A 222,984-nucleotide genomic window follows, 5' to 3' on the forward strand; every position below is an offset into this window, starting at 1 on the left:
TGGCGTCCAGTATCCAGCGCCAGCCCAGGTAGTTGGGCAGATAGCGCGTCGCGACGCCATGAAAGGCGCGCAGCCAGCCACGCAAGCGGCTGTGATACGCATTGACGTTCTGCACGTGCACCGCACCGCGCACGCGGATGCCGGCCCGCAAGTTGACGGCTTCATGCTGGATGCCGAGCTCCCTGGCAAACACGGGATAGGCCGGATGGCCATCGCTCACCAACAAAATATCGCGGTCGATCACCGCTGGCAGGCAGGTGTGCAGCCTGGCCTTGGTCAGCTGGCCCAAGCCAGTGACGAAATCGACGGTTTGCCCGGTGCGGTCACGCGCCACCAGGACACATACCTGTTGATTGGAAATGCCAGGTTTGCCTGCGCAGCCACCACGTCTGCGTGCCGGACGCGTCAGGTGCCGTGAACCTTTTTGCGACTCCAGCACATACATCTCGTCGGCCTCGGTGATGCCATGCAGGCAGCGTGGCCGGTCGGTCTTGGCCAGCGCAAGAAAACGATGGCGCCAGCGAAAGCTGGTATTGCGATGGATATTTACTTGCGCGGCGGCCTTGCGCACCGAAAACGAATTGAGCAGGCAATCCGCATAGGCAAGCCACTGCGTCTTGTGGTGCAGATACGCCAGCGGCGTGCCGGTCAAGGCATTGAAAGTTTTGCCACAAGGAACACAGCGATAGCGTTGCAGGCCGTGGGCCTGGCCGTGGCGGTGGAAATGGGTCGATTGGCAGGCGGGGCAATGCAACTGCGCCTGTGCTGTCTGCTCAATCAGGGCAACAGCCGGATCCTGCGGCGCGCCGCTGCGCAACAAGCTGCTGCTGGCAATACGCTGGCGATGCGATAGTTGTGAAAATTGTTTGGCAAAAATCTGCCACTGGGCTGTGTCCACGATCGGCTCCTGGAAGGAAATACCTGATCAGTTAGACCTCGGCAACTGCTTGGCGTTCCCACTGCTTTTGATGACATAGCTTTTTTTTTCGACGGGCTGCACCGTCACCCAGTAACGGGTCCGGTAACGCACCTGCACCGGCAGCGCCTGCACCAGGGCGGCCAGCACTTTGTCGGTGTCGCCCAGCGGGTAGATGCCCGATACCAGCTGGTTGGCCACGGCCGGATCGCAATCGATCACACCGTGCCGATGGCGCGCCAGCTCGGCCAGGAAATCCTGCAGGCGCATCTGCTCGGCTTCCAGTTCGCCAGCCAGCCAGGCTGGATCAAGGGGTGGCAGCGGCTGGGGCGGCTCGGCCTGCCGTGCGCTCAGGCGCAGCTGGCTGCCGGCCGCCAGCCGCCGCAGCGACGCCGGCTGCAGGCGTGGCCGTACTTCCACCACGCCCTCGTAGACTTGCACCTGCGTATGTTCGCCATGCTGGTAGACCAGGAAACGCGTGCCCAGCGCGCGCGCCGTGCCGTGCGCCGTGTGGACCACGAAAGGGCGGTAGGGCCGGCCATGATCCTTGCCGGTGGTAATCATGATCTCGCCGCGGTGCAGGTCGATGCGGCGCTGGCCGGCATCGAAGCGCACGTCCAGCGCGGTGGCCGTGTTCATGGCGATGCGGCTGCCGTCGGCCAGCACGATGTCGCGCCGTTCGCCGGTGGCGGTGCTGTATTGCGCCGTCATCGCCTGCCAGCTTTCGGTCTCGCGCACGGCCTGCAACGCCGCGCCGCCGCCGCACAGCAGCGCCAGGCCGCGCAGCACGGCGCGCCGGCTGTTGCGCCGGGACGCGGCGCGCAGCACCGGGCCGGCGGTTCCGGCCGGCACGCTGCGCAGGCGCTGCTGCATCTGCTGCACCGCCTGCCAGGCTTGCTCATGCGCGGCCGACGCCTGGCGCCAGCGGCTCAACGCCTGCTGTTCTTCGTGGGTCGCTTCGCCGGACCACATCGTCACCAGCCAGGAAAGCGCCTGCTGATGCAGTTCGGACGGCACGCTGTCGGTGGCGCCGTTCAATCAGGCGGCCATCACGGCAAAGCAGGCCTGCGCCGCCTGCAGCATGTATTTGCGCACCGAGGCGACCGACACGTCCAGCTGCTGCGCGATGGCGCTGTAGGTCAGGCCGTCGAACTGCGACAGCAGGAACGCCTCGCGCACCCGCACCGGCAGGCGGTCCAGGGCGGCGTCGAGCCGGCACAGGGTTTCGAGCGTGATGGCGCGCTCTTCCAGCGACGGCAACTGGGCCGGCGGAAGGTGCCGCAGCGCTTCCATGTAAGCATGTTCGAGGCGGCGGCGCCGGTACAGGTCCACCACCAGGTGCTTGGCGATGCGCACCAGGTAGGCGCGAGACTGTTCGGTCTGCTCGGGCACGCGGCCCGTGACCAGCACGCGCACATAGGTATCCTGGGCCACGTCGGCGGCGTCGAAGGCGTTGCCCAGCTTGCCGCGCAACCACCCCACCAGCCAGCCGTGGTTCTGGCTGACCATGTCGGTGAGAAGATCGGAGGCCGTGCCTGCTGTCATGGAAAATAGCTGATTGAGAATTATTCTCATTATTGTAGCAAACTCCACCGTGCCGCGCTACTGCCGGGCAGCACAGGCTACAATGCGCGATCCGCACGCAACGTGCCTCCCCACAGGACTTCCATGACCCGCGCCATTCTCGACGAAACCCAGATTCATCCCGCCGTCCGTGCCTCGATCGGCGGCAAGCATGGCGATATCGTGCGCGAAGTGCAGGCGGCGATTGCCGCGCATCAGGTGGTGGTGGTCGGCATGGCGCTCAATCCGTTTCCGCGCAAGGCGCGCAAGATTCTCGACGTGCTCGGCACGCCCTACCAGTATCTGCAATACGGCAGCTACCTGAACCAGTGGCACCGCCGCAACGCGCTCAAGATGTGGAGCGGCTGGCCGACTTTTCCGATGGTGTTCGTGAATGGCGTGCTGGTCGGCGGCGCCAGCGAGTTGCAGGCGCTGGTCGCATCCGGCGAATTGTCGGCCATGCTGGCAAAAAAAGTGCGCCAGTTTTAAGCCGCCGCGCGGCGAGTGATAATGCGAGAGATTTGCCCGCCGCCCTATTGCTTATAGTGAAGCTTTTCATGCCGTAAGGCGAAAGGCGAGCGATGGCGAATGACGAGGGCGTGCAAGGCAGGACGGGCAAGGGACTGATGGCGGCGTGCGCGCTGCTGTGCGTGGCGGCTGTGGCGCTGGCGGCCAGCTGGCAGGCCGGCGCGCTGGCCTTCCAGGCCAATTTTACGGCGCTGGTGCCGGGCATCTTCGGCTCGATGTTGCTGGTGGCCCTGTTTGTCGAGCGCATGATCGAAGTGTTCGTCTCGCTGTGGGCGCCGCCCGAAGTGGCGGCGCACCAGCAGGCCATCACCTGGTGGCAGGCCCAGCGCGGCCGCCTGAAGCGCCGCGTCAGCGATTTATTGGCCGAACTCAATGGCACGCCTGGCCCGCTGGACGACCGCAAGACCGCCATCGGCACGGCGCTGGACGATGCGCGCCAGCAAATCGAGCAGGCCGACCTGAACGTCGACGCCGAGGAAAAAGCCCTGCTGCCCTACACCGTGGCGACCATCAAGGCCACCACCTGGGTCGGCCTGGCGCTGGGCATGATCACCTCGGCCGTGGGCTTCCGTTTCCTGTCGCAGATCATGGTGCTGACGCCGATTTCGGCGCCCGGCCTGCCGCTGTCGGTGCAGGATCAATACAGCGCCTTTATCGCCGTCGACGTGGTGCTGACAGGCGCCGTGCTGGCCGGCGGCAGCAAACTGGTGCATCAGATCTTCGGCGTCTACGAGGCCTATACGACGGCGCTGTCCAAGGCGGCGCAGGCGAAAAGCGTGGCGTCTTCCAGCTAGTCCTGTTGGCGTTTCCAGCTTGGCGGCCTGAGCGGATCGAGCAGGCCGCGCAGGTCGTTGTGATCGAGCTCGTACATCAGCGCAATCAAACTGCCCAGTTCGCCCGAGGGGAAACCCTCGCGCGCGAACCAGCCCAGGTAATGGCCGGGCAGGTCGGCCAGCAGCCGTCCCTGATACTTCCCATATGGCATTTCGCGCGTCAGCAGCAGCGCCAGTTTGTCTGAATTCATGCGGCCATTCTAGCAGATAGCCGCATTGTTGAGATTGGCGCAAGTATCTTCTGCTCAATGAGGTATTTTTCGAAACAAAGAAAACTCCGATACTGCGTGCTATCAACTTTATCGGAGTGTTCCATGTTCAATATCCCCATTGCCCTGCTGGCGCTGACCATCAGCGCCTTTGCCATCGGCACCACCGAGTTTGTCATTGTCGGGCTGCTGCCCACCATCGCGCAGGACCTGGGCGTGAACCTGCCGTCGGCTGGTTTGCTGGTCAGCCTGTACGCGCTGGGCGTGGCCATCGGCGCGCCGGTGCTCACCGCCCTGACCGGCAAGGTGCCGCGCAAGACCTTGCTCTTGACCCTGATGGTGTTGTTCACCCTCGGCAACTTGCTGGCCTGGAAGGCGCCCGGCTATGAAACCCTGGTGATCGCCCGCATCCTGACGGGCCTGGCGCACGGCGTGTTCTTCTCGATCGGCTCGACCATCGCCACCTCGCTGGTGCCGAAGGAAAAAGCCGCCAGTGCGATCGCCATCATGTTTACGGGACTGACCGTGGCGCTGGTGACCGGCGTGCCGCTGGGTACCTTTATCGGCCAGCATTTCGGCTGGCGCGAAACCTTCCTGGCCGTTTCCGCGCTGGGCCTGGTCGCCTTTGTCGGCAGCCTGCTGTATGTGCCGTCGACCATCGCGCACAGCAAACCGGCATCCCTGCTGCAACAAGTGCAGGTGCTGGGCCAGCCGCGCCTGCTGCTGGTGTACGCCATGACGGCGGTCGGCTACGGCGGCTCGTTTATCGCCTTCACTTACCTGGCGCCCATCCTGCAGCAAGTGTCCGGCCTGGGCGCGAACGCCGTCGGCCTGGTGATGCTGGTGTACGGCGTGTCGGTCGCGTTCGGCAATATCTGGGGCGGCAAGCTGGCCGACCAGCGCGGCCCGGTCGCCGCATTGAAATTGATCTTTTTGCTGCTCGCCGCGGTATTGCTGCTGCTGACCTTTACCGCGCCGCATCCGGTGCTGGTGGTCATCACCGTGCTGCTGTGGGGCGCCGTCGCCTTCGGTAACGTGGCTGGCCTGCAAGTGTACGTGGTGCGGCAAGCGGAACACTTCACGCCGCGCGCCGTCGATGTCGCCTCGGGCCTGAATATCGCCGCCTTCAACCTGGGCATCGCCGGCGGCGCATGGGGTGGCGGCCTGATCGTCGAACACCTGGGCCTGGTCCATACCGGCTGGATTGGCGCGCTGGTGGTGCTGGGGGCGTTCGGCCTGACGGCGCTGAGCGGACGGCTCGATCGCAAGAATCCGATACCGGTACGTGTCGGCGAAAAGTCGATTCATGCGGCCGGCCATTGAGGCCATAGCGTACGGCTGCCGTTTTTTCCGTGTCCAGCTTGATGATCACGCCGTTGTCAGGTCATCAAGCTGAAATATTTGTCCTCTATGATCCGACCTCGTCTTCACGCTGGTCTGTCCCACGATATTTATTTATAACGGAAGAAACAAAAAATGTCGAATTACGCTCCTGAGTCCACCCGCCGCCGCCTGTTGCAACTGTTCGCCGGTGCCCCCATGCTGCCGCTTGCCGGCCTGACCGGTGTCAGCGCCTTGCTGTCCGGCTGCGGCGGCAGCTCGGATAACGACCTGCCTCCGGTGACCACGCCGGTCACGCCCACCGCGACGTTTACCACGGCCGAATTCACCGGCATGGCCGCACCAGCCGCCAGTTCGCCTGCCGCACTGGCCACCACCACCGTCGGCTCCAAGCTCAAGGTCAATTTCAGCGATGGCAGCAGCAACAGCTATAACCTGGCGTACCAGCCATTCTTCCTGACCGGTGACCGCGTGCCGGATGGCAAGGGCGGCACCGTGATCGCGGGCGGCTATGTCGACATCAAGAACCAGCCCATCATCGACAGTTCGGTGGCAGGCAGGGAGCGCCAGTTCTTCTCGGACTCGCCGGACGGCAGCTCGATGCTGACGGTGGCCAACCCTACCGTGACCGGCATCAAGGGCAAGCCGGTGTTTGCCGTGGTGCAGTTTGAATACAACTCGCTGAACCAGGCCGGCGCGTCCACCTACGGCACCTTGCCGTCGCCGATCGCCGTGCTGACCCTGGACCAGGACCAGACCACCGGCAAGCTGTCGATGGTGAAATACCACAATGTCGATACCTCGTCCGTCAAGGGCCTGTGGATCACCTGCGGCGCCAGCCTGTCACCATGGAACACCCACCTGTCGAGCGAAGAGTACGAGCCCGATGCCTTCGACCAGGGCCTGGGTGGCCAGACCCTGGCCGTGCTCAAGGAGTTCAGCAAGAACGTCTTCGGCAACACCGCCACCGCCAATCCGTACGACTACGGCCACCTGCCAGAGGTTTCCGTGAATCCGGACGGCACCGGCAGCATCAAGAAGCACTACTGCCTGGGCCGCTACTCGCGCGAACTGGTGCAGGTCATGCCCGACCAGCGCACCATCCTGGGCGGCGATGATTACACCAATGGCGGCCTGTTCATGTTCGTGGCCGACAAGGCCGCCGACCTGGCGGCAGGCGGCACCCTGTACGTCGCCAAATACACGACGCAGCTGACCGAGACCACCACCGGCAAGCTGCAATGGGTCAAGCTGGGCCGTGGCACGCACGCCGAGATCAAGGCGCTGGTCGACGGCGGCATCAAGGCCACCGACATCATGGATTCGACCCTGACCGATCCGAACGACACCAGCTACACGAAGATCGTGCTGAACAAGAAAACCGCCTGGGTCCGCGTCAAGGCCGGCCAGGAAAAAGCCGCCGCCTTCCTGGAAACCCACCGCTACGCAGCCCTCAAGGGCGGCAGCATGGCTTTCACCAAGAACGAAGGCACGACGGTCAACGCCAAGGACAAGATCGCCTATTCGGCCTACGCCAATATCCAGGACTCGATGGTCGAGGGCGGTTCGGGCTACGTGGCCGGCCACAACGTCAAGTTCAAGAAACTGGTGGCGGGCGGCGTCGTGTCGCACAAGCTGGCCGGTGGCCAGAAGGATGACACCGGCGCGGCCATCGACAGCGAATGGGTACCGAGCGAGTCGACCGTGCTGCTGGCAGGCGAAGACATCGCCGGCGACGCCCTGGGCAACACCGCCAATCCGGACAAGATCGCCAGCCCCGACAACCTGAAGTTCTCGGAAAAACTGCGCACCCTGTTTATCGGCGAAGACAGCGGCAACCACCTGAACAACTTCCTGTGGGGCTACAACGTCGACACCAAGAAACTGGAACGCCTGCTGTCGTGCCCGGCCGGCGCGGAATCGACCGGCCTGCACGCGGTCGACGAAATCAATGGCTGGACCTACGTGATGAGCAACTTCCAGCACCCGGGCGACGAGTGGAACCGCTTCCCGACCTTGCCATCGGCGCTGAAGGACCAGATCAACATCATGATCAACACCAACTACAACAACAAGTTCAGTGGCGCGGTCGGCTACCTGACGGCGGAGTTGTCGCAGGTGAAACTGTCGAAATAAGCTGCCGCATCTGATGCCGGCGTGAACCGGCAGGCAAGTAAAAAAGCGCCCGTCTTCGCAAGGAGACGGGCGCTTTGCTGTATGCACGCCGCTGGCTTTTTTGTCGCGGCGGCTCAGGTTGGCGATCTTTGTTTGGATTTTTGAAACTTTATCGGGTCCTGGCGGTCAAATTACTGTTGATGTTTTGGTTTGACTGACAGCAATGGCATATAAAAACAATGCTGCCTTTGGCGGCAACTGCAAGATGTCGGCAAGCATGGCCGCCCTGGTGGCGTCCGGTGAACCGAGCTCTGCCTTGAGAGCGCGGTTGGGGCCAGCGGCAGGCAAAAAAAGTGGCGTTTCTGTATTGAGTTATCACGTCTTTGTCCGCTGCAGCACGACCGAAGCAACATCGATTGCCAGCATACCGTTGGCAAAAGGCAGGGGCGAGGTAATGACGGCAATTGTGCCGTCCGCGAGCCTGTCGGACTTTATCGCTGATGAGCGGGTAACGCGGGTATCGGCACCCAAGCGTCTGTGGCCACTGATGGACATTGCATCGCCATTGATCGGTGTGCCGCAATTTGCAGACAAGTACAAGGTGTCAGGAAAAGGCGTCATTATTGGCATCGTCGATACCGGCATGGATATCAGCCATGAAGCCTTTGCGGGGCGGGTGTTGAAGATATGGGATCAGGAAATCGCGGGGCCGGGACCAGGAACAGGCTTCAGCAAGCTTGGAACGATACTGACCGGTGAGGCCATGGCGGCCAGCAAAGACGTGCATGGACATGGCACGCATGTCGCCGGCATCGCAGGCGGTGCCGGATCAATCTACGGCGGCATCGCGCCAGAGACGTGCTACCTGATCGTCAAGACCAACTTCCAGACCAGCGCCGTCGTGGAAGGGGTGCGCTGGATATTCAGCGAGGCAGAAAAACTCGGCCGTGCCTGCGTGGTCAACCTGAGTCTGGGTGGACACTTTGGCAGCCATGATGGCGAGGACGACACCAGTATCGGCATCAGCGACGAATGCAGGGAGGGGCGCCTGGTGGTTGCGTCTGCCGGCAATGAGGGCCGCGCGCCGATACATGCCCGTAAAGAGGTCGGGGCAGGGCCGCCGACACGGTTTGAGCTGGCAGTGAAACCCGGCACGTCTCCTGCGGGGGCGCCGCCATTGATACTGAATGGCTGGTATGGCGGCGCGGCCAGGTGTGAAACAAGGTTGCACAGTCCCACTGGCAAAAAAACGTCATGGCAAGGATTGATCGGCAAGGACCCAGCCGCAAAATCTTACTATCTTGGAAATGACAAGGTCGTCATTTCCACGCCGGACGCACTGGCGCCCAATGGTGACAGGCAGTTTTTGATGGAAATCTTTGGCGATGCTGATGCGATCCAGGAAGGAACATGGGTGCTGGAAGTACGGCTGAAATCGGGCAAGGCGAGCGCTGTTGATGTATGGCTGGTGCTCGATCCGGAGGGGCCTGGTGCGGCGGAATTCATGGCGCCGGTCCGTGATACCTTGATCGGCGCGCCGGGAGCGGCGCATGAAGCGGTGACCGTTGCTTCCTACACCAGTCGCAATCAATGGAATGACCTGTCCGGAGCATCCGTGTCGGTCGGATTGGCGCTGCATTCGGTGTCTGAATTCAGCAGCCCCGGACCGCTGCGCGGTGGCAGGTTGAAACCTGACGTCACCGCGCCAGGAGCGATGATTGCTTCCTGCTCCTCATCTGACTCATCGGTAGACCCCAACGATCTTGTTGCAGGAAACTATAGAATGATGGCGGGCACCAGCATGGCGGCACCGGTGGTGACCGGGTTGCTGGCCTTGTTTTTGGAAAGCCATCCAAAAGCAACACCGAGCGTGGCAAAAGAGTGGCTTAAAAAAAATTCGTGCGTGCCGCATGCCGACTCCGGGACGCATGATATAAAGTGGGGCTATGGCCTAGTCAAGGTGTAAATCATGAACATTGCAAAGTTTGATGCCGCTCTGAACTCGCGGTTGGTTCAGCAGCGCGATCAGGAGGTCAATGTTTCCGTGCGCTTACGTTCCCAACTGACGCCTGAGGAAGTGACGCGGCTGCAAGCGATGGGGCTGGATGATGCGGATACAAGACGGCGAGTGCTGTTTGGCACCTTGTCGCCCAAGTCCTTGGCCTTGTTGGCAACGCTGGACAAGGTCGCACAATTGTCCCTGGTGCAGCAGATGACACCTCATTTAGTTCACGGAAAGATCGGCATCTAGCGTCCCGAGCTTATCTCGGAGGCATGGCTGGCAGGACGGTGCGTGTGATATTGCCGCGCCAGGTACAGGCTTGGCCGCAATTTCTTCCGGCGCGCGGCTTTCCTGTATATTTGCGCCCCTGTCCGTTTTGCTTGCGCCCTCATGTCCCCCGCCACCCTGTTTTCCGTCGTCCTCGCCTATTTCCTGATCCTGCTGGCCGTCGCATGGCGCACCTCGCGCCATGCCACCAATGACAGTTTTTTTATCGGTAACAAAGACAGCAACTGGATGCTGGTCGCGTTCGGCATGGTGGGCACGACGCTCACGGGCGTGACCTTTATCAGCGTGCCGGGTGCGGTGGGGCGCGACGGCTTTGGCTATGTGCAGCTGATGATCGGCTATGTACTGGGCTACCTGGCCATCACGTTTATTCTGCTGCCGCTGTATTACCGGCTGCAACTGACGTCGATTTACCGCTACCTGGAGCTGCGGCTGGGGCGGCGCTCCTACCAGAGCGGGGCGGCGTTTTTTATCCTGTCGCGGCTGCTGGGGGCGACGGCGCGGCTGTATCTGGTGGTTAATATCCTGCAGGCGACCATCCTCGACAGCCTGGGCGTGCCGTTCTGCGCCACCGCCTCGGTGGTGCTGCTGCTGATTTTGCTGTACACCTATGAAGGCGGGGTCAAGACCATCGTCTGGACCGATACCTTGCAGACGGCCTGCATGCTGGCCGGCCTGGTGATCTGCAGCGTGTTTTTGCTGCGCGAGATGGATCTTTCCGTAATCGACAGCCTCGAGCGCATGCGCGCGCAGGGGCTGGCGCGCATGTTCACGCTGGACCCGGACAGCCCGGCCTATGTGTGGAAGCATATCGTGGCCGGCATGTTCATCACGATCGCGATGACGGGCATGGACCAGGAGATGATGCAGAAGAATATCTCGGTGCGCACCTTGCGTGATTCTCAGAAAAACATGCTCAGTCTTACCGTGGTGCTGACCGGCGTGCTGCTGCTGTTTTTGTTCCTCGGCGGCCTGCTGCATTTGTATGCGCCTTTGGCGGGCGTGACGGCGACCGGAGATAAATTGTTTCCGGCGGTGGTGCTGGGGCATTTCCCGGCGGTTGTGCAACTGATCTTTTTCATCGCGCTGATTTCGGCCCTGTTTCCCAGCGTCGACGGCGCGCTGACGGCGCTGACCTCGACTTTCTGCATCGATATCCTGGGGCTGCAGCGCAGGAAAGAGTTAACTCCTGCCATGCAGATGCGCTGGCGCCGCCGCGTGCACCTGGGGTTTGCCGCGCTGTTCCTGCTCCTGATCATGGCCTTCAAATGGATGGACAGCCCCAGCATGATAGGCGTGATCCTGAAACTGGCCAGCTATACCTATGGGCCGCTGCTGGGACTGTTCGCGTTCGGCCTGCTCAGCCGGCGCGGCGTGCGCGACCGCTGGGTGCCGCTGGTGGCGGTGGCCGGGCCGCTGTTGTGCGCGCTGGTCGAGCAGGAGCAGGCGCTGCTGTTCGCGCATTACCGCATCGGCCTGGAACTGCTGATATTGAACGGTGGACTGGTGCTGGCCGGGCTGTTTTTGATCTCCACGCCGGCGCAAAAGGGTGGGGTGCAGTTGCCAAAACAAGACTATTGATGTGGTTTTAAGTTATATTGATTTTTTCAGCTCACCCTCTACGGAGCATCAATCAATGTCACTCAATCCGTTTCCTCCGCTGCGCCGCGGTTTCGGCGCCTTCTGGCGTGCGCTCGACGCCACGCGCCGCGCCGTGTTCAACCTGATTTTCCTGCTGATCGTGATTGCCATCCTGATCGGCATCTTTGGCGGCGGCGCCAAGCCGCTGCAGGAAAAGACCACCCTGGTGCTGGACCTGCAAGGTCCACTGGTGGAAGAGGCGCCGGGCGGCGTGCGCGAAGCGGTGCTGGCCAATGTCAGCGGCGACGTCAAGAAAACCGTGCAGCTGCGCGATGTGCTGGCCGTGCTCGATACGGCCGCCAAGGACAAGAATGTCGGCGCCATGGTGCTGCTGCTCGACGACCTGGAAGGCGGCGGCCTGGCCTCCTTGCGCGAAGTGGCGGCCGGCATCGAGCGCTTCCGCGCCAGCGGCAAGAAGGTCACGGCCTGGGGTTCGAGCTACAACCAGCGCCAGTACCTGCTGGCCTCGAAAGCCGACGAGGTGTTCGTGCACCCGATGGGCGGCGTGCTGCTGGAAGGCTTTGGCCGCTACCGCAATTACTACCGCGATGCGCTCGACAAGGTCGGCGTCACGGTCAACCTGCTGAAAGTCGGCACCTACAAAAGCTTTGCCGAACCGTTTATCGCCAACGGCCCGTCGGAAGCGGCGGCCGAAGCGGACCGTTACCTGAACAACGGCCTGTGGACCACCTACACCACCGACGTGGAAAAAGCCCGCAAGCTGCCGGCCGGCGCCATCATGGCCGCGATCGACAACCTGCCGCAGCTGCTGGAAGCGACCGGTGGCGATATCGCCAAGGCCTCCCTGAATGCCAAGCTGGTCGACGGCCTGAAAACGCGCGATGAAATCCGCCAGCTGATGATGACGCGTGGCGCCAAGGACGCGGACGGCAACAACTTCCGCCAGGTCGGCTACAGCGACTACCTGGCCCGCTTGCATCCGGCGCTGGTCGGCGACGCCGTCGGCGTGGTGATCGCTTCCGGTGAAATCGGCGACGGCGTGGCGCCGGCCGGTTCGATCGGCGGCCTGTCCACCTCGCGTTTGATCCGCCAGGCGCGCGAAGACAAGGCCATCAAGGCGGTGGTGCTGCGCATCGATTCGCCCGGCGGCAGCGCCTTCGGTTCGGAACTGATACGCCGTGAACTGGAACTGACGCGCGCCGCCGGCAAGCCGGTGGTGGTATCGATGGGCAACGTGGCCGCTTCGGGCGGCTACTGGATCAGCACCTCGTCCGATGAAGTGATCGCCGACGCGGCCACCATCACCGGTTCGATCGGCGTGTTCGCGATTCTGCCGACGGCGGAAAAAGTCATCGACAAGCTGGGCATCCATACGGCCGGCGCGCCGACCACCTGGCTGGCCGATGCCGGCAATCCGCTGCGCCCGCTCGACCCGCGTTTCGCGCAAGTGATCCAGGGCTCGATCAACCATGTGTACGGCGACTTCATCAGCATCGCCGCCAAGGCGCGCAAGACCACGCCCGAGAAAATCAACGAAGTGGCGCAGGGCCGCGTGTGGACCGGCCTGCAGGCGAAAGACCGCAACCTGGTCGACCGCATCGGCAGCTACCGCGATGCGCTGGCCTCGGCCGCCAAGCGTGCCAACCTGGGCGCCGACTACCGCGTGACGTATGTCGAGCGCGAAACGTCGACCGTCGACCGCGTGATCGGCATGTTCGGCGCCAAGGCGATGGCCTCGCTGGGCTTGGGCGAACACGTGAAACTGGGCCTGGCAGCCACCGGCCTGCCGCCACAAGCCGCCCTGGGCATCGCCAGCGACCTCAGCTGGTTGTCGAGCATCACCAGCGAACGCAAGCCGTTCATGGCGCTGACGCACTGCCTGTGCACCGATCCGATGGGCGGCAAATAAATATCAAGAATGGCGGGCCTGAGACGCGGGCCCGAGAGCCTGGGATTGCGTCTTGAGCACTGGCATAGTTTGCCGATGTGCTCATGAAGCGGAAAAGCCCGTGATGACGCTACGAAGTTAGGGCGACAGATTTGGATGTTGACATTCGCTTTACCCCCCCCAAGCCGGCCTCGTCCGGCTTGTTTTTATTGAACGCCTGTAAAGGCAAGTAAAGGCCGCCGGAGATTTGTAGCGAGTTTGTATCTGGCTTCCCGCCACCGGCGCCCCTGCGCGCTCCCCTGCAAGCCTGATGCCGCCGTGCGCGGCGTCGCGGCGCACCCTCTATTTCCATGTGCAATTGTTTCAGACAGAAATGAAACAGTTACATGACTATGCTAGAGTCCTCGCTCGATGGAGAACGATGTTTTTTCAGCTGATTTTCAGCTCTTGATTCCCCGTTAATCTTGTAAAAAATACCCGAAAAACGGGCGCCTTGCCAGAGTGAACCGACTCGGCGGGCGCCCAACAGCCATGCCGTGCCAGCGGCTCATAAAAGGATAAGCGATGGATTCGCAGATGACACCCCCACCAGTACGGCGCAGCCGCCGCTCCAAGATCGTCGGTACCGTGATTGCCCTGGCCGTGATGGCCGCCCTCGGCGGCGGCGCATGGTATCTGACGCACTCGGGCGCCAGCGCGCAAGGCGGCGCCGGCGCCATGGGGCCCGGCGGTCCTGGCGGCCCTGGTGGCCCCGGCGGCGGGCGTCGCGGCGGACCCTCGACCACGGTCGGCGTGGCCACGGCCGTGAAATCCGATCTGCCGGTGGTGCTCGATGCGCTCGGCACCGTGACTGCGGCCTCGACCGTGACGGTGCGCCCGCAGGTGTCGGGCATCCTGAAAGAGCTCAAGTTCAAGGAAGGCGCCATGGTCAAGGCCGGCCAGGTGGTGGCGCTGATCGACCCGGCGCAGTTCGAGATGGCCTTGATGCAGGCCAGCGGCCAGCGCCAGCGCGATGAAGCGCAGCTGGAAAACGCGCGCCTGACCCTGAAACGCTACCAGACCCTGCTGGGCCAGGATTCGATCGCGCGCCAGGAAGTCGACACGCAGGCCGCGCTGGTCAAGCAACTGGAAGGCACCGTGATGACCGACCGCGCCGCCGAAGGCACGGCGCGCCTGAACCTCGGCTACACCAAGGTGGTCTCGCCGATCAGCGGCCGGGCCGGCCTGAAGGTGGTCGATATCGGCAACCTGGTCAGCACCAGCGACGCCGGCGGCGTGGTGGTGATTACCCAGCTGTCGCCGATCGACGTGCAGTTCTCGATCCCGCAAGACAAGGTGCAGACCATCCAGGAACGCCAGGCGCAGAACGTTGCGCTGCCGGCGCTGGCGCTGGACCGCACGCGCAGCATCACGCTGGACAAGGGCAGCCTGACGGCGCTCGACAACCAGGTCGACGTGCAGACCGGCACCGTGCGCGCCAAGGCTCGCTACGCCAACGACAAGATGGCGCTGTTCCCCAGCCAGTTCGTCAATGTGCGCCTGGAGATGGGCAATATCACGGGCGCCGTGCTGGTGCCCGTCACGGCCCTGCGCCACAGTAACAACGGCGACTTTGTCTACGTGTTGAAAGATGACAAGACCGTCACCGTACGCATGGTCACGCGCGGCCAGGCCACCACGGACATGGTGGAGATCCGCGCCGGCCTGGAAGCGGGCGAGAAGGTAATCACCGAAGGCGCCGACCGCCTGAAGGAAGGCGCGAAAGTCACCCTGGCCGGCGACAAGCCTGCCGCTGCTGGCCAGGGCCAGGGGGCGCGCGGCGCGAACGGCGAACACCGCCAGCGCCGCCAGCACGCTGACGGTGCTGCGCCGGCCGCGTCGGCTCCGGCCGCACCTGCCGCCGCGCCAGCGAAGGGTGCGGCGCAATGAGTCCATCGACCCCGTTCATCAAGCGGCCGGTTGCCACCGCGCTGCTGATGCTGGCCATCGTGCTGGCCGGGATGGTGGGCTTCAAGTTCCTGCCGCTGGCGGCCTTGCCGCAGGTTGATTTCCCGACCATCCAGGTGCAAACCTTGTATCCGGGCGCCAGCCCCGAAGTCATGGGCCAGACCGTCACCGCGCCGCTGGAGCGCCAGTTCGGCCAGATGGCCGGCCTGCAGCGCATGAGTTCGACCAGCGCGGCCGGCGTCTCCATCATCACCCTGCAATTCACCCTGGGCCAGACGCTGGACGTGGCCGAGCAGGAAGTGCAGGCGGCGATCAATGCCGGCGGCTCCCTGCTGCCGACCGACCTGCCGGCGCCGCCCGTCTACGCCAAGGTCAATCCGGCCGACGCGCCGGTGCTGACACTGGCGATCACGTCCGACACCATGCCGCTGACGCAGGTGCAAAATATCGTCAACACGCGCCTGGCGCTCAAGATCAGCCAGGTCAATGGCGTCGGCCTGGTCTCGCTGTCGGGCGGCCAGCGGCCGGCCGTGCGCATCCAGGGCGACACCAAGCTGCTGGCCTCCTATGGCCTGGGCCTGGACAGCCTGCGCACCGCGATCGCGGCCGCCAACGTCAACAGCGCCAAGGGCAGTTTCGACGGCCCCACGCGTTCGTTCACCATCAACGCCAACGATCAATTGGTGACGGCCGAAGACTACAAGCGGCTGATCATCACCTATAAAAACGGCGCGCCGGTGCGCCTGCTGGACGTGGCCACGGTGGTCGACAGCGCCGAAAACACGCGCCTGGGCGCCTGGGCCGGCAAGCAGCCGGCGATTATCCTGAACGTGCAGCGCCAGCCCGGCGCCAATGTGATCAAGACGGTCGACGCCATCAAGGCGCTCTTGCCCGAGCTGCAAACGAGCTTGCCGGCTGCCATGAAGCTCGATGTATTGAGCGACCGCACGACGGGCATCCGTGCCTCGGTCGAACACGTGGAGCTGGAACTGCTCGCTTCCGTGCTGCTGGTGGTGCTGGTGATCTTCGCCTTTTTGCACAGCCTGCGCGCCACCGTGATCGCCAGCCTGTCGGTGCCGATCTCGCTGATCGGCGCCTGCGGCGTGATGTATTTGCTCGGCTACAGCCTGAACAACCTGTCCCTGATGGCCTTGACGATCGCCACCGGCTTTGTGGTCGATGACGCGATCGTCATGATCGAGAATATCGCCCGCTATATCGAAGAGGGCGAAACGCCGATGGCCGCCGCCCTGAAAGGCGCGTCGCAGATCGGCTTTACCATCATTTCGCTGACGGTCTCGCTGATCGCCGTGCTGATCCCGCTGCTGTTCATGGGCGACGTGGTGGGGCGCCTGTTCCGCGAGTTCGCCATGACCTTGGCCATTACCATCCTGATTTCCGCCGTGGTGTCGCTGACCCTGGTGCCGATGATGTCGGCGCGCTGGCTGAAAAGCCACGCCGATGAAAAGATCGGCGCCACCGGCCAGCGCATCCAGGCCTTCCTCGACCGCGTGATCGTGCGCTACGACCATGCGCTGGTGTGGGTGCTGAAGCGCCAGGGATTGACCTTGCTGGTCGCGCTGGCGACCTTGATCCTGACGGTGATCCTGTACATGACGATCCCGAAAGGCCTGTTTCCGACCCAGGACACGGGCCAGCTGCAGGCGCGCATCGAAACCTCGCAAGCCGTCTCGTATGAACGCATGGCCAGCCTGCAGCAGGCGGCCGCCAGCGCCATCCTGGAAGACCCGGACGTCGAGACCTTGAGTTCCCTGGTCGGCGTCGACGCGGCCAACAACACCATGCTGCATACCGGCAGCATGCTGATCAACCTGAAGCGCTCGCGCAGCGACCATCAGGACGACATCATGGACCGGCTGCGCAACCGCGTGGCCAAGGTGGCCGGCGTGACGCTGTATCTGCAGCCGACGCAGGACCTGACCATCGATGCCGAATCGGGCCCGACGCAGTACCGCGTGTCGCTCGAAGGCGCCAACACGGCCATCGTCACCGAGTGGGCCACAAAACTGGCGGCACGCATGCGTGAAAAATCGCAGCTGCGCAATGTCACCACGGACGCCGGCGCCACCGGCGCGGCCGTCAACGTGGCGATCGACCGCGACAGCGCGGCGCGCATGTCGGTCACCACCGCCACCGTCGACGACGCGCTGTACAACGCCTTTGGCCAGCGCATCATCTCGACGATTTTCACCGAGACCAACCAGTACCGCGTGATCCTCGAAGCGCAGCCGGGCATCGTCACCACGCCGGCCGACCTGGGCGACCTGCAGGTGCGCACCGGTTCCGGCAAGTCGACGCCCTTGTCGGCGTTTGCCACCATCACCGAGAAGCAGTCGCCGCTGCAGATCACGCACGTGGCGCAATACCCGGCCACCACCCTGGGGTTCGATACCACCAAGGGCGTGGCGCTGGGCAGCGCGGTCGATGCGATCCGCGAGGCCGCGCACGACATCGCCCTGCCTGCTTCCGTAACGATGACCTTTCTAGGCGCCGCCGGCGCGTATGAAAATTCGCTGTCGAACCAGTTGTGGCTGATCCTGGCGGCCGTGGTGTGCGTGTATATCGTGCTCGGCGTGCTGTACGAAAGCTATATCCATCCGCTGACGATTTTGTCGACCCTGCCGTCGGCCGGCGTCGGCGCCTTGCTGGCGCTGATGCTGTCCGGCCAGGACCTGGGCGTGATCGGCATTATCGGCATCATCCTGCTGATCGGCATCGTCAAGAAGAACGCCATCATGATGATCGACTTCGCCATCGAAGCGGAGCGCGACCAGGGCAAGAGCCCGCAGGAAGCGATCCACCAGGCGGCCTTGCTGCGCTTCCGGCCTATCCTGATGACGACCCTGGCGGCGCTGTTCGCGGCCGTGCCTCTGATGCTGGGCTGGGGCGAGGGCGCCGAACTGCGCCGCCCGCTGGGCCTGGCCATTTTCGGCGGCTTGATCGTCAGCCAGGTGCTGACCCTGTTCACCACGCCGGTGATCTACCTGGGCTTTGACCGCCTGGGCCGCCGCTTTGCGGGCAAGCCGAAAGAGGGCGTCAGCCTCGACAAGCCGGGTGACCATCCGCCGGCGGGGAGCGCGGCGTGAATCTGTCCGAACCCTTCGTCAAGCGGCCCATCGCCACGGTGCTGCTGACCATCGGCATCGCGCTGGCGGGCATCGGCGCGTTCTTCGTGCTGCCCGTCTCGCCGCTGCCGCAGGTCGACTACCCGACCATTTCGGTCAGCGCCAGCCTGCCCGGCGCCAGCCCCGCCACCATGGCGTCGTCGGTGGCCACGCCGCTGGAACGGCGCCTGGGCGTGATCTCGGGCGTGAACGAGATGACCTCGTCGTCCAGCACCGGCTCGGCGCGCATCAACCTGCAATTCGACCTGAACCGCAAGATCGACGCGGCCGCGCGCGAAGTGCAGGCGGCGATCGCCGCGTCGCGCGTCGACCTGCCGGCCACCTTGCGCAGCAACCCGACCTACCGCAAGGCCAACCCGTCCGACGCGCCGGTGATCATCCTGGCGCTCACGTCCAAGACGCGCACGCCGGGCCAGATCTACGACGCCGTCTCGAACCTGGTGCAGCAGAAAGTGGCGCAGGTCAAGGGCGTGGGCGACGTGGAACTGGGCGGCGGTTCGCTGCCGGCCGTGCGCGTGGAACTGCTGCCGCACCAGCTGAACCAGTACGCCGTGTCGATGGAAGACGTGCGCGCCGCCATCCAGGCCAGCAACGCCAATCGCCCGAAAGGCGCGATCTCGGGCGACGAGCGCCGCCTGCAGATTTATTCGGGCGCCAGCACGGCCTCCGGCGGGCGCAGCGCCGCCGACTATCGCAGCCTGGTGGTGGCCTGGCGCGATGGCGCCGCCATCCGCCTGGACGACGTGGCCGAAGTGGTCGACGGCGTCGAGAACAGCAATACCCTGGGCCTGTTCAATGGCGACCCGGCCGTGATCGTGCTGATCACGCGCCAGCCCGGCGCCAACGTGATCGCCACGGTCGACGGCGTGCGCGCGCTGCTGCCGCAATTGCAGGCGCAGCTGCCAGGCGACATCAAGCTGCAGGTGGCCTCCGACAGCACCAATTCGATCCGCTCCTCCCTGCACGAAATCGAGTTCACCCTGATCCTGTCCATCGTGCTGGTGGTGCTGGTGGTCAGCGCCTTTTTGCGCAGCGTGCGCGCCACCATCATTCCGGCGGTGGCCACGATTGTGTCGCTGCTGGGCACCTTCGGCGTGATGTACATGCTGGGCTTCAGCTTGAACAACCTGTCGCTGATGGCGCTGACGGTGGCCACCGGCTTTGTCGTCGATGACGCCATCGTGGTGCTGGAAAACACCCAGCGCCATATCGAGGCCGGCATGGACCGCTTCAAGGCAGCCCTGCTCGGCGCGCGCGAAGTGGGTTTTACGGTATTGTCGATCAGCCTGTCGCTGGTGGCCGTGTTCATTCCGCTGCTGTTCATGGGCGGCCAGGTGGGGCGCCTGTTCCGCGAGTTTGCCGTCACCCTGTCGGCCGCCGTCATGATTTCGCTGGTCATTTCGCTGACCACCACGCCGATGATGTGCGCCTGGCTGCTGAAAAGCGGCGAGCAGCATAAAAAGCCGGGCGCCATTGCGCGCTGGTTCGAACGCGGTTTCGACAAGCTGCTCAAGGGCTATGAGCACTGCCTGGACTGGGCCCTGTCCAGCGCCGCGCTGGTGATGACCATCCTGGTCTTCGTGGTGGGCCTGAACGTGTATCTGTTCGCGGCCGCGCCCAAAGGCTTTTTCCCGCAGCAGGACACGGGCCAGATCAATGGCGGCATGCGCGCCGACCAGAGCATCTCGTTCCAGGCCATGCAGGGCAAGCTGCGCCAGCTGGTCGATATCATCAAGGCCGATCCGGCCGTGGCCACGGTGGTGGGCTTCACGGGTGGCGGCAGGGCAGGGGGCGGCTTCATGTTCATCGACCTGAAGCCCGCTTCCCAGCGCACCGACAAGGGGCAGGCCGTGATCGCGCGCCTGCGGCCGCAGCTGGCCAAGGTGACCGGCATTTCGCTGTTCCTCAATCCGGTGCAGGATTTGCGCATGGGCGGGCGTTCCAGCAACTCGACCTACCAGTACACCCTGATCAGCGACAACCAGGCCGACCTGAAAAAATGGGCGGCAAAACTGGCCGACCAGATGAAATCGCAGGCGGCCCTGATCGACGTCGATACCGACCAGGCGGAAAATGGCGTGGAGACCTTTGTCAGCATCGACAAGGACCGCGCCACCGAACTGGGGGTGCAGGTGCGCGACATCGACAATGCGCTGTACAACAGCTTCGGCCAGCGCCAGGTGGCGACCATCTACGATGAGCTGAACCAGTACCACGTGATCATGGAAGTGGCGCCCCGTTATGCGCAAAGCCCGGAAGCGCTGCGCTCGGTGTACGTGCCGGCCTCCAACGCGGCCGTGACCACCACTACCACGTCCGCCGTCACCTCGGCGGTGACCGCCACCACCTCGAACACCACGGCGGCGCGCGATCCATCGAGCGGCACCGCGCTCAGTACAACCCGGGCGACCATGGTGCCGCTGTCGTCGTTCAGCAGCTTTGCCGAAAGCTCGACGGCGACCTCGATCAACCACCAGGGCGGCGAGCTGGCCACCACCGTGTCGTTCAACCTGGCCGACGGCTATACGCTCAGCGATGGCCAGGCGGCAGTCGCGCAGGCCGAGTCGGAAATCGGCATGCCCGTGAATGTGCGGGGCAGCTTCCAGGGTTCGGCCAAGAGCGCCCAGGACAGCAACAAGGAGCAGCCGCTGCTGATCCTGGCGGCCATCGTGGTGATCTATATCGTGCTGGGCATCCTGTACGAAAGCCTGATCCATCCGATCACGGTGCTGTCGACCCTGCCTTCGGCCGGCGTCGGCGCGGTGCTGGCGCTGCTGATGTTCCGCATGGAGTTTTCCATCATCGCCCTGATCGGCGTGTTTTTATTGATCGGCATCGTCAAGAAAAATGCTATATTGATCATCGACTTCGCACTTGAAGCGGAACGTTCGCGGGGCTTGAGCGCGCTGGAGGCGGTGCGCGAGGCTTGCCTGCTGCGTTTCCGCCCCATCCTGATGACGACGCTGGCGGCGGCCCTGGGCGCCTTGCCGCTGGCGATCGGCTTCGGCGAGGGGTCCGAGCTACGCCAGCCCTTGGGGGTCGCCATTATCGGCGGCCTGATTGCCAGCCAGTTGTTGACACTGCTGACCACTCCGGTGGTCTACATCCTGCTCGACAAACTGCGCACGCGCAGCGCCGACGAGCAGCAATTGAGCCGCATTCCTGGGCCAGATAACCCGAGCACACAATCATGAGTCAAGTAAAACACCGTATGTCCCCCGTTCCCGCACGCCTGCAGCGCCATGTGCTGGCTTTGGCCGCTTTTGCGCTGCTGGCCGGCTGCGCCGTCAGCCCCGTGTATGAAGTACCAGCGACGCCCGCGCCGGTCGCGTTCAAGGAAGCCGCCGGCTGGCAGCCGGCCGCGCCGGCCGATACCCTGGAACGCGGTCCCTGGTGGACGCTGTTCGGCGACACGCAGTTGAACCAGCTGGCCGACAGCATCGAAGTGTCGAACCAGAACGTGGCCGCCGCCATCGCCTCGTATGAGCAGGCGCGCGCGCTGGTGCGCGAACAGCGCGCCTCGCTGTTCCCGACCGTGAACCTGACCGGTAGCGGCACGCGTTCCGGTGGCGGCGGCGAGCAGCAGACCAGCAACAACTACCGCGCGGCGCTGGGCGCCTCGTGGGAACCGGATATCTGGGGCCGGCTGCGCGCCGGCGTGAGCGGCGCCGACGCCAGCGCGCAGGCATCCGCGGCCGACCTGGCCGCGGCGCGCCTGTCGGCGCAGGGCGAGCTGGCCACCAATTACTTTTCGCTGCGCCAGAGCGACGCGCAGATCGCGCTGCTGACCTCCACCATCGAAGGCTACCAGCGCGTGCTCGACATCACGCGCAACCGCTTCAGTTCCGGCATCGCCGCGAAATCGGACCTGCTGCAGGCGCAGACGCAGCTGGCCAATGCGCGGATCGATTTGTCCAGCCAGGTGCGCGCACGGGCCCAGCTCGAACATGCGATCGCCATTTTGCTGGGCCGCGCGCCGTCCGACTTCACGCTGGCGGTGGCGCCATGGACCATCACGGTGCCCGAGGTTCCCGTCGGCGTGCCATCGACCTTGCTGCAGCGCCGGCCCGATATCGCCGCCGCCGAACGCCGCGTGGCGCTGGCCAACGAGCAGATCGGCATCGCCCGTTCCGCGTATTACCCCAGCCTGAACCTGACGGGGTCGTACGGCTCCGGCGCCAGCAAGGTAGGCGACCTGTTCAACGCGTCGTCCAGCCTGTGGTCGCTGGGCGTGTCGGCCGCGCAAACCGTGTTCAATGCGGGCGCCACCACCGCCAGCGTGGATGCGGCCAAGGCCGGCCATGAAGCCGCCGTGGCGCGCTACCGCCAGACCGTGCTTGCCGCTTTCGGCACGGTCGAAGACCAGTTGTCGGCCACGCGCGCGCTGGCCGAGCAGATCGATCTGCGCCGCCAGGCCTCGGCCGCCGCCGATGAAGTGGAACAGCAGATGCTGAACCGCTATAACGCGGGCCAGGTCGGCTATACCGATGTGGTGACGGCGCAGGTCACGGCCTTGTCGGCGCGGCGCCAGCTGGTGCAGGCCCAGGCCGACCGGCAGACCACGGCGGTGGCGCTGATCCAGGCGCTGGGCGGTGGCTGGCAGGCAAGCTCGTCACAGTAAACCGGCGATCCTGGCCGCGCCGCGCACGGTGCCAGATTCACCGTAGCCTGCGCAAGGCGGGTGATAGAATGCAAGATTATTAATTGCCCGCCGTGGCATGTCGTGGCGGGTCTCTTGCAGACGATGATAACCAGCAAACGCAGTAAAGCCAGCCCCGACAGTCTGCCTACCGTTCTTGAGCCGTCCATCATCAGCTTTCCCGTGGTGGCCATCGGCGCCTCGGCCGGTGGACTCGATCCCATCGTCGCCTTCCTGGCCCAGGTGCCGCAGGAAAGCGGCTTGGCCTTTGTCGTGATCCAGCATCTCGATCCCACGCAAAAAGCCATGCTGCCGGAATTGCTGCAGCGCGCCACCAGCATCCCCGTTTCCGAAATCACGCACCAGACGCAATTGCGGCCGAATCATATCTATGTGATTCCCTCGAATGCCGACCTGGGCTTGTCCAAGGGCCGCTTCGTGCTGCGCGAGCCGCTGCAGCCGCGCGGCCACCGCCTGCCGATCGACATGTTTTTTGACGAGCTGGCGTCCGAGCTGGGGGAACTGGCCGTCGGCGTGGTGTTTTCCGGCATGGGCAGCGACGGCACGCGCGGCATGCAGGCGATCAAGCAGGCCGGCGGCCTGACCCTGGCCCAGCATCCCGATACGGCCAAGTTCGACATGATGCCGCAAAGCGCGATTTCGGCCGAGGTGGTGGACCTGGTCGACTATCCGGAAAAAATGCCGGAAAAGATCATCAATTATCTGTTTCGCAGCAGCTTTTTGAGCTTGCCCGGACGCGAGCCGAACGGGCGCAATTCGCTGCATGAAATCGTCACCCTGCTGTCCGAGCATACCGGCAACAGCTTCACCGACTACAAGATCAATACCGTGTTGCGTCGCATCGAACGGCGCATGAGCTTGTATCAGATCACGTCGATGGAAGCCTATGTGCCGTATTTGCGCGACAATCCCGCGGAAATCGATTTATTATTCAAGGAATTGCTGATCGGCGTAACGAGCTTCTTCCGCGACCAGAAAGTGTGGGAATACCTGAAGATGGTGGCCTTGCCGCAATTGCTGGCGGCCAACCCTGACGGGCGCGCCTTCAAGGCCTGGATTCCCGCCTGTTCCACGGGCGAGGAGGCGTATTCGCTGGCGATGGTGTTCCATGAGGTGGTGGCCAGCATCAACCCGCCATCGAAATACAGCCTGCAGATTTTTGCCACCGATTTGTCGGCCGACGCCATCGATCGCGCGCGCCAGGGGCGTTTTCCTGGCAGCATCAGCAGTGACGTGTCGGCCGAACGCATGCAACAGTTTTTCCTGGCCGACAAGAACGATTACTGTATCAAAAAAGAGATCCGTAACATGATCATCTTTGCCCAGCAAAACATCATTTCGGATCCACCGTTCACCAAGCTCGATATTCTATGCTGCCGCAACCTGCTGATCTATCTGAATGCCAAGCTGCAACAGCGCTTGATCCCGCTGTTTCACTATGCCTTGAACCGCGACGGCCTGTTGCTGCTGGGCAGCGCGGATACGCCTGGCCACTTCTCCGAGCTGTTCGCCCCCCTGACCACCTCGACCCGGCTGTACCGCCGCCTTGACAACCTGGCGCGCCAGCGCCTGCCGACGTACTTCCCGACCAAGGTGTCGTTGGCCTCCCCCCCTACAACCAGCGACACGAGAGAAGCCAGCATGCCCGGAAAGATACAAGCCCATGTGGAGCAGTTATTGCTTCAGAAATATTCGCCGGCGGCCGCGTTGCTGAACCAGGACGGCGATATCCTGTACATCAATGGCCGCACGGGCGCCTTTCTGGAGCCGGCGGCCGGCAAGGCCAACTGGAATATCCACGCCATGGCGCGCGATGGCTTGCGTTATGAATTGCCGGGCCTGATCAAGCAGGCGCTGCAAAGCGAAGGCGTGGTGCGCATGAAGGGGCTGGTGGTCAGGGACCATGCCGGCCAGTCGCTGGGCGTGGACCTGACGGCCGAAGCGCTGAGCCAGCCCGAACCGCTCAGTGGCATGGTGTTCCTGACCTTTTCCAGCGTGCCGCTGGTGGCCGAAGCGCGTCGCGGCAGGTCGCCCAATCCCAAGGTACTGGAACTGGAGCAGCAGCTGGCGCAGGCGCGCAATGAAATCCAGGCGGTGCGCGACGAAATGCAGACTTCGCGCGAGGAACTGAAATCGGCCAACGAGGAACTGCAGTCGACCAATGAAGAACTGCAATCGACCAACGAGGAACTGACCACCTCGAAGGAAGAGATGCAGTCGCTCAACGAAGAGCTGTACACGGTCAACGCCGAGCTGCAGTCCAAGGTGGATGATTTGTCGCTGGTCAACAGCGACATGAAGAACTTGCTCAACAGCACAGACATCGCCACCATCTTCCTCGACAGCGCCTTGCGCATCCGCCGCTTCACGGCGCCGGCCACGCAAATCTACAAGCTGATCCAGACCGACTTGCGCCGTCCGCTCAGCGATATCGTCAACGACCTCGACTATCCCGGCCTGGAGACCGATGCGCTGGAAGTGATACGCAGCCTGGTGTTTTCCGAACGCCAGGTGCCGACCAAGACGGGGCGCTGGTACAACGTGCGCATCATGCCTTACCGCACGGTGGAAAACGTGATCGATGGCGTGGTGGTGACTTTTATTAACATTACCGAATCGAAATTGCTGGAAGCCCAGCTGCGCCAGATACAGTCCGGTAGCGTGGCCGACAGGGAGCCTGGCGGGAGCACGCCGTGACCAAGGCGGGCAAGGTCGGCAAGGCCGGCAAGGTGAGTAACGCCGATCCGTTCAGCGTGCGGGTGCGCGAACAGGCCGAGCAACTGGCGGCGCAAGCGCCACCGTTGCCCTTGTCGCTGTCGAACGAAGAGATGCTGCGCCAGTTGCACGAATTGCAGGTCAGCCAGATCGAACTGCAGATGCAGAACGCGGCCCTGGCCGAGCTGGAGCAGCTGCGCAGCGAGTCCGAAGACAGCCGCGACCGTTATGCGCAGCTCTACGAGGAGGCGCCGGTCAGCTATTTTTCGCTCAACCGCGATGGCGTGATCACGCGCGCGAACCTGGCGGCCAGCAATTTGCTGCGGCGCGACAAGGAGCAGTTGCTGAAGCGGCGCTTCGAACAATTCATCGCTCCCGAAGCCCAGGGCGCTTTTCGCCACTTTCTCGATATCGTCTTCTACAGTGGCGCACGCCAGGTGCTCGAAGCGCCGCTGTTCCAGCGCGAGTGCCAGCGCGAGTGCCAGCGCGAGGGCGGCGCCATGGCCCCGGCCGGCCTGGTGCGCATCGAAGCGAACCTCGATGCGGACAGCGCCAGCGTGCGCATGCTGGTGACCGATCTGGGCGACGAACTGGCGCGCGAATCGGCGCTGCGGCGCGCCTTTGTCATCCTCGATACCATCCGCGAAGGGGTGATGGTGACCGACAGCGGCAACCGCATCATTTCCGTCAATCCCGCGTTCACCACGATTACCGGCTACCTGGCCGAGGAAGCCATCGGGCGCGATCCGTCCTTCCTCGGCGCCGGTACGCACACACCGCAGTTTTATGCCGGCATGTGGTCGAGCCTGCGCCAGGAAGGCAACTGGTATGGCGAACTGGTCAACCGCCGCAAGAACGGCGAGCGTTTCGTCGAGTCGCTGTCGATCACGCCGATGCGCGCCCAGGACGGCGCCACCACCCATTTCGTCGGCGTTTTTTCGGATATCACCGAGCGCAAGCTGGCCGAAGCCTCGCTGCGTGAACTGCACCGCGAACTCGACCAGCGTGTGGTGGACCGTACGGCCGAATTGCTGCGCGCCAACCAGCACTTGCAGCAGGAAGTGCACCAGCGCGAACTGGCGCAGCAAGCCTTGCGCGACGCCGAACGTTTTTTCCATGCCACCATCGATTCGCTGTCCGACCGGGTGCTGGTGCTGGACCAGGACGGTGGCCTGGTGCATGCCAACCAGGCGTGCATGCAATTTGCCGGCCATCCGCCAGGCGAGCTGCCCTACCTGCGTTTTTGCGAGACGGACCCGCGCTGGCAGCGTGGTGCCGGACGCGAGCTGGCCGCCGGCATCCAGTCGGTGATCGCCGGCCTGGCCGACGCCTACGTGCTCGAATATGAATTCATTACCGAGACCGGTGGGCACTGGTCGCTGGCCAAGGTCAGCCGTTTCCGCGGCGAGGGCCCGCTGCGCGTGGTGGTGGCGCATACCGACATCACGGAACGCAAGCTGATGAATGGCGCGTTGCGCCAGTCGCATGCGCAGCTGCGCCAGCTGGCGCTGCACCTGGAAACGGCCAAGGAGGACGAGCGCAAGCGCATTTCGCGCGATATCCACGATGAGCTGGGGCAAAACCTGCTGGCGCTGCGCATCGATATTTCCATGCTCAGCGCACGCACGCAACATTCGCATCCGCGCCTGCATGGCCGGGTGGCGTCCGTGCTGGGCAATATCGATACGACCATCAAGAGCGTGCGCGGCATCATGAACGAATTGCGGCCGATGGCGCTGGACCTGGGGCTGCAGGCGGCCATCGAATGGCAGGTGGGGGATTTCCGCAAGCGCAGCGGCATCGCCTGCCAACTGCACATCCGCGACGAAGCGCTGTTTTCCGCCATCGGCAGCCAGGTCGAGATCGCGCTGTTTCGCATCGTGCAGGAGGCGCTCAGCAACGTCATGCGCCACGCCCATGCCAGCGCGGTCGAGCTGGAATTCCATTCGGACGCGCGCGCCGTGTATGTGAGCATCAGCGACAACGGCGTCGGTATTACCTCCCAGCAGCAGCGCAAGAAGCAGTGTTTCGGCCTGATCGGCATCCGCGAACGGGTGCGCGCGCTCGACGGCCAGGTCGAGATCGGCGCGCCGCCGTCGGGCAGCGGCTGCCGCCTGTGGCTGCAAGTGCCGCTGCGCGTGCCCGCATAGGGTGGTGTGCGTGATACAGAAAGTACCGTGAAGTAATTTTTGCCGACTTATGCCCTCCGGACAGGCTATACTTTCGCCTGCTTTTTATGGAGGGCATACCTTGTTCAAGACTATCGTGTTACCAGTCGCCCTGATGGGCGCGTTCGCCGGCGTACAAGCCGACGAAGGGCAGTGGCAACCACACCAACTGCCGCAGCTGAAAGCCGAACTCAAACGTGTCGGCATAGCGATCCCCGCTGAAAAGCTGGCCGACCTGAGCAAGCATCCGATGAGCGCCATCGTCTCGCTGGGCGGCTGTTCGGCCGCCTTTGTATCGAACGCCGGCCTGGTGGTGACGAATCACCATTGCGCGTATGGCGCGGTGCAGCGCAATTCGACCCCCGAACACAATTACATCACCGACGGCTTCCTGGCCAAGACCCGCGCGGCCGAGCTGCCGGGCGGCCCGAACAGCCTGGTGTATGTCACCGACAAGGTGGAAAACGTCAGCGACCGCGTGCTGAAAGGCCTGACGGCCACCATGACGGGCCGCGAACGCCACGAAGCGGTGGAAAAACGGGTCAAGGACCTGATCGCCGAATGCGAGACCGACAAGATGTACCGCTGCTCGGTGCCGGCCTTCCATCGCGGCCTCGAGTACTACCGCATCCGCCAGATGATGATACGCGACGTGCGCCTGGTGTACGCGCCGTCGGACAAGATCGGCAACTTCGGCGGCGACGTCGACAACTACGAATGGCCGCGCCACACGGGCGACTATTCCTTCCTGCGCGCCTATGTCGGCAAGGACGGCCGCCCGGCCGATCCGTCGCCGGACAACGTGCCCTACCAGTCGAAGGACTTCCTGGTGGTATCGGCCGAAGGCATCAAGAATGGCGATGGCATCCTGCTGGCCGGCTACCCCGGACGCACCAGCCGCTACAAGCTGCCATCGGAAATCCGCTATGCGCGCGACTCGGCCTTCCCGCTCAAGGTCGGCGAACTGCAGGCGGACCTCGCCGTGATGGCCGACGCCACCAAGGGTGACGCCGCCGCCGCCGTGCGCTACGCCAGCGTGGTGAAAAGCATCAACAACGTGCTGAAGAAAACCCAGGGCCTGCTCGACGGTTTCGCGCGCAAGGACATCGCCGCCATCAAGGACGTGCAGGATGCGGAATTCCGCGCCTGGTACGCGAAGCAGCCGAACGTGTCGACCACCTTGCTGGCCGAACTGGACGCCGCGATCGCCAGCGACATGGCGCTCAGCGACGAAGAGTTCGCCTGGTCGGTGGCCACCAACAGCGACCTGCTGAAAAGCGCGCGCTCGCTGTACCGCTACGCGCAGGAAAGCAAAAAGCCGGATGCCGAGCGCGAATCGGGCTACCAGCAGCGCGACCTGGCCTTCATCAAGGCGCGCCTGGCGCGCCTGGAGCAGTCGTATGTCAACAAGGTCGACCAGGCGCGTTTTGAAGCGGGCCTGAAGCGCTACGCCGCGCTGGCCGCGAAGAGCCATCCGCAAGGCCTGGACGCATTGCTGCCGGCGCCAAACGCCGTTGCCGCGCTGTACACGAAGACGCAACTGGCCGACACGGCCAAGCGCCTGGCCTGGCTGGAAAAAGACCAGGCTGCGCTGGAGCAGTCCGACGACGCCTTCGTGCAACTGGCCATCAAACTGCAGCCGGTCGCCGCCGCGCTGGAAGATCGCCGCAAGGAAATCGACGGCAACTTGGAACGCGTGATTCCGCAATACATGCAAGCGGTGATCGCGTGGAAACAGTCGCAAGGCAAGCCGGTCTATCCGGACGCCAACTCGACCCTGCGCGTGACCTACGGCACCGTCTCGCCGTACTCGCCGCGCGATGGCCTCAGCAAGGGGCCGTTCACGACGGTGGAAGGCATCGTTGAAAAAGTCACCGGCAAGGCGCCATTCGAAGCACCGCAAGGCCTGCTCGACGCCGTCAAGGAAAAACGCTACGGCCAGTTCCGCGATCCGGTGCTGGGCACCGTGCCGGTCAACTTCCTGACCAGCGCCGACACCACCGGCGGCAATTCCGGCTCGGCCGTGATGAACAAACGTGGCGAACTGATCGGCCTGAACTTCGATTCGACCTATGAATCGATTACCAAGGACTGGTACTTCGACACGGCGATCACGCGCGCGATCCACCTCGATATCCGCTACATGCTGTGGGTGATGAAGGAAGTCGATCATGCGGACAACCTGCTGGCGGAAATGACGATCAAGTATCCGAAGCCAGCGCAGTCCAACAAGGCCGCGAAGAAGTAATTCTTCCAGCCGAACCGAAAGCCGCATCCGCCGTCTGGCCGATGCGGCTTTTTTGCGTATGGGCAACTAGCTTGAGTTCCATCAAGATGCCGGCGTTCACCATGGTTAGCATGAGCCAGGGAAACCAAGGAGACAACATGGATGATGGCAGGCTGGCAGCCGATCTGGCGCGCCTTTTCGCAGCAGACAGGCGAGTCCAGGACAGCCGCTTCCTGCGCATGGATTTTCCGCACGACGATGGTCCGCCCGATACCGCGCTGCTGGTCAACAGCTTGCGGGCGCACGAGGAAATGTCGCGCGACTTCCGGTTCGACGCCGAACTGCTGTCCGACAATCTCCATGTGCCCTTGAGCGTGATGATGGGACGCATGGTCACGATTTCGATGGTGCGCGATGACGGCAGCTTGCGTCATTTTAATGGCTATGTCGGCGAATTTCGCCTGTTGCGCAGCGATGGCGGTTTCGCGTTCTACCAGATGGTGCTGCAACCCTGGCTGGCGTTTTCCAGGCTGCGCATGGACAACGTCTCGTTCCACGAACGCAGGGTCATCGACATCAGCGAAACCACTTTCGATCATTATTTGCAGCGCGACTGGCAAAACCGGCTGCAAGAGGAAAAGCCGATATTAAGCTGCGCCAACCAGCATAATGAAACCGATTACAACCATCTGCACCGGCGCTGGGAAAACCAGGGACTCCATTATTGGTATGAACATCGCGCCGACGGTCATACGCTCTGTCTGGGCGACAATACCTGGCTGACCGACAGCATCGACCCAAGCGACCGCTATGCGAGTGTCGCCGACGAGATGGTGTTTCGCAGCGGCGCGGGCTCGCTGGAGGGCGACGGCATACGCGATTGGCAGGCAATACGCAAGATCGCTTCAGGCGTGCTCACGCTGGCCAGCTTCAACTACAAGCATTCCTATGCCAGCCGCGCCAGCGGCCATGCGCTGCACCAGCAGGGCGACGTGTTTGCCCATGAGCTGTACCAGGACACCGGCTATGGCTATGCCCACATTGACGACGGCGACGCGCTGGCGCAACGCCGCCTGGAGCAGCATAACTGCCAGGCGCAATACTTCGAAGCTGGCGGCAATCACCGCTGCGCCCAGGCCGGGCGCAGTTTCACGCTGGGCGGCCACTTCAGCGGCAATCGATCCCTGCCGGCCAGAGGTGAAGCGGCGCGCCCGGACATCCGCTCGCGCGAATACCTGATCCTGTCGGTCGATCATGTCGCCAGCAACAATTACCAGGCAGGGACGGGTGCGAAGTCGCATTATGAAAACCGTTTCACTTGCATCCGCAAGAGCGTCCGCTGGTATCCGGGGCGGCACTTCAACAGCACGCCTTGTGCGTTGCCCGGCGTGCAGACCGCGATTGTCACCGGGCCGGCAGGCGAAACCATCTATACCGACGCGCTGGGGCGGGTGAAGGTGCAATTCCACTGGGACCGGCTGGGCAAGTTCGACGCGGGCAGTTCGCCATGGATCAGGGTCATGACGCCATGGGCGGGCCAGGCGTTCGGCCAGATCGCGTTGCCGCGCATCGGCCAGGAAGTGCTGATCCAATTTCTTGACGGCAATATTGACCGTCCCGTCATTGTCGGTGCAGTGTACAACGGCAACCATGCGCCGCCGTGGACATTGCCGGGACTATGCATGCTTGGTGGCTGGCGCAGCGCCGAACTGATGCCTGATGGCGGCCACGGCGTGCGCGGCAACCAGCTGGTGTTTGATGACACGCACCAGCGCATCCAGGCGCAACTGGGCAGCGATCATCAGCACAGCCAGTTGTCGCTCGGCTGCATCAGCCGCATCGAAGGCGCCAGCGGACGCAAGGATGGTCGTGGCGAGGGCTGGGAACTGGCATCGGACGCCTGGGGCGTGGCGCGTGCCGGGCGCGGCATGTTGCTGACCACCGAAGCGCGCCCTGGCGCCGCCTCGCATATCAAGAGCATGTATGAAACCTTGCGTCGCTTGGCCGAGGCTGCCGAGCGGCACAAGGCGCTTGCCGCCCTGGCGCAGCATCATGGCGCACAGGAAAGCGCCGCCCAGCAGGGCGCCGCCGCCGATGTGCTGACAGCCCAGCATGCCGCGATCAAAGGCGCCGCTGGCGGCGCGGACGAGTTTCCGGAATTATCACAGCCGCACCTGGTGCTGGCCAGTCCGGCCGGTATCGAAACGACGACCGCGCAATCGACGCACATCGCCAGCGCCGGGCACACCGCGCTGACGACCGGGCGCGACCTGTCGATGGCGGCCGGCGGTGGCCTGTTCGCCAGCATCGGTGCGGCGTTTCGCCTGTTCGTCCACAAGGCCGGCATGAAGCTGATCGCCGCAGCTGGCCCGGTGCAGATCGCGGCGCAAACCGATGCGGTCGAAATCGTCGCCAACAAGGTGCTGGAACTGATCAGCCAGGCCGACTGGGTGAATATTCGCGGCCGCAAAGGCGTGCGCCTGCATGGCGCCGATTGCATGCTTGAAATTAGCGACAAGGTACAGTTTTTTACGCCGTCGCCGACGCTGTTTCATGGAAACCTGGAAACGCTGGCGCCCAAAAACCGGCCGCAGCCGGAACCCGAGCCAGCCGTCGCACCCGTCGAAGGGCAGTTGGCGCACACCATCCAGGGCTATGCGGATGGCGGGCTATACGCGCTGGTGCCGTACACCTTGTACAAGGGGGACGCCGAAGTCGAACGTGGCCTGACCGATGAATTCGGCCGCATCCCGATCGCGCACCAGGACGGCACGCCGCGCTACCGCGTGGTCCTGGGCAACGGCGAAGAGTTCGTATTGCAGGCCAGCGCATGCTTCGATGCCGGCGCGGCGGCGGATGGCGAACAGAAGCTGTCGAACCGCGGTTTGCGCGCGCTGGACGATACCAGCGACGGCCGCTCGTTTCAATAATCACCTTGCACTGACGGGAGCATGCCATGCCGGAATCGACCAGCCGCATCGAAACCACCCACATCGACGAGGTCGGCCGGACTGCGGCCAGTTCGCTCCAGTGGCTGCTGGAAAACCGCAACCTGAAGGGCAAGGCCAGCCACCCGATTACGCATAACAACAAGCTGACGCTGTTCATTTGCGGACAGGAAGCGTTCGCCGACATCGCCGGCGAGATCGCCAAGGCTGAAAAGTCCATCGACCTGTGCTGCTGGGGCTTCGATCCGGGCATGGAACTGGTGCGCGGCAACAGCACCACCTGGCCGCGTGGCGACACGTTTGGCGACTTGCTGATCGACGCCGCACGGCGTCATATCAGGGTGCGCCTGTTGATCTGGCATGACCTGCTCGGTTCACCGATGGTGCACAATATGCCGGGCTATTCGCATGGCACCTCGCCGTGGAAAAACAGTGGCCAGCGCTTTGATGACATCAGCGCAAAAGGCAGCCTGGCGATGTTGCAGGACGCGGTCGCCAGGAAAGAGAGGTTCAGCGGCGGTTACAGGGGCGATAGGGTACGGCCCGAGGATATCCCGATGCTGGCGCGTGAAGAATATTGCTACAGCTGGTATGCGGCCGCGTTCAAGGGCCTGTTTGGGGGCTTGGAGATTCGCTTGCGTCACGGCGACAGCGGCGCGATCAGCAAGAGTATCGCGACCGAAATCAACCAGCCGCGTGGCCTGACGATGGGAGAAATCGAGAAGCCCGGCATGCAATACCTGGGCACGCATCATCAAAAGCCGGTCCTGATCGATTTTGACCACCAAGAGGGGGCCAAGGCCGTCGGCTATGTGATGGGCCTGAATTCGGTGACCGATTATTGGGACACGACGGCTCATCTGCTCGACGATACGCGGCGCGAACAGGGCGGCACCAATGAGCAGCGCGAGTGTTTGCAAGGAATGGCCGCGGACGGTGGGTTTGCCACGCTGAAACCCTACCAGGATTATGCCTGCCGCATCGACGGCGGCCGTGCACTGATCGCGCTCTACAACAATTTCGTGAAGGCCTGGGATCGCGCGGCCGGCGATCGCACGCATGCGGCCGCCAATGCCAGCGTGAGCCGGGAGTTGCCACAAGGCAGCCCACCGGCGCGGCTGTTGCGCAAGGCCGGGCAGGATGACTCCACCGTGCAGATCGTCCTGACCCAGCCCGAGGAGCAGGACAGGACCATCAAGGAAATCTATTTTCGCGCGGTGACCCAGGCCAGCCTGGCGGCCGGCTACCTGTATGTGGAAAACCAGTATTTCCAATATGAGGATTGGGCCCAACATTTGCTGGCCGAGCGCAAGAAGGTGGTCGCCGCCTGGAAGGCCGGCAGTGTCAAGGCGGGCAAGAGTCTTGAAGATATGCCGGTCATGCATGTGTTCATCGTCATTCCGGTGCCCGAGCGCGCGCAGATGGTGCCGCGCACCCACGACACGCTGGCGGCGCTCGGGCAGCACGATGGCATGACGGGGCAAAACAAGATGATCGATGACTATAACAAGCAGCCGACAACCCGTAGTGTCAGAAGCGGATTCGGCATCACCAACGAGGTTGAAGTCAAGCTGCCCGACGTGGTGCGGCATTCCAACGGCATCAACAAACCCGGCGCGATGACGCTCGAAAGCGAATTCGGGCTGAAGGTCTCGGTTGCCATGCTCAATGTCAGCGCGTTCGACAAGGACCGCTGGCGCTACCGTGAAATCTATATCCATTCCAAATTGATGCTGGTCGACGATGCCTTCATGACGCTGGGCAGCGCCAACCTGAACCAGCGCAGCATGGCCGTCGACAGCGAAATCAATATCGCCACCGACGATTACCGCGTGGCCCGGGACTTGCGCAAGCGGGTGTGGCGCATGCTTAGCGGGGGACTGGTCGATGGTGGGGGAGGGACGAAGGTGGAGATTATCACCGCCTTCAAAGATTGGAATAACTTGATGCAAAGTAATCGCAAGAAAAAATTTGATAAATCTGGGAATGCAATTTTGAAAAAAATGAGAGGCTTTGTGCTACCGCTCGAAGACAAACGCAGTTCAACAATACGTTTGGGGTAAGCATGAAAAGTCATCAAAAATCTTTTTTTTATCTGCCATTTTTTAGCTTGGCAGTTCTCCTAAGCATCTCTTTAATCGCCTGCAAAATGCCAAACGACAAAGTCTTGCCGCGCAACCAAAGCTTGCCCCTCTTCAATCCGCATGTCGCAGATTTTATCTGTGAAATCGAGGCAAGCAAGGTGCCGCCAATCGATGCGCAAGCGGAGGACTGGTTTCTAGAAGCGCGCGCCATGGAAGATCCTGAAATCGCCGTGGAAGACCGCGATTACAAAAAAATCGTCGATTTGACGCGTCAAGCGGCGGAGCGATTGCACTGGAAGGCGATGCTCAACCTGGCCAGCCTGTATGTGGAAGGGCGCGATCCGTTATACGGTAATGAAGAGGCAGTGCAACTGGTGGAAAAGGCGATGCGGCTCGGCATACCGGCCGCATATGACAGGATGGGGACATATTATGCGAACAGCACCGGCGTTGACGGCGACATCACTCGCGCTTATGCTTTCTGGCAAAAGGCTGCGCAGATGGGAAACCCTCAAGCGCTGGGCTTTTTAGGCGAGAAATTGACGGCTGGAGAGGATCATCCAAGTATCGGAATGTGGGGCAACATTCCTATGGCGACCAAAATGCTCGAGTGTGCGCTTGCACAAGGGTATGGCCAAGCCGCATTTGATTTGCATTATTTGTATGTGGTTTTAAGATCATCTGATGGCACCGCAAATGGGGACAGTACCCCTGAAACAAAAGCGCGCGCCCTAAAGGTACTGCATGAAGGTGTCAAATTCGGTTGTGAAAATTGCGCTAACGCATTGCAAATAGAATTTGACCATCCCTTTGATTTAGCCAATATGTTTACTCCGTACATCGATAAGGCTCGAGGCTTACGATATGGAATGTTAGGTGATGCCCTCGGTTTCAACCCCAATCGTCGCTTCCCGAACCTCGATAAAATCCTGCCATTGCCACCAGCCGATCTGCCGCCTTGGGATGGTCAACGCAAAAGCTTGCTTGACGCGGCCATGGGCGTCAGCCCGCCGCCCGCCATCCCGCAGCCAAGCGCCGCGTCGCTTTCAACAGAGCCGTATTTCTTGGCCGCCGACTATGCGCTGCGGCCTACCGGGCTGCACAGCGACGCGCCGAGCGCGCCATTTTCCGCGTACTGGCTACCCGCCCCAGGGCAGGGCTTGACGCAGCCGGCCAGGCTGCTGCGCAAAGGCGAAGAATTCCGCCATTTCGATGTGCCTGATGCCGCCGGCAAGACCCGTTATGGCGGCGTGACGTGGGAACAGTACCTGACGATACGGCACAACCATGGTGCCGTGGAACCGCGCGCGGTGCACGGCCTGCTGTGCCAGGTGGCACGCCCCGAGCCATTGTTGAGCTGTTCTTGCGCACAAGCCTGTCCGGTCAGCGGCGTCTGGCAACCGTGGGTTTCGGCCGACCATCCGCTGCAGGCCATCGTCAACCAGTACTGGCGCCAGGCCTGGTTGCACCAGGGCGCACCGTTTCCGCGACCGCGCCGCGACTGGCTGCTCGATTTGCCGGACGACGACGTGACCTGGCATTTGATGGATGTATCCAGCACCGATATTGGATAAGGCAACGCTGCGGCGACGGAGAGCGCAATGAGTTGGAATCAATGTGGAAGGGCTTTATCGAGAGGATGCTTCGTGTCAGCTATCTTGTCGGTATGCTGCGTTTCTTTGTTCGCCTGCAAAATGCAAAATGAACCAAAAGATGTCTTGCCGCGCAATCAAAGCCTGCCGCTCTTCAATCCCCATGTCGCGGCTTTTAGCTGTGAAATCGAGGCAAGCAAGGTGCCCCCCATTGACGCGCAAGCCGAGGACTGGTTCCTCGAAGCACGCGCCTTGGAAGATCCAGAAATTTTCGTGGAAGACCGCGATTACAAAAAAATCGTTGATCTGACGCGTCAGGCGGCGGAGCGCTTGCACTGGAAGGCGATGCTCAACCTGGCCAGCCTGTATGTGGAAGGGCGCGACCCCTTATACGGTGATGAAGCGGCGGTTCAACTGGTGGAAAAGGCCATGCAGTTGGGCATACCGGCGGCATATGACCGGATGGGAACCTATTATGCGAACGGCACAGGCGTGACAGGCGACACCACCCGCGCTTATGCCTTCTGGCAAAAGGCTGCTGTCATGGGTAATCCACAGGCGATGGCCTTTTTAGGAGAAAAATTAAGAGCGGGAACGGACGGTGTTATTCCTGGATATTGGGCAAATATTCCTGTAGCCATAAAAATGATGGCATGTGCGCTTTCTCAGGGATATGGGCCTGCTGCGTTTAATTTGCATTATTTGTATGCAATACCCAGAGCTGCGAATGGCGATGAGATTGGTGATCGAACACCCACAACCAAACAGCGTGCTCTGAATGTATTGCATGAGGGAGTCAAGTTTGGCTGCGCAGAGTGTGCGAGCGCATTGGCAATTGAATTTGGTTCTCCTTTTGATCTTGCCGATATGCTGGCACCATATGTGGACAAAGCGCGCGGCGAACGTTATGCAGTACTTAATCGTGCCCTCGGTTTCAACCCCAATCGCCGCTTTCCAAACCTCGATAAAATCTTGCCATTGCCACCGGCCGATCTGCCGCCTTGGGATGGTCAACGAAAGAGCTTGCTTGACGCGGCCATGGGCATCAGCCCGCCGCCCGCCATCCCGCAGCCAAGCGCCGCCTCGCTTTCAACAGAGCCGTATTTCCTGGCCGCCGACTATGCGCTGCGGCCTTCCGGCTTGCACAGCGACGCGCCGAGCGCGCCGTTTTCCGCATACTGGCAACCCGCCCCAGGGCAGGGCTTGACGCAGCCGGCCAGGCTGCTGCGCAAAGGCGAAGAATTCCGCCATTTCGATGTGCTGGATGCCGCCGGCAATACCCGTTATGGCGGCGTGACATGGGAACAGTGCCTGACGATACGGCACAACCATGGCGCCGTGGAACCGCGCGCCGCGCGCGGCTTGCTGCGCCAGGTGGCGCGGCCAGAACCGTTGTTGAGCTGTTCTTGCGCGCAAGCATGCCCGGTCAGCGGCGTCTGGCAACCGTGGGTAGCGGCCGACCATCCGTTGCAGGCGATCGTCAATCAATACTGGCGCCAGGTCTGGTTGCACCAGGGCGCGCCGTTCCCGCGACCGCGCCGCGACTGGCTGCTGGATTTGCCGATGACGACGTGACATGGCATTTGATGGATGCCACATGAGAACGCCTCGTGTAGCCAATCTTTTTGTCAGGCAAGTTCAGTACACCATCAAAGTGCCGTCGGCCAGTCGCCCGCAGGGCCAGTAACCGTCGCGGTAGAGTTGCAGCGCATCGCACCAGAAGCCTTGCCGCTGTGCCAGCATTTCAAGGCTGGCCATGCGCACGCAATACAGGGCCGCGCCGATGGCCGCAGGCGTGTAGTCGTGCGCGCCCACACTGATCAGGCGTTCCGGCACCGAACGCAGGGAATGCAGCGCCAGCTTGTAGTTCGCCATCGTCTCCTGCAGATAAGGAATGCCTGCCTGTTTCAGCATCGTCAGCAGCACTTCGCCATGGATAGGATCGCGCTGGTCGCGCGAGGTAGGCAGCCACGCCATGCGGGCGCTGTTCCAGGCGTGCAGGCCGGGCAGGGCGATCTGGCCTGCCCGGGCTTGAAAGGTGCCAAGCGCGCTGAACCACGCAATAGTATCGAGCGCCTCCATCATGGCTGGCGCTCCTGCTGCAGCAACGCCTCCACCGGCAACTGGAAAAAGCGCGGCACCAGCGCCGGCGACAGTTCCTTGCCGCCATCGATCATGTCCAGGCGGCCGCTGAGCAGCAGCATCACGTAACCATGGCCCAGCGACCAGCCGGCGCTGGCGGCGGCGCGTTCCCAGCGCGAGTCGACGCCGGCTTCGCGCACGGCCGCGCCGGCTGTTTGCAGCACATAGGCAAAGCAGGCGTGCGCCGCTTCCAGCAGGACCGGGAACTGGCGCACGTCCTGGTGCTCGAACATCAGCCGGTAGTGGGCCGGCGCATTCAATGCAAATTCGATGTATTGCTGCCCCAGCAGCTGAAAGCGCTCGGCCGCCGGCAGGCTGCCTTCCGGCGGCAATTCCTGGTCCCATTTGCGGCGCAGCGCGGCAAAGCCGGCGGCGGCCACCTCGGCCAGCAGCGCTTCCTTGCTGGCAAAGTGGCGGTAGACGGCGGCGATCGACACGCCCACCGCGCGCGCCAGTTCGCGCAGCGAGATCGCCGCATCGCTCTGCTGCGCCAGCTGGGCGATGGTGGCCGCGATCAAGCTCTCGCGCAGGTTGCCATGATGGTAGTTGCTGCTGGCTGTGGTCATAAGTTATCGCTGTTTACATTAAATTATTTATGTGTATCATAGCCATGTTATCACCGAAAACATGAGGCCGCTATGCAAGCAATCACACTCAAGGCGCGCAAGACAGGCTTGCCGCCGCAAGCGGCGATCGCGCCGCTGTATCCGGGCAGCGACCTGGCCGACGCGTATGTTGTTGCCTTGCCGAACGCGCAAGCGGCCGGCATGGACATGGAAAGCCTGGCCAAGGCGCTGTTTGGCAGCCAGCCGGGGTGGGCGCAGAAGCTGATGGTGCTGCGCGACGCCATCGTGGCGCGCTTCGGCATCAAGACGGCCGCGCAGCTGACGAATGGCGGCGGCGGGCGGGTCGGCATCTTCCGCATCTACGCCGTGACCGCCAACGAGATTATTGTCGGCGAGGATGACAGCCACCTGGACTTCCGCCTGTCGATGCTGCGCAGCCCGCATGGCGGCGCGCATGGCAGCCTGACCCTGGCCAGCGCCGTGCACTGCCATAACTGGCTGGGGCGGGTCTACATTATGGTGATACGGCCGTTCCACAAGCTGATCGTACGGTACACTTTGAGCCGGGCGGCACGCAGCGGTTTCCAATAAGTCCGCCTGGAATAGGGGGACTCGGGGTGGGGATTCTTGCTTATTCAAGCCTGGTATTGCATACTGCACCACCAGCCTCATCCCCATTCTCATGAACGATACGCTTCTCCTGCTGGGTTTTGCCACCACGCCGCTCGAACTGATTTCCTTTGTCCTGGCACTGACAACCGTCGCACTGAACATTCGGCAGAACCACTGGGCCTGGCTGTTTGCGATCATCTCCTCGGCCGCCTACGGTTTCGTGTTTTTCGAGTCGCGCCTGTATGGCGACATGGCGCTGCAGCTGTTGTTTATCGCCATCTCCGCCTGGGGCTGGTATCAATGGCTGCATCCGGCAAGCGGCGCGCCCGCCTTGCCCGTCACCTGGCTCACGCCGCGCGGCTGGCTGGGCAGCTGCTGCGCCTGGCTGATCGGTTTCCTGCTGATTTCCTGGCTGCTCACCTCCACCGACACCGACGTGCCGCACGCGGACGGTTTCCTGACGGCCGGCAGCCTGCTGGGTCAGCTGCTGCTGTCGCGCAAGAAAATCGAAAACTGGATCGTCTGGATCGTGGTCGATATCCTGTACGTGGGCCTGTACGTTTACAAGGACCTGACCCTGACCGCCATCCTGTATGCCGTGTTCGTGGTGATGGCCACCATCGGCCTGCTGGCCTGGAAAAAAGCGGCGCCGGCCGCACCCGACGCGATGGTCCTCAAATGACGCATGCGCTGTTGCGGGTCGCCATCCTCGGGGCGGAATCGTCGGGAAAATCCACGCTGGCCGCCGCCTTGGCCGAACGCCATGGCACCGTGTGGGTGCCGGAATATCTGCGTGAATTTGTCGAAACGCGGGGCAGGGTGCCGGTGGCTGACGATCAATTTTTCATTGCCGGCACACAGGTCGCGCGCGAACGCGAGGCCAGCGCATCGGCACGCGGCGTGCTGATCTGCGATACCACACCCCTGATGACGGTGCTGTACAGCCGCCATTATTTTGGCGGTGAAGATGCCCAGCTTGCCGCCCTGGCCGCCGGCACGCAGTACGACCTGACCCTGGTGACGGCGCCCGATACGCCATGGGTGGCGGACGGCCTGCAGCGCGAATCGGAAGCCGTGCGCCAGCTGATCTACCGGCAATTGCTCGATGAGCTGGCAACGCGCCGGATTCCCCATCATATCCTGCACGGCCAGCTGGAGCAGCGCATGGAACAAGCCTTGCCGCTGCTCGATCAGCTGCTTTCAACCGCTTAGAAGTCGAACTGCGCCGACACCTTGACCGTGCGGCTGGCGCCCGGGAACAGATAGCCGTCGGATTCCGGCGTCACATCGCGCCAGTAGAACTTGTCGAACACGTTGTTGACGGTGGCACGCAGCACGGCCTGCTTGCCGGCCAGGCGCAGCGCATAGGCGGCGCCCAGGCTGGCCACGTGGTACGACGGCACAAAGGTGTTGTTGTTGAATTCAAACGCCTTTTTGCCCGAATACTCCCAGCTGCCGTTGACGGACAGACCCGCCACTTGCGGCACGCGGTAGTCGAGGTTGACGGCACTCTTGAAGGCCGGCACGTTCGGCACGCGCTTGCCGTCCAGCGAGGCTTCGCCGGTGCTTGACTGCTGGCTGTTCAGTGCGGTGACCGAGACGCCGATGTTCAGGTCGGCGCTGGCCTTGCCTTGCGCCGACAGTTCCAGCCCGCGGTGCTGGGCCTGGCCGGCGCGCACGAAGTAATTATTGGCGTTCTGGAATTCCAGGCCCTTGCGGATCTGGAACAGGCTGGCGGCCAGCATCAGCTCCGGCGTGATATCGGCCTTGACGCCGAACTCGATCTGCTTCGAGCGGCTAGGCGACAATTCTTCATTCGCATTGGCGGCCTTGCGGTCGGCCGTGCCGCCGTGTTCCATGCCCTGCGAATACGCGCCATACACGGCCACGTTATCGAGCGGGTTGTACACCAGGGCCAGGTTCGGCAGTAAAAAGGCGTGCTTGGCGCGCACTTCGGCCACACTCGGGTCGGCCTTCAGCACATATTGAAAACCGTCGACATCGATATGGCGCAGGCCCGCATGCAGCTTCCAGTTGCTTGATACGTTGATGATGTCCTGCACGAACACCGAGTTTTCCCTGTCATTGCGCGTCTGGCGCACGGGGCCTTGCACGCCGTTCGAGATGTCGACGATGACGGGATGGTAGATATTGCTGGTGCCGGCGTAATCATAGACATAGCGGCCGGCGCGGTCCTTGCGGCGGAAGGTGGCGACACCGGCCGTGAATTCATGGCGCAGGCTGCCGGTGGCGAATTTGCCCTGGATCATGGCTTGCGCGCTGAGCGGCTTCTTGGTTTCGCCCAGGCTGCGGTAGTCGTACACGTCGTAATCGCCATTGCCGCAGAAGCCAGGATACAGGTCCTGCGCGCTGCAGCCATACGGAAACGCCGTGTAGTCGTCGCGCTTGAACGAGTGCTGGTTGGCGCTGATGGTGGCGTGCCAGTTGTCGTCGAAGGCGTACTGGAAGCGCAGGCCGATATTGCTGGTGATGGTGTCGACCGGGCGCGTCCATGGCTGCAGGTTGAGCAGGGTGTCGGCACTGACGCCGGTCGGCAGGGTGGTGTTGTTCAGCAGCTGGAAGCCGGGGGCGGTGACCTGGGATTTGTCCTGGTAGTCGGCGTCCAGCTGCAGCAGTGCCTGCGGCGAAATTTGCCAGTCGAACGCGCCCGAGATGAACTTGCGGTTGCCGTCGGCGCCCTTGATGTAGGAACGCAGCCGTTCGGCGGCCACGTTGACGCGGTAGCCGAAACGCGTGTCTTCCAGGCGTCCGCCCAGGTCGACGGCGCCATACACGGTGCCGCGCTCGCGCGCTTCGACGGTGACGGTGCGCAATGGCGCATTGGTGGGGCGCTTGACGATAAAGTCGATCACGCCGCCTGGCGCCGCCATGCCGGCTTGCAGCCCTGCCAGGCCTTTCAGCACTTCGATGCGTTCCTTGTTTTCCAGCGGAATTTGCGTGTCGCCCGGAATCGCGATGCCGTCCTTGCGGTAGCTGGAATTGTTGTCGAGCTTGAAGCCGCGGATCGAGAACTGTTCGGCATAGCCGACCGCGTTGTAGGCGTCGTTGATGCTGGCGTCGAGACGCACGGCGTCGCTGGTATTGCGGATCTGCAGGTTCTGCATGGTCTGCTGCGAAATGACGGTGACGGCAGCTGGCGTTTGCAGCAGCGGCGCTTCGGAAAAGCCGCCGACGGCGGCGCGTTTCGCATTGGGTACCTTGCTGGCGGTAACGATCACTTCGGCCATGCTGGACGGGGTATCGACAGCATCGGTGGCATTGGCGGCGTCAAACGCAAAGGCGGGTACGGCAAACGCTTGCGCGATGGCCAGGGTCAAAACGGAGACAGACAGATTCGGTGTGGACATGATTGCTCGTGGTTCAAGCCGCTTCATCGAGAAGAGAACGGCAGGCTGCTTGTTCGGCTGGCGCCAACGCAGGAGCTATCAAAGGAGGGAGGTACTTTGCGCTTTCCTTCGCTGGCATTATCCAGATCAGGTACGAAGGGTATATCTCACCCGGATAACAGCTCCAGGACCCCTAGCGAATTGGTAGCTTAACATGAACCGCCGCCCGCTGTCTGCCAGGCTGGCGCTTTTACAACACTCTACAAGCTCAGTTCCAGCACCTTGCGGCTGACGGCCAGGGTCACTTCACCCTGTTCGCCGAGCGCCGTCATGCCGTGCGTTTCCAGTGCGGCAATCACCGCATCGACGCTGTCATGGCCGAGGCCATAGTCGGCCAGGCGCGTCTTGACGCCCATATGGCGGAAGAAATATTCGGTGCGCGCGATCGCCGTTTCGATGCGGCCGTCCTCGTCGCCGCCATCGAGTCCCCACACGCGGGCCGCGTATTGCAGCAGCTTGGTGCGCTTGGCCTGCTTGCGCACGCGCAGCATGCTGGGCAGGGTCACGGCCAGGGTTTGCGCATGGTCGAGTTCGTACAAGGCCGTCAGTTCATGGCCGATGGCGTGGGTCGACCAGTCCTGCGGCACGCCCACGCCGATCAGGCCGTTCAGCGCCAGGGTGGCGCACCACATCACGTTGGCGCGCACGTCGTAGTCGTCCGGATGCGACAGCGCCTTCGGGCCTTCCTCGATCAGGGTCAGCAAAATGCCTTCGGCAAAGCGGTCCTGCACCGAGGCGTTGACGGAGGCGGTCAGATACTGTTCCATCACATGCGCGAAGGCATCGACCACGCCGTTGCCGACCTGGCGCAGCGGCAAGGTAAAGGTCTTGCTCGGGTCGAGCACGGAAAACTTCGGATATACCTTGCGGCTCATGAACGAGCGCTTTTCCTGGGTGGCCTTGCGCGTGATGACGGCCGACCCATTCATTTCGGAACCGGTGGCGGGCAGGGTCAGCACGGTGCCGAAGGGCAGCGCCGCGTCGATGATCTTGCCGCCTTTTTCCAGGATGTCCCACGCTTCGCCGTCGCGCAGGGCGGCCGCCGCGATGAACTTGGTGCCGTCGACCACCGAGCCGCCGCCCACGCCGAGCAGGAAATCGATGCCTTCGCTTTTCACCAGGGCGACGGCCTGCATCAGGGTTTCATAGCTGGGGTTCGGTTCGATGCCGGCAAATTCGAGCACCGTGTGGCCGGCCAGCGCGGCGCGCACTTCATCGTAGACGCCGTTCTGCTTGATGCTGCCGCCGCCATAGGTCATCAGCACTTTTGCCTGCGGTGGTATCAGCTTGCCGATGGCGGCGATCTGGCCCTGGCCGAACAGGATTTGGGTGGGATTGTAGAAGTCGAAATTGAACATGGCTCTCCTGATACTGATGAGGTTCGAGGCCTGATTATGGACGATGATGGCCGCACGCGTGTTTGCCGCTTGAGATTTTCCGGCGCGCGGTGGAAAATGCAGCGCATATCGAGGCATGTCGCCCGCGCATACAAAGGAAACAGCATGTCCCATCTACCCCTGGAAGAATCCGGCTTGCCGGCCACCGCGCTGGACATGCACCGCGCCATCGGTGCCCTGGTCGCCGCGCTGCAGGCGCTGGACCTCCACAGCCAGCGTTTCGAGGCCTGCACCGACCCCGAACTGCGCCGCGTGCTGGCGCATGCGGGCGACACCAGCCGGCGCGAAGCGGCCATGCTGTTCGAGTGGATGCGCCGGCGCGATGCGCGGCTGGACAAGGAGCTGAAGGAGGCGCTGTTCAAGGCAGGACCGATCGTGGCGCAGTTCCACTACGACGAAAAAGTCGAATAGGCGAGTACGCGGCGCTGGCCTACCATGCGCCGCGGAAGTGAGGGCTCGCGTAGACTGTGTCCCGAATACGTTTTTGGGAGTTTACATTGATGAAGTCTTTACCATACCGCGAAGGCAGCTGGTTTGCCGTGCCCTTGCAGGGGGGAGGGCATGCGGTCGGCGTGGTGGCGCGCAGGGCGCCTGCCGGCCGCATCATGCTGGCGTATATGTTCGGCCCGAAACGCGACGCGCTGCCGCCGCTGGCCGAGCTGGAAACCCTGCGTCCCGAGCAGGCCGTACGCCGCTTGCGCACCGGTGACATGGCCCTGCTGAACGAGCGCTGGACCATGCTGGGCGACAGCGAACACTGGGACCGCGACGCCTGGCCCATGCCCTCGTTTATCCGCCGCAACGAATCCCTGCAGCGCGCCTGGCGCGCCACCTATGCCGACGCCGATCCCGCCAAGCTGGACCGCGAAGAATCCGTGCCCTTCGATACGCCGGGCCTGGAAAGCGATTCGCTGTACGGCTATGGTGCGACGGAATTGTTGATGAGCAAGCTGCTGGTCACGCCGCCGGCAAACTGATCTGGAACGCCAGCCCGCCGCCGCTGCGGTTGCGCACCTGCAGTTCGGCGCCGTGGCGCAGCAGCACGCGGTCAACGATGGCCAGGCCTAACCCGGCGCCGTTGGCCTGGCCGCGCGCCGTGTCGAGGCGCGTAAACGGTTTGAGCATTTGTTCGATCTTTTCCGCCGGCACGCCGGGGCCGTGGTCCTGCACGTCGATGATCACGCGGCGCGAAGCATTGCTGCCCTTGAGCTGGCAGGCGATATCGATTTCGGTGAACTCGCTGCCCTGCGTCTTGCCGTAGCGGCGCGCATTTTCGATCAGGTTGTTCAGCACGCGCCGCAAGTCGGTCGGGTTGCCCATCACGTGGGCGCCGTCGGCGATCGCGGTGGTGAGCTTGACGTCAGGCAGGCGCATCGCTTCGCGCGCCAGATCGCCCAGCAGGCCGCTCATGTCGACGTCGGTAAAGCTCGACGCTTCGGTCGGCTTGGCGTAGTCGAGGAACTGGCCGATGATGTCGTCCATCTGGCCGATATCGGACTGGATCCCTTCGCGCGCTTCGTCGGACAGGTTGGCCATTTCCACTTCCAGTTGCATGCGCGCCAGCGGCGTGCGCAAGTCGTGCGAGATGCCGGCCAGGATCACCGCGCGGTCCGATTCCACCTGCTGCAAGTCGTCGACCATCTGGTTGAAGCTGCGGTTGGCCTCGATGATTTCGATCGGGCCTTTTTCCGGCAGCGGCGCCGGTTGCTTGCCCTGCGCAATCGCGCGCGCGGCCACCGTCAGGCGCGACAGAGGCAAGTTGATCAGGCTGGAAATAATCGCTGCGCCCAGCAGCGAGAGCAGCGACACCAGGCTGGCCCAGCCCAGCCACTGGAAGCCCGTCAGGCCGCGCAGGCGTTCGCGGTCCAGCATCAGCCAGTATTCGTCGTCGTCGATCTTGAAGCTGACCCAGAAGCCGGCCACGCCGTTGACGCGCGCGGAAAAGCGCGTGTCGTGGCCCAGCTTGGCTTTCACCAGCGCCTCGATGTCGGGCATCAGGTAGTTGTCGGGCGGCGGATCGATGCGGTCGTCTTCCTCCAGCGGGAAGATGCGGATGCCTTCATTGCTGACCAGGTCGAACAGCAGCTCGCGGCGCAGCTCGGGCGCCGAGTGCGTCAGCGCCGCATGCGTGATGGTGACCACGGAAATGACCTGGGCGGAAATCTGCTGCGCCTGCGGTTCGCGCTGGATCACGGAAATCATGCCGATCCAGGAGATCATGCTGACGGTGGTCAAGGTGCCAAGCAGCAAAAACGTGCGCCAGAACAGGCCGCTTTTCAGCCGCGCCAGGCTGATATCGGGAACAAGTTTCATCTAGCCTCGCCAGCGATCAGCGCGGCTGTCCGTCCGGAATGAAAACGTAGCCCAGGCCCCACACGGTCTGGATGAAAAGCGGGCTCGACGGATCGGGTTCGATCAGTTTGCGCAGGCGCGAGATCTGCACGTCCAGGCTGCGGTCGAATACCTCGTATTCGCGCCCGCGGGCCAGTTCCATCAGCTTTTCACGCGACAGCGGCTGGCGTGCATGGCGTGCAAACACTTTCAGTACCGAGAATTCGCCGGTCGTCAGTGGCACGGTTTCGCCGCTCTTTTTCAAGGTGCGGGTGCCCAGGTCCAGCACGAAGTCGCCGAACTCGAAGGTTTGCGGCGTTTCCGATGGGGCGCCCGGAATTTCGTCGGGACCCTTGCGGCGCAATACGGCGCCGATGCGCGCCACCAGTTCGCGTGGATTGAATGGTTTCGGCAAGTAATCATCGGCGCCCATTTCCAGGCCGACGATGCGGTCCACGTCTTCGCCCTTGGCTGTCAGCATGATGATCGGCGTCTGGTCGCCGGCGCCGCGCAGGCGGCGGCAGATCGACAGGCCATCTTCGCCAGGCAGCATCAGGTCGAGCACCAGCAGGTCATAGCGTTCGCGCAGCCACAATTTGTTCATCGCGGTGGCGCTCTCGGCCGTGAAGACATTGAAGCCCTGTTCGGTCAGGTAGCGGCGCAGCAGGTCGCGCAAGCGGACATCGTCATCCACCACCATGATTTTCGCCTGGTGGCCATGGATGTTTTGCGTTGTTGTATTGCTGCCGGAAGTGGAGGTTGTGGTCATTTGGGGTGTCGTGTTATCGTCCATTAGTTGCTATAGTAACGCTTGGCGCAGCATGAGCAAGCGGCTGGCGCGACCCATTACATACTGTTACAAACTTTACCCAATTACTCTTACTGCACCGTGTAAAGCATCATACACTGGGGCCACAGTGGAATTCAGCTTTATGTTTATACGGCATTGCGGAAGAGGAACTCAATGAATATCGTCAGCCAAAAAATTCACACCGCTCCCAGCGCATCTTCGTCCGCACCTGCCGTGCATGTGCTGTCTTCGTTCGTCCTGTGCGCCGTACTGGCCTGTGGCGTGGCCCAGGCACAGTCGCAGCAGCCACCGCGCCGTGACGACCAGCAGCAACTGCAATCGCAGCGCTTCGAACAGCCGCAGCGCAGCAATGATAACCGTAACCGCGAACAACGTGACGCACGCAGTTTCGATACGCGCGTGGAAGAGCAGCGCCGTAGTGGCGACGGCGCCGATGCCGCGCGCCGCACCGGCCGCATGACCCCCGATGAACGCCGCGACCTGCGCCGCCAGATCAACGAAGTCGGCCAGGATATCTATTCCAATCCACCGCGCCGCTAAGCCCGGCGGGCGCTGCCTGCGGCCTGCCGCGGCCACGGATTGCGCCTGAATTTTTTTGTGTTTCCCCGCCTCGCCCGGCACGCACGCCGGGCTTCCCCGTGATATTGTTCCAGTGCAACGTGATCAGTTTCGCTATTGGGGGATGCAGTGAGCAATGAAGAGACACCGGTGCCTGGCGCCAACCAGGCTGGCGGCCTTGCGCCAGGCCTGTTGCAGCGCAAGGAAGGCGTGTTTTTTGACCTGTCGCTGACACCGGAACAGCTGCACTCGGCCGTCAACCAGCTATTCCAGTCCGGCATGCTGCTCGTTGGCATCGACTATCCTCTTTTCCTGATGACCTTGTACCACGCACCGGCGCCGCGCATGGCACCCAAGGGGGAAGCCGTGGTGCGTATCGCCGCCAGCGTGGCGCCATTTTCGCCGCTGCGGCGCGAGCTGTACGAACATATCAAGGTCGGCGCCGAGGTGGCCGATTGCTATTTCGAAACCGTGCCGTCGAGCGAGGACAGCCGGGTGCCGGTGGCGCGCGATTTCGACGAGATGGTTGCCGCGCTGTGGGCCAAGGGCGTCTACTACGGCATCGACAGCGGCGTCGTGCGCGCCATGATCGCCTCCGGCAAGGCCGAGCGCATCACCGTGGCGCGCGCCTTGCCGCCCCAGCCGGGGCGCGATGCGCAACTGGTGGAGGTATCGCAAGGCATCCACCGCAACGACGCGCCGCGCGAGCGCTCGAACGGCCGGCTCGACCTGCTCAGTTTCAAGAACCGTTTCCCGCAAGTCAAGAAGCATGCGCGCCTGCTGTACAAGCTGCCGTCCTTCCCCGGCCTGCCCGGCCACGCGCTTGATGGCGCCGTCCTGCCGCCGCCGCCACCGCTGGAAGTCGAGCTGGCCACGGTGGCGGGCGAGGGGACCTTGGTCGAACGCTACAGCGACGGCGAGTTCCTGGTGGCCGCGATGGAAGGCTATCTGAATATCGATGAGCAGGGCAAGATTTCCATCGGTAACAAGATCGTCAGCCGCGAAGGGGTCAGCAGCCGCACCACGGGCAATTTGAAGCTGCGCGCCGCCTACGAAGAGTATGGCGAAGTGCAGGAGCAGCGCCAGCTCGACGGCAGCGACATCACCATCCACGGCCATGTATATGGCCGCCTGCATTCGCAGGGCGGCACCATTTTGCTGCATAGCAACCTGGTCGGCGGCACGGCGGTCAGCGAGCAGGGCGATATCCGCGTCGATGGCGTGGCGTCCGGCGCCGTGATCCAGACGCGCAATGGCGAAGTGCGGCTGCAGCGCGCCGAAAGCTGCGTCATTTCCGGTACCCGCGTGGTGATCGAGCATGCCAGCAATTGCGACATCATCGCCGATGAGGTTGTCATCGAGATGGCGCTTGGCTGCGCGGTGGCGGCGCGCACCATCCACGTCGGCAGCGCCGGGTCGCGCAAGCAGATCGAAATGCGCGCTTTTCCGCTGGTGCCGGACTTGTCCCTGCTGGAACAGAAAATCGCCGACAGCGTCGCCCGCGCGGCGCAGTATGGTCAAATGCAGCGCAAGCGCCAGCAGGAAATCGACGCCATCGCGCAATTGCCCGAAGTGCGCAGCTACCTGACCCTGGCCGGCCAGTTGCGGCGTGGCGAACTGGTGTTGCAGCCAGCCCAGCAGGCGCCATACGACAAACTGGCGGCCCGCATCGCGCCCGTGCTCAAGGAAGTGGCGCGGCTGAGGGTGGAAGTGAAACAGTCGGAAATCCTGCAGGCGCAGATGCTGGCGCTGGCCGACGAAGGCCGCTCGCAGCGCGCCGCGACGGCCGGCCAGTCGCGCTGCGTGCTGGGCCTGGTCGACGGCGACACCATCGTGCGTTCGATGGTGGTGCCGCCCGGACAAGCCAGGGTGTATGACCTGGGGCCGAAGGAAATCAAGGCCCTGCTGCACAGCGCCGTGCCCGTCACGCAGATGGTGTTTGCCGACAGTAGCGGCAGCCTGGACTGGACCTACAGTCCGCCAGCACTCGATACCATTTAATCCGTCACCTTGCCGCGCGACTGCTTGAGGGCGCTGTGCGTGCTCTTGCTGTCCAGGCGCCGCCGCTGCGAGCCGCGCGTGGGCTTGGTGGCGCGCCGCACGGCCGGCAGGAAGGTCACGCTGTCGATGATTTCCTGCAGCCGGCGCAAGGCTTCTTCCTTGTTCTGTTCCTGGCTGCGCGATTGCTGCGCCTTCAACACCAGCACGCCGTCCTTGCTGATGCGGCTGTCGCGCAAGGCCAGCAGACGCTCCTTGTATGCGTCCGGCAGCGACGAGGCGGCGATGGCAAAGCGCAAATGGATGGCGCTTGAGACCTTGTTGACGTTTTGCCCGCCCGGCCCCTGGGCGCGGATGGCGGACAATTCGACTTCGTCGGGATTGATAAGGTGTTGCATGGCCAGCCTGCGGTGGAATAAGGCAGTCATTGTAAACCAGGCAGGGCGGCGGCGATGTGCCGGCGCAAACGATGATGATCTTGCTGGAAGTGTCCTACAAGCAATTTGATGTTCCACAACGCCGGCACAGGCAAGCTGGTTAGCATGAGGTTTCCGAATCTTGAAAGGACGCTCATGCAGCCCACGACGACGCCAGGTACCGCGGAAACGGCGGACTACCTGAGTTTTCGCCTCGGCGGACTCGATTACGGCCTGCCATGCAGCCGCGTGCGCGAATTGCGCCCGTTCAGGGAGCTGGACCGCTTTTCGTCGGACGGCGCGCTGCTGCACGGCGTGGCCGTCTCGCGCGGCATGATCATCCCCATCGTCGACATGCGCGCCGCCTTCGGCACGGCCAGGCAGGCGCCCGATCCGGCGCTCGAGGTGATCATCTTGCAACTGAGCAGCTGCGTGATGGGCATGCTGGTCGACGCCGTGACCGATGTCGTCAGCCTGTCCAGGGATGATATCCATCCGGTGCCGGGCCTCGGCGCGGCGGAAGCGGACTATCTGATCGGCGTGGCTTTGGCGCCGGGGCGGCGGTTGATCCTGATCGACATCGACCGGCTGATGGCGATCCGCACCAGCCAGCCGGTGCGGGCGGCGTAAAAAAAAGACGGCTTGCGCCGTCTTTCATGGGATGCTGTTGATGCTTAGCCCGCCAGCTTTTCCAGCTGATCCTGCAGATCGAGCCATTCCGCTTCCAGCTGCGCCAGGTCCTTGGTGAAGAAGGTCTGGTCGGCCAGCAGTTGCTTCAATTTCGCCTTGTTGGCGGCGTCATAGATGGTCGGCTCGCCCAGCTTGGCGTCGGTTTCCGCCTTTTGCGCATTGCGCTTGGCGATCTGCTCTTCCTGGCGCTTGATCTTGTTTTCGATCGGCTTGCGCAGGGCGGCCGTTTTCTGGCGGTCTTCCGCTTCCTTGCGCTTGTCGCGCACGGGCGCGGCAGGTGCGGCGGCAACTACTGGCGACACCACCGGGAAATCGGTCTTGTTGGCCTTGCCGGCCGCCGGCAGCACATCGGTACCCTTGCCCAGCTTGGTCTTGAACAGCCAGTCCTTGTAATCGTCCAGGTCGCCGTCGAACGGCTGTAGCTTGCCGTCGGCAACGATGATGAATTCGTCGGTGGTGGCGCGCAGCAGGTGGCGATCGTGCGATACCACCACCAGCGTGCCTTCGAACTGGGCCAGCGCTTCGGTCAGCGCTTCGCGTGTTTCCAGGTCCAAATGGTTGGTCGGTTCATCGAGCAGCAGCAAATTCGGCCGTTGCCAGACGATCAGCGCCAGCGCCAGGCGGGCTTTTTCGCCGCCCGAGAACGGCGCGATCGAGGCGGTGACCATATTGCCGGGGAAATTGAAGCCGCCGAGGAAGTTCCGCAGTTCCTGCTCGCGCGTGGTCGGCGCGATCTTCGACAAGTGCCACAGTGGCGATTCGTCATGGCGCAGCATTTCCACCTGGTGCTGGGCGAAGTAGCCGATGTTCAGGCCCTTGCCCATGGTGGCGTCTCCCGTCAACGGCGTCAGCTCGCCGGCGATGGTCTTGATCAGGGTCGATTTGCCGGCGCCGTTCTGGCCCAGCAAGCCGATGCGCTGGCCGATCTGCAGCGAAAACTTGATGCCATTGACGATGGTTTTATGCGTGATGTCGCCGGTCGCTTCATCTTCGATCTTGTAGCCCGCATCGACGTCTTCCATCACCAGCAGCGGATTCGGCGCGGAGAGCGGCTCGCGGAATTCGAACGAGAACTCGGCGGCGGCGCGCAATGGCGCCAGCTCTTCCATCTTGGCCAGCGCCTTCATGCGGCTCTGCGCCTGGCGAGCCTTGGAGGCTTGCGCCTTGAAGCGGTTCACGAACGACTCCAGGTGGGCGCGTTTGCGCTGCTGCTTTTCCAGCGCGCCGGCGGCCAGGATCATTTGCGCCGCGCGCTGGCGCTCGAAGCTCGAATAGTTGCCCGAATAGCGTTTCAGCTTGCGTTCGTCGATATGCACCACCACGTTCACCACTTCGTCGAGGAAGTCGCGATCGTGGGAGATGATCAGCAGGGTGCCGGCATAGCGTTTCAGCCAGTCTTCCAGCCAGATGATGGCGTCCAGATCCAGGTGATTGGTCGGTTCATCGAGCAGCAGCAGGTCGGACGGGCACATCAGCGCTTGCGCCAGGTTCAACCGCATGCGCCAGCCACCCGAGAAGCTGGCCACCGGCTGCTGCATCTGGTCCAGGGTAAAGCCCAGGCCCAGCAGCAATTGCTCGCCGCGCGACTGCACCGTATAGGCGTCGGCGTCGGCCAGTGCGCTGTACATATTGCCGATGGCGATGCCGTTCTCGGTGGTTTCCGGTTGGGATTCCAGGTACGCCAGTTCCGCTTCCAGTTTGCGCAAGGTGGCGTCGCCGTCGATCGCGTAATCGAGCGCGGCGCGGTCCAGCGGCGGGGTTTCCTGCGCCACGTAAGCCACGCGCCATTTGGCCGGGAAATCGATTTCGCCCTGGTCAGGGTGCAGCTCGCCGCGCATCATCGCGAACAGGCTCGATTTGCCCGCGCCATTGGCGCCGATCAGGCCGATCTTGTCGCCCGGGTTGAGGGTGACGTCGACTTGTTCGAGCAACGGTTTGATGCCGCGCATCAGGCTTACTTGTAGGAAACGTATCATTTTTTTCTTTGTGATTTAACCCAAGGGCGCACACCTGGGGTCGGACCCTGAGGGTCCGACCCCGGCCTTTGCTGGTGGGTTGAGTAGGTAATGCGTTAGTCAATCAAACCAGTTTCAATTGCTCAGCCGTCAGCAAAAACACCATGTCGTCGCCGGCACTCGTCGTCAGCCAGGTCAGGCCCAGTTCACCGAAGGCCGCTTCCGCGTATTCGCGCTCATTGCCGATCTCGATCATCAGAATGCCGTCGTCGGTCAGGCGCTCGGCCGCGCCGGCGATAATCTTGCGCACCAGGTCCATGCCGTCGCTGCCGCCATCCAGGGCGATCTGCGGCTCGGCCAGGTATTCCTGTGGCAGGCTGCGCATCGATTGCGAATTGACGTAAGGCGGGTTGCTGACGATCAGGTTGTATTTCTTGACTGGCACGTTGGCGTACAGGTCGGACTCGATCAGGTTGATGCGCGAGGCCAGTTTGTACGTGTCGACGTTGCGCTTGGCCACCGCCAGCGCGTCGGCCGAAATATCGACTGCATCGACCGTGGCGCTCGGGAAGGCGTCGGCCATCATGATCGACAGGCAACCGGAGCCGGTGCACAGTTCGAGGATGTTCTCCACCGATTCCGGTTCCGGCACCCATGGCGAAAAGTAGTCGGGGATCAGTTCGGCGATAAACGAACGCGGCACGATCACGCGCTCGTCGACATAGAAGTTATACGTGCCCAGCCACGCTTCGCGCGTGATGTAGGCGGCGGGCACGCGGTCGATGCTGCGGCGGTCGATCACGTTCATCACGGCGGCCACTTCCGATTGCAGCAGCTTGGCGTCCAGGAACGGTTCAAGCTTGTCGAGCGGCAGTTTCAGCGTGTGCAGGATCAGATAGGCCGCCTCGTCGAACGCCTCGGCGCTGCCATGACCGAAAAACAGCTTGGCGGTATTGAAACGGGTGGTGGCGTAGCGCAGCAGGTCGCGTGGCGTGGTAAACGGATTCGGGGTCATGGCATTCTCGAAAAGACGGTGTTCTGGCCCGCCTTGACGGGCCTCGGTAGTGAGTCAGGCGGGCAGCAAATGCTCCAGCGTGCGCCGGTAAATATTCTTCAGCGGATCGATGTGGCGCAGTTCGATGTGCTCGTCGATCTTGTGGATACTTGCATTGGGCGGCCCGAATTCTATCACTTGGGGGCAGATCTGCGCGATAAACCGGCCATCCGAGGTGCCGCCAGTGGTCGACAGTTCGGTGCTGATGCCGGTTTCTTCGAGGATCGCCTTTGACAAGGCATCGCTCAAGGTGCCGCGCGGCGTGAGGAAGGGCAGGCCGCTCAGGGTCCAGTCGATATGGTACTGAAAATCATGCTTGTCGAGGATGGCATGCACGCGCTGCCGCAAACCGTCGGCGGTGCTGGCGGTGGAAAAGCGGAAATTGAAGTCGATCACCATCGCGCCCGGAATCACATTGTTGGCGCCGGTGCCGGCATTGATGTTGGACATCTGCCACGAGGTGGGCAGGTAATACTCGTTGCCGTCGTCCCAGCGTTCGGCCACCAGGTCGGCGATCGCCTGCGCCGCCACGTGGATCGGGTTTTTCGCCAGTTGCGGGTAGGCGATATGGCCTTGCACACCCTTGACCGTCAGGCGGCCCGACAGCGAGCCGCGGCGGCCGTTCTTGATCATGTCGCCCAGCTGCGCGCTCGAGGTCGGTTCGCCCACCAGGCAATAATCGATCGTTTCGCCGCGCGCCTTCAATTGTTCGCAGACGATGACGGTGCCGTCCGTGGCCGGCCCTTCCTCGTCACTGGTGATCAAAAAGGCGATCGAGCCGGCATGGTCCGGCGTGGCGGCGATAAATTCCTCGCAGGCAACCACCATGGCCGCGATCGAGGTCTTCATGTCGGCCGCGCCGCGGCCATACAGCTTGCCGTCGCGATGAGTGGGAATGAAGGGCGCCGACGCCCACTGCTCGGCCGGGCCGGTCGGCACCACGTCGGTATGGCCGGCAAACACGAACACGGGCGAGGCCGTGCCGCGCCGCGCCCACAGGTTCGTCACCTCGTTCGAGATAATCGTTTCGCACACGAAGCCGAGCGGCGTGAGCAGGTCGATCAGGTGCTGCTGGCAGCCCTTGTCGTCAGGCGTGACCGACGACAGGGCGATCAGTTTTTCGGTCAGGGCGAGGGTTGTCGAGGCGGTCATGGCTCAGGCGGCAAAAAGAGTGGTGTACTGGGCATCGGAAAACGCCACGCTGAACTGGCCGTCGCGGTCCAGCACGGGGCGCTTGATGATGGACGGGTTTTCCAGCATCAGCTCAAGCGCACTGGCGGCGTCGACAATGCTCGCCTTGCGCTCGTCGGAAAGAGCGCGCCAGGTCGTGCCCTTCTTGTTGACCAGCACATCCCACGGCAATTGCGTCAGCCACTGCTCGACGGTGGCCCGTTCCAGGCCTTGCTTCTTGAAGTCGTGAAAGGTAAAGGCGTGCTGATGGCTATCGAGCCAGGTACGGGCTTTTTTGACGGTATCGCAGTTGGGGATGCCGTAGAGTGTGATGGTCATAGTGGGTCGGGCCAGGGGATGGACTGCGGATTGCTTGATCGCGATGCTTGCGCTTATGCAAGTTCGCGCGGTTGGCCGTCATTATACAGTCGTTGCGCGGCGATGCGGCGCTGCAACACGGTCCGCTGGCCGGTCAGGGAAAGGCGCAGCCGATACCGAGCAAGGTGGCGGCGTCGCCAAAGCCGGCATGTGTCGTCAGGGGCGTGGCCGATGCCATGCTCAGCTTGTGCGCGCAGCGGTCAAACAACACCAGTGCCTTTTCGTCGTTCTTGTGGCGCGACATGTACAGCAGGCCATCGACCTTGTCCGGGTGCGCATGGATGGCGGTCGACCAGGCTTTGGTGATGCGGTATGAGGATGTGCCGCTCAGTTCCGCATGGCCACCGAGTTGCCTCAGGGCCGTACCGGTCAGGTCGGCGATCAGCAAGACGTGGCCGGAGACCCGGTATAGCGTGGCGGGATCGTAGCGGCAGATAGTCAGCGCGGCTGGCAACTGCGGCATGCGTGGCAGGCGCAGGGTTGCCATTGGGGCGGCTCGGCTTTACTCGTCAGCGTAGGCGAGTGCCGCCGCCATCACCGCATCCACTTTACCCTTGGCAAGAGCGTCGAGTGGGGATTTCCCGCCCAGCGACAGGCGTTGCACGGTAAAAAAATCCCATTTTGCGGCCCCTGGCAAGCTGCCCAGGGCCTTGCTGACTTTTTCCAGCACCTGGCGGTCGTGGCGGGGATCGGCGAAAAAGGCGGGGTAGGCGTATTCACCGGACGGACCGCGCAAGGCAAACAGCCGCCTGGCCTTGAGGGCCGCGCTCAAGGCCTGGGGCGTCACTTGCAGTTTTTCACGCAACAAGGCGCCTGACAGCAGTTTTTTTGTCGCAACATCCAACTGGCGCTGCTGCCGTTCCTGTTCCGCCATGTCCGCCATAAATTGTTGCGTTGACACTTGATGCTGTACGGAAGGGGCAGCCAACTCCTGTTCCGCCACTCTATCGAGATCGCGCCGCATATACGCAATCAGTGCGGGCCTGTCGTCTTGCGCTACGGCATTGAGGAGGAAGGCATACGCTTCCTGGAAGGTTTCTTGCGCAATATTCATGGGCAAGGCTTCTGCATCCGGCGCGGCATACGATTGCAAGACCTCGGCCAGTTGCGCGGCGGATGCGCCATGGTTGGCGCTGGTGTCATCGGTAGCCAGCGGTTCGCCGCCAGCCTCCGGCTTGCGATGGGATTGATAAGTAACCATGATCCATCCTTGAAAGGTCAGATTTCACTATAGCCACCAAATCAAATAAATCAAACAATTCAAGCAAATTAGCCGCAGCCCTTTGATTTATCGCATCTTACACGGGCCGCGATATCATTTTGTCTACTTCCCGTACCGAAAAATCCAGTCCCAGCCGCAAGGCCAAGGCACGCATGGCGCCGCTCTCCTGCAGCTGCAGCGCCAGCGCGATATGGCCGTCCGGACGCACCAGGTAAGCACAGTCGCGGCCCAGGCCGGCCTGCCTGGCGGCCGCATTGAAGGTGTAGCAGTGTACGGGCAGTTTCAGGATGCGCGCTTCGTGCAGCAGCTCGGGCGCCGGCTCGCCGTAGATATGCAGCTGCCAGTCCATGCTGCGCAGGGCGATGAAATTGTCTTGCATGCCGTCAGATAGCCATGGCAGGCGGTCGCCGCCGCGCAGGTGCTCGGCGTGGCCGCCGGACAGGGCGCTGTCTTCATAGCGGACCTGGATTTGCGATACCGTCTTGAACAGCAGGCGGCGCGCGCGCTGGAAGCCGGACAGATAGGGCAGGGCATGCGGCACCAGCCAGCGGCGCAGCAGGCGCCCGGCCGCGCCTTGCGCGACAATGGCGCGGAACGCGCGGTCGGTGGTGGTCACCAGGCTGCGGGCAAAGCCGATGCGCTCGCTTTCGTAAGTATCAAGCAGGGCGTCGCCGGCCTGGCCATGCAGTTTTTTCGCCAGCTTCCAGGCCAGGTTGACGGCGTCGCCGAGGCCGGTATTCATGCCCTGGCCGCCGACCGGACTATGCACGTGGGCCGCATCGCCGAGCAAAAAGCAGCGGCGCCGGCGAAACTGTGCGGCAACGCGGTGGTGCACGCGGTAGGTGGAAAACCAGTTGACGAGGTTCACCCGGATGTTCAGCAAGTTTTCGACCTCGCCGCGCACGTCGTCAAACACCGGCGCGGGCGCGCCGTCCGGGCGGTCGGGCAGGATGCCGATCAGGCGCTGCATGCCGCTGGTGCGCACCGGCAGCATCAGCGCAAAGGCGTTGGCGCCCAGGTGCGCATGCAGGTCGATATTGCCGCCCGCCACCTCGGCGTCGGCCACGTAATAGCGGTGGTCATAGGTGCCGCCGGAAAACGCGATGCCGGCGACGTCACGCACGGTGCTGCGGGCGCCGTCGCAGCCGCACAGGTAGTCGAACACGCCATGCTGGGGTTGTCCGTTTTTGGTGAGCGTCGCCTGCACTTCGCTGTCGACCTGCACCCAGCTGTCGAGCGTGGTATTCCATTCGACTTCGACATGGGCCCGCGCCAGCTTGCCGATCAAAAACAATTCATGTTCATCTTGCGGCAGGCTCAGCACGAACGGGTAGGGGCTGAGCCCCGCGCCGATCTCCCCCAGCGGCAGGCTGGCCAGCTGCCTGCCTTCCTCGTGGATATGCATGGCCCCGATTTTAATGCCCAGTTGCACCAGCTCATCGGCAAAGCCCATCTGCTGGTAAAACTCCAGGGTGCGCGCATGCACGGCCATGGCCCGCGAAGCTTCGCCCGGGCCACTGTTTTTATCGATGATGCGAAACGCCACGCCATGGCGGGCCAGCCGCAAGGCAAGCATGAGGCCGGTCGGGCCGGCGCCGACGATCAGAACCTGGGAGGTGTTCATCCATCCAGTATAGGACAGGTTTGCGACGGCAGAGAGAAAACGCGCCGCAAAATGAAAATGTCCCGCACGGGGCGGGACATTCGGGCCGGCTCAAGCGCCTTGCGGCGCCGTTATCAGATACCGCGCAGCAACTCGTTGATGCCCGTTTTTGCACGGGTTTTGGCATCGACGCGCTTGACGATCACGGCGCAGTACAGCGAGTACTTGCCGTCTTCCGAAGGCAGGTTGCCCGAGACCACGACGGAACCGGCCGGCACGCGGCCGTAGGTCACTTCGCCGGTGGCGCGGTCGTAGATCTTGGTCGACTGGCCGATATACACGCCCATCGAGATGACCGAGTTTTCTTCGACGATCACGCCTTCGACGATTTCCGAACGGGCGCCGATAAAGCAGTTGTCTTCGATGATGGTCGGGTTCGCCTGCATCGGTTCCAGCACGCCGCCGATGCCGACGCCGCCGGACAGGTGGACGTTCTTGCCGATCTGCGCGCAGGAGCCGACGGTGGCCCAGGTGTCGACCATGGCGCCTTCATCGACGTAGGCGCCGATGTTGACGTAGGACGGCATCAGCACCACGTTCCTGGCGATGAAGGAGCCGCGGCGGGCAACAGCCGGTGGCACCACGCGGAAGCCGCCCTTGGCGAAGTCTTCGGCGGTGTAGTTGGCGAACTTGGTCGGGACCTTGTCGTAGAACTGCATGGTGCCGTCCGATGGCAGCACGACGTTGTCTTCCAGGCGGAACGACAGCAGCACGGCTTTCTTGACCCACTGGTTGACGACCCAGTCGCCGGTGGTTTTTTCGGCCACGCGGATGCTGCCGTTGTCCAGGCCATTGATGACGTGGCCGACGGCGTCGCGCAGTTCGGCGGCGCCGTTGCGTGGATTGATCTCGGCACGGTTTTCCCAGGCCTGGTCGATGATGTTTTGCAGTTGTTGGCTCATGATGATGTCTTGTCTAGTTGGTTGTTGCGGATGCGGAAAGCTGCTGGCAGAATTTTACTATGCGCCGGGCCGCTTCCAGCCCTTCGGCGGTTTCGGCCACCAGGGCCATGCGAATGCGGTTGCGGCCCGGATTGATGCCGTGCGCGTCGCGCGCGAGGTAACTGCCAGGCAATACCGTCACATTATATTCGGCGTACAGGCGCTGTGCGAACTCGGTGTCGCTCAGGCCGGTACGGCTGACGTCGGCCCACAAATAAAAGCCGGCGTCGGGCAGCTGCACGTCCATCACCGTCTGCAGCAGCGGGGTGATGGCGTCAAACTTGGCGCGGTACTTTGCGCGATTTTCCTCGACATGGGTTTCGTCGTTCCAGGCCGCGATGGAGGCCGCCTGCACGGAAGGGCTCATGGCGCCGCCGTGGTAGGTTCGGTAAAGCAGGAATTTTTTCAGGACTTCAGCGTCGCCGGCGACAAAACCCGAGCGCATGCCGGGCACGTTGGAGCGCTTCGACAGGCTGGAAAACACCACCAGCCGCGCATAGGGGCGCTCCACGGTGGACAGGCCCAGCATGTGCGCCGCCTGCAGCGCGCCCAGCGGCGCCGTGTCGCCATGGTAGATCTCGGAATAGCATTCGTCGGCGGCGATCACGAAGTCGTAGCGCTCGGACAGGGCGAACAGATGTTCCCAGTCGGTCAGGGTGAGCACGGCGCCGGTCGGGTTGCCCGGCGAACACAGGAACAGCAGCTTGACTTTTTCCCAGACGGACGCGGGCACGCTGTCGTAGTCGCAGCCGAAGTTGCGCGCCGGATCTGAATTGACGAAATACGGCTCGGCGCCGGCCAGGTAGGCCGCGCCTTCGTAGATCTGGTAGAACGGGTTCGGGCTGATCACCAGCGAGCCGGCGCTTGGATCGATCACGGTCTGCGCCAGCGCGAACAGCGCTTCGCGCGAGCCGTTGACGGGCAGGATCTGCGTGGCCGGGTTCAGCGCGGGAATGTCGTAGCGGCGCGCAAGCCAGCCGGCAATCGCGCCGCGCAACGCTTCCGAGCCGATGGTGGTCGGGTAGCTGGCCAGGCCCGCGATATTGTCGACCAGCGCCTGCTCGATAAAGCTTGGGGTCGGATGCTTCGGTTCGCCCATGCCCAGGCTGATGGGCGCGTAATCTGGGTTGACAGCAACGCCGGCAAACAGCTGGCGCAGCTTTTCAAAGGGATATGGTTGCAGTTTGGCAAGAAGTGGATTCACGGAGCGGACCAGGACAAGAGTGGGGATAATGTAGACAGCTTGCTCTCTGCAAAAATGACAGCGATCAAGCATTCCATTATAGCCGCCCTGACTGCTGTGCATGCCGGGCGCTGGCGCGGCAGGGTAAAATACGCGCCATGTCTACCATACTTGCCCTTGAAACCTCTTCCGAACTCGCATCATGCGCCTTGCTGAGCGGCGATGTCGTCCTGTCCCGCTCGTCGTCGGGCGTGCGTACCCACTCTCAATCCATCCTGCCGATGGTGCAGGAATTGCTGGCCGAAGCCGGCGTCACCTTGGCCGAGTGCGACGCCATCGCCTACGGCTCCGGCCCCGGCTCGTTTACGGGTGTGCGCACGGCCTGCGGCATTGCCCAGGGCCTCGCTTTCGGCGCCAAGTTGCCGGTGGTGCCCGTCGTTACCCTCGACGCGATGGCATTGGCCTGCCAGCAAGCGCATGGAGCGCAGCAAGTATTGACCGTGCTCGACGCCCGCATGGGTGAGGTGTACTGGGCGCAATATGACCTGTCCGATGGCGTGAAAACGGTGGTGCCGCCCGTCCTGAGCGCGCCAGGCGGCGTGGCGCCGCAAGGCGATGTAACGGCTTGCGGCAATGGTTTTGGCGCTTATGCCGAGGCGCTGGCCGCCTTGCCTTGCGCCTTGGGCGCCGATGCCGCCATCATGCCGCACGCGGTGCAAATCGCCCAGCTGGCGCGCATCGCCTTTGCCGCTGGTAACGTTGTGACCGCCGCCGAGGCGCAGCCGCTGTATCTGCGCAACAAGATCGCCTATACCAGCGCCGAGCGGCTGGTGATGCAACAAGAGAAAGCGGCCGCGGAGGCGGCGCCATGATGCAGGGCGGCCAGCGCGATCTGTTGCGCCTCGATTACCGGCCGATGCTGGCAAGCGACCTGATTGAAGTGGCGGCGCTGGAGCAGCGCGTCTACCCGCACCCGTGGACGCATGGAAATTTCGTCGATTCGCTCGACAGCGCTTACCCGGCCTGGGTGCTGCGCGACCCGGACGGCGTCTTGCTCGGCTATTTCCTGCTGATGCTGGTGGTCGACGAAGCGCACCTGCTGAACGTGGCTGTCGAGGGCGCCATCCAGGGCCAGGGCCTGGGCCGCTTCCTGCTGGACCAGGCGTGCCACTGCGCGCGCCAGCATGGCATGGCCTCGATGCTGCTGGAGGTGCGCCCGTCGAACACGCGCGCGCTCGATATTTACCAGCGCTATGGTTTTGAACAGATCGGCCGGCGCAAGGGATATTATCCTGCCAGCAATGGACAACGTGAGGACGCCATCGTCATGCGCCATACCTTATGAACCGCAGCGCCGTATTTCTCGATGAAATGGGCGTCGGCCCGCTATGGCGCTTGCGCCAGGAAGTGGCGCCGGCCGTGGCCGCAGAAATAGTGATGGAAGCGCCGGTGACGGTGGCGCTTGCAGAGCCGGAACCCGAACCGGTGGCCGCGATGGCGCCGCCAGTGGTGCTCGCCGAACCCGCGCCCGCGCCTGTCGTCGCGCCTGCACCTGTCGCCGTGGCCGAAGACAGCTCCACCGCCTGGTTCGACGATGCGCCGGCGCCGCCGCCGGCCAGACAGGTCACCGATGTCGAGATTGCCGCCATGGACTGGGAAGGCTTGAGTGCGGCTGTCGCCAAATGTGCGCGCTGCGACTTGTGCAAGACGCGCAAGGGCGTGGTGATGGGACGCGGTGACCGCCAGGCCGAATGGCTGATGGTTGCCAGCAGTCCGTCGCGCGGCGAAGAGCGCGAAGGGCGCGCGCTGGGCGGCGAGCAGGAACTATTGCTGGACAATATGCTGAAAGCCATGACGCTTGATGCCAACAACAATGTGTATATCACGCATCTGCTGAAATGCCGTCCGCTCGACGACAGCGGCCAGGAGCGCATGCCGACCGACGCCGAGTCTGCCGCTTGCCGGCCGTATTTCGAGCGCGAGCTGGCGCTGCTGCAGCCGCGCACCATCGTCACGTTGGGACAGATGGCCGCCGCCGGCATCATCGCTGGCGAAAAACCGGTGCGCGGCAAGGTGCGCCAGCTGGGCAACGCCGCCGTGGTGGCCACCTTCCACCCCGACCTGCTGCTGCAGGACGAGACCGGCAAGGCCAAGGCGCGCGCCTGGGCCGACCTGTGCCTGGCCACCGGCACGCATGCCGTACGCGGCTGACAGTTACCAGCAGCGCTTCGAGCGCCGCTGGGGCCACCTGACCCTGCCGCATGTGCGTGCGCTGGCCTGGCTGCTGGAAGCACCCGACCTGCTCGATGCTGGCAGTTCTCACTGGCACGGCCAGATCGCCAGCCTGGGCCCGGTCACCAGCGATGTCGCCGCCTGGCTGAACGCGCTGCAAATGGACCCGGCGCCGCTCGATGCCGCGTTGGGCACGAAATTCTATTCCCGCCTGGGCCTGTACGCCGAAAAGCTGCTGGCCTTTTATTTTGAACAGCATGGCCTGCTGCACGCCCACGGCTTGCAGGTGCAGGTCAACCGCAACGAGACAGTGGGCGAGTTCGACTTCCTGCTCAAGCGCGGTGACAAGCTGGTGCATTGGGAATTTGCCACCAAGTTTTATTTGCTGGAGGGCGCGCCCGATGCCGGCGTGTTCCACCACCTGATCGGCCCCAACCTGGCCGATACGCTGGGCCTGAAAATGCGCAAGATTCTCGACAAGCAACTGGCCTTGTCGCGCCATCCCGCCGCCGTGACTTTGCTGGCGCAGCCGGTGCAGGCGGCGCAGGCGCTGGTCAAGGGCTGGCTGTTTTACCAGCATGGCGAAGTGCGGCAGATGGATGGTATGTGCCCGGATCACAACCATGGCTTCTGGTGTACGGCAGGAGAAGTTTCAGCGCAGCGTTACGTAATCCTGCCAAAACTGCAGTGGCTGGCGCCGTATAAAGGGATAGCAGCGGACGTGATGGATGCGGCCGGCCTGCAGGCCAGGCTGGCCGATGCCATGCAGCCGGTGCTGGTCGCTGTGGTTGAGCACAGGGACGGCTGGGAAGTGGAGGCGACGCGTGGTTTTGTCGTGCCCGATGACTGGCAAAGCCAGGCGGCGCAGCGGCGGCGGCTGGGAACGCTGCCGCCCTGAGCTGACCAGTTAGTGCTTCTGCTCGCCAATCAGCGACAGATTGTCATGCTCGGCCTGGTTCAGCTTGTGTTTGCGCATGATCATGAACATGGTGCCGGCCACAAACAGGCCGAACACGGTGATGATGATGTTCAGCGGCAGGTGCAAGCGGATCATGATGGAATACACGGCCAGCATGGTGAGTATCGACAGGTTTTCATTGAAGTTCTGCACCGCGATCGAGTGACCCGCACTCATCAGCACGTGGCCGCGGTGCTGCAGCAGCGCATTCATCGGCACCACGAAAAAGCCCGACAGCGCACCGATCAGCACCAGCAGCGGGTAGGCGATCCAGACCGAATGCACTTGCGTCATCATCATCACGATTACGCCCATGGCGATGCCCAGCGGAATCACGGTCAGCGATTTGCGCAGTGGAATGAAGCGCGCTGACAGGATGGCGCCGGCGGCCACGCCGATGGCGACCACGCCCACCAGGCTGGTCGCCTTGTCGAATGGCATGTTCAGCGACTGCTTGGCCCACTCCAGCACGATCAGCTGCAAGGTGGCGCCGGCGCCCCAGAACAGGGTGGTCACAGCCAGGGTGATCTGGCCCAGCTTGTCTTTCCACAGGATGGAATAGCAATTGGCAAAATCGCTGATCAGTTTGACAGGATTGCGTTCCTGGTGGGCGTACTTGCAGCCGGTGTCCGGGATTTTCAGGTTGGCCAGGGTGGCCAGGATATAGATGCCGACCACCACGCACAGCGCCGCTTCGCTCTTGTTGGAAATGCCCGTGTCGATCAGCGGGAAGTCGAACGACAGCAGCATGTCGGACACATGGCCGCTGACGAGGGCGCCGCCCATCACGGTGCCGAGAATGATGGAGGTGACGGTGAGCCCCTCGATCCAGCCATTGGCCGCCACCAGCTTTTCCGGCGGCAGCAATTCGGTCAGGATGCCGTACTTGGCCGGCGAATATACTGCCGCGCCAAAACCGACCACGGCATACGCCAGCAGCGGGTGGACGTGGAAGAAGACGAGGGCGCAGCCGACGATCTTGACCATGTTGGCGATGAACATGACCTTGCCTTTTGGCAGGGAATCGGCGAAGGCGCCGACAAAGGCGGCCAGCAATACATAGAACAGCACGAAAGATAATTTCAGCAGCGGCGTGATCCACGCCGGGGAATTCATGGACACCAATAAATCGACGGCGACAAAAAAGAGGGCGTTATCTGCCAGCGAGGAAAAGAACTGCGCCGCCATGATGGTATAAAAACCACGATTCATTCTGGATTGCCTGAAATCATATCTGGCTTGCTTTATACCACGAAAAAACGGCAACCCCCAAGTTTGGACGGGTCCGTTTTACCGGAATTGCTTAAGTCTCAATTAAATCCTTTGCCATGGCAAAAATGTTTATATTCATGAACATTTTATAAATGGTGGCTGGCTGCAAGAAGTCATCCGGCCGCGCGCGTGGCGCCGAGCATCAGGTGACGCCATCGCCACGATTGTATATACTGTATATATAACCAGTTATTTTAAAGCGGACTCTCCCATGGCCAAAGCCAAGACCAATTACACCTGCAGCGATTGCGGCGCCATCAGCAATAAATGGATGGGGCAGTGCACCTCCTGCAATCAATGGAACACCATGGTGGAAACGGTGGCCGATGCGGCGCCCGGCAATAACCGCTATTCGAATCCGCAGCATATGTCGCTGGCGCAAACGGCGCCGGTGCTGTCGCTCGACGATATCGACGCCATCGACGTGCCCCGTTTCGGCACCGGCATTGAAGAATTCGACCGCGTGCTCGGTGGCGGCATGGTGGCCGGCGGCGTGGTGCTGATCGGCGGCGACCCCGGCATCGGCAAGTCGACCCTGCTGTTGCAGGCGCTGGCCAATATGTCGCACCACAAGCGCGTGCTGTATGTCAGCGGCGAGGAGTCGGGCGCGCAGATCGCCTTGCGCGCCAAGCGCCTGGTGATCGACGCCAAGGAACTCAAATTGCAGGCCGAGATCCAGCTGGAAAAAATCCTGTCCACCCTGAACGACCTGAAGCCCGAAGTGGTGGTGATCGACTCGATCCAGACCGTGTACTCCGATGCGCTCAGCTCGGCGCCCGGTTCGGTGGCGCAGGTGCGCGAATGCGCGGCCCAACTGACGCGCGCGGCCAAGCAGACCGGCGTGACCATCATCCTGGTCGGCCACGTGACCAAAGAAGGCGCACTGGCCGGCCCCCGCGTGCTGGAGCATATCGTCGACACCGTGCTGTATTTCGAAGGTGATGCCCATTCCAGTTTCCGCCTGGTGCGCGCCATCAAGAACCGTTTCGGCGCCGTCAATGAGCTGGGCGTGTTTGCCATGACCGAGAAAGGCTTGAAGGGCGTGTCGAATCCCTCGGCCTTGTTCCTGTCGCAGCACGACAACCAGGTGCCGGGCTCGTGCGTGATGGTGACGCAGGAGGGCACGCGCCCCTTGCTGGTGGAAATCCAGGCGCTGGTCGATACCAGCCATCTGCCGAACGCGCGCCGCCTGTCCGTCGGGCTGGAACAAAACCGCCTGGCCATGCTGCTGGCCGTGGCGCACCGCCATGCGGGCATCGCCGCGTTTGACCAGGATGTCTTCATCAACGCGGTCGGTGGCGTGAAGATCACGGAACCGGCGGCCGACCTGGCGGTCTTGCTGGCGATCAATTCATCGATGCGCAACAAGCCCTTGCCGCGCGGCCTGGTGGTGTTTGGCGAAGTGGGGCTGGCCGGTGAAATCCGCCCGGCGCCGCGTGGCCAGGAACGCTTGCGCGAAGCGGCCAAGCTGGGCTTTACCCTGGCCATGATTCCGAAATCGAATTTGCCCAAGCAGGCGATCGAGGGTATCAAGGTGATTGCCGTCGAGCGCATCGACGAGGCGTTCAACAAGCTGCGCGATCACGAATAAAGCGTGGCGTGGCTAAACTGATAATTTTATGCTGGGCTAAACGAAATTTCTATTTGGAACTATAATATTCGCCCTATCGAGACGCGCCATCATGGCCCGTTGAATGAACTTCTTGAAGAGCGTATACAGTGTCAGTAGAACAAAGGCAAAGCGCGCGCAAGATCTTGCGCGCCAAGGCAATGTTAATCATGGATGGCGCCGGCCCGGTGGCGGCGCGCACCATCGATGTGGGGCCGGGCGGCATGTCGGTCGTGGTGGCCGAGCCGGTGCAGGCCGGCAAGCAGGGCAAGGTGCTGTTCGAGCTGTTTTTTGATGGCAAGGCCAACATCATCGAAGCGCAGGTTGCCGTCTCGCACTGCATCTTCAGCAGCGCCGGCTTCAAGGTGGGCTTGAGTTTCATGCGGCTCGACATGGCCGTGACCAGCGCCATCTCCAAGTTCATGCGTTAAAATACGTGCAGTGCGGCAAAAACGGCTCTGTTCGCTGTTTTAATATTCCGTTAATGCTGCATAATGAGCAATCAGAAGACGGGATGCCGCCGCACCTTGCGCGCCGTGCCTGGTCTCTGGCCTGGCGCGCGGTCAGTACCGTGTGTTGTGCATCACATCAGACGGGACGACCATCATGTTTAATTCGACCATTACCAGCAAGGCCTATACCAATACGGCCACCCAGACGGCACCCTCGGCCGAAGTGTATGCCAAGGTCGAGAAGCAGATGCTGTCGCAAAACACGGGCGTCACCAAACTCAATAACAACCTGACGCGCGACCAGACCAAGTTGTCGGCGCTGGGCCAGCTGCAATCGGCGCTGGCCAAGTTCCAGGGCGTGGCGCAGAACATGGCCGGCAGCGGCCTGGCGACCTCGGCCACGTCGAGCACGGCGGGCGTGGTCGGCGCCACCACCAATGACAAGGCGGTCAACGGTACTTATGCCATCGATGTGAAGCAACTGGCGCAGGGCCAGACCCTGGCCACTGCCGCGCAAAAGGCGTCGAACACGGCCATCGGCACGGGCGCCACGGCGCAGATCAAGATCGAACTGGGCAGTGTTGACGGCAAGCAGTTTTCCGCCGGTGACGGCAAGGCCATCACGTTGACCATCGACAGCAGCAACAATACCCTGGAAGGCATCGCCGCCGCGCTGAAAAAAGCCGGCGTCGACGCCAGCGTGATCAAGGGCGAAGACGGTTATACCCTGACCATGAACGGCAAGAGCGGTGCCGACAACAGCATGCGCATCAGCGTGACGGGCGACGCGGCCATCAGCAACCTGCTCACCTATTCGCCCAGCGCCAGCAAGGGCATGCAGCAAACCACGGCCGCGCAGGACGCGCTGGCCACCGTGGCCGGCAAGGAAGTCAAAAGCGCCAGCAATACCCTGACCACGGCCATCGACGGCGTGACGGTCGAGCTGAAAGCCAAGGGCGAGACCAATCTGGTGGTGGCCAAGGACAGCAGCCAGATCGCCAGCAATGTCGCCAGCTTCGTGAAAGCCTATAACGAACTCAATACCAAGATGCAAAGCCTGCAAGAAGGCGACCTGAAATACGATACGGCGCTGAAACAGGTCAGCACGCAAATGTCGCAGGTGCTGCGCACGGCCAGCAACGGCGTGCCGGTATCGGTGCTGGCCAGCGCCGGCGTCACCCTGGGCAAGAGCGGCGAACTGGTGCTGGACGAAAAGAAACTCAAGTCCGCCATCGACGCCGACCCCGACGCCGTCAGCAAGCTGTTTACCAATAACGGCAAGGGCGTGGCCGACCAGTTCGGCAGCAAGATCGGCGAACTGACGGGTACCAGCAGTCTGATCACCAAGGAAGTGCAAACCGTCGGCAAGGAAATCACCACCCTCAATACCAAGAAGGCCGAGCTGGCCAAGGCCTTGACGGCGCAGGCCGAAGCGCTGGTGAAACTGTATTCGGCGCAGGAGCAGATGGGCATCGGTTCCGTGCTGCCCGGTTATACCGGTAAAAGTTCGCTGTTCGACTTCCTGGCCTGATCCGGATTCAGCTTAACGCTGACCTTTATCCGCAAAAAACGCCGACGGCGAACTGCCGAAGGTTTTCTTGAACATCGCCGAAAAGGCCGACTGGCTGGCATAGCCCAGTTCTTCGGCCACCTGCGACAGCGGCACGCCGCGCGCGATCAGCGGCGCCGCGTGGGCCAGGCGCACCTGCTGGCGCCACTGGCCAAAACTCAAGCCCAATTCCCGTTCGAACAGCCGCGCCAGGGTCCGCTCCGAGGCGCCCACCACGTGCGCCCAGTGTTCCAGCGTCTGGTTCGATCCTGGCTGGTCGATCAGGCTGGCGCACAGGGTCTTCAAACGCTTGTCGGTCGGCAAGGGCACGCGGATAGGGCGCGTGCTCGAGCGTCGCAATTCATCCAGGATGAGCTCGGCCAACAGCGCTTCGCGCGCCGGTTCCTGGCCCGGATCGAGTTGTTCCAGCGCCATGATCAGCTGGCGCAGCAGGCCGGACACTTCCAGTACCTTGCAGTCGCGGCCGGCAAACGGCGCGCGCTCGGCCAGCACGCACAGCGGGCGCAGCCTGGTTTTCTCGAGCATCGTCACCTCATGTTCCACGTTGGGCGCGATCCAGATGGCGCGCATCGGCGGCAGGATCCAGCTGCTGCCCAGCGCGGTAATGCGCAGGACGCCTTCCAGCGCCAGGGTGACCTGGCCCCACGGGTGGCTGTGCGGCAGCAGGAATTCATCGGGCTGCAGGTCTCGCGCGATCATGGTCACGGGGATGGCTGCGCTCGGTGCTTCGCGCGGCGGACACATGCGGGTATGGCGAAAAATGGGTACGGCCATCAGCTTGGCAGGAAGTCGATAAAGAATGTCATTCTATCGGAAAACAGGCGATAGTAAATTGCATACACTGCAAGCTGACAAGTATAAATCAGGGGATGACATGACAACAACAAGCACCTTGCGCAGCGACGCGCGCGTGATCGGCCTGGTGGGCCTGGCGCACGGCGTCTCGCACTTTTACCATTTGATCCTGGCGGCATTGTTCGTCTGGCTGAAACCCGCCTTCAACCTCAGCTATGCCGAGCTGGGCCTGCTGATGACGGTGTTTTTCATTATCTCGGGCGTGGGCCAGGCGCTGGCCGGCTTCGTGGTCGACCGCTTCGGCGCGCGCGCCGTGCTGTTTGCGGGCGTGTTTCTGCTGGGCGTGTCGGCCCTGGCGCTGGCCCAGGCGCACAGCTATACGGCGCTGATGCTGGGCGCCATGCTGGCCGGCACCGGTAACAGCGTGTTCCACCCGGCCGACTACACCATCCTGAACCAGCGCGTCTCGCCGGCGCGCGTGGCCTACGGTTTTTCCATGCACGGCATCAGCGGCAATATCGGCTGGGCGCTGGCACCCGTGTTCATGACGTATGTAGCCACCCACTATGACTGGCGGGTGGCCTTGATGAGCGCCTCGGTATTGCCGTTCGGCGTGCTGCTGGTGCTGTTCCTGAACCGTCACGCGATTCGCCCCGAACCGCTCAAGCCGGTGGCTGCGGTCAAAGGCGCCGCGCCTGCCGAAGGCACGCTGTCGTTCCTGCGCCTGCCGGCCGTCTGGATGTGCTTCGCGTTTTTCTTCATTACCGCCATTGCCTTGGGCGGTATCCAGAGTTTTGCCAGCGTGGCGCTGGTGAAACTGTATGGCATGAGCCTGGCGCTGGCCACCAGCGCCTACACGGCCTATATGCTGGCCTCGGCGGTCGGCATGGCGGCCGGCGGCGTGGTCGGTGCGCGCAGCAGCCACCCGGACCGCAACGTGGCGATCGCCTTTTCCGCGGCGGCCTTGCTGGCCGTGTTGCTGGGCATGAATCTGGTGCCGGCATGGGGCGCGGTGGTGCTGATGGGCGCCATCGGCCTGACGTCCGGCGTGGCCGGGCCATCGCGCGACCTGATGATACGCGCGGCGGCGCCGCCGAACGCCACCGGCCGCGTGTATGGCGTGGTGTATTCGGGCCTGGACAGCGGTCTGGCCGTGGGCCCCTTGCTGTTTGGCGCACTGATGGATGGCGACCAGCCGGCCCTGGTATTCGTGTTCATCGGCGTGTTCCAGGCCCTGGCGATCGCCACGGCGGTCGGGGTCGGCGGGAAAACGCGCGCCGTGGCGCTGCAAAAGGCATAAAATCATGACTATCCGCATTGACTCTGGAGCCGCCATGACTTTTGCCACGACCGACCTGTGCGACGATTATGCCTCCATGCTGGACGACGGCACCCTGGCGGTCCTGCCGCCCGTGTACCGCGCGTTCGGCCAGAAAGCGCGTTTCTGCGGCCCCGCCACCACCTTGAAAGTGCATGAAGACAATGCCCTGGTGCGCAGCACCCTGGAAATGCCGGGGCAGGGCCAGGTGCTGGTGATCGATGGCGGCGGCAGCCTGCGCTGCGCGCTGGTGGGCGGCCAGTTGGGCGCGCTGGCCGAACACAATGGCTGGGCCGGCATCGTGGTCGATGGCTGCATCCGCGACTGCGATGAAATCAATGTCTGCCAGATCGGCGTGCGGGCGCTGGCCACGCATCCGCGCAAAAGCGGCAAGACGGGCGCCGGCCAGCGCGACGTGCGCGTGCATGTCAGCGGCGTGGCCGTGTCGCCGGGCGACTGGATCTATGCCGACGCCGATGGCGTGCTGGTGGCCAGTCACGAACTGGACTGAACGTTTATGGATCGTGCACGTATTCCTTGAGGCTGACTTCGAAGAAGTCGATCTGCCCCCAGTCGGCGCGCGTGCGCACCAGCGTTTCTCCGGATGCCATGACCAGCATGTAAGCGTAGCCTGTGCGGCGGTCGCGCCAGGAATGCAGCGTGCTGTCCCAGGCGCAGCAATAGCGTTTCAGTTCAGGCAAGCCATAGTTGCGGTGCAGATAGCGCTCCGCTTTTTGTGCATTCCTGCCGCTTACCTTGTAGCGCGCGACATGGGGCTGGTCCTGCAGTCCGACCTCCTGTTTGCAGCCTTGATATACCAGGTAATCAGGTTTTTGCCCGAGCCTGGCCAGCAGGTCGCCGCATGCCGGTTCCGCGTTGGCCGTGCCCGCCGCCAGCAGCAACAGCCATGGCAAGAGCTTGGAGCCTATCCCAGTAGTGAGCGTCTTCTGCTTGCAGCTCATCAGGAGCGCGGACAAGGCGTGAGGAGGCCGCATGGCGAGCCATGCAACGACGATCAACGCAGTCCCCGCTTTTGAGGGGCGCCAGCAGGGGGCGTATTCATCTGCTGGGATAGGCTCTTAGCCCGCCGCATGATCGACTCCCTGCAGCGGACAGTCACGCATCGGTGTCCCCAGCCGCCGTGCCAGTTCCGCGCGCAGCTGCGACAGGCCGGCGATGCGCGCATCGATATCCGCCAGCTTATTGGTCAGCGCCGTGCGCAGCAGCGCTGCCGTTTCCGGCGCATCGGCGGCGGCCAGCAGCGGCATGTCGGCCTCGATTTCCGCCAGGGTAAAACCCAGTTGCTGGGCCGTGCGCAGGTAGCGCAGCCAGTCGACCGCTTCAAGCGGGTAGTCGCGGTAGCCGTTGGCGCCGCGCCGCGCATGCAGCAAGCCGCGTTTTTCATAGAAGCGCAGGGTGTCACGGCTCAATCCCGTGGCCTGCGCCATGTCGCCTATCCGCATGGTTTTCCCTTGGTTTTCATTAACTATTGCTTGACTCTGGAGTGTACTCCACGCTTTAGCATGGGCATCTTTATTTCACAGGAGCTTGCCCATGTTTTCCCTGACCGCTTTTCGCCGCCTGGTGCGCGCCAGCGCCATCTATGATGTGTTGATGACGGGGGCGTTCGCCACGCCGTGGACCTTGCTGCTGTTGCGCGAGCAATTGAGCGATATCAATGTAAAACTGGGTGGCGCGCCGCTGCCGGAGTTCGCGCAGTTCCACCTGCTGATCGGCTGCCTGCTCGGCAGCGTGGTGCTGGTCTGGTCGGTGCTGCGCATCGTTGACCCGCAACCGCGCTTCGGCCGCTACGATGCGGCCGCCCGCTATCTGTTTTCGCTGTGGATGGGTTGGGCGCTGCTGGTCACGGGCGAGCCGCTGCTGTGGCTGTTCATCGTGCCGGAACTGGCCTGGGGCGTGGCGCAAAGCCTGCCATTGCGTGCGTCCGGCTTGAGGCAAGGATAACGAAATGCAATAATGCGGGAGCGTTTCAGTATCAACCACCAAGGAATTCCCATGCAGCAAGCCGCCGGCAACACTACTGTTTTACTCGATCCGGTGGTCGCGCCGCAGATTGCCGTCACGCGCTTGCTGACGGGCTTGCTGCAAGGCCTGCTGCTGTACTGGCTGTACAGCTCGGCCCAGGACAAGGCCTGGCTCGCCACCGAACCCTCTCTGCTGGCGCCGCTGATGCTCATCGGCCTGCTGATGCCGGTGCTGCTGGTCTCCAGCCTGGGCCATCTGTCGCTGCGACGCATCGGACTGTGGATGGCTGGCGCGGCGGTGGTGTTGAGCGTGCTGGCATTGCACGACGTGTCGCGCGGCGCCGAGCATTTTATTTGGGGCAACTACAAGCCCGGCGCACCGCTGCGCGTGCTCTCGATCCAGCTGTTCGGCTTTTGCGTGGTCGGCTTCTATATTGCCCACGCGCTGGTGCTGGCCAGCGGGCAAGACCAGCGCCGCCTGGCCAGTTACCCGACGTATTTTGAAATTGCCTGGAAGCTTGGCATCCAGCTGCTGTTTTCCCTGCTGTTCGTGGCGGTGCTGGTGCTGGTGCTGTGGCTGGGTGGGCAATTGTTTTTGCTGATCAAGCTCGATTTTTTAAGGAAGCTGCTGGCCCAGGCCTGGTTCGTGATCCCCGTGCTGTGCTTTGCGTTCTCGTTTGCCATCCATATCACCGATGTGCGCCCGTCCATCGTGCGCGGCATCCGCACCTTGCTGCTGGTGCTGCTGTCGTGGCTGATGCCGATCGCCGCCGTGCTGGTGGCCGGCTTCCTGCTCACCTTGCCGTTTATCGGCTTCGAACGCCTGTGGGCCACGCGCCATGCGGCTTCCGTGCTGCTGGGCATGGCGGGCCTGCTGGTGGTGCTGATCAATGCCGCCTTCCAGAACGGCCAGGCCGGCCTGGGCGTGGCGCGCGGCATCCGCTTCGGCACGCGCCTGTCGTGCCTGCTGTTGCCATGGCTGGTCGGCATCGCCATCTATGCATTGACCTTGCGCGTGATGGCGCATGGCTGGACGGCCGAGCGCATTATTGCCGGCGCCTGCCTGCTGGTCGCCAGCTGTTATGCGGTGGGCTATGCCTGGGCCGCCAGCAAGTATGGCGACTGGCTGAACTGGATCGCCAATGTCAACGTGGGCACGGCCTTTGTCACCCTGCTGGTGCTGCTGGCGCTGTTCACGCCGCTGATGGACCCGGCCCGGCTGTCGGTGGCCAGCCAGATGGCGCGGTTGAACAGCGGCAAGGTCAGCGCCGACAAGTTCGATTTCGAGTACCTGCGTTTCCAGGGCGCGCGCTATGGCCAGGCGGCCTTGCAGGAGCTCAAGGTACGTACCGCAGGGCCGGACGCGGCGGTGATCCGCGCACGCGCCACGGCCATGCTCATGCGTGAAAACCGTTTCGACGAAACGGGCGCGCTCAGCGACGTCGCCATCAACCTGACCGTACGCCCGGCCGGCGTGACATTGCCGCAGAGTTTCCTGCAGCAGGACTGGAGCCAGGCGGGACCAAGCTGGCGCCTGCCGGCCTGTTTGAAGCGGGCAGGGCAGCAGTGCGATGCGTATGCCATGGATTTCGATGGCGATGGCCGCCAGGAAGTGCTGCTGATCAGCAATGATCCGCGCGCCTCCTCGGTTTTGCTGGCGGAAAAGGAAGAGGGCGGCTGGTATGCGCGCGGCCAGATCCCGACCGAGATCCTGCGCTGCCGGCCGCTGCGTGAAAAACTGCAGGCGGGCCAGTTTGTGCTGGTGCCGCCGAAAGTGCAGGAGCTGGAAGTCGACGGACAGCGCGTGCCGATGAGCCTGTATAACGAGCGCGAGGTCAGCTGTCCGGAGCAGTGACCCCGGTAAATCAGTTGCGGGTTTTCACCTGGCGCACGTGGCTTTCCAGTTCGCTGAAGGACGGGCGCTCGGTGGCCGAGATCACCTTGCGACCGAATTCGACGGCCAGGGCCGGCGCGTAGCCGTTCAGGCTGGCCAGCAAGGTCACTTTCACGCACTGGTACATCTTGGCGGTTTCATGGTGCTTGCGGCGCAGCAAGCTGGCCAGCGGCGCGATAAAGCCGTACGCCAGCAAGATGCCGATAAAGGTGCCCACCAGCGCCTGCGCGATCAGCACGCCCAGCTCGGCCGGCGGCAGGCCCACCGACGCCATGGTGTGCACCACGCCCATCACGGCGGCCACGATGCCGAAGGCGGGCATGGCGTCGGCCAGCTGCGAGATGGTCTGGATCGGCATTTCCGCGTCTTCGTGATGGGTTTCCATCTCGTTGTCCATCAGATTCTCGATCTGGTAGGCATCCATATTGCCCGATACCATCAGACGCAGATAGTCGGTAATAAATTCTAGCAAATGCTCGTCGCCGAGGGTGTAGGGGTATTTGGTGAACACCGGGCTGCGGTAGGGATCGTCGACATCGTCCTCGATCGACATCAGGCCTTCCTTGCGGACCTTGCTCAGTATGTCGTACATCAGGCCCATCAGTTCCAGATAGCGCGACTTGGTGTATTGCGCGGTATGAAACAGGGTGGGCAGGGCGGCAAACGTGGCGCGGATCGCCTTGGCGTCATTGCCGACAAAAAAAGTCCCCAGCGCCGCGCCGCCGATCATCAGCAGTTCCAGCGGCTGGAACAGCGCCGCCAGATGCCCGCCCTGCAGGGCAAAGCCTCCAAAGACGGAAAACAGCACGACGATAAATCCGAGTATGACCAGCACCAGGTACTCCCCTATAAATTGCTATAACGCAATATTGTAGTTTAACCTGATTCGCTGGCATTGCGGCTGTCTGGCGCATGCGCGGAATCAGAAAATTGATCAAACTGCGCAGTTTGCCGGCTTGGACGGCGGTGCAGGTCGAGCGTTTATCCGAAACCACACAGATAAAAGAAAGGCTCCAGCCTTTTGCAACCCACGACCTGTGCGGTAAAGCCTGGCTGGCGGTTCATGAACTCTTGCATATTGTCGTATGGGTCGAAAACGACGCCGCTCCAGCCCGCCAACATGCCGTCCCACGGAAAAATCAGGCGTTGCCCGTCAGGCAGGCAAGCGTGCGATGCAAGGCATGCCGGCTGCCGGTTGGCGGCCAGATCTCGCGCCGCGGAGCGATAGGTCGGCGCTTCCCGTTGAAAACGCGCAGCGTCGGCCTTGCTGTCTGTCGGCCGCGCCAGCCATAGCGTACCGGCCGCGATGATGAGCATGAAACCAACCAGCAAAACACGACGGTATTGCCTATTCATGTGTCGACTTCTGCCAGAAACGCAGTTTGTTGCCGAACGGGTCAGCCACTTCCATGATGCGGCCCCAGTCCTCGTCGCGCACGCCGGGGCGCGCATGGGGATAGTCCTTGGCCAGCAATTCGGCCTGCAGGGCGGCGATATCGTCGACCGGGATCAGTAGCGCCGCGCCTGGCGTGGCGTCGCCATGATGTTCGGACAGGTGCAGGACCAGTTCCGCGCGCCGCAGCTGCAGGTACAGCGGGGCGGTGGCGTCGAAGCGGTGCTCCCAGTCCACCTTGAAACCGAGAAAGTCGACATAGAATTCGCGCGCCTTGGTTTCCGAGAAGCTGCGCAGGATGGGGATGGCTGGGTGCATGATCAGTCTTTCTGGACAGGAGCAGATCGCTTATTCTAGTGCTTGTTGCTGCGCCGACCTATAAGACAATGGATCGCGCGACAGTTGAAAGGTCCTGAAAACTTGCTTGCCCCTATAATCCAGGCATGACATTCCTATCACCTCGCGCCCGCTCCGTGCTGGCCACCATCTGCAAACTGACCGCGTCCCTGCTGGTTCTGTTGACCGCCCTGTGGGGCGCGCTGGCGCTGTGGTACCAGCTGGCCGGCGGCGTGGCGGCGCAAACCGTCGGTGCCGTGCTGTGGGCGGCGCTCGGCATCGGCAGCATCGCGCTGTGGTGGGCACGCGGCAGTGCGCGCGCCTTGCTGCCGTATGCGGGCGGCTTTGTGTTGCTGCTGCTGTGGTGGAGTCTGATCGCACCAATGCAGGACCGCAGCTGGGCCGACGATGTGGCGCGCAACGTGACAGGCAGCGTCAAGGGCAGCGTGGCAACCCTCGACAATGTGCGCAATTTCGACTGGCGCAGCGACAACGATTACACGGTGAAATGGGAACAGCGCAGCTACAACCTCGACGAGCTGCGCACGGTCGACACGGCGCTGTCGTACTGGACCGGCCCGCTGATCGCCCATACGCTGGTGTCGTTCGGCTTTGCCGACGGGCGTTTTCTCACCTTTTCGATCGAGATCCGCAAGGAGAAGGGCGAGAGCTTTTCCACCATCGGCGGCTTCTTCAAGCATTTTGAAACCAGCCTGATCGCCGCCGACGAGCGCGATATCGTGCGCGTGCGCACCAATGCGCGCGGCGAAGACATTCATCTGTACCGCGTGATGATGCCGCGCGCCGCCATGCGCTCGCTGTTCCTGGCCTACCTGGACGAAGCTGACGACCTGAAGCGCAAGCCGCAGTTCTACAATACCTTGACGGCCAACTGCACCACCATCGTGTTCGAGATGGCGCGCCGCATCGTGCCGGGCCTGCCGCTGGACTATCGGCTGCTGGCGTCGGGCTACCTGGACCGCTATCTGTTCGATGTGCGCGGCCTGGTGCCGGGCATGACTTTCCAGCAGTTGCGCGACGGCGGCCATATCACGGCGCGGGCGCGGGCCGCCAATGACGATCCCGATTTTTCCCATGCGATCCGGCGCGGCATGCCCGGTTACGATGACGATGGCCGGCCAGTGCGGCAAATGCCGAAACAATAGGCGCTTGCTTTATACTGGCGCCTTTTCAAGCATACAAGAAGGCCCGCCATGCCATTTTCCTCACTGGGTCTGATTCCCTCGCTCGTACGCGCCGTCGACAAGGCCGGCTATGCCGCGCCGACCGCCATCCAGGCGCAAGCCATTCCCGCCATCCTGCGCGGCAGCGATGTATTGGGCGCGGCGCAGACCGGGTCCGGCAAGACGGCCGCCTATGCGCTGCCGCTGTTGCAGGCGCTGATGGCGCCCGCCAGCGGCCCGCGCCAGGTGCGCGCGCTGATCCTGGTGCCGACGCGCGAACTGGCCGCGCAGGTGGGGCAGACGGTCCATGCGCTGGCCAAGCCGCTGCCGGTGAAACTGAAGATTTCCGTGCTGTTCGGTGGCGTCTCGATCAATCCGCAGATGATGGACTTGCGCGGCGGCGCCGATATCGTGGTCGCCACGCCGGGCCGTCTGCTGGACCTGGTCAGGCAAAATGCCGTGAAACTGGGCGGTGTGTCGCTGTTCGTGCTGGACGAGGCGGACCGCCTGCTCGACATGGGTTTTACGGAAGAGATCAACGCCGTGCTGGCGCTGCTGCCCGCCAAGCGCCAGAACCTGTTTTTCTCGGCCACCTTCCCCGACAGCGTGCAGGCGCTGGCAGCCAGCCTGCTGAAGGAGCCGGTACGCATTGAAGTCGCGTCCGAGCCGCAGGACAAGCCCGATATCGTGCAGCGCGCGGTGACGGTCGACGTGCCGCGCCGCACCCAGCTGCTGCGCTACCTGATTCTGCAACATCAATGGGAACGGGTGCTGGTGTTTGTCGCCACCAAATATGCGGCCGAACACGTGGCCGACAAGCTGCAGCGCGCCGGCCTGCACGTGGGCGCGTTTCACGGAGAATTCAGCCAGGGCACGCGCAGCCAGTTGCTGGCTGACTTCAAGGCGGGCCGCCTGCAGGTGCTGGTGGCGACCGACGTGGCCGCGCGCGGCATCGATATCGCCGGTTTGCCGGCCGTCGTCAATTACGACCTGCCCCGTTCGGCCGTCGACTACACGCACCGCATCGGCCGCACCGGCCGCGCCGGCGAAAGCGGCATGGCCGTCAGCTTCATCACGGCCGATACGGAAGCGCATTTCCGCCTGATCGAAAACCGCAACGACCTGCGCATCGTGCGCGAAGTGGTGGCCGGTTTCGAGCCGACCGAGCTGCCCACGCCGGTCAGCGCCGTGACCGACACGGTCAATGGCGGCGTGAAAGGCGCGCGCAAGAGCAAGAAGGACAAATTGCGCGAAGCGGCAGCGAAAGCGGCGGAAAACTAAATCGTCCTTATGTGCGGTGCCCGCTTGAGTCGCCGGCTGTCCCGGTCTAAGATTGCTGTTTAGCAATATCACCACGGGATACCAATGCACAGCGCAATGCACGGCAAAACGATGACAACGGCAGCGATGCTCTCCTCCCTGGCCTTGCTGGCCGGCTGCACCGGCTTGATGGGGCAGGGCGCTGGCAAGGCGGGACTGCAAATGCCGGGCAAGGCCGCGCCGGACAGCGGCGAAGTGGCCGCCACCTGGTACAACCCGCCCAGCGAATTTCCGGGCATCTGCCTGACCCAGTTCAAGGATGGCCGGCTGCGTTTCGACGGCGGCTTTGCCTTCTTCAATCCAGGCCGCTGGTCGTACGACCCGGCCACTGCCGAATTGCGGCTGGATCTGCAGCCGTGGCCGAATCTGGCCAGCGCGCATGCCAACAAATCACTGCACACGAACCTGCTGCGCGTGGAAGCGGACAAGAATGCGCTGGTCTACAGCGTCAAGGCCGATACCAATACCATCGGTATCGGCGGATTTGTTTTTTATCGCGACACCCCATGCAGCGGTAAAAAATAGCTCAGTTCAGCGGCTTGCCGCTTTTCTCCACGATGTCCATGCGGCGCGCGATGCGCTGCGCTTCCTGTGTATCTCCGGCTTGTTCCGCGCGCATTCGCTGCACGCCCAGCCAGGCCAGCAGCGGCCTGCGCCAGCCCTGGTCTGATGCTGTCGCTACCGCCATCTCCAGCAGTTCCGGCGTGGCGCGGTTGGCGCGCAGCAGCACGCCGGCCGCCACCAGCTTGCCCAATGGTTCCTGGATGGCGGCAGCGGCGCTGGCCGCCTGCGTGTCCGAGCCGGCCGCCGCCACCGCGCGCTGCGTTTCCGGCAGCATGGACGTATCCGCTACTGCCGTGCCTGCCAGGTAAGCCGCATAGGCACGGTCGGCCGCGCCGGCGTCCTCTTTCAACGCCTCGAATCCGCTGCACGGTTCGAACGCCAGGCTGGCCACGCGCGTGGCGCAGCGCAGCAGCTCGACCCGGGCGATCAGGTCGAGCTTGCCGGTGCCGCCCACCTGGTCGCGCGCACGCTGGAATTCCGTCTGCTCGACCAGTACATTGCCGTTCAAATAGGCCGCTTCAAAGCGCTCGATCGAACTTTGCGCATTCATTTTCCAGTCCGGCACGGGCGGGCCGCTGGAGCAGGCCGCCAGCAAGGCGCACAGCGTGGCGGCGGCAAAAGGCAATGACTTTCTCATGGCAGGGTGATCTCCGGATTGCGCTTGAACGGCCATTTGCGGTTGATTTCATTGACCAGTTGCTCGACCTTGCGCAGATTGCTTTCCACGTCGGCGCGCAGGGGTCCCAGGTCGGCCGTGGCGGCTTTCGCGTTGGCGCCCACGGCCTGCGCTTCGACCAGCACGGCGTCGACCTTTTTCAGGCTGTTGCGGGTGTCGGCCAGCAGCGCGTTCAGCTGCACGATGGTGGCCTGCGCGTCCGTCATCACGCCTTGCGCGCCGAATACGCGCTGGTCCGCATTGGACACCAGCCCATCGGTGCGGCGCGCCAGCTGGTCGGCGGTGATCAACAGGGCGTTGGCGCGCTCGATCAGCAGTCTTGATTGCTGGTCGTCGCCCGTCAGCAGGCCCATGGCGCCACCGGGGCCACTGAGCTTGCCGGTCACCGTCTGCACATTGCGCATGGTGGTGTCGAGCGCGGAATCGGTGCCGGTCAGGTTGCCCAGGTTGGCCAGTAAATCCTTGGCGGCGGCCAGCAGGCGCGGAATTTCGGCCGCCATGTCGCCCACCAGCAGGTCGCGCGTGGCCTCGTCGGGCAAGGGCGGATCGGTCAGGATGCCGCTGTAGGCGCGCAGCTTGGCGCCGCCGACGATGCCGCGTTCCAGGGTGAAAATGCTGCTGGTGCGCAGCCAGTGCGCATCTTTTTTCGGCACGTCGACGATCACGCGCGCCTTGCCATCGGGCGCCAGTTCGATGCGCTGCACGCGGCCGATGGGAAAACCTGAAAAGGTGAGATCGGCGCCGACCACCACGCCGTCGGAATCGTCGGTGGCCAGCACCAGCGTCTGCGTCGCCTCGAAGGCGCCGCGCGCATACATCAGGTACAGCACCGAGCCGACGATCAGCACGAACATCGAGACGAGCAAAATGGCGGCTTTCAGTTCGGCATGGCGCACCGGTGGCGGCGCGGGCAGCGCGGCCTCGGGCGCCGTGATGTCGGTCTGGTCTGGATTGGAAGGAGTGCTCATGGCGTCGGGCTCGGGGTAGGGTGGTGGTCAGGCATCAGTAGTAATTTCCCATCAGCGAGGCCACTTCGACCAGCAGGATGACGGAAAACAAACGCAGCATTTCGGACAGGCCGTGGGCGGCGAACAGGCGCTGGCGGCGGTGGGGCTCGGGCTGGTAATAGGACGAGGACAACGGAATCAGGGCCACGGCAAAGCTGAAGAACACCACCTTGAGCATCAGAATCAGCACCACGGCCGGATTGAAGATCTGCCCCACCACCCGCGTGTAGCCTTGCAGCGCCCACGGGGTGAAACCGTAGATGGTCAGATAGGCGAGGATCAGCGAACTGACGCAGCTGGCGATGGCCAGCATCCAGACGGCGAAGATGCCCGACATCACGCGCGGAAAATACTCGCCGCGCAGCAGGTCCCTGCCTTGCTGTTGCAGTTTGTCGAGCAGGCCGTTCGAACGCATCTGCGCAAACGCGATGCCGTCGGGCAGGGTCAGCCTCAGCGCGACGAACAGCGCGGCGGTGAGTGGAATCAGTTCGAGCACCAGCACGCGCACCACCATTTCCAGCGCATAGCGCGACAGGCCATAGCTTTGCGCGCTGACCACCACGATGCGGATCAGCACCAGGCTGACCAGCGCGCAGGCGACGCTGAACCACACCAGGTTGGGCGCCGTGTTGATCACCAGGCGGTGCGCGAGAATGGGCCGGTTCTGCCGGTTATAGCTCGACGGCGACAGCGCCAGCGAAAAAATCAGGGTCGAAAATTGCAGCAAGCGCCACCAGCTGATGATCCACGCGGCGGCGACCCGGTTCAGGCGGCGCAAGCGGATGATGATGGAGGTGGAGGCAGAAGCTGTCATCGTGGCATCTTATCATTGCCGGCGGCCGGCTTTGCGTTCCCTACGCTGGCGATGATGGCGTCGGCTGCCGCGCGCACGCGGGCCGAGCGCGACAGGTCTTCATGCATCACCAGCCACACGTCATACGGTTCCGCGCGGTCGGGCCAGATGCGCACCAGCTGCGGGTCGATCTCGCCCAGGTGCACCCCCAGTTCGGCGATGCCCAGGCCCGCGCGCGCCGCTTCCTGCAGCATCATGGCGCTATTGACTTCCATCGCCACGCGCGCGTTGGCCACCGGCTCGCCGGCGATCTTGTCGGCGTGGCGCGCGGTGATGGACTGATGATAGATCACGATGTCGTGGCCGGCCAGCGCCGTGCCGCGCACGGGTTCGCCGCGCTCGGCCAAATAGGCGGGCGAGGCATACAGGCCCAGGTGGCGCCGCACCAGGTGGCGCGAGATCAGGTCGGGGTCCAGCGGGCGCACGGCGCGCACGGCCAGGTCCGCTTCGCGCCGCGTCAGGCTGGCCAGTTGCGGCGCCACCTGCAGCACGATGCGGATGTCGGGGTGCGCCGCATGCAGGCGCTGCATGGCGGCAATCACGAAATGGCTGGCCATGCTGTCGGTGGTGGCCACCCGCACCAGGCCCGACAGCCGATTGTCGACGCCCTGCATCTCGCGCTGCAGCTGGTCGGCCGCGCGTTCCATCGCTTCGGCCGCCGCCAGCGCCAGTTCGCCCGCCGGCGTGGCCACATAACCCGACGGCGTGCGCAGGAACAGGCGCGCACCCAGGGACGTTTCCAGCGCGGCCAGGCGACGCCCGCAAGTGGCCTGGTCGATGCGCAGCAGGGCCGCCGCGCCACGCAGGGTGCCGGCGCGGCCGATGGCCAGAAAGATGCGCGCGTTATCCCAATCCATAAGCCCAATCCAACCTGGTTTCCTCTTTGATTACTGATGCATTTTTGCATCGGAGTGCCGAGTGTATGCATATTTACCGCATCATGCAACACTTCTACAATGACTGTCTTGCTGCTGTTTGAAAGAAGATCATGTCCGTTTCCGCGCGCCCCTATTCCCCTGGCAATTTCTTGATCCTGCTGACGCTGGCCTTCGGCTTCGTGATGGCCATGATCGATGTCACCGCCGTCAATGTGGCGCTGTCCGATATATCGCGCGACCTGGCGATACCCCTGAGCGGCCTGGTGTGGGTGGTCGATGGCTATACCTTGACGTTTGCCGCGCTGCTGCTGGCCGGTGGCGCGCTGGCCGACCGTTACGGTCCGAAAGCCGTGTACCAGGGCGGCCTGGGCGTGTTTATCCTCGGTTCGGTGCTGTGCGGCATGGCGCCCGATGGTGGTTTCCTGACGGCGGCGCGGCTGCTGCAGGGCGCGGGCGCGGCGCTGTTCATGCCCAGTTCCCTGAGCCTGCTGACGCACAGCTTTGACGACGAGCAGGTGCGCACGCGCATGCTGGGCGTGTGGTCGGCATTGGTGGGCGTGGCCGGCGCATCGGGGCCGCTGATCGGTGGCGTGCTGGTGCACCAGTTCGGCTGGCGCAGCGTGTTCTGGGTCAATGTGCCGCTGGGCCTGCTGGCCATCGTGCTGGCGCAGCTGGTCTTGCGCGCGCCGGCTCGGCAGCCGCGCGACTTGTCCCTGTTCAGTCATGCGCTGGGGGTGGCGGCGCTGGCGGGCCTCAGTTTCGTGCTGATCGAAGGACCGGTGCTGGGCTGGCTGTCGCCGCCGGTGGTGACGGCCGGTACGCTGGCCGTGTGTACGTGCACCTTGCTGCTGCGCCGCGAGCGCCAGGGCAGCCATCCGCTGCTGCCGCGTGCGCTGTTTCACAGCAGCAGCTTTGGCGCGGCCAATGGCGTGGGGTTCTTGATCAATTTCTGCGTGTTCGGCCAGCTGTTTTTGTTGAGCCTGTTCTTGCAGCAGGCCGGTGGCGCCGACGCTCTGCGCTCGGGCCTGCTTTTGCTGCCGATGATGGCGGCCTATACGGTGGGTAATTTCCTGGCCGGCTCGATCGCCGCCCGTCATGGCACGCGGCTACCGATGCTGGCCGGCCTGCTGACGGCCAGCGTCATGGCGCTGGTGCTGATGGGTTTGCGGCCAGCCACCCCGTATGCGCTGCTGGCGCTGGGCACCGGCCTGATGAATGTGGCAATCGGCATCGCGATTCCCGCCATGACGGCCACCGTGATGCGGGTGGCCGGCAAGCAGCATGCGAACAGCGCCGCCGCCGCCCTGAACGCCAACCGGCAGATCGGCGCCCTGGTCGGCGTGGCGCTGGTCGGCAGCATCCTGCACATGGCACCGGGTTGGGCGGTGCGCCTGCCGCTGGCCTACGCCATCATGGCGCTGGCGTACGGCCTGGCCGCCTGCCTGGTGTACCGGCATGTGCATCTGCCGCGGCCGCAACCGGCTGCGGCCTGAATTACTGTTGCCGCTGGCGCCAGGCCACCATCTCTTCGATGGTCAAGATCGGCATGCCATGCAGCTCGGCAAAGCGTTCGATATCGTCGCCGCGCATCATGGTGCCGTCCGGATTCATCAATTCGCACAGCACGGCGGCCGGGTTCAAGCCCGCCATGCGAGACAGGTCGACCGAACCTTCCGTGTGGCCACGGCGTTCGAGCACGCCACCGGGCGCGGCGCGCAAGGGGAACACATGGCCGGGGCGCACCAGGTCCGATGGTTTTGCGTCGGGCGCGATGGCGGCGCGGATGGTGGTGACGCGGTCGGCGGCCGACACGCCGGTGGTGACACCTTCGCGCGCCTCGATCGAGACGGTAAACGGCGTGCCGTAGCGGCTGCCGTTGTCTTGCGACATCGGCGGCAATTCCAGCTTGCTTACGGTCTCGGCGGGCAGGCACAGGCAGACGATGCCGCTGCATTCACGGATCAGGAGGGCCATGGTCTCGTTCGTCAGTTTTTCGGCCGAGATAATCAGGTCGGCTTCGTTTTCGCGGTCGAAATCGTCGAGCAGGATGACGGGCACGCCGGCGCGCATGGCGGCCAGGGCGGACTGGATGCGACCTTCAAGGTCAAGGGAAAGCACGGTGTAGCTGTTGACTAACATGGTGAAACGCTCCTCGCACAGGCGAAAAACGCTGCAGGGCAAGCGCACAGGCGCAGCAGGCCGTATCGCGCAAGGCGATCGAACAGTGGGTCTGACGCACATCTTCTTTCATCCGGACTATACCGTCGGCTCTGGAATCACACCAGATCTGCTGACCTTTTCAAGCGATGCCTGAAAAGCGCTCGCGGGCTTGACCGTTGCCGGTCTTACCGCCGGTGGGGAATCGCACCCCGCCCCGAAGACGTATTGTTGTGCCGGTCCACATGACCGGCGGCAATACTTTAGCATAGTTCAGGCCGGCGGGCAGGAGCTTGCCGTTTGTATCGCAGTATGTCCTCTAAGCTATTTTTAATCGGTGTTTCCGCGATTCGGTGTAAGGTATGCTTGTTGCATCTACCTATGAGAATACATGAAGCTGAGTAAATTACGCCTGATCTCGGGCGCCGTGCTGCTGGCCTGCGCTTCCCTGGCGCAAGCGGAACTCCGTTTGAGCGATCCCCTGCCGGTGGCGCCGGAAGTAACGGTCGGAAAACTGCCGAACGGGCTGACCTATTACATCAAGAAAAATGCCCGTCCCGCGCAGAAAGTCGAATTGCGCCTGGTGGTGAAAGCCGGCTCCATCCTGGAAGACGACGATCAGCAAGGCCTGGCCCATTTCACCGAACACATGGCCTTCAATGGCTCGACGCATTTCAAGCGCAATGAACTCATTTCGTATCTGCAATCGATCGGCGTGAAATTCGGCGCCGATTTGAACGCTTATACCAGCTTCGATGAAACCGTTTACGTGCTGCCGATTCCCACTAACAAGAAAGGCAACCTGGAAAAAGGTTTTTTGGTGCTGGAAGACTGGGCCCACGGCCTGAAATTCAATCCGGCCGATATCGACAGCGAGCGCGGCATCGTGCTGGAAGAGGCGCGCCTGGGCAAGGGCGCCAGCGACCGCATGAACAAGGTCCTGTATCCGAAACTGCTGAACGGTTCGCGCTATGCCGAGCGCATGCCGATCGGCAAGGAAGAGGTCCTGAAGACCTTCAAGCCGGACGCCATCAAGCGTTTCTACAAGGACTGGTACCGGCCCGATCTGATGGCCGTGATGGTGGTCGGCGACGTCGAGCCGAAACAGGCTGAAAAATTGATCCAGCAGCACTTCGGCAAGCTGAAAAATCCGGCCCAGCCGCGTCCGCGCGTCTACGCGGAAGTGCCGCAGCGCGCGCAGACGGAAGCGCTGGTGATCACCGACAAGGAAGCGGCGGACGACACCGTGTTCATCCGTTATCCGATCCGCCCGGCGCAGGAACCGGTGACGATTGCCGATTACCGGCGCCAGATGATCGAGAACCTGTATGGCCAGATGCTTAGCGCGCGCATGCAGGAACTGACGCAGCAGGCCAATCCGCCGTTCATCCAGGGCGGCAGCAGCATGGGCAAGCTGGTGCGCGGCTATGAATCGTTCAGCGCGTATGCCTTGCTGGGCAAGGGCGGCGTGCAGCCGGCCGTCGATGCGCTGGTGCGCGAGGATGAACGGGCGCGCCGCTTCGGCTTCAGCCAGGACGAGCTGGACCGCGCGCGCAAGAACATGCTGCGCAATTACGAGCGCGCCTGGAACGAGCGCGACAAATCCGATTCGGCCGGCTTCGTGGCCGAGTATTCGCGCAACTTCCTGGAACAGGAAGCGATTCCCGGCATCACCAATGAGCTGATGTATGCGCGTGAATTGCTGCCGCAAGTGTCGTTGCAGGAAATTAACGAGACGGTGGCGAAAGTCATTCCCGAGCAGCAAAAGAAACTGGTGGTCTTCATGGGCGCCGAGGCCAAGCCGGGCGGCACGGTGCCGAGCCGGCAGCAGTTGCTCGATGCGGTCGCCAGCGCCGAGCAGCAAAAAGTCGAGCCCCATACGGAAAAAGTGGTGGCCGGCAGCCTGATGGACGGCCCGCCGCCGGGCGGCAGCATCGCCAGCGAGAAGCTCAACAGCGCCATCGGCGTGACGGAGCTGATCTTGGGCAATGGCGTGCGCGTCTTGTTGAAACCCACCGATTTCAAGAACGACCAAGTGCTGATGGGCGCCACCCGCTTCGGCGGCCAGTCGCTGTATGACGACGCCGATATCTATAACGCCCGCTATGCCAGCGCCATTGTCGGCAGCATGGGCCTGAAGGACCTGGCGCCGCTGGACCTGCAGAAAATCGTTGCCGGCAAGACGGTCAACGTGGGCGCCTCGCTGGGCGAACTGAGCGAAGGCTTTGGCGGTTCGTCGAGCAGCGCCGATGTCGAATCGATGCTGCAACTGGTATATCTGTACATGCATGACGTGCGCAAGGATGCCGACCTGTTCCAGTCGTATATCGGCAAGCAGCAGGATCTGGCGAAAAACAGCCTGGCGCAGCCTGATGCCGTGTTTTATGACGCCGTGCAGCACACCATGTTTGGCGACAATCCGCGCGTCGACGGCGTGCCGCGCGTGGCCGATTTTGACAAGGTCAGCCTTGACCGTTCGCTGGAGATTTTCCGCCAGCGCTTTTCCAGCGCGCGCGACATGACCTTCATCTTCACGGGCAGCTTCGAGCTTGACAAGATCAAGCCGCTGATCGCCAGCTACCTGGGCGCCTTGCCGGTGACCGAGGTGGCGCACGCCTACCGCGACGTGGGCATGCGCCCGGTGCAGGGCGTGGTGAAAAAAGCCGTCTACATGGGCAGCGAGCCGAAAAGCACGATTTCCATCACTTTTACCGGCGACGTGGCGTATTCGGACGAGCAGAAGCTGACCTTGCAGGCGCTCGGCGAAGTGCTGAACCTGAAGGTGATCGAAGTGCTGCGCGAAAAGATGAGCATGATCTATGGCGGCGGTTTCGAGACCTCGATGGGCCAGCATCCGTACGGCCATTATTCGGTGGCGCTGAACCTGCCCACCGGGCCGGAAAACGTCGACAAGGTGATCGCCGCCGCCTTTGCCGAAATCAACAAGATGAAAAAGGAGGGCCCAAGCGCGCTTGATCTGGAAAAGGTCAAGCTGAACTGGATCACGCGTCAGCAGAAGGCCATGCGGGAAAACAACTACTGGATGAGTCAGCTGATGGGCTCGGTAACCCAGGGCCGCGATCCGGCACAGATCCTGCGCTTCGAGCAGCGGGTGCGCGCCATCACGCCGCAAGCGGTAAAACAGGCCGCCCAGCGCTACCTGAACCTGGACAATTATGTGCAGGTGGTGCTGTACCCGGAACAGAAAAAGGTGGCGCTCAACAACGGCAAATAATGGCAGGCGCAGGCGGCGCGGCCGGAAATGGTAAACTGGCGCCTGCCGATGTGATGGCAAACGAACTCTCAGAAAGCGCAAGATGGCCAAGAAAGAAGAACTCGATCCGGAAACCCTGGAATTGATTAACTGGTGTATCGAAGTCGAAGGCTTTTTAGTCGCCGGCGGCGCCACGGTGGAACAGGCGCAGGAGCATATCGAAGAGCAGGTCGAGTGGTTCACCGACCAGTTCTACGATGGCTTGACGCCGGAAGAGGCGGCCAAGGAAGCGTTGGCCTGAAGGCTAAGCCTCCAAGCGAAGCTCTTTAGTCTCAATCATCGCGGGCGGTGCCTGCCGGGTGACGCCGGTCGCGCCGCCCGTTTTGCTTTTTAGATCAGATTGGATACGGCGCAAGTTTTTTTAGTTTCAAGGGAACTTTTTATTTCAGTGTTTGTCTCACTTTCTTGGTCCTTTATCGGACATCAGGAAAGGTGAGCATGACAGACGGTTTTTCTTATCACGCGGCATTTGCCCGCAACCTGGGCTGGGTCACCCGGGCCGAACAGGACAGCCTGCGCGGCAAGCGGGTGGCGATAGCCGGCATGGGCGGCGTCGGTGGCGTGCATTTGCTGACCCTGGCGCGGCTGGGTATCGGCGCGTTTCATATCGCCGATTTCGATACCTTCGATATCGCCAATTTCAACCGCCAGGCCGGCGCCATGGTGTCGACCCTGGGCCAGCCCAAGGTCGACGTGCTGGCGCAGATGGCGCGCGACATCAATCCCGAACTCGACATCAAGCTGTTCCCTGACGGCATCAACGATGCCAACCTGGCCGATTTTTTCGAGGGCGTCGACCTGTACGTGGACGGCCTCGATTTCTTTGCCTTTCCCGCGCGCCAGGCCACGTTTGCCATGTGCGCCAGGCTGGCGATACCGTCGATCACGGCCGCGCCGCTGGGCATGGGCACGGCCGTGCTCAGTTTCCTGCCGGGCCAGATGACGTTCGAGCAGTATTTCGGCTGGGGCGACCTGCCCGAGGAAGAAAAAGCGCTCCGCTTCCTGGTCGGCCTGGCGCCGACCGGACTGCATGGCCCGTACCTGGTCGATCCATCGGCCATCAATCTGAAGGAGCGGCGCGGGCCGTCGACCATCATGGGCTGCCAGCTGTGCGCGGGCGCGGCGGCCACCGAGGCGCTGAAGATCCTGCTGGGGCGCGGCAAGGTGATGGCGGCGCCACGTGGCATGCATTTCGATGCCTACCGCAACAAGATGGTGCATACCTGGCGTCCGGGCGGCAACCGCCATCCCCTGCAGCGCCTGGCGATGGCCATCATCAAGCGGCGCCGCGCCGCCAGGGGCGGCTGATGGCGACCACCTTGCCGATCGACGCCGTGCTGGAAGACATCCTCGACCAGGCGCGCTGGGCGCCCAGCGGCGACAATACCCAGCCCTGGCGCTTCGAGGTGCGCGGCGCGCGCCATGTGGTGGTTCATGGCTTCGATACGCGCAGCCACTGCGTGTATGACCTCGATGGCCACCCCAGCCAGCTGTCGCTGGGTGCGCTGCTCGAAAGCCTGGCGCTGGCGGCCAGCCGCCATGGCTTGCGCATGCAAGCCCAGCGGCGCACCGGCATGCCCGAGCACCTGCCCACCTTTGACACCGTCTTCGTTGACGCACCGGGCCTGGCGCCCGATCCGCTGGCGGCGTTCTTGCCGCAGCGTACGGTGCAGCGCCGCAAGCTCAGCACGCGCAGCCTGCGCGTCAGCGAAAAGGCGGCACTGGCGGCCAGCCTGCCGCCCGGTTTCGGCGTGCTGTGGCTGGAAGGCACGCGCACCCGCTTCGCGTCCGCGCGGCTGATGTTCAACAATGCCCGCTTGCGCCTGATCATGCCCGAGGCGCACAAGGTGCACTGCGACGTGATCGAATGGAATGCCCGCTACAGCGTCGATCGCATGCCGGACCAGGCGCTCGGCGTCGATGCCATGACGGCGAAATTGATGCGCTGGATTATGCGCAGCTGGCGACGCGTGGATTTTTTCAATACATGGCTGGCCGGTACCCTGGCGCCGCGGCTGCAGATGGATTTGCTGCCGGGCTGGTACTGCGCCGCGCATTTCGCGCTGCTGGCCGAGTCGCCACCGCGCCATGTCGACGATTACGTGGCCGCCGGGCGCGCCATGCAGCGTTTCTGGCTGACGGCCACCGAGCTGGGCTTGCAGATGCAGCCGGAACTGACGCCGCTGATCTTTGCCCGCTACGTGCGCGAGCGGCGCATTTTTTCACGCACCGAGGGCTTGCAGGAAGTCGCGCAGGAACTGGCCGTGCAAACGCGCACCCTGCTCGGCAAGGAACACACCGAGCGGGCCGTGTTCCTGGGCCGCATCGGCGCCGGGCCACCGGCCCAGGCCCGTTCGCTGCGCCGTCCGCTCAGCGAACTGATCGTGGCGCCGGTGGCGGGCAGCTAAGCTCTGTCGCCGTCGTCTGGCCCCAGGAGACGCCCCAGCCCGGCCAGTGCCGCCAGGCCGGCCGCCAGCAGCAGCAGGGTGCCGGGCAGCGGCAATTCGGTGGTCACGGGCATGACCGCCAGCTGCGCGCTGTTGATCATATTGAGCACCAGTGTGTAATTGCCGGCGTCCAGACGGTCGCTGATGGCGCTAAATTGTCCGCCGCAACCGGTGCCGGTGCCGGTGCCGGTGGGTGTGCCGCAGCCGGTGGGGTCGTAGCTGAACAGGCTGCCGCTGCTTGGCGGCGTCTGTGCATAGTTGATATTGAGATTGGCGTCATCGGCCTGTTCGGTGCCGCCCAGTATGCCGGAGCCAAGCTCGCCGTCAGGCGCCCAGTTGAAGACGATCTGGCCAGCTTCGTCGACGATGGAAAAAGTGAACGCGGTGCTGGCGTTGGCGAAGGAGCCGGTGGCGGCGCTGGCATCGAGGTAGAGCTGCATGAAGGGCGCGGCCTGGAACTGGAGCGCCAGGGTGGCGCCGTCCTGTCCCACCACCAGGTCGACGGCGAAGGCGGTGGAGGAGCCGTTGCGTCCGGACGCATCGGCGCTGCCGGTGCCAGCCAGCAGTATTTCCGCCACATTCGCCACATGGGTGCTGTCCGAGCCGGGCGGAAACGGCGGAATTTGCGAGCTGATGATTTGCGCGTCGCCGCGCGCATAGGAGGCATTGCCCATGCCTTGCGGCGCGAAGTCGTTCTCGCCCTTGAGTACCTGGCCCAGCGAGGCTTGCAGCGCGTCGATCTCGTTGGCGCCGCCGTGGATCACGTTGCGGCTACCCAGCGTGGCTGTGGTGTGCGAGACATCGATATTGTTGAACACGGTGATGGCACCGGTCGGATTGCTGATGGTGAAGCCAAAGATATTGCTGTATGAGTAGCCATACGCGGCCGCGCCAGCCTGGTTGGCGAGGCACGGCAGGGCCAGCAGTAAAATCGCCATGCGTGCGGAAAAAAATGCCATACGAAGTCCTTTGCCTGGCCTGTTACTTGTGTCCGCCGCTGTCTGCCTGGGCTGTAAGGAAAAGCGACAGTGCGGCGGTAAAAAAGGCGAGGAAACTTCCCCGCCTGTCAAAGCCCTGTCCAATAATCAGGCGGTCACCTTGCGGCGGTTGGCATAGCACAGGCCGGCCAGGCCCAGACCCAACAAGGCCAGGGTGCCTGGCTCGGGCACCGCCTGCTTGACCAGATCCACGCTTTCCACCTGGTTCAGCACCAGCGTGTAGTTGCCGGCAACCAGGGTATTGGTCACGGCGCTGAAGCTGCCGCCGCAAGCCGTGCCCACACCGGTGCCCGTCGGCGTGCCGCAGCCGGTGGGATCAAAGGTCAGCAGGTTGCCGCTCGTCAGGAAGTTGGTGGCCAGGCCGGTATTCAGGTTGGCGGAATCGGCCGCTTCCGTGCCGCCGAAGATGCCGGAGCCGAGCAGGCCGTCGGGCGTCCAGTTGAAGACGATGTTGCCGGCTGCATCGGTGATGCTGAAGGTAACCACCAGATTGGCCGTGGCACTGGACTGCAGGCCCACATTCGGTTGCAGGAAGACTTGCATGAACGGCGCCGCCAGGAAATCGAAGCTCAGGGTAGCCGTTGGCGAGCCGACCACGAAATCGACCGAAATGCCGGTGGTCGAGCCATTGCGGCCCGAAGCGTCGGCGGTACCCGCTGTATCGAGGTGGGCCTCGGCCACGTTGACGGCCTGGGTGGAAGTGGAGCCGGCCGGGAAGGGCGGAAATTGCGTGCTGACGATTTGCGCGTCGCCGCGCGAATAGGTGCCGGTCGGGCCTTGCTGCGTGAAGTCGTTCTGGCCCTTGGTGACGGCGCCGACGGTGGCTTGGGGCGCATCGAGGAAGCCCACGCCGCCTTGAATCACGTTGACGCCGTTCAGGGTGGCGGTGCTGCGCGAGATGGTCACGCTGTTCAGGGCGGTGACCGAACCGGTCAGTGGCGTCAGTTGCAGGCCGAAGATGTTGTTGTAGGAATAGCCGTAGGCGCCTGCTTGCGCGCCGCCGGCAGCGCACAGCAGGGCCAGCGCCGCTGCGGCGGGAAGCAGTTTCAGTCGGGAGAGTTTCATTTTAATTACCTCACAGCATGGAGTGGACAAGAAGGGAAGTCTGGTTTGAGTCCTGAAGACAGGTGCTCATGGCCATTCCCAAGCGACTTCCATGCCAAGCGTGGTCTTTGCTTGTAAATCAAGCACTTGCGTTATCGCTGTTGATGCCTGGCAGGGTTTGTACGGCGGGCTGTAAAAAATGCCGACGCTCCTGTTGGCGAGCTCAGGCAAGCAGGGTGCGCATGCGTTCCTGCAGGCGAGCCTGCGGCACGCAGGCCTGGAAGGCCGCCGCCAATTGCCGCGCCGCCTGCCGTGCTTGCGGGCTACCGAGCAGGTGCGTGACGGCCTGGCGCAAGGCGTCTTCCTTGAATCGGTCGGCGCGCAGCAGCAGGCCGGCGCCGGCCGCGACGATGCCGTGCATATTGAGAAACTGGTCGAGGTTGCCTGCGATGCCGATCACCGGCACACCGGCTGTCAATGCCTGCTGGCTGGTGGGGCTGCCGCCATTGCAGATCACCAGGCTGGCGCGCCGCGCCGCCGCATCGCCCGGCAGGAAGGGCGCCACATGGGCGTTCGGCGGTACGCTGCCCAGTTCGATGTTGCCGGCCGTGGCGGCCATCACGGTGACCGGCAAGGTCGATAGCGCATGCAGCACGCGCGGCAGCAGCTGCGACTGGCCGGAGCTGCCGAAGGTGACATAAATCAAAGGACGCCCCTCCTCGCCGCGCTCCAGCCCCTGCCACCAAGGCGGCAAGTCCATCGGTGGGGCCCAGATGACGGCGCCCAGGTAGCCGTGATGGGCGGGCATGGCCAGCGGTGGAAACAGCTGCGGGATATCGGCGTACAGGGTCTGGTCGGCATCGGTATAGATGCGGCGCAAATCGCTGCCCAGCGTGGGCAGGCCATGGCGGCGGCGCACGCGGTTCAGGGGTACGGCATGGCTGGCAAAGGCCAGCGGGCGTATCATGCGGAACAGGGGGTTGGCCAGCCAGACCGGCAGCAGGCGCGTCAGCGGCAGGCTGGGCACCGTGTAATGCGGGCGCACGTATGGACTCCAATAGGCATTGCTGACGGTAATGTAGGGGATGCGGCGCAGCCGGGCGCTGACCGACAGCGACAAGCGGAAGTCGCCGATCACCAGGTCCGGCCGCACCTCATCGAACAGGCGCAGGTCATCTTCCACGTAGGCTTGCAAGGTGGCTTCGTCATACACGGGCTTGCCTTGCGCCAGCGCCTGCAGGAATTGCCGCGATGGGATGCTGCCGATGCGCCAGCGCTGGAAGGGCACGCCCTGGAAGCAGAAATCGTAGCCATCGGCGCAGGCGAAGTGCACCTCGTGGTGTGCATCGTCCAGCCCTTGCGCCAGGGTCAGCGGACGGCCCACATGGGCCAGGGTGACGGCTTCGGCGACAAAGAGAATTTTCTTGCGCTGCATCGTTGCTCCGTTTGTCGGCATGCACCGTTAGAGCAATACGAAACGGATTGGTTCCCGCGACGCTGTGCGCGCCAGGATTTTTGGGCATGCGTTACAGTGCTGGTCAAGGAGGAACGCCATGAATACACTGCACAGCAAACCCGATTTGTACGCCCACAGCACCCCTGAGCCGGACAATGTCCCGCCGCCGGAAGGCGATCCGGTGAGCCCGCCGCCGGAAAAAATGCCCGACGTCGATCCGGTGCCGATCGAAGAGCCCACCCCGCCACAACCGCCGGTCAAGATGCACTGATGGCTGGCCAGGCAGCGCGTGGCGCCGCGGCGTCACGCCACGCCAATAAAACAACAGAGATCGCACAAAGCGCAGGCTGGCGCATACAAAGCTGCGGCGAACTGCCGTGTGTCACGCGGTCGTCACGATTCTGTTCTTATAATGAGACATCACATAATTCATGTACAGGAGACCATCATGGGCAATTCCCTGCATAACAAAATCTACCTGGGCCGCCGCCCTGTGCTGGACAGCAAAAGCTTGCTGGCACTGGCACTGACGGGCGCGGTAGCCGGTTGCGGCCTGGCCTGGCTGCTGTTGCGCACCTTCAAATAAACAGCGTGTTGACGCCATTTCAGCGGGCCGGGCGCAGCGCGCACGGCCACTGAATCACCTTGCCTGTTGCCGATGCGCAGCGGGGCGCGTACCATGAGGGCCGAACACCTGGCCTTTTATGGAAAAGTAATGAAGAACGAGAAATTAACAACCGATGAATATGACGCGCTGGAGCAGGTTGCACGCGGCATCAAGACCGAGCGCCCGAGCGCTTGCGTTGCCCGCAATGCCAAGCGCCTGTCGGGCCTGAAGCTGCTCAGCTATGCCAGGGATGGCCGTTTGTCCATCACCGACAAGGCGCAGCAACTGTTGTTCCTGCGCCGCTGCATCATGGGCTTGCGCGCCGTCGCGGCCGACCCGCTGGCCAAGCTCGACACCGAGGTGGCTTACTTCCTGGGCAAGAAAGCCCATATCGTGGCGCGCGCCGAAGGCGAGGGGCACGACATTTCCGACAAGGGCCGCGAATCGCTGGCCGACATCGATACGCTGGGCCTGTAAGGCCTGCCACCGGCCCTTGAGGCCGGTTTTCAATTCCCCCTCACTTTTATCTTTTCCCTTTGGAGAACACTTTGGACAGCGCGATGAACTGGTCGGCCCACGAACTGACGATGACGGTCCTGATGACGCCCGATATGGCCAACTTTTCAGGCAACGTGCACGGCGGCACCATTTTGAAGTACCTCGACAGCGTCGCCTACGCCTGCGCCAGCCGCTATTCGGGCAGCTATGTGGTGACCCTGTCGGTCGACCAGGTGATGTTCCTGCAGCCGATCCACGTCGGCGAGCTGGTGACCTTCCTGGCGTCCATCAATTACACCGGTACCACCTCGATGGAAGTGGGTATCCGGGTGGTAACGGAAAACATCCAGCAGCGCCTGGTGCGCCATGCCAACAGCTGTTATTTCACCATGGTGGCGGTCGACGCCAATCGCAAGCCGGTGGCCGTGCCGCCCTTGGTGCTGGAGACCGACGAGCAGAAAGTGCGCTTCGAGCAGGCCAAGCTGCGCAAGCTGTCGCGCCAGAAAGTGTCGAAGAAATAAACGCCGCAGGACATAAAAAAACGGCCACCAGAAGCGATTCTGGTGGCCGTTTTTATTGCTCGCTCGCTAGCCGAGGCGTTCTTCCGTGATTAACGGTCGCCGTAGCTGCGGCGTGCGCCGTCGGTGCTGCGCGGGTTCGAACCCTTGTAGCCGCCGCCGGTGCTCGGGGCGCCGTCCTTGCGTGGTGCGCCAGGTTTGCTGAACGTGCGTTGGCCTGGTTTTGCGCCGCCGCGGTTGTCGCCTGGTTTCCAGCCGCCTGGACGGGCGCTCGAACGTGGCGCCGATGCGGTTTTCTTCGGCTCGAAGCCTTCGATCACATTGACCGGGATCAATTGCTTGGTGAAGCGTTCGATGCGTTTGACGTTCATGCCTTCAGCGTGGTTCACCAGCGAGATCGCCAGGCCATTGCGGCCGGCGCGGCCGGTGCGGCCGATGCGGTGGACGTAGTCTTCCGGGAACTTCGGCAGATCGTAGTTGAACACGTGGGTGATCGTCGGCACGTCGATGCCGCGGGCGGCAACGTCGGTGGCAACCAGCACCTTGACCTGGCCGCGGCGCATGCCGTCCAGGGTACGGTTACGCGCGCCCTGGTGCATGTCGCCGTGCAAGGCGGCAGCCGAGAAACCGGCGATGTTCAGGCGGTCGGCGATGGTGTCGGCGTCACGCTTGGTGGCGGTAAACACAACGGCCTGGTCCAGCGATTCGTCGCGCAGCAGGTGGTCCAGCAGGCGATTCTTGTGCGACAGATCGTCGACGAAGTGGACGCGCTGGGTGATGTTTTCGTGCTTGTTCGATGAACCGGCGATCTGGATGACCAGCGGGTTTTTCGTGATGCGGCGCGCCATGTTGCCGACGACGCCGTCCAGGGTTGCCGAGAACAGCATGGTCTGACGGCCTTCTGGCGTGGCTTCGACGATTTTTTCGATGTCGTCGATAAAGCCCATGTCCAGCATGCGGTCAGCTTCGTCCAGCACCAGGATTTCCAGTTGCGAGAAGTCGATCTTGCCCGAATCCATATGGTCGATCAGGCGGCCTGGGGTGGCAACCAGGATTTCCGGGTTCTTGGCCAGCAATTGCATCTGTTTCGGGTAAGGCATGCCGCCGAGGATCGACACAGCCTTGATGCGGCGGATGCCGGTGCTGTACTTGTCGGTATTGGTGGTCACTTGCAGGGCCAGTTCGCGGGTCGGCGTCAGCACCAGCATTTTTGGCTGGGCAGCCTTGAAGCGTGGACGCTCGCCGCGGGCGCGCGACGCTTGCATTTCCTGGTTCGGCGTCTTGCCGGCGGCGCTTTGTTCGGCGCTGGCCAGTTTGTGCAGCGACGGCAGCATGAATGCCGCGGTCTTGCCCGAACCGGTCTGCGACGAGACCAGCAGGTCACGGCCTTCGATCGCGGCAGGAATCGCTTGCGACTGTACCGCGGTTGGCGCGGTGTAGCCCGATTCGGTCAGAGCGGCGATGATGGACGGATGCAGGCCTAAGGATTCAAATGTCATTCTTTTTTCTTTCGTGAAAATCAGCGTTCTTGCAAAAAGCAGAACGCAAAATAGCAACGCCAACCAAAACGAAATGACTCAACTAAAAAGAAATTTCGGCACAAAAGCTTTGCGCCGGGACGGTGTCAGGTGCGACACACAAGGCGGGAGGGCTTTAATAAGCGGCATCCTGAGGATGCGCTAAGGCTTGCGAAGCTGCTAAATTTATCGTGCATCTCACTGCGGAGGGAAACATATTGCAGCGCACAACGACACTATACCGTATTTCCCACGGTTCTGCACGTTCTAAATGAGTTTGCCTGCGCCGGGCGCCAGATTTGTAGCATTTCCGGTAGTAAAAAACCGCATTAGCGCAGCATGGCCACGATGTCGGCTGGCAACGGCGCCGCGATTGCCGCATCCCTGGCGAGATTGACCTGCATGGTCGCCTGCGCCAGTTCGACCAGATTGTCTTGCAGTGCATAACCGCCTTTGGCTTGCAGCCAGGACAGTACTTGCGCCAGACGCCAGATGGTGGTGCTGCCTTCGTGCACGGGCGCCGGAAAACTGTGGCGATACTTGTTCATCAGCTTGTGCATGTTTTGCCGCGTCAGTCCCAGTATTTGGGCGACGTCGCTCAGGCCGACGAAATCGGGCGCCGCCTCGACCAGGGTGGCGCCGGGAATGGCGGCCTTGACGTCGGCCATGGCACTCAGCAGCGCCGTCTGCGCGCTGGCGGCGTCGCGCGTGAATTCCAGCGCCAGCCGGCCCTGCTGGCCCAGGCCCAGCAGGGCGTCGTCGCAGCCGCCGCTGCCGAGCCGTTCGGCCAGCGCATCGAGGTCGCTTCCCTGTTCCGGGAGGCGGTATTTGAGCGTGAAGAGATAGTCCATGGCAGCTACCTTTGCGGTTTCTTGTACATGATGTCAAGAATCACTTTTTGCGCGCTACAGTGATCGACCACCCGGCGCAGCGCCCGCGCATGGTTGGTGGCGTTCTTCGGCGTGCTCCAGATGCAGGCGATGCAAAACTCGCCGCAGCGGCATTGGGCATCGTTCCAGGGGCAGTACATCTTGCCTCAGGCATGGCTGCCACCGATTTCCACGCGCCAGCCCTGGCTTTCCGCGTGACGCAACGCCGCTTCGATGTCTTTTTTGGGGTGCGAAGAGCGAGCCATGGCATGCCTCCCAGAGTAGGGTGAAATATTTCGGTTGTCAAGTGACAACCGCAAGATTCCGGCTGCCAGCGCTTCAGTCTACTTCCGGATGGACCGCCATCACTTGCGAAAAGCCGCCGTCAACATAGGTGATCTCGCCCGTGATGCCCGAGGCCAGGTCCGATAGCAGGAACGCTGCCGTATTGCCGACTTCCTCGATGGTGACATTGCGGCGCAGCGGCGCATGTTCGGCCACGAAACCCAGCAATTTGCCGAAGTCCTTGATGCCCGAGGCGGCCAGGGTCTTGATCGGGCCGGCCGAAATGCCGTTGGCACGGATGCCGCGCGGTCCGAGCGACTCGGCCAGGTAGCGCACGGAGGCTTCCAGCGAGGCCTTGGCCAGGCCCATGGTGTTGTAGTAGGGCACGGCGCGCATGGCACCCAAGTAAGTCAGGGTCAGCAGCGAGGCGCCCGGCTGCAGCAGCGGCAGGGCGGCCTTGGCCATGGCGGGGAAACTGTAGGCGGAAATATCGTGCGCGATGCGAAAATTTTCACGCGAGAGGCCGTCGAGAAAGTCGCCAGCAATCGCTTCGCGCGGCGCAAAGCCGATTGCATGCACCAGCCCATCGAGGTGCTCCCAGTGCCGCGCCAGGTCGCTGAACACGGCGGCGATCTGTTCGTCGCTGCCGACATCGCAGTCGAATACCAGTTCGCTGCCAAACTCCGCCGCGAACTCGGTGATGCGCTCGCGAAAGCGCTCGCCGACATAGGTAAAGGCCAAGGTGGCGCCTTCGCGGCGGCAAGCCTTGGCGATGCCGTAGGCGATGGACCGGTTCGACAACAGGCCGGTAATGAGGATGTGCTTGCCTTGCAAGAAAGCCATGGCGACTCCTGGAAGCTGGGTGGGCAATGTAAAACCGGCCGCGACAGCTAGGCTGTGGCGGCCGGCGGGTTCAGCGCTGTATCAACAGAAGATCAGTGACGCGCCTTGGCACGGTTGTTGCCGCCGCCGCGCTGGATGCGCGGCTTGACCAGGGAAATGGGCGCGGCCTGCACCTTGCCGCCCTTGACGGCGCGGCGGACATTCTTCAATGCGCGTTCCGGACGGTCCGCTTCGAACAGCATGGTGGCGTTGTCGGCGATTTCCTGGGTGATGTTCATGTTCATCGTGGCCGAGGTCTTCGGCACCAGGATGGTCGAACCGGCGCGCAGGCGCATGCGCTGGGGAATATTGTTCGCCTGGCGCAGCACGTCGGCCGTGGTGCCGAATTTCGACGCCAGCGTTTCGATGCGTTCACGCGCATTGGTGATCTTGTGCGTGGTCCAGCTCGACAGGGCATGGCCCCATTGCGCCAGGTTGGTGGTGAACTTGGCCGCGTTTTCCTGTGGCAGCAGGATCTTGGTTTTTTCGCCGCCGATGATGACCGGACGGTTGAATTGCGGGTTCAGCGCCTTGAATTCGTCGGTCGACAGCTCGGCCAGCTGGGCCGCGACGGTAATGTCGATGTCGCTGGTCTTGTCGATCGCGGTAAAGTATGGCTGGTTGTCGACCACCGGCAGGCTCAGGCCATACTGGGCCGGGTTGGCGATAATGTTTTTCACCGCCTGCAGCTTGGGCACGTAGTTGCGCGTTTCGGCCGGCATCAGGTCGGCCAGGCTTTCAAAGTCGGTTGGCTTGCCCAGCGACTGGTTTTTCTTGATGGCGCGCTGCACCGAGCCTTCGCCCCAGTTGTAGGCGGCCAGCGCCAGTTGCCAGTCGCCAAACATGTCATACAGGCGCTGCAGATAGGTCAGCGCCGCATCGGTCGAGGCGATCACGCCGCGGCGGTCGTCCTTGAACATGTTTTGCTTGAGGTTGAAATCGCGTCCGGTGGCCGGCACGAATTGCCACAGGCCCGCCGCGCTGGCGCTGGAGAAGGCCTGCGGGTTGAAGGCCGATTCGATAAACGGCAACAAGGCCAGTTCGGTCGGCATGCCGCGCTTTTCCAGTTCCTGCACCACGTGGAAGATATAGCGCGAGGCGCGCGCCGTGGTGCGGGCCAGATGGTCGGGGCGGGTGGCGTACCAGTTGACGTGGTTGGCAACCAGCTGGTTGTTCAGGTCGGGAATCGCATAGCCGCTGCGGATGCGGCCCCAGACATCGGCTTCGCGCAGCGGATCGGAACTGTCGCTGAGATTCTTCATCAGGCGATCGGTCTTTTGCAGGCGGTTGTCGAGGGTGGGGAGTTTTGCCGTGACCTGGGCGGTCATCGGGATCAAGGCCGGCAGGGTGGCGGCGACTGGTGCGTTATCGCTCTCAACACCGGCTTCGTACGCCTGGCTCAGGGCTGGCGCCAGGGCCAGGACCAATGCCGCCAGCGCGGTCGATTTAAAGGAGTTTTCGTGCATAGTGTTCCATTGTTGTCGTCGAAGAAACATCGGACTGACCCATGATCAAGCAGCGAGTGTACGTATATCCACATGCCGGAGTCAAGAATTATGTCAGCCTGATGACGGCATCAAGGGAAGTTTCCATTCGCAAATAGTGCAATTATTGCCAATAAAATTTGCCCAATACCGTGTTCGGCCGCTGTTATAGCATAGTTGCGCCATGGCCTGGCGCAAGCGTGGCAGCCCTCAAGTATGAGACTGCGCAAAGAGTGCGTACAATTTGGCTTTGGCCGGCCGCTATTTGCCGGTCGCCCTTATCGATAGAGAGTCCTGCTGATGAATACCCCGCCGCGCCACGACGACGACCACGCCGTCATTATCGCCAACACCGTCGACTGGCTGGAAAAAGCCGTGATCGGCCTGAATCTGTGCCCGTTTGCCAAGGCCGTGCATGTCAAGAAACAGATCCGCTACGTGGTCTGCGATTCGGGCAATCCGGAAGACCTGCTGGCGATGCTGATGGACGAGCTGCAAACCCTGGCCGACACCAGCCCCGAGCAGATCGACACCACGTTGCTGATCCACCCATATACCTTGAACGATTTCCTCGACTACAACGAGTTCCTCGACGTGGCCGATGCGGCGGTGGAAGACATGCACCTGGCCGGCGAGCTGCAAGTGGCCAGTTTCCATCCGGATTACCAGTTTGCCGAGACGTTCGAAGATGACATCAGCAACTTTACCAACCGCTCGCCGTATCCGACCCTGCACCTGCTGCGGGAAGACAGCATCGAGCGCGCGGTGGAAGCGTTCCCGGAAGCGTCCGAGATTTTCGACAAGAATATCGCCACCCTGGAAAAGCTGGGCCTGGACGGCTGGCAAAAGCTCGGCATCGCGAAGGCGGGTTCAGATGGGCGATGATTCGGCGCAGTTGCAAGATCCTTTGCCCGAGCGCCCCGACACGCCCTGCGTGGCCGTCTGTTCCACCACGTTTGATGAAATCTGCCGCGGCTGTGGCCGCAGCGTGGTGGAAGTGGCGCACTGGGTGTCGATGACGCCGGAACAAAAAGAGCTCGTCTGGGTGCGGATATTGGCGCAGGGCTACCCGCGCCGGAATACTTGAAACCCAGATGCAACTGCCGGGGTCGGACCCGAAGGATCCTACCCCTTGCTATTTAATAACTGCCGATAAAATCTTTCTTGCCGACTTCCACGCCGTTGTGGCGCAGGATGTCATACGCGGTGGTGGCGTGGAAGAAGAAATGCGGCAGCGCGTAGTGGAACAGATAGGTCTGGCCCGTGAAGTGCTTGGTCTTTTCGCCGCTGCCGGTGGTGATGGCGCGCGTTTCGCTGCCTTCGATGTCCGCTGCCGGCAGGCTTTCCAGGAAGGCGATGGTTTTCACGATGCGCGCCTTCAGTTCGGCGAAGCTCTGTTCCGTATCTTCATACGGCGGCACGGCCACGCCGGCCAGGCGCGCGCCGCAGCCCTTGGCGAAGTCGGTGGCGATCTGGATCTGGCGCATGAACGGCAGCATGTCCGGGAACAAACGGAACTGCAGCAGCGCGTTCGGATCGATTTTCTTGTCTTGCGCATGCGTTTCGGCCTTGTCCAGGATGGCGGCCAGGCTGCCCAGGATTTGCTTGAAGACGGGAATCGATGCGGAATGGATGGAGAAGGTCATGGTGGTTCCTCTAGGTAAAGTGGCGCGATGATAGCAAGGCGCGGCCTTTTCTGCTGGCCAGGCGGGGAAACGCCCGTGGGGCGTGTGGTTTCTGGTACATATTCCTGCGGCTTGTGCCGGCAGATGTGACTTTGTGCGCTTTTTCCATGCATAATTGCCGTTGGAAAATTCCTCCCGCCGTTCGCTTCCCGTAACCTCCCGCTACCATCCGATGACCGCTCGCATGACTTACCCTGGCCCGTGCCTGCATGGCTAATTCCCCCCATCGCCGCTGGCTGGCCAGCCTTCGCACCCTGTATGGTTCCTCGATCTATGGCGCCTTGCTGCTGGTGGTGCTGGGCGGGCTGGTGATACCGGCCCTGATCGGCAGCTATCTGCTGGTCGGCGTGCACGAGCGCCAGTCGGCGCGCACCAGCCTCAACGAAGCCTTGCAGCGCAATGCCGACATCCTGGCGCTGGGCATGCAGGAGTCCTTGTGGAACATGAATGCCGAATCGGCCCAGTCGCTGGTCGAATCGGTGATGCGCGACCGCGCCGTGCTGCTGGTGCAGGTGGTGGGCCAGGCCGACACCGAATTCATGCGCCTGCAGGCGCCCCAGCGCCCGGTCGGCAATGTCTACCGCGCCGAACGCGATATCGCCGTGCGCGGCGAACGCATCGGCCATGTGGTGGTGGAAATGGACGATGCGCGCAGCCAGCAGGAACTGCGCGAAAAGCAGATCGCCTATGTGTTCGTGCTGGGCGCGCAACTGGCCATCTCGATGGCGCTGATCGTGCTGTTCATGAACCGCCGCCTGCTGCGGCCGCTGCGCCGGTTGATGCGCTTTTCCGACCGCCTGTCGCATGGGGATTTCGACACGCGCCTGGAAGCGGGCGGCAACGACGAGCTGGGCCGGCTGGCCACGCAGCTGGAACAGATGCGCGCCGCGATCCGCCAGCTGTTCGAAGACGTCGGCCAGCGCGAAGAGCGCTTCCGCACCATCGTCACGCAGGTGCCGGGCGCCGTGTTCCGCTACCGGCCCGACGGCCCGATCGATTTCATCAGCGACGCCATCGAAGACATCGTCGGCTATACGGCCGCGCAGCTGATGCGCGGCACCACCCACGCCTGGGTCGACCTGATCTGCCCGGAAGACCGCCGCACGCACCGCCGCGCCGTCAAGCAGGCGGTCGCCGAGATGCGCCCGTATGCGCTGGAATACCGCATCGTCGACGCCTCCGGCACCGAGCGCTGGGTGGCGGAAAACGGCCAGCCGCAGGCCGGCGGCGCGGGCATGGTCTGGGTCGACGGCATCATCGCCGACATCAGCCAGCGCAAGCACCATGAAATGCGCATCGAAGCGCTGCTGACCGAGCAGAGCGCGATTCTCGACAATGTGATGTTCGGCGTGATGTTCGTGCGCCACCGCCGCATCGTGTCCGTCAACCGCCGCTGCGAAGAGCTGTTCGGCTACGGCCATGGCGCCATGACGGGCAGCTCGACCGCCATCGTGTTCCCCACCCAGTACGATTTCGAGGAAGCGGGCGAGCGCCAGTATCCGGCGCTGGGGGCAGGTGGCGACTTCAGCGAAGAACGCCATTACCGGCGCCGCGACGGCAGCCTGTTCTGGGCGCTGGTGAGCGGCTGCGCGCTCGATCCGCTGCGCCCCGGCGAAGGCAGCATCTGGGTGTATGCCGACATCACCGCGCGCAAGGAAGCCGAAGAAAAGCTGCGCCTGTCGGCCACCGTGCTGGAACATATCGCCGACGCCGTGATGGTGGTCGATATCGAGGGCGTGATCGTCGCCGTCAATCCCGCCTTCACCCAGATCACCGGCTATACCGAGGCCGAAGCGGTCGGCCGGCATTCCTCGCTGACGCGCTCCGAACGCCACGACGAGGTGTTTTACCAGACCATGTGGGATGAACTGATCGCCTCCGGTTTCTGGCGCGGCGAGATCTGGCGCCGGCGCAGGAACGGCGAGCTCTACCTGGAATGGCTGACCATCAGCGCCGTGCGCGACACGCATGCGCTGACCACCCATTACGTGGGCGTGTGCAGCGATATCACCCAGGTCAAGCAGGCGCAGGAAAAGCTCGACCACCTGGCGCATCACGATCCGCTCACCGCGCTGCCGAACCGCCTGCTGTTCCACGACCGCCTGCAGCACGCCTTGCTGCGCGCCGCGCGCGACGGCGAGCAACTGGCCATCCTGTTCATCGACCTGGACCGCTTCAAGAATGTGAACGATACCCTGGGCCACCATATCGGCGACGAATTGCTGCAGCAGGTGGCGGCGCAACTGACGGCACGCCTGCGCGAAGGCGATACCCTGGCGCGCCTGGGCGGCGATGAGTTCATCGTGCTGCTGGAAAACGTCGACGGCCAGTACGGCGCGACCCAGGTGGCGGAAAAACTGGTGGCCATGTTCGAACAGCCGTTCCTGGTGGCCGGCCACGAATTGTTCGTCACCTGCAGCGTGGGCGTGAGCCTGTTCCCGGATGACGCGCAGGACCTGAACATGTTGATCCGCAACGCCGACGTGGCCATGTACCAGGCCAAGGCGCGCGGGCGCAACGGCTACCGTTTCTATGCGCCGTCGATGACGGGCGAAGGCATCGAGCGGCTGCGCCTGGAAACATTCCTGCGCCGCTCGATCGAAAAGAACGAGATCTTCCTCAATTACCAGCCGCAGGTGGAAATCGACACGGGCCGCCTGATCGGCGTCGAGGCCCTGGTGCGCTGGAACCACCCGGAGCTGGGCTTGATTCCTCCGGCCCGCTTCATTCCGCTGGCCGAGGACAGCGGCTATATCAACCAGCTGGGCAAATGGGTGCTCAACGAAGCGTGCCGCCAGATGATGCGCTGGCAGGCGCAGGGCCTGCATGTGCCGAAGATGGCCGTCAACCTGTCGGTCAAGCAGTTCGAGCGCGGCAGCATGGCCGGCGTGGTGGCCGACATCCTGCGCGAAACGGGGCTGGCGCCGCAGCGGCTGCAGCTGGAAGTGACGGAATCGGTGATCATGAACACGGGTGACGCGCTCGGCTACATCAACGACCTGCATGCCATCGGCGTGGGCCTGGCCATCGACGACTTCGGCACCGGTTATTCCTCGCTGGCGTACCTGAAGCAATTGCCGGTGCAGACCTTGAAAATCGACCGCTCCTTCATCAAGGACATCTCGAGCGACGCCAACGACGAAGCCATCGCGATCGCCATTATCCAGCTGGGCAAGAGCATGCAGCTGTCGGTGATCGCCGAAGGCGTCGAGACGCAGGAGCAGGCCGCCTTCCTGCTGCGCCACGGCTGCCGGCTGGCGCAAGGCTATTTTTATAGCCGGCCTGTGCTGGCGCAGGATATAGTCGAGCGCTGGCGCGATCACTGACACTTATTGGAAGAACCCCATGGCTGCAAACACCCCCACTCCCCGCAGGCGCTTCCTGTTGAAAGGCCTGGGGCTGGGCGTGGCCGGTGTCGGTGCGCTGGTCGTGGGCTGGGGCATGCTGCCGCCGCGCCAGCGCCTGCATGGCAGCGTGCCCCTGCCGGTGAAGGATGGCGCCGTGGCGCTGAACGGCTGGCTGGCGCTCCGGCCCGATGGCACGGTACTGCTGGCCATGCCGCGCAGCGAAATGGGGCAGGGCGTGCATACCGCGCTGGCGATGCTGGTGGCCGAGGAACTCGACGTGCCGTTGGCGTCCATCACCCTGATGCAGGCGCCGGTCGACAAGATCTTCGGCAATCTCGCCATGCTGGTCGACGGCCTGCCGTTTCATCCCGATGACGACGGGCGCCTGAAACAGCTGGCGCAGTGGACGGTGGCCAAGGCCGCGCGCGAACTGGGCGTGGTCGTCACCGGCGGCTCTTCCAGCGTCAAGGATGGCTGGCAGCCGATGCGCGAGGCCGGCGCCTGCGCGCGCGCCATGCTGGTGGCGGCCGCCGCGGCGCAGTGGCACACGCCAGCGTCGCAATGCCGCACCGAGAACGGTGAGGTCGTGCACCTTGACGGCCGGCGCGCCGGCTACGCCAGCCTGGCGCAACGCGCCGCGGTGCTGGACCCGGGCGCGCCGGTGCTGAAATCGCCGTTGGACTTCAAGCTGATCGGCAAGCCCATTGCGCGCACGGACACGCCGTCGAAAACCAATGGCAGCGCCGTGTTCGGCATCGATGCGCGGCCGCCCGGCATGCTGTACGCGGCCCTGCATCTGCCGCGCCGCCTGGGCGATACCTTGTCGTCGTTCGATGCGCCCGCGGCGCTGGCGATGCCGGGCGTGAAAAAAGTGCTGGACCTGACGCCGGCCCTGGGCCAGCAAAGGGTGTCGTGCGCGGCGGTGGTCGCCGATACCTGGTGGCGCGCCAAACAGGCCGCCGCCACCTTGCCGACGCAGTGGCGGGCGGGCGCGCAGTCGAATTTGTCCAGTGCCGACGTGTACGCCGGCCTGGCGCGCCTGCTCGATGCCGAAGCGGGCCACACCTACCACGCCAGCGGCAAGGTCGACAGCAAGCAGGTGCAGGCGATGCGGCACGTGACAGCCGAATACCGCGCGCCGTTCCTGGCCCACGCGGCGATGGAGCCGGTCAACTGCACCGCGCAGGTCAGGGACGGCAAGGTGCGCCTGTGGGTCTCGACCCAGGCGCCGGGCATCGCCGTCGACGTGGCGGCCAAGGTGGCCGGCGTGGCCAGCGGCGACGTGTCCATCGAGGTGCTGCTGCTTGGCGGCGGTTTCGGCCGCCGGCTGGAAGTGGACATGGTGGCGCAGGCGGTCGCCATCGCGCTGCAGTGCGAGGGCGCGCCGGTGCAGCTGATCTGGACCCGCGAACAGGATACAAAGCACGATATGTACCGGCCGGCCGCGCTGGCGCGTTTCAGCGCCCGGCTCGATGCGCAGGGCCGCATCGCCGCCTGGGACAACAAATCGGCCAGCGCCTCGATCACGCACCAGTACTTGCAGCGCAATTTCGGCTTGCCCGGCATGGGGCCCGACAAGACCACCGCCGAAGGCGAATTCGACATGCCGTACGAGATCGCCAACCAGCGCATCGCCCATGTGATTGCGGACAGCCTGGTTCCGGTCGGCTACTGGCGTTCGGTGGGCCACTCGCACAATGCGTTTTTCAAGGAAAGTTTTATCGACGAGCTGGCGCATGCGGCCGGGCAGGACAGTGTCGCCTTCCGGCGCGCCATGCTGGTCAAGCATCCGCGCCACCTGGCCGTGCTGGACGCCGCCGTGGCGAAGGCCGGCAGCGCGCCGCCCGGCCACGCGCACGGCGTGGCGCTGCACCAGTCGTTCGGCAGCATCGTCGCGCAAGTGGCGCAGGTGTCCGTGGAGAGCGGCGAGATCCGCGTGCACAGGGTGGTGTGCGCCATCGATTGCGGCCTGGCCGTCAATCCCAATATCATCGCCCAGCAGATGGAGTCAAGCGTGCTGTTCGGCCTGTCGGCGGCGCTGGGCGGCGAGATCACCTTCAAGGAGGGCAGGGTGGAGCAGGGCAATTTCCACGACTACCCGGTGCTGCGCATGGGGCAGGCGCCCCACGTCGAGACCATTATCATCGCCAGCGCCGCGCACCCGGAAGGCGTGGGCGAGCCGGGCACGCCGCCAATCGCGCCGGCGGTGGCCAATGCGCTGTTTATCCTGACCGGAAAACGGCTGCGCAGCCTGCCTCTGCGGCTGGGGTGAAGCCTCAGGCCGCCGCCAGCATGGTGCGCAGATTGCAGTCGCGCTGCCAGCCGCGTCGCTCGCTGGTGCTGGTCGACAAGGCCGCCAGTTCGGCCGCAGTGAGTGCCTGCTGCGCCTGCACCATGCGGTGCGCCAGGCCGCCATCGGGCAGCACGGTGCCGAAAAACGCCACGTGATCGTCCTGCTGGATCAGCAGGGTCGGAAAGTTCTCGATATCGAGTTCGCCCACCACCTCGGACTGGTCTTCGATATCGATCCACACGAACACGGTGTCAGGATGGCGCGCGGCCAGTTCCTCGAACGTGGCGCGGTAGGTGGCGCAGGTGCCGCACCATTGCGCGCACAGGCAGGCGACGATCCAGCGCGGGCCGGCCAGGGCGGCGGCGATGTCGGCGCGGTTGTCGGTAGTCAGGGTCAGGCTATGCATGTCTTGGTGGCATTCAGTGCAGATGGCGCTCGCGCCGATGCGCGTATTCTACCGCGCCCGGCCGGGGCAGGCTGGGCAACTGTCGAGCTGGTTTAAGCGGTTTTTTGATGCCGAGGCGGTTTCTAGTGGATAATGCGGGGATATTGCGCGCTGATTACGCTGGTCCATGCTGTTTCCTGGTCCGGCAGCCTGACCCTCCCAGTCTGTTCCCATGCTCTGCCCGGTGTAAGCGCAGCCCCACCTTTACTTTATTTTATGGAATTGCCAGCTTATGTTGAGTTACCGCCACGCCTTTCATGCGGGTAATCACGCCGATGTGTTGAAGCATTATGTGCAGATTCAGTTGTTGCAGTACCTGAATCAAAAAGATACCGCCTACAGTTATATCGACACCCATTCAGGCGCCGGCGTGTATGCGCTCGACGGCGGCTATGCGTCGAAGAACGCCGAGTACGAAACCGGTATCGCCCCGCTGTGGGACCGTACCGACCTGCCGGCCTCGCTGGCCGAATACTTGAAACTGATCAAGGAAATGAATCCGAGCGGCAAGATGCGCTACTACCCGGGTTCGCCGTACTGCGCCGACCAGGTCAGCCGCGAGCAGGACCGTTTGCGCCTGTTCGAGCTGCACCCGGCCGATGCAAAGATTCTTGCCGACAATTTCCGCAAGGTCGAAGCGCATGCGCTGGCCCAGGGCGAACGTCCTGCCGTGCGCGGCAAGCGCGTGATCATCACCAAGGCCGACGGCTTCCAGAGCCTGAAAGCGCTGCTGCCGCCGCCATCGCGCCGCGCGCTGGTGCTGATCGACCCGCCCTACGAAGACAAGATGGATTACCGCAAGGTCAAGGACACCCTGGCCGACGCGCTCGTGCGTTTTCCGTCCGGCATCTACGCCGTCTGGTATCCGGTGCTGCAGCGCATGGAATCGCGCCAGTTCGCCGACAAGCTCAAGCAGTTGCCGGCGACCGAATGGCTGCACGTGACGTTGACGGTCAACACGCCGTCGCCGGACGGCTTCGGCCTGCACAGCAGCGGCATGTTCATCCTGAATCCGCCGTACACGCTGGAGCCGATGTTGCGCGAAGTGATGCCCTACCTGGTCAAGGTGCTGGGCCGCGACGATGGTGCCAAGTTCGTGCTGGAAACAGGCAAGGGCGGCGTCCGGAACACGGGCACGCGCCGCGTCTGAGCGTGGTTTGCGCGCACAGCGTGCGCTGCAGCACATAGTTGTACAGCAGGCCGGGACTATACTGGGTACGGGTCGGCAAGCGCCGGCTCAGGCCCTGCCGCAGCCTGAACGCGGCCCTTATTCACGGGCTGTTCCATGACTATTTCCTTGCAATCCGACAATCCTACGCTGCAGGATTTCTTTCTCGCCCGCCAGCCCATCCTGAATCGCGACCAGCGTCTGGTGGCGTACGAGTTGCTGTTTCGCAGCACCGCCGACAACCAGGCCATGATCACCGGTGACGCCGTGGCGGCCACCGCCACCGTCATCGCCCATGCGTCCGACCTGGGCATGGAGCAGGTGGTGGGCTTGCAGCTGGCCTTTATCAATGTCGATGCGGTAGCGCTGATGAGCGACTTCATCGGTTTCCTGCCGCATCACCGCGTGGTGCTGGAAATCCTGGAAACCGTGCGTCCGACACCGGCCTTGCTGGCCCGTATCAGCGAGCTGCGCCAGGCAGGTTTCCGCTTTGCGCTCGACGACGTGGTGCTCGATACGCCCGACGTGCAGCAATTGCTGCCGCTGGTCGACGTGATCAAGGTCGATATCGCCCAGCTGGCGCCGGACGAGTTGCCGCGGCTGGCCACCGTGCTGGCCGTGTCGCGAAAAAAATTGCTGGCGGAAAAAGTGGAAACCATGGCCCAGTTCGAGCAATGCCTGGCGCTGGGCTTTGATTTTTTCCAGGGCTATTATTTTGCGCGGCCCGTGATTCTCAGCGGCAAGCGCATGTCGGCCTCGGAGCTGGCGATTTTGCATCTGCTCGAATTGATACAAAGCAATGCCGACAACCGCGAGCTGGAACGCTGCATCAAGCACGACGCGATGATCGGCCTGAACCTGCTGCGCCTGGTCAATACGCCGGCCGTCAGCGCCGGCGTGCGGGTCGACACCCTGGGCCAGGCCTTGCTGCTGCTGGGCCGCCGCCAGCTGCAGCGCTGGCTGCAGATTTTATTGTATGTGCGGCCCGGCACGTCGGCGCAGTTCACCTCGCCCTTGCTGCAACTGGCGACCACGCGCGGCAAGCTGCTGGAACTGATGACGGAAAAACTGCGGCCGGGTCAGCATCAATATGCCGATATCGGCTTTACGGTGGGCATCATGTCGCTGATGGACACCCTGTTTTCCATGCAGATGAGCGAAGTGGTCAGCAGCGTGCGCGTGAACAGCAAGGTCAGCGATGCGCTGCTGTTCCGCCACGGCGAGCTGGGCAACATGCTGGCGCTGGTCGAGCAGGTCGAACAAGCCGACGGCGGCCCGGCCATGGCCGCCATGCTGGAGCAATTGCAGCTGTCGGAAAACGAGCTGACGGCGATCCAGGTGGCGGCCTATGCCTGGGTCAACGATTATGTGCACGGCATCTCGCGCACCGTGCATTGAAGCTTACTGTCCCAGCAGCAGGAATACGGTGGGCTTCTTGTGGAAGTCGGGCGCCTTGCCGGCCGCCAGTTGTTTCTTCCATTGCCCGCCGTTCAGGGTCTGGATGCTTTCCGTATCCAGGCTGAGGTCGGTAGCCACGCAGATCAGCGTCGATGGTGCGCATTGCGCCACCAGGGCTTCGAGCATGGCGGCGTTGCGGTACGGTGTTTCGATAAACAGCTGGGTCTGTTTTTCGCTGCGCGAACGGCTTTCCAGTTCCTTGATGCGCTTGGCGCGCAGCGCCGCGTCCGTCGGCAAATAACCATTGAAGGCAAAGCTCTGTCCGTTCAGGCCGCTCGCCATGACCGCCAGCAGGATCGACGAGGGGCCCACCAGCGGGCGCACTTTGACGCCATGCTGATGCGCCAGGCGCACCAGGTCGGCGCCGGGATCGGCCACGGCCGGCACGCCCGCCTCCGATACCAGGCCCGCGTCGCGCCCGGCCAGGAGCGGCGCCAGCAGGCTGGCCAGCGCCTGGGCCGGGGTGTTCACGTTCAGCTCGGAAATGGTAATTTCCTGCAACGGTTTCGCCAGCGGATGCTTTGTGTTGATCAGTTTCAAAAAGGCGCGCGCCGTCTTGGCGTTTTCGGCAACAAAGTAGTCGAGCTGCGAGGTGATCAGGCGCACCTGTTCGGGAATGATATGCTCCAGCGCATCGTCTGCGCCGTCGGACAGGCCAAGGTGGTTGGGGATCAGATAAAGGGTGCCGGTCATGGGGTACTCTGGTTTAAGTGGTGAAAAACGCCACGCCCGCGCGGCGCAGCATGCCGGTCAGGGCGATCAGCGGCAGGCCGGTGAGGGCGGTCGGATCGGTGGTGTTGATGCTGTCAAGGATGGCGATGCCCAGCCCCTCGTTCTTGGCGCTGCCGGCGCAGTCATACGGCTGTTCGATGCGCAAATACGCGTCCAGTTCGGCGTCCGGCAGGTCGCGCACGGTGACCAGGGTCCGGATATCCTCGACTTCGGCGGTGGCGACCGCCTGGCGGCCGTCGAGCAGGCACAGCGCGGTATGGAAGACCACCTCGCGCCCGCGCATGGTTTGCAGCTGGCGCAGGGCGTTGGCATGGTTGCCCGGCTTGCCGATCTGCGCGCCGTCCAGGGTGGCGACCTGGTCGGAGCCGATCACCAGGCTGCCGGGAAAGCGGTCGAGCACGGCCTGCGCCTTGGCCCGCGCCAGGCGCAGCGCGGTGGCGCTGGGGCTTTCACCGGGCAGGGGGCTTTCGTCGAGGTCGGGCACGGCCACCTCGAACGGCAGGCGCAAACGCGACAGCAGTTCCTTGCGGTAGGCGGAACTCGATGCAAGTATCAAGCGCGATGGGGTGGAAGTTGGTATCATTCGGGTCTGGAAAGCGGCTGGAAGGCCGCCAGTGTAGTCTGCCGCGGCGCTGCCCGGCAAATCCTGCGTGCAGTTGCCCCCACTATACAGCGCATTCCGGGCCTGCTTGATATCAAAAAAATGCAAGCAGGCTTTGACTCCGGCTTGAAAACCCTGCTATCATCGCTGGTTTTCCGGGGAAATTTTCTACCAATGAATGCTTTTGTGATCGACGCCTTTGATTTTTGTCGTATCAGCGGGAGCCGCGAGGGTGTCACTCCTGTCGCTGAAATGACCCGGTTGACCAAGGATTGCGCAGATACTTCCGGTGAGCTCGCCTGGAAAATCGCCGGCGGCACCAGCAAGCTGGGCTACCCGCAACTGACCTTGTCGGTCAACGGCACCGTTCAGCTGGTATGCCAGCGTTGCCTGGCCCCGTTTGCTTACGATATCGATTCTTCGACAGTACTGATGCTCGGCAAGGATGACGAGCATGCGGACGAGATCGAAGAAATCATCGACGATGAGTCGATCGACGTGATCGTCGGCAGCCGCAGCATGGATGCCGCGGCCCTGATCGAAGATGAAGCCTTGCTGGCCTTGCCGCAGGTACCCAAACATGACGTCTGCCCCGATACGGCGCAGCTCGATGCTCTCAAGACTGAAAAGAAGTCGCCGTTTGCGGCACTGAAAGACTTGAAGCCAGAATAAGTAGCAGTTAGTAGTACTTAGAGAACGTGTCAAACGCGTGTAGTAATCGAGTATGGCAGTGTGTAGTGAAACGTAGCATGAAATAAACGATGTGGTACGGCCTGTTTTCGGATAGTCTTTGCCGCTGGGATACTCGATTCGCATGAATTTGCTGATCGATTGTGCTAAAATTTTAGAACTTATGTATTAGGAGTCATCATGGCAGTTCAACAGAACAAGAAAACCCCTTCCAAGCGCGGCATGCACCGTTCGCACGACTTCCTGGTCGCGCCGCAATTGAGCGTCGAGCCAGTTACCGGCGAAACACACATGCGTCACCATATCAGCCCTAACGGCTTCTATCGTGGCCGTAAAGTGTTGAAGACCAAAAACGACGAGTAATCGACGTTTTGTTGGGTAAGATGAAAGCGGTGTTGCGTTGGTTTTTCGGCGTGGCGCCGCTTCTTCTTTTTTATCGGCTGCAATTCATCTTGCGCACCGTCATTTTGAATCACGCTGACCAGGCCTGTGCGTTCCTGCAGCGACAGTCCGATTCACATCTTGCCGCAAGCCCGCAGCGGTACTGAATCACACCAAATGACAATCAAAATTTCTATCGACTGCATGGGCGGAGATCACGGTCCCTCAGTCACTATCCCCGCAGCAATTTCCTTTATTGAACACGAGCCTGACGCCGAACTGATCCTGGTAGGATTGGAAGACGTGATCCGTGCCGAGCTGAAAAAGCACAAGGCAGAGACGCATCCGCGCCTGTCGATATTGCATGCTTCCGAACAAGTTACCATGGACGACCCGCTCGAAGTGGCCCTGCGCCGCAAGAAGGATTCGTCGATGCGCGTGGCCATCGAACAGGTCAAGAGCGGCGCGGCGCAAGCCTGCGTGTCCGCCGGCAACACCGGCGCCCTGATGGCTGTCTCGCGCTATGTATTGAAAACCATGTCGGGCGTCGACCGCCCGGCCATCTGCAGCATCCTCCCCAACCAGAAGAACGGCCCGACCTACATGCTGGACCTGGGCGCCAACGTCGATTGCGAGCCGCATCACTTGCACCAGTTCGCCATCATGGGCTCGGTGCTGGTGTCGGCCATGGAAAACATCGAACGGCCGACCATCGGCCTGTTGAACGTGGGCACGGAAGACATCAAGGGCAATGAAGTGGTGAAACTGACCGCCAAGCTCTTGCAGGTCGACCACGAGCGCGGCGCGCTGAACTTCTACGGCAATGTGGAAGGCAATGACATCTTCAAGGGCACCACCGATATCGTCGTCTGCGACGGCTTTGTCGGCAACGTCACCCTGAAAGCCATCGAAGGCCTGGCGCGTTTTGTGAAAGACGTGCTGACCTCGGAATTCAAGCGCAATCCGATTACCATGCTGGGCGCCCTGATCGCGCGCGGCGCGCTGAAAGCCATTACCAATCGGCTCAATCCCTCGCGTTATAACGGCGCCAGCCTGCTGGGCCTGCGTGGCCTGGTGATCAAGAGCCATGGCGGCGCCGATGCCTATTCGTTCGAATGGGCCTTGCGCCGCGCCTATGAGGCGGCAAAGAATGATGTGCAGGCCCACCTGGCCAGCATGATCGCCGAGCTGATGCCGCGCACGCCAGTGGCGGAAGAATCTACATCAACAAGCCCCAGCATTTAGTGGATGGTAAGCATGACTATCGTACGTAAAATCTACAGCAAAATCATCGGTACCGGCAGCTACCTGCCGGAGAAACGCGTGACCAACCAGGATCTGACGGAACAGCTCGCCGCCAAGGGCATCGAGACCTCGGATGAATGGATCGTCTCGCGCAGCGGCATCTCGGCGCGCCATTACGCGGCACCAATGCAAAATTCCTCGGACCTCGGTGTCGAAGCGGCCAAGAAGGCGCTGGAGATGGCCGGTCTCGACGGCAACGACCTGGACCTGATCATCGTCGCCAGCTCGACCCCCGACTTCTTCGGCAGCTTCCCCAGCACCGCCTGCATCGTGCAGAACAAGCTGGGCATCACCAACAACTGCGCGGCGGTCGACGTGCAGGCCGTCTGCAGCGGCTTCGTGTATGCGGTCGCCACCGCCGACAGCTTCATTCAGTCGGGCATGCATAAAAACGTGCTGGTGATCGGCGCCGAAGTGTTTTCGCGCATCCTCAATTTCGACGACCGCGGCACCTGCGTGCTGTTCGGCGACGGCGCCGGCGCCATCGTCCTGACCGCTTCTGAAGAGCCGGGCATCCTGGCCACCAAGCTGCATGCCGACGGCCGCCACTCGGACATCCTCAGCGTACCGGGCAATGTGGCGGGCGGCGCACTGGCCGGCAGCGCTTTCCTGTACATGGATGGCCCGGCCGTCTTCAAGCTGGCCGTGTCGGTACTGGAAAAAGTCGCGCATGAAGCCCTGGAGCACGCCAACATGACGCAGGACCAGATCGACTGGCTGATCCCGCACCAGGCCAATATCCGCATCATGAACAGCACCGCCAGGAAACTCGGCTTGCCACTGGAAAAAATGGTTGTCACCGTCGACCAGCACGGCAATACCTCGGCCGCCTCGATTCCGCTGGCACTCGACATCGCCGTGCGCGATGGCCGCGTCAAAAAGGGCGACAATGTGATGATGGAAGGCGTGGGCGGCGGCTTTACCTGGGGCGCCGTGCTGGCGCGCATGTAAGCTGCAAACAAGCTGCAACAATATTAAAAACGGAGTTCCCATGACACAATTTGCATTTGTTTTCCCAGGCCAGGGTTCGCAAGCGATCGCGATGCTCGACGGTTTCGCCGGCAACCCGGTGGTGGCACAGACCGTGGCCGAAGCGTCCGAAGCGCTGCAGTTCGACCTGGGCAAGCTGATCGCCGAAGGTCCGAAGGAAGAGCTGGACCTGACCACCAATACCCAGCCCGTGATGCTGACGGCGGCCGTGGCGTTTTACCGCGCCTGGCTGGCGGCCGGTGGCCCGCTGCCAACCGTGGTGGCCGGCCACAGTCTCGGTGAATACTCGGCGCTGGTCGCCGCCGGCGTGATCGCCTTCAAGGACGCGGTGCCGCTGGTGCGTTTCCGCGCACAGGCGATGCAGGAAGCCGTGCCGGTCGGGCAGGGCACCATGGCCGTCGTGCTGGGCCTGTCGGATGACGACGTGCGCGCCGCCTGTGCCGAAGCGGCCGCCGAAAACCCGGCCCTGGTGATCGAACCCGTCAATTTCAATGCGCCGGCGCAAGTGGTGATTGCCGGTCATACGGCTGCTGTCGAGCGCGCCTGCGAGCTGGCCAAGGCCAAGGGCGCCAAGCGCGCCATGAAGCTGCCGGTGTCGGCGCCATTCCATTCCTCGCTGCTGAAACCCGCATCGGACCGTTTGCGCGACTACATGGCCGACCTGCCATTCAATACGCCGCAGATCGCCCTGATCAACAACGTCGATGTCGCCATCGTCAATGACGTGATCGGGATCAAGGATGCGCTGGTGCGCCAGGCGGCCAGCCCCGTGCGTTGGGTGGAAACCATGCAGAAGGTGGCGGCCGACGGCATCACCCAGGTGATCGAATGCGGTCCGGGCAAGGTCCTGATGGGCCTGGCCAAGCGCATCGACCCGGTGCTGGTGGGCGACGCCATCGTCGACCAGGCCTCGCTCGACCGTATTTTGACGCAGCTCAAGTAACTAGCCGCCGGCAGCCATGCTGCCGCCAGCCATATTAAGGATACTCATGAATTTAACGAATCAAGTCGTGCTGGTCACGGGCGCCTCGCGCGGCATCGGCCGCGCCATCGCCACTGAACTGGGCAAACAGGGCGCCACCGTGGTCGGCACCGCCACTTCGGACGCCGGCGCGCAGGCGATCACCGATTACCTGGCCGCCGAAGGCGTGACGGGCAAGGGCCTGGTGCTGAACGTGACCGATGCGGCGCGTTGCGCGGCCGTGGTCGACGAAGTGCAGAAAACCTATGGCAGCCTGTCGATCCTGGTCAACAATGCGGGCATCACGCAAGACCAGCTGGCCATGCGCATGAAGGATGAAGAGTGGGACAATGTGATCTCCACCAATCTGTCGGCGGTCGGCCGCTTGTCGCGCGCGGTTTTGCGCGGCATGATGAAGGCCAAGGCCGGGCGTATCATCAACATCACTTCGGTGGTGGCCTCGTCGGGCAATCCGGGCCAGATGAATTACGCGGCGGCCAAGGCCGGCGTGGAAGGCATGAGCCGCGCGCTGGCGCGTGAAATCGGCAGTCGCAACATTACTGTCAATTGCATCGCCCCCGGCTTTATCGATACCGACATGACCAAGGCCTTGAGCGAAGAACAGCACGCGGCCTTGCTGACGCAGATTCCGCTGTCGCGCCTGGGCAAGCCGGAAGACGTGGCCGCCGCCGTGGCTTTCCTGGCGTCGCCGCAAGCGGCGTATATCACGGGCACGACCTTGCACGTGAATGGCGGCATGTATATGAATTGATGTGAAAGATGGATGAAACACCAGTTTGTGGCATGATGTGCAACTGGTTTTTGACTATAATCGCATCTTTTAGCAGCAGCTTCGGTTGAATTAGCAGCAGACACCGAAATTAGTATTCGGACGCGCAAACCTGATAAAATGCGCGCACTTTCCGTAACACACACTTTGGAGCCATAACATGTCGGATATCGAACAACGCGTTAAGAAAATCGTCGCTGAGCAACTGGGCGTTGCAGAAGCAGACATCAAAATCGAATCCTCTTTCGTCGACGACCTGGGCGCCGATTCGCTGGACACCGTGGAACTGGTGATGGCCCTGGAAGACGAATTCGAAATGGAAATCCCTGACGAACAAGCTGAAAAAATCACCACGGTGAAACAGGCGATCGACTACGCCACCGCCAACGTCAAGGCCTAAGCCTGTCTGACCGACTTCAGGAGAATCGCTTGAGCCGTTCTAAAAACCGTCGTGTTGTTGTCACCGGCCTGGGCTGCGTTTCACCTGTCGGCAATACTATTGCCGAGGCGTGGAGCGCAATCATCGAAGGGAAGTCGGGCATTGCCACGATTACCAAGTTCGATGCGCAGCCATTCACCACGCATTTTGCCGGTGAAGTCAAAGGTTTCAATATCGAAGAGTATATCTCCGGTAAGGAAGCCCGCCATATGGATACCTTCATCCATTACGGCATGGCTGCCGGTATCCAGGCGATGCAGGACTGTGGCCTGGAGGTCACCGAAGAGAACGCCGAGCGTATCGGCGTGATCATCGGCTCCGGCATCGGTGGCTTGCCGCTGATCGAAGAAACCAAGTCCGAGTACGAAAAACGTGGCCCGCGCCGCATCTCGCCCTTTTTCGTGCCTGCCTCGATCATTAACATGATCTCTGGCAACCTTTCGATCAAATATGGTCTGAAAGGCCCGAACCTGGCCATCGTCACGGCATGCACCACCGGTTTGCACAGCATCGGCGCAGCCGCGCGCATGATCGAGTACGGCGATGCCGACGTCATGATTGCCGGCGGTGCCGAATCGACTGTCTCGCCGCTGGGCCTGGGCGGTTTCGCCTCGGCACGCGCCTTGTCGACCCGCAACGATGACCCGGCAACGGCGTCGCGTCCGTGGGATACCGACCGCGACGGTTTCGTGCTCGGCGAAGGCGCCGGCGTGATGGTGCTGGAAGAGTACGAGCACGCGGTGGCCCGCGGTGCCAAGATCTATGCCGAAGTGCATGGTTTCGGGATGAGCGCAGATGCTTATCACATGACCTCGCCGCTGGAAGATGGTAGCGGCGGCAGCAAATCGGTGATCGCGGCACTCAACAACGCAGGCTTGAACCCGGACCAGATTCAATACCTGAACGCGCATGGCACGTCGACCCCGCAAGGCGACGTGGCCGAAGTGATGGGCATCAAGCGCACCTTCGGCGACCATGCGAAAAACCTGGTAGTGAACTCGACCAAATCGATGACGGGCCATTTGCTGGGCGGCGCGGGCGGTCTGGAAGCGGTGTTTACGGTCCTGGCGATCCACCATCAGGTGTCGCCGCCGACCATCAACATCTTCAACCAGGATGCGGCTTGCGATCTCGATTTCTGTGCCAATACGGCGCGTGACATGAAGATCGATTATGCAGTGAAAAATTCCTTCGGCTTCGGCGGAACGAATGGCACGCTGATTTTCGGCAAAGCGAAATAAGCTGTAACAGCTTGAACTTTCTGGCGCTCGCTGCGGTCAAACTGTAGTGAGCGCTGATTCGGCGCCAACGTTCGTTGGCGCCTGAATTTGCCCGGCATGGTGCCGGCGCGCCTGATATTTTCCCCATTGAGAGTGTATGTCGATTGCCATATCGGCTGTCCTGCGCACGCCTGTCGGTTTGCGTCTGCTGCAAGCGTGCCTGGGCGTCGCTGCCTTGCTGGCGGCCTGGCCGCTGGCAACGGGTGCTTACGCCCTGGGCTGGCCTGCCGCGCTGATCAGTGCCGCTGGCGGCGTGTTGTCGCTCGCTGCGCTGTGTTCTCACGGAAAGCCGCATACGCTTGATATTTCACCGGTCGGCCAGTTTCGGCTGGCGGAACATGACGCATGTGGCGGTGTGCCAGCGTCGTCCGCGCCGCCGCTGCGTCTGCTGCCCGGTTCGACCCTGTGGCCGGCGCTGCTGGTGCTGCGCCTGAGCGACGACCAGGGGCGCATCGTCACGCTGGTGGTGCAGCGTGCTCTGCCGGCAACAAAGGCGTTCCGCGAACTGGCCGTGGCATGCCGCGCCATCGCGGCGCGGGGGAAGGGGGCATAAAAAGTGCGGAAAATACTGAACTTCTTGCAGCGGGCCAACTCTATAACCATACAGGCGCCCGCGCTGCATGCTACCAGGGATACAGGGTGTGAGGACAGAACGCGAAGGTGATCAATTATTGGTCGAGCGGGTCCAGGCTGGCGACAGGCGGGCATTCGACGTGCTGGTATCGAAATACCAGCGGCGTCTGATGCGGCTGGTATCGCGGCTGGTGCATGACCCGGCGGAGGCCGAAGATGTGGTGCAAGAAACCTTTATCAAGGCCTATCGGGCGCTGCGGCATTTCCGCGGCGACGCGGCTTTTTATACCTGGCTTTATCGCATCGGCATCAATACGGCGAAAAACTACCTGGTCACGCAGAGCCGGCGCACGCCCACGTCCAGCGAAACCGATGCGGAGCAGGCCGAGTCTTTCGATGACGGCAACAAGCTGCGTGACAACAACACGCCAGAGTCCGTGCTTGCCAGCAAGCAGATCGCCGCCACGGTCAACGCCGCCATGGATGTGCTGCCGATCGAATTGCGCACCGCCATCGTGCTGCGTGAAATCGAGGGATTGAGCTATGAAGAAATTTCGGAAATCATGGCGTGCCCGATCGGCACCGTGCGCAGCCGTATCTTTCGGGCGCGCGAGGTGATTGCGGAAAAACTCAAACCCTTGCTGGACATGCCGATTGACAAGCGCTGGTAATACATTGACCATGAGCAAGCCGCACCATTCCTTTTGAACTGGCAGGACCCACGATGGACACATATCCAGGATTGCACGAGCATATTTCGGCCTTGGCCGATGGCGAACTGGCGGCCAGCGAACTCGAGTTGGCGTTTGCCGCGCTCGACACCGATGCGGGGCGCCAGGCCTGGCAGGCCTACCGCCTGATCGGCGAAGCGCTGCGCGCAGGGCAGGATGCGAGCGTGCTGAGCGCCGGTTTCGGCGCGGGCCTGGCCGGCCGCCTGGCTGCCGAAGCCGCTCCCACGTCCGCACCGGCAGCCGTCCTGGCCGCTGTCGCGCCGGCTGCCGAACCGCTCGACATGGGCATTGTTCCCCAGCGCTAGCCTGCTTACGCCAGCCTTAATGCGGGCGACTCCCTCTTGACACCGGCCTTCTGCACGATTGACACTAGCCGCTGGCGATATCTTGCTTATGCGATATATTGTTGTACGGTTTGCCATGCGCGGCCTGTGCCTGACCGCCACGCCTGCCTCTGGCGCGCCCCCGGATGCAGCGTGGGGCAGGCTGGCGGCAGCCAGATCCGACTTACCATTCGAAAAGACTACTCCATGAAAAAAAATATTTGTGCACCCAGCAAAACGTTTTCAGCGAAGACGCTTTCCGCCTTGTGTCTGGGGACCGCCGGCGTCTTCTTTGCGCCGGCCATGCTGGGCATGGCGCCGCCGGCCCATGCCGCCGTGCCGTCTGTCAAACTGCCTGATTTTGCCGACCTGGTCGACGCGGTCGGCCCGGCCGTCGTCAATATCCGCACCACCGAACGGCTGAAAATGGGCGGCGCCGCCGCCGGCAGCAGCGACGAGCAGGAAATGCAGGAATTCCTGCGCCGCTTCTTTGGTGGCGCCATGCCGACGCCGCGCCAGCAGGACCCGCGCAGCCGCCGCGCGCCGCAAGAGCAGGAAGTGCAGCGCGGCGTCGGCTCCGGCTTCATCATTTCCGCCGATGGCTACGTACTGAGCAATGCGCATGTGGTCGACGGCGCCGATGAAGTCTATGTGACGCTGACCGACAAGCGCGAATTCAAGGCCAAGGTGATCGGTGCGGATGCGCGCACCGACGTGGCCCTGCTGAAAATCGAAGGCGCCAACCTGCCGCGCGTGACCATCGGCGACTCGGAGAAAATCCGTGTCGGCGAATGGGTGATCGCCATCGGTTCGCCGTTCAACCTGGAAAACACGGTCACGGCCGGCATTATCTCGGCCAAGTCGCGCGATACGGGAGATTACCTGCCGCTGATCCAGAGCGACGTCGCTGTGAATCCCGGTAACTCGGGCGGTCCGCTGATCAACCTGCGTGGCGAAGTGATCGGCATCAACTCGCAGATCGCCACCCTGTCCGGCGCCTACAACGGCATTTCGTTTGCCGTGCCCATCGATGAAGCCATGCGTGTCGGCGAGCAACTGAAAAAAACCGGCAAGGTGGTGCGCGGCCGCATCGGCGTGCAGATCGGCGAAGTGAGCAAGGAAGTGGCCGAATCGCTGGGCTTGCCGAACGCCAAGGGTGCGCAGGTCTCGATGGTCGAACCCGGTGGCCCGGCCGACAAGGCCGGTGTCAAGCCTGGTGACATCATCCTGAAATTCAATGGCACCCAGATCGAGCGCTCGTCCGACCTGCCGCGCTTGGTGGGCGGCTCCGCCGTCAATGGCAAGGCCAGCATCACCGTCTGGCGCAAGGGCGCGCAGCAGGAGTTGCCGGTCACGGTGGCCGAGCTGGAAGGCGAGAAAACCGCCGGCAAGGCCGCAGCCAAGCAGCCCGAAGCACAGACCAGCAATGCATTGGGACTGAAGGTCAGCGACGTGCCTGCCGCCAAAAAGCAGGAACTGAAGATCGATGCCGGCGTGCTGGTCGATGACGCCGATGGCGTGGCGGCCCTGGCCGGCCTGCAGTCCGGCGACGTGATCCTGCAATTGAACAACGTTGCCGTGCGCGACGCCAAGCAGTTCAATGCGCTGGTGGCCAAGCTCGATCCGAAGAAAACCTCGGCCGTGCTGGTGCGCCGTGGCGAAACGGCGCAATTCGTGTCCTTGCGTCCGTTCGCAAAATAACTTTCAACCCGCGCCCCGCGACAGCCGGGGTCGGACCCTTAGGGACCGACCCCAGTCTTTGCTTGGGGTTATTCAAGTTCCCATGCACTTCACCCTCTACTCCCGCAGTTATTGCCATCTATGCCAGGACATGCTCGACGCCCTGCAACGGTTGCAAACCCCCGTCAAGCCCTTCACGGTCGAGGTGATCGATATCGACACTTCGCCCGACCCCTCGCTGCTGGCGCGTTTCGACGAGCTGGTGCCGGTGCTGTTCGGCGACCTGGATCAACCCGAGCTCTGCCATTATTTCCTTGATGAAGCCGCCGTGCGCCGCCATCTGGCATGAACTGAATGGCTGATTTACATCGCTGCCCGGGAGGCGGCCGCTGAAAGACGGGCTTTCTACTCTGAAATCCGGTAAAATGGGGAGGTCGAAAAAGCTCCTGTCCGCAGCAGCAGCTTATGTCGCTTCAAAAGCGCTCGCCTGGACATGCAAATGTCCTGCCCGGAGCGCTTTTTTCATCATGAGTGGGGTGCCCGGTTTTGGCCCTGTTTGGCCCTGGCATGATCCCCTTGATTCCTGTTAAAGCAGTGTTGTCACTCGCACATATATTAGTTAATGAATAACATACGCAATTTCTCCATCATCGCCCATATTGACCACGGTAAATCGACCCTGGCTGACCGCATCATTCAATTGTGCGGCGGCTTGTCCGACCGCGAGATGGAGGCGCAGGTGCTCGATTCGATGGATCTGGAGCGCGAACGCGGCATTACCATCAAGGCGCAAACGGCGGCCCTGCACTACAAGGCGCGCGACGGCCAGATCTACAACCTGAACCTGATCGATACACCGGGCCACGTCGACTTCAGTTATGAAGTGTCGCGCTCGCTGTCCGCCTGCGAAGGCGCGCTGCTGGTGGTCGACGCGTCGCAAGGCGTGGAAGCGCAGACCGTCGCCAACTGCTACACGGCGCTGGACCTGGGCGTGGAAGTGGTGCCGGTCCTGAATAAAATCGACTTGCCGAACGCCGATCCTCCGAACGCGATTGCCGAAATCGAAGACGTGATCGGCATCGACGCCGGCGACGCGGTCCACTGCTCGGCCAAGACCGGCTTTGGCGTGCTCGACGTGCTGGAGCAACTGATCGTCAAGGTGCCGCCACCGAAGGGTGATCCGGACGCGCCGTTGCAGGCGCTGATCGTCGACTCCTGGTACGACGCCTATGTGGGCGTGGTGATGCTGGTGCGCGTGGTCAACGGCACCCTGAAACCGAAAGACAAGATCCGCCTGATGGCCACCGATTCGGTGCAGCTGGTGGAAGATATCGGCGTGTTTTCGCCGCGCTCGCAATCGTTGCCGCAACTGTCCGCAGGGCAGGTGGGCTTCGTCATCGCCGGCATCAAGGAACTGAAAGCGGCCAAGGTGGGCGATACCGTCACCCTGGCCAGCCGTCCCGCCAGCGAGCCATTGCCAGGCTTCAAGGAAGTGCAGCCGCAGGTGTTTGCCGGCCTGTTCCCGGTCGAAGCGAACCAGTACGATGCGCTGCGCGACTCGCTGGAAAAACTGAAACTGAACGACGCCGCCCTGATGTACGAGCCGGAAGTATCGCAGGCGCTGGGCTTCGGCTTCCGCTGCGGCTTCCTGGGCCTGCTGCACATGGAAATCGTGCAGGAGCGCCTCGAGCGCGAATTCGACATGGACCTGATCACCACCGCGCCGACCGTGGTGTACGAAGTGATCCAGCGTGACGGTACCCTGATCAACGTCGACAATCCGTCGAAGATGCCGGACCCTTCGCGCATCGAGGAAGTGCGCGAGCCTATCGTCACGGTCAACCTGTATATGCCGCAGGAATATGTCGGCTCGGTGATCACCCTGTGTATCGCCAAGCGCGGCATCCAGATGGACATGAGCTACCACGGTCGCCAGGTCAAGCTGATCTATGAAATGCCGATGGCCGAGATCGTGCTGGACTTCTTCGACCGCCTGAAATCGACTTCGCGCGGCTATGCCTCGATGGATTACGAGTTCAAGGAATACCGCGCCGCCGACGTGGTCAAGGTCGACATGCTGATCAACAGCGAAAAAGTCGATGCGCTGGCCATTATCGTGCACCGTTCGAACAGCCAGTACCGTGGCCGCCAGGTGGCCGCCAAGATGCGCGAACTGATCCCGCGCCAGATGTTCGACGTGGCCATTCAAGCCACCATCGGCGCCAACATCATTTCGCGCGAGAACGTGAAAGCGCTGCGCAAGAACGTGCTGGCCAAGTGCTATGGCGGCGATATCAGCCGCAAGAAAAAATTGCTGGAAAAGCAAAAGGCGGGCAAGAAGCGCATGAAGCAAGTGGGTTCCGTGGAGATTCCACAAGAAGCCTTCCTGGCAATCTTACAAGTGGACGGCTAACACATGAACCTGCAAGTGATTTTAGGAAATTTCGCGCTGATTTTGTTCGTCCTGATGGTCATCACGGGTTTTGTCTGGTGCCTGGACGTATTTTATTTGTCGAAACAGCGCCGCCTGGCGGCCGACCGCGCACTGGCTGATTTCGACGCGCGCCAGTCCAAGCTGGCCGCCGAAGGCATCAAGTCCGAGCATGGCGGCAGCCGCGCCACGATCGAAGCGGCGCTGCTGCGCCAGCCGACCTGGGTCGAGTATTCGGGTAGCTTCTTCCCGGTGATTGCGATGGTGTTCTGCCTGCGCTCCTTCCTGTACGAGCCGTTCAAGATCCCGTCGAGCTCGATGGTGCCGACCTTGCTGGTGGGCGACCTGATCCTGGTAAACAAGTTTACCTATGGCATTCGTTTGCCGATCGTCAACAAGCGCATCATTGAAGTCAATGATCCGCAGCGCGGCGACGTGATGGTGTTCAAGTATCCGAAGGACATGTCGCAGGACTACATCAAGCGCGTGATCGGTGTGCCTGGTGATAAAATCACCTATGACAACAAGCGCTTGACCGTGAATGGCAAGCCGGTCAGCTACACGCCGCTCGATGACTACCTCGACGACGAGAGCACCGTGTACCACAAGCAGCTGGAAGAAAACCTGACGGGCGTCAGCCACCGCATCCTGAACGACGATCCGGCGCCGACCCTGAACCTGGGGCAGGTCACCGACTTTCCGCACAAGGATGCCTGCGACTACAACGAAGACGGCTTTACTTGCGTCGTGCCAGCAGGAAATTATTTCATGATGGGCGACAACCGCGACAACAGCGCGGACAGCCGCTACTGGGGTTTCGTGCCGAACGAGAATATCGTCGGCAAGGCTTTCCTGGTGTGGATGAATTTCAGCAATCCGAAACGCGTGGGCGGCATCCACTAAGCCGCTTGGGTCCTTCGGGACCAACCCCGCATGCCGTGCGCCCGACACCCGCGCCGGCATGCCGACTCAATCAGATGACACAGAACCAACAATGAATCTTCAGCTATTGCAAACCCGTCTAGGCTATACGTTCCAGGATGCTGGCCTGTTGCAGCAAGCCTTGACGCATCGTAGCCACAGCAGTTTGCATAATGAGCGGCTGGAATTCCTCGGCGACTCGATACTCAACTGCGTGGTCGCGTCCATCCTGTACGAGCGCTTCAAGGCCATCGACGAGGGCGATCTGTCGCGCCTGCGCGCCAACCTCGTCAAGCAGCAGTCGCTGTATGAAATCGCGCAAAAGCTGGAATTGTCGCAGTTCCTGCGCCTCGGCGAAGGCGAACTGAAATCGGGTGGTTTCCGCCGTCCGTCGATCCTGGCCGACACCCTGGAAGCGTTGCTGGGGGCCATTTTCCTCGACACCGGTTTCGATGCCGCCAGCACCGTGATCCGCGCCTTTTATATTCCCATCCTCGACTCGGTCGATCCGCAGACACTGGGCAAGGATGCCAAGACCCTGCTGCAGGAGTTTTTGCAGAGTAAAAAAATCTCGCTGCCACAATACAATGTGGTGGCCACCCACGGCGCCGCCCACAGCCAGGAATTCGAGATCGAATGCCTGGTGCCGAAATTGAATATCCAGGTCTACGGTCGTGGCGGAAGCCGCCGCGCCGGTGAGCAAGCCGCCGCCAAACTGGCGCTGGAGGTGGCCGAGCAGGCACTGCTGAAGTCGCCCGCCGCCAACCGCAAGCCCAAACCGCGCGCCGCCCAGCTCAAGCTGGCCGGCATTGCCACCATCCAGAGCGACGACGCCGCCGTCGCCGCTCACACTCAACAGAAATCGACACTCGCATGACAGCCACCAAAATGCCCGACAACTTCCGCTGTGGCTATATCGCCATCGTGGGCCGCCCGAACGTGGGCAAATCGACCCTGATGAACGTGCTGATCGGCGCGAAGGTCAGCATCACCTCGCGCAAGGCGCAGACCACGCGCCACCGCATCACCGGCATCCAGACCGTGCCTGACGCGCAGTTCATCTACGTCGACACGCCCGGCTTCCAGACGCGCCACTCGAACGCGCTGAACAAGACGCTCAACAAGACCGTCACCAATACCCTGATCTCGTCGGACGTGATCCTGTACGTGATCGAGGCGGGCACGTTCGGCCCGGCCGACCAGCAGGTGATGGACTTGCTGCCGAAAGAGGTGCCGTGCATCCTGGTGATCAACAAATCGGACCGCGTCAAGGACAAGGCCGTGCTGCTGCCGTTCGCGCAAAAAGTGGCCGCCATGCGCGACTTCGCCGCCATCGTGCCGGTCTCGGCCAAGCTGCATTTCCAGCTGGAAGGCTTGCAGAACGAGATCAAGCGCTTCCTGCCGGAAAACCAGCCGATTTTCGGACCGGACGACATCACCGACCGCAGCGAAAAATTCCTCGCCTCGGAAATCGTGCGCGAAAAACTGTTCCGCTTTGTCGGCGACGAACTGCCGTACACCAGCACCGTGCTGATCGAGAAATTCGAGCAGGAAGGCGATCTGCGCCGCGTGTTTGCCGCCATCCTGGTCGAGCGCGATACGCATAAATCGATGATCATCGGCAACAAGGGCGCGCGCCTGAAGGAAGTCTCGACCCAGGCCCGCCTGGACATGGAAAAACTGTTCGGCGGCCCGGTCTACCTGGAAATCTGGGTCAAGGTCAAATCGGGCTGGGCCGACAACGAAGCGGGCCTGCGCGCCTACGGCTACGAGTAAGTCCATACCAGGGGATGACGCCACACGCATGAGCACCACCACGCCAGCGCTGCCAGGCGCCGTCCCGGCAGTCCCGCTGCAGAGCGCCGCTGTGCCATCCCCGCCAGCGCCCCGGCGCACGGCCAGCCGCCCGCCCGGGCGCGATGGCCGCATCACGGGCCAGCCCGCCTTCGTGCTGCACAGCTACCCGCATAAAGAAACCAGCCTGATCATCGATGTGCTGACGCGCGACCATGGCCGCATCGCGCTGGTCGCCAAGGGCGCCAAGCGTCCCCATTCGCAACTGCGCGGCGTGCTGCAGACCTTCCAGCCGCTGCAGGCGGGCTGGACCGGCAAGTCCGAGCTGCGCATCCTGACGGGCGCCGAATGGGTGGGCGGCATGCTGCCGCTGGAAAAGACCGCCTTGCTGTGCGGCTTCTACCTGAACGAATTGCTGGTCAAACTGCTGGCGCGCGACGATCCGCACCCGGTCCTGTTCGACCACTACGTTGCCACCTTGAATCAACTGGCGCACAATGAACCGGCGCCCATCGTGCTGCGCAAGTTCGAGCGCGCGCTGTTGAAGGAAACCGGCGTGGCGGCCGACCTGGTGCGCTGCACCGGCACGCGCCAGCCGGTGCAGGCGGGGCAGATCTATGTGGTCGACCCAGAGCGCGGCCCGCGTCCGGCGCAGGCCGGCGACGCCTGGCCGCGCATTACCGGCAAGACCCTGCTCGACATGGAGTGCGAAGATTATGCCGATGCCGCCACGCAGGCGCAAAGCAAGACCTTGATGCGCTTTTTGCTGGCCCATCAGCTCGGTGGCGCGACCCTGAACACGCGCCAGATGCTGATCGATTTGATGCAGTTGTAATGTTCAACCTACACAGTTATTACGGAAAATTACCATGAGCTTTTTGCAGCCAGCCGGCCCCGTCATCGACCTGGGCGTCAATATCGACCACGTGGCCACCTTGCGCAATGCGCGCGGCACGCAGTATCCGGACCCGATCCGCGCGGCCCTGCTGGCCGAACAGGCCGGCGCCGATTGCATCACCTTGCATTTGCGCGAAGACCGCCGCCATATCAAGGACGCCGACGTGATCGCCATCGCGCCGCAACTGCTGACGCGCATGAACCTGGAAGCGGCCGTCACCGCCGAGATGGTCGATTTTGCCTGCCGCATCAAGCCGGCGGACGTCTGCCTGGTGCCGGAAAAACGCACCGAAGTGACCACCGAAGGCGGCCTGGACGTGGTGCGCTATTACAAGGAAGTGTCGGCGGCCGTCAAGCAACTGCAAGGCGAGGGCATCCGCGTCAGCCTGTTTATCGATGCCGATGAGGCGCAGATCGCTGCCGCAGCCGAGATGGGCGCGCCCGTGATCGAGCTGCATACGGGCCGCTATGCGGATGCCGAAGGTGAAGCGCAACTGGCGGAACTCGAACGCATCAAGGCCGGCGTGCTGTTTGGCGCCACCCGTGGCTTGAAGGTCAATGCGGGCCACGGTTTGCATTACACCAATGTGCAGGCGATCGCCGCGATTCCCGATATCGCCGAACTCAATATCGGCCACGCCATCGTGGCCCATGCCGTGTTTGTCGGCTGGGAAAACGCCGTGCGTGAAATGAAGGCCATCATGGTTGCGACACGCGTCGGTCATCGGGCGGGCAAATAATGATTTACGGCATAGGCACCGATATCTGCAAGATACCGCGCATCGAAGCGGCGCTCGCGCGCCATGGCGAGCGCTTTGCCAAGAAGATACTGGGGCCGCAGGAACTGGAAAAATTCCGCGCCCGCAGCGCGAGGAGCGCCGTGCGCGGCGTGCGCTTCCTGGCCACGCGCTTTGCCGCCAAGGAAGCTTTTTCCAAGGCGATCGGCCTGGGCCTGCGCATGCCGATGACCTGGCCCGCCGCGCAGATGCTCAATCACCCGAGCGGCAAGCCGATGATCGTCTGCAGCGGCGTGCTGGCGGACTTTATGGCACAGCACCGTTTGAGCGCGCAAGTGACGATCAGCGACGAGGAAGAGTACGCCGTCGCTTTCGTGATTGTGGAACAATCGCCAGAATAACCGAGCCAGCAATGACCGAAGCAATACCCGATCTGAACGCCGTCGTCCCCGTACCCGACGCACGCGCGCAAGTGCTGGCCACCGTCGCCAGGCTGCCGAACCTGCCTGGCGTATATCGCTACTTCGATGCCGGCGACAAGGTGCTGTACGTGGGCAAGGCGCGCGACCTGAAAAAGCGCGTGTCGAGCTACTTCCAGAAAAACCTGGCCAGCCCCCGTATCGCCATGATGGTCGAGCGCATCGTGCGCCTGGAAACCACCGTTACGCACAGCGAGGCGGAAGCCCTGATCCTGGAAAACAACCTGATCAAGGCGCTGCAGCCGCGCTACAACATCCTGTTTCGCGACGACAAGTCCTATCCGTATCTGAAAATCACCGGCGGCGAGGCGCCGCGCATGGTGTATTACCGCGGTTCGGTGGACAAGAAGAACCAGTATTTCGGGCCGTTTCCCAGTTCCTGGGCGGTCAAGGAATCGATGCAGATCTTGCAGAAAGTATTCCTGATCCGCACCTGCGAAGACAGCGTGTATGCCAACCGCACGCGGCCGTGCTTGCTGCACCAGATCGGCCGCTGCAGTGCGCCGTGCGTCGACCTGATCAGCAAGGAAGACTATAAAAACGACGTGGAAAACGCGGCGCGTTTCCTGCGCGGCCGGCAAAGCGAAGTGATGGCCGACCTGGAAAAGAAAATGCACGCCTATGCGGCCGAGCTGAAATTCGAGCAGGCGGTGGTGGTGCGCAACCAGATCAATTCGCTGTCGCGCGTGCTGCACCAGCAGAGCATGGAAACCACCGGCGACGCCGATGTCGACATCATTGCCGTGCTGGTGCAGGGCGGGCGCGCCTGCGTCAACCTGGCGATGGTGCGCGGCGGACGCCACCTGGGCGACCGCGCTTACTTTCCGAGCCAGCTCAGCGATGCCGCGGCGATTGCCGAGGAGCCGATCGAAGTCGAAGTGCTGGCCGCATTCCTGGCCCAGCACTACACGGAAAAATTCATTCCCGGCACCCTGATCCTGAATATCGAATTCGACCAGCCGGCGCTGATGGTGGCGCTGATGGAGCAGTGCGGCCACCGCATCAACCTGATCTTCCAGCCGCAGGGCCAGCGCCGCCAGTGGCTGGAACTGGCGCAAAAAGGGGCCGAGATTTCGCTGGCGCGGCTGTTGTCCGAGCAGGGTTCGCAGCAGTCGCGCACGCGCGCGCTGGCCGACGCCCTGCGTCTGGAAGCGGAAGACCTCGACACCATCCGCGTGGAATGCTTCGACATCAGCCACACCCAGGGCGAAGCGACGCAGGCCTCGTGCGTGGTGTTCCACCATCATGCGATGCAGAACGGTGAATACCGGCGCTACAACATCAATGATATTACCCCCGGCGACGATTATGCGGCGATGCGGCAAGTGCTGATGCGCCGTTATGAAAAGGTGGCCAATGGCGACGGCGTGATGCCGGACGTGGTGCTGATCGACGGCGGCAAGGGGCAGATCGAAATGGCGCGCCAGGTGTTTGCCGAACTGGGCCTGGACATCAGTCTGATCGTCGGCGTGGCGAAAGGCGAGGGCAGGCGAGTCGGCCTGGAAACCTTGCTGTTTGTCGACGGCCGCGCGGCGCAGGAGCTGGGCAAGGAATCGGCGGCGCTGATGCTGATCGCGCAGATCCGCGACGAGGCCCACCGTTTTGCAATTACCGGCATGCGCGCCAAGCGCGCCAAGACGCGCCAGACCTCGCGCCTGGAAGAGATAGAAGGCATCGGCGCCAAGCGCAGGCAAAAGCTGCTGTCACGCTTTGGCGGCCTGCGCGGCGTGGTCGACGCCAGCGTGGAAGACCTGATGTCGGTGGAGGGGATTTCGACCCAGCTGGCGGAGGAAATCTACAAGCAGCTGCACTAGTAATTTCGGCCTGGTCCGGCTACGCCGCAACCGGACTAGGCTAATACCCGCGTGCCATGTAGACTAGTGGCGCTTTGTTGGTGCTTTATTCAATTTACCCGTCGGCCGATTGCTTTCCTATGCCTTTTAATATTCCCATCCTCCTGACCTGGCTGCGCGTGGCCCTGATCCCGCTGGTCGTCGGCGTGTTTTATCTGCCGCCGTCGATGCTGCTGCATGGCGACCAGAACCTGGTCGCCACCCTGGTCTTTATTGTTGCCGCCGTGACCGACTGGTTCGACGGCTTCCTGGCCCGCCGCTGGAACCAGACCTCGGCCTTTGGCGCTTTCCTCGACCCGGTCGCCGACAAGCTGATGGTGGCCGGCGCCTTGCTGGTGCTGGTGCAGCTGGACCGCGTCAATGCCGTGCTGGCGTTTATCATCATCGGCCGCGAAATCACGATTTCGGCCCTGCGCGAATGGATGGCCCAGATCGGCGCCTCGAAATCGGTGGCGGTTAGTTCGATCGGCAAGATCAAGACGGCCGCGCAGATGACGGCGATTCCCTTGCTGCTGTACCACGAGGTGATCTTCGGCGCCATCGACACCCATGTGTGGGGCGAAAAGCTGATGTGGATCGCCTGCGTGCTGACGGTGTGGTCGATGTTTTACTATCTGCGGCTGGCATGGCCACTCATTAAAGAAAAGGCGGGCAATCTGCATTGAGCTCGGTAGTGAATGGCGTGAAAGGGCGGGCCAGAGGCGCGGGCCTGAGAAAATGCCGATGGCGGCGTTGCAGCTCCTTGTCGTACTAGCGTACTGCCTGCGTCGCTGCGCCTTGCCCTCGACATTTTTCAGACCCGCTTGGCCCGGGAGGCCTTTGCCGGAGTTCGCGGCTTCAATCGGTTCTGTCTGCATGCTTGCGGTGTCAGGATCGGGCTTGAAGAGGATGGATAAAATTCCATTGACAGCCTCTGTAATACATCTATAATGCTGGCCTGTTGTTGATGACGCGGGAGTAGCTCAGTTGGTAGAGCGCAACCTTGCCAAGGTTGAGGTCGAGAGTTCGAGACTCTTCTCCCGCTCCAGTTTTCTGGATCGTGTCATAGGTAAAACAGCAGTTGCAGCAAAAAGTAGTACTGGCGATGTAGTAGAGCTTCTGATACAATGTTGTCCACTGCGGGAGTAGCTCAGTTGGTAGAGCGCAACCTTGCCAAGGTTGAGGTCGAGAGTTCGAGACTCTTCTCCCGCTCCAGTGAAAACTGGCAGCAGTTGTAAACGGTAGCAAAAAGCAGTAGAATGTTGACTCCAAGCGGGAGTAGCTCAGTTGGTAGAGCGCAACCTTGCCAAGGTTGAGGTCGAGAGTTCGAGACTCTTCTCCCGCTCCAGTGGCAACTGGATGCAGCAAACATAGTAATACGGCGTAGTAAGCAGAAAATAGAAGCTCCATGCGGGAGTAGCTCAGTTGGTAGAGCGCAACCTTGCCAAGGTTGAGGTCGAGAGTTCGAGACTCTTCTCCCGCTCCAGAATTCTAAAGGGAAGCGCAGATGGCTTCCTTTTTTTATCCGCCGCCTTCGATGGCGCAGCGTGAATAGTAAAGCTCCATGCGGGAGTAGCTCAGTTGGTAGAGCGCAACCTTGCCAAGGTTGAGGTCGAGAGTTCGAGACTCTTCTCCCGCTCCAGTTTCAGATGTGCCACAAAGCACATTGCAGCAGTTCCTCAGGCGAGGTAGCAAAGAGGTTATGCAGCGGCCTGCAAAGCCGTTTAGACGGGTTCGATTCCCGTCCTCGCCTCCAGTAATATGCAGTAAAGAAAAAACCCGCAGCGATGCGGGTTTTTTTTCGTCCATCGATTCACTGCGCTGGCGTGCCGCCTATATGCGTGAACTGCCAGGCATGGCCATCGAGGTCCGTGAAGCCGTGGCCGTACATGAAACCGTGGTCGTCCGGCTCGCCCGTGGCGGTGGCACCAAGGGCGACGGCTTTGGCCACCAGGCGATCCACCTCTTCGCGGCTTTCGCAGCTCAGGCAGAGCCACATTTCCACCGCTTCCTGCGTATTGGCAATTTTCCTGGTGTGGAAAGAGCTGAAAAACGGCGCCGTCATCAGCATGGCGTTGATGCTGCCTTCGCTGATCACCATCAGTGCGGCATCTTCATTGGAAAACATCGGCTCGAACGCATAGCCGAGCGCGCTGAAAAAGGCCCTGGACTTGTCGAGATCCCTGACCGCCATGGTGACAATGATCTGTTTGTGCATGATGCTTCCTTTCAGGTGAATGCCGCTGGCGCCGGATCGCCGATTTCCGTCACATTATTAAAGCGTAAAATCGCGGCGCATGGCGCGCTGCAAGCTCTATAGGGAAACGACCGGCGCCTGGCCGATAAAAGCGCCGCTCTCGGCGGTGCGCAGGATAAACGCCGCCAGGTCGGCGCGAGATAGCCGTCCCGTGATGCCTGGCGTTAAGCCAATGCCGCTGCGATAGCGTCCGCTCGCCTCGCCGTTGGTCAGCGCGGGCGGGCGCACCAGGGTCCAGCCGGTGCCGCTGCTGCGCACCAGCGCTTCCATGGCGTCCTTGTCACGCATCTTGTCTGCGATCACCCATCTCACGAAGCGGATGAACCACGACGCGTGGCGGGTTTCCGATGCGCCATAGGCACTGAGGGCAATCAGCCGCTGTTTGTCGCCTGCATCGCCGGCACAATGCTGCGCATGGCGTCGCTGCAGATGGTCTGCGCGCCACCTTTGCGCGCGCCCAGCACGCTGATGACCGCATCGGCGCCTTGCACCACCGACTCCACCATGGCGGGTTGATCGAACCGGCCGACGATGGCCGTCAGGGCAGGGTGCTGGATGGATACACTGTCGGCGCTGCGCAGCAATACCGTTACCGTATGACCGGCGTCCAGCGCCAGTCGCAGCAGATGGCGGCCGGTGGCGCCGGAAGCGCCAAAAATGGCGAGTCTCATGGATGTTCCTTCAAAGAATGAGTCTCGGCGACGCCGGACAGCACCTGAATGGCCGGCGCCAGCAGCGCCGGGGCGCTGGCCAGGAAGCCGCTGCTGTCCAGCCGCCACGGCTGACCGTCCAGGTCGGTGACCTCGCCGCCCGCTTCGGTGACCAGCAGCGCGCCGGCCAGCAAACCCGAGCGCACGTTGCTGACTTGCCAGAACAGATCCTGGCTGCCTGCCGCCACCTGCACCAGCTGCAAGGTCGACGGTACCGACACGCGCACCACCAGCGCCGCCGCCAGCATGGCGGTGACCGAGTTGCCGATGCGCTCGCAGATGGCGCTGCCTTCATCGGGCACGGCCTGGCCGGTGCCGGCCATGGCGGCGTTCAGTGCGGTTTTCAGCGAGACCTGCAGCCGCTTGCCATTCAGCCAGGCGCCGCCGCCGCGCAGGGCGGTATAGGTTTCCGCGGACATCGGCAAGTGCACGGCGGTCAGCACCGCTACGTTATCGCGCACCAAAGTCGCTGTCACGCCCCAGTCCGGCAGGCCATGAATATGATTGATGGCGCCTTCGACCGGATCGACGACCCACCATTCGCCAGCGGGCAGCAATCCACCGCCGCCTTCATCGTCGGCCCATTGCGCAGCGGGGCGCGCGCCGGACAGGGCCGGGCGCAACACGGCCAGCGAGACGGCGTCATTGGCGGCGATCATGGCGCCGATATCGTGCCGGCTGCCAAGGCGGGTGTCGGCATGGAAGCGGGCGCGCACGGCCAGGCCGGCCGACTGGACGGCGGCCACGGCCAGCGTCAGCAGGCTGGCGTCATCGTCCGCGGCATGGGGTGTAGTTGCAGTATTCATGGTTGCTTTCTTCTCGGTTTGCCAGCGCAAAAATTCGCTTGACGTGGAAGGAAAATAATATGAGCATTAGCTCACATGAACAACTCGCAATCCAAAGCGGCCGGTGCGCGGCGCCTGAACCCGCGCAAGGCCCCGTCCCAGCCGCGTTCGGCGCATACGGTCGAGGCCATACTCGAAGGGGCGGCTCACATTCTGGAACAGCATGGACTGGACGGCTACACCACCAATGCGATCGCGGCACGGGCCGGCGTCAGTATCGGTTCGCTGTATCAATACTTTCCGACCAAGGATGCGGTGACGGTGGCGCTGATCGAACGCGAGCGGACCGAGCTGGTGCGTGACGCGATGCAGGCGCTGGCGCAAGCGGACCGGCGTGCGGCCTTGCACCAACTGATCGCGGTCGCCGTGCGCCACCAGTTGCGCCGGCCCGCCTTGGCGGCGCTGCTCGATTTCGAGCAGCATCGTTTGTCGGCGCTGATGCCGGCCTCCGGCAATGGCGCCGCCATGCATGCGGCGCTGGCCGGTTTCGTGCGCGGTGGCCACTTGAATGCCATGCTGGCGCCGGAACTGGCCGCCTCGGAGTTGATCGCCATCATCAGCGCGCTGACGGACGCCGCTGGCCGCCGTGGCCATGTCGATCCGCTACCGCTGGCCGCGCGGATCGAGGCCGTGGTGCTGGCTTATCTCGCTACGCTTTCATCTCAAGCAGGCGGCAGCGATGCCCGCATGCAGAACAAGGAATGACATGACCCGACGCTTCAAACAGATCGATGTGTTTACCGCCGTGCCGCTCAAAGGCAATCCGTTGGCCGTGATCCTCGACGCCGACGGACTCTCGGACGCGCAGATGCAAGCGATCGCCCGCTGGACCAACCTGTCCGAAACCACCTTCGTGCTGCCCGCCACCGACCCTGCCGCCGATTACCGCGTGCGCATTTTCACGACCCAGGAGGAATTTCCGTTTGCCGGCCATCCCACCCTGGGCACGGCCCATGCGCTGCTGGAAGTGGGGCTGCGGCCGAAAACGCCCGGCGTGCTGGTGCAACAGTGCGGCATCGGCCTGGTGCCGGTAAGGATGGGCGCCAATGGTGCGCTGGGATTTGGCGCGCCGCCGGCGCAGCTCGACCCTATGGATAATGAACTATTGCCGCTGCTGCACGCCACCCTCGGACTCGATCGCTTGCCGGCGCGGCATCCTCCGGTGGTGGCCAACATGGGCATCTGCTGGCTGGTGATGCGCCTCGCCTCGGCGGCGGACTGCCTGGCTGTGGTGCCGAATGCCGTGGCGCTGGCCGAACTGATGCGGCGCAGCGCCAGCAATGGCGTGGCGATCTACGGCGCCCATGCCGCGGGCGGCCCGGCCGATATGGAAGTGCGCGCTTTCACGGTGGAGAATGGCGTGCTGCTGGAAGACCCGGTCACCGGCAGCGCCAACGCCTGCATCGCCCGCTTGATGCCGGGCCACGATTATCGCGTGCGGCAGGGCACGGCAATCGGCCGCGATGGCCGCGTCACCGTGGTCCATGATGCCGATGGGCCGTGGATTTGTGGACGGTCGGTGACCATCATCGACGGCATGCTGAGGACGAAATAAATAAAATGAGAATACTCTAGACGACCGGTCTAATCGTTGCTATAGTGGTGTCCATGCACAGTGCCTGGCCGTCAAGATGAGGACGACGGCGCGCCAACTGCGGCATCTTTCCCGGCGTCAGGGAGTGCAGTCCGGGCATGTCATTTGATCCGCTTTTTTTACATTATTTTTAGACGACCAGTCTAATATTTTTTAATTTTTAACTTTCTTTGGAGTAAAGACATGAGCATGAAAAAAGTACTGATGGTCCTGACCTCGCATGACACGCTGGGCAACACCGGCCGCAAGACCGGCTTCTGGCTGGAAGAGCTGGCCGCGCCGTATTACGTGTTCAAGGATGCCGGCATGGACATCGTGCTGGCCTCGCCGGCCGGCGGCCAGCCGCCACTGGACCCGAAAAGCAATGAACCGTCGTTCCAGACCGAAATGACGCACCGCTTCGAGGCCGACGCGGCAGCGACGGCGCAGCTGGCCTCCACCGTGCGCCTCGATACCGTCGACCAGGCCGACTTCGACACCGTGTTTTACCCGGGCGGCCACGGCCCGCTGTGGGACCTGGCCGAAGACCGGCATTCGATCGCGCTGATCGAAGCCTTTGTCGCCGCCAACAAGCCGGTGGCGCTGGTCTGCCACGCACCGGGCGTGCTGCGCCACGTCAAGGCGGCAGATGGCCGGCCGCTGGTCGAAGGCAAGAAGGTGTCGGGCTTTACCAATACCGAAGAGGAAGGCGTGGGTTTGACCGACGTGGTGCCGTTCCTGGTCGAAGACGAACTCAGGAAACTGGGCGGCGATTATTCGAAGGGACCGGACTGGGCTTCCTACGTGGTGCGCGACGGCTTGCTGATCACGGGCCAGAATCCCGGTTCGTCGGCCGCCGCCGCCGCGCTGCTGCTGCAGCAAATCGCGTAAGCAGCCAGCAGCCAGGCCGGCGCGTTCAGGCGAGCGCGCCGGCAGTCACCCCATTTTTTACAAAGCGAAACCATGAGCAACCATACAGCACTGCTGACGCCGATCACGTTTGGCCGGCACACCCTGAAAAACCGCATCATGCTGCCGCCGCTGACACGCCAGCGAGCGGCCCAGCCCGGCGATCTGCCCACCGAACTGATGGCCACGTATTACAGCCAGCGCGCCGGCGCCGGCCTGATGGTGACCGAAGGCGCGCAGATCGAGCCGCGCGGCCAGGGCTACGCCTGGACTCCCGGCATCTACAGCAAAGAACAGATCGACGGCTGGCGCAAGGTCACCGCGGCGGTGCATGCCGAAGGCGGCGTGATCTTCGCCCAGCTGTGGCATGTCGGGCGCGTCTCGCACACGGCGCTGCAGCCCGCTGGCGCGGCACCGATCGCACCATCGGCGATCCCGGCGCAACAGGCCAAGGCCTTTATTGAAACCGCGCCCGGCGCCGGCACGCTGGTGGCGCCGTCGGTGCCGCAGGCCCTGAGCGTGGCCGGAGTGAAAGAGGTGGTGGCGCTGTACGCACAGGCCGCGCAAAACGCGCTCGACGCCGGCTTCGATGGCGTCGAGATCCATGCGGCCAATGGCTACCTGGTGAACCAGTTCATCTCGGCACACGCCAATGCGCGCACCGACGACTACGGCGGCTCCTTGCAGAACCGCCTGCGCTTCCTGCGCGAGATCGTCGCGGCGGTGGCCGCCGTGGTCGGGCCCGGGCGGCTGGGCGTGCGCTTCACGCCGCTGTTTGCCGGCACCGAGCAGGACCGGGTCTATATCGGCCTGGTGGAAGACGATCCGCACGCCACTTATATCGAGGCGATCAAGGTGCTGGAGCAGGCCGGCGTCGGCTACCTGTCGATCGCCGAGGCGGACTGGGACAACGCGCCCGAACTGCCGGAAGATTTCCGGCGCGCCGTACGGCGCACTTTCAGCGGCCTGATCGTCTACGCCGGCCGCTATACGGCCGAGCGCGCCGCGCGCCTGGTCGAAGCGCAGCTGGCCGACCTGATCGCCTTTGGCCGGCCGTTTATCGCCAACCCCGATCTGCCGCTGCGCATCGCCAACGGCTGGCCGCTCAACGCGATCAACCCGGCCACGATGTATGGCGGCGGCGAGCAAGGCTATACCGATTATCCCGCCTATGCGGAACTGACAACTCACACAAAGGAAGCAGCATGAACAACAGTATGAGCAGCAATATCGAAGGCAAGGTTGTATTGATCACCGGTGGCAGCACCGGCATCGGCGCGGAAGTGGCGCGCCTGCTGGCCAGCCGCGGCGCCAGGGTGGCGATTGCGGCGCGCCGCAAGGACAAGCTCGACGAGGTGGTGGCGGCGATTGCCGCCGCCGGCGGCGCGGCCAGGGCGTATCAGCTCGATGTGACCGACAAGAAACAGGTCGAGGCCGTGGTGGCCGCCACGGTGGCCGATTTCGGCCGTCTCGACGTGCTGATCAATAACGCCGGCCTGATGCCGATCCGCCCGATGTCGGAAGTCAACACCGACGAGTGGGACGCGATGATCGACGTCAACCTGAAGGGAACCTTGTACGGCATCGCCGCCGCGCTGCCACGCTTCCTGGCGCAGGAAAGCGGCCATATCATCAATCTCAGTTCGGTCGCCGGCGTCAAGGTGTTCGCACCGGGCGGCACCGTGTATTCGGGCACCAAGTTCGCCGTTTCGGCCATTTCCGAAGGCCTGCGCCAGGAAGTGGGCGACAAGATCCGCGTCACCTCGATCGCGCCGGGCGCGGTCGACAGCGACCTCAAGCACAGCACCTCGGGCACCGCCACCGACACCGTGCTCGACTTTTACAAGCAGGCCATTCCCGCCGCCTCGGTGGCGCGCGCGATCGCGTTCGCCATCGAACAGCCGGCCGATGTCGATATCAACGAAATCGTGCTGCGCCCGACGCATCAGGTGTTTTGAGCACGCGATTCTCCTCTCACTTATTGCCTGAATAATGCTGTGAATTCAATCAAACATATTGCTGCTGCATAGGCTATCACCGGCCAACGACGTGGCGGCTGACCACGCTCGCCGCCACGGCTCTGTTGTTGCCTGATGGTAGACTTCAAGTGATCTGCCGGCGTCAATGCCTGCTTGGCGCCATCATCGTTCAAGTGACCATGGTATACTGATGTCATGATTGCGGATTGATGGAGAAATTCATTTAAAATCATCATTTTAAATGAAAAATTTTTTGCACATGATGATCGGCGCCTGAAATGATTCTCGAAAATCGTATAAAAATATCAGTTGGCAAAAGGAAAGATGACGTCTTTCTGAAACGCGATTTTAGTGCCATGGGCAGCGAGGCTCAACTTACTCGCGCGCTTCGTCAGCTTGTTGCATCCGGGGTTATCGTCAGATTAGGTATAGGCGTGTATGCCAAGGCCAAGAAAAGTGCGCTCACTGGAATGCCTATTCCAGTTCGGCCTGTTGCCGTACTCGCTCCCGATGCATTGAAAAAAATGGGCGTCGCAGTCTTCCCGAGCAAACTTGTCCAGGACTACAACGCCGGACGCACAACGCAACTCCCCGTGAATGAAGTCGTTAATACAGGGCGGCGCCGAATCAGCCGCAAGTTGGCTTTTGGGAAGCAAGAGATAACTTATGAAAACGATTTCGCCATCGCAACGTGATTTGATCGATGCGATCGTTACCGAGTCTGGCGGTAGCGCGGCATTGCTCGAAAAGGATATTCATGTAACCGATGCCCTCAAGGTATTGTTCGCGTTGAAATTTGACAAGTGTCGTTTTGTCTTTTGTGGTGGTACAAGCTTGTCGAAGGCATATGGTGTCATTGAACGAATGTCGGAAGATGTGGATCTGAAAATTGTCATGAGCAGCAATCACGGCCTCAGTCGATCCGGCATGAAAAATTATTTGCGTGATGTGCACAAGCAAGTCAACGAAGCAATGATGCGCTTTGGATTTGAAGAAGACGCCGGCAGAAAGGTATTGAACGAATATCGGTATTGTGCGAGTAGTTGGCTCTATCACTCAGAATACGGCGCCAGTACGGCCTTGCGACCGCATCTGAGCTTGGAGTTCACGGTACGTGATCCTCAGTTTGCTACGGTAGTCGCACCAATTTCTTACTTGATGGAAAGGTTGGGTGCGCCGGCAACCGCAGCGCTATCAATTGAATGCATTGCTATCGAAGAAACAATGGCTGAAAAAGTGCTCTCTTTTCTCCGCCGCCACGCGCTGCACCGAGCTGGTGAAATGAAGCAAGAGTGGGATCAAGCATTGGTACGCCATATTTACGATATTTATTGCATCGAAAAGTTTGACTCCAATATTTCTGGCAAAGCTGTCGCCCGTTTCTCCGCACTGGTAGAGTTTGATCGCACTGAATTCGGTAGCGATAAAGCGTTCGCAGATAGCCCCAAAGCATGCCTGCTTGGTGCATTGGCGGCCGCGGAACACGAAAAACAAACCGCAACCGAATATGACGTGCAGCTTTTGCCTCTTGTTTATGGTCAGATGCGGCCCGACTTTGCCACTGCTTTTGCCACATTCAAAAGGGTCAGCCTCGCTCTTTTGGATACGCTGGGCGAACCTGCCGATCCGATGGCTTCGGATCAGCCAGCCAAGTAATCCTCACGGATACTTGTTAATCACGGGGTAGCAATCCCCTTGATCACCGCCGGGCGCTCCACGAAGCGCGCCAGCGCCCGCTGCACATTCGGATAGTGTTCGGTGCCCAGCAACTCGGCCGCTTCGTAATAGCCGCCGAGGATGCGTACCCAGGGAAAAATCGCGATATCGGCGATCGTGTATTGCTCGCCCATGATCCAGTCGCGGCCCGTCAGGCGCTGTTCCAGCACGGCCAGCAGCCGCTTCGCTTCCGTCACATAGCGCTGCAAGGGACGCTTGTCCTCATACTCTTTGCCGGCAAAGCGGTGAAAGAATCCCACCTGGCCGAACATCGGCCCCACGCCACCCATCTGGAACATCAGCCACTGGATGGTTTCATAGCGCAGCGCCGGGTCCGCAGGCAGGAATTGTCCGGTTTTTTCCGCCAGGTACAGCAGGATCGCGCCCGACTCGAACAGCGCCAGCGGCTTTCCGTTGGGGCCTGCCGGGTCTATGATGGCGGGAATCTTGTTGTTGGGATTGAGTGACAGGAAGGGCGACGACAGCACGCCGTCCTGGTCCAGCATAATGCGGTGCGCCTCGTAGGGCAGCCCGGTTTCTTCCAGCATGATGGAGACCTTGACGCCGTTCGGCGTGGCCAGCGAATACAGCTGGATGCGCTCAGGGTGAGACGCGGGCCATTTTTCGGTAATGGGAAAGTCGGAGAGAGCGTGCATGGTTGCCTTGAGGTCGAGGTGAACAGGATGATGTGCCTGTATTCTCGCCGATGTGCGTGGCGCGGTGAAGTGGTGCTCCTGACAAAGTGTTTGAACCCAAGGTAAAGAATCATGACGGCACAGGCAGGCAATGGATAAACTGAAATGCATGGAAGCGCTGGTGAATGTCGTCGAGGCGGGCAACTTCACGCTGGCGGGCAAGAAACTGGGCATCACCACCGTGATGGTCGGGCGGCAGATACGCCAGCTGGAAGAGCTGCTGGGCACGCGCCTGCTCAAGCGCAATACGCGCAAACAAAGCCTGACCGATGCCGGCCTGCTGTTTTATCGCAGCGCCAGGGAAATCCTCGACCAACTGGCCCGCGCCCAGGAAGCGGTGCAGGATGTGGATGCGGAACCGAGCGGCAAATTGCGTGTCGCGGCGCCCGTATCGATGGGCGGCACGCTGATTGCGCCGCTGATCGTTGCCTACCAGCAGCGCTATCCGCAAGTGGAGATCGAACTGGTGCTGGCGCATGCCATGGTCGACCTGATCGAGGAGGGCGTCGACCTGGCGGTGCGCGTGGGCACCTTGCCCGATTCGGGCCTGGTGGCGCGGCCCTTGCGCCCGTACCAGAACCTTGTCTGCGCCTCGCCCGCCTATCTGGCGCGCCATGGCACGCTGCGCGAGTGGCGCGATTTGAAAGACCACCGCTGCCTGGTGCATCAGTCCTGGCAGCCCGAATGGATGGCGGCGGATGGCAGCGTGCTGGCGTGGCCCACCCAGCAGGCGTTCTCGGCCAACGATGGCCAGGCCTTGCGCGCTGCGGCGCTGGCCGGCGCCGGCCTGATATTGCAACCCGAGGTGATGCTGGCCGAGGACATCCGCAGCGGCAAGCTGGTGGTGGTGCTGGAACACTGCGCACCGCCGCCGCTGCCGGTGCACCTGCTGTATTTGCAGGACCCGTATCCGCGCCGCCGGCTGGCCAGCCTGGTCGATTTCCTGGTGGCGCAGCTGGGTGGCAACGGAGCGGCGTGAGCACCGTTGCCGTCCCATTCCAGCTATTGGTATTGCCTATCGGTATTATAAGAAATTGATCTTGGACACTATGGCCGGTTTTCAGTACGCTAGCTTGCAGTAGATTCCTCGCGGCCATGTTGGCCGTCCCGTTCTTTTTGACCAGGAGATGCAAATGTCAGATGCACCGATCACACGCCCACCGCTGCCGCCATTCACCCTCGAGACGGCAATCGAAAAAGTCCGGCTGGCCGAAGATGGCTGGAACAGCCGCGATGCAGCCAGGGTCGCCCTGGCCTATACCGTCGATACCCAATGGCGCAACCGCACCGAGTTCGCCGACAACCGCGATGAGGCGCGCGCTTTTTTGGAACGCAAATGGCGCAAGGAGCTGGACTACCGCCTGATCAAGGAGCTGTGGGCATACGATGGCAACCGCATCGCCGTGCGCTATGCCTATGAGTGGCACGATGACTCCGGCAACTGGTTCCGCTCGTACGGCAATGAAAACTGGGAGTTTGCGGCGGACGGACTGATGCAGCGCCGTTTTGCCTGCATCAACGACATGCCCATCGCTGAGTCGGAGCGGAAATATCACTGGCCGTTGGGGCGCCGTCCCGATGATCATCCTGGCTTGAGCGAACTGGGCTTGTAAGCCGGCGAGCACGGCCTTCCAAGTTCGGCGATACACTGTGATGCTTCGCTTCCAGAGACTGCCCGCTCATGCTATTACGCCATATCCGATATTTTCTGGCCGTTGCCGAGCATCAAAATTTTACCCAGGCCGCCGCTGCGCTGCATGTGTCGCAACCGACGTTGTCGCAGCAAATGAAGCAGCTCGAAGAGTCGTTGGGTGCTCGTTTGTTTGACCGGTCGGCGAAGAACGTGCGCCTCACCGATGCGGGCGAGGCGTGGAAGCATTATGCGAAACGCGCCTTGCAGGATATCGACGCCGGTGCCAGGGCGGTGCATGAGGTCGGCACCTTGGTGCGCGGCACCCTGCGTTTCGCGGCACCGCCAACTTTTACTCCTTACCTGATTGGCGCGGCCATCGACCGCTTTTACCGCCTGTATCCAGGAGTAACCATTCATTTTTCTGAAATCGACCAGGACCAGATCGAAGCATGGCTGGTGGACGACAAGCTCGACGTCGGCTTGGGTTTTGATTCGGTGCACCTGGCCGAGTTTGAAAGCGCAGCGATATTCCTTGAAACGCTCAGCTTTGTGGTGGGCGCCGCGCACCGGTGCGCAAGGCAGGCCGCGGCGATGACGTTGACGCAGTTCCAGGCCGAGCCGCTGGTGCTGCTGAACCAGGCCTTTGCCACCCGGCAGCATATCAATGCCTATTGCAAGGCGCATGACATCGTGCCGCATGTCGCCGTCGAGGTCAATTCTATCAGCGCACTGGTGGAAGTGGTCCAGCGCGGCATGCTCGGCACCGTGCTGCCGAATCAGATCACTGCCATCCACCAGGAGCTGGTCGCGATTGCGCTTGAGCCGCCAATGCCGCCGCGGAAAATTTCAGTGCTACGGCGCAAAGGCGCCCATCACTCTGCCGCCAGTACCGCTTTTATCGCGGTGCTGAAAGCCTGTTTTGGCGAGTTGGCAAGCTGAGCGGTCAATATTGCCGGCCTGACGCCATGACCTCAGCCGACCGTCTTGGCCCACACCGTCTGCGCATTGGTAAATTCACGCAAGCCGAAGTGCGACAGTTCGCGCCCGTAGCCGCTCTTCTTGACGCCGCCGACGGGAATGCGGGCGTTGGTGGCCGGGTAGCCGTTGATAAAGACGCCACCGGTTTCCAGGCGCCGCGCGATGCGCTGGGCACGTTGGACATTGCTGGTCCACAGGCTGCCGCCCAGGCCGTAGTCGCTGGTATTGGCCAGCTCGATGGCGTGCTCGGCGTTGTCGGCCACCGTAATGGCGGCCACCGGCCCGAAGGTTTCCTCGTCGAAGGCGGCCATGCCGGGCAGCACGCCGGTCAGCACGGTCGGCGCATAGTAGTTGCCCGGCCCGTTGACCTTGTGACCACCGAGCGCGAGGGTGGCGCCGGCCGCCAGCGTGCGTTCGACCTGGCCATGTAACTCATCGCGCAGGTCGCCGCGCGCCATCGGGCCGATGGCGGTGGCGGGATCGAACGGATCGCCGGCCCTCACTTGTTGCGCGGCGGCGATGAATTTGCGCGTGAATTCCTCGGCGATCGGCTGTTCCAGGATAAAGCGCTTGGCCGCCAGGCAGACCTGGCCTGCGTTCTGGAAGCGCGCTTCGATGCCGGCTTTGACCGCCAGGTCGACATTGGCGTCGGCCAGCACGATAAAGGCGTCGGCGCCGCCCAGTTCCAGCAGGCTTTTCTTGAGCGCCTTGCCGGCAGTGGCGGCCACGGCGGAACCGGCGCGCATGCTGCCCGTCAAGGTCACGGCCGCGATGCGCGGGTCTTCAATCACGCGCGCCACCGTGTCGTTAGCGGCCACCAGGTTGGCAAACAGGCCGGGCGGAAAGCCGGCCGCTTCATAAGCTTGCTGCAGCGCATAGGCAGAGCCCATCACGTTCGGTGCGTGTTTCAACAGAAAGCCATTGCCGGACAACATGATCGGACCCGAGGCGCGCACCACCTGCCACAGCGGGAAATTCCACGGCATCACGCCCAGCACGGTGCCGACCGGCAGGTACGACACGTAAATCTGGTCGCCGCCGTCGGCCGCCACCGCTTCGTCGGCCAGGATGGCCGGACCATTGTCGGCAAGCCAGTCGAGGGTGGCGGCGCATTTTTCCACCTCGCCGCGTGCCGCAGCAATCGTCTTGCCCATTTCAGTGGTGATCAGCGCGGCCAGCGTTTCCGAACGCTCGCGCAGGATGGCGGACAGGCGGCGATACGCGGCCACGCGCTCGTGCATCGGCGTGGCGCGCCACAGGCGGAAGGCGGCGGCGCTGGCGTCGAGCAGCAGCTCGATCTGGGCCGGCGTCTGGCTGGCATAGGTGGCGATCAGCTCGCCGGTGGCGGAGTTGCGTGAAGTGGCGCCGGCAGCGGTGGTCGAAACGGACATAGCAGTACCTCCATGATGGTTGGGGCGGCGCACCGGGCGCCGCGATGAGCATCAGTGTAGGCAGGCCGGGCGGGGCGAAGAAGGCGTGTTGTTATCCTATGACCGCGAGTCCCTGGCAGCGGGCCGCGGGATATACGTGACCAGCGACAGGTCCGGCCGCCCCTGGGGTGTGAGGGAGACATAGGTGAATTCCAGCGTCTGGCCATTCGCGTCGCGCAGGCGCTTGCGGCCTTCGTCGAAGCCCTTGACGTCGCTGCCTTGCCACCAGTCGCGAAATTCCGGGCTCTGCCCGGACAGCTCTTCGACCAGGCTGTCGAAGGGCGCGGCCTGGTCCTGCCCTTGCGCCTGCGCCTGGGCCCGGTTGGCGCGGAAGGTGCAAAGCATGCCGCGTGCCATTTGCTCCCAGTCGAGGATGCGGCTGCGGTAGGGCAGGTACAAGAACAGCAGGCGCAAGGTGTTGCGCTCGTGCGGCGCCAGCATGCCGTAATCGATGAACAGCGCGGCAACCGCGTCGTTCCAGGCCAGGATGTCGAGGCGGCTGTTGCGTACATAGGCCGGGATCGGATCGATGGCGCGCACCAGCAGCTCGAGGCCGGCGCTGACGCCGCCGCCGGTGGCGATGGCGGGCGGTTCGAGCGAACTCAAGGCAAACAGGTGGGCCGCTTCCACCCGGTTCAGTTTGAAGACCTTGGCGATGCGTTGCAAGGCCTCGGGCGAAGGCTGGATATCGCGCCCCTGTTCCAGCCAGGTGTACCAGCTGACGCTGACGCCGGCCAATACCGCCACCTCTTCCCGGCGCAGGCCGGGAGTGCGGCGCGGTCCTTCGGGCAAGCCGAATTGCTGCGGCTGCAGGCGGGCGCGCCGGCTGGACAGAAAGGCGCCAAATTCGCGCCGTTGTTCGGAGGAGGGCCGGCTTGCCATCGATTTTTCTCTCTTCTAATTAAATGTTTCCGCTATTGTCGGATATTTTTGACGATGCTGGCTGGACCGGGCAATCTTGTATAATCCGAAGCTGGCCCAGCAGCGCCGCCCGGCGCGCGGTTTATCGTCCCATTCCGCCATACCGATGTAGTCATTGACCTTCCAACGGTTAACGCCACCTGCCAGTTTCCCTTGCGAAACTGATGCTTGCTTGCGCCTGGATACACGGCACCAGGGCGCCATTTCTCTGTTTTAACTGGATAGTTCAATGATCAATGCAGCGTTTCGGGCCGAATGGTTCCCGAATATACAAAAGAATTTTCTCGCCGGGCTGACCACTTCGTTTGCGCTGGTGCCCGAGTGCATCGCGTTTGCCCTGGTGGCCCAGCTCAATCCGCTGATGGGCCTGTATGGCGCCTTTATTATCTGCGCCATGACGGCCGTGTTCGGCGGCCGGCCCGGCATGATCTCGGGCGCGGCCGGCTCGATGGCGGTAGTGATCGTGGCGCTGGTCGCCCAGCATGGCGTGCAATACCTGCTGGCCACCGTGGTGCTAAGCGGCATCATCATGGCGCTGTTCGGCATCTTGCGCCTGGGCAAGTTGATCCGCATGGTGCCGCATCCGGTGATGCTGGGCTTCGTGAACGGCCTGGCGATCGTGATCGCCATGGCGCAGCTGGAACACTTTCGCCAGAATACGCCGCAAGGCCATGGCTGGCTGCAGGGTACGCCGCTGGCCGTGATGTGCGCGCTGGTGGCGCTGACCATGGCCATCGTCTACCTGCTGCCGCGTTTGACGAAAGCCGTGCCGCCGGCGCTGGTGGCGATACTCGGCGTAGGCGTGCTCAGCTATGCACTGCAACTGCCGACGCGCACCCTGGGCGACCTGGCGCATATCGCCGGCGGCCTGCCGGCCCTGCATTGGCCCACGGTGCCGTTCAATGGCGAGACCTTGCGCATCATTTTCCCGTATGCGGCGCTGATGGCGATGGTGGGCTTGCTGGAAACCTTGCTGACGTTTAACCTGACCGATGAAATGACGGAAACGCGCGGCCAGCCGAATCGCGAATGCGTGGCGCTCGGTGCGTCGAACGTGGTGTCGGGCCTGTTTGGCGGCATGGGCGGTTGCGCCATGATCGGCCAGACCATGATCAACCTGAGTTCGGGCGGCCGTTCGCGCCTGTCGGGCCTGACCAGCGGCGTGATGATTTTATTGTTTATCCTGTTCCTGTCGCCGCTGATCGAGCGCATTCCGCTGGCCGCGCTGGTGGGCGTGATGTTCGTGGTGGCGCAGGAAACGTTTGCCTGGGGTTCGCTGCGCGTGCTGGGCAAGGTGCCGAAACAGGATGCGCTGGTGATCGTCGCCGTCACCATCATCACCGTATTGACCGACCTGGCGATGGCGGTGGTGTGCGGCATCATTATCGCGGCTCTCAATTTTGCATGGCAACATGCGCGCGAGATGCGCGCCGATATCGATGACAGTACGGCAGGCGAGCGTGTCTACCTGCCGCATGGCACCCTGTTTTTCGCCTCGACCGCGCATTTCCAGGAACTGTTCCAGCCGGCCACCGACCCGGCGCGCGTGGTACTCGATTGCAAGCATCTGCATATGGCTGACCATTCGGCGATCGCCGCGCTGGAAAGCCTGTATGAGCGCTACGACCGGGCAGGCAAGCATCTGCAGGTGCGGCATCTGTCCAAGCGCAATGAAGCGCTGCTGGCGCGCGCCGGCGTCGATGTGGGCATGGCCTGAACATGATTAACGTACTTGAAGAAGAGGTGGCAATGCTGTCGCGTGAACAGGAAGAACAATTGCAGCGCAGCCTGGCGGCGTTCGATATCCATTACGACGAGCTGGGCAGTGCGCTGGTCGGCTTTGTCGAGCGACTGGGCATGCAGCCGGCGCATGAAGTGCTGAACAATGCGGGCGAATACCTGCCTTATATCGACGCGGCCATGCGCACGATTGCGATTCGCGATGAAAGCTGGCAATGGGTGAAAACCATGCTTGGTTACTTTTTAGGCGAGTATTTCGTGCAGACCCATGCCGGTTGCTGGTACGTGGAAACGCGGCCGCAGTCGCCGCATTTCTGCCGCACCATGGTGGGCGGCTTTGAAACGGGTTTGCCGCTCGATGCCGCCATCGAACCCGAGGCGCTGGCGCTGGCCTTCCTGGCCCAGCCTTTGCCGCGCGAACTGGCCAAGCTGGTCAGCGACACCGAAGCGAGCCTGGCCGGCCAGCACTGATTACTTGTTCATGACTTTGGTGCCCCATATCTCGTCGTAATCGGCATTGTGCGCCCGGGTAAAACCGGCTGCATCGCTGCGGCCTTCGTCGACCTGCTTGCCGTCGCGCGAGATGAGGTAATGGCGGTTGCCCGCATCTTGCTTGCCCTGGTAAGTAAGCTGCACACGGTACACCGCCTTGCTTTCTTCGGCGACCGGTGCCGGCCTGGCCTGCGTGGCGGCGGGCCGCACGGACTGTATTTGCAATAGCGGCGTACTCTGCTGCGGCCGCGATGCCAGCCACTGCGTGAAAGCGGCGTCTTGCCCGGTAGTCAAGGTATCGGATTCGGGCCAGACATACAGGAATGTCACCGGCGTAGCAGGTGATACGCTGCTGGCAGGCAAGCGCCATTCCACGATGCGCTTGCTGCTGCCGGCCAACGTGCGCAGGGTCAGCAGGCTGGCATTCGGATGCAATGCCTGCTCCGTCAGCGGGCTGCCCGGCGTGCCGCCGGCCAGTTCCGCCAGCACCAGCCGCTGGTTGTCCGCTTCCAGTGCGTTCAGCGACAGCGCGCGCAGGTAGCGCGTGCGCAGGCTGAAGCGATAAGGAGTTCCTTGCAGCATGAACTTGCCCTCGGTGCGCATGGCCTCGTGCCAGCCGGGCAGGGGGTACAGCTTGACCATGCCGTGCATGACGCAAAAGCCATCCTGTGCCTGCCGTGCCGGAGGGAACGGTGTGCTGGAGACATCGCTGGCCGCCAGGATTTCCCTGGCGCGCTGTTCCGTCACGTCCTGCAAACGGCTGACAGCGCTCTTCCTGAAGCGCATGGTGGTGCCGTCGCGATGGATAAAGCCGGTGACCTGCACCACGTTCGGATCGAAGGGCTGCTGGTCCTCTTCGCGCGCGACGATCAATACACCGTCGTGATGCGGCAATGTTTCCACCGGTTTCAGCAGTTGCCGCACGCGCGCGCCATCGACGCTCGCCCGCGCAGCCAGCACGCGCCGGCGATAGCTGGCCGCGTCTTCGCGCCAGGTGTCGATATCGCCCCAGTAAAATTGCGTGGTGCCGCCGAGGAACTGCAAGGGCGCTTGCGCGGTGACGGCCAGGCGGCCGATGCAGTAGCCAGGGCTGGCAGGCGCAGCCGGCATGGCGCCGGTATGCTGGCGTGGGCCAGTGCCGCAACCTTGCAGGATGGCGGCGCCCAGCAGCATCAGCGGCAGGGCCAGGCGGTTGACGGACAGGTGCACGGCGCTTCCTTCAAAAAGATCGAAGCGCGATTGTAGCGGCGACGCTGCCTTTCCCGCTGTTACCCGGATATCGTGGCTTGCGTTGGACAGTGGTCGTGCGCTGGCGCATCATCCGTTCGATTGCAAGTAGCGCCCCGGCGTTTCGCCCAGAATTTTACGGAACATGAGCACAAAATTACTCGCGTTCTCGTAGCCCAGGCCGTCTGCGACATCCTGTACCGTCGCGCCCCTGGCCAGCCATTGCAGGGCGAGCAGGATATGAATTTGCCTGCGCCAGCGTCCGAAACTCATGCCGGTTTCTCTGGAGACCAGGCGCGAGAGAGTGCGCGCACTGATGTCCATCCGGTGTGCCCAGGAGTCGATGCTTCCCGGAGCGGAGGGATTCGCCATGATCCACTCGACCAGTTTGCGCAGCCGCTTGTCTGTCGGCATGGGCAAATGAATTTGCCCGGGCTGCGCCAACGCCATTTCGTCGAGAAGCAAGGTCATCATGCGTGACGCCATGCCGCCTTCCTCATAGCGCATCGGCAATGCCGCTGAACGGATGACCAGCTCGCGCAGCAGCGGCGTGGTCGGCAAGGTGCAGCAATATCGCGGCATCGCGTCGCCCACGGAAGGATCGACATAGACCACGTAACACTCGACCGTGCCGGCCGTCTCCATGCGATGGAGCACGCCGCCAGGTACCCAGATGGCGCTTCCCGGCGGCACCAGCCAGAAGCCGCCGGCGACCTCGCAGGTAAGCACCCCACGCAGCCACAGCAGGAACTGACCTTTGCGATGGTGGTGGAAGTGCGCTTCCTTGCCGCTGTCGATCAGGGGCCGGCCGTCGGGGCCCGTGGCCGCCATGTCCAGGCCGGCGGCGCCGACGGTCATCACGGGCCGCGGCACGGTATCCGGGTCTTCCCAGTCGATGGAGATGGCGTCGCTGAAAACAGGCATCGGGAACTTTCAAACAGGTCGGATAGGTGTGGCAAGAATTCAATATAACATGGCAAGTCTGCTCCTTGTGGCCAAGACAGTGCCCACCTAACATGGATGCTCAATTACAAGCATGAGAGCTGACACGATGGACGCAACGAAGAAAATCCTGATCTGCGGTGGCGGTATCGCCGGCCCGGCATGTGCATGGTGGCTGGTCCAGTACGGCTACTCGGTGGTCATTGTCGAAAAGGCCAGTGCCTTCAGGGATGGCGGGCAGAACGTCGATGTGAAGGGCGCCGGGCAACAGGTCATCAAGTTGATGGGGTTGACGGAACAGATCGCAGCACGTGACACGCTGGAGTGCGGACAGAAGTGGCTGGACGCGGCCGGCAAGGTGGTGGCCGTTTTTCCGAAGGGGAGCATCGGTGGCCTGACCAGCGATTTCGAAATCCTGCGCGGCGATTTCGCCCGTGTCTTGTTCGATGCGACGCGCGACAGGTGCGAATACCGTTTTGGCACGTCCGTTGATGCCATTGAAGAAATCGAGGATGGCGTGCGCGCAACCTTTGCCGACGGCAGGGCAGAGGAATTCGCGTTCGTGATCTGCGCCGATGGTCTGGGCTCGTCAACCAGGGACCTGGCGCTGGCGGATGAAACGCGCATGCGCTACCTCGGCGCTTACATGGCGTTTTTCAAGATTCCCCGGCGTCCGGAAGACGACTTCTGGGCCTGTTCCGTCAACGGCATCGGCGGAACGATGATCAACCTCAGGCCTGGTGGCCCCACGGAGACGACCGTCCTGATGACCTTTCCGGCCAGTGAGCCCGACCCGCAGAGACCGCCGCAGCAGTCACGGCGCGACATGCTGCGTGCCGCGTTGGAGGGGCGCGGCACGGTGGCCGATCGAATCATCGCCGAACTCGGCGCGGTACAGGACTTCTACTTCGGACCGATGAGCCAGGTGCAGGCATCCGCCTGGTCGAAAGGCAGGCTGGTGTTGCTGGGCGACGCGGCACATTGCCCCACGCCGTTCACGGGCAAGGGCACGGCCCTGGCGCTGGTGGGCGCCTATGTCCTGGCGGGAGAGATCAAGCAATGCGCGACCCACACCCAGGCTTTCCAGGCGTATGAGCGCCTCCTGCGGCCGTATGCCGAGCGTTCACAGCGGGAGCTGAGTCCCCGGCTGATTCGGCTCATGCACGTCAAGACGCGCTTCGGGATCTCCGTCGCGCGCATCCTGCAACGGTTCTTCGGCAGCTCACGCATCCAGGCGCTGTTGAAACCAGGCGCCGCGGCCAAGGTTCGCAAGATCGACGAGGACTTCGCGCTGCCGCGCTATGACCTGGACCGGCGGCTGGTGGACTGAAGATGTAACTTGTCAGAACTCTTCCCACTCGCCTTCGCTGCTGCTGGCCTTCGGCTTGCTGCGCTGTGCCGGCAAGCTCAAGGCAGGGGCAGGGGCTTTCTTCGCTGGCGCTGCGGAAACGGCTGGCCGGCTGGCGCGTGCCGGCGCCGCTGCACCGGTGTCGAGACGAAATACGCTGACCACCTGCGCCAGTTCGCTGGCCTGTTCCTGCATCGCTTCGGCGGCGGCCGAGGCTTCTTCCACCAGCGCGGCGTTCTGCTGGGTAACCTGGTCCATTTCGGAAATGGCTTGATTCACCTGCTCGATGCCCGCGCTTTGCTCTTCGCTGGCGTTGCTGATTTCGCTCATGATGGAGGTGACAAAGCCGATGCTTTGCACGATTTCTTCCATCGTGCGGCCGGCCTTGTCGACCAGGCGCGTACCGGCGTCGACTTTTTGCACCGAGTCGTCGATCAGGCCCTTGATCTCCTTGGCGGCTGCGCTGGAACGTTGCGCCAGGTTGCGCACTTCGGTGGCCACCACGGCAAAGCCGCGGCCCTGCTCGCCGGCGCGCGCCGCTTCCACGGCCGCGTTCAAGGCCAGGATATTGGTCTGGAAGGCGATGCCGTCGATGACGGAAATGATGTCGACGATTTTCTTCGACGAGGCATTGATGTCGCCCATGGTCGACACCACGTCGGCCACCACGGCGCCGCCGCGGCTGGCGATATCGGCCGCGTCGCCGGCCAGCTTGTTGGCCTGGCGTGCGTTATCGGTATTCTGCTTGACGGTCGAGGTCAGCTCTTCCATCGATGAGGCCGTCTCTTCCAGCGAGCTGGCCTGCTGCTCCGTACGCGAGGACAGGTCCATATTGCCGGCGGCGATCTCGGACGATGCCGTGGCGATGGTGTCGGTGCCGCTGCGTACTTGGCCGACGATGGCCACCAGGCTGTCGTTCATGGTTTTCAGGGCATGCATCAGCTGGCCCGTTTCGTCGCGGCTGGCTACCAGGATAGTGCTGGTCAGGTCGCCGGCGGCCACGGTTTCGGCCACCTTGACGGCGGCGCGGATCGGATGCGTGATCGAACGCGTGATGCGCCAGGCAAACACAACGCCCACCACGATGGCCAGCAGGCCCAGTTCGATCAGCAGGGTGCGCGTGCTGGTGTAGGTGTCCATGATGCTGTTGGCGACGCCATCTGCGGCGGCGATCTGCATCTCGGAAAAGCGTTTCACTTCCGCCAGGTAGGCGGTGGTGATCGGCGTGACGTCCTTCTCGAACATCCGCTTGGCGCCGTCGAAATCGCCATCGGCTTTCAGCTGGAAGGCACGGCCGCGCACGGTGACATAGTCGGTGCGCACCTTGCGCACCACCTGGAACTGTTCCTTGACGGCGGGGTTGCGCAGCGATGCGGCGATCTGGTCCTGCAGCTGGCTGGAGCGCTCGGCGTGGACTTTCAGCTCCTGTTCCATCTTGGCGCGCGCCACCGGATCGCTCATCTCGAACGTGGCGACGCCGCGTACGCTGTTGATCTCGATGATCTTGGCCCATTCGGCCACCATGCGCTGGTTCTTGATGCTGGTATGGATCAGGCGATAAGTCAGGTCGCTGGCCGTTTGCATGCGCACGATGGCGGTCACGGTCAAGGCGGTCAGCAACAGCAATACAATGGCAAAGCCGACGCCGAGGCGCCCGCCGATGTTCAGGTTTTTCATGGTGGTCCTAACAGTTCAGTAATCATGATCGCCGCCGCCAGCAAGGGCGGACAGGCGCCGCAAGGCGCAGGGGATCGGGGTCTTCGGGTGCCGCGTGGTTCGTTGCGGCAAGCCACATCATGCGTGGCGATGGAGGTGTAGCCAAGGGAGCGGCGATCTGATAAATCGTCTCCCGACAAGCGGCGAGTATAGCATTGATGTAGAGAAATAGTTTTTCAAAGCAATTTAAATGGTATTTTGATACTGGTTTGCTGTCGTTTATTTACCTCAAGTGGCCTGTCTATAAGTACTGTTACTTACATTTTCCTTACTTTGCAGAACGGCTGCTGTTAATATTGTCTTGAGAATGCTTCTCATTCAAATAAATAACAGGAAATCTATGCAACCGCGCAACAAACCCGTTCTTGCACGCATGACCATCGCCTTGTTGGGCGCATTTGCTGGCGCGGCATTACCACCACTTAGCTTGGCCCAGGACAGCTTGCCGGCCGTCACGGTCACGGCCGCGAAGGATGGCGCCGGCTACGTTGCGCCCACCTCGGGCAGCGCCACCAAGACGGAAATGGCCTTGCGCGACGTGCCGCAGACCATCAATGTGGTGCCGGCCGCCGTGATCCGCGACCAGCACGCGCTGTCGATCCAGGACATCATGAAGAATATTCCGGGCGTCGGGCTGTCCACCGGCGATGGCCAGCGTGACCAGGTCTTCATCCGCGGCTTCACGGCCATCGGCGACCAGTTCGTCGATGGTTTCCGCGACGATGCGCTGTATTTCCGCGACCTGTCGAATGTGGAGCGGCTCGAGGTGATCAAGGGACCGGCGGCCGTGCTGTATGGCCGTGGCTCGTCGGGCGGCCTGGTCAACCGCGTCAGCAAGAAGCCGGGCATTGACGTGAGCGACGTGGCGCTGAGCCTGACCAATACGGCGGGGCGCCGGGGCGAGATCGATGTGGGCCGCGCCGGTGAAGACGTATCGTGGCGAGTGACGGGTGCGCGTGAACTGGCCGACAGCTACCGCGAGCAGCAGTTCCTGGATCGCACGGCGCTGGCGCCATCGGTGGCGATCCGCCTGTCCGCCGCCACGCAACTGCTGCTGCAGGGCGACTACCTGGAAGACCGCCGCCTGACCGATTTCGGCATTCCTTCCTACCAGGGCCGTCCGGTCAGCGTCGATGCCCGCACCTATTATGGCGCGGCCAATGCGCGCGATGCCGATTTCAGCCAGTCTCGCGTGGTATCGACTTCCGCCACCCTGACGCACAAGTTCAGCGACACGCTGTCGCTGCGCAATGGCTTCCGTTACTACGATTACCACCTCGACCGCAACAACACGAATATCTCGGGCAACGTCAATGAGGTGCGCGCCACCATGAACCTCGGGCATGCCAAGCTCAACCGAGACGAAAGCGGCTGGTTCAACCAGACCGAGCTGACGCAAAAGCTGGTCACGGGCAGTGTCCGCCATGAAGTGCTGTACGGCGCGGAATTCGGTACGCAGGGCAAGGATGCCAACAGCTGGGCATCGACCGTGGTGGCGACCAATGTGGCTATTGTCCACCCCGTGCTGCCGCGCGTCGATCGCACCAAACTGGGCGTGCGCAGCGACACCTTCGGTACCTATGACACGGCCGCCGCCTATGTGCAGGATGCGCTGACCTTCAGCGAAGAATGGAAGGCGCTGGCCGGCCTGCGCTACGACCGCTACGGGCAGAAGTCGCGCCTGGTCAATGCGGCCGGCGCCACCACAGCGAATTTGCAGCGCACCGATGCCGACTTCAGTCCGCGCGCCGGCCTGGTCTGGCAGCCGGGCGCCACGCAATCCTATTACGCCTCGTGGAGCCGCTCGTTCCAGCCCAGCGGCGAAAATTTCGCGCTGGCCGCCAACAATGCCGACCTGGCGCCCGAGTCGACGCGCAACACGGAAGTGGGCGCCAAATATGACTTGCTGGGCGGCCGCGCCAGCGCCACGGTGTCCTTGTTCCGTCTCGAGCGCGACAATATCAAGACCAGCGATCCCATCACCAATCGCATCGTGCCGGTCGGCACGCAGCGCACGGATGGCCTGGAACTGAGCTTCAATGCCGACCTGCGCGGTGGTTGGCGCATGACGGCCGGCTATGCCTGGTTGGACGCCACCATCACCGATTCCATCGCCGTCGACCGCAGCGTCAATACGCCGGGCGCCACCACCGCCAGTGCGGTCGCCGTCAAGGGCAAGCGCGCCACCCTGACGTCGCGCCAGACAGCCAATTTCTGGCTCACCAAGGATCTCGGTGGCGGCTTCACGGTGGGCGGCGGCGCCAATGCCGTCGGCAGCCGCTTTGCCAATCCGGGCAACACGGTGGTCTTGCCTGGCTATGTAACGGCCGACGCCATGGCGGCTTACCGTACCGGCAAGTATGAAGTGCAGCTGAACGTCAATAATCTGGGCGACACGCGCTACATCGTTTCAGGTCATGGCAGCAGTCCGAACCTGAGCTTGCCGGGCGCGCCGCGCAATGTGGCGCTGACCTTGCGCTACAGCTTGTAGTTGTTCATGGGATACTGGCGTTTTGAACGCCAGTGACCGCCATGGATTCCACCGACCTTGCATTTTTCGCCGCCGTGGCGCACGGCGGCAGCGTCACGCGCGCCGCCGCCCGGCTGGGCACGGTGCCGTCGAACGTCACCCAGCGCATCCAGCGGCTGGAGCAGCAACTGGGCGTGCCGCTGTTCTACCGCCACGGACGCGGCATGACACTGAGCGGTGCCGGTGAACGCCTGCTGCCGTATGCCGCGGCCATCGCGCACACCCTGGCCGAGGCGGGCAAGGCGATGCAGGCGGGAGCCGAGCCGGCCGGGCCGCTGCTGATCGGCGCGATGGAAACCACGGCCGCGCTGCGCCTGCCCGACATGCTGGTGCGCTACGCCATGGATTTCCCCGAGGTCGACCTGACGTTGCGCACCGGCACTTCGCAGCAGATGCGCGACGCGGTGCTGGCGCGCAGCCTGGATGCGGCGCTGGTGGCCGCCAGCGTGATCGACCTGGCGGCCCAGCCCGAACTGCTGGCCGAACCGGTCGGCGTGGAAGAGCTGGTGCTGGTCACGGCGCCATGGGTCAGCGTGTTTGGTCCGGCCAGTATCTGGAGCAGTCTGCAGGACACCAAGCTGATCGTGTTTCGCGACGGCTGCTCCTACCGCGGACTGCTCGAATCCGTGATGCGGCGCCGTGGCACGGCCCGCTTGCGCATGATGGAACTCGGTTCGCTCGACGCCATCCTCGGCTGCGTGCGCGCCGGCATCGGCATCAGCCTGCTGCCGCGCGCGCTGGTCGAACCCTTGCTGCTGGATAACAGCCTGGCCATGCATGTGGTGCCCGATGGCGCGGGCACGGTGGAAACCTTGTGCGTGCGCCGCCGCGACGGTTTCGTGTCGGCCGCGCTGGCGGCGTTCCTGCAGCGCGTGCGCCAGCAGTTCGACCATTCGGTATTGGTGACGCCAGCGTTGCCGCTGGCAGAAAGCCCGCTGGCATAGTCTAATGGGGCAGACCCCTGACGAAAGGACCGCCATGACGAACACTCTTCCTGACCAACGCATCACCAGTTTGCTGGGGGTGGCACTGCCCGTGATCCAGGCGCCGATGGTGGCGGCCGCCATGCATGAGGTCGTCATCGCCGTGGCGCAGGCGGGCGGCCTCGGCTCGCTCGCCTGCGCCGGACTCGACGCGCAGCAGATCCGCGCCGAGATGCAGGCGATTCGCGCCGCGACCGACAAGCCCGTCAACCTGAACTTCTTTTGCCACGTGCAGCCTGAAGTGGACGCCGCACGCGAAGCGGCCTGGCGCGCGCACCTGGCGCCCTATTATGGCGAGCTGGCCATCGATCCGGCGCTGCCCATCCCCACCTCGGTGCGACATCCGTTTGGCGAGGAAATGTGCGCGCTGGTGGAAGAGCTGCGCCCCGGCGTGGTCAGCTTTCACTTCGGCCTGCCGGCGCCCGCACTGCTGGCGCGGGTCAAGGCGAGCGGCGCGGTGATCCTGTCGTCGGCCACCACCGTGGCGGAAGCCGTATGGCTGGAGCACCACGGTTGCGACGCCATCATCGCCCAGGGCTGGGAAGCGGGTGGCCACCGCGGCATGTTTTTGACAGACGATATCGATGCGCAAGTCGGCACCTTCGCCCTGGTGCCGCAGATTGCCGACGCCGTCAGGCTGCCCGTGATCGCGGCCGGCGGCATTGCGGACGCGCGTGGCGTGCGTGCCGCGCTGGCGCTGGGAGCCTCGGCGGTGCAGGTGGGCACGGCTTATCTGCTGTGTCCGGAAGCGCGCACCTCGGCCATCCATCGCGCCGCGCTGGCGCAGGCGCGCGACGACCAGACGCGGCTCACCAATGTGTTTACGGGGCGGCCCGCGCGTGGGATCGCCAACCGGCTGGTGACGGAGAGGGGGCCGATGAGTTCGCTGGCGCCGGCCTTTCCGCTGGCCGGCGGCGCCTCTCTGCTGCTCAAGCAAAAGGCCGAGGCGCAGGGCAATGGCGACTTCAGCCTGCTGTGGTCGGGCCAGGCGGTGCGTCTGGCGCCCATCTTGCCGGCCGGCGGATTGACCTTGCAACTGGCGGCGGCGGCGGGGTTTATTGCTTAAAAGAAACCATAATTTAATGTGAAGAAATATTGTCTATCAGTAATCTTGATCTCTTGATGCAGCCCCATCGGTGATTGAGGCGTAAAATACAGTCATATGGCACAAGCATGTTGCTTATATCTTATCAATATGAAGCTGCCATGATCTTTTTATTTTACTCACCTCATAGAGGCCTGATATGGTTCAGATGTCAAGGCGCCAGTTCCTCAGGGTAACTGGCGCGACCATTGCCGGCTCCAGCCTCGCCATGCTCGGTTTTGCACCGGGCCAGGCGCTGGCGGAAGTGCGGCAATACAAGCTGTCCCGGACCACCGAGACACGCAATACCTGTCCTTACTGTTCGGTAGGATGCGGGGTCCTGTTGTACGGGCTGGGCGATGGCGCGAAAAACGCCGTCTCCAGCATCATTCACGTGGAAGGCGATGCCGATCACCCCGTCAATCGCGGCACCTTGTGCCCGAAAGGCGCCAGCCTGATCGACTTCATCCACAGCCCCAATCGCTTGAAAGTGCCCGAGTACCGCGCACCGGGTGGCACCGAATGGCAACCGATCTCCTGGGATGTGGCGCTCGACAAGATCGCGCGCCTGATGAAGGATGACCGCGACGCCAACCTGATCGAAAAGAATGCCGACGGCAAGACCGTCAACCGCTGGCTTTCCACCGGCATGCTGGCCGCGTCCGCCGGCAGCAACGAAGTAGGGTATTTGACCCACAAGACAGTGCGCAGCATGGGGATGCTGACCTTTGATAATCAGGCGCGTGTATGACACGGACCGACGGTGGCAGGTCTTGCCCCGACGTTTGGCCGTGGCGCGATGACGAATCATTGGGTCGATATCAAGAATGCCGATGTGATCCTGGTCATGGGCGGCAATGCAGCAGAAGCACATCCTTGCGGATTCAAATGGGTCACGGAAGCGAAGGCGCATAACAAGGCCAAGCTGATCGTGGTCGATCCGCGTTTTACCCGTACCGCATCCGTGGCAGATTACTACTGCGCCACGCGTACCGGCACGGACATCGTCTTCCTCGGCGCGATCATCAACTATCTGCTGACGAACGACAAGATCCAGCATGAGTACGTGCGCAACTACACGGACATGCCGTTTATCGTGCGCGAAGACTATGCCTTCGAAGATGGCCTGTTTTCGGGTTTCGACAAGGAAAAAGGCAAGTACACCGACAAGGCCACCTGGGACTACGAAATCGGCGACGATGGTTACGCCAAGGTCGACCCGACCCTGGAACACCCGCGCTGCGTCTACCAGATGATGAAGAAGCACTACGCGCGCTACACGACCGAAATGGTCGAACGCACGTGCGGCGTGTCGCCTGAGAAATTCCACAAAGTGGCGGAAGCACTGGCCTCGACCGCCGTGCCCGGCCGCGCCGGCACCATCCTGTATGCGCTGGGCTGGACCCACCATTCGACCGGTGCGCAGACCATCCGCACGGGCGCCATGGTGCAGCTGTTGCTGGGCAATATGGGCATCGCCGGCGGCGGCATGAACGCCTTGCGCGGCCATTCGAACATCCAGGGCCTGACCGACCTGGGCCTGATGTCGAACCTGCTGCCGGGCTACATGACCCTGCCGAACGAGTCCGAACAAGACTTCGATGGCTATATCGCCGCGCGCGCCACCAAGCCGCTGCGGCCGAACCAGCTCAGCTACTGGAGCAATTACCGCAAATTCCACGTCAGCTTCATGAAGACGTGGTGGGGCGACTTTGCCACGGCGGAAAACAATTACGCCTTCGACTACCTGCCGAAACTCGACAAGCCGTACGACCTGATGCAGGCCATCGAGCTGATGCACCAAGGCAAGATGACCGGCTATATCTGCCAGGGTTTCAATGTGCTGGCGTCCGCGCCGAACAAGCAGAAGGTCACCGAGGCGCTGTCGAAACTGAAGTTCCTCGTGATCATGGACCCGCTGGCGGTGGAAACGGGCGAATTCTGGAAGCCGCACGGCCAGTACCACGAAGTCGATCCGAGCAAGATCATGACCGAGGTGTTCCGCTTGCCGACCAGCTGCTTCGCCGAAGAGCGCGGTTCGCTGGTCAGCTCCTCGCGCGTGCTGCAGTGGCACTGGCAGGCGGCCGAACCGCCGGGCCAGGCGCGCAGCGACCTGGAGATCATGTCGGGCCTGTTCCTGCGCATGCGCACCATGTACCAGAAAGAGGGCGGCAAGTTCCCGGACCCTATCGTCAACCTGACGTGGAATTATGCGCAGCCGCATAACCCGCAGCCGGAAGAGATCGCTCGTGAATTCAACGGCAAGGCGCTGGCCGACCTGTACGATCCGAAGGACGCCACCAAATTGTTGGTGAAAAAGGGCGAGCAGCTGGCTTCGTTTGCGCAGCTGCGCGACGATGGCACGACCTCCAGCGGTTGCTGGATCTTCGCCGGCAGCTGGACGCAGGCGGGCAACCAGATGGGACGGCGCGACAACAGCGACCCGACCGGCATCGGCCAGACTTTGGGCTGGGCCTGGGCGTGGCCGGCCAACCGCCGCGTGCTGTACAACCGCGCTTCCTGCGACCTGAAGGGCAAGGCCTTCGACCCGACCCGCAAGTTGATCGAGTGGAACGGCACCAACTGGAGCGGGGCCGATATTCCCGACTTCAAGGTCGACGAACCGCCGGAAAACGGCATGGGGCCGTTCATCATGCTGGGCGAGGGCGTGGCGCGTTTCTTTGCGCGCGGCGCCATGGCCGAAGGGCCGTTCCCCGAACATTACGAGCCGTTTGAAAATCCGCTCGGCTACAACCCGATGCATCCGAAAAACCCGCAGGCGACCAGCAATCCGGCCGCGCGCGTGTTCGCCGATGACCGGAAAATGTTCGGCACCCATGAGGAATATCCGCATGTGGCGACCAGCTACCGCCTGACCGAGCATTTCCATTACTGGACCAAGCATGCACGCCTGAACGCCATTATCCAGCCGCAGCAATTCGTTGAAATCGGCGAAGAGCTGGCGAAAAGCATCGGCGTGGTGGCCGGTGGCGAGGTCCGCGTCAGTTCCAAGCGCGGCCATATCATCGCCAAGGCCGTCGTCACCAAGCGCATCAAGGCTTTGATGATCGAGGGCAAGCAGGTGCATACCGTCGGCCTGCCGCTGCACTGGGGCTTCACGGGCGTGGCCAAGCCGGGGTATCTGATCAATACCCTGACACCGGGCGTGGGGGATGCGAATTCGCAAACGCCGGAATTCAAATCCTTCCTGGTGAAGGTGGAAAAAGCATGATGGGAGCTCAATAATGGCACTGCAATCCTTAGATATCCGGCGCCTGTCCGCCACCACCGTGACCCCGCCGCAGGCGAGGACGCCGGTGACGGGCACGGTCGCCAAGCTGATCGATGTGTCGAAGTGCATCGGCTGCAAGGCTTGCCAGACGGCGTGCATGGAATGGAACGACTTGCGCGATGAAGTCGGCGAAAACCATGGCACCTACGACAATCCGACCGACCTGACGCCGCAATCGTGGACGGTGATGCGTTTTGCCGAACACGAAAGCAACGACGGCAACCTGGAATGGCTGATCCGCAAGGACGGCTGCATGCACTGCGAAGACCCGGGCTGTTTGAAAGCCTGCCCGGCGCCGGGCGCCATCGTGCAGTACACCAACGGCATTGTGGATTTCCACCAAGAAAACTGCATCGGCTGCGGCTACTGCGTGGCCGGCTGTCCTTTCGACGTGCCCCGCATTTCGAAAAAGGACGACCGCGCCTACAAGTGCACCTTGTGTTCGGACCGCGTGGCCGTCGGCCAGGAACCGGCCTGCGTGAAGACCTGTCCGACCGGCGCCATCGTGTTCGGCACCAAGGAGGACATGAAGGTGCATGCGGAAGAGCGCATCGTCGACCTGAAGTCGCGCGGCTTTGAAAATGCCGGCCTGTACGATCCGCTGGGCGTGGGCGGCACGCATGTGATGTATGTGCTGCACCATGCCGACAAGCCGCGCCTGTACTCCAACCTGCCGGACCGGCCGCGGATCAGTCCGATGGTCGGCTTCTGGAAGGGCTGGTCCAAGCCGCTGGCGGTGGCCGGCATGGCCGCGACGGCGCTGGCCGGCTTCTTCCACTACACGCGTGTCGGTCCGAACGAGGTGAGCAAAGACGAAGAGCACGAGGCACTGGAAGAGGCCAACCGCATCCGGGAGGAGGAACAGCATGAGCCACGTTGAACATCATGATGACAAGCTTCGCGACAAGGACGGCAATCCGCTGATACAGCGCTACAACCCCAATGAGCGCACGAATCACTGGATCACGGCGATTACCTTCGTGATGCTGGCCTTGTCGGGCCTGGCCATGTTCCATCCGTCGATGGCGTGGCTGGCGCTGCTGTTCGGCGGCGGGCAATGGACGCGCATCCTGCATCCGTTTGCCGGTCTGGTGATGTTTGTCTCGTTCGCGATCCTGGTGGTGCGTTTCTGGCACCACAACAAGTTCGAGGACGGCGACAAGCAGTGGCTCAAGCAGATCGATGACGTGCTCAACAACCGCGAAGAAAAGCTGCCGAAGATCGGCAAGTACAACGCCGGCCAGAAGATCCTGTTCTTCGTGCTGCTGTTCTGCATGTGCGGTCTGCTGCTGTCGGGCATCGTGATCTGGCGCGCGTATTTCGCGTTCTATTTCCCGATTCCCGTCATCCGCGCCGCTGCCTTGCTGCACTCGGTCTGCGCCTTCGGCATCATCTGTTCGATCATCGTGCATATCTATGCCGCCCTGTGGGTCAAGGGCTCGATCGGCGCCATGGTGCGCGGCACCGTCACCTATGGCTGGGCGCGCAAGCACCATCCGAAGTGGTTTGAGGCGGTGATACGCAACGACAAACACTAGGGTTTGCCGCTTTAACCCGAGTGCAAGAACCGGGGTCAGTCGCAACGGACTGGCCCCGTTCTTTTTATCGATTAAAATACTTTACGGCATAGCCGCCATTCGCTGGCTCTGCCTTGCTTTTTTTGATGGGAACTCCATTGGTACAACGAATTCTTCAGCCAGGCGAAATCGAAGGCCTGGACCACAACGCGATTCCGCGCCTGCTGCTGCCGCAGCCCACCAGCCTGTTTACGGCGCGCGCTCTGCGCCTGCGCGAACTGGCGCAGGGAAACATCAAGGGCATACCGGTCGACGCCGGCATGCAGGGTTACCTGGTGCTGATGGCCGCGCTGGCCGATGCGCAGGCGGCGGTGGTGGCCAAACTGGCGCCCGACGCCGTGCCGGTGGCCGACGCCGATGCGCTGCGTCGCGCCGTCCAGCACCGCATGCCGGTGCTGCCCGTCAGCGGCGCGCGTCCACCCGTCTGGCGCACGATCTTCCATGACCTGTTGACGGAACTGGCCGCCACGGCCGCATTGCAGCCGGCGCTGGCCACGGGCCTGACGCAAGTGCTGGCGCAGCTGCGCGCGCTGGACGACGCGGCGCTGGACGCCTGCGCCGATGCCGTGCTCGATGAAAACGGCGACAACCTGAACCCCATGCATGCGCCGTTTGTCGCCGCCGCGCTGCAGATCCTGTGGTCCAGTTCGGCCAGCCAGCTGCGCGCCGCGCGCGTGCCCGACCTGGAGACGGGCGCGCTGTGCCCCGTCTGCGGTTCGCATCCGGTCGCCAGCGTGATCCGCATCGGCGGCCAGTCGCAGGGCTACCGCTATCTGCACTGCGGCATCTGCGAAAGCGAATGGCATATGGTGCGCGTGAAATGCTCGACCTGCGAGCAGAACGGCAAGATCGCTTACCAGGGCCTGGACGCCAACGACGCGGCGCCATTCGATCCGGTCACGGCCAAGGACGACAAGCTGCCCAACAAGGCGAATGACCCGAAAAAAGTGGCGCGCGCGGAAACCTGCGACGACTGCCATACCTACCGCAAGGTCTTCAACCAGGAGCACGATTACAACGTCGAGCCGCTGGCCGACGACCTGGCCAGCCTGATGCTGGATCTGCTGGTGGGCGAGGCGGGCTACCAGCGCGCCAGCGGCAATCCGCTGCTGTGGCTCGGAAAAAGCGAGGGCCAGCAGTCATGACGACCGGGCAAACCGTGCGCCTGCCATCGGTCGACCGCATCCTGGGCGACACGGCTTGCCTGGAACTGATTGCGCAATACGGCCGCGTGCAGACGCTGGCCGTCGCGCGCGCCGTGCTGGCCGAATTGCGTGCCGCCATGCTGGCTGGCGCAGTCTGCGAAGAGGGGGCGACAATCGCCGCCATTGCCGCGCAGATGGCCGAACGGCTGCAGGCGCAATCGCGCTCGCAGCTGCGCGCCGTCTTCAACCTGACCGGCACCGTCCTGCACACGAACCTGGGCCGCGCCCTGCTGCCCGACGCGGCTGTGCAGGCCGTGGTGGAAGCGCTGCAGTGGCCGATGAACCTGGAATTCGACCTGGAGACGGGCAAGCGCGGCGACCGCGACGACCTGGTCGAGGAACTGCTGCGCGAACTGACGGGCGCCGAAGCGGCCACCATCGTCAACAACAATGCGGCCGCCGTGCTGCTGATGTTGAATACCCTGGCGCAGGGAAAAGAGGTCATCGTCTCGCGCGGCGAGCTGGTGGAAATCGGCGGCGCCTTCCGCATTCCCGACGTGATGACGCGCGCCGGCGCCGTGCTGCGCGAAGTGGGCAGCACCAATCGCACCCATCCCCACGATTACGCCAATGGCGTCAATGAAGACACGGCCTTGCTGATGAAGGTCCATTGCAGCAATTACGCGATCACCGGATTCACCAAAAGCGTGGAGCTCGACGAACTGGTGCCGCTGGCGGCCATGCACGCGCTTCCAACCGCCGTCGACCTGGGCAGCGGCACCCTGGTCGACCTGGCGCAATATGGCTTGCCGCATGAAACCACGGTGCGCGAAACGATAGAGGCGGGCGCCGACCTGGTCACCTTCAGCGGCGATAAATTGCTCGGTGGCCCGCAATGCGGCGTGATCGTCGGCCGTGCCGATTTGATCGCGAAGATCAAGCGCAATCCGTTAAAACGCGCGCTGCGCGTGGGGAAACTGACGCTGGCGGCTCTGGAACCCGTGCTGCAGCTGTACCGCGCGCCCGACCTGCTGGCCGAACGCCTGACCACGCTGCGTTTGCTGACGCGCCCTGCGGCCGCCATGTGCGCCCAGGCGGACACCCTGCTGCCGTTGCTGCAAGCCGTGCTGGGCTCCGCCTATGTGGTCGCGTCGGAAGCGATGAAAAGCCAGATCGGCAGCGGCGCCTTGCCGGTCGACCAGTTGCCCAGCTTCGGCCTGGCGATCCGCAGCGCGCCCGGTTCGCGCCTGAGCAATCCCCTGGGCACGCTGGAGCAGCGCCTGCGTGGCCTGCCTTGCCCCGTAATCGGGCGCATCGCGCAGGACACCCTGTGGCTGGACCTGCGCTGCCTGGAAGCGTCGCATCAGGCGGCATTCGTGGCGCAACTCGGTGAGCTGAGCGCATGATCGTCGGCACCGCAGGCCATATCGACCATGGCAAGACCACCCTCACGCGCGCGCTGACGGGGGTGCACACGGATCGCCTGAAGGAAGAGCAGGCGCGCGGTATCTCGATTGAACTCGGCTACGCCTATCTGCCGCTGGCGGACGGCACGGTGCTGGGCGTGATCGACGTGCCGGGCCACGAAAAATTCATTCGCACCATGGCCTCTGGTATCACCGGCATCGACTTCGCGCTGCTGGTGGTGGCGGCCGACGATGGCGTGATGCCGCAAACGCGCGAGCACCTGGCGATTCTGCAGCTGCTGGGCGTGACGCGCGGCGCCGTGGCACTGACCAAGATCGACCGCGTTGATGCGGCCCGCATCGCGCAGGTGGAGCGTGAGATCACCGCGCTGCTGGCGGCCACGCCGCTGGCCGGCAGCCCGTTGTTTCCCACTGCCGCCAGCGTTGACAACGATCCCGGCGTGGCGGCGCTGCTGGCGCACCTGGCGCAGGTGGCGCGCAGCCTGCCGCAGCGCGATGAACGGCGTCTGTTCCGCCTGGGCGTGGATCGCGTGTTTACCTTGTCGGGGCAGGGCACGGTGATTACCGGCACGGCGCTGGCAGGCACGGCGACAGTGGGCGACACCCTGCAGCTGGCGCCAGCAGGCTTGGAGACGCGCGTGCGCAGCATCCATGCGCAAAACCGTGCGGCGGACGCCGGCATGGCGGGCCAGCGCCTGGCGCTGAACCTGGCCGGCATCGGCCGCGACGCCATCGAGCGCGGCAACTGGATCGTCGCGCCTGAGCTGGCGCAGTGTTCCGAGCGCATCGACGTGGAACTGAGCCTGCTGCCTGACAGCGGCGTACACCTGAAAGCCTGGTCGCCGCTGCATGTGCACTTGGGCGCGGCGCATCAGCTGGCGCGCGCCGTGGTGCTCGATGGCGATACCTTGTCGCCCGGGCAGACGGCCCGCGTGCAACTGGTGTTCGACGCGCCCATGCATGCGGTGCCCGGCGACCGTTTCGTGGTGCGCAATGCGCAGGCCACGCAGACGGTGGGCGGTGGCATGGTGCTCGACCCGTTCGGGCCCGCGCGCAAGCGGCGCAGCCCGGCCCGGCTGGCCTGGCTCGACGCCCTGGCTGCCTTTGTCGCGCATGGCAACTACGCGTCGCTGCTGGGGCAAAGCCCGCTGGGGCTGAGGGAGTCCCTGCTGGTGCGGCTGTCGCTGCTGCCTGCCGCCGTGATCGCCCTGCCGGACGACACCCGCCGCATCGCCCTGCGCGGCGGCGACGCCCTGCTGCTGGCGCCGCAAGCGCTGGCGGCATTGGACGAGCGCGTGCTGGCGGCCCTGGCGACCTTCCATGCGCGCGCCCCCGATGAGGCGGGACCGGAACTGTGGCGCCTGAAACGCATCGTCGACGCCGAGATGGAAGACGCCTTGTGGAGTTTCCTGGTCGACGGCTTGCTGGCCGGCGGCGCCGTCATGGCGCGCGGCGCGCACCTGCACCTGCCCGATCATAGCGTCGAGCTGACGACGGCAGAGCAGGCCATGGCCGAGCCGATGCTGGCGGCGCTGGAGCAGGGCCGTTTCGAGCCGCCATGGACACGCGATTTGTCGCGTACATTCGGCGTGGAAGAAGAGGCAACGCGCAGGCTGTTGCGCAAACTGGCCAAGGCGGGCCAGATCAACCAGGTGGTGCACGACCTGTTCTATCATCCGGCCGCACTGGCCGAGCTGGCGCTGCTGGTGCGCCAGCTGGCGCAACAGGCGGAAGCGCAAGCGGGCTTGCCGGAAGGTTCCGGTGCAGTCGGCGCGGCCACCTTCCGCGACGCCAGCGGCCTGGGCCGCAAGCGGGCGATCCAGGTCTTGGAATATTTAGACCGGGTCGGTTATACTCGCCGGGTTGGCAATGGGCATCTATTACGCCCGAACGCGCAGTGGTCATTCACACCCGCCGCCGCCAACAGCTAGTTCCTGCACCGCGGAAAGCACACTCATCCGGTGATGTGGCCGGGCTTCAAACCCGGTGGAGGGCGTCAGACGTTCTCCCGTAGGTTCGACTCCTACTGTTTTCCGCCATTCATTTGATTCGATCATCGTACACGGTGCAGTCTGCATCATGCATGGCGTCAGCTTGCGGATGCCACCTGTTGTGCTACTCTGTAATGACGTTGTAACACATCAGGAACATGGCCATGAGCGAAGCAACCTTTACTTTCCGGGTCGATGAGAGCCTGAAAGAACAATTCACCACAGCCGCCAAGGGCCGCGACCGTACCGGGGCCCAGCTACTGCGCGACTTCATGCGTGACTTTGTTCGGCAGCAGCAGGAAGCGGCAGAACACGACGCCTGGTTCCATCGCCAGGTGCAGGGCGGCCTGGACTCGGCCAATTCCGGAGACCTCATCCCGGCTGCCGAGGTTGAAGCCAGGTTCGCTGCCAGGCGCGCCGCCACACGTCGCCGGCTGGGAGCGACCGAGTGATGGAGTTGTCTGGACGCCAGAGGCGATCCAGGACCGCAGCGACATCTACGACCACATCGAAGCCGACAACCCGGCCGCCGCGCTCGCCCTCGATGAGCTGTTTGCGGAAAAGGCGGGCCGTCTGGCCGATCATCCAGGCCTGGGCAAACCTGGCCGTGTAGCGGGTACCCGTGAGCTGGTAGCGCACCAGAATTACATCCTTGTCTATGACACTTCCGGCGGCTTGATAAGGATACTGCGTGTGCTGCATGCCGCCCGCCAGTGGCCACCTTCCCGCGTTGGCACTTGATCTCTCTTGCTTGCCACGGTTTGCCCAGCAGCTTTACGACGACCGCTTGCTCGCAAACACCGCCCCCGCCAGCACGATAAAGGTACCGACAATCACCTTCTGCCAGGTGCTCGGCACGCCGGCCAGGATCAGCACGTTGTTGATCAGGGTGACCAGCAGCACGCCCAGCAAAGTGCCGCTGACGCTGCCGCTGCCGCCCGTGATGCGCGCGCCGCCGAGGATCACGGCGGCGATCACGTCGAGCTCCATGCCGACCAGGTCGAACGGGTTGGCCAGGCGCGTGCTCGACACATGCACGATACCCGCCAGGCCGGCCAGGAAGCCCGCGTAGCCGAACACGAACAGGTGCACGGTGCGCAGCTTGTAGCCCAGGCGTTCGGCGATCGGCAGGCTGCCGCCGATGGCGTACACGGCGCGGCCCATCAGGGTGCGGTTCAGCAGCCACCAGGTCAGGCCGGCGGCAGCGACCAGCACCAGCACGGTGGCCGGCAGCACCGCGTGCACGCCGGTGGCCGTGTCGTGGCGCCAGACGGCCAGCTTGCCAAAGGCATCCATCGAATGGGGCACGTTCATGAAGAACACGGTGCCGATAAAGGTCAGCAGAATGCCGCGGTACAGGTACTGCGTGCCGATGGTGACGATCAGCGACGGGGCTTTCAGCCAGTCGACCAGCAGGCCGTTGAGCACGCCCAGCAGCGTACCGCCGGCGGCGCCGGCGACCAGGATCACCACCATGCTGGTTTCGGGGAACTGCGTCATCACCAGCTTGGTGATGCCGTACATGGTCAGCGCCGCGATGGCCGCGAACGACACGTCGATGCCGCCGGCGGCCAGCACGATCATCACGCCCAGCGCGAACAGGCCCAGCACCGTACAGGCGCGCACGATGTCGAACACCATCGCCAGCTGGAAGAACTCGGGATTGATCGCGCCCACCACCAGACAGACGGCGACGATCAGGGCCAGGGTGAACAGCTGCGGATGGCGCGCCAGGCGCTGGCGCAGCGTGATTTTCGGTGCGCCCAGGTCGGCTGCCGCCAGGGTCACGCTGCTGTTTTTCATGGTTGTGGTATTCATGCTGCCACCTTGCTGTCGGAAATAAGGGCGTGGTACAGGGTTTCTTCGGCCAGGCCGTCGGCGTCGAAGGTATTGGCGATCTGGCCCTTGCGCATCATCAGGATGCGGTCGCAGTTCTGCAGCAGCTCGGGCAGGTCGTCGCTGACCAGCACCACCGCCAGGCCGTCTTCGGCCAAACGCTGGATGATGCGGTAGATGATGTCCTTCGAGCCGACATCGACGCCGACCGTCGGGCCGTGCAAAATCAGCACGCGCGGATGGATCGCCAGCCAGCGGCCGATCAGCACGCGCTGCTGGTTGCCGCCCGACAGCGACTGCACCGGGCGGTCGACGTCGGGCGTGGCGATCTGCAGGTCCTTCACGGTGGCCAGCGCCAGCGCCTGCGCGCGGCCGGCGTCGAGCGCGCCGAAGCGGCTGCGCAAGGTATTCAAGACCGTGGTGATGATGTTTTCGCGGATCGATTTGTCGAGGAACAGGCCTTCGCTCAAACGGTCTTCCGGCACATAGCCGATGCGGTGGGCGATCGCGTCGCCCGGATTGCGCAAGGTGACCTCTTTGCCGTCGAGGAAAATCGATCCGCTGTCCGCGCCCTGCACACCGACCAGGGCCAGCGCCAGTTCATTGCGGCCCGAATCGAGCAGGCCCGTGATGCCGAGGATTTCGCCCTTGTGCAGGGTCAGGTCGACGCCGGAAAAATAGCCGCGCCGGCCCAGGCCCCGCACGCGCAGCAGTTCGCCTTCGCCATCGACATGCAGGCGGCTGCTGCGGTAACGGCCGCCATCGAGCTGCTTGCCCGTCATGGCGTGCGTCAGTTCGGCCTTGGTGAAGTTGGCGATCGGCCCTTGCACGACTTTGGCGCCGTCGCGGAAGACGATGGCCTGGCCGCCGATGGCGTAGCATTCATCGAGCTTGTGGCTGACGAACAGCACCGCCACGCCTTGTGCGCGCAAGCCTTCGATGACGGATACCAGGTTGTCGACTTCCTTTTGCGTCAGCGAGGTGGTCGGTTCATCCATGATCACCATCTTGGCGCTGGTGGCCACCGCGCGCGCGATCGCCAGCAGCTGGCGCGTGGCGATCGGCAGTTCATCCGCGCGGGTGGAAAGGAAATGGGGATCGGACGGCAGGCCGACGGCGGCCAGCGCGCGTGCGGCGGTGGCGTCGACGGCGCGGCGGTCGAAGCGGCGCGCCAGGCGGCCATTGCCGGCCACCAGCTGCTCGCTCAGGGCCACGTTTTCGGCCACGCTCATGTTCGGCAGCAGCGACAGATCCTGGTACACGGTCTCGATGCCGAGCGCCAGCGACTGCAGCGGCGTCAGCGCCTCATGCGGCTGGCCATTGATGGTGATGCGCCCTTCGCTGGGAGGATGGGCGCCGGAGATGATCTTGATCAGGGTGCTCTTGCCGCAGCCGTTTTCGCCCAGCAAGTGATAAATTTCGCCGGCTTCGATGGTCAGATCGACGCCGCGCAGCGCATGCACGCCGGCATAGCGCTTGTGGATGCCTTCAAGCTGCAAAAATGTCTTCGACGTGGCCGCCGGAATTGGGGTGGTACTGGTCATGAATCGATTCTTTCTGCGATAGGCGTTGCCGCATGGAGCCGGGGTATTGATTCTCCGGCTCCATATCAATCAACTTTCAACGCCTGACCAAACCGTAGCGAGCGGATGTGAGTTGTGGCCGAGAAGCGCAGCTGTGCGTATGCACAGTGAGCATCGCCGGCCGCAAATCGCACCGCGCAGTAGGTTTGGTCAGGTGTTATCAGAATGCGTATTTCTTGTAGTTCGACTTGTCTACTTCGACCCAGGCCTTGCCGGTGACGATAATGCCCACGCCAGGACCTTTTTTCACGGTGACCGCGTTATAGCCCGGTACGCCCATGTCCATGCCGTTGGTGATGGTCTTGCCCTGCACCAGCATCAGCGCCGCCTTGTTCATCATGATGCCGGCGTCTTTCGGATCCCAGAAGGCGATGCCGCCGACCGCACCCGATTCCAGGAACTTGGCCGCTTCGCTTGGCAGGCCGGTACCGTACACGCAGATCTTGCCGGTCAGGCCAGCTTCTTCGATGGCGCGGCCGATGCCCAGCACGTCCAGCGAGGACGAACCCTGGAAGCCCTTGATGTCCGGATGCTTGCGCAGGATTTCCTTCGCCTTGCCGTAGGCTTTCTCGGCGTCGTTGGCGGTTTCGTTCTTGGCGTCGACCAGGGTCATCTTCGGATACTTCTTGGCATTGTTGGCGCCGCCGTCGGCCCATTGCACCTGCGACTGGCTGCCCAGGGAGCCCAGCAGGGACGACCATTTGCCGGTCTTGCCCATGCACTCGGCCAGGCGCTCGTTCAGGCGCGCGCCGTAGGCCGTGTTGTCGAACGCTTCGATGTCGACCAGGGTGTTCTTCTGGTTGTCCGCTTCATGCGTGACGACCTTGATGCCGCGGTCCAGTGCGCGTTTGAGCACCGGTTCCAGGGTCAGCGGGTCCATCGAGACGACGGCGATCGCATCGACCTTTTTCGCCACCAGGTCTTCCACCAGGCGTTGCTGCTGGGCGGCGTCGGACTGGGCCGGGCCGATCTGACGCGCATTGACCACGCCCACATTGGCGGCGCCGAATTCCTTGACGCCCACTTCCATGCGGTTGAACCAGCTCATGCCGGTGATTTTGACGACGGTGACGATATCGACCGGCTTTTTATTCTGTGCGTGCAGCACGCCGGCAACGGACAGGGTGCCCAGGGCGATGATGGCGGCGGCGCATTTTGTTTTCGTAAGCATGTTGTCTCCAAACCCTCGTTATTTATGCGTTGAACCAGGAGGGGACTGGGTCAGCGTCGCGCAAAGTGTTCCGAGTTCGAAATTCGTTGAATGAAGATGTCGAGAATCACTCCGATACTGCGTCACAAATGCGCGCCAGGCACCAGCCTGGCTGTGCTTTGTTCCTTGTCTCAAAGCGATTTCGACACATTCAATCATCAACAAATTTCTAACCCTGAACACTAGCGCCTTGAGAAAAAACGGTAATCGGCGAGATTGATGCGGGCCGAAGCCAGGAAGCACAGCAGCAGCAGGCCCCATGCACAATCGCGGAAGAAGTTCGAGATATCGAGCAGGTTGAAGGTGCTCGACAGCAGTTGCAGGGCGGTGGCCGAGAAGAACAGGCACACCATGCGGCCATAGCCGCCTTGCGGACGCACGCCGGCCATCACCGCCACCAGGATGGCGATCAGCAGGTAGGAGCTGCCGTAGTCGGCCTTCACGCTGGCGGTGCGCGCGGCGATGATCACGCCGGCCAGGCTGGCCAGCACGCCGCATAGCGCGTAGGTGGTGACCAGCATGCGCGTGCCGGGAATGCCGGCGTAGCGCGCGGCCTTGGCGTTGGTGCCCAATAAAAACAGGCGGATGCCGAAAGGGCTGTAGCGCAGCAGCCAGCCGATCGCCAGCAGCACCACCATGAAGATGATGAAGGGGATCGGTACGCCGAACAGGTTTTCATTGCCGATCATCGACATCGGCTCGGCACTGGCCAGGCGTACGCTGGAACCCTTGCTCAAGACCACGGCGGCACCGGTGAAGATCAGCTGCGTGCCCAGGGTGCACAGGATGGGCGTCAGGCCCACGCCGGCGATCAGCCAGCCGTTGAGCAGGCCGCCGAGCAGGCCCGTGACCAGCGCGACCAGCACGAACATGCCCGTATAGCCCCACGGCGTGGCGTCCGCGTCGACCAGCAGCGGCACCACGGTGGCGGCCACCACGCCGGCCAGGTTGGCCATGCCGAGACCGGACAAATCGATGCCGCCGTTCCCGGCGATCATGGCCAGCGAGACGCCGATGGCCAAGAGGGCCAGCTCGGGCAGCTGGCTGGCCATCGACTGGAAGTTGTACACGTCGAGGAAGTCGCCATGCGACAGCACGGTCGCGGCAACCAGGATCAGGACGTTAATGCCCACCAAAAAATTCAGCTGTGGGTCGGAAAACTGGCGCTTCATGGCGACTCCAAAAGGTGTTCAGAAAACGAAAACTCGGCGTGAAAATCAGGCCTTTGCCAGCAGCGCATCGACATCGGCGCGCTGCGGCATCGACGGCGCCGTGCCGGCGCGCGTGACCGAAATGGCGGCCAGCGCCGCGGCGAAGCGGGCAGCTTCCTTCGGCGTGGCGCCTTCGGCCAGCGCGGCCGCAAAGCCGCCATTGAAGGCGTCGCCGGCGCCGGTCGTTTCCAGCACGGGACCGGCGTTGAATGGCGCGATCAGGACCGATTCGGTGGCGCTGTGCAGCAGGGCGCCTTGCGAACCGAGCGTGATCAGGGCGCAGCCGACGCCACGCGCCAGGAAGGCATCGCCGGCGGCGCGCGCTTCGTCCAGGTTCGTCACGGGCAGGCCGGTCAGGATCGCGGCTTCGTGTTCGTTCGGGGTGATGAAGTCGCACAGCGGATAGACGGCGTCGTCAAACGGCAGCGCGGGGGCGGGATTGAAGACGGTGAGAGTGCCGGCGGCGCGGGCGATCTGCAGGCCGCGCAGGGCGGCATCGGCCGGTTGTTCGAGCTGGATGACAAACACGCGCGCGGCGGCGATATCGTCTGCCGCCGCGTCCACATCGGCCACGCCGATCAGGCTGGCCGCACCGGATACCACGATGATGGCGTTGTCACCGTTCTTCTCGTTCAGATAGATAAAGGCGGCGCCGGTCGGATGCGTGTCGACCTGTTTCACGCGCGGCGTGATGCCGTCGCCGCGCCACAGGGCCAGCGCATTGTCGCCGAACGAGTCGCGCCCGAGGGTGCTGATAAAGGTGACGTCGGCGCCGGCGCGCGCGGCGGCCACGGCCTGGTTGGAACCCTTGCCGCCGGGGCCCATGGCAAAGCCGGAGCCGGCGATGGTCTGGCCCACGTCGGGCATATGGGCGGCGCGGAAGGCCAGGTCGGCCACGTAGATGCCGAGGATCGCGACGCCGCGCTTGTCATGAACGGCGCTCATCATGCCTCCGGGGCGATCACGCCCTTTTTGAAGACGAAGCAGCCGTAGAAGCGGCGCTCGCCGGTGGCGATCACGCAGTAGGCGGTGCGCGCCACGTCGTAGAAGGCAAAGCGCTCGATCGAACCCATAATGCGCTCGCGGCCTTCGGCGTGGTTGATTTCGAGTTGTACTTCCTGCTGGACGGGTAATACATTGTCAGGTTCGCCGACCACTTCCATGCGGTGGGCGGCGACGTCAACGGCGGTGTCGAGCGCCATCACGGACAAAATGGCGCGCGCAGCTTCTTTCGTGCCGACGCCGTCGATGCGCAGCACCTTGCCCAGCACCGTCTGGCGGGCCACCGAATCGGCCGGGAAGTTGGCATCGCACAGGACCAGTTCATCACCGTGGCCCATGGCGCGCAGGGCTTGCAGCACGTCCGCATTCAACAGCGGGTCGATATTCTTTAACATCTTGTCTCCAGATTGTGATTCAATTTTGTGCAGCGGTTTGCGCCAGGACTGCCGCTCGTCGTCGGCTTGCCTGGCACTGCGGTTTTACTGTTTACTTATTCGCCATACGGCACCCACACGTTCTTGATCTGCGTGGCGTGGCGCAGCCATGCCGGACCTTCGGCCGAGAGGGCGTCGTTCCAGTCGGTGGCCAGGCCGTAGTCGACCAGGGTACGTTTCAGGTTGCCGGTCGACAGGCGCTCGGTGGTGGCCGACAGGGCCGCGTCGCCAAACGTCCAGAGCGCGTCGACATCGTCGTGTTCGGCCAGGGTCGGCAGCAGGGTCGCCGCCGCACCGGTGACGATATTGATCACGCCGCCCGGCAGGTCCGAAGTTTCCAGCACCTGGTAGAAATCGGTGGCGATCAGCGCATGGCGCGAACTCGGCACGATAACCACGCGGTTGCCCATCGCCAGCAATGGCGCGACCAGGCTGACAAAGGCCAGCAATGGCGACTCGTCCGGGCAGACCACGCCGACCACGCCGATCGGTTCGACCATGGCCAGGGCTACGCCGCGCATCGGCGGCACGTGCACCGCGCCTTCGTATTTGTCGGCCCAGGCGCCATACGCGAACAGGCGGCTGATCGATTGCTCGACTTCGTTGCTGGCCGCATCCGCGCTGACGCCGGTCAGTTCGACCAGGCGCGCGGCAAATTCTTCGGCGCGTGCCGACAGGTTCTCGGCCAGGTAGTACAGGGCCTGTGCGCGGCGGTGCGGCGTGGTGGCCGACCATGATGCGGCGGCATGGGCGGCGGCGACGGCGTTGCGGATATCCTTGCGGTTGCCCAGGCCCACTTCGCCGGCCAGCTTGCCGTTGGCGCCGAAGATGCCCAGCGATTGCTCGCCGTCGGAACGGGCCTGCTTGCCGCCGACGTACAGCTTGGCGGTGCGGTCGACCAGCGGCAAACGTGCGCTTGCTGCCACGCTGTCGACGATGGCGGCCACCGGTTTCACGGCTGCGCTGCGTGCCACGCGCTTGGCCCAGGCACGCGGTTTCAGGTATTCGTAGCAGCCTTCGCGGCCGCCTTCACGGCCGAAGCCCGATTCGCGCACGCCGCCGAAACCGACGCCGGCATCGAACAGATTGGTCGAATTGATCCACACCACGCCAGCCTTCAGGGCGGGGGCCACGGCCAGCGCCAGGCCGATGGTTTCGCTCCACACGCTGGCGGCCAGGCCGTAGCGCGAGTTGTTGGCGATCGCCAGCGCTTCATCGTGGGTGCGGAAGGTCATCGCGACCAGTACCGGTCCGAAGATCTCTTCGCTGGCCACGGTGCTGGCCGGATGCACATTGGTCAGCAGGGTAGGCGGGAAGTAGCTGCCGCCCACCGGCATCGAGATATCGGGCTGGTAGCAGGTGGCGCCTTCCTTGACGCCGATCTCGACCAGTTTGCGCACGCGTTCATGCTGCGACGGCGCGATCAGCGAGCCGATGTCGATGGTTTTATCCAGCGGCGTGCCGGCGCGCAGCTTGCCCATGCGGCGTTTCAGGCGCGCATAGAAGTCCTGCGCGATGCCTTCCTGTACCAGCAGGCGGGCGCCGGCGCAGCAGACCTGGCCCTGGTTGAACCAGATGGCGTCGACCACGCCTTCGATGGCGGCGTCGATATCGGCGTCGTCAAACACGATGAACGGCGACTTGCCGCCCAGTTCCAGGGTCAGCGACTTGCCGCTGCCGGCGGTTTTTTCGCGGATCAGACGGCCGACGTCGGTCGAGCCGGTAAACGCGATCTTGTTGACATCCGGGTGCGCCACGATGGCAGCGCCCGTGGCGCCGTCGCCGGTGACCACGTTCAGCACGCCGGCGGGCAGGCCCGCCTGGGCGGCCAGTTCGGCGAACAGCAGGGCCGACAATGGCGTGAATTCGGCCGGTTTGAGTACCACGGTATTGCCGAGCGCCAGCGCCGGGGCGATTTTCCACGCCAGCATCAGCAGCGGAAAGTTCCACGGCACGATCTGGCCGATCACGCCGACCGGCACCTGGTCGGCGAATTCGCGTTCCTGCAGTTGCGCCCAGCCGGCATGGTGATAGAAGTGGCGGGCCACCAGCGGCACGTCGATATCGCGCGTTTCGCGGATTGGCTTGCCGTTGTCGAGGGCTTCGACGACGGCGAACAGGCGGGCGTGGCGTTGCACCATGCGCGCCAGGGCGTACAGGTGGCGGGCGCGGGCATGGCCGCCGATGGCGAACCAGTTTTCCTGGGCGGCGCGCGCGGCGGCGACCGCAGAGTCCACGTCGGCTTGCGTGCCTTGCGCGATGCGCGCCAGCGGCTTGCCGGTGGCCGGTTCATTGGTATCGAACAGCGAGCCTGCGCTGGCGGCGGTGAATGCGCCATTGATGAAATGGCCGAAGCCGTCGCTGTGGCGCGCCAGCCAGGCGCGCGCGTCGGTGTCGCTTTCAGGGGCAGGGCCGTAGTCCATGGTGTCGAAGTAGTGTGAAACGCTCATATGAATTATCCGATCGCGTGGCGGTGGAAAGCCGAGTAACGGCCGGTAACGTGGTGTTCGAGCTGGCGTTCGATATCGGCCAGCAAGGAGGAGGCGCCGATGCGGAACAGGTCCGGCTCCAGCCACTCGCGTCCCAGTTCTTCCTTCATCAGGATCTGGTAGTTGAGGATGTCCTTGGCGGCGGAGACGCCGCCGGCCGGCTTGTAGCCCACCTTGTAGCCGGTACGCTCTTGGTAGTCGCGGATCATGCGCAGCATGATCAGGCTTACCAGCAGGGTGGCGTTGGTCGCTTCCTTGCCGGTCGAGGTCTTGATGAAATCGGCGCCGGCCATCATGCAGATCATCGAGGCCTTGGCCACGTTGCGCATGGTTTTCAGTTCGCCGGTGGCCAGGATGGCTTTCACGTGCGCGTCGCCGCAGGCTTCGCGGAAGTCGCGCATCTCGGCATACAGCGCTTTCCAGTTACCGGTCAGCACGTGTTCGCGGGTGATGACGATATCGATCTCGGAGGCGCCATCGCGCACCGACGCTTCGATTTCCTTCAGCTTCAGGTCGTGCGGTATCAGGCCGGCGGGGAAGCCGGTCGATACGGCGGCCACCGGAATGCCGCTGCCGTCCAGCGCTTCGACGGCGGTCGCCACGTAGCGGTGATACACGCAGATGGCGCCCGTGTGCAGCTGGCGGTCGCCAAAGCCGATCGCGTCGAGCAGGTCCTGGCGCACCGGCGTGATGGCCTTGGCGCACAGGCGCTTGACGCGTTCGGTGGTGTCGTCTCCGGACAGGGTGGTCAGGTCGATGCAGCTGATGGCTTTCAGCAGCCAGCCGGCCTGCGCGTCTTTCTTGACGGAGCGGCGGCCGGGCAGGGTGGCGATGCGGCGTTCGGCGGCCGACAGGTTGACGCGGATGTCGTCGAACCAGCTGCTGTCGAAAGGCACGCCGGGATTGCGCGCATGGCCGTGGGTGCCGGCCGGCACGATCGCTGGCGTACTGGCCGGGACGATCACTGGTGCCGCTGCAGCTTTGGCGGCTTCTGTGCGGGCGCCGGCTGCCGGAGCGACGCGCGGTGATTTGGAGGTAGTTGTCATGGTTGTGGCGACGCCGCGCAGTGGTGCACAGGCCGGTCCGATTGATGGTGGGCGGTGGGCATAGCTATTAATCTCCGTGAACGCACTGGGCGCGTTTCATTATTGTTACGGTGGTTGGGCGAACTGAACATAATTCGCGCCACAGATTTATGTTACGCCAATAACATTTAGTTGTGCAACCACTTTTTTCTAATAACATGAAGAATAGTTGCTGATACAATCCGCACTCACCGTGATGACGAACGAAAGTATTACCATGCGACAAACTGCAGGCGCCAAGGCGCGCCAACTGCGGCTGGAACGGATGCAGGCCCTGGTCAAGAGCTCGGGCCCCGCACTGTTGAGCCGGGTTGCCGAATTGCTGGGCGTGACCGAAATGACCATCCGCCGCGACCTGGCGGCATCCGACTGCGCGCTGTCCTGTCTCGGTGGATATGTTCTGGAAGCAACATTGCCGGCAGCGGGAGAAAAATATGTGCTGGCCGAAGAGCTGGACCAGCATACCGTGCGCAAGCGCCTGGCCTGCCAGCGCGCCGCCACCTTTGTCGAGGACGGCGACATGCTGTTCATCGACTGCGGCACCACGATGGTCCACTTCGCGTCAGCCTTGCCGGCCGATATCGCCCTGACCGTGGTGTGTTACTCCATGAACATTGCCGACATCCTCAGCAAGCGCCCCAACACGCAGCTGATCCTGCTCGGTGGCCTGTACCAGCCATCCTCGGCGACGTTTTATTCGGAAGAGGCGGTGCAGTACCTGGGCCGGCTGGGCGTCAACAAGGCCTTTATTTCGGCCGGCGGCGCCGACCCGGTGCGCGGCGTCAGCTGTTCCAATTTTCATGAGGTCGCCATCAAGCAGGCCGCCATTCGCAGCGCCAGCGAGCGTTTCCTGGTGGTCGACGAGAGCAAGCTGGGCAGGGTGCGTACGGCGTTTTTCAGTCCGCTCGACGTGTTTTCGAAAATCGTCGTCGGCGGCGAACCGGAGCCGGTGCTGCGCGGCCAGTTCCAGGGCTGGCCGCTGGAGATCGCGGCAGCGTAGACGGCTGGCAAAGCCGCGTTGTTTGTTTGCTACCATGCAAAAGAGATTCCATTACGTCAAGCTGGCGACAGTGTTACCATCAGGTCGATGGCGGGCATGGCGCCACGCAGCGCAAGAAGGCAAGCATGAAGCAACGATCAATCGCATGGCTGTTCGCCGCCGCATTCGCCGCCGCGCTGGCGCCCGGCATGGCGGCGGCGCAAATGCTGCGCATGGTCAGCGAATTCCTGCCGCCGTCGAGCATGATGGAAAATAATGTCGTCGTCGGCCGCGAAACGGCCAAGGTGCGCGACCTGCTGGCGCGCGCCGGCATCCCCTATACCATCGAATTGCTGCCCTGGAAGCGCGCCTATGCGCAAGCCTTGCGCGAGGCCGACACCTGTGTCTACTCCACCACCCGCACGCCCGAGCGCGAAGCGTTGTTTCGCTGGATCGGCCCGCTGAACGAGGCGGAATGGGTGTTGTACGGGCTGGCCAGCCGCCATTTCAGCTTGCGTAGCCTGGACGATGCGCGCGGCCTCGTGATCGGCACCGTGCTGGGCGATGCGCGCGATGAATATCTGCGTTTGCGCGGGCTGGAAGTGGCGCCCGTCACGCAGGAATGGCTCAATCCGCAAAAGCTGCTGCTGGGCCGCATTGACCTGTGGGCGGTCGGCATGGCGGTCGGCAGCCGGCCATTCGCCGGCAAGGAGTGGGAAGGGATGGTGGTGCCGCTCCTGACTTTCAACCGCGTGCAGACTTACCTTGCCTGCAACAGGCAACTGCCGGAAAGCCAATACGCCGCCATGCAGCGCGCCGTGACGGCCATGCGCCGCGACGGCGCCATGGCGCGCCACGATCTACTCAAGTAAGCCGCTCAATTCATCAATCCTGCCACACGCGCACGCAATTGCGGCCGTCGCGCTTGGCCTGGTACAGCGCCTGGTCGGCATGGCTGTAGGCGTTTTCAAAGGCGGTGCCGGCGCGGTTCCAGCTGACACCGACGCTGACGGTGACCGGGCGCGTGATGGGCGCCGCCTGGCGCCGGGCGGCGATGGCGTCGCAAATGCGCTGCGCCACCTGCTGCGCTTCCTCGCGCGAGGAGGTGGGCCAGACCACCGAAAATTCTTCGCCGCCGACCCTGCCGATCGGCGTGTCCTGTCCCAGCAGGTCCTGCAGGGAGTCGACCACGGCGCGGATCACGCCATCGCCGGCCGGGTGGCCGAAGTCGTCGTTAACTTGCTTGAACAGGTCGATGTCGAGCACGATCAGCGCCATGTCGCCTTGCGCCAGGCAGCTTGACGCCTGTTCGATCACGGCGCCGCGGTTGAGCGCGCCGGTCAGCGGATCGTGGGTGGCGCGGTATTCCAGCTGGCCGGCCAGCGCCTGCAGTTCACGGTTGAGCACATGCATGTCGCGTTCGGCGCGGTCGCTGCGGCGGATCAGGCGCCGCGTCTCGCGCATCAGGCGCTCGTAATGGACGATCAGCTCACCGAGCATGCGGCGCTGCTCGTCGCCGCTGGCGCCATCGTCGGCGTGCAGCTGGCGCGCGGCCGCCAGGGCCGCCGCCTCCTCGGTAAACAGATCGGGTTCCATACCCGAGCCGGACATCTGCGCGCCCATGTGCTAGCCGCCCACGGCGTGGTCGTGGAAGTCCAGCGCCGTGAAGTCCTGCTGCAGTTCCTGGCCGAATTCCAGGATGGTGTCGTCGTCTTCGTCGTGGTACCAGTTCAGGCGCACGCGGTTGCCGTCGATGGCCGCCTGGTTCAGGATGTCGAACAGGGTGAACAGCATCTTGGTGCTGGAGCTGTTGAAGTAGGCCAGCGAGACGTGCACGGTAATCTGCGCGTCGTGGCAGGTCTCGCAGTAGTTGCGCACGGCGGCGTTCAGCGGGCCGTAAAAGGCGGCCGCGTTTTCGGGATACGACTCACCCTTGATCGACAGGGTGTGCTGTTCGAAGCGGAAATCGATTTCGGGCGAACTCGGCGTCGCGGCGAGGAACAACGGTGGCAAAGGGGACGGTGATTGCATATGCTTTCCTGGGTCGGCTCTTTCAGATGATGGCTTTGATGCAGAAGATGGTGCTGCCCGGTTCCTGCGGGTCCTGGGCGAATTCGAATTCCAGCGGTTCGCTGGCGTCGCGCGCCAGGGTCAGGAAACCCAGGCCGGCACCCTTGCTGTCGGCCGGCGCTTCCTCGCGCAGGGCCTTCTTGTAGGCCAGGCGGATTTCTTCCATCGTCATCGTGTGCAGCGGTTCGAGCCGGCTGCGGATCTGCGCCACGTTTTCGGTCGAGACGGGATTGGCGCACAACAGGAAAAAGCTGTCGCCGCGGGTGCCGATGCAGAACGAGCCGCGCCGCATCTGCTGGTCCAGCTGGGCGTTCGGCGTCAGGCTGTCGGACGAATAATGCATGACGTTCTGCGACATTTCGATAAACGAGGAAAAGATGCGCCGGCGCGTCGGGCCGGCCGCGCCGGCCGTGTCCAGGCGCGCCTTGATGGTCTCGGAAATGGCGCTGACCACGTGCTGTGAAAAGTAGCCAGTGTAGAAAAAGATGATATTGCGCTTGCGCGCCACATCCCAAAACTCGTTGAATTCTTGATACAGCACGTCAGTGCTCCTGGAGGGTGATCGCTGCGTTGAGTGAAAGTGAAAGCGCCGCCGGCTACAGGCGGAAACAGAAAAAGGTCAGGTCGTCGCGCCGCGGCTGCGCGCCTTGCCACGCGCCGAAGTCGTGCAGCAGCGCCGCCGCCACCTCGCCGGCCGGCGCGGCGCGGCGCGCCAGCAGCTGCTCGCGCATGCGCCGCTTGCCGTAGGCGATGTCGCGCGCGCCGCCGATCTGGTCGAGCAGGCCGTCGGTGGTGAGGAACAGCAGGCTGCCCGGTGCCACCGCGAGCACGTGGTTTTGCCAGGCGTGGCCCACCGGCGTATCGACATAGCCGACGCCCATGCGCGCGCCGTCCAGGCATTGCACCTCGTCCTGGCCCGGCGCCACCAGGTATAGCGACTGTTTCGCGCCGGCGAAATGCAGTTCGCCGCTGGCCGCGTCGTAGCACAGGAACGCGCAATCCATGCCGTCGTTCGAACCGGCGCCATGGCTGCCATCCGGCGTGGCGTCGTCCTGGCCCAGCAAGGTCTTGATGGCGCGGCTGACGGCGCCGATCAGGGCGGCCGGATCATGCGGACCCAGGTCGCGCAGCGCCTGGCTCAGGGCCGAGGAAGCGATCAGGGTCATGAAGGCGCCCGGCACGCCGTGGCCGGTGCAGTCGGCCAGCGCCGCGAACCAGCCGCCCGCATGGCGTTCGAACAGGTAGAAGTCGCCACCGACGACGTCGCGCGGCTGCCATTCCAGGTGGGCGTCCGGCAGCGCCGCGCGCAGCTCGGCCGAGGACGAGCGCAGCAGGGCGCGCTGGATCACGCTGGCGTAATCGATGCTGTGCATGATCTGGCGGTTTTTTTCGGCCTGCAGGGTGGCCACCACGTTCATCAGTTGCAGGCCAAAGCCGACTCCGGCCAGCACGCCGTCTTCGGTGATGATGAAGCCGTCGGCCAGCGCCTTTTCGCCCGCCTCGACGGCGCGGAAGGTCAGGTCTTCGATGCTCATGGCGGCATCGACGATCAGCGGTTCCTTGTCCATGAAGGCGATGCAGCTCTTCTTGCCATACACCTCATGATAGAAGGGCTTGGACATCTGCGACATGAAGATATTGCGGCTGATCAGGCCGATCGGGCGGTCCTGTTCGGTCACGGGCAGGCTCATCATGTCGCGCCGTTCGGTGAACAGTTCGAGCACGGCGAAGTTGTTGGCGTCGGCCTGCACCGACTCGGTGGCGATGCACAGGTCGGCCGCAACGGAAGAGCGATAACGGGGAAGATGCAATCGAGAGGCGTTGAACTCCACGGGCGGCTACCTTTACATGACGATCGGCACCTGCTTGCCACGGCGGCAAGGCGGCTGGCAAAAAGGCAATGTCGACATGATAGCCGTCGAATATGACAAGATGATTACCAGCTTGCCAAACGCGTATGAAATATAGCTATATGGCAAGCCTTGTGGTTCAGGCCAGCCTGGCGGCCAGCGCGCTTGCCTGTGCCCGCCAGCGTGCGCGCTGCTGTTCTGTCGAGTTCAGGATGGGGCCGAAACTGGCCACTTTCACCGGCTTGATGCCGCAAAATTCCAGGGTCGTCTTGCGCAGTTGATGGATGCCCGGCATGCGGTACACCCAGCGGAAGTACCACGGCGGCGTATCCATCGTCACCAGCAGCTGGGCCGTGCGTCCCGTCAGCAGCTGCGCCGGGAAGGCCTTGCCGGGACGGTATTGGAAGGCATAGCCGGGCAGGAACACGCGGTCGACAAAGCCCTTCAGCAGGGCCGGCGCGCCGCCCCACCAGATCGGATAAACGAAGACCAGGTGCCCGGCCCAGCTGATTGCTTCCTGCGCGGCCAGCAGGTCCGCTTCCAGCGGCTGCACCTGGCGGTAGCCCTGGTGCAGGATGGGGTCAAAATCCAGCTGGCCCAGGCGCAGTTCGCGCACCTCGTGGCCGGCCGCCCGCGCGGTGTCGAGATAGGCGTCGGCCAGGGCGGCGCAGAAACTGTCGTTCGATGGGTGGCCGAGGATGACCAGGATACGTGTGCGCATGAGGGCGGCTTTCATGAAATGAGCAGTGCCCATCATGAGGCCTGCCCCTGGGGGCAGAGTCAAGCGCGTTGCAGGCAATCCTTGATTTCCCCATCGATGGCCAGCAAGCGCGCATCGAGTGCTTGCAGCCGGGCGATCTCTTCCTGCAGCTGCGAGCGCTTGGCGGCGATATGCCGGCCCAGCGCGGCCCAGTCGGTGTCAATGCCGGCCAGGATGGGCAGCAGTTCGGCCAGCCGGAAGCCCAGCGCCTGCGCCTGGCGGATCAGGGTCACCTGCGCCAGGTCCTGCTGCGAGTAGCGGCGGTAGGCGCCGGCCCGCCGCACTTCACCCAGCAGGCCCAGCGCTTCGTAGTGGCGCAGGGCCTTGGGGGTGGCGCCCGTCAGGCGCGCCAGTTCTCCGATATACATGCGGCATCCTTTCAACGTTGCCGCATTGTATAGCCTGGCCGCGAGGCCGCCTTCAGGGCTTGCGTGGAGGAACTTTTTTTGCCGTGCAGTCGGCGCAGGTGCCGTACAGCGACAAGGCGTGCTCATGCAGCACGAAGCCGCGCTCGGTGGCAATTTCGTGCTGGCGCAATTCGATGCCCTCGTCGACGAATTCATCGACCTTGCCGCAGCCGGTGCAGACCAGGTGGTCATGGTGCTGGCCTTGGTTCAGTTCGAATACGGCATGGCCCGATTCGAAATGGCGGCGAAACAGAATGCCCGCTTCGGCAAATTGCATCAGCACCCGGTAGATGGTGGCCAGGCCCACATCGATCTTTTCAGCCAGCAAGAGTTTATAGACATCGTCCGCACTCAGGTGCTTGATTGTTCCTTCTTGAAACAGCTGCAGAATCCGCAGGCGCGGTATCGTTACTTTCAGCCCCGATTCACGCAGTTCCCTCAATATATCCATGTCTCCCATCCCTTATATGAACGCCAGGTAAGGGCATATTATATCGCAAATGATAATCATTACTATTCTCATTTGTTGAGTGCGCCGGCTTGACCTTACCTTGCGACGCATCATTTTTTTGACCTGTGCAAGGAAAACTGGGGCCATTTTCTGCCTTCCGGCACTATTTGATGTGGATCAAAGTTTTTGCTGCACCGCACTCTTAGACTTCGCTGCGTTACTTAACGACAAAAAAGAGGGAAACAGAATGAAAAAGTCCGCAACTAAAGCAGCAATCGTTTTGGCCGCCATCGGCGCATTCGCCGGCAACGCAATGGCACAGGAAAGCCCATGGCTGGTCCGCGCCCGTGTGGTGCAAATCGATACGGCCAACAAATCTGCTCCTGTTGGTGGCGTCGGTGCATCCGACCGTATTCACGTCAGCGACAAAACGATCCCTGAAATCGATATCTCGTATTTCTTTACCCCCAATATCGCTGCTGAACTGATCCTGACCTACCCGCAAAAACACGACGTCAAACTTGACGGCGCCAAGATCGGCACCTTCAAGCACTTGCCGCCGACCCTGTCGCTGCAATACCACTTCATGCCCGAGAAACAATTCAGCCCGTATGTGGGCGCCGGCGTGAACTACACCAATATCTCCGACGTGAAACTGCTGGGTGGCGCCGGCCGCCTGGAACACGACAGCTGGGGTTACTCGCTGCAAGCCGGTGTCGACTACAAACTCGACAAAAACTGGTCGCTGAACTTCGACGTCAAGAAAGTGCAGATCCAGAGCGACGTGTTCATCAGCGGCGCGAAAGTCAGCAAAGTCAAGGTTGATCCATATCTGTTCGGCGTTGGCGTGGGGTATCGTTTCTAAGCTTTACCGTCTCGTCACAATCCGGCTGCTATCAGCCGGATTTTTTTTGCCCGTTTTTTCTTGCCGCCGCATACAATTTACATTTGTGATCAAACGAGACCACCATGCCTTTGAGTTCCTACCTGAATACCCGCCCAGTTCTCGGTGAGCGCGTCTACCTGCACGACACGGCCCAGGTGATCGGCGATGTACGGATCGGCGACGACTGTTCGATCTGGTGCAATAGCGTGCTGCGCGGCGACGTCAACCGCATCGTGATCGGCGAGGGCAGCAATATCCAGGATTTTTCCATGGGCCATGTGTCGCATAAAAATGCCGCCAAGCCCGACGGCTCGCCCTTGACCATCGGCAAATACGTGACCATCGGCCACTCGGTGATCCTGCACGGCTGCACCATCGGCGACGAATGCCTGATCGGCATGGGCAGCATCGTGATGGATGACGTGGTGGTGGAGAAAAACGTGATGCTGGGCGCCGGCAGCCTGGTGTCGCCGGGCAAGGTGCTGGAAAGCGGCCACCTGTACGTGGGCCGGCCGGCCGTCAAGGTGCGCGCGTTGACCGAGGCCGAGATCGCCTACCTGGGCTACTCGGCCGAGCACTATGTGCGCGTGAAGAACAATTACCTGGCGGGCAGGGACGACGCCTGACGGCCGCCGTCCGCTGCCATCATCAAGCCTGCGGTGCTGCCGCAGGCTGCGTGTACTTGTCGAAGTTGGCGATATAGTCGTTGAAGTTATCGGTCAGCATGCGTTTATATTGTTCCGTGAAAAAGGCGACGGCGTCGTCTTTTTCCAGCTGCATCTTGCTGACATCGTTGGTCTTGCTGGCCACCAGGAAGGCGTTGAAGCGGGCTGCCGCGTACAGCAGCGAGGTCGCCACTTCGTTGGCCGGGCTGTGCATGCATTGCTCGTTGGCCAGGGCGATGGCCTGGTCGGCGCGTTCCCAGAACTCGGGGCCTGGCGTGGGTTTGGTGGTCGGTGCGTTCATGGAATTCCTTATCAAAGTGCGCGCCAGTCTACACAGGGCACCGGCCACTGTCCAGCCAGTTGCGCGGCCTCAGGCGGCCTGCGCGATCTGCTGCACCAGCGTGGCGAGCGGCTGGCGGATATCGAGCACCATGCCGGCCTCGTCTGCCTGCAGCGGCTGCAGCGTGGCCAGCTGGCTGTCGAGCAGGCTGGCCGGCATAAAGTGGCCGGGCCGGTCCCGCACGCGGCTTTCCAGCACCGTGCGCGGGCCGTGCAGATGGGCAAAGCGCAGGGTTGGATCGCCTTCGCGCAACAGGTCGCGATAGCGGCGCTTCAGCGCCGAACACGACACCACCAGGCCCAGGCCATTCTGGCGCGCCACGGCGATACGCTCGCGCAGGGCGGCCAGCCAGCCGGCGCGGTCTTCATCGCCGAGCGGCTGGCCGGCGGCCATTTTGGCCACATTGTCAGGCGGGTGCAGCGCGTCGCCCTCGATATATTCGATGTGCAGCTGGGCGGCCAGGCGGCTGCCGACGGCGCTCTTGCCGCAGCCCGAGACGCCCATCACGACCCAGCGCACGGCGGCGCCAGGGTGGCTGATTGCGGCAGAGACGGCCATCGCTATTCCTCCAGCGTCGCTTCCAGCAGATCGATCTCGCGCAGCAGGCGCAGGTGGATGGCGTCGTCCAGCTCGCCCGAGATGCGGCGGCGGAACAGTTCGTCGCGCTCGGCATTGAGCGCTTCCAGGCGCAGCGAGCGCTCGGCCCTGGCCAGTTCCTGCATGCGGGCCGCTTCGTCGTTGCTGCTTTCGCCATACGCCATGCGGCGCCGGTAGGCTTCGATCAGGCGGTTGGCGGCCTCGGTGACGACTTGCTCCTTGCCATCGGTACCGATGCCGGCGCAGACTTTTTCCAGCCGCGCCACGGCCGCTTCGGCGGCGGCCGAACGGGCGTTGCGCTCTTCGCTCGAGCGGCGCGCGGGCGGCGCGAACACCAGGCCTTTCGTCAAGAGCGGCAGGGTGACGCTGGCCAGTATCAGGGACAGCAAAATCACGCCCATGGCCAGGAAAATCACCAGGTCGCGCGCGGGAAAGCGCGTGCCGTCCGGCAGGAACAAGGGTAGTGTCAGGATGCCGGCCAGGGTCAGGGCGCCGCGCACGCCGGCAAACGAAGCCACCAGCAGCAGGCGCAGGCTGGGGCGTGCCAGCGAGCCGCCGTCCTTGCCTTCCAGCGAGGTGCCATTCCTGGCGGCTTTCTTCTGGCGCTTGAACAGGGTCAGCTTCATCGAGATGGCGACCCAGATAAAGCGCATGAAGGTCAGGCCCACCGTGATGGCCACCACGTACAGCGGCAGCTTCCAGGCGCTGCCGGCGCCTACTTCGGCCGAGGCCGCCTGCAGGCTGGCGATGGTGGTGGGGAGCTGCGCGCCCAGCATGACGAAGATCACGCCGTTCAGCACCAGTTGCACGGTGTCCCAGACGGCCTTGCGCTGGGTGCGCGTGGCGGCCAGCGGACGGCCGATCAGGTCGGCGTAATGCATGGACACGCCGGCCGTGGCGGCGGCCAGGATGCCCGAGCCGTGGATCTGCTCGGCGCCCAGATAGGCCGCAAACGGAATCAATATGCTGATCAGGATTTGCAGGCCCGGCTCTTCGCCGACCTTGCTGACCAGCCATTTGTTGGCCAGGCCCACGCCCCAGGAAATCGCCAGGCCGATCAGGATGCCGCCGCCCGCTTCCTGCAGGAAGCTCAAGGACGCCGCGCCGATGGAAAAGCCGCCCGTCATCATGGCGCCCACGGCAAACGTGAAGCACACCAGGCCGGAGGCGTCATTCAACAGCGACTCGCCTTCGAGTATGTGCATCAGGCGCGGCGGAATCGGATTGCCGGCCGCAATCGCCGACACGGCCACCGGATCGGTCGGCGACAGGATGGCGCCCAGCGCAAAGGCGACCGCCAGCGGCACGGTGGGGATCAGCCAGTCGATAAAGAAGCCCATGCCCAGCACGGTAAACAGCACCAGGCCGATGGCCAGCATCAGGATCGAGCGCGCATCGGAAAAAAAAGCGCCCTTGGGGATGCGCCAGCCATCGAGGAACAGCAGCGGCGGAATGAACAGCAAAAAGAAAATATCGGGATCGAGCGGCAACTGCAGGCCGAACAGGGCCAGGCCCGTGCCGCCGGCGATCTGGATCAGGGGCAGCGGCAGCTTGACCCAGCGCGAGCGGGCGATAAAGCCGCACAGGACGACGGTCAGGACCAGGACGAGGATGATGGTAACGGTATGCATGAAGGGAAGATGGCCGTGCTGAAACGACGATTATAAGTCGCCGCGCCCGCTTGCCGCTGTGCGCTTGCTGACACAGGGCGGCGCTAGGTAACTTTGCTTACATACAACAAGTCGCAATCCGCGTAAAATTCTGCCATGAAGCGCACGGCCTGTGCGCTAGTTTTTATTATCGGAAAGTCTTGTTCAAGAAAATCTGTACCGGCCTGCTTATATTGCTGGGCCTGCTTGTGGTCGCCGCCGGCGCCATCTACGCCGCTTACTGGCGTCCCGCGCTGGCACCCATCGCCACGCCACCATCCACCGCGTTTTCCGCCCAGGCGATCGAACAGGGCCGCATCCTGGCCGGCATGGGCAATTGCGCCGCCTGCCATACGGTCAAGGGCGGCGCCGACTATGCGGGCGGGCGCGGCATGGCCACGCCGTTCGGCACCATCCACGCCACCAATATCACGCCCGACCCGCAGACGGGTATCGGCCGCTGGTCGCTGGCGGCGTTCCAGCGCGCCATGCGCGAAGGCATGGGGCGCGACGGCGAACACCTGTTTCCCGTGTTTCCCTACACGCACTTCGCACTGGCCAGCGATGCCGATATTGCCGCCCTGTACGCTTATTTCATGACGCGCCCGCCCGTGTATGCGGTCACTCCCGCCAATACCGTGCCGTTTCCCTTGAACCAGCGCGCCCTGCAGGCCGGCTGGAAATTGCTGTTTTTTAAACCCGGCAGCTTGCCGCGCAATGCCGCGCAAGGCGCGGACTGGAACCGGGGCCGCTACCTGGCCGAAGGCCTGGCCCATTGCGCCGCCTGCCATACGCCGCGCAATGCGCTCGGTGCGGAGGTGGCCGGCTCGGCCTACCAGGGCGCGGCCATCGACCACTGGTATGCGCCGCCATTGACAGCCGCCAACACGGCGCCGCTGCCGTGGACGAAGGACGAGCTGTACGCCTTCCTGCGTACCGGCGCCACCGCCCTGCACGGGGTGGCGGCCGGGCCCATGTCGGAAGTGGTGCACGAGGGCATGGATGCTTCGCCCGACGCCGATATCCGCGCGCTGGCCGCCTATTTTGCCGACCTGGCCAAGCCGCAGGACAAGGTCGCGCCGCCGGTCGATGCGGCCTCGGTGATCGCGGCCGGCATCAAGCGCTCGCAGAAGGTCGGCATGATCGATAACGACCGTGGCGCCAGCCTGTACGTGGCCGCCTGCGCATCGTGCCACTCGAACAGCGACGGCCAGCCCTCGCTGCTGCGGCCGGAACTGAGCCTGAACAGCGCCGTCAGCGCGCCCGACCCGTCCAACCTGATCCAGGTGATCCTGCACGGCGTGGGCAAGGACGAGGGCCTGCGCGGCGTGCTGATGCCGGCCTTTGCCCAGTCGCTGACGGATGCCGACATTGCCCAGCTGGCGGCGTATTTGCGCCGCAGCCGCAGCCACCAGCCGGCCTGGAGCAACCTGGAAGCGACGGTGGCGCGCGTGCGTGCCGGCAAGTAAATCCCCAAGAAAGCAAGCTCATGCATCATTTGACCATTAATGGAAAACCGTTTTCCGCCGATGTGGACGCCGAGACACCCCTGCTGTGGGTGCTGCGCGACGACGCCAGATTAAAAGGTACCAAGTTTGGCTGCGGCATCGGCCTGTGCGGCGCCTGCACCGTGCATGTCGACGGCCGCGCCGTGCGCTCCTGCATCATGCCCGTGTCCGCCGTGTCCGGCTCTGCCGTCACCACCATCGAAGGGCTGTCGCCGGACGGCAAGCATCCCTTGCAGCGAGCCTGGATCGCCACCCAGGCGCCCCAGTGCGGCTATTGCCAGTCTGGCCAGATCATGCAGGCGGCCACCTTGCTGCGCGACTACCCGCAGCCGACCGACGCCAATATCGACGCCGTAATGAGCGGCAACCTGTGCCGCTGCATGGCCTATGTGCGCATCCGCAAGGCGATCAAGCTGGCGGCCGGCATGCAGGAGAAGGCCGATGCTTAAGCTGCCGAAAGAACATGCCTCGTCACGGCCCAGCTCGCTGGGTCGGCGCGGCTTCCTGATCGCCGCCGCCGGCACCGGTTTTACCCTGGCCTTCCTGCGCGCCGACAGTTCCATGGCGGCCGGCGGCAAGGCGGCCTCTAAGCCCGCTGTGGCGCCCGCCGCACCCGTGTTCGATCCCACCATCTGGTTCGGGATCGACCGCGACGGCATCGTGACCGTGAATATCGCCAAGGCGGAAATGGGCCAGCATATCGGCACGGCGCTGGCGCGCATCGTGGCCGACGAGCTGGAGGCGGACTGGAGCAAGGTCAAGCTGCGCTACGTGGACAGCGACCCGAAATGGGGGCTGATGGTGACGGGCGGCAGCTGGTCGGTGTGGCAGAATTTCGAGCCGCTGAGCCGCGCCGGCGCGGCCGGGCGCTTGGCCCTGCTCGAAGAAGGCGCGCGGCTGCTGCGCGTGCCGGTCTCGGCCTGTACGGCCAGGCTGGGCGTGGTGCACGGACGTGGCCGCTCGATCAGCTATGGCGAGATCGTGCGGCGCGGCAAGCTGGGGCGGCACTATACGCCGGAGCAGTTGAAAGCCATCGTGCTGAAGACGCCGCAGCAGCGCCGTCTGGTGGGGCAGGCGGTGCAGGCGCTGGACGTGCCGTCGAAAACCGATGGCACGGCCATGTACGGTATCGATGCGGGTATCGATGTGGAAATCGACGGCATGGTATATGCGAGGCCGAAGATCCCGCCCACACGCTACGGTTGCAAAGTGCTGTCGATCGACGACACGGCGGCGAAGAAGATCAAGGGCTACCTGAAATCGGAAGCTCTGAATGACCCCAGCGGCACGGTGCCGGGCTGGGTCATGGTGTATGCGGAAAGCTATGCGGCGGCCAGCCGCGCGGCCGACCTGGTGCAGGTCAAATGGCGGGCCGGCGCGGCAGCCCATGTGTCCGAGCAGGACATCCTGCATTACGGCAGCAAGCAGATCGCCGACCCCACCCTGGGCGCGCGCGTGGTCGATGACGAGGGCGTGGAGCAGGCGTTCGCCGACGCCGGCCTGACGTTGGCGCGCCAGTACACGACGGCCACGGTGCTGCATTTCCAGCTCGAACCGGTGAACGCCACGGCGCAGGAAATCGATGGCGTCTGGCATATCCATGCCGGCACGCAATGGCAATCGCTGACCTTGCCGGTGCTGGCCAAGGCGCTGCAGGTGCCCGAAAGCCAGGTGGTGCTGCATACCTATCTGCTGGGCGGCGGCTTTGGCCGGCGCCTCAACGGCGACTATTGCATCCCGGCCGCGCTGGGCGCGAAAGCCTTGGGGCGGCCCGTGAAAATGATCTGTTCGCGGGCCGACGATGCGCGCTTCGATTCGCCCCGTTCACCTTCGATGCAGCATCTGCGCATGGCCTTCGATGCCAATGGCAAGGTCACCGCCATGCAGCATGAGGCCAGTGCCGGCTGGCCGACCCAGGCCCTGGCGCCGGCCTTTTTGTCCAAGGACAAGCAAGGCCATCCTTACGATCCGTTCGCGATCGCCGGCGCCGATCACTGGTACACGGTGGGCGCGCAGCGCGTGCGCGCGATTTCCAACGACCTGGCCAACAGCACCTTCCGGCCGGGCTGGCTGCGTTCGGTGGGGCCGGGCTGGACCAACTGGGCGGTGGAAAGTTTTATCGATGAAGCGGCGCAGGCGGCCAAGGTCAATCCCCTGGACTTCCGCCTGTCGCTGCTGCAGGCCACGGGCCGTAACGCGGGCAGCGCGCCGAACGCCGTCGGCGGCGCGCAGCGCCTGGTGCAGGTGTTGCTGCGCGCGGCGGAAAAAGCCGGCTGGGGCAAGGCCATGCCGAAAGACACGGGCCTGGGCATCGCCGCCACCTTCGGCCAGGAGCGCGATATGCCGACCTGGACCGCCTGCGTGGCGCGGGTGCGGGTCGACCGCAATACTTGCATGGTGCAAGTCGAAAAACTGACCATGGTGATCGACGCCGGCACCATCGTCGACCCCGACGGCGCGCTGGCGCAGGCCGAAGGCGGCGCGCTGTGGGGCGTGAGCATGGCGATCCACGAAGGCACGGCGTTTTTGAACGGCCAGGTGCGCGACACCAACCTCACCAGCTATACGCCGCTGCGGATTGCCGACGTGCCCGAGCTCGATATCGAGTTTGTCCAGAGTAAGGAAGCCGCGACCGGCATGGGCGAGCCGCCGACCACGGTGGTGGCGCCGGCGATCGCCAACGCCATCTTTGCCGCCGTCGGCGCGCGCGTGCGCCACTTGCCGATACGCCCGGAAGCCGTGCTGAAGGGACTGGACCGCTACGGCGCGGTTTGAACATGGTGGCAAGTTTGCTACACTGAGCATGCGGCCAGGCTCCCGCCTTGGTGCCGCCCGGGAAGTCCAAACCGTACCTCAGGGAGGCAAGCATGCAAGAACAATTTGTCAGCATTACGGCCGATGAACTGCAGCTCGACGGGGTATTGATGCTGCCGGAACGACCGGTGGGCGTGGTGCTGTTTGCGCATGGGGCCAGCGCCGATGGCGGCTACCGCAATGCCGCCACGCAGGCGACCGCCAGCGACTTCGTGCGCGCCGGCCTGGCCACCCTGTGCTTCGACCAGGCCGGCATCGCTCCCGGCGGCGGCGATGGCGGCCACCGCTATTTCGTGCACGCCGATATCGTCTTGCTGGCGCGCCAGCTGGAAAAGGCGCTGGGCTGGCTGCGCATCGATGCCACCACGCGCAAGCTGCCTTGCGGCCTGTATGGCCAGGGCGCCAGCGCGGCGGCGGTGATGCAAGTGGCGGCCTGGCGCGGCAGCGAACTGGCCGCCCTGGCCGTCTGCGATGCACAAGTGGAACTGGCCGGCAAGGCCGCGCTGGACAATGTGCGCGTGCCCTCGCTGTTGATCGTGGCCGGGCGCGATCCCGATGTCGCCGGCCTGAACCGCATGGCGTTTGCCGCGCTGCGCTGCGACAAGCAACTGGAACAGATCGCCGCACCGGGCAGCGCGGAGGCGCGCCACCAGGCGGCCTTGCTGGCCTGCGACTGGTACACCCGCCATTTCAACGGGCATGCCAGTGGCGATTTCTAAAACTGCTTAGCCTTTGCTGCCCAGATTGCGCGCATGGAAGCGCAGATGGTCTTCCACGAAGGTGGAAATGAAGTAATAGCCATGGTCGTAGCCTGCGTGGCGGCGCAGTGTCAGGGGCTGGCCGGCATTGCGGCAGGCCGCTTCGAATACTTCCGGGAACAGCTGGTCCGGCAGGAATTTGTCGGCCAGGCCCTGGTCGATCAATATGCCATCAGGAAACGGTACGGCTTGTCCTTGCAACGCGGTCATCAGCGCGCTGGCGTCGTACTGTTGCCAGCCGCTCTCGTCGCTGCCGAGGTAGCCCGTGAAGGCCTTTTTGCCCCATGGACATTGCGAGGGCGCGGCGATGGGGGCAAAGGCCGACACCGAGTGGAACAGCCCGGGATTGCGCAGGGCCAATACCAGCGCGCCATGGCCGCCCATCGAGTGGCCGAAGATGCCGGTACGCTGCGGGTCGATGTGCAATGCCTGCTCCAGCAGCGCCCGCAGTTCCAGGATATAGCTGTACATGCGGTAATGCGTGCTCCATGGCGCTTCGGTGGCGTCGACATAGAAGCCGGCGCCGGCACCGAAGTCCCAGGCGTCGGTCTCGCCGGCGATATTGGCGCCGCGCGGGCTGGTATCGGGGGTGATCAGGATCAGGCCTTCCTCGGCCGCCACGCGCTGGGCGCCGCCCTTGATCATGAAGGTTTCTTCGGTGCAGGTCAGCCCGGCCAGGTAAAACAGGGCAGGGTGTTTGCCTGCCTTGTCCGCCGCGCTGGCCGGGATAAACACCGAGAAACGCATCGGCAAGCCGGTCGCTTGCGCATCGTGGCGATAAAAGCGTTGTACGCCGCCAAAGCAGGCATGTTCACTCAACAGTTCCAGCATGAATTCTCCTTGTGAATTGCATAGTATAGCCAGAGTGGCGGCAGCTCGTAATTTGCCCTTTTAAATTATGATCGACATTTATGAAAAAGTGTCCTATGCTTCGAACATGACGATCATCATTTAATCGCGGCGCAGCCGCATTCAGGAGAAATCATGTCCATGCACTACACAACATTTGGCCGCTGCACCGGTGTGCGCGTGTCGCAACTGGCTTTGGGTACCGGTAACTTCGGCACGGGCTGGGGTTATGGTTCCGAACGCGAGGAGGCGAAAAGCGTGTTCGACGGCTATGTGGCCGCAGGCGGCAACTTCATCGATACGGCCGATACCTACCAGGTGGGACAGTCCGAGCAACTGGTGGGCGACTTTATCGCCGCCGACCGCGACCACTTCGTGCTGGCCAGCAAATACACCTTGGGTGGCCAGCCGAATGCCGGCCTGTCGCGCACGGGCAATAGCCGCAAGACCATGATACAGTCCGTCGAAGCGAGCCTGAAGCGCCTGAATACCGACCGCATCGACCTGTATTGGGCGCATTTCAGCGATGACGCCACGCCGATGGACGAGATCATGCGCGCCTTCGACGACTTGGTGCGTTCCGGCAAGATCCTGTATGCGGGCCCGTCGAACTTTCCCGCCTGGCGCGTGGCGCGCGCCGACATGATGGCCGAGCTGCGTGGCTGGGCGCCCCTGATCGGCGTGCAGACCGAATACAGCCTGGCCGAGCGCAGCGCCGACCGCGACTTGCTGCCGATGGCCGAGGCGCTGGGGCTGGGTGCGGCGCTATGGTCGCCACTGGGCGGTGGTTTGCTGACCGGCAAATACCGCGACAGCCGCGAAGGCCGCCTGACGGGCTTTGGCGGCGTGCTGGTGCGTACTGAACAGGGCGCGCGCGAAACGGCGACGGTCGACGCCGTGCTGGCGATTGCCGGCGAGCATGAGGTGGCGCCGGTGCAGGTGGCGATTGCCTGGCTGCTGGCCAAGGCAAACAAATCCAGCACGGCGCTGGTGCCCATCCTCGGTTCGCGCACGCTGGCCCAGCTGGACGCCACCCTCGGCGCGCTGGCGCTGGTCTTGACGCCGGAACAGCTGCAGCGCCTGGACTCGGCCAGCGCGATCGCGCTTGGCGCACCGCTGGAAGCGATCGCCAACAGCGCGGCCGGCATCACCGGCGGCCAGGGCCAGCTGTTGCGCGCGCCGCTCCTGCCGGTGGCCTGAGGCGAGTAGCGTTCAAGCCAGCAAGGCGGCGACAAACGGCAGGATGTCCTGCGCCGGCGTTTCGATCTTGAACGCCAGCAGCTCATCGGCGCGCGTCTTGCCCAGGTTGATGGCGGCCACCGGCTTGCCGCTTTCCGCCGCCATGCGGCACAGGCGAAAGCTGGAATACACCATCACCGACGAGCCGATCACCAGCAGCGCGCTGGCGTCCTGCATCTTTTGCGCCGCTTCGGTGGCGCAGGCGGCCGGCACGCCATCGCCGAAAAACACCACGTCGGGTTTCAGGGTGCCGCCGCAATGCAGGCAGCGCGGCACGACGAAGCTGGCCAGTTGGGACGGTTCGAGCAGGGCGTCGCCATCGGGCGCCGGCGTGGCGGTGGCGCCGACCATGTGCGGGTTGTCGTAGTCGAGCATGTCCTGCACCGTGCGGCGCGCATAGTGCGCGTGGCAATCGAGGCACACCACCTCGTGTATGCTGCCGTGCAATTCGGTGACGCCCGTGCTGCCGGCCCGCTGGTGCAGGCCATCGACATTTTGCGTGACCAGGCTGCCGACGTTGCCCTGCAACGCCATTTGCGCGATGGCCAGGTGGCCGGGATTGGGCGCGGCGCGCGACAGCGCCGGATAACCGACCATGCTGCGTGCCCAGTAGCGCCGCTGCACGGCTGGCTGGCGCCGAAAGTCGGGTCCCTGCACGGGTGCATTGCCGCGCCGCACGCCATCGGTGTCGCGGTAGTCGGGGATGCCGGACGCCGTGCTGATGCCGGCGCCCGTCAACAGCAGCACGTCGGGATGGCGTTGCAGGAACTGCGCCAGCTGTTCGGGGGCCTCGCCGTGGCTGGCCAATGGCGGGCTGGAGGGAAGAAGTGTATGCATGATGGTCACATGCTACGCGAAAAATCCCTTGCCCATGCGTGTCGCTGTTACTGCAATGGCATGCCGAAACGATCGAATCGCGGCTGCCAGGCATCCTGGATATCGGCCGACACCAGGATGCGCTCGGCCTTGCCGATCAACAGTTCGCGTGGCACGAAGCCGAAATAGCGCGAGTCGGCGCTGTTGTCGCGGTTATCGCCCAGCATCATGTAGTGGCCGGCGGGCACGGTGACGGTGGCAAAATTGCGCCGCGCCGGCAATTGCGGCAGCAGCTGGATGCGGTGCGCCTGCGCCTGCCCGACGCCCTGTTCGCTGACCCGCTGTGCCTGCAACTGGCCGACGGCAGCGATGGTTTCGGCGACCGTATCGAGCGCGCTGTACTGTGCGGCACGGCCATTGATGACCAGTTGTTCGTTGCGCATTGCCACCGTATCGCCTGGCAGGGCGATGATGCGCTTGATCAGCCGCGTGCCGTCAAGCGGCGAGGAAAAGGTGACGATGTCGCCGCGCTGCGGTTCGCCCGTATGTTGCAGCACGATGTCGGTCAGCGGCACTTTCAGGTTGTAGGCCAGTCGGTTGACGAAGACCACGTCGCCTTCGACCAGGTTGGGCCGCATCGACGCCGAGGGGATGGGATTCCAGTCCGCCACGGCCGTGCGGAACACGCCGAACAGCATCAGGAACAGGATAAAACCTTTGTTGGCGCGTAGCCAGGTGCTGATCCGCATGGTGAGTCTTTCTCGTCAGGGTTGCACAGTGGGAGTGCTGTCTTGTTTGCAGCACATGTCCACCATGCCCGGCGAGACTGAAGCCATTCTTAAATCGCTCGCTTGCCGCTGTACCTTGCCGCACAGTGTTGCGTGCCAGCCTCATGAGCGCGCATCAAGGCCGCCGGCAAGGCGTGGCTTGATCGTTGCCCGGCAACGACTTGCCGTGCAGCTCTTCCCACAGCTCGCCCATGGCCACCAGCAAGCCACCGAGGACGAGGGGAATCGTCACCAGCCATGGCGAGCTGTCGAGCCATGGCGCCAGCACGATGGCGCAGAGGAAGGCGATGGCGAGCGAGGTCAGCCAGAAACGGCGTGGGTGGCGCAGCGTGAACAGGGCATGCAGCGTATTCATATGTCCTCCCTGGACAGGAATTGGTACAGGCGGGCAGCGAGGATGCTGCTGGCCGCAACCACGACGCAGCCGTCGAGAAAGAACAGCACCATGCCGATCAAATGCATGCCGTAGACCAGGTAAGTTGGCAGTTGCAGCGTTTCCGCCCACTGTGCCATCCAGGCCAGCACGATGGCGGCACAGAAAATGGCAAGGGGCCAACAGCAGCATCAGCAACACGTGTTCAAACAGGCGGTGGCGCAGTTTCATGTTTGACTCGTCAAGGTTGGGAAGATTCCCGAACCTCGAGTCTGTCAGCCAAACGAGTCCGCGCTTTGTCCTGGCGCAAAGTCGTCAGCGCCTGAGATAAAACAGCATTCATGCCAGGAAACTGTTTATTTGCCCTGATCCTGGGCGACGTCGTGCTTGCGGCGTTCGAAATACAGCAAGTCGCGCCAGGCGCCGTCGAAATACATGGCTTGCTCGGACATGCCATATTGATGAAAACCGTTGCGTTGCAATACCTTCGCCGACGCCAGGTTGGGGAGCCGCACGATCGATTCCAGGCGCCACAGTTCCAGCGGCCCGAACGCCTGTTCCAGCAGCAGCGCCACCAGGCGGCTGGCATAGCCGCGGCCGCCAAACTGCGCGCCGATGCGGTAGCCCAGCTGCGCCTTGTTGAAATACGGCCGCGTGACACCGGTCAGGTTGACCCTGCCGACGATCTGGCCATCGAGCTTGGCCAGGAACTGGTAGGACTGGTCCTGCTCGCGTTCGCGCTGCGCCTGTTCGATCATGGCGGCAATCGCGTCCAGCTTGTAATACGACTGCGCGCGCGCCGTGACCCAGGTTTCGAAGTGGGCGCGGTTGTCCAGTTCGAACGCCAGCAGATCATGCGTATCGGCGGTGGTCGGAAGATGCAATGCGAGGCGGTGGGTGTCGGTCATGGCGGCGTATCAAAAAGAGATGCGCCATTATAATCAGGCCAGGGTTTGACCGTTCGCACCACCGCCTGTTGAAAGGAACCGCATGCTGTCCCATCTCTGTCTCGGCACCAATGATTTTGCACGCGCTTACGCGTTTTATACCGACCTGCTCGGTGAACTGGGCCTGGTGCAGAAGTTTCACGATCCCGCCAAGCCCTGGGCGGGCTGGATGATGCCTGGCGTGCCGCGTCCGCTGTTCGTGCTGGGCGCGCCGCACGATGGCCAGGCGGCGTCGCCCGGCAATGGCCAGATGACGGCGCTGCTGGCCGGCAGCCGCGCGCAGGTGGACCGCAGCTACCAGGCGGCGCTGGCGCAAGGCGCCGTGTGCGAAGGCCCGCCCGGCTTGCGGCCGCATTACCACGCGAATTATTACGGCGCCTACTTTCGCGACCTCGATGGCAACAAGCTGTGCGTGTGCTGTCACGAGGCCGAGTAGCTCAGCGTTCGCCCCATACCTCCGGCTCGGTCCAGCCCAGGTCGGCAAAATCCTGCGCCCGCAGGTCCGCCTCGCCGGCGCAGTAAAATTCGTCGAGCTGCGGCGGTTCGATGCGCGTGCCGGCCAGCATGGCGTGCACCTGGCCCCGGTGGTGCAGCTGGTGCTGGAACAGATGCGCCAGCAGGCGCATGCGCGTGTCGACCTGCGGCGTGTCGCGCAGGATGGTGACGGGGCGCGCCAGGTCGGCGTCGCTCAACTGCCGGCAATGCGCGATCAGGCGCTGGTCCGAGGCCCGCTGCGCCGCATGCAGGTCCAGGCAGTTGTCGAACGGTTCGTCCTGCTCAAAAAAGACGTAGCAGTCGGGATGCGGCGGCTCGCCGCGCAATTCGCGCTCGAGCGCATCGAGATAAAACCAGTCGCACGTCAGGATATGGTTCAGCGTGGCCCCGATGGTGGGAAAAAAGCTGGTGCGCACCGCCTGGAACTCGGCCTGCGACAACTGTGCGCAGGCCTGGTACAAGCGGTGATTGGCCCAGGCGTTGTTATATGCCTGGGTACGGATGTAATGCGCAAGACTGTTGTTCATGATGAGCTCCATGCCATGCCCGGGACCGGCCCCGGGCGCTTTCCATGCAGGCGCCACTGTAGCACTTCGCATCAGGTAAAATCGCGGTTCGGATTTCCCGATAGTGAAGCAATGAGAGCGTGGACGGCATATGGGTTGGATAGGAAAACTACTGAACGGCGGCGACGACAAAAAGCCTGCACCAGTCACGACAGCGGCGGCGCCGGAGGTCGAGCACGAGCCCGCCACTATCGCCGAAATCGATGCCATCTACTATCGCTGGCTGGCGGCCGTGGGGTCGACGCAGGCGCCAGCGCAGACCGAACAGCGCATCCTGGATGAATTGACGCGCCTGGCCCGCGAACCGGTCGCCGGCGCCGCGCTGGTGCCGCGCATTCCGGCCATCATTCCGCAGTTGATGCGTACCCTGCAAGAAGAAAACATGAGCGCCGCCGAGCTGTCGCGCCAGTTGGCGCAGGACGTGGTGCTGGTGGCCGAGGTCTATCGGGAAGCGAACCGGCCCTGCTACCATTCGCGCTACAACGCCAGCCCGTCGATCAGCACCATGGAAGGCGCCATCATGCTGCTCGGGCAAAACAATATGCGCATGCTGCTGGCCCGCGTTGCCTTCCGTCCCATCGTCAGCATGAAAAGCGGTGGCCTGACCGTGCGCACGGCGCCGCTGATCTGGCGCCAGTCCGAAAAATGCGCGCTGGCGGCCAGCCTGCTGGCCCCCGGCATGCAGGCGAACGCCTTCGACGCCTACCTGGCGGGCCTGATGACCAATGTCGGCCTGGTGGTGGCGTTCCGGCTGATCGACCAGCTGCATGCGCCCGAAGCGTTTCCACAGTCAAGCGCCTTTATTGCCCAGGTATTTGCGCAGGCGCGCATCTTGTCGGTCAAGATCGCCGAATTATGGGAGTTTCCCGAGTCCGTCACCCGCGCCATCGCGCAGGCCGGGCAAGTGGATGCCGAGCCGCAGGCGCAAGCGCTGGCGCTGGGCGAACGCTTGAGCAAGCTGCGCATGCTGGTCGACGCCGCCCAGTTCGATGCCGACGACCCGCTCGTGGTGACCGGGCTCGGCAAAAGCGCGCTGGGGGTGTTCGACAAGCTGGCCGACGAGGAGGAGTAAGGATACTAGCGGGAAAAATACAGCTCGTGCAGATGCTCCAGGTCCACTTCGCTGGCCTTTTGCGACAGCGCCACTTTCCCGCTTTGCATCAGGTAGACGTGGTCCGCCACTTTCACCGCGCGCGCCGTGTTCTGCTCGACCAGCACGATGGTGCGCTGGCCGTCATTGAGCCGCGCCAGGATCTCGAACAGTTCGCCCACCACCAGCGGCGCCAGGCCCAGCGACGGTTCGTCGATGATCAACAGCGACGGGTCCGACATCAGGCCGCGCGCCATCGCCAGCATCTGCGCTTCGCCGCCGGACAGCGAACCGGCCAGCTGCCTGCGCCGCTCGCGCAGGCGCGGGAACATGGCGTACGACTCTTCCAGCCGCGCGCGCATATGGGCCCGGTGCGCCTTCGGAAACGCACCCATGATCAGGTTTTCTTCCACGCTCATGTCGCGAAACGTCATGCGCCCTTCCGGTATCATGGTCACGCTGGCATCGCTCATCTTCCAGGTCGGCGTGCCGTTCAGGACCTTGCCGTCCAGGCTGATGCTGCCCGCGCTGGACGGCACCAGGCCCATGATGGCGCGCAAGAGCGTCGTCTTGCCGGCGCCGTTCGGGCCGATGATCGTCGTCAGCTGGCCCTTGGCCACGCTCAAGGACACATCCCACAGCACATTGATGGCGCCGTAGCCGGCGCGCAGTTTATCCACTTCAAGCATCAAAGGCTCCCGTATAACTTTTGATGACGGCCGGATCGCGGAACACCGCGTCCGGCGTGCCGTCGGCGATCAGCTGGCCGAAATTGAGCACCGCCACGCGCGGGCACAGATTGCTGATGGTCTCGATATCGTGCTCGATCATCACGATCCCCACCCCAAACTTGGCATGGAGGTCCTTCAGCATGCCCATGAAGCGGCGCTTGCCCGTGGTTTCCAGGCCGGCCAGCACTTCGTCGAGCAGCAGCAGTTTCGGATCGGTGGCCAGCGCCTTGGCCACTTCCAGCGCCTTCAATTCCGTCAGCGCCAGCTCGCTGGCCGCGTCGCGCCCGGCCTTGGCGGATAAACTGGTGAAGTCGAGGATCTCGTCGATCTTTTTATGATCGACCTTGCCGGTGCCAAAGCGCTGCGCGACGATCAGGTTTTCGCGCACCGTCAGTTCGTGCATCGGTTGCGGTATCTGGAAGGTGCGGCCGATGCCCAGGCGCGCGCGCTGGTACATCGGCGTGGCCATCACGTCGCGCCCTTCGAAGCGGATCGCGCCGCCGGTCGGGCGCACCAGGCCCGAGATCGCATTGAACAGGGTGGTCTTGCCGGCGCCGTTCGAGCCCACCAGGCCGATCACGTCATTGCTGGCGATGGACAGGGTGACCGCATCGACGGCCGTCAGGCCGCCGAAGCGCACCGAGACATTATCAAGTTCAAGCATGCGTCTTCTCCTTTCCCTTGAATAATTTTTTCAGCAGCGGCAGCAAGCCGTTCGGGCTGAAGACGATCATCGCCACCAGCAGCACGCCCAGCACCAGCTGGTGGCCGGTCGGGATCAGCGACTTGAAGATCAGCTGGTCGACCAGGTACACCACCACGGCACCGAGCACGGGGCCGAGGATGGTGCGGTAGCCGCCGAAGATCGCCGCGACGATGGGCAAGGTGACCCACAGGCTGTTGAAGGCGTAATCGGGTTCCAGGAAGTTGATATAGTGGGCGTTGAAGGCGCCGAACAGGCCCGCCATAAAGGCCGACACCAGCAGCATCGCGCCTTTCAGCAAGGTGCTGTTGACGCCGACCACGCGCGTCGCATCCTCGCTGTCGTGCATGGCGCGCAGGGCGATGCCGTAGTGGCTGGAGCGGATGCGGCTGTAGGCAAACGCGCACGCCACCACCAGCGTCAGCACCACCAGATAGGCGCCGGTCTTGCTGGACAGATCGAAGCCGAATACGGTGGGCAAGGTCGGGATATTGGCCACGCCGCCCGAGCCGCCGGTCAGCGAACTCCATTCGGTGGCCACGATGCGGAAGATATGCGCGTAGGCCAGGATCGCCAGCGCAAAATACGGCCCGCGCAGGCGCAGCACGGGCAGCATGATGACGGCGGAAACCGTCGCGCCGACGCCGCCCAGCAGCATGGCGGCAAACACGGGCAGGCCCAGTTTCACGGTGGTGAGCGCCGATACATACGCGCCGACGCCGAAGAACGCCGCATGGCCGAAGCTGACCATGCCGCCCAGGTTGCCCAGCAAGGCCCAGGACAGGGCCACGCCGCCGATGATCAGGGCCGCCACCACCATGCTCATCACATACTGGTTGCTGCCGAGGACCAGCGGTACCGCCACATAGGCGGCCAGCAGCAGAGCCATGGTGGAAATGAGGGAAGAAGATTTCATCCGCGCCTCCGTACCGCGCCGAACAGGCCGTTCGGCATAATGAACAGCACCAGCAGGAACAGGACCATGCCGGACAATTCCTGCAGCGCAGAACTGGCCAGCGTCACCGTCAGTGCTTCGGCCACGCCCAGCAGCACGGCGGCGATCAGCACGCCGGGGATCGAACCGATGCCGGCCAGGACCGTGATAATGAAGGCTTTCACCGTCAGCGCGCCGCCGTAGGCCGGCTGGATCACGCCATAGCTGAATAAGGCGACGCCTGCAAACGCGGCCAGGATGCCCGCCACCAGGAACGACACCATCTCGGTGCGGCCCGGGTCGATGCCCATCAGCTTGGCCGCGTCGCGGTTGCTGGAGACGGCGCGCACGGCGCGGCCATACCAGCTGGTCGACAGCCAGCGCCACAGCGCCGCCATCAGCACCAGGCTGACGCCGAAGAAAATCACTTCGCTGCGCATGCTGAAAAACGGCCCGATTTCAATGCCTTCCTGCAGCCAGCTCGACGAGGTCGAGCGGATGTCGGCCTTCCATACCAGCAAAATGAAATTGGTGAGAATGACGCCGATGCCGTAGGTAAGGATCAGCGAATTGATTTCGCGGTCTTTCTTGATGCGGCTGACGATAAAGTAGACGCCGACCGAGGTCAGGCTGACGATCACCAGCGCGATGGGGATCGCAAACATGGGACCGAGTCCCAGTCCCGATTCCACGCTGTAGGCGATGTACGCGGCCAGCAGCACCAGCTCGCCGTGCGCCAGGTTGATGATCTTCATGGTGCCGAACACCAGCGCCAGACCGAGCGCGATCAGGGCGTAGGAGCCGCCCTGCAGCAAGCCCGAATACAGGGCCTGCAGGATTAATTCTGTCATGTCGTTATCCCGTCAGGCAGCCTGCCAGCGCCCGCGAGGGGCCGGCCAGGCTGTCGTTCATCGGTGCGCGTCCAGGGATGGCGCGCAGACTTGCCTTACCAGGGCAGGGCCGGATACACCAGCTTGCCGGTGGCGTTTTCCTTCGGCCAGACGATCACCACTTTCTTGTCCTGGTGCTGCGCCATGCGGTGCACGAAGTTCAGGTTGTCGCCGTTGGCGGCAAACTGCACCCGGCCGATCAGTGTCTCGCGGTCGGTCTTGCGCATTTCCTCGGCCACGCCGCCTTTTTTGACGGTGCCCTTGTCGGCCGCGCGCGCGATCGCTTCGAACAGCAGCATCGACTGCACATAGCCGAACTGGCCCAGGTAGTCCGGCTCCTTCTTGTACAGCTGCTTGTAGGCGTCGCTGAAGGCCTTGCCGTCGGCCGTCTTGAATTCGGTGGGGTAGGCCAAGAGCGCCGTGCCGAACACGTTCGGCATCAGGTCGGGGAAGTCGGCCGCCATCTTCGGCGTGGCCAGCGACCACACGCCCACCATGGCCTTGATCTTCGGTTTCAGCACGCGCGCGGCGCGGATAATGCCGACGTAGTCGTTTTCATAGCCGACCATGGCCACCACTTCCGATTTGTCCTGCAGCTTGATCTTGTTGATGATGGGCTTGAAGTCGGTAATCGCCGGATCGAACGAGTGGCTGGTCACTTTCACGCCCTTGGCCAGCAGGGCTTTTTCCACGTCCTTGGCCAGGCCGGTGGTGGCGTCCTTGGTCGAATAGACGATGGAGACCGATTTGGCGCCCACGTCCTGCAGCATGCCCAGCATGGCTTTTTCGTAGCCGGCCGTGTTATTGATGCGGAAAAAATTCTTGCGCCCGCTGGAGACCAGGCTGTCGTCGACGCCACCCGAGGTGATATACACCAGGCCCAGCTTGTTGGCCGTGTCCGAGGCGGGCGAGATATTGTTCGAGCCGTAGCCGCCCGTGATCGCCACCACGCCCTGGCTGGCCAATTTTTCGACGGCGGCAATCGCTTTGGCCGGCGCCGATTCGTCGTCGACCGTGATGATCTTGACCGTGTGCTTGCCGTTGGTCTTGTTGAAGACTTCGGCCGCGACCAGGATGCCTTCCTGCATGCCGGCGCCGACCCGCGCCAGGTTGCCGGTCAGGGGGATTTCGGCGCCGACCAGGAATTCCTCGGCGCTGGCGCCGGACATCCAGGCACTGGCAACCAGGGTGGCCATGGCGATGCGTGTGAGTGTGCGTTTCATTGTTGTCTCCTCTGTTATTCGTTTCAAAACAGCCCGCTGGTGTTTTATTGTCGGGTGTATCGGCGTCTGGCGCAAATCTGTTTCAGTGATGGTCGTGCCGCTGCTGCGCCATCTGCCGCAGCTGTCCTTTCAATATTTTACCGGTGGCCGCCGCCGGCAGCGCCTCCATGACGATAATGGTGGAGGGGCATTTGTAGGGCGACAGCGTGCCGGCCAGCCAGGCCTGCAGCGCTTCCAAGGTGACCGGCTGGCGCGGATCGAGCTCCACATACGCCACCACGTCTTCGTTGCCATCGGCCGTGCGGCAGCCGACCACCGCCGACTGGACCACGGAAGGATGGGCGTTCAGCGCCGTTTCCACTTCCAGCGGATAGACATTGAAGCCCGATCGGATGATCAGTTCTTTCGTGCGTCCGACGATGAACAGCGCGCCGTCCTCGCCCTGGCGCGCCATGTCGCCCGTATTGAGCCAGCCGCCGTCGCGCATGGTGGCGGCCGTCATGGCCGGCTCGCGGTAATAGCCGGCCATCACGTTCGGTCCGCGCACCCACAGCTCGCCCGGCGTGCCGGTCGCGACGTCAACGCCATCGGCGTCGACAATGCGCGTTTCCACGCCCGGTATCGGCGCGCCGACCGAGTCATCCTGGCGCGGCGACTCCAGCCGCGTCTGGCTGATGGTGGGCGAGCTTTCCGTCATGCCGTAGCCATTGTGCAGCGCGGTGCCCAGCAGCTGCTCGACTTCCTGTTTCAGCGACGGCGCCAGCGGCGAGCCGCCCGCATAGGCAAAGCGCAGTTGCGTGACCAGCGGCGTGCCGGGGCCGCCCAGGGTCTGCAGCAGCTTGGCATACATGGCCGGCACGCCCTGCACGATGGTCAGGCCATCGTCCTTCAATGCGGACAACAATCCTTCGACCGAAAAGCGCGGCACCAGATACAAAGCCGCGCCGGCATGCAGCGTGCCGAGCGCCACCGACGCCAGGCCGTACACGTGTGAAATCGGCAGCACGCCATACACGCGATCTGGCTGTGTCAGGCCGCGCAGCTTGCCGGAGGTGGCGGCGATAAACAGCAGGTTACGATGCGTCAGCATCACGCCCTTGGGGTGGCCGGTGGTGCCGGTGGTGTAGATCAGCGCGGCCACCTGCCCGTTACCAGGCTGCGTCGCTTCCGCCACGGTGTTTTCGTTCAAGGGGCCGGCCAGCAGTTCGCCCATGCCGTCGACGGCGACCGTGATGCTGGCCGCGCGCTGCGCATGCGCCGCCGCCTCTTTTGACGATGCGTGCAGGTACAGCACGCGCCGCGCCGTGGAGTGGCTTGCGATGGTATCGATCTCGCGCGCCGACAGCCGCGCATTGACATTGACGGTCCAGGCGTCGATGCTGGCGCAGGCAAAAATCAGCGCCACCTGCAGCGCGCAGTTTTCGCCGACCACCATCAGGCGGTCGCCAGGGCGCACACCGAGCTCGCGCAGCAGGCGCGCCGCATCTTCGACGGCGTGCTGCAGCTGGGCATAGGTCCAGTGGCGGCCGCCTTCGTGCAGTGCCGGCGCGTCGGGCGTGCTGGCGGCCCAGCGCGCGGGGATGGCCGACAGGCGCGCCGGCAGGCTGGCCAGCAGGGCGGGGAGTTCCTCCGTCGCGGCCGCTGTCATTTTTGCGCTGCCTTGATCATGTTGCGGGCAATCACGATCTGCTGGATCTGCGTCGTGCCTTCGTAGATGCGGAACAGGCGCACGTCGCGGTAGAAGCGTTCGGCCGCGTATTCCGAAATATAGCCGGCGCCGCCGTGGATCTGCACCGAGCGGTCGGCCACCCGGCCGCACATCTCGGAAGCGAACAGCTTGCAGCACGACGCTTCGGTCGAAATATCTTCCTTGTTGTCGCGCCGCCGCGCGGCGTCCAGCACCATGCTGCGCGCCGCATAGATCTCGGCCTTGCTGTCGGCCAGCATGGCCTGGATCAATTGAAATTCGGCGATCGGCTGGCCGAACTGCTGGCGTTCCATGGCGTACGCCAGCGCGTCGGCCAGCATGCGTTCGGCCGCGCCCACGCAGACGGCGGCGATATGCAAACGGCCCTTGTCGAGCACTTTCATGGCGGTCTTGAAACCCACGCCTTCCTTGCCGCCGATAATGTTGGCGGCCGGTACGCGGCAGTTTTCAAAGATCACGTCGCAGGTATGCGCGCCCTGCTGGCCCATCTTTTTGTCGATCTTTCCTAAGGAAAGACCCGGCGTATCCTTCTCCACGATAAAGGCGGAAATCGCCGAGGCGCCCCGTTTGGTGGGGTCGGTACGGGCCATCACCGTAAAGATGCTGGCTTCGGGCGCATTGGTGATATAGCGCTTGCTGCCGTTCAGGATATAAAAGTCGCCATCGCGCACGGCCGTGGTGCGCAGGGATGCGGCGTCGGAACCGGAGCCCGCTTCCGTCAGCGCGAACGAGCCGATGATGTCGCCGGCCGCCAGTTTCGGCAGGTAGTGCTGTTTCTGCGCTTCCGTGCCGTCGATCACGATGCCCTGCGAGCCGATGCCGTTATTGGTGCCGATCAGCGAACGGAAGGCGGGCGAGGTGCGGGCGATCTCGAACGCCACGCGCACTTCCTCTTCCATGCTCAGTTGCAGGCCGCCGTAGGCTTCGGGGATCGACAGGCCGAACAGGCCCAGTTCACGCATCTGCGCCACGATGGCCGGCGGAATGGTGTCGGTCTCGGCCACCAGGTTTTCGTTCGGCACCAGCACTTCGCGCACGAAGCGGCTGATGCTGTCGAGCAGGATATTGAGGGTTTCTTCGTCGCGTATCATGGTTTCCTTGGTAGGGGATGAAGGGGCGCTTAGCCGCGGCCCAGATTGGATTCGATGGTTTTGACCAGCGCCACCAGGCGCGGACCGAGGTCGCTTTCGAGCTTCTCGCGCGACAGCAAAAAGGCGGGCCCGCCGCAATTGAAGGCCATCACCTGTTCGCCGTCGGCACCCAGCATCGGCACGCCCACGGCATGGATGTCGTTCTGCCATTCGCCGGCCGAGATGCAGAAGCCCCGGTCCTGGTAATCCCTGAAACCCTGCTCGATGCCGGCGCGGATGCGCGGCCAGCGTTCGGTGTCGTGCGTGCGCGCATGGTCCATCAGGTAGTCGCGTTCCGACTGCGGCAGGATGCACAGCAGGGCCTTGCCCATCGCCGTCGTCATCAGCGGGATGCGCGAGCCGACGTCCAGGCGCAGGGTGACATTGGCGCTGCTGCGGCAGGTTTCCACATACACCATGCTGAGGCGGTCGCGCGTGCCCATCGACACCGACGCCTGCGCGTGTTCGGCCAGTTCCTCCATCAGCGGGCGCGCCAGCTTGCGCACGTCCAGGTTCGACAGCATGCGGTAGCCCAGCGCCAGCACGCCGGCGCCCAGCTGGTACTTGCCCAGCTGCTCGGAGTAATTGAGGTAACCGAGTTTGGTCAGCGTATGGGTCAGGCGCGAAATCGTCGGTTTCGGGATCGCCGTGCGCCTGGCCATGTCGGCGTTCGACAGGTAGATTTCGCCGGGACGAAAGCAGCGCAGCACTTCCAGGCCACGCGCCAGCGCATTGACGAACTGGCGGTCCTTGCCTTCCTCGTCGTCGCTGAAAACGACGATGTCCGGATCGATAGCGGGTTGCAGGTGATTCATCTTGGCGTTCATTTTGTCTCGCTCCTGCAAATCAGTTTGCCTAGCCAGGCTGGCCATGTCAACCGTTTTGTGAAACATTCGTTCGCATAGCGGAATGGTGCGGCGCACGATTTTTGTCCGATTTTTGACCTGCGCGCGTCCTTTGCCGCTTGTCGCTTGAGCATCGTTATATACCACTGTATATTGCGATTGAGACGTTCAACCATCAGGAAAACCCGCATGTTGAGATTATTTCGTTGCATCCTGTTTGCCGCTCTGTTCGCCACCGCCACCGCCATCGCGGGCGACCAGATGAGTCACAGCCTGGCGGTCACCGGCATGGTGGAAAATCCGCTGGCCTTGAGCGTGGCCGACCTGCGCCAGTTGCCGGTAGCCGCAGGCGGCAAGCTCGATGTCACGCGCCATAATGGCGACAAGGCAGAGACCATCACCAGCTATCGGGGCGTGCGCCTGCGCGATATCATCGACCGGGCAGTGCTCGATGCGCCCGGCCACAACGACGTGAAAAAGCTGGCCATTATCGCCACCGCCACCGATGGCTACGCGGTGGTGTTTTCATGGGGCGAGCTGTACAACTCGCCGGCCGGCGAGGGCGTGGTGGTCTACTTTGAAAAGAACGGCAAGGCGCTCGGCGAGAACGATGGCGAGATCGCGCTGATCTCGGCGCGCGATATCCGCACCGGGCCGCGCCATGTCAAGTGGCTCAAGGCGATCGAGGTGCGCAAGCTGGTGGATTGATTAGCCGCGCTAATAACGGCATCCTTTGAAACGCGGCTAATCAAATCGTCTTGCGGCCCTTACAGTGTGATCTTCATCATCCTGTAGAGGAGGGCCGCCATGTCAGTCAACAACCCCGGCCGCCGCGCCGTGATGGCGGGGCTGGCCGCCTTGCCGTTTGGCGAAGTGGCGCAAGCGGATGCAAACTCGCGCGTGCTGGTGGCGTACTTTTCGCGTTCGGGCAATACCCGCGTCATCGCCGGCGTGATCGAACGCGCGCGGCGCACCGCACTGTTCGAAATCCGTCCCGCGCGGCCGTATCCGGCGGACTATTTCGAGACCGTCGAACAGGCGCGCCAGGAACGCGACCGTGGCGACCTGCCGCCGCTGGCCGGCAAGCTGGCCGATATGGCCGCGTACACCACGGTCTACCTTGGCTTTCCCGTGTGGGGCGAAACCGTGCCGCCGGCCGTGCGCACCTTTTTGTCGTTGCATGACTGGCGCGGCAAGACCCTGATCCCGTTTATTACCCATGGCGGCTACGGCGCCGGCGATTGCGCGGCCCAGCTGGCGCGGCGCGCGACAGGCGCCACGATATTGCCGGCCTTTGTGCTGGAAGCGGACCAGGAGCGCCGCACCACCACGCAGGTCACGACATGGCTGGACAAGCCCGATTGATTAGCGCAGCTAATAAGGCCATGCGACATACAGGCATATTCGCACGATAGCGCAGCCGCTATATTGGTCGCCAGACCATCGGCGATACGCCCTGAACGCAAAAGGAGCCCCTCCATGAAACATATCCTGCCCTGCGCACTGCTGGCGGCCACCAGCCTGGCCAGCGGTTTTTCGCACGCGCAGCAAGCGGCGCAAACCATCACGGCGACCAGCGCCGTGCCTCCCGCGGCCGGGCCGGCCGAGTATTTCACGGGCCAGGTGCGCGTACGGATGCTGTCGCCGGCCAACGCGCAGATCAATGCGAGCAGCGCCTATGTCACCTTCGAGCCCGGCGCGCGCTCGGCCTGGCATACCCACCCGCGTGGCCAGTACCTGATCGTCACGGCTGGCGCCGGCCTGACCCAGGAATGGGGCAAGCCGGTGCAGCCGCTGCATGAGGGCGATGTGGTGTGGTGCCCGCCCGGTGTCAAGCACTGGCATGGCGCGGCGCCCGGCAGCGCGCTCACGCATATCGCGCTGACCGGCACGCTGGACGGCAAATCGGTGCAATGGATGGAGAAAGTCAGCGATGAACAATATCTATCGAACTAAGTGGCCACGCGCCTTGCTGCTGGCGCTGGCTTTGGCGGCCGGTCAACATGCCGCCGCACAAACAACCCTGGAGAAGACCAGCATGCAAACAGCACAGACACTCTCGCCGAAGCAGCAGGCCATCGCACCGATCGCGGCCTTCATGGCTTCCGGCCAGATGGCGCAGCTGCAAACGGCCTTGGGCCAGGGACTGGACGCCGGCTTGAGCGTCAACGACTGCAAGGAGATCCTGGTGCAGCTGTACGCGTATGCCGGTTTTCCGCGCAGCCTGAATGCGCTCAATGCCCTGATGGCGGTGCTGGAACAGCGCAAGGCGCGTGGCATCGAGGATGCACAAGGAATCGAGTCCGAACCGGCGCCCGAAGGCGAGGCGCTGCTGGCGGCGGGCACCGCCAACCAGACGCGCCTGGTCGGCGCGCCGGTCCAGGGCCCCGTGTTTGCGTTCGCGCCGCAGATCGACCGCTATCTGAAAACGCATCTGTTCGGCGATATTTTTGCGCGCAGCAATCTCGACTGGCAAAGCCGGGAACTGGCCACCGTCGCCGCCCTGGCCGCCATGAGCGGGGTCGAGGCGCAGCTGCTATCGCATGTGAAGGTCAGCCTGAATGTGGGCTTGAGCGTGCCGCAACTGCGGCAATTCTTCGCCGTGCTGGCCGAGCAAGGCAGCCCCGAGGCGGCGCAACGGGCGCAAGCCGCACTGCAGAAAGCCGGCCATGAATGATTTCAGCGATATCAGGATCAGCCGGCGCGGCCTGTTGAAGGCGGGCGCGGTGCTGGGCAGTGTGCCAGCCCTGGGACTGGCGCAGGCGGGCAGCGGCGCTACCGCCGCCGCGCCCGTGATGGCCAAGGTGTCATTCACCGTGAACGGCCAGCCGCAGCAGCTGGAAGTGGACACCCGTACCACCTTGCTCGACGTGCTGCGCGAGCGGCTGCACCTGACCGGCACCAAGAAGGGTTGCGACCATGGCCAGTGCGGCGCCTGCACCATCCTGCTCGACGGGCGCCGCATCAATGCCTGCCTGAGCCTGGCCGTCATGCACGAAGGCGCGCGGATCACCACCATCGAGGGGCTCGGTACGCCGGCCAAGCTGCATCCGATGCAGGCGGCGTTTATCCGGCATGACGGCTACCAGTGCGGCTACTGTACCCCGGGCCAGATCTGTTCGGCCGTCGCCGTGCTCGACGAAATCAGGCGCGGCGTGCCCAGCCATGTGAGCGCCAGCCTGACCGAACAGCCGCTATTGAGCGTCGACGAAATCCGCGAGCGCATGAGCGGCAATCTGTGCCGCTGCGGCGCGTATTCGAATATCGTCGAGGCCATCAGCGAAGCGGGAGGCCAGCCATGAGAGCATTCAGCTATCAGCGCGCCACCTCGGCGGCGGAAGCGGCGGTTGCGGCGCAGCGCACTGCCGGCGCGCGCTTTATCGCCGGCGGCACCAATCTGCTGGATCTGATGAAGCTGGAAATCGAGACGCCCGGCCACCTGGTCGACGTCAATGGCCTCGGTTTTGACCGCATCGACGCCACGCCGGACGGTGGCTTGCGCATCGGCGCGCTGGTGCGCAATACCGATCTGGCGGCGGACCCGCGCGTGCGCCGCGATTACGGCGTCCTGTCGCGCGCCTTGCTGGCCGGCGCCTCGGGCCAGCTGCGCAACAAGGCCACCACCGCCGGCAACCTGCTGCAGCGCACGCGCTGCGCGTATTTCTACGACACCAATCAACCGTGCAACAAGCGGGTGCCGGGCAGCGGCTGTTCCGCCATCGCCGGCGCCAGCCGCCAGCATGCGGTCATCGGCGGCAGCGCCGCGTGCATCGCCACCCACCCCAGCGACATGGCGGTGGCGATGCGGCTGCTGGACGCCGGCGTGGAAACCGTGCGCGCCGGCGGCGCCACGCGCGTGATCCCGATCGCCGATTTTTACCGGCCGCCCGGCGACACGCCGCAGCTGGAAACGGTGCTGGAAGCGGGCGAGCTGATTACCGGCGTGACCCTGCCGCCGCCACTCGGTGGCGTGCATCTCTACCGCAAGGTGCGCGACCGCGCGTCCTATGCGTTCGCGCTGGTGTCGGTGGCGGCCGTGGTCCAGCCTGACGGCAGCGGCAGGGTGGCGCTGGGCGGCGTGGCGCACCAGCCGTGGCGCATGGCGGCAGCGGACAGCCAGCTGGCGCAGGGCGCCACGGCGGTGGCCGCGACCCTGCTGGCAGGCGCGCGCCCGACGCACGACAATGCGTTCAAGATCACGCTGGTGGAACGCACCCTGGCAGCGGTGCTGCTGGACGCCCGCGATGATGTCCGCGAACACAGGAGCAAGCAAGCATGAAATTCGATACGCCGGCAGTACGCAATCCCATCGACCGCCTGAAGGTGGTCGGCAAAGCCACGCCACGCATCGACGGCCCCCTGAAAACCACGGGCCAGGCGCCCTACGCCTACGAGCAGCATGCGGCCGCACCCGGCGCCGTGTATGGCTATATCGTCGGCGCCGCGATCGCCAAGGGCCGCATCGAGGCGATTGACCATGTTGCCGCCAGCGCCGCGCCCGGCGTGCTGGGCGTGGTCACGGCACAGAATGCGGGCAAGCTCGATGTCGGCGCCTTTTATGTGGCGCGGGCGCTGGCCGGGCCCGAGGTCGACCATTATCACCAGGCGGTGGCCATCGTGGTGGCGCAAACCTTTGAACAGGCGCGCGCCGCCGCCGGGCTGGTGCGCGTGCGCTATGCGCGCGGCGAAGGCGCATTCGACCTGGCGCTGGCCAAGGAAACGGCGCAGCTGCTGCCGGCCAAGCCCGCGCAAGCGTCCGGCATCGGCGACTTCGACGGCGCCTTTGCCGGTGCACCCGTCACGGTGGACGCGATGTATACGACGCCGGACCACGCGCACGCCATGATGGAGCCGCATGCGACGATCGCCTCGTGGAGCGGCGACCAGCTGACCCTGTGGACGGCGATCCAGCTGGTGGGCTGGGGTCTGCGCGACATCGCCAAAATCCTCGGCATGCCGAAAGAAAACGTGCGCATCGTCGCGCCCTTTATCGGCGGCGGCTTTGGCGGCAAGGGCTCGATCCTGTGCGACGCCGTGCTGGCCGCCGTCGCCGCAAAACAGGTGGGGCGTCCGGTAAAAGTGGCCTTGCAGCGCGCGCTGATGTTCAATAACACCACCCACCGCGCCGCCACCATCCAGCGCATCCGCATCGGCGCCACCCGCGACGGCAAGATCACGGCGATCGGCCACGAAAGCTGGTCCGGCAACCTGGGTGAACGCCCCGAGGCCGCGACGGCGCCCACGCGCATCCTGTACGCGGGCGCCAACCGCATGACGCGCTTGCGCGTGGCCCACCTGGACTTGCCCGAGGCGAGCGCCATGCGCGCGCCGGGCGAGGCGCCTGGCATGATGGCGCTGGAAATCGCGATGGACGAGCTGGCCGAAAAGCTGGCCCTGGATCCGGTGGCCTTGCGCATCCTGAACGACACGCAGGTCGACCCGGAGTCGCCCGGCAAGCCGTTTTCGCGGCGCCAGCTGGTCGAATGTTTGCAGATGGGCGCGCAGAAATTTGGCTGGGACCAGCGCAGCGCCACGCCTGCCGCGCGCCGCGAAGGGCGCTGGCTGGTCGGCATGGGCATGGCCTCGGCCATCCGCGGCGCGCCCGTGATCAAGTCGGCCGCCCGCGTCAGCCTGGGCAAGGATGGCGGCGTGACGGTGGAAACCGACATGACCGATATCGGCACCGGCAGCTACACGATCCTGGCGCAGACGGCGGCCGAGATGCTGGGCGTGCCGCTGTCCACGGTGGTGGTGCGCCTTGGAGATTCGCGCTTTCCCGAAGGCGCCGGTTCCGGCGGCCAGTTCGGCGCGGCCTCGTCGACGGCCGGCGTGTATGCGGCCTGCGTCAAGCTGCGCGCCATGGTGGCGCAGCGCCTCGGTTTCGGTGCCGGCGAGTTGGAATTTGCCGACGGGCGCGTGCGTTCGGGAGGCAATAGCCGGCCGCTGCTTGACGCCGTGGCACAGGGCGAACTGCAGGCCGAGGATGCGATGGAGTACGGCGACTTGTCGAAACGCTATGCGCAGCAGACCTTTGCCGCGCATTTTGTCGAGGTGGGGGTGGACGCCGCCACCGGCGAGATCCGCATCCGGCGCATGCTGGCCGTCTGCGCGGCGGGGCGCATCATCAACCCGATGGCCGCGCGCAGCCAGATCATCGGCGGCATGACCATGGGCGCCGGTGCGGCATTGATGGAGGAACTGGTGGTCGACCGGCGCGCCGGCTTCTTTGTCAACCACGACCTGGCCGGTTACGAGGTGCCGGTGCACGCCGATATCCCGCACCAGGACGTGATCTTCCTCGATGAAGTCGATGCCACCATCGGCCCCCTGAAAGCCAAGGGCGTGGGCGAGCTCGGTATCAGCGGCGTGCCGGCGACGATCGCCAACGCCGTCTACAACGCCACCGGCGTGCGCGTGCGCGATTATCCGATCACGCTCGATAAATTGCTGGCGCACCTGCCGCCGGTCGCCTGAGCGGCAAACCGGCGCCTGATGGCGGCGCCCGCCGCATCGAACAGCCCGCGCGCGGCCGGCGCCAGGCCCAGCATATGGATGCACGCGTGGATCATGCCTGGCAGTGACACGCAATCGGCCGCCACGCCAGATTCGAACAGACGCTGCGCATACGCCACGCCCTCGTCATGCAGCGGGTCGTATGCGCACACCAGCACGGTGGCCGGCGGCAAACCGGCCACCGACGCCGCGCGCAGCGGCGAGGCAAGGGCGCTGGCGCCATCGTCAGCGCCGGTCAGGTAGGTCGACCAGCAAAAGCGCATCGCTTCGCGCGTCAGCGAATAACCGTCCGCAAACGCATGGTATGAGGCCGTATCGAATGCATGATCGAGCGCCGGATACAGCAGCAGCTGGTGCGCCAGCACAGGGCCGCCACGCTCGCGCGCCAGCAGCGCCGCCGCTGCCGCCAGGTTGCCGCCGGCGCTGTCGCCGGCGACGATCAACTGGTCCGCGGCGATGCCGAGCGTGTCCGCTTGGCATGCCACCCAGCATAGCGCCCGGTAAAAGTCATCGAGCGGCACGGGGAACTTGTGCTCGGGCGCCAGCCGGTAATCGACCGAGAACACCGCGCAGCCGGTGGCGTTGGCCAGCGCGCGGCACGGGTTGTCATACAGCTCCAGCGACCCCAGGCACCAGCCGCCGCCATGCGCAAAAACGATGGCGGCCAAAGTGCTGCCCGGGTCCGTGCCGGCCGGCCGATACGCGCGCACGCGCAATGCAGGGTCTCCCGGCAGCACGCCGGGCACCGAATGATCGCGCACGTCCGCCACGGCTTCCAGCGGTCCGTGCAGCTGGCGCAGGCCGGCGTCGGTGGCCGCGCGCAGTGCGTCCAGCGTGGCCGGCGGCGCGGCATTGCCGGTCTGCGCCAGATACGCGGCGATCAAGGGATCGAGGCTCATGCGGACGCTCCCGCCAGGAAGGGCAGCAAATGGCCGATAAACGCGGCCGGCTGTTCTTCCATGATGAAGTGGCCGCAGTCGGCCACGATGGCGCCTTGCAGATCGTCGGCCTTGCCCTGCATGGTCAGCAGCGGCGCATCGTTGGTGGCGTATTCGGCGCCGATGGCCAGCACCGGCATCGCCAACGGTGTCTTCGCCCGTTCCAGGTTCTGGCGGATGGTCTCCGGGATTGCCCGGTAATACGCGAAGCCGGCGCGCAGGGCGCCCGCCGTGGCGTAGGCCTCCGCATACACGTCCACGGCCACCTGGTCGCGGCGGTACGACCATTTGTCGAAGATGAAGCGGATGTACTCACGCTCCCTGCCGGCCGTGAGCATTTCCGGCAGGTCGGGCACCTGGTTGAACATGAAGTGCCATAAAAAGATATTGTCGGCCGGCGCCACAAAGATCGGCGGGGCCGGCGCCAGGCCCGGTATCACCGCTTCCGTCAGCGCCAGTTTCGTCACGGCCTGCGGAAAATCGCTGGCCAGCGCATAGCCGACCCACATGCCGATATCGTGGCCGACCACGTCGTATTGCGCGTGACCCAGCGCCAGCATGGCCTGGTGCAGGGTGGCGGCGACGGCGCCCGTGTCGTAGCCGCCGGCGGGGCGGTCGGAGTGGCCGCTGCCGGGCGGATCGATGGCGATCGCCTGGTAGCCGGCGTCTGCCAGCGCCGCCATCACATGGCGCCAGGCATACCAGGTCTGCGGCCAGCCGGGAATCAGCAGCACGGGCTTGCCGCTGCCGGCGATGACGCAGTGCAGGCGCTGTTGATGGATGCGGACATAGTCATGGGTAAAGTTGTTCATCTTGATTCCTGGTTCAGTTGCGGTGGATGCCGAGCAGGCGGTCGATCTGTTGGCGGCTGACGGGCGCGCCGGCGAAGTCGTCGAAAATCTTGTCCGTGACGGGAATGATGTGGGCGTTGATAAAGGCCACGCCTTCGCGCGCACCCGCCTCCTGGTCCTTCAGGCAGCATTCCCATTCCAGCGTGGCCCAGCCGGCGTAGTCGTATTGCGCCATCTTTGAAAAGATGGCCTTGAAGTCGACCTGTCCATCGCCCAGCGAGCGGAAGCGTCCGGCGCGGTTTTCCCAGGACTGGTAGCCGCCGTAGATGCCTTGCCGGCCGCTCGGATTGAACTCGGCGTCCTTCACATGGAACATGCGGATATGGTCTTTATAGATATCGATGAAATCGAGGTAGTTCAATTGCTGCAGCACGAAGTGGCTGGGGTCGAACAGCATCTTGCAGCGCGGATGGCGCCCGACGCGCTCGTAAAACATCTCGAAGCTGGCGCCGTCGTGCAGGTCTTCGCTGGGGTGGATCTCGTAGCACAGGTTGACGCCCTGTTCCTCGCACACGTCGAGGATGGGCAGCCAGCGGCGCGCCAGTTCGTCGAAGGCCGCTTCAATCAGGCCGGGCGGGCGCTGCGGAAACGGGAACAGGTAGGGCCAGGCGAAGGAGCCGGAAAACGTGCCCATGTCGGTCAGGCCCAGGCGCTTCGAGGCCATCGCCGCCAGCTTGATGCGTTCGATCGCCCACGCCGTGCGTGCGTCTGGCTGGCCTTGCAGTTCCGGCGGCGCGAAGCTGTCGCACAGCGCGTCGTAGGCCGGGTGCACGGCCACCAGCTGGCCGAAGATATGGGTGGTCAGTTCGCTGATGATCAGGCCATGGCCGGCCAGCATGGCGACCAGATCGTCGCAGTATTGCTGGCTGTGCGCGGCCTGCGCCACGTCGAACAGGCGCGCGTCCCAGGCGGGGATCTGCAGGGCCTTGAAGCCCAGGCCGGCGGCCCAGGCGGCAATCGATGGCAGGTCGTTGAAAGGGGCGGTGTCGGCGGCAAATTGCGCCAGGTGCAAGCTCGGTCCCTGGATGGTTTTCATATCGGCTCCTATTGTTTGTCGATCGACAAAGAATAGGCGAAATTTCGGCCCCGGTCAAGACCCGCGGCAAAAATCGCAGCGCGCAGGCGTTATACTGGCCGCCAGTTTTGCAAAGGGATACAGCACCATGGCAGGAAGACCGAGGGAATTTGACCGCGCGCTGGCGCTGGAAAAAGCGCGCGACGCGTTCTGGGCGCGCGGCTATGAAGGGGTGGCGATGAGCGACCTGGTGGAGGCGCTGGGTATTGCGTCGGCGCGCATCTATGCGGCGTTCGGCTCAAAGGAAGCGCTGTTTCGCGAAGCGGTGGAGCTGTATGAAACGGGCGAGGGCGCGTTTGCCGTGCATGCGCTGGCCGCCCCGTTGCCGGTGCGCGAGGCGGTGGCGCGCATGCTGGAAGCGGCCGTGCTGCTGTACACGCGCAGCGGCCAGCCGCAGGGCTGCATGGTGGTGACGGCGGCCACCAATACCAGCGCCGGCAATGACGGCATCCGCGATTGGCTGGCGCAGCACCGGCGCGCGCGTACCGAGGCGGTGATCGAGCGGCTGCGCGCGGCGCAGGCGGCGGGGGAATTAACGGCGCAAACGGATGTGCAGGCGCTGGGCGACTGCTATGCGGCGCTGCTGCATGGCTTGTCGGTGCAGGCCAGGGATGGCGTGCCGGCCGAGCGGCTGCTGGCGCTGATCGCGCCCGCGCTGGCGGCGCTCGACCAGGCTGGCATATCGATAGCCGCTAGCAAGTAACTGCTCAGGTCCTGACGTCGATCAGGCTGCCCAGCGCCTGGTCGGCAGCCTTGACGACATTGGCCGACAGGTTGAAGCCGGCCTTGTAGACCAGGGTGTCGGTCAGTTCCGACGCCAGCCCCACGCCGTTCGGGCGGCTGGCGGCGCTGGCGTCCGCCGGGGCAGGGGTGTTTTCGCTGGCCGACAGCCGGCGCCCTTCGGCCGACAGGGTCACGCCGGTGCCAGCCGGGCTGCTTTCCTGGAACTGGGCGCGCTGCGGCTGGAAGCCCGGCGTATTGGCGTTGGCGACATTGTTGGCGGCCACGTCCAGCGCGCGCTGGTTGGCGGTCAGCCCTGCGGTGCCGGTGGTGAGGGCGGAGATGGACATGGTGGCTCCCTGGAATATGCCGCCAGTTTACTCCTGTTTGGCTTGCCCATGAAAAATGCCACCCGCAGGTGGCATTCTGAAATCATGCAGCAGCGACTCAGGTCGGTGCGTGCGATTCCGAGGTCGACTTGATGTCATGCGCATTGGCGCGCTCGAAAATTTCCTTGACGACCTTGATCTGGTCCGACGATTCGGTATGTACCGAGATCAGGATATTGCCGTTGCGAACCTTGTCGTCATACTGCTTGGCTTCCAGTTCCGGAATGCCCATGCCGACCAGGCCGCCAACGATGCCGCCCGCCGCGCCGCCGATGGCCGCGCCGCCGAGCGCCGCCATGATCGGGCCAGCCGCGATGAAGGGACCGACACCCGGGATCGCCAGCGAGCCGATGCCAACCAGCCAGCCGAGCACGGCGCCCGTGCCCATGCCGGCCACGCCGCCGGTGGCTGCGCCTTCCGGCATTTTGGTGTTTTGCTCGTGGGCAAAGTCACGCGTGCCGGTCTTGTCCGGGAACAGCACCGAGATATCGTTGTTCGAGAAGCCGGCGTCTTTCAACGAGTTGACGATGACTTCGGCTTGGGTGTGTTCCTGGGCGATGCAATAAACGGCGTTCTTGCTCATGGTGTATCTCCTTAGTTGGTTTTGATGTCGAGTTTGTTGTCGATGCTGTTCACGCCGGCCAGCGGCTTGATCAGTTCTTCGACTTTCATTTTTTCGTCGGCCGATTTGACCGGGCCGCGCAGTGTCACGACGCCGTTTTTCACGAGGATTTTTACGTTATGGGCGGTGGTCGACAGCGACTCGTCCTTGACCACGGCCTTGCGCGCTTCGGCCAGCAGGGTGCGGTCGGTCTTGGCGTTCGACTGTTTCTGTGGCGTCTGGCTGGCAGTGCCCTTGTCGCGTTCGTTCATGTCCGAATTGTCG

212 protein-coding genes, 7 tRNA genes, 2 pseudogenes and 2 riboswitches (1 of these 223 only partly in view) are annotated in these 222,984 nt (G+C 63.3%); of the genes and pseudogenes, 128 read left to right on the forward strand and 93 right to left on the reverse strand.

Features of this window, described 5'->3' with window-relative positions; all coding sequences use genetic code 11:
* From ACP7B7_RS04490 to ACP7B7_RS04500, 3 genes are all read right to left on the reverse strand, one after another.
* Positions 1–898 (reverse strand): IS1595 family transposase (locus tag ACP7B7_RS04490; RefSeq protein ID WP_426075883.1); only part of this gene is annotated, 898 nt, incomplete at its 3' end.
* Positions 899–925: 27 nt separating this feature from the next.
* On the reverse strand, positions 926–1,954 hold the full coding sequence (locus ACP7B7_RS04495; RefSeq protein ID WP_426075884.1) for a FecR domain-containing protein: 1,029 nt from the start codon (positions 1,952–1,954) through the stop codon (positions 926–928).
* Entirely contained in the window at positions 1,955–2,461 is a 507-nt protein-coding gene (locus ACP7B7_RS04500; protein ID WP_426075885.1) for a sigma-70 family RNA polymerase sigma factor, read from the reverse strand.
* Positions 2,462–2,584: 123 nt separating this feature from the next.
* On the opposite strand from ACP7B7_RS04500, the gene ACP7B7_RS04505 reads away from it, so the two are divergent.
* Positions 2,585–2,968, forward strand: a complete 384-nt coding sequence (locus ACP7B7_RS04505) for a glutaredoxin domain-containing protein (protein ID WP_426075886.1) — start codon at positions 2,585–2,587, stop codon at positions 2,966–2,968.
* Positions 2,969–3,060: 92 nt separating this feature from the next.
* Positions 3,061–3,801, forward strand: coding sequence for a hypothetical protein (locus ACP7B7_RS04510; protein WP_308925449.1), 741 nt, complete (start codon positions 3,061–3,063; stop codon positions 3,799–3,801).
* Here the strand turns inward: ACP7B7_RS04510 and ACP7B7_RS04515 are convergent.
* On the reverse strand, positions 3,798–4,031 hold the full coding sequence (locus ACP7B7_RS04515) for a DUF3820 family protein (RefSeq protein ID WP_308925450.1): 234 nt from the start codon (positions 4,029–4,031) through the stop codon (positions 3,798–3,800). The genes ACP7B7_RS04510 and ACP7B7_RS04515 overlap by 4 nt on opposite strands.
* Positions 4,032–4,163: 132 nt before the next feature.
* On the opposite strand from ACP7B7_RS04515, the gene ACP7B7_RS04520 reads away from it, so the two are divergent.
* From ACP7B7_RS04520 to ACP7B7_RS04600, 17 genes are all read left to right on the forward strand, one after another.
* Entirely contained in the window at positions 4,164–5,372 is a 1,209-nt protein-coding gene (locus ACP7B7_RS04520; RefSeq protein WP_308925724.1) for an MFS transporter, read from the forward strand.
* 153 nt (positions 5,373–5,525) lie between these two features.
* Positions 5,526–7,526, forward strand: coding sequence for a PhoX family protein (locus ACP7B7_RS04525; RefSeq protein ID WP_308925451.1), 2,001 nt, complete (start codon positions 5,526–5,528; stop codon positions 7,524–7,526).
* A 202-nt stretch (positions 7,527–7,728) separates the two neighbouring features.
* Positions 7,729–9,471, forward strand: a complete 1,743-nt coding sequence (locus tag ACP7B7_RS04530; protein ID WP_308925452.1) for a S8 family serine peptidase — start codon at positions 7,729–7,731, stop codon at positions 9,469–9,471.
* Between the two features lie 3 nt (positions 9,472–9,474).
* A complete protein-coding gene (locus ACP7B7_RS04535) occupies positions 9,475–9,756 on the forward strand; it encodes a hypothetical protein (protein ID WP_308925453.1) in 282 nt (93 codons plus the stop codon).
* Between the two features lie 141 nt (positions 9,757–9,897).
* On the forward strand, positions 9,898–11,376 hold the full coding sequence (locus tag ACP7B7_RS04540) for a sodium:solute symporter (protein ID WP_426075887.1): 1,479 nt from the start codon (positions 9,898–9,900) through the stop codon (positions 11,374–11,376).
* Positions 11,377–11,431: 55 nt separating this feature from the next.
* The gene (gene sppA, locus ACP7B7_RS04545; protein ID WP_426075888.1) at positions 11,432–13,306 is read left to right on the forward strand and encodes a signal peptide peptidase SppA; all 1,875 of its coding nucleotides are present in this window, start codon (positions 11,432–11,434) and stop codon (positions 13,304–13,306) included.
* Positions 13,307–13,861: 555 nt separating this feature from the next.
* Positions 13,862–15,214, forward strand: coding sequence for an efflux RND transporter periplasmic adaptor subunit (locus ACP7B7_RS04550; RefSeq protein ID WP_426075889.1), 1,353 nt, complete (start codon positions 13,862–13,864; stop codon positions 15,212–15,214).
* On the forward strand, positions 15,211–18,339 hold the full coding sequence (locus tag ACP7B7_RS04555) for an efflux RND transporter permease subunit (RefSeq protein WP_426075890.1): 3,129 nt from the start codon (positions 15,211–15,213) through the stop codon (positions 18,337–18,339). The genes ACP7B7_RS04550 and ACP7B7_RS04555 overlap by 4 nt, the downstream gene beginning before the upstream one ends.
* Positions 18,336–21,572, forward strand: coding sequence for an efflux RND transporter permease subunit (locus tag ACP7B7_RS04560; protein WP_426075891.1), 3,237 nt, complete (start codon positions 18,336–18,338; stop codon positions 21,570–21,572). The genes ACP7B7_RS04555 and ACP7B7_RS04560 overlap by 4 nt, the downstream gene beginning before the upstream one ends.
* A gap of 17 nt (positions 21,573–21,589) precedes the next feature.
* Positions 21,590–22,999, forward strand: a complete 1,410-nt coding sequence (locus tag ACP7B7_RS04565) for an efflux transporter outer membrane subunit (protein WP_426075892.1) — start codon at positions 21,590–21,592, stop codon at positions 22,997–22,999.
* A 123-nt stretch (positions 23,000–23,122) separates the two neighbouring features.
* Entirely contained in the window at positions 23,123–25,735 is a 2,613-nt protein-coding gene (locus tag ACP7B7_RS04570; protein WP_426075893.1) for a chemotaxis protein CheB, read from the forward strand.
* Positions 25,732–27,903: a PAS domain S-box protein gene (locus tag ACP7B7_RS04575; protein WP_308925461.1), complete on the forward strand. Its 2,172-nt coding sequence runs from the start codon at positions 25,732–25,734 to the stop codon at positions 27,901–27,903. The genes ACP7B7_RS04570 and ACP7B7_RS04575 overlap by 4 nt, the downstream gene beginning before the upstream one ends.
* 100 nt (positions 27,904–28,003) lie before the next feature.
* The gene (locus tag ACP7B7_RS04580) at positions 28,004–30,169 is read left to right on the forward strand and encodes a S46 family peptidase (RefSeq protein ID WP_426075894.1); all 2,166 of its coding nucleotides are present in this window, start codon (positions 28,004–28,006) and stop codon (positions 30,167–30,169) included.
* Positions 30,170–30,306: 137 nt separating this feature from the next.
* Positions 30,307–33,078, forward strand: coding sequence for a type VI secretion system Vgr family protein (locus ACP7B7_RS04585; RefSeq protein WP_426075895.1), 2,772 nt, complete (start codon positions 30,307–30,309; stop codon positions 33,076–33,078).
* Positions 33,079–33,104: 26 nt separating this feature from the next.
* Positions 33,105–35,159 carry a phospholipase D-like domain-containing protein gene (locus tag ACP7B7_RS04590; protein ID WP_426075896.1) on the forward strand — a complete coding sequence of 685 codons (2,055 nt, stop codon included), beginning with the start codon at positions 33,105–33,107 and terminating at the stop codon, positions 35,157–35,159.
* A gap of 2 nt (positions 35,160–35,161) precedes the next feature.
* Entirely contained in the window at positions 35,162–36,754 is a 1,593-nt protein-coding gene (locus ACP7B7_RS04595; protein WP_308925466.1) for a tetratricopeptide repeat protein, read from the forward strand.
* Positions 36,755–36,781: 27 nt separating this feature from the next.
* Entirely contained in the window at positions 36,782–38,347 is a 1,566-nt protein-coding gene (locus ACP7B7_RS04600; RefSeq protein WP_308925467.1) for a tetratricopeptide repeat protein, read from the forward strand.
* Between the two features lie 63 nt (positions 38,348–38,410).
* Here the strand turns inward: ACP7B7_RS04600 and ACP7B7_RS04605 are convergent, their stop codons facing one another.
* Together ACP7B7_RS04605 and ACP7B7_RS04610 are read right to left on the reverse strand one after the other, a co-directional pair.
* Positions 38,411–38,857: a hypothetical protein gene (locus tag ACP7B7_RS04605; RefSeq protein WP_308925468.1), complete on the reverse strand. Its 447-nt coding sequence runs from the start codon at positions 38,855–38,857 to the stop codon at positions 38,411–38,413.
* Positions 38,854–39,480, reverse strand: coding sequence for a TetR/AcrR family transcriptional regulator (locus ACP7B7_RS04610; protein WP_308925469.1), 627 nt, complete (start codon positions 39,478–39,480; stop codon positions 38,854–38,856). The genes ACP7B7_RS04605 and ACP7B7_RS04610 overlap by 4 nt, the downstream gene beginning before the upstream one ends.
* A gap of 72 nt (positions 39,481–39,552) precedes the next feature.
* On the opposite strand from ACP7B7_RS04610, the gene ACP7B7_RS04615 reads away from it, so the two are divergent.
* From ACP7B7_RS04615 to ACP7B7_RS04625, 3 genes are all read left to right on the forward strand, one after another.
* Positions 39,553–40,071 carry a DUF2867 domain-containing protein gene (locus tag ACP7B7_RS04615; protein WP_308925470.1) on the forward strand — a complete coding sequence of 173 codons (519 nt, stop codon included), beginning with the start codon at positions 39,553–39,555 and terminating at the stop codon, positions 40,069–40,071.
* Between the two features lie 91 nt (positions 40,072–40,162).
* On the forward strand, positions 40,163–40,774 hold the full coding sequence (gene pnuC / locus ACP7B7_RS04620) for a nicotinamide riboside transporter PnuC (protein WP_426075897.1): 612 nt from the start codon (positions 40,163–40,165) through the stop codon (positions 40,772–40,774).
* On the forward strand, positions 40,771–41,304 hold the full coding sequence (locus ACP7B7_RS04625; protein WP_426075898.1) for an AAA family ATPase: 534 nt from the start codon (positions 40,771–40,773) through the stop codon (positions 41,302–41,304). The genes pnuC and ACP7B7_RS04625 overlap by 4 nt, the downstream gene beginning before the upstream one ends.
* On the opposite strand, the gene ACP7B7_RS04630 is transcribed toward ACP7B7_RS04625, so the two are convergent.
* Both ACP7B7_RS04630 and ACP7B7_RS04635 read right to left on the reverse strand, forming a co-directional pair.
* Positions 41,301–43,460, reverse strand: a complete 2,160-nt coding sequence (locus ACP7B7_RS04630) for a TonB-dependent siderophore receptor (protein ID WP_426075899.1) — start codon at positions 43,458–43,460, stop codon at positions 41,301–41,303. The genes ACP7B7_RS04625 and ACP7B7_RS04630 overlap by 4 nt on opposite strands.
* Positions 43,461–43,546: 86 nt before the next feature.
* A riboswitch (TPP riboswitch) is annotated at positions 43,547–43,644 on the reverse strand.
* 55 nt (positions 43,645–43,699) lie between these two features.
* Positions 43,700–44,857: an iron-containing alcohol dehydrogenase gene (locus tag ACP7B7_RS04635; RefSeq protein WP_426075900.1), complete on the reverse strand. Its 1,158-nt coding sequence runs from the start codon at positions 44,855–44,857 to the stop codon at positions 43,700–43,702.
* Between the two features lie 144 nt (positions 44,858–45,001).
* On the opposite strand from ACP7B7_RS04635, the gene ACP7B7_RS04640 reads away from it, so the two are divergent.
* Positions 45,002–45,307: a hypothetical protein gene (locus ACP7B7_RS04640; protein ID WP_426075901.1), complete on the forward strand. Its 306-nt coding sequence runs from the start codon at positions 45,002–45,004 to the stop codon at positions 45,305–45,307.
* 89 nt (positions 45,308–45,396) lie between these two features.
* The gene (locus ACP7B7_RS04645) at positions 45,397–45,873 is read left to right on the forward strand and encodes an Imm26 family immunity protein (RefSeq protein WP_308925476.1); all 477 of its coding nucleotides are present in this window, start codon (positions 45,397–45,399) and stop codon (positions 45,871–45,873) included.
* Here the strand turns inward: ACP7B7_RS04645 and ACP7B7_RS04650 are convergent.
* Both ACP7B7_RS04650 and ompR read right to left on the reverse strand, forming a co-directional pair.
* The gene (locus ACP7B7_RS04650) at positions 45,854–47,209 is read right to left on the reverse strand and encodes a sensor histidine kinase (RefSeq protein ID WP_308925477.1); all 1,356 of its coding nucleotides are present in this window, start codon (positions 47,207–47,209) and stop codon (positions 45,854–45,856) included. The two genes, ACP7B7_RS04645 and ACP7B7_RS04650, sit on opposite strands and share 20 nt — an antisense overlap.
* Positions 47,210–47,225: 16 nt before the next feature.
* Complete coding sequence (gene ompR, locus ACP7B7_RS04655) at positions 47,226–47,927, reverse strand: two-component system response regulator OmpR (protein WP_232730910.1); 702 nt, start codon at positions 47,925–47,927, stop codon at positions 47,226–47,228.
* 264 nt (positions 47,928–48,191) lie between these two features.
* On the opposite strand from ompR, the gene ACP7B7_RS04660 reads away from it, so the two are divergent.
* Both ACP7B7_RS04660 and ACP7B7_RS04665 read left to right on the forward strand, forming a co-directional pair.
* The gene (locus ACP7B7_RS04660) at positions 48,192–48,578 is read left to right on the forward strand and encodes a hypothetical protein (RefSeq protein WP_426075902.1); all 387 of its coding nucleotides are present in this window, start codon (positions 48,192–48,194) and stop codon (positions 48,576–48,578) included.
* Positions 48,579–48,725: 147 nt separating this feature from the next.
* Positions 48,726–50,597, forward strand: a complete 1,872-nt coding sequence (locus ACP7B7_RS04665; RefSeq protein WP_426075903.1) for a flagellar assembly protein A — start codon at positions 48,726–48,728, stop codon at positions 50,595–50,597.
* Here ACP7B7_RS04665 and arfB read toward each other — a convergent pair.
* A complete protein-coding gene (arfB, locus tag ACP7B7_RS04670) occupies positions 50,594–50,992 on the reverse strand; it encodes an alternative ribosome rescue aminoacyl-tRNA hydrolase ArfB (protein WP_308925480.1) in 399 nt (132 codons plus the stop codon). The two genes, ACP7B7_RS04665 and arfB, sit on opposite strands and share 4 nt — an antisense overlap.
* A gap of 174 nt (positions 50,993–51,166) precedes the next feature.
* On the opposite strand from arfB, the gene ACP7B7_RS04675 reads away from it, so the two are divergent.
* Positions 51,167–51,640 carry a chemotaxis protein CheW gene (locus ACP7B7_RS04675; protein WP_426075904.1) on the forward strand — a complete coding sequence of 158 codons (474 nt, stop codon included), beginning with the start codon at positions 51,167–51,169 and terminating at the stop codon, positions 51,638–51,640.
* A 44-nt stretch (positions 51,641–51,684) separates the two neighbouring features.
* Here ACP7B7_RS04675 and ACP7B7_RS04680 read toward each other — a convergent pair whose 3' ends face one another.
* The 9 genes from ACP7B7_RS04680 to dapC form a co-directional block, all read right to left on the reverse strand.
* Positions 51,685–53,676, reverse strand: coding sequence for an ATP-binding cassette domain-containing protein (locus ACP7B7_RS04680; protein ID WP_426075905.1), 1,992 nt, complete (start codon positions 53,674–53,676; stop codon positions 51,685–51,687).
* A gap of 103 nt (positions 53,677–53,779) precedes the next feature.
* Positions 53,780–54,670 carry a 50S ribosomal protein L3 N(5)-glutamine methyltransferase gene (gene prmB, locus ACP7B7_RS04685; RefSeq protein ID WP_426075906.1) on the reverse strand — a complete coding sequence of 297 codons (891 nt, stop codon included), beginning with the start codon at positions 54,668–54,670 and terminating at the stop codon, positions 53,780–53,782.
* Positions 54,671–54,724: 54 nt separating this feature from the next.
* Positions 54,725–55,861, reverse strand: coding sequence for a succinyl-diaminopimelate desuccinylase (gene dapE, locus ACP7B7_RS04690; protein WP_308925484.1), 1,137 nt, complete (start codon positions 55,859–55,861; stop codon positions 54,725–54,727).
* A gap of 3 nt (positions 55,862–55,864) precedes the next feature.
* Positions 55,865–56,218 carry an ArsC family reductase gene (locus tag ACP7B7_RS04695; protein WP_426075907.1) on the reverse strand — a complete coding sequence of 118 codons (354 nt, stop codon included), beginning with the start codon at positions 56,216–56,218 and terminating at the stop codon, positions 55,865–55,867.
* 133 nt (positions 56,219–56,351) lie between these two features.
* Positions 56,352–56,744, reverse strand: coding sequence for an RES family NAD+ phosphorylase (locus tag ACP7B7_RS04700; RefSeq protein WP_426075908.1), 393 nt, complete (start codon positions 56,742–56,744; stop codon positions 56,352–56,354).
* Between the two features lie 15 nt (positions 56,745–56,759).
* The gene (locus tag ACP7B7_RS04705; protein ID WP_426075909.1) at positions 56,760–57,458 is read right to left on the reverse strand and encodes a hypothetical protein; all 699 of its coding nucleotides are present in this window, start codon (positions 57,456–57,458) and stop codon (positions 56,760–56,762) included.
* A gap of 97 nt (positions 57,459–57,555) precedes the next feature.
* Positions 57,556–59,103: an FAD-dependent monooxygenase gene (locus ACP7B7_RS04710; protein WP_426075910.1), complete on the reverse strand. Its 1,548-nt coding sequence runs from the start codon at positions 59,101–59,103 to the stop codon at positions 57,556–57,558.
* Positions 59,104–59,216: 113 nt separating this feature from the next.
* Positions 59,217–60,044 carry a 2,3,4,5-tetrahydropyridine-2,6-dicarboxylate N-succinyltransferase gene (dapD, locus tag ACP7B7_RS04715; RefSeq protein ID WP_308925487.1) on the reverse strand — a complete coding sequence of 276 codons (828 nt, stop codon included), beginning with the start codon at positions 60,042–60,044 and terminating at the stop codon, positions 59,217–59,219.
* Between the two features lie 13 nt (positions 60,045–60,057).
* Positions 60,058–61,287 carry a succinyldiaminopimelate transaminase gene (gene dapC, locus ACP7B7_RS04720; protein ID WP_308925488.1) on the reverse strand — a complete coding sequence of 410 codons (1,230 nt, stop codon included), beginning with the start codon at positions 61,285–61,287 and terminating at the stop codon, positions 60,058–60,060.
* Positions 61,288–61,424: 137 nt separating this feature from the next.
* On the opposite strand from dapC, the gene tsaB reads away from it, so the two are divergent.
* Genes tsaB through ACP7B7_RS04740 form a run of 4 tightly spaced genes read left to right on the forward strand, consistent with a single transcriptional unit; the run spans position 61,425 to position 64,396 of the window.
* The gene (tsaB, locus tag ACP7B7_RS04725; RefSeq protein WP_426075911.1) at positions 61,425–62,138 is read left to right on the forward strand and encodes a tRNA (adenosine(37)-N6)-threonylcarbamoyltransferase complex dimerization subunit type 1 TsaB; all 714 of its coding nucleotides are present in this window, start codon (positions 61,425–61,427) and stop codon (positions 62,136–62,138) included.
* Positions 62,138–62,611: a ribosomal protein S18-alanine N-acetyltransferase gene (gene rimI, locus ACP7B7_RS04730; protein ID WP_426076056.1), complete on the forward strand. Its 474-nt coding sequence runs from the start codon at positions 62,138–62,140 to the stop codon at positions 62,609–62,611. The genes tsaB and rimI overlap by 1 nt, the downstream gene beginning before the upstream one ends.
* Positions 62,608–63,477, forward strand: coding sequence for a uracil-DNA glycosylase (locus ACP7B7_RS04735; RefSeq protein ID WP_426075912.1), 870 nt, complete (start codon positions 62,608–62,610; stop codon positions 63,475–63,477). The genes rimI and ACP7B7_RS04735 overlap by 4 nt, the downstream gene beginning before the upstream one ends.
* The gene (locus tag ACP7B7_RS04740) at positions 63,461–64,396 is read left to right on the forward strand and encodes a DUF1853 family protein (protein WP_426075913.1); all 936 of its coding nucleotides are present in this window, start codon (positions 63,461–63,463) and stop codon (positions 64,394–64,396) included. Before ACP7B7_RS04735 ends, ACP7B7_RS04740 begins: the two co-directional genes overlap by 17 nt.
* A gap of 9 nt (positions 64,397–64,405) precedes the next feature.
* Here ACP7B7_RS04740 and lplT read toward each other — a convergent pair whose 3' ends face one another.
* A complete protein-coding gene (gene lplT / locus ACP7B7_RS04745; RefSeq protein WP_426075914.1) occupies positions 64,406–65,668 on the reverse strand; it encodes a lysophospholipid transporter LplT in 1,263 nt (420 codons plus the stop codon).
* A 271-nt stretch (positions 65,669–65,939) separates the two neighbouring features.
* Here lplT and radA point away from each other — a divergent pair, with 271 nt between their 5' ends.
* The 3 genes from radA (at position 65,940) to fliD (ending at position 69,320) form a co-directional block, all read left to right on the forward strand.
* A complete protein-coding gene (radA, locus tag ACP7B7_RS04750) occupies positions 65,940–67,319 on the forward strand; it encodes a DNA repair protein RadA (protein ID WP_308925494.1) in 1,380 nt (459 codons plus the stop codon).
* A 128-nt stretch (positions 67,320–67,447) separates the two neighbouring features.
* A complete protein-coding gene (locus ACP7B7_RS04755; RefSeq protein WP_308925495.1) occupies positions 67,448–67,768 on the forward strand; it encodes a PilZ domain-containing protein in 321 nt (106 codons plus the stop codon).
* Between the two features lie 175 nt (positions 67,769–67,943).
* Positions 67,944–69,320, forward strand: coding sequence for a flagellar filament capping protein FliD (fliD, locus tag ACP7B7_RS04760; protein WP_426075915.1), 1,377 nt, complete (start codon positions 67,944–67,946; stop codon positions 69,318–69,320).
* Between the two features lie 12 nt (positions 69,321–69,332).
* Here the strand turns inward: fliD and ACP7B7_RS04765 are convergent, their stop codons facing one another.
* Positions 69,333–70,133 (reverse strand): AraC family transcriptional regulator, encoded by an 801-nt coding sequence (locus ACP7B7_RS04765; protein WP_426075916.1) that lies wholly within the window; start codon positions 70,131–70,133, stop codon positions 69,333–69,335.
* Between the two features lie 100 nt (positions 70,134–70,233).
* Here ACP7B7_RS04765 and ACP7B7_RS04770 point away from each other — a divergent pair, with 100 nt between their 5' ends.
* Positions 70,234–71,454, forward strand: a complete 1,221-nt coding sequence (locus tag ACP7B7_RS04770) for an MFS transporter (protein WP_426075917.1) — start codon at positions 70,234–70,236, stop codon at positions 71,452–71,454.
* A gap of 34 nt (positions 71,455–71,488) precedes the next feature.
* Positions 71,489–71,983, forward strand: coding sequence for a ribonuclease E activity regulator RraA (gene rraA, locus ACP7B7_RS04775; protein ID WP_308925499.1), 495 nt, complete (start codon positions 71,489–71,491; stop codon positions 71,981–71,983).
* Between the two features lie 4 nt (positions 71,984–71,987).
* On the opposite strand, the gene ACP7B7_RS04780 is transcribed toward rraA, so the two are convergent.
* Together ACP7B7_RS04780 and ACP7B7_RS04785 are read right to left on the reverse strand one after the other, a co-directional pair.
* Positions 71,988–72,491: a DUF4952 domain-containing protein gene (locus ACP7B7_RS04780; protein WP_308925500.1), complete on the reverse strand. Its 504-nt coding sequence runs from the start codon at positions 72,489–72,491 to the stop codon at positions 71,988–71,990.
* 60 nt (positions 72,492–72,551) lie between these two features.
* Positions 72,552–72,935, reverse strand: a complete 384-nt coding sequence (locus ACP7B7_RS04785) for a MerR family transcriptional regulator (RefSeq protein WP_308925501.1) — start codon at positions 72,933–72,935, stop codon at positions 72,552–72,554.
* A 91-nt stretch (positions 72,936–73,026) separates the two neighbouring features.
* Here ACP7B7_RS04785 and ACP7B7_RS04790 point away from each other — a divergent pair, with 91 nt between their 5' ends.
* Positions 73,027–73,437, forward strand: coding sequence for a hypothetical protein (locus ACP7B7_RS04790; protein WP_308925502.1), 411 nt, complete (start codon positions 73,027–73,029; stop codon positions 73,435–73,437).
* A gap of 51 nt (positions 73,438–73,488) precedes the next feature.
* Entirely contained in the window at positions 73,489–75,312 is a 1,824-nt protein-coding gene (locus tag ACP7B7_RS04795; RefSeq protein ID WP_426075918.1) for a DUF4153 domain-containing protein, read from the forward strand.
* 10 nt (positions 75,313–75,322) lie between these two features.
* Here the strand turns inward: ACP7B7_RS04795 and motA are convergent, their stop codons facing one another.
* The 3 genes from motA to ACP7B7_RS04810 form a co-directional block, all read right to left on the reverse strand.
* On the reverse strand, positions 75,323–76,186 hold the full coding sequence (gene motA, locus ACP7B7_RS04800; RefSeq protein ID WP_308925504.1) for a flagellar motor stator protein MotA: 864 nt from the start codon (positions 76,184–76,186) through the stop codon (positions 75,323–75,325).
* Positions 76,187–76,332: 146 nt separating this feature from the next.
* Positions 76,333–76,707, reverse strand: coding sequence for a hypothetical protein (locus tag ACP7B7_RS04805; protein ID WP_308925505.1), 375 nt, complete (start codon positions 76,705–76,707; stop codon positions 76,333–76,335).
* Entirely contained in the window at positions 76,700–77,062 is a 363-nt protein-coding gene (locus ACP7B7_RS04810) for a glyoxalase superfamily protein (protein ID WP_308925506.1), read from the reverse strand. Before ACP7B7_RS04810 ends, ACP7B7_RS04805 begins: the two co-directional genes overlap by 8 nt.
* Positions 77,063–77,187: 125 nt before the next feature.
* On the opposite strand from ACP7B7_RS04810, the gene ACP7B7_RS04815 reads away from it, so the two are divergent.
* From ACP7B7_RS04815 to ACP7B7_RS04825, 3 genes are all read left to right on the forward strand, one after another.
* Positions 77,188–78,246 (forward strand): DUF4105 domain-containing protein, encoded by a 1,059-nt coding sequence (locus ACP7B7_RS04815; protein ID WP_308925507.1) that lies wholly within the window; start codon positions 77,188–77,190, stop codon positions 78,244–78,246.
* Positions 78,247–78,294: 48 nt separating this feature from the next.
* Entirely contained in the window at positions 78,295–79,545 is a 1,251-nt protein-coding gene (locus ACP7B7_RS04820; protein ID WP_426075919.1) for a DEAD/DEAH box helicase, read from the forward strand.
* Positions 79,546–79,656: 111 nt separating this feature from the next.
* Positions 79,657–80,109 (forward strand): hypothetical protein, encoded by a 453-nt coding sequence (locus ACP7B7_RS04825; RefSeq protein ID WP_426075920.1) that lies wholly within the window; start codon positions 79,657–79,659, stop codon positions 80,107–80,109.
* A 1-nt stretch (position 80,110) separates the two neighbouring features.
* On the opposite strand, the gene ACP7B7_RS04830 is transcribed toward ACP7B7_RS04825, so the two are convergent.
* From ACP7B7_RS04830 to ACP7B7_RS04845, 4 genes are read right to left on the reverse strand one after another with little or no spacing between them, the layout of a single operon-like run.
* Positions 80,111–80,785, reverse strand: a complete 675-nt coding sequence (locus ACP7B7_RS04830) for a hypothetical protein (protein ID WP_426075921.1) — start codon at positions 80,783–80,785, stop codon at positions 80,111–80,113.
* Positions 80,782–81,792 carry an MlaD family protein gene (locus ACP7B7_RS04835; RefSeq protein WP_426075922.1) on the reverse strand — a complete coding sequence of 337 codons (1,011 nt, stop codon included), beginning with the start codon at positions 81,790–81,792 and terminating at the stop codon, positions 80,782–80,784. The genes ACP7B7_RS04830 and ACP7B7_RS04835 overlap by 4 nt, the downstream gene beginning before the upstream one ends.
* 34 nt (positions 81,793–81,826) lie before the next feature.
* Positions 81,827–82,645, reverse strand: a complete 819-nt coding sequence (locus ACP7B7_RS04840; protein ID WP_426075923.1) for an MlaE family ABC transporter permease — start codon at positions 82,643–82,645, stop codon at positions 81,827–81,829.
* Positions 82,642–83,541 (reverse strand): LysR family transcriptional regulator, encoded by a 900-nt coding sequence (locus tag ACP7B7_RS04845; protein WP_426075924.1) that lies wholly within the window; start codon positions 83,539–83,541, stop codon positions 82,642–82,644. Before ACP7B7_RS04845 ends, ACP7B7_RS04840 begins: the two co-directional genes overlap by 4 nt.
* A gap of 131 nt (positions 83,542–83,672) precedes the next feature.
* On the opposite strand from ACP7B7_RS04845, the gene ACP7B7_RS04850 reads away from it, so the two are divergent.
* Positions 83,673–85,055: an MFS transporter gene (locus ACP7B7_RS04850; RefSeq protein ID WP_426075925.1), complete on the forward strand. Its 1,383-nt coding sequence runs from the start codon at positions 83,673–83,675 to the stop codon at positions 85,053–85,055.
* 1 nt (position 85,056) lies between these two features.
* Here ACP7B7_RS04850 and ribB read toward each other — a convergent pair whose 3' ends face one another.
* Positions 85,057–85,701 carry a 3,4-dihydroxy-2-butanone-4-phosphate synthase gene (gene ribB / locus ACP7B7_RS04855; protein WP_426075926.1) on the reverse strand — a complete coding sequence of 215 codons (645 nt, stop codon included), beginning with the start codon at positions 85,699–85,701 and terminating at the stop codon, positions 85,057–85,059.
* 96 nt (positions 85,702–85,797) lie between these two features.
* Positions 85,798–85,948, reverse strand: a riboswitch (FMN riboswitch).
* A gap of 162 nt (positions 85,949–86,110) precedes the next feature.
* Here ribB and ACP7B7_RS04860 point away from each other — a divergent pair.
* The 4 genes from ACP7B7_RS04860 (at position 86,111) to ACP7B7_RS04875 (ending at position 91,401) form a co-directional block, all read left to right on the forward strand.
* Positions 86,111–88,954 (forward strand): M16 family metallopeptidase, encoded by a 2,844-nt coding sequence (locus tag ACP7B7_RS04860; RefSeq protein ID WP_426075927.1) that lies wholly within the window; start codon positions 86,111–86,113, stop codon positions 88,952–88,954.
* An 82-nt stretch (positions 88,955–89,036) separates the two neighbouring features.
* Positions 89,037–89,234, forward strand: coding sequence for a hypothetical protein (locus ACP7B7_RS04865; protein WP_308925517.1), 198 nt, complete (start codon positions 89,037–89,039; stop codon positions 89,232–89,234).
* A 197-nt stretch (positions 89,235–89,431) separates the two neighbouring features.
* On the forward strand, positions 89,432–90,301 hold the full coding sequence (locus tag ACP7B7_RS04870) for a ThiF family adenylyltransferase (RefSeq protein ID WP_426075928.1): 870 nt from the start codon (positions 89,432–89,434) through the stop codon (positions 90,299–90,301).
* A complete protein-coding gene (locus ACP7B7_RS04875) occupies positions 90,301–91,401 on the forward strand; it encodes a molybdopterin biosynthesis protein MoeY (RefSeq protein WP_426075929.1) in 1,101 nt (366 codons plus the stop codon). The genes ACP7B7_RS04870 and ACP7B7_RS04875 overlap by 1 nt, the downstream gene beginning before the upstream one ends.
* Here ACP7B7_RS04875 and ACP7B7_RS04880 read toward each other — a convergent pair.
* The 3 genes from ACP7B7_RS04880 to ACP7B7_RS04890 all read right to left on the reverse strand — a co-directional run bounded on the left by ACP7B7_RS04880 (position 91,398) and on the right by ACP7B7_RS04890 (position 94,917).
* A complete protein-coding gene (locus ACP7B7_RS04880; protein WP_308925520.1) occupies positions 91,398–92,399 on the reverse strand; it encodes an EDSAP-1 family PEP-CTERM protein in 1,002 nt (333 codons plus the stop codon). The genes ACP7B7_RS04875 and ACP7B7_RS04880 overlap by 4 nt on opposite strands.
* Before the next feature lie 126 nt (positions 92,400–92,525).
* Positions 92,526–93,503 (reverse strand): EDSAP-1 family PEP-CTERM protein, encoded by a 978-nt coding sequence (locus ACP7B7_RS04885; RefSeq protein WP_308925521.1) that lies wholly within the window; start codon positions 93,501–93,503, stop codon positions 92,526–92,528.
* 202 nt (positions 93,504–93,705) lie between these two features.
* A complete protein-coding gene (locus ACP7B7_RS04890) occupies positions 93,706–94,917 on the reverse strand; it encodes a glycosyltransferase (RefSeq protein ID WP_426075930.1) in 1,212 nt (403 codons plus the stop codon).
* Positions 94,918–95,035: 118 nt separating this feature from the next.
* Here ACP7B7_RS04890 and ACP7B7_RS04895 point away from each other — a divergent pair, with 118 nt between their 5' ends.
* From ACP7B7_RS04895 to ACP7B7_RS04910, 4 genes are all read left to right on the forward strand, one after another.
* Complete coding sequence (locus ACP7B7_RS04895; protein ID WP_308925523.1) at positions 95,036–95,209, forward strand: hypothetical protein; 174 nt, start codon at positions 95,036–95,038, stop codon at positions 95,207–95,209.
* Positions 95,210–95,386: 177 nt separating this feature from the next.
* Positions 95,387–95,524: a hypothetical protein gene (locus ACP7B7_RS04900; RefSeq protein ID WP_308925524.1), complete on the forward strand. Its 138-nt coding sequence runs from the start codon at positions 95,387–95,389 to the stop codon at positions 95,522–95,524.
* Positions 95,525–95,653: 129 nt separating this feature from the next.
* Positions 95,654–96,022, forward strand: coding sequence for a hypothetical protein (locus ACP7B7_RS04905; protein WP_308925525.1), 369 nt, complete (start codon positions 95,654–95,656; stop codon positions 96,020–96,022).
* Between the two features lie 83 nt (positions 96,023–96,105).
* The gene (locus ACP7B7_RS04910) at positions 96,106–96,564 is read left to right on the forward strand and encodes an acyl-CoA thioesterase (protein ID WP_308925526.1); all 459 of its coding nucleotides are present in this window, start codon (positions 96,106–96,108) and stop codon (positions 96,562–96,564) included.
* A gap of 89 nt (positions 96,565–96,653) precedes the next feature.
* Here the strand turns inward: ACP7B7_RS04910 and ACP7B7_RS04915 are convergent, their stop codons facing one another.
* The 5 genes and pseudogenes from ACP7B7_RS04915 to ACP7B7_RS04935 all read right to left on the reverse strand — a co-directional run bounded on the left by ACP7B7_RS04915 (position 96,654) and on the right by ACP7B7_RS04935 (position 101,580).
* Positions 96,654–98,060, reverse strand: coding sequence for a DEAD/DEAH box helicase (locus ACP7B7_RS04915; protein ID WP_219114225.1), 1,407 nt, complete (start codon positions 98,058–98,060; stop codon positions 96,654–96,656).
* A gap of 347 nt (positions 98,061–98,407) precedes the next feature.
* Positions 98,408–98,929 (reverse strand): helix-turn-helix transcriptional regulator, encoded by a 522-nt coding sequence (locus ACP7B7_RS04920; protein WP_308925527.1) that lies wholly within the window; start codon positions 98,927–98,929, stop codon positions 98,408–98,410.
* 5 nt (positions 98,930–98,934) lie between these two features.
* Positions 98,935–99,213 (reverse strand): annotated as a pseudogene (locus ACP7B7_RS04925) (hypothetical protein).
* A 73-nt stretch (positions 99,214–99,286) separates the two neighbouring features.
* A complete protein-coding gene (fabI, locus tag ACP7B7_RS04930) occupies positions 99,287–100,075 on the reverse strand; it encodes an enoyl-ACP reductase FabI (protein ID WP_308925528.1) in 789 nt (262 codons plus the stop codon).
* A gap of 92 nt (positions 100,076–100,167) precedes the next feature.
* The gene (locus tag ACP7B7_RS04935; protein WP_308925529.1) at positions 100,168–101,580 is read right to left on the reverse strand and encodes a transglycosylase SLT domain-containing protein; all 1,413 of its coding nucleotides are present in this window, start codon (positions 101,578–101,580) and stop codon (positions 100,168–100,170) included.
* A 318-nt stretch (positions 101,581–101,898) separates the two neighbouring features.
* On the opposite strand from ACP7B7_RS04935, the gene ACP7B7_RS04940 reads away from it, so the two are divergent.
* Both ACP7B7_RS04940 and ACP7B7_RS04945 read left to right on the forward strand, forming a co-directional pair.
* The gene (locus ACP7B7_RS04940) at positions 101,899–102,483 is read left to right on the forward strand and encodes a DUF1415 domain-containing protein (protein ID WP_308925530.1); all 585 of its coding nucleotides are present in this window, start codon (positions 101,899–101,901) and stop codon (positions 102,481–102,483) included.
* Positions 102,473–102,685 (forward strand): DUF1289 domain-containing protein, encoded by a 213-nt coding sequence (locus ACP7B7_RS04945; RefSeq protein WP_308925531.1) that lies wholly within the window; start codon positions 102,473–102,475, stop codon positions 102,683–102,685. The genes ACP7B7_RS04940 and ACP7B7_RS04945 overlap by 11 nt, the downstream gene beginning before the upstream one ends.
* 52 nt (positions 102,686–102,737) lie before the next feature.
* Here ACP7B7_RS04945 and ACP7B7_RS04950 read toward each other — a convergent pair whose 3' ends face one another.
* Entirely contained in the window at positions 102,738–103,244 is a 507-nt protein-coding gene (locus ACP7B7_RS04950) for a DUF1993 domain-containing protein (RefSeq protein WP_426075931.1), read from the reverse strand.
* A 248-nt stretch (positions 103,245–103,492) separates the two neighbouring features.
* Here ACP7B7_RS04950 and ACP7B7_RS04955 point away from each other — a divergent pair, with 248 nt between their 5' ends.
* Positions 103,493–106,609, forward strand: a complete 3,117-nt coding sequence (locus ACP7B7_RS04955; protein WP_426075932.1) for an EAL domain-containing protein — start codon at positions 103,493–103,495, stop codon at positions 106,607–106,609.
* Positions 106,610–106,628: 19 nt separating this feature from the next.
* Entirely contained in the window at positions 106,629–108,902 is a 2,274-nt protein-coding gene (locus ACP7B7_RS04960; protein WP_426075933.1) for a molybdopterin cofactor-binding domain-containing protein, read from the forward strand.
* Positions 108,903–108,906: 4 nt separating this feature from the next.
* On the opposite strand, the gene ACP7B7_RS04965 is transcribed toward ACP7B7_RS04960, so the two are convergent.
* Positions 108,907–109,329: a thioredoxin family protein gene (locus tag ACP7B7_RS04965; RefSeq protein WP_426075934.1), complete on the reverse strand. Its 423-nt coding sequence runs from the start codon at positions 109,327–109,329 to the stop codon at positions 108,907–108,909.
* A gap of 271 nt (positions 109,330–109,600) precedes the next feature.
* On the opposite strand from ACP7B7_RS04965, the gene ACP7B7_RS04970 reads away from it, so the two are divergent.
* On the forward strand, positions 109,601–110,518 hold the full coding sequence (locus ACP7B7_RS04970) for a 23S rRNA (adenine(2030)-N(6))-methyltransferase RlmJ (RefSeq protein ID WP_308925536.1): 918 nt from the start codon (positions 109,601–109,603) through the stop codon (positions 110,516–110,518).
* A 135-nt stretch (positions 110,519–110,653) separates the two neighbouring features.
* Positions 110,654–111,934 carry an EAL and HDOD domain-containing protein gene (locus ACP7B7_RS04975; RefSeq protein WP_426075935.1) on the forward strand — a complete coding sequence of 427 codons (1,281 nt, stop codon included), beginning with the start codon at positions 110,654–110,656 and terminating at the stop codon, positions 111,932–111,934.
* A 3-nt stretch (positions 111,935–111,937) separates the two neighbouring features.
* Here ACP7B7_RS04975 and ACP7B7_RS04980 read toward each other — a convergent pair whose 3' ends face one another.
* Together ACP7B7_RS04980 and ACP7B7_RS04985 are read right to left on the reverse strand one after the other, a co-directional pair.
* The gene (locus tag ACP7B7_RS04980; RefSeq protein WP_426075936.1) at positions 111,938–112,687 is read right to left on the reverse strand and encodes an SAM-dependent methyltransferase; all 750 of its coding nucleotides are present in this window, start codon (positions 112,685–112,687) and stop codon (positions 111,938–111,940) included.
* A 13-nt stretch (positions 112,688–112,700) separates the two neighbouring features.
* Positions 112,701–113,309 carry a Maf-like protein gene (locus tag ACP7B7_RS04985; RefSeq protein WP_426075937.1) on the reverse strand — a complete coding sequence of 203 codons (609 nt, stop codon included), beginning with the start codon at positions 113,307–113,309 and terminating at the stop codon, positions 112,701–112,703.
* 192 nt (positions 113,310–113,501) lie between these two features.
* On the opposite strand from ACP7B7_RS04985, the gene ACP7B7_RS04990 reads away from it, so the two are divergent.
* The 28 genes from ACP7B7_RS04990 to ACP7B7_RS05125 all read left to right on the forward strand — a co-directional run bounded on the left by ACP7B7_RS04990 (position 113,502) and on the right by ACP7B7_RS05125 (position 134,317).
* Entirely contained in the window at positions 113,502–113,999 is a 498-nt protein-coding gene (locus ACP7B7_RS04990; protein WP_426076057.1) for a YceD family protein, read from the forward strand.
* Positions 114,000–114,197: 198 nt separating this feature from the next.
* Positions 114,198–114,380: a 50S ribosomal protein L32 gene (gene rpmF, locus ACP7B7_RS04995; RefSeq protein ID WP_034749653.1), complete on the forward strand. Its 183-nt coding sequence runs from the start codon at positions 114,198–114,200 to the stop codon at positions 114,378–114,380.
* Positions 114,381–114,575: 195 nt separating this feature from the next.
* A complete protein-coding gene (gene plsX, locus ACP7B7_RS05000) occupies positions 114,576–115,643 on the forward strand; it encodes a phosphate acyltransferase PlsX (protein ID WP_426075938.1) in 1,068 nt (355 codons plus the stop codon).
* Between the two features lie 12 nt (positions 115,644–115,655).
* The gene (locus tag ACP7B7_RS05005) at positions 115,656–116,654 is read left to right on the forward strand and encodes a beta-ketoacyl-ACP synthase III (RefSeq protein ID WP_426075939.1); all 999 of its coding nucleotides are present in this window, start codon (positions 115,656–115,658) and stop codon (positions 116,652–116,654) included.
* A 40-nt stretch (positions 116,655–116,694) separates the two neighbouring features.
* On the forward strand, positions 116,695–117,636 hold the full coding sequence (gene fabD, locus ACP7B7_RS05010; protein ID WP_426075940.1) for an ACP S-malonyltransferase: 942 nt from the start codon (positions 116,695–116,697) through the stop codon (positions 117,634–117,636).
* A 46-nt stretch (positions 117,637–117,682) separates the two neighbouring features.
* Complete coding sequence (fabG, locus tag ACP7B7_RS05015; RefSeq protein WP_426075941.1) at positions 117,683–118,426, forward strand: 3-oxoacyl-ACP reductase FabG; 744 nt, start codon at positions 117,683–117,685, stop codon at positions 118,424–118,426.
* Between the two features lie 178 nt (positions 118,427–118,604).
* Positions 118,605–118,844: an acyl carrier protein gene (gene acpP, locus ACP7B7_RS05020; protein ID WP_152241902.1), complete on the forward strand. Its 240-nt coding sequence runs from the start codon at positions 118,605–118,607 to the stop codon at positions 118,842–118,844.
* Positions 118,845–118,873: 29 nt separating this feature from the next.
* Positions 118,874–120,124, forward strand: coding sequence for a beta-ketoacyl-ACP synthase II (fabF, locus tag ACP7B7_RS05025; protein WP_426075942.1), 1,251 nt, complete (start codon positions 118,874–118,876; stop codon positions 120,122–120,124).
* Between the two features lie 136 nt (positions 120,125–120,260).
* Positions 120,261–120,716 carry a hypothetical protein gene (locus ACP7B7_RS05030; RefSeq protein WP_426075943.1) on the forward strand — a complete coding sequence of 152 codons (456 nt, stop codon included), beginning with the start codon at positions 120,261–120,263 and terminating at the stop codon, positions 120,714–120,716.
* Between the two features lie 67 nt (positions 120,717–120,783).
* The gene (gene rpoE, locus ACP7B7_RS05035; protein WP_308925546.1) at positions 120,784–121,407 is read left to right on the forward strand and encodes an RNA polymerase sigma factor RpoE; all 624 of its coding nucleotides are present in this window, start codon (positions 120,784–120,786) and stop codon (positions 121,405–121,407) included.
* A gap of 53 nt (positions 121,408–121,460) precedes the next feature.
* Positions 121,461–121,772, forward strand: coding sequence for a sigma-E factor negative regulatory protein (locus tag ACP7B7_RS05040; protein WP_426075944.1), 312 nt, complete (start codon positions 121,461–121,463; stop codon positions 121,770–121,772).
* A 225-nt stretch (positions 121,773–121,997) separates the two neighbouring features.
* Positions 121,998–123,491: a DegQ family serine endoprotease gene (locus ACP7B7_RS05045; protein ID WP_426075945.1), complete on the forward strand. Its 1,494-nt coding sequence runs from the start codon at positions 121,998–122,000 to the stop codon at positions 123,489–123,491.
* A gap of 82 nt (positions 123,492–123,573) precedes the next feature.
* Positions 123,574–123,819, forward strand: a complete 246-nt coding sequence (locus ACP7B7_RS05050) for a glutaredoxin family protein (protein ID WP_426075946.1) — start codon at positions 123,574–123,576, stop codon at positions 123,817–123,819.
* A gap of 273 nt (positions 123,820–124,092) precedes the next feature.
* A complete protein-coding gene (lepA, locus tag ACP7B7_RS05055) occupies positions 124,093–125,883 on the forward strand; it encodes a translation elongation factor 4 (RefSeq protein ID WP_308925549.1) in 1,791 nt (596 codons plus the stop codon).
* Positions 125,884–125,886: 3 nt separating this feature from the next.
* Positions 125,887–126,804 (forward strand): signal peptidase I, encoded by a 918-nt coding sequence (lepB, locus tag ACP7B7_RS05060; RefSeq protein WP_308925550.1) that lies wholly within the window; start codon positions 125,887–125,889, stop codon positions 126,802–126,804.
* Between the two features lie 91 nt (positions 126,805–126,895).
* Entirely contained in the window at positions 126,896–127,699 is an 804-nt protein-coding gene (gene rnc / locus ACP7B7_RS05065; protein WP_308925551.1) for a ribonuclease III, read from the forward strand.
* On the forward strand, positions 127,696–128,598 hold the full coding sequence (era, locus tag ACP7B7_RS05070) for a GTPase Era (RefSeq protein WP_046683972.1): 903 nt from the start codon (positions 127,696–127,698) through the stop codon (positions 128,596–128,598). The genes rnc and era overlap by 4 nt, the downstream gene beginning before the upstream one ends.
* A 28-nt stretch (positions 128,599–128,626) precedes the next feature.
* Entirely contained in the window at positions 128,627–129,451 is an 825-nt protein-coding gene (recO, locus tag ACP7B7_RS05075) for a DNA repair protein RecO (protein ID WP_308925552.1), read from the forward strand.
* A 34-nt stretch (positions 129,452–129,485) separates the two neighbouring features.
* Positions 129,486–130,253, forward strand: a complete 768-nt coding sequence (gene pdxJ, locus ACP7B7_RS05080) for a pyridoxine 5'-phosphate synthase (RefSeq protein WP_308925553.1) — start codon at positions 129,486–129,488, stop codon at positions 130,251–130,253.
* Positions 130,253–130,651, forward strand: coding sequence for a holo-ACP synthase (gene acpS, locus ACP7B7_RS05085; RefSeq protein WP_308925554.1), 399 nt, complete (start codon positions 130,253–130,255; stop codon positions 130,649–130,651). The genes pdxJ and acpS overlap by 1 nt, the downstream gene beginning before the upstream one ends.
* Before the next feature lie 11 nt (positions 130,652–130,662).
* Complete coding sequence (gene uvrC, locus ACP7B7_RS05090; protein WP_308925555.1) at positions 130,663–132,543, forward strand: excinuclease ABC subunit UvrC; 1,881 nt, start codon at positions 130,663–130,665, stop codon at positions 132,541–132,543.
* A gap of 119 nt (positions 132,544–132,662) precedes the next feature.
* A complete protein-coding gene (gene pgsA / locus ACP7B7_RS05095) occupies positions 132,663–133,247 on the forward strand; it encodes a CDP-diacylglycerol--glycerol-3-phosphate 3-phosphatidyltransferase (RefSeq protein WP_065306612.1) in 585 nt (194 codons plus the stop codon).
* A 286-nt stretch (positions 133,248–133,533) separates the two neighbouring features.
* Positions 133,534–133,609, forward strand: a tRNA-Gly gene (locus ACP7B7_RS05100).
* 91 nt (positions 133,610–133,700) lie between these two features.
* Positions 133,701–133,776 (forward strand) — tRNA-Gly (locus tag ACP7B7_RS05105).
* Between the two features lie 57 nt (positions 133,777–133,833).
* A tRNA-Gly gene (locus ACP7B7_RS05110) sits at positions 133,834–133,909 on the forward strand.
* A gap of 62 nt (positions 133,910–133,971) precedes the next feature.
* Positions 133,972–134,047: transfer RNA gene (locus ACP7B7_RS05115), tRNA-Gly, on the forward strand.
* 80 nt (positions 134,048–134,127) lie between these two features.
* Positions 134,128–134,203 (forward strand) — tRNA-Gly (locus ACP7B7_RS05120).
* Positions 134,204–134,243: 40 nt separating this feature from the next.
* Positions 134,244–134,317 (forward strand) — tRNA-Cys (locus tag ACP7B7_RS05125).
* Positions 134,318–134,374: 57 nt separating this feature from the next.
* On the opposite strand, the gene ACP7B7_RS05130 is transcribed toward ACP7B7_RS05125, so the two are convergent.
* From ACP7B7_RS05130 to ACP7B7_RS05140, 3 genes and pseudogenes are all read right to left on the reverse strand, one after another.
* The gene (locus ACP7B7_RS05130) at positions 134,375–134,779 is read right to left on the reverse strand and encodes a VOC family protein (protein ID WP_426075947.1); all 405 of its coding nucleotides are present in this window, start codon (positions 134,777–134,779) and stop codon (positions 134,375–134,377) included.
* 96 nt (positions 134,780–134,875) lie between these two features.
* Positions 134,876–135,489, reverse strand: a pseudogene (locus tag ACP7B7_RS05135) (NAD(P)-dependent oxidoreductase).
* Positions 135,486–136,334: an inositol monophosphatase family protein gene (locus ACP7B7_RS05140; protein WP_426075948.1), complete on the reverse strand. Its 849-nt coding sequence runs from the start codon at positions 136,332–136,334 to the stop codon at positions 135,486–135,488. The pseudogene ACP7B7_RS05135 and the gene ACP7B7_RS05140 overlap by 4 nt, the downstream one beginning before the upstream one ends.
* Before the next feature lie 75 nt (positions 136,335–136,409).
* Here ACP7B7_RS05140 and ACP7B7_RS05145 point away from each other — a divergent pair, with 75 nt between their 5' ends.
* The 5 genes from ACP7B7_RS05145 to ACP7B7_RS05165 all read left to right on the forward strand — a co-directional run bounded on the left by ACP7B7_RS05145 (position 136,410) and on the right by ACP7B7_RS05165 (position 140,813).
* Positions 136,410–137,078, forward strand: a complete 669-nt coding sequence (locus tag ACP7B7_RS05145; protein ID WP_426075949.1) for a TetR/AcrR family transcriptional regulator — start codon at positions 136,410–136,412, stop codon at positions 137,076–137,078.
* Between the two features lies 1 nt (position 137,079).
* Positions 137,080–137,928 carry a PhzF family phenazine biosynthesis protein gene (locus ACP7B7_RS05150; protein WP_426075950.1) on the forward strand — a complete coding sequence of 283 codons (849 nt, stop codon included), beginning with the start codon at positions 137,080–137,082 and terminating at the stop codon, positions 137,926–137,928.
* A 228-nt stretch (positions 137,929–138,156) separates the two neighbouring features.
* Positions 138,157–138,837 carry a type 1 glutamine amidotransferase domain-containing protein gene (locus ACP7B7_RS05155; protein ID WP_308925728.1) on the forward strand — a complete coding sequence of 227 codons (681 nt, stop codon included), beginning with the start codon at positions 138,157–138,159 and terminating at the stop codon, positions 138,835–138,837.
* Between the two features lie 72 nt (positions 138,838–138,909).
* Positions 138,910–140,064: an alkene reductase gene (locus ACP7B7_RS05160; RefSeq protein ID WP_426075951.1), complete on the forward strand. Its 1,155-nt coding sequence runs from the start codon at positions 138,910–138,912 to the stop codon at positions 140,062–140,064.
* Between the two features lie 8 nt (positions 140,065–140,072).
* Positions 140,073–140,813, forward strand: a complete 741-nt coding sequence (locus tag ACP7B7_RS05165; protein ID WP_426076058.1) for an SDR family oxidoreductase — start codon at positions 140,073–140,075, stop codon at positions 140,811–140,813.
* A 20-nt stretch (positions 140,814–140,833) separates the two neighbouring features.
* Here the strand turns inward: ACP7B7_RS05165 and ACP7B7_RS05170 are convergent, their stop codons facing one another.
* Entirely contained in the window at positions 140,834–141,070 is a 237-nt protein-coding gene (locus tag ACP7B7_RS05170; RefSeq protein WP_426075952.1) for a hypothetical protein, read from the reverse strand.
* A gap of 42 nt (positions 141,071–141,112) precedes the next feature.
* On the opposite strand from ACP7B7_RS05170, the gene ACP7B7_RS05175 reads away from it, so the two are divergent.
* Both ACP7B7_RS05175 and ACP7B7_RS05180 read left to right on the forward strand, forming a co-directional pair.
* The gene (locus ACP7B7_RS05175; RefSeq protein ID WP_426075953.1) at positions 141,113–141,529 is read left to right on the forward strand and encodes a DUF6088 family protein; all 417 of its coding nucleotides are present in this window, start codon (positions 141,113–141,115) and stop codon (positions 141,527–141,529) included.
* A complete protein-coding gene (locus ACP7B7_RS05180) occupies positions 141,501–142,490 on the forward strand; it encodes a nucleotidyl transferase AbiEii/AbiGii toxin family protein (protein WP_426075954.1) in 990 nt (329 codons plus the stop codon). Before ACP7B7_RS05175 ends, ACP7B7_RS05180 begins: the two co-directional genes overlap by 29 nt.
* Positions 142,491–142,510: 20 nt before the next feature.
* On the opposite strand, the gene ACP7B7_RS05185 is transcribed toward ACP7B7_RS05180, so the two are convergent.
* Positions 142,511–143,206 carry a glutathione binding-like protein gene (locus ACP7B7_RS05185; protein ID WP_426075955.1) on the reverse strand — a complete coding sequence of 232 codons (696 nt, stop codon included), beginning with the start codon at positions 143,204–143,206 and terminating at the stop codon, positions 142,511–142,513.
* A 130-nt stretch (positions 143,207–143,336) separates the two neighbouring features.
* Here ACP7B7_RS05185 and ACP7B7_RS05190 point away from each other — a divergent pair, with 130 nt between their 5' ends.
* The 3 genes from ACP7B7_RS05190 (at position 143,337) to cynR (ending at position 145,817) form a co-directional block, all read left to right on the forward strand.
* A complete protein-coding gene (locus ACP7B7_RS05190; RefSeq protein ID WP_426075956.1) occupies positions 143,337–144,224 on the forward strand; it encodes a LysR substrate-binding domain-containing protein in 888 nt (295 codons plus the stop codon).
* A gap of 154 nt (positions 144,225–144,378) precedes the next feature.
* Positions 144,379–144,858, forward strand: coding sequence for a DUF1348 family protein (locus tag ACP7B7_RS05195; protein WP_426075957.1), 480 nt, complete (start codon positions 144,379–144,381; stop codon positions 144,856–144,858).
* A 68-nt stretch (positions 144,859–144,926) separates the two neighbouring features.
* The gene (cynR, locus tag ACP7B7_RS05200) at positions 144,927–145,817 is read left to right on the forward strand and encodes a transcriptional regulator CynR (RefSeq protein WP_426075958.1); all 891 of its coding nucleotides are present in this window, start codon (positions 144,927–144,929) and stop codon (positions 145,815–145,817) included.
* Positions 145,818–145,849: 32 nt separating this feature from the next.
* Here the strand turns inward: cynR and ACP7B7_RS05205 are convergent, their stop codons facing one another.
* Entirely contained in the window at positions 145,850–147,247 is a 1,398-nt protein-coding gene (locus ACP7B7_RS05205; RefSeq protein ID WP_426075959.1) for an NAD-dependent succinate-semialdehyde dehydrogenase, read from the reverse strand.
* A gap of 96 nt (positions 147,248–147,343) precedes the next feature.
* Complete coding sequence (locus tag ACP7B7_RS05210; protein ID WP_426075960.1) at positions 147,344–148,168, reverse strand: helix-turn-helix transcriptional regulator; 825 nt, start codon at positions 148,166–148,168, stop codon at positions 147,344–147,346.
* A gap of 268 nt (positions 148,169–148,436) precedes the next feature.
* Here ACP7B7_RS05210 and ACP7B7_RS05215 point away from each other — a divergent pair, with 268 nt between their 5' ends.
* Positions 148,437–149,924 carry a SulP family inorganic anion transporter gene (locus ACP7B7_RS05215; RefSeq protein WP_426075961.1) on the forward strand — a complete coding sequence of 496 codons (1,488 nt, stop codon included), beginning with the start codon at positions 148,437–148,439 and terminating at the stop codon, positions 149,922–149,924.
* 2 nt (positions 149,925–149,926) lie between these two features.
* Entirely contained in the window at positions 149,927–150,418 is a 492-nt protein-coding gene (locus ACP7B7_RS05220) for a hypothetical protein (protein WP_426075962.1), read from the forward strand.
* On the opposite strand, the gene ACP7B7_RS05225 is transcribed toward ACP7B7_RS05220, so the two are convergent.
* The gene (locus tag ACP7B7_RS05225; RefSeq protein WP_426075963.1) at positions 150,419–151,648 is read right to left on the reverse strand and encodes a hypothetical protein; all 1,230 of its coding nucleotides are present in this window, start codon (positions 151,646–151,648) and stop codon (positions 150,419–150,421) included. It abuts the gene before it with no gap.
* Positions 151,649–151,756: 108 nt separating this feature from the next.
* A complete protein-coding gene (locus ACP7B7_RS05230; protein ID WP_308925568.1) occupies positions 151,757–152,590 on the reverse strand; it encodes an AraC family transcriptional regulator in 834 nt (277 codons plus the stop codon).
* A 127-nt stretch (positions 152,591–152,717) separates the two neighbouring features.
* On the opposite strand from ACP7B7_RS05230, the gene ACP7B7_RS05235 reads away from it, so the two are divergent.
* Positions 152,718–153,938: an FAD-dependent monooxygenase gene (locus ACP7B7_RS05235; protein ID WP_308925569.1), complete on the forward strand. Its 1,221-nt coding sequence runs from the start codon at positions 152,718–152,720 to the stop codon at positions 153,936–153,938.
* Between the two features lie 12 nt (positions 153,939–153,950).
* Here ACP7B7_RS05235 and ACP7B7_RS05240 read toward each other — a convergent pair whose 3' ends face one another.
* A complete protein-coding gene (locus tag ACP7B7_RS05240) occupies positions 153,951–155,633 on the reverse strand; it encodes a methyl-accepting chemotaxis protein (protein ID WP_426075964.1) in 1,683 nt (560 codons plus the stop codon).
* A 379-nt stretch (positions 155,634–156,012) separates the two neighbouring features.
* Between ACP7B7_RS05240 and ACP7B7_RS05245 the strand changes: the two genes are divergently transcribed.
* The 12 genes from ACP7B7_RS05245 (at position 156,013) to ACP7B7_RS05300 (ending at position 170,442) form a co-directional block, all read left to right on the forward strand.
* Complete coding sequence (locus ACP7B7_RS05245) at positions 156,013–158,163, forward strand: TonB-dependent receptor (RefSeq protein WP_308925571.1); 2,151 nt, start codon at positions 156,013–156,015, stop codon at positions 158,161–158,163.
* A 41-nt stretch (positions 158,164–158,204) separates the two neighbouring features.
* Entirely contained in the window at positions 158,205–159,146 is a 942-nt protein-coding gene (locus ACP7B7_RS05250) for a LysR family transcriptional regulator (RefSeq protein WP_426075965.1), read from the forward strand.
* 34 nt (positions 159,147–159,180) lie between these two features.
* A complete protein-coding gene (locus ACP7B7_RS05255; protein ID WP_308925573.1) occupies positions 159,181–160,251 on the forward strand; it encodes an NAD(P)H-dependent flavin oxidoreductase in 1,071 nt (356 codons plus the stop codon).
* 178 nt (positions 160,252–160,429) lie between these two features.
* On the forward strand, positions 160,430–163,501 hold the full coding sequence (gene fdnG, locus ACP7B7_RS05260) for a formate dehydrogenase-N subunit alpha (protein WP_308925574.1): 3,072 nt from the start codon (positions 160,430–160,432) through the stop codon (positions 163,499–163,501).
* A gap of 13 nt (positions 163,502–163,514) precedes the next feature.
* Positions 163,515–164,441: a formate dehydrogenase subunit beta gene (gene fdxH, locus ACP7B7_RS05265; RefSeq protein ID WP_308925575.1), complete on the forward strand. Its 927-nt coding sequence runs from the start codon at positions 163,515–163,517 to the stop codon at positions 164,439–164,441.
* Positions 164,428–165,099 (forward strand): formate dehydrogenase subunit gamma, encoded by a 672-nt coding sequence (locus ACP7B7_RS05270; RefSeq protein WP_308925576.1) that lies wholly within the window; start codon positions 164,428–164,430, stop codon positions 165,097–165,099. The genes fdxH and ACP7B7_RS05270 overlap by 14 nt, the downstream gene beginning before the upstream one ends.
* Positions 165,100–165,236: 137 nt before the next feature.
* The gene (fdhE, locus tag ACP7B7_RS05275; RefSeq protein ID WP_308925577.1) at positions 165,237–166,283 is read left to right on the forward strand and encodes a formate dehydrogenase accessory protein FdhE; all 1,047 of its coding nucleotides are present in this window, start codon (positions 165,237–165,239) and stop codon (positions 166,281–166,283) included.
* Entirely contained in the window at positions 166,280–167,689 is a 1,410-nt protein-coding gene (gene selA, locus ACP7B7_RS05280) for an L-seryl-tRNA(Sec) selenium transferase (RefSeq protein WP_308925578.1), read from the forward strand. The genes fdhE and selA overlap by 4 nt, the downstream gene beginning before the upstream one ends.
* The gene (gene selB, locus ACP7B7_RS05285) at positions 167,686–169,641 is read left to right on the forward strand and encodes a selenocysteine-specific translation elongation factor (protein ID WP_426075966.1); all 1,956 of its coding nucleotides are present in this window, start codon (positions 167,686–167,688) and stop codon (positions 169,639–169,641) included. The genes selA and selB overlap by 4 nt, the downstream gene beginning before the upstream one ends.
* 12 nt (positions 169,642–169,653) lie before the next feature.
* Positions 169,654–169,749 (forward strand) — tRNA-Sec (locus ACP7B7_RS05290).
* 116 nt (positions 169,750–169,865) lie between these two features.
* Complete coding sequence (locus tag ACP7B7_RS05295; protein ID WP_426075967.1) at positions 169,866–170,153, forward strand: CopG family ribbon-helix-helix protein; 288 nt, start codon at positions 169,866–169,868, stop codon at positions 170,151–170,153.
* Entirely contained in the window at positions 170,092–170,442 is a 351-nt protein-coding gene (locus ACP7B7_RS05300) for a type II toxin-antitoxin system RelE/ParE family toxin (RefSeq protein ID WP_374694277.1), read from the forward strand. Before ACP7B7_RS05295 ends, ACP7B7_RS05300 begins: the two co-directional genes overlap by 62 nt.
* Positions 170,443–170,475: 33 nt before the next feature.
* On the opposite strand, the gene ACP7B7_RS05305 is transcribed toward ACP7B7_RS05300, so the two are convergent.
* The 8 genes from ACP7B7_RS05305 to deoC all read right to left on the reverse strand — a co-directional run bounded on the left by ACP7B7_RS05305 (position 170,476) and on the right by deoC (position 180,512).
* Positions 170,476–171,504 (reverse strand): ABC transporter permease, encoded by a 1,029-nt coding sequence (locus tag ACP7B7_RS05305; RefSeq protein WP_308925730.1) that lies wholly within the window; start codon positions 171,502–171,504, stop codon positions 170,476–170,478.
* An 11-nt stretch (positions 171,505–171,515) separates the two neighbouring features.
* A complete protein-coding gene (locus tag ACP7B7_RS05310; protein WP_308925581.1) occupies positions 171,516–173,081 on the reverse strand; it encodes a sugar ABC transporter ATP-binding protein in 1,566 nt (521 codons plus the stop codon).
* 199 nt (positions 173,082–173,280) lie between these two features.
* Complete coding sequence (locus ACP7B7_RS05315; RefSeq protein ID WP_065307723.1) at positions 173,281–174,291, reverse strand: substrate-binding domain-containing protein; 1,011 nt, start codon at positions 174,289–174,291, stop codon at positions 173,281–173,283.
* 221 nt (positions 174,292–174,512) lie between these two features.
* The gene (locus tag ACP7B7_RS05320) at positions 174,513–175,502 is read right to left on the reverse strand and encodes an ABC transporter permease (protein WP_308925582.1); all 990 of its coding nucleotides are present in this window, start codon (positions 175,500–175,502) and stop codon (positions 174,513–174,515) included.
* Positions 175,503–175,547: 45 nt separating this feature from the next.
* Positions 175,548–176,486, reverse strand: a complete 939-nt coding sequence (gene rbsK / locus ACP7B7_RS05325) for a ribokinase (protein WP_426075968.1) — start codon at positions 176,484–176,486, stop codon at positions 175,548–175,550.
* On the reverse strand, positions 176,486–176,938 hold the full coding sequence (locus tag ACP7B7_RS05330) for an RbsD/FucU family protein (RefSeq protein ID WP_426075969.1): 453 nt from the start codon (positions 176,936–176,938) through the stop codon (positions 176,486–176,488). Before ACP7B7_RS05330 ends, rbsK begins: the two co-directional genes overlap by 1 nt.
* 95 nt (positions 176,939–177,033) lie before the next feature.
* Positions 177,034–179,427: an aldehyde dehydrogenase family protein gene (locus ACP7B7_RS05335; protein ID WP_426075970.1), complete on the reverse strand. Its 2,394-nt coding sequence runs from the start codon at positions 179,425–179,427 to the stop codon at positions 177,034–177,036.
* Positions 179,428–179,432: 5 nt separating this feature from the next.
* Positions 179,433–180,512 carry a deoxyribose-phosphate aldolase gene (deoC, locus tag ACP7B7_RS05340; protein ID WP_426075971.1) on the reverse strand — a complete coding sequence of 360 codons (1,080 nt, stop codon included), beginning with the start codon at positions 180,510–180,512 and terminating at the stop codon, positions 179,433–179,435.
* A 256-nt stretch (positions 180,513–180,768) separates the two neighbouring features.
* Between deoC and ACP7B7_RS05345 the strand changes: the two genes are divergently transcribed.
* Together ACP7B7_RS05345 and ACP7B7_RS05350 are read left to right on the forward strand one after the other, a co-directional pair.
* On the forward strand, positions 180,769–181,551 hold the full coding sequence (locus tag ACP7B7_RS05345) for a DeoR/GlpR family DNA-binding transcription regulator (protein ID WP_308925587.1): 783 nt from the start codon (positions 180,769–180,771) through the stop codon (positions 181,549–181,551).
* A 125-nt stretch (positions 181,552–181,676) separates the two neighbouring features.
* Positions 181,677–182,402, forward strand: a complete 726-nt coding sequence (locus tag ACP7B7_RS05350; protein WP_308925588.1) for a substrate-binding periplasmic protein — start codon at positions 181,677–181,679, stop codon at positions 182,400–182,402.
* Positions 182,403–182,415: 13 nt separating this feature from the next.
* On the opposite strand, the gene ACP7B7_RS05355 is transcribed toward ACP7B7_RS05350, so the two are convergent.
* The 7 genes from ACP7B7_RS05355 to fur form a co-directional block, all read right to left on the reverse strand.
* On the reverse strand, positions 182,416–183,141 hold the full coding sequence (locus ACP7B7_RS05355) for a GGDEF domain-containing protein (RefSeq protein WP_308925589.1): 726 nt from the start codon (positions 183,139–183,141) through the stop codon (positions 182,416–182,418).
* 15 nt (positions 183,142–183,156) lie between these two features.
* The gene (locus ACP7B7_RS05360) at positions 183,157–183,561 is read right to left on the reverse strand and encodes a DUF1987 domain-containing protein (protein ID WP_374694278.1); all 405 of its coding nucleotides are present in this window, start codon (positions 183,559–183,561) and stop codon (positions 183,157–183,159) included.
* 22 nt (positions 183,562–183,583) lie between these two features.
* The gene (locus tag ACP7B7_RS05365) at positions 183,584–184,141 is read right to left on the reverse strand and encodes a SiaB family protein kinase (protein ID WP_308925590.1); all 558 of its coding nucleotides are present in this window, start codon (positions 184,139–184,141) and stop codon (positions 183,584–183,586) included.
* Positions 184,142–184,196: 55 nt separating this feature from the next.
* The gene (locus ACP7B7_RS05370; protein ID WP_308925591.1) at positions 184,197–185,411 is read right to left on the reverse strand and encodes a SpoIIE family protein phosphatase; all 1,215 of its coding nucleotides are present in this window, start codon (positions 185,409–185,411) and stop codon (positions 184,197–184,199) included.
* Between the two features lie 178 nt (positions 185,412–185,589).
* Entirely contained in the window at positions 185,590–186,171 is a 582-nt protein-coding gene (locus ACP7B7_RS05375; protein ID WP_308925592.1) for an NAD(P)H-dependent oxidoreductase, read from the reverse strand.
* A 59-nt stretch (positions 186,172–186,230) separates the two neighbouring features.
* Positions 186,231–186,578 carry a MerR family transcriptional regulator gene (locus ACP7B7_RS05380; RefSeq protein ID WP_426075972.1) on the reverse strand — a complete coding sequence of 116 codons (348 nt, stop codon included), beginning with the start codon at positions 186,576–186,578 and terminating at the stop codon, positions 186,231–186,233.
* Between the two features lie 52 nt (positions 186,579–186,630).
* Positions 186,631–187,068: a ferric iron uptake transcriptional regulator gene (fur, locus tag ACP7B7_RS05385; protein ID WP_308925594.1), complete on the reverse strand. Its 438-nt coding sequence runs from the start codon at positions 187,066–187,068 to the stop codon at positions 186,631–186,633.
* 247 nt (positions 187,069–187,315) lie between these two features.
* On the opposite strand from fur, the gene ACP7B7_RS05390 reads away from it, so the two are divergent.
* The gene (locus ACP7B7_RS05390) at positions 187,316–187,933 is read left to right on the forward strand and encodes an OmpW/AlkL family protein (protein WP_426075973.1); all 618 of its coding nucleotides are present in this window, start codon (positions 187,316–187,318) and stop codon (positions 187,931–187,933) included.
* Positions 187,934–188,037: 104 nt separating this feature from the next.
* Entirely contained in the window at positions 188,038–188,580 is a 543-nt protein-coding gene (locus ACP7B7_RS05395; protein WP_308925595.1) for a gamma carbonic anhydrase family protein, read from the forward strand.
* A 22-nt stretch (positions 188,581–188,602) separates the two neighbouring features.
* Here ACP7B7_RS05395 and ACP7B7_RS05400 read toward each other — a convergent pair whose 3' ends face one another.
* From ACP7B7_RS05400 to ACP7B7_RS05410, 3 genes are all read right to left on the reverse strand, one after another.
* Positions 188,603–188,920, reverse strand: coding sequence for a DUF3144 domain-containing protein (locus ACP7B7_RS05400; protein WP_308925596.1), 318 nt, complete (start codon positions 188,918–188,920; stop codon positions 188,603–188,605).
* Positions 188,921–188,989: 69 nt separating this feature from the next.
* Entirely contained in the window at positions 188,990–189,517 is a 528-nt protein-coding gene (locus tag ACP7B7_RS05405; RefSeq protein ID WP_308925597.1) for a gluconokinase, read from the reverse strand.
* A gap of 2 nt (positions 189,518–189,519) precedes the next feature.
* Positions 189,520–191,187 (reverse strand): Na+/H+ antiporter, encoded by a 1,668-nt coding sequence (locus tag ACP7B7_RS05410; protein ID WP_308925598.1) that lies wholly within the window; start codon positions 191,185–191,187, stop codon positions 189,520–189,522.
* 179 nt (positions 191,188–191,366) lie between these two features.
* Between ACP7B7_RS05410 and ACP7B7_RS05415 the strand changes: the two genes are divergently transcribed.
* The 4 genes from ACP7B7_RS05415 to ACP7B7_RS05430 all read left to right on the forward strand — a co-directional run bounded on the left by ACP7B7_RS05415 (position 191,367) and on the right by ACP7B7_RS05430 (position 196,246).
* Positions 191,367–192,674, forward strand: coding sequence for a cytochrome c (locus tag ACP7B7_RS05415; RefSeq protein WP_426075974.1), 1,308 nt, complete (start codon positions 191,367–191,369; stop codon positions 192,672–192,674).
* Between the two features lie 20 nt (positions 192,675–192,694).
* A complete protein-coding gene (locus ACP7B7_RS05420) occupies positions 192,695–193,162 on the forward strand; it encodes a (2Fe-2S)-binding protein (RefSeq protein ID WP_426075975.1) in 468 nt (155 codons plus the stop codon).
* Positions 193,155–195,488: a molybdopterin cofactor-binding domain-containing protein gene (locus ACP7B7_RS05425; protein ID WP_426075976.1), complete on the forward strand. Its 2,334-nt coding sequence runs from the start codon at positions 193,155–193,157 to the stop codon at positions 195,486–195,488. The genes ACP7B7_RS05420 and ACP7B7_RS05425 overlap by 8 nt, the downstream gene beginning before the upstream one ends.
* A gap of 92 nt (positions 195,489–195,580) precedes the next feature.
* The gene (locus ACP7B7_RS05430) at positions 195,581–196,246 is read left to right on the forward strand and encodes an alpha/beta hydrolase (protein WP_426075977.1); all 666 of its coding nucleotides are present in this window, start codon (positions 195,581–195,583) and stop codon (positions 196,244–196,246) included.
* Positions 196,247–196,252: 6 nt separating this feature from the next.
* Here ACP7B7_RS05430 and fghA read toward each other — a convergent pair whose 3' ends face one another.
* A complete protein-coding gene (fghA, locus tag ACP7B7_RS05435) occupies positions 196,253–197,116 on the reverse strand; it encodes an S-formylglutathione hydrolase (RefSeq protein ID WP_426075978.1) in 864 nt (287 codons plus the stop codon).
* 153 nt (positions 197,117–197,269) lie between these two features.
* On the opposite strand from fghA, the gene ACP7B7_RS05440 reads away from it, so the two are divergent.
* A complete protein-coding gene (locus ACP7B7_RS05440; RefSeq protein ID WP_308925604.1) occupies positions 197,270–198,334 on the forward strand; it encodes an aldo/keto reductase in 1,065 nt (354 codons plus the stop codon).
* Between the two features lie 12 nt (positions 198,335–198,346).
* Here ACP7B7_RS05440 and ACP7B7_RS05445 read toward each other — a convergent pair whose 3' ends face one another.
* The 5 genes from ACP7B7_RS05445 to ACP7B7_RS05465 form a co-directional block, all read right to left on the reverse strand.
* Entirely contained in the window at positions 198,347–199,210 is an 864-nt protein-coding gene (locus ACP7B7_RS05445) for an NAD-dependent protein deacetylase (protein ID WP_308925605.1), read from the reverse strand.
* Between the two features lie 47 nt (positions 199,211–199,257).
* Entirely contained in the window at positions 199,258–199,938 is a 681-nt protein-coding gene (gene lepB, locus ACP7B7_RS05450; RefSeq protein WP_374694279.1) for a signal peptidase I, read from the reverse strand.
* 154 nt (positions 199,939–200,092) lie between these two features.
* A complete protein-coding gene (locus ACP7B7_RS05455; RefSeq protein ID WP_308925606.1) occupies positions 200,093–200,332 on the reverse strand; it encodes a hypothetical protein in 240 nt (79 codons plus the stop codon).
* Positions 200,329–200,502, reverse strand: coding sequence for a hypothetical protein (locus ACP7B7_RS05460; protein WP_308925607.1), 174 nt, complete (start codon positions 200,500–200,502; stop codon positions 200,329–200,331). The genes ACP7B7_RS05455 and ACP7B7_RS05460 overlap by 4 nt, the downstream gene beginning before the upstream one ends.
* A gap of 204 nt (positions 200,503–200,706) precedes the next feature.
* A complete protein-coding gene (locus tag ACP7B7_RS05465) occupies positions 200,707–201,258 on the reverse strand; it encodes a GNAT family N-acetyltransferase (protein WP_308925608.1) in 552 nt (183 codons plus the stop codon).
* Between the two features lie 82 nt (positions 201,259–201,340).
* Between ACP7B7_RS05465 and ACP7B7_RS05470 the strand changes: the two genes are divergently transcribed.
* Positions 201,341–201,733, forward strand: a complete 393-nt coding sequence (locus ACP7B7_RS05470; RefSeq protein WP_308925609.1) for a VOC family protein — start codon at positions 201,341–201,343, stop codon at positions 201,731–201,733.
* Position 201,734: 1 nt separating this feature from the next.
* Here the strand turns inward: ACP7B7_RS05470 and ACP7B7_RS05475 are convergent, their stop codons facing one another.
* Entirely contained in the window at positions 201,735–202,319 is a 585-nt protein-coding gene (locus ACP7B7_RS05475) for a DinB family protein (protein WP_308925610.1), read from the reverse strand.
* Between the two features lie 130 nt (positions 202,320–202,449).
* Here ACP7B7_RS05475 and ACP7B7_RS05480 point away from each other — a divergent pair, with 130 nt between their 5' ends.
* Positions 202,450–203,430: an HDOD domain-containing protein gene (locus ACP7B7_RS05480; RefSeq protein WP_308925611.1), complete on the forward strand. Its 981-nt coding sequence runs from the start codon at positions 202,450–202,452 to the stop codon at positions 203,428–203,430.
* A 5-nt stretch (positions 203,431–203,435) separates the two neighbouring features.
* Here the strand turns inward: ACP7B7_RS05480 and ACP7B7_RS05485 are convergent, their stop codons facing one another.
* The 8 genes from ACP7B7_RS05485 to ACP7B7_RS05520 form a co-directional block, all read right to left on the reverse strand.
* On the reverse strand, positions 203,436–204,137 hold the full coding sequence (locus tag ACP7B7_RS05485; RefSeq protein WP_308925612.1) for an ABC transporter ATP-binding protein: 702 nt from the start codon (positions 204,135–204,137) through the stop codon (positions 203,436–203,438).
* Entirely contained in the window at positions 204,130–204,843 is a 714-nt protein-coding gene (locus ACP7B7_RS05490; RefSeq protein WP_308925613.1) for an ABC transporter ATP-binding protein, read from the reverse strand. The genes ACP7B7_RS05485 and ACP7B7_RS05490 overlap by 8 nt, the downstream gene beginning before the upstream one ends.
* The gene (locus ACP7B7_RS05495; protein WP_308925614.1) at positions 204,836–205,798 is read right to left on the reverse strand and encodes a branched-chain amino acid ABC transporter permease; all 963 of its coding nucleotides are present in this window, start codon (positions 205,796–205,798) and stop codon (positions 204,836–204,838) included. Before ACP7B7_RS05495 ends, ACP7B7_RS05490 begins: the two co-directional genes overlap by 8 nt.
* Complete coding sequence (locus tag ACP7B7_RS05500; protein WP_308925615.1) at positions 205,795–206,667, reverse strand: branched-chain amino acid ABC transporter permease; 873 nt, start codon at positions 206,665–206,667, stop codon at positions 205,795–205,797. The genes ACP7B7_RS05495 and ACP7B7_RS05500 overlap by 4 nt, the downstream gene beginning before the upstream one ends.
* Positions 206,668–206,762: 95 nt before the next feature.
* On the reverse strand, positions 206,763–207,929 hold the full coding sequence (locus ACP7B7_RS05505; protein WP_308925616.1) for an ABC transporter substrate-binding protein: 1,167 nt from the start codon (positions 207,927–207,929) through the stop codon (positions 206,763–206,765).
* An 82-nt stretch (positions 207,930–208,011) separates the two neighbouring features.
* Complete coding sequence (locus ACP7B7_RS05510) at positions 208,012–209,577, reverse strand: class I adenylate-forming enzyme family protein (protein WP_308925617.1); 1,566 nt, start codon at positions 209,575–209,577, stop codon at positions 208,012–208,014.
* The gene (locus ACP7B7_RS05515) at positions 209,574–210,728 is read right to left on the reverse strand and encodes an acyl-CoA dehydrogenase family protein (protein WP_308925618.1); all 1,155 of its coding nucleotides are present in this window, start codon (positions 210,726–210,728) and stop codon (positions 209,574–209,576) included. The genes ACP7B7_RS05510 and ACP7B7_RS05515 overlap by 4 nt, the downstream gene beginning before the upstream one ends.
* 29 nt (positions 210,729–210,757) lie before the next feature.
* A complete protein-coding gene (locus ACP7B7_RS05520) occupies positions 210,758–211,594 on the reverse strand; it encodes an IclR family transcriptional regulator (RefSeq protein WP_308925619.1) in 837 nt (278 codons plus the stop codon).
* Positions 211,595–211,801: 207 nt separating this feature from the next.
* Between ACP7B7_RS05520 and ACP7B7_RS05525 the strand changes: the two genes are divergently transcribed.
* From ACP7B7_RS05525 to paoC, 7 genes are all read left to right on the forward strand, one after another.
* Positions 211,802–212,320 (forward strand): molybdopterin-dependent oxidoreductase, encoded by a 519-nt coding sequence (locus ACP7B7_RS05525; protein ID WP_308925620.1) that lies wholly within the window; start codon positions 211,802–211,804, stop codon positions 212,318–212,320.
* A gap of 99 nt (positions 212,321–212,419) precedes the next feature.
* Positions 212,420–212,977 carry a flavodoxin gene (locus ACP7B7_RS05530; protein ID WP_308925621.1) on the forward strand — a complete coding sequence of 186 codons (558 nt, stop codon included), beginning with the start codon at positions 212,420–212,422 and terminating at the stop codon, positions 212,975–212,977.
* Positions 212,978–213,091: 114 nt separating this feature from the next.
* The gene (locus ACP7B7_RS05535; RefSeq protein ID WP_308925622.1) at positions 213,092–213,568 is read left to right on the forward strand and encodes a (R)-mandelonitrile lyase; all 477 of its coding nucleotides are present in this window, start codon (positions 213,092–213,094) and stop codon (positions 213,566–213,568) included.
* An 82-nt stretch (positions 213,569–213,650) separates the two neighbouring features.
* Positions 213,651–214,289: a carboxymuconolactone decarboxylase family protein gene (locus tag ACP7B7_RS05540; RefSeq protein WP_308925623.1), complete on the forward strand. Its 639-nt coding sequence runs from the start codon at positions 213,651–213,653 to the stop codon at positions 214,287–214,289.
* Positions 214,282–214,914 (forward strand): aldehyde dehydrogenase iron-sulfur subunit PaoA, encoded by a 633-nt coding sequence (gene paoA / locus ACP7B7_RS05545; protein WP_308920166.1) that lies wholly within the window; start codon positions 214,282–214,284, stop codon positions 214,912–214,914. The genes ACP7B7_RS05540 and paoA overlap by 8 nt, the downstream gene beginning before the upstream one ends.
* A complete protein-coding gene (locus ACP7B7_RS05550; protein WP_308920167.1) occupies positions 214,911–215,891 on the forward strand; it encodes an FAD binding domain-containing protein in 981 nt (326 codons plus the stop codon). Before paoA ends, ACP7B7_RS05550 begins: the two co-directional genes overlap by 4 nt.
* Positions 215,888–218,086, forward strand: a complete 2,199-nt coding sequence (paoC, locus tag ACP7B7_RS05555) for an aldehyde oxidoreductase molybdenum-binding subunit PaoC (RefSeq protein ID WP_426075979.1) — start codon at positions 215,888–215,890, stop codon at positions 218,084–218,086. The genes ACP7B7_RS05550 and paoC overlap by 4 nt, the downstream gene beginning before the upstream one ends.
* On the opposite strand, the gene ACP7B7_RS05560 is transcribed toward paoC, so the two are convergent.
* The 3 genes from ACP7B7_RS05560 to ACP7B7_RS05570 are packed head-to-tail and all read right to left on the reverse strand — an operon-like array spanning position 218,035 to position 220,950.
* Complete coding sequence (locus ACP7B7_RS05560) at positions 218,035–219,024, reverse strand: alpha/beta hydrolase (protein WP_308920169.1); 990 nt, start codon at positions 219,022–219,024, stop codon at positions 218,035–218,037. The two genes, paoC and ACP7B7_RS05560, sit on opposite strands and share 52 nt — an antisense overlap.
* Entirely contained in the window at positions 219,021–219,875 is an 855-nt protein-coding gene (locus tag ACP7B7_RS05565; protein ID WP_426075980.1) for an alpha/beta fold hydrolase, read from the reverse strand. Before ACP7B7_RS05565 ends, ACP7B7_RS05560 begins: the two co-directional genes overlap by 4 nt.
* Positions 219,876–219,888: 13 nt before the next feature.
* Positions 219,889–220,950 (reverse strand): sugar phosphate isomerase/epimerase family protein, encoded by a 1,062-nt coding sequence (locus tag ACP7B7_RS05570; protein ID WP_426075981.1) that lies wholly within the window; start codon positions 220,948–220,950, stop codon positions 219,889–219,891.
* A gap of 127 nt (positions 220,951–221,077) precedes the next feature.
* On the opposite strand from ACP7B7_RS05570, the gene ACP7B7_RS05575 reads away from it, so the two are divergent.
* On the forward strand, positions 221,078–221,692 hold the full coding sequence (locus tag ACP7B7_RS05575; RefSeq protein WP_426075982.1) for a TetR/AcrR family transcriptional regulator: 615 nt from the start codon (positions 221,078–221,080) through the stop codon (positions 221,690–221,692).
* Between the two features lie 4 nt (positions 221,693–221,696).
* On the opposite strand, the gene ACP7B7_RS05580 is transcribed toward ACP7B7_RS05575, so the two are convergent.
* The 3 genes from ACP7B7_RS05580 to ACP7B7_RS05590 form a co-directional block, all read right to left on the reverse strand.
* Positions 221,697–222,059 carry a flagellar basal body protein gene (locus ACP7B7_RS05580; RefSeq protein WP_426075983.1) on the reverse strand — a complete coding sequence of 121 codons (363 nt, stop codon included), beginning with the start codon at positions 222,057–222,059 and terminating at the stop codon, positions 221,697–221,699.
* Positions 222,060–222,156: 97 nt separating this feature from the next.
* Positions 222,157–222,681 carry a hypothetical protein gene (locus ACP7B7_RS05585; protein WP_065307680.1) on the reverse strand — a complete coding sequence of 175 codons (525 nt, stop codon included), beginning with the start codon at positions 222,679–222,681 and terminating at the stop codon, positions 222,157–222,159.
* Between the two features lie 11 nt (positions 222,682–222,692).
* Positions 222,693–222,984, reverse strand: partial view of a BON domain-containing protein gene (locus ACP7B7_RS05590; RefSeq protein ID WP_426075984.1) — the 3' portion only. Its footprint extends 125 nt past the window's final position; 292 of the gene's 417 nt are visible here — the last part of the coding sequence; its start codon lies beyond the right edge, outside the window; its stop codon occupies positions 222,693–222,695.

It is taken from the genome of Janthinobacterium sp. PSPC3-1 (genome assembly GCF_049896105.1).
Classification (GTDB): domain Bacteria; phylum Pseudomonadota; class Gammaproteobacteria; order Burkholderiales; family Burkholderiaceae_D; genus Janthinobacterium.

What these genes read in the sequence shown, in the direction of transcription:
- ACP7B7_RS04500 (WP_426075885.1), bottom strand. Translation starts at nt 2,461, where the DNA reads ATGACAGCAGGCACGGCCTCCGATCTTCTCACCGACATGGTCAGCCAG.
- ACP7B7_RS04505 (WP_426075886.1), top strand. Translation starts at nt 2,585, where the DNA reads ATGACCCGCGCCATTCTCGACGAAACCCAGATTCATCCCGCCGTCCGT.
- ACP7B7_RS04510 (WP_308925449.1), top strand. Translation starts at nt 3,061, where the DNA reads ATGGCGAATGACGAGGGCGTGCAAGGCAGGACGGGCAAGGGACTGATG.
- ACP7B7_RS04515 (WP_308925450.1), bottom strand. Translation starts at nt 4,031, where the DNA reads ATGAATTCAGACAAACTGGCGCTGCTGCTGACGCGCGAAATGCCATAT.
- ACP7B7_RS04525 (WP_308925451.1), top strand. Translation starts at nt 5,526, where the DNA reads ATGTCGAATTACGCTCCTGAGTCCACCCGCCGCCGCCTGTTGCAACTG.
- ACP7B7_RS04530 (WP_308925452.1), top strand. Translation starts at nt 7,729, where the DNA reads ATGGCATATAAAAACAATGCTGCCTTTGGCGGCAACTGCAAGATGTCG.
- ACP7B7_RS04535 (WP_308925453.1), top strand. Translation starts at nt 9,475, where the DNA reads ATGAACATTGCAAAGTTTGATGCCGCTCTGAACTCGCGGTTGGTTCAG.
- ACP7B7_RS04540 (WP_426075887.1), top strand. Translation starts at nt 9,898, where the DNA reads ATGTCCCCCGCCACCCTGTTTTCCGTCGTCCTCGCCTATTTCCTGATC.
- sppA (WP_426075888.1), top strand. Translation starts at nt 11,432, where the DNA reads ATGTCACTCAATCCGTTTCCTCCGCTGCGCCGCGGTTTCGGCGCCTTC.
- ACP7B7_RS04550 (WP_426075889.1), top strand. Translation starts at nt 13,862, where the DNA reads ATGACACCCCCACCAGTACGGCGCAGCCGCCGCTCCAAGATCGTCGGT.
- ACP7B7_RS04555 (WP_426075890.1), top strand. Translation starts at nt 15,211, where the DNA reads ATGAGTCCATCGACCCCGTTCATCAAGCGGCCGGTTGCCACCGCGCTG.
- ACP7B7_RS04565 (WP_426075892.1), top strand. Translation starts at nt 21,590, where the DNA reads ATGTCCCCCGTTCCCGCACGCCTGCAGCGCCATGTGCTGGCTTTGGCC.
- ACP7B7_RS04570 (WP_426075893.1), top strand. Translation starts at nt 23,123, where the DNA reads ATGATAACCAGCAAACGCAGTAAAGCCAGCCCCGACAGTCTGCCTACC.
- ACP7B7_RS04585 (WP_426075895.1), top strand. Translation starts at nt 30,307, where the DNA reads ATGGATGATGGCAGGCTGGCAGCCGATCTGGCGCGCCTTTTCGCAGCA.
- ACP7B7_RS04590 (WP_426075896.1), top strand. Translation starts at nt 33,105, where the DNA reads ATGCCGGAATCGACCAGCCGCATCGAAACCACCCACATCGACGAGGTC.
- ACP7B7_RS04595 (WP_308925466.1), top strand. Translation starts at nt 35,162, where the DNA reads ATGAAAAGTCATCAAAAATCTTTTTTTTATCTGCCATTTTTTAGCTTG.
- ACP7B7_RS04600 (WP_308925467.1), top strand. Translation starts at nt 36,782, where the DNA reads ATGAGTTGGAATCAATGTGGAAGGGCTTTATCGAGAGGATGCTTCGTG.
- ACP7B7_RS04605 (WP_308925468.1), bottom strand. Translation starts at nt 38,857, where the DNA reads ATGATGGAGGCGCTCGATACTATTGCGTGGTTCAGCGCGCTTGGCACC.
- ACP7B7_RS04610 (WP_308925469.1), bottom strand. Translation starts at nt 39,480, where the DNA reads ATGACCACAGCCAGCAGCAACTACCATCATGGCAACCTGCGCGAGAGC.
- ACP7B7_RS04615 (WP_308925470.1), top strand. Translation starts at nt 39,553, where the DNA reads ATGCAAGCAATCACACTCAAGGCGCGCAAGACAGGCTTGCCGCCGCAA.
- pnuC (WP_426075897.1), top strand. Translation starts at nt 40,163, where the DNA reads ATGAACGATACGCTTCTCCTGCTGGGTTTTGCCACCACGCCGCTCGAA.
- ACP7B7_RS04625 (WP_426075898.1), top strand. Translation starts at nt 40,771, where the DNA reads ATGACGCATGCGCTGTTGCGGGTCGCCATCCTCGGGGCGGAATCGTCG.
- ACP7B7_RS04630 (WP_426075899.1), bottom strand. Translation starts at nt 43,460, where the DNA reads ATGTCCACACCGAATCTGTCTGTCTCCGTTTTGACCCTGGCCATCGCG.
- ACP7B7_RS04635 (WP_426075900.1), bottom strand. Translation starts at nt 44,857, where the DNA reads ATGTTCAATTTCGACTTCTACAATCCCACCCAAATCCTGTTCGGCCAG.
- ACP7B7_RS04640 (WP_426075901.1), top strand. Translation starts at nt 45,002, where the DNA reads ATGTCCCATCTACCCCTGGAAGAATCCGGCTTGCCGGCCACCGCGCTG.
- ACP7B7_RS04645 (WP_308925476.1), top strand. Translation starts at nt 45,397, where the DNA reads ATGAAGTCTTTACCATACCGCGAAGGCAGCTGGTTTGCCGTGCCCTTG.
- ACP7B7_RS04650 (WP_308925477.1), bottom strand. Translation starts at nt 47,209, where the DNA reads ATGAAACTTGTTCCCGATATCAGCCTGGCGCGGCTGAAAAGCGGCCTG.
- ompR (WP_232730910.1), bottom strand. Translation starts at nt 47,927, where the DNA reads ATGGTGGTGGATGACGATGTCCGCTTGCGCGACCTGCTGCGCCGCTAC.
- ACP7B7_RS04660 (WP_426075902.1), top strand. Translation starts at nt 48,192, where the DNA reads ATGAATATCGTCAGCCAAAAAATTCACACCGCTCCCAGCGCATCTTCG.
- arfB (WP_308925480.1), bottom strand. Translation starts at nt 50,992, where the DNA reads ATGCAACACCTTATCAATCCCGACGAAGTCGAATTGTCCGCCATCCGC.
- ACP7B7_RS04675 (WP_426075904.1), top strand. Translation starts at nt 51,167, where the DNA reads ATGCAGCCCACGACGACGCCAGGTACCGCGGAAACGGCGGACTACCTG.
- ACP7B7_RS04680 (WP_426075905.1), bottom strand. Translation starts at nt 53,676, where the DNA reads ATGATACGTTTCCTACAAGTAAGCCTGATGCGCGGCATCAAACCGTTG.
- prmB (WP_426075906.1), bottom strand. Translation starts at nt 54,670, where the DNA reads ATGACCCCGAATCCGTTTACCACGCCACGCGACCTGCTGCGCTACGCC.
- dapE (WP_308925484.1), bottom strand. Translation starts at nt 55,861, where the DNA reads ATGACCGCCTCGACAACCCTCGCCCTGACCGAAAAACTGATCGCCCTG.
- ACP7B7_RS04695 (WP_426075907.1), bottom strand. Translation starts at nt 56,218, where the DNA reads ATGACCATCACACTCTACGGCATCCCCAACTGCGATACCGTCAAAAAA.
- ACP7B7_RS04700 (WP_426075908.1), bottom strand. Translation starts at nt 56,744, where the DNA reads ATGGCAACCCTGCGCCTGCCACGCATGCCGCAGTTGCCAGCCGCGCTG.
- ACP7B7_RS04705 (WP_426075909.1), bottom strand. Translation starts at nt 57,458, where the DNA reads ATGGTTACTTATCAATCCCATCGCAAGCCGGAGGCTGGCGGCGAACCG.
- ACP7B7_RS04710 (WP_426075910.1), bottom strand. Translation starts at nt 59,103, where the DNA reads ATGAACACCTCCCAGGTTCTGATCGTCGGCGCCGGCCCGACCGGCCTC.
- dapD (WP_308925487.1), bottom strand. Translation starts at nt 60,044, where the DNA reads ATGAGCCAACAACTGCAAAACATCATCGACCAGGCCTGGGAAAACCGT.
- tsaB (WP_426075911.1), top strand. Translation starts at nt 61,425, where the DNA reads ATGTCTACCATACTTGCCCTTGAAACCTCTTCCGAACTCGCATCATGC.
- rimI (WP_426076056.1), top strand. Translation starts at nt 62,138, where the DNA reads ATGCAGGGCGGCCAGCGCGATCTGTTGCGCCTCGATTACCGGCCGATG.
- ACP7B7_RS04735 (WP_426075912.1), top strand. Translation starts at nt 62,608, where the DNA reads ATGAACCGCAGCGCCGTATTTCTCGATGAAATGGGCGTCGGCCCGCTA.
- ACP7B7_RS04740 (WP_426075913.1), top strand. Translation starts at nt 63,461, where the DNA reads ATGCCGTACGCGGCTGACAGTTACCAGCAGCGCTTCGAGCGCCGCTGG.
- lplT (WP_426075914.1), bottom strand. Translation starts at nt 65,668, where the DNA reads ATGAATCGTGGTTTTTATACCATCATGGCGGCGCAGTTCTTTTCCTCG.
- radA (WP_308925494.1), top strand. Translation starts at nt 65,940, where the DNA reads ATGGCCAAAGCCAAGACCAATTACACCTGCAGCGATTGCGGCGCCATC.
- fliD (WP_426075915.1), top strand. Translation starts at nt 67,944, where the DNA reads ATGTTTAATTCGACCATTACCAGCAAGGCCTATACCAATACGGCCACC.
- ACP7B7_RS04765 (WP_426075916.1), bottom strand. Translation starts at nt 70,133, where the DNA reads ATGGCCGTACCCATTTTTCGCCATACCCGCATGTGTCCGCCGCGCGAA.
- ACP7B7_RS04770 (WP_426075917.1), top strand. Translation starts at nt 70,234, where the DNA reads ATGACAACAACAAGCACCTTGCGCAGCGACGCGCGCGTGATCGGCCTG.
- rraA (WP_308925499.1), top strand. Translation starts at nt 71,489, where the DNA reads ATGACTTTTGCCACGACCGACCTGTGCGACGATTATGCCTCCATGCTG.
- ACP7B7_RS04785 (WP_308925501.1), bottom strand. Translation starts at nt 72,935, where the DNA reads ATGCGGATAGGCGACATGGCGCAGGCCACGGGATTGAGCCGTGACACC.
- ACP7B7_RS04790 (WP_308925502.1), top strand. Translation starts at nt 73,027, where the DNA reads ATGTTTTCCCTGACCGCTTTTCGCCGCCTGGTGCGCGCCAGCGCCATC.
- ACP7B7_RS04795 (WP_426075918.1), top strand. Translation starts at nt 73,489, where the DNA reads ATGCAGCAAGCCGCCGGCAACACTACTGTTTTACTCGATCCGGTGGTC.
- ACP7B7_RS04805 (WP_308925505.1), bottom strand. Translation starts at nt 76,707, where the DNA reads ATGAATAGGCAATACCGTCGTGTTTTGCTGGTTGGTTTCATGCTCATC.
- ACP7B7_RS04810 (WP_308925506.1), bottom strand. Translation starts at nt 77,062, where the DNA reads ATGCACCCAGCCATCCCCATCCTGCGCAGCTTCTCGGAAACCAAGGCG.
- ACP7B7_RS04815 (WP_308925507.1), top strand. Translation starts at nt 77,188, where the DNA reads ATGACATTCCTATCACCTCGCGCCCGCTCCGTGCTGGCCACCATCTGC.
- ACP7B7_RS04820 (WP_426075919.1), top strand. Translation starts at nt 78,295, where the DNA reads ATGCCATTTTCCTCACTGGGTCTGATTCCCTCGCTCGTACGCGCCGTC.
- ACP7B7_RS04825 (WP_426075920.1), top strand. Translation starts at nt 79,657, where the DNA reads ATGACAACGGCAGCGATGCTCTCCTCCCTGGCCTTGCTGGCCGGCTGC.
- ACP7B7_RS04830 (WP_426075921.1), bottom strand. Translation starts at nt 80,785, where the DNA reads ATGAGAAAGTCATTGCCTTTTGCCGCCGCCACGCTGTGCGCCTTGCTG.
- ACP7B7_RS04835 (WP_426075922.1), bottom strand. Translation starts at nt 81,792, where the DNA reads ATGAGCACTCCTTCCAATCCAGACCAGACCGACATCACGGCGCCCGAG.
- ACP7B7_RS04840 (WP_426075923.1), bottom strand. Translation starts at nt 82,645, where the DNA reads ATGACAGCTTCTGCCTCCACCTCCATCATCATCCGCTTGCGCCGCCTG.
- ACP7B7_RS04845 (WP_426075924.1), bottom strand. Translation starts at nt 83,541, where the DNA reads ATGGATTGGGATAACGCGCGCATCTTTCTGGCCATCGGCCGCGCCGGC.
- ACP7B7_RS04850 (WP_426075925.1), top strand. Translation starts at nt 83,673, where the DNA reads ATGTCCGTTTCCGCGCGCCCCTATTCCCCTGGCAATTTCTTGATCCTG.
- ribB (WP_426075926.1), bottom strand. Translation starts at nt 85,701, where the DNA reads ATGTTAGTCAACAGCTACACCGTGCTTTCCCTTGACCTTGAAGGTCGC.
- ACP7B7_RS04860 (WP_426075927.1), top strand. Translation starts at nt 86,111, where the DNA reads ATGAAGCTGAGTAAATTACGCCTGATCTCGGGCGCCGTGCTGCTGGCC.
- ACP7B7_RS04865 (WP_308925517.1), top strand. Translation starts at nt 89,037, where the DNA reads ATGGCCAAGAAAGAAGAACTCGATCCGGAAACCCTGGAATTGATTAAC.
- ACP7B7_RS04870 (WP_426075928.1), top strand. Translation starts at nt 89,432, where the DNA reads ATGACAGACGGTTTTTCTTATCACGCGGCATTTGCCCGCAACCTGGGC.
- ACP7B7_RS04875 (WP_426075929.1), top strand. Translation starts at nt 90,301, where the DNA reads ATGGCGACCACCTTGCCGATCGACGCCGTGCTGGAAGACATCCTCGAC.
- ACP7B7_RS04880 (WP_308925520.1), bottom strand. Translation starts at nt 92,399, where the DNA reads ATGGCATTTTTTTCCGCACGCATGGCGATTTTACTGCTGGCCCTGCCG.
- ACP7B7_RS04885 (WP_308925521.1), bottom strand. Translation starts at nt 93,503, where the DNA reads ATGAAACTCTCCCGACTGAAACTGCTTCCCGCCGCAGCGGCGCTGGCC.
- ACP7B7_RS04890 (WP_426075930.1), bottom strand. Translation starts at nt 94,917, where the DNA reads ATGCAGCGCAAGAAAATTCTCTTTGTCGCCGAAGCCGTCACCCTGGCC.
- ACP7B7_RS04895 (WP_308925523.1), top strand. Translation starts at nt 95,036, where the DNA reads ATGAATACACTGCACAGCAAACCCGATTTGTACGCCCACAGCACCCCT.
- ACP7B7_RS04900 (WP_308925524.1), top strand. Translation starts at nt 95,387, where the DNA reads ATGGGCAATTCCCTGCATAACAAAATCTACCTGGGCCGCCGCCCTGTG.
- ACP7B7_RS04905 (WP_308925525.1), top strand. Translation starts at nt 95,654, where the DNA reads ATGAAGAACGAGAAATTAACAACCGATGAATATGACGCGCTGGAGCAG.
- ACP7B7_RS04910 (WP_308925526.1), top strand. Translation starts at nt 96,106, where the DNA reads ATGAACTGGTCGGCCCACGAACTGACGATGACGGTCCTGATGACGCCC.
- ACP7B7_RS04915 (WP_219114225.1), bottom strand. Translation starts at nt 98,060, where the DNA reads ATGACATTTGAATCCTTAGGCCTGCATCCGTCCATCATCGCCGCTCTG.
- ACP7B7_RS04920 (WP_308925527.1), bottom strand. Translation starts at nt 98,929, where the DNA reads ATGGACTATCTCTTCACGCTCAAATACCGCCTCCCGGAACAGGGAAGC.
- fabI (WP_308925528.1), bottom strand. Translation starts at nt 100,075, where the DNA reads ATGGCTTTCTTGCAAGGCAAGCACATCCTCATTACCGGCCTGTTGTCG.
- ACP7B7_RS04935 (WP_308925529.1), bottom strand. Translation starts at nt 101,580, where the DNA reads ATGCACGAAAACTCCTTTAAATCGACCGCGCTGGCGGCATTGGTCCTG.
- ACP7B7_RS04940 (WP_308925530.1), top strand. Translation starts at nt 101,899, where the DNA reads ATGAATACCCCGCCGCGCCACGACGACGACCACGCCGTCATTATCGCC.
- ACP7B7_RS04945 (WP_308925531.1), top strand. Translation starts at nt 102,473, where the DNA reads ATGGGCGATGATTCGGCGCAGTTGCAAGATCCTTTGCCCGAGCGCCCC.
- ACP7B7_RS04950 (WP_426075931.1), bottom strand. Translation starts at nt 103,244, where the DNA reads ATGACCTTCTCCATCCATTCCGCATCGATTCCCGTCTTCAAGCAAATC.
- ACP7B7_RS04955 (WP_426075932.1), top strand. Translation starts at nt 103,493, where the DNA reads ATGGCTAATTCCCCCCATCGCCGCTGGCTGGCCAGCCTTCGCACCCTG.
- ACP7B7_RS04960 (WP_426075933.1), top strand. Translation starts at nt 106,629, where the DNA reads ATGGCTGCAAACACCCCCACTCCCCGCAGGCGCTTCCTGTTGAAAGGC.
- ACP7B7_RS04965 (WP_426075934.1), bottom strand. Translation starts at nt 109,329, where the DNA reads ATGCATAGCCTGACCCTGACTACCGACAACCGCGCCGACATCGCCGCC.
- ACP7B7_RS04970 (WP_308925536.1), top strand. Translation starts at nt 109,601, where the DNA reads ATGTTGAGTTACCGCCACGCCTTTCATGCGGGTAATCACGCCGATGTG.
- ACP7B7_RS04975 (WP_426075935.1), top strand. Translation starts at nt 110,654, where the DNA reads ATGACTATTTCCTTGCAATCCGACAATCCTACGCTGCAGGATTTCTTT.
- ACP7B7_RS04980 (WP_426075936.1), bottom strand. Translation starts at nt 112,687, where the DNA reads ATGACCGGCACCCTTTATCTGATCCCCAACCACCTTGGCCTGTCCGAC.
- ACP7B7_RS04985 (WP_426075937.1), bottom strand. Translation starts at nt 113,309, where the DNA reads ATGATACCAACTTCCACCCCATCGCGCTTGATACTTGCATCGAGTTCC.
- ACP7B7_RS04990 (WP_426076057.1), top strand. Translation starts at nt 113,502, where the DNA reads ATGAATGCTTTTGTGATCGACGCCTTTGATTTTTGTCGTATCAGCGGG.
- rpmF (WP_034749653.1), top strand. Translation starts at nt 114,198, where the DNA reads ATGGCAGTTCAACAGAACAAGAAAACCCCTTCCAAGCGCGGCATGCAC.
- plsX (WP_426075938.1), top strand. Translation starts at nt 114,576, where the DNA reads ATGACAATCAAAATTTCTATCGACTGCATGGGCGGAGATCACGGTCCC.
- ACP7B7_RS05005 (WP_426075939.1), top strand. Translation starts at nt 115,656, where the DNA reads ATGACTATCGTACGTAAAATCTACAGCAAAATCATCGGTACCGGCAGC.
- fabD (WP_426075940.1), top strand. Translation starts at nt 116,695, where the DNA reads ATGACACAATTTGCATTTGTTTTCCCAGGCCAGGGTTCGCAAGCGATC.
- fabG (WP_426075941.1), top strand. Translation starts at nt 117,683, where the DNA reads ATGAATTTAACGAATCAAGTCGTGCTGGTCACGGGCGCCTCGCGCGGC.
- acpP (WP_152241902.1), top strand. Translation starts at nt 118,605, where the DNA reads ATGTCGGATATCGAACAACGCGTTAAGAAAATCGTCGCTGAGCAACTG.
- ACP7B7_RS05030 (WP_426075943.1), top strand. Translation starts at nt 120,261, where the DNA reads ATGTCGATTGCCATATCGGCTGTCCTGCGCACGCCTGTCGGTTTGCGT.
- rpoE (WP_308925546.1), top strand. Translation starts at nt 120,784, where the DNA reads ATGCTACCAGGGATACAGGGTGTGAGGACAGAACGCGAAGGTGATCAA.
- ACP7B7_RS05040 (WP_426075944.1), top strand. Translation starts at nt 121,461, where the DNA reads ATGGACACATATCCAGGATTGCACGAGCATATTTCGGCCTTGGCCGAT.
- ACP7B7_RS05045 (WP_426075945.1), top strand. Translation starts at nt 121,998, where the DNA reads ATGAAAAAAAATATTTGTGCACCCAGCAAAACGTTTTCAGCGAAGACG.
- ACP7B7_RS05050 (WP_426075946.1), top strand. Translation starts at nt 123,574, where the DNA reads ATGCACTTCACCCTCTACTCCCGCAGTTATTGCCATCTATGCCAGGAC.
- lepA (WP_308925549.1), top strand. Translation starts at nt 124,093, where the DNA reads ATGAATAACATACGCAATTTCTCCATCATCGCCCATATTGACCACGGT.
- lepB (WP_308925550.1), top strand. Translation starts at nt 125,887, where the DNA reads ATGAACCTGCAAGTGATTTTAGGAAATTTCGCGCTGATTTTGTTCGTC.
- rnc (WP_308925551.1), top strand. Translation starts at nt 126,896, where the DNA reads ATGAATCTTCAGCTATTGCAAACCCGTCTAGGCTATACGTTCCAGGAT.
- era (WP_046683972.1), top strand. Translation starts at nt 127,696, where the DNA reads ATGACAGCCACCAAAATGCCCGACAACTTCCGCTGTGGCTATATCGCC.
- recO (WP_308925552.1), top strand. Translation starts at nt 128,627, where the DNA reads ATGAGCACCACCACGCCAGCGCTGCCAGGCGCCGTCCCGGCAGTCCCG.
- pdxJ (WP_308925553.1), top strand. Translation starts at nt 129,486, where the DNA reads ATGAGCTTTTTGCAGCCAGCCGGCCCCGTCATCGACCTGGGCGTCAAT.
- acpS (WP_308925554.1), top strand. Translation starts at nt 130,253, where the DNA reads ATGATTTACGGCATAGGCACCGATATCTGCAAGATACCGCGCATCGAA.
- uvrC (WP_308925555.1), top strand. Translation starts at nt 130,663, where the DNA reads ATGACCGAAGCAATACCCGATCTGAACGCCGTCGTCCCCGTACCCGAC.
- pgsA (WP_065306612.1), top strand. Translation starts at nt 132,663, where the DNA reads ATGCCTTTTAATATTCCCATCCTCCTGACCTGGCTGCGCGTGGCCCTG.
- ACP7B7_RS05130 (WP_426075947.1), bottom strand. Translation starts at nt 134,779, where the DNA reads ATGCACAAACAGATCATTGTCACCATGGCGGTCAGGGATCTCGACAAG.
- ACP7B7_RS05140 (WP_426075948.1), bottom strand. Translation starts at nt 136,334, where the DNA reads ATGAATACTGCAACTACACCCCATGCCGCGGACGATGACGCCAGCCTG.
- ACP7B7_RS05145 (WP_426075949.1), top strand. Translation starts at nt 136,410, where the DNA reads ATGAACAACTCGCAATCCAAAGCGGCCGGTGCGCGGCGCCTGAACCCG.
- ACP7B7_RS05150 (WP_426075950.1), top strand. Translation starts at nt 137,080, where the DNA reads ATGACCCGACGCTTCAAACAGATCGATGTGTTTACCGCCGTGCCGCTC.
- ACP7B7_RS05155 (WP_308925728.1), top strand. Translation starts at nt 138,157, where the DNA reads ATGAAAAAAGTACTGATGGTCCTGACCTCGCATGACACGCTGGGCAAC.
- ACP7B7_RS05160 (WP_426075951.1), top strand. Translation starts at nt 138,910, where the DNA reads ATGAGCAACCATACAGCACTGCTGACGCCGATCACGTTTGGCCGGCAC.
- ACP7B7_RS05165 (WP_426076058.1), top strand. Translation starts at nt 140,073, where the DNA reads ATGAGCAGCAATATCGAAGGCAAGGTTGTATTGATCACCGGTGGCAGC.
- ACP7B7_RS05170 (WP_426075952.1), bottom strand. Translation starts at nt 141,070, where the DNA reads ATGATGATTTTAAATGAATTTCTCCATCAATCCGCAATCATGACATCA.
- ACP7B7_RS05175 (WP_426075953.1), top strand. Translation starts at nt 141,113, where the DNA reads ATGATTCTCGAAAATCGTATAAAAATATCAGTTGGCAAAAGGAAAGAT.
- ACP7B7_RS05180 (WP_426075954.1), top strand. Translation starts at nt 141,501, where the DNA reads ATGAAAACGATTTCGCCATCGCAACGTGATTTGATCGATGCGATCGTT.
- ACP7B7_RS05185 (WP_426075955.1), bottom strand. Translation starts at nt 143,206, where the DNA reads ATGCACGCTCTCTCCGACTTTCCCATTACCGAAAAATGGCCCGCGTCT.
- ACP7B7_RS05190 (WP_426075956.1), top strand. Translation starts at nt 143,337, where the DNA reads ATGGATAAACTGAAATGCATGGAAGCGCTGGTGAATGTCGTCGAGGCG.
- ACP7B7_RS05195 (WP_426075957.1), top strand. Translation starts at nt 144,379, where the DNA reads ATGTCAGATGCACCGATCACACGCCCACCGCTGCCGCCATTCACCCTC.
- cynR (WP_426075958.1), top strand. Translation starts at nt 144,927, where the DNA reads ATGCTATTACGCCATATCCGATATTTTCTGGCCGTTGCCGAGCATCAA.
- ACP7B7_RS05205 (WP_426075959.1), bottom strand. Translation starts at nt 147,247, where the DNA reads ATGTCCGTTTCGACCACCGCTGCCGGCGCCACTTCACGCAACTCCGCC.
- ACP7B7_RS05210 (WP_426075960.1), bottom strand. Translation starts at nt 148,168, where the DNA reads ATGGCAAGCCGGCCCTCCTCCGAACAACGGCGCGAATTTGGCGCCTTT.
- ACP7B7_RS05215 (WP_426075961.1), top strand. Translation starts at nt 148,437, where the DNA reads ATGATCAATGCAGCGTTTCGGGCCGAATGGTTCCCGAATATACAAAAG.
- ACP7B7_RS05220 (WP_426075962.1), top strand. Translation starts at nt 149,927, where the DNA reads ATGATTAACGTACTTGAAGAAGAGGTGGCAATGCTGTCGCGTGAACAG.
- ACP7B7_RS05230 (WP_308925568.1), bottom strand. Translation starts at nt 152,590, where the DNA reads ATGCCTGTTTTCAGCGACGCCATCTCCATCGACTGGGAAGACCCGGAT.
- ACP7B7_RS05235 (WP_308925569.1), top strand. Translation starts at nt 152,718, where the DNA reads ATGGACGCAACGAAGAAAATCCTGATCTGCGGTGGCGGTATCGCCGGC.
- ACP7B7_RS05240 (WP_426075964.1), bottom strand. Translation starts at nt 155,633, where the DNA reads ATGAAAAACCTGAACATCGGCGGGCGCCTCGGCGTCGGCTTTGCCATT.
- ACP7B7_RS05245 (WP_308925571.1), top strand. Translation starts at nt 156,013, where the DNA reads ATGCAACCGCGCAACAAACCCGTTCTTGCACGCATGACCATCGCCTTG.
- ACP7B7_RS05250 (WP_426075965.1), top strand. Translation starts at nt 158,205, where the DNA reads ATGGATTCCACCGACCTTGCATTTTTCGCCGCCGTGGCGCACGGCGGC.
- ACP7B7_RS05255 (WP_308925573.1), top strand. Translation starts at nt 159,181, where the DNA reads ATGACGAACACTCTTCCTGACCAACGCATCACCAGTTTGCTGGGGGTG.
- fdxH (WP_308925575.1), top strand. Translation starts at nt 163,515, where the DNA reads ATGGCACTGCAATCCTTAGATATCCGGCGCCTGTCCGCCACCACCGTG.
- ACP7B7_RS05270 (WP_308925576.1), top strand. Translation starts at nt 164,428, where the DNA reads ATGAGCCACGTTGAACATCATGATGACAAGCTTCGCGACAAGGACGGC.
- selA (WP_308925578.1), top strand. Translation starts at nt 166,280, where the DNA reads ATGACGACCGGGCAAACCGTGCGCCTGCCATCGGTCGACCGCATCCTG.
- selB (WP_426075966.1), top strand. Translation starts at nt 167,686, where the DNA reads ATGATCGTCGGCACCGCAGGCCATATCGACCATGGCAAGACCACCCTC.
- ACP7B7_RS05295 (WP_426075967.1), top strand. Translation starts at nt 169,866, where the DNA reads ATGAGCGAAGCAACCTTTACTTTCCGGGTCGATGAGAGCCTGAAAGAA.
- ACP7B7_RS05305 (WP_308925730.1), bottom strand. Translation starts at nt 171,504, where the DNA reads ATGAAAAACAGCAGCGTGACCCTGGCGGCAGCCGACCTGGGCGCACCG.
- ACP7B7_RS05310 (WP_308925581.1), bottom strand. Translation starts at nt 173,081, where the DNA reads ATGACCAGTACCACCCCAATTCCGGCGGCCACGTCGAAGACATTTTTG.
- ACP7B7_RS05315 (WP_065307723.1), bottom strand. Translation starts at nt 174,291, where the DNA reads ATGCTTACGAAAACAAAATGCGCCGCCGCCATCATCGCCCTGGGCACC.
- ACP7B7_RS05320 (WP_308925582.1), bottom strand. Translation starts at nt 175,502, where the DNA reads ATGAAGCGCCAGTTTTCCGACCCACAGCTGAATTTTTTGGTGGGCATT.
- rbsK (WP_426075968.1), bottom strand. Translation starts at nt 176,486, where the DNA reads ATGAGCGCCGTTCATGACAAGCGCGGCGTCGCGATCCTCGGCATCTAC.
- ACP7B7_RS05330 (WP_426075969.1), bottom strand. Translation starts at nt 176,938, where the DNA reads ATGTTAAAGAATATCGACCCGCTGTTGAATGCGGACGTGCTGCAAGCC.
- ACP7B7_RS05335 (WP_426075970.1), bottom strand. Translation starts at nt 179,427, where the DNA reads ATGAGCGTTTCACACTACTTCGACACCATGGACTACGGCCCTGCCCCT.
- deoC (WP_426075971.1), bottom strand. Translation starts at nt 180,512, where the DNA reads ATGACAACTACCTCCAAATCACCGCGCGTCGCTCCGGCAGCCGGCGCC.
- ACP7B7_RS05345 (WP_308925587.1), top strand. Translation starts at nt 180,769, where the DNA reads ATGCGACAAACTGCAGGCGCCAAGGCGCGCCAACTGCGGCTGGAACGG.
- ACP7B7_RS05350 (WP_308925588.1), top strand. Translation starts at nt 181,677, where the DNA reads ATGAAGCAACGATCAATCGCATGGCTGTTCGCCGCCGCATTCGCCGCC.
- ACP7B7_RS05355 (WP_308925589.1), bottom strand. Translation starts at nt 183,141, where the DNA reads ATGTCCGGCTCGGGTATGGAACCCGATCTGTTTACCGAGGAGGCGGCG.
- ACP7B7_RS05360 (WP_374694278.1), bottom strand. Translation starts at nt 183,561, where the DNA reads ATGCAATCACCGTCCCCTTTGCCACCGTTGTTCCTCGCCGCGACGCCG.
- ACP7B7_RS05375 (WP_308925592.1), bottom strand. Translation starts at nt 186,171, where the DNA reads ATGCGCACACGTATCCTGGTCATCCTCGGCCACCCATCGAACGACAGT.
- ACP7B7_RS05380 (WP_426075972.1), bottom strand. Translation starts at nt 186,578, where the DNA reads ATGTATATCGGAGAACTGGCGCGCCTGACGGGCGCCACCCCCAAGGCC.
- fur (WP_308925594.1), bottom strand. Translation starts at nt 187,068, where the DNA reads ATGGATATATTGAGGGAACTGCGTGAATCGGGGCTGAAAGTAACGATA.
- ACP7B7_RS05390 (WP_426075973.1), top strand. Translation starts at nt 187,316, where the DNA reads ATGAAAAAGTCCGCAACTAAAGCAGCAATCGTTTTGGCCGCCATCGGC.
- ACP7B7_RS05395 (WP_308925595.1), top strand. Translation starts at nt 188,038, where the DNA reads ATGCCTTTGAGTTCCTACCTGAATACCCGCCCAGTTCTCGGTGAGCGC.
- ACP7B7_RS05400 (WP_308925596.1), bottom strand. Translation starts at nt 188,920, where the DNA reads ATGAACGCACCGACCACCAAACCCACGCCAGGCCCCGAGTTCTGGGAA.
- ACP7B7_RS05405 (WP_308925597.1), bottom strand. Translation starts at nt 189,517, where the DNA reads ATGGCCGTCTCTGCCGCAATCAGCCACCCTGGCGCCGCCGTGCGCTGG.
- ACP7B7_RS05410 (WP_308925598.1), bottom strand. Translation starts at nt 191,187, where the DNA reads ATGCATACCGTTACCATCATCCTCGTCCTGGTCCTGACCGTCGTCCTG.
- ACP7B7_RS05420 (WP_426075975.1), top strand. Translation starts at nt 192,695, where the DNA reads ATGCATCATTTGACCATTAATGGAAAACCGTTTTCCGCCGATGTGGAC.
- ACP7B7_RS05425 (WP_426075976.1), top strand. Translation starts at nt 193,155, where the DNA reads ATGCTTAAGCTGCCGAAAGAACATGCCTCGTCACGGCCCAGCTCGCTG.
- ACP7B7_RS05430 (WP_426075977.1), top strand. Translation starts at nt 195,581, where the DNA reads ATGCAAGAACAATTTGTCAGCATTACGGCCGATGAACTGCAGCTCGAC.
- fghA (WP_426075978.1), bottom strand. Translation starts at nt 197,116, where the DNA reads ATGCTGGAACTGTTGAGTGAACATGCCTGCTTTGGCGGCGTACAACGC.
- ACP7B7_RS05440 (WP_308925604.1), top strand. Translation starts at nt 197,270, where the DNA reads ATGTCCATGCACTACACAACATTTGGCCGCTGCACCGGTGTGCGCGTG.
- ACP7B7_RS05445 (WP_308925605.1), bottom strand. Translation starts at nt 199,210, where the DNA reads ATGCATACACTTCTTCCCTCCAGCCCGCCATTGGCCAGCCACGGCGAG.
- lepB (WP_374694279.1), bottom strand. Translation starts at nt 199,938, where the DNA reads ATGCGGATCAGCACCTGGCTACGCGCCAACAAAGGTTTTATCCTGTTC.
- ACP7B7_RS05455 (WP_308925606.1), bottom strand. Translation starts at nt 200,332, where the DNA reads ATGAATACGCTGCATGCCCTGTTCACGCTGCGCCACCCACGCCGTTTC.
- ACP7B7_RS05465 (WP_308925608.1), bottom strand. Translation starts at nt 201,258, where the DNA reads ATGACCGACACCCACCGCCTCGCATTGCATCTTCCGACCACCGCCGAT.
- ACP7B7_RS05470 (WP_308925609.1), top strand. Translation starts at nt 201,341, where the DNA reads ATGCTGTCCCATCTCTGTCTCGGCACCAATGATTTTGCACGCGCTTAC.
- ACP7B7_RS05475 (WP_308925610.1), bottom strand. Translation starts at nt 202,319, where the DNA reads ATGAACAACAGTCTTGCGCATTACATCCGTACCCAGGCATATAACAAC.
- ACP7B7_RS05480 (WP_308925611.1), top strand. Translation starts at nt 202,450, where the DNA reads ATGGGTTGGATAGGAAAACTACTGAACGGCGGCGACGACAAAAAGCCT.
- ACP7B7_RS05485 (WP_308925612.1), bottom strand. Translation starts at nt 204,137, where the DNA reads ATGCTTGAAGTGGATAAACTGCGCGCCGGCTACGGCGCCATCAATGTG.
- ACP7B7_RS05490 (WP_308925613.1), bottom strand. Translation starts at nt 204,843, where the DNA reads ATGCTTGAACTTGATAATGTCTCGGTGCGCTTCGGCGGCCTGACGGCC.
- ACP7B7_RS05495 (WP_308925614.1), bottom strand. Translation starts at nt 205,798, where the DNA reads ATGAAATCTTCTTCCCTCATTTCCACCATGGCTCTGCTGCTGGCCGCC.
- ACP7B7_RS05500 (WP_308925615.1), bottom strand. Translation starts at nt 206,667, where the DNA reads ATGACAGAATTAATCCTGCAGGCCCTGTATTCGGGCTTGCTGCAGGGC.
- ACP7B7_RS05505 (WP_308925616.1), bottom strand. Translation starts at nt 207,929, where the DNA reads ATGAAACGCACACTCACACGCATCGCCATGGCCACCCTGGTTGCCAGT.
- ACP7B7_RS05510 (WP_308925617.1), bottom strand. Translation starts at nt 209,577, where the DNA reads ATGACAGCGGCCGCGACGGAGGAACTCCCCGCCCTGCTGGCCAGCCTG.
- ACP7B7_RS05515 (WP_308925618.1), bottom strand. Translation starts at nt 210,728, where the DNA reads ATGATACGCGACGAAGAAACCCTCAATATCCTGCTCGACAGCATCAGC.
- ACP7B7_RS05520 (WP_308925619.1), bottom strand. Translation starts at nt 211,594, where the DNA reads ATGAACGCCAAGATGAATCACCTGCAACCCGCTATCGATCCGGACATC.
- ACP7B7_RS05525 (WP_308925620.1), top strand. Translation starts at nt 211,802, where the DNA reads ATGTTGAGATTATTTCGTTGCATCCTGTTTGCCGCTCTGTTCGCCACC.
- ACP7B7_RS05530 (WP_308925621.1), top strand. Translation starts at nt 212,420, where the DNA reads ATGTCAGTCAACAACCCCGGCCGCCGCGCCGTGATGGCGGGGCTGGCC.
- ACP7B7_RS05535 (WP_308925622.1), top strand. Translation starts at nt 213,092, where the DNA reads ATGAAACATATCCTGCCCTGCGCACTGCTGGCGGCCACCAGCCTGGCC.
- ACP7B7_RS05540 (WP_308925623.1), top strand. Translation starts at nt 213,651, where the DNA reads ATGCAAACAGCACAGACACTCTCGCCGAAGCAGCAGGCCATCGCACCG.
- paoA (WP_308920166.1), top strand. Translation starts at nt 214,282, where the DNA reads ATGAATGATTTCAGCGATATCAGGATCAGCCGGCGCGGCCTGTTGAAG.
- ACP7B7_RS05550 (WP_308920167.1), top strand. Translation starts at nt 214,911, where the DNA reads ATGAGAGCATTCAGCTATCAGCGCGCCACCTCGGCGGCGGAAGCGGCG.
- paoC (WP_426075979.1), top strand. Translation starts at nt 215,888, where the DNA reads ATGAAATTCGATACGCCGGCAGTACGCAATCCCATCGACCGCCTGAAG.
- ACP7B7_RS05560 (WP_308920169.1), bottom strand. Translation starts at nt 219,024, where the DNA reads ATGAGCCTCGATCCCTTGATCGCCGCGTATCTGGCGCAGACCGGCAAT.
- ACP7B7_RS05565 (WP_426075980.1), bottom strand. Translation starts at nt 219,875, where the DNA reads ATGAACAACTTTACCCATGACTATGTCCGCATCCATCAACAGCGCCTG.
- ACP7B7_RS05570 (WP_426075981.1), bottom strand. Translation starts at nt 220,950, where the DNA reads ATGAAAACCATCCAGGGACCGAGCTTGCACCTGGCGCAATTTGCCGCC.
- ACP7B7_RS05575 (WP_426075982.1), top strand. Translation starts at nt 221,078, where the DNA reads ATGGCAGGAAGACCGAGGGAATTTGACCGCGCGCTGGCGCTGGAAAAA.
- ACP7B7_RS05580 (WP_426075983.1), bottom strand. Translation starts at nt 222,059, where the DNA reads ATGTCCATCTCCGCCCTCACCACCGGCACCGCAGGGCTGACCGCCAAC.
- ACP7B7_RS05585 (WP_065307680.1), bottom strand. Translation starts at nt 222,681, where the DNA reads ATGAGCAAGAACGCCGTTTATTGCATCGCCCAGGAACACACCCAAGCC.